Source organism: Paenibacillus agaridevorans (genome assembly GCF_018604145.1).
Taxonomy (GTDB): Bacteria; Bacillota; Bacilli; order Paenibacillales; family Paenibacillaceae; genus Pristimantibacillus; species Pristimantibacillus agaridevorans.
The window spans coordinates 8,657,401-8,888,086 of record NZ_CP075889.1; the positions used below are offsets into that span (position 1 = coordinate 8,657,401).

Consider the following 230,686-nt stretch of genomic DNA (forward strand, 5'->3'; position numbering starts at 1 on the left):
CGTCGTCATGTATACGGTCAGCTTCGTTGACGTGTGGAAGGGCACCGGCTTTCATATGATCATTTTCATGGCCGGGCTGCTCGCGATTCCTCGCGATTACGGAGAAGCGGCGCAGATCGACGGGGCGAATCCGCTTCAGGAGTTTTTCCGCATCAAGCTGCCGCTCATGATGCAGGCGGTCAGCGTCAACGTCGTACTTAGTCTGATCGCCGGCTTCAAAGTATTCGAGCAGGTGTTCGTGCTGACGAACGGCGGACCGGGTTATGCATCCTCGGTGCTTAACTCGATCGCCTTCCAGATGTTCGGCGATGGTCGTTGGGGGCTGGGCACGGCGATGAACCTGATCCTGTTTTTGCTCATTACGGCCTTCTCCATCCTGCTGCTGACCTATTTCAAAAGAAAAGAAGTGGATATCTAGCATGAGAAAGCGGATAGGAAAACCTCTTCTGGAGCTTGTGCTCGCCGTTGCCGCCTTCTTCTACTTTTTTCCCGTTCTGATGATGATTCTCGGCTCTTTCAAGAGCAGCATGGAAGCCTCCGCTTTCGATAGGCTGTGGCCAGAGGTGTGGGAGTTCGGAAACTTCCGTCAAGTGCTGTCCGGAGAGAGGATCCTGCAGTCGCTGCGCAACAGCGTGATCATTTCCTCGTTCTCGATTGTGCTGACGCTTTTGCTGGCGGCGGTCGCATCCTTTGTCACGGCGAGAAGGCAAAGCCGGTTTGTGTCGGGGGTGTATTTTTTGTTCATCGCGGGCCTCGTCGCTCCTCTGATGTACATTCCGACGATCAAAACACTGCAATTTTTGGGCTTGATGAATACGTTCACCGGCTTGATTCTGGTCGTCGTCGCTACGAATCTTCCGTTCGCCGTTTTTCTGTTTACGGGCTTTATCAAAGGCATTCCGCGCGAGCTGGACGAATCGGCCTTCGTCGACGGCTTCGGCACGACGAGAATTTTCTGGTCGATCATCCTGCCATTGCTCGCACCGGTCATCGCGACTCAATCGATCCTGATGCTGGTCGGCGTGTGGAACGATTTGAGCATGCCGCTGTTTTTCCTGAACGACAGCGGCAAATGGACGCTTCCGATGCTCGTTTACAATTTTATCAGCCAATATGTGCGGAACTGGAATCTGGTGTATGCGTTTCTGATTTTGGTTTCGCTGCCCGTGGTCGCCTTGTTTATCGCGGGGCAGAAGCATTTCGTGTCCGGACTGATGTCCGGCGCGGTCAAAGGCTGACGATGCCTGACATTTCAAGATGAGGAGAGGAATGAACATGAACCGTTTTTCCGCGGCACTTCGAATCTGCTTGGCAATCGTATTAGGCTTGACCGGGACGATAACGCTTACGCAGGAGCCGTCTTCCAAAGCGCACGCGTCCGGGAACTGGCCCGTCACCGCCACGATTTCCAACGAGAACGGCGGGCCGGTGTTCAAAATTAACGGGACCCCCGTCGTCCCGCAGTTTAACTACGGCAGTACGATGAAAATCCATCCGAACTACGGCCCTTTTCTGGATACGATTACGATGGCCGAATCGCGCGACGTGCATGTGACGTTCTGGATTAACGTGCTGGACGACATGGCCTGGAACGAACAGGTCAACGAGGACGTGTTCCAGCGTGATCCCAACGCTTACGGCATTATGCGCATCGGCATCGCTGACGGGCAGCTGTTCGATCTGGCGGAGGATCAGTACGCGGTGACGGAGCGGGGACTTCGTTCCGGATGGCCGTCCTTGGCGTCGCAAGATTGGAGGGATCAACTTGACGCCCTGGTTGTCGATTATATCGCCTGGCTGAAGCAGCAGCCTTATGCGGACCGGATACTGGGCTTTCAGATCATGAACATGGATAGCGGAGAATGGTACTTCGACTCCAACAGCGAGGGGAGAATCGGAGCGGGAGAGGACTACTCGCCTCCGATGGTAGCGGCGTTCCGCCAGTGGCTAACCGATAAATACGAGACGGATGCGGCTCTGCAAGCGGGTTGGAATGATCCCGGAGTCACGCTTGCCACGGCGGGCATTCCGACTTTGGAAGAAAGAGATCATTCGGAGGAAAATTTTTTCCGTTCGATAGCCGCCGAAGGCAAGGCAATCGACTATCAAACGTTCTATAGCAAAAAAATAGTCGAGACGATCGATTACGCAGGAGGGCTGTTCAAGCGGGAGACCGGCGGTCAGACGCTGCTCGGGTCGATGTACGGTTACCACTATGTCGCCGCCCACTACGCCCGTCCGTCCAACAACGGCCATTATGCGCTGGGGGACTTGCTCGCCTCCTCTACCGTGGATTTCATCAGCGCTCCCGTCAAGTACGGGGATCGGGCTATGGGCATCAACGCGGGGCCGATGGGATCCTTCGACTCGCTAGCGCTGCACGGTAAAATGTTTATTTTGGAAAACGACACGCGCACCCATCTCGTCGATGGCTTGCCTTATCGAGACGACATTATGTTCACTCCCAGAACGTACTCGCTGGACGAAACGCTTGAAGCGCTGCGGCGGGAGACAGGCAACCAGATCGTCACCGGGGGCGGCCAGTACCTGATGGATATCAACTCCAAGGGCTGGTTCAAGCAAGAGGAGATTTGGGACGAATACCAAAAGCTTCTGGGCGTGCAGGCGAGCCGGTATTTGCAAAGCGCCGACCGGCAGTTCAAGCCGGACGTGGCGGTCATCGTGGACGAGGATTCGGTTCCGTATCACACGTTAAACGTCAACCAGATAACGCCGACCAACAATCCTTACGGCCCGGAATACTATCAGGATTTCGGTTTTTTTCATCTGTTCGAGCAGCAGCAGAGAGAAATGGCCCGGAGCGGCGTGAAGTTCGGCTATTACGTGATGTCCGATTTGCCGAACATCCCCGATTCGGTCAAAACGTTCGTGTTCCTTAATGCTTATCGCGCTACATCGGATCAGCGGGCAGAGATCAATGACTTGAAGCAGGAAGGCAACGTGCTCGTCTTTCTGCGCGCGCCCGGCTATTTCGACGATTCCGGATCCAGCGCCGCGAATATTTCCGACTTGATCGGCATGACCGTCGCCAAGTCCGATTATTCCAGCGCGGCCACGATCATTTCGAACTTCTCCGATCCCGCGACCGAAGGCAGCGGCGCGATGACGATCGGAGGTTGGAGGATCGGAGAGGACAGCGGCGCCGTGGAACCTGAATATGCTTACACTCCGTCCTTCCATGTCACCGATTCTGCCGCCGTTAAGCTCGGTTATTACGATGGGGAAACAGGCAAAACGGCCTTCGCCCGCAAAGACATGGGGTCGTGGACCTCCATTTTCAGTGGTTCCGGAACACTCAAGGCTGGACTGATCCGTTCGATCGCCAGCAATCTGGGCGGAGCCCATGTGTATTCTTATGACGGCAAAGACAATATCCGCACCGACGGCAAGCTGCTGATGATCCATTCGGCTACGGGCAACGCGGGGATAAAGTCGATTGCGCTGCCGAAGCCGTCGAGAGTGGTGGACGTGGTGAATCGGGGGACGGTAGGGGAGAACGTGAGCTCTTTCCGCTTCGATATGGAGGACGAAGCGACTTCCTTGTTCGCCGTCGTTCCCTACGACACTGCGGACGTCGAAGCCGAAAGCGGCTCGGTCGTCAGGACGGGGGCGTGGAATGATGAGGCAAATCCGTCTTACTCCGGGGGCACTGCATTATCGTCGAACGTTCCGGGCTCAAAGCTGACCTTTTCTTTCTCCGGACCGTATCTGTCGCTGATCGCATCCGCCGGGCCGGACGGAGGTCGGATTGACGTCGAGATTGACGGCGTAAAGTATCCCTACGCCGAGCTGTACGCTCCTCGGACCGAGCACGCCAAGGAGTTCGTTCTGGCGCTGGATCTGCCCGCCGGTACGCATAGCGCCACGCTGACCGTATCTGCGGATAAGCATCGCCTATCCACGGGAACGGCTGCTGTAGCCGATGCGTTCGTCACGGCTTCGGCGCCGACGGCGGTTGTGCCGGCAACGGATCCCGAGACGGGCCGCGAGTCGATTCTGGCGGGGGAAACGCCGACAGGGGCGAGCAACGATGCCCGCTACGAGCTTGGAACCCGGTTCAAGACGACCGTGGACGGAACGATTACGCATGTGAAGCTGTACGCGCATGCCAATGAAGGCGGGCAGCATGTCGTCTCCATTTGGCGAGTGGATGACGGGGTGCAGGTAGCCGGTCCCTTCAACTGGACCTTCCCTGCGGGAAACGAGGGCTGGAAGCTGTTTGAGCTGCCTTCGCCTCTGGCCGTTAAGGCCGATACCGACTATATCGTCTCCGTGACGAACAGCGCGGAGGACAAGTTTTACGTGTACACGCCGCAAGGCTTCGCCGAGCCGATCGAGCGAGGACATCTGGTCGCCTACTCCGGCAGCGGCGTAAGCACGGCCTCGATCGGCACGATGCCAACGTATTCGTTTAACGGTACAAATTATTTCCGGGACGTCGTCTTCGAGCCGAACAATGGCACAAGCCTGCAGGCTGGACAAACCCCGGAGCGTTTTGACAGCGATGAGGCGTACGAACTCGGGACCCGGTTCTCTGCCAACACAAACGGTTATGTGACCAAAGCGAGAATCTACGCGCATAAAAACGAGGCGGGCGTCCATCGGGTATCGCTATGGAACGCCGATGACGGAACGCTGCTGGCCGGGCCTTACGATTGGAACGTAAACGCCGGGTCTTCCGGGTGGAAGGAGTTCGCCCTGCCGGCGCCTGTCCGGATCAAAGCCGGCAGCGACTATATCGTATCGGTCACGAACAGCGTGAGCGACAAGCTGTATGCCGTAAGCGGACAAGGGGGTCCTGCGGTTCCGACCGGGAGCGGACGTTTCGTAGCTTATGGGGAGGGAGTCAGCACGACCTCGCTCGGAACGATGCCTACATTTGCGTTTAATGACGCGAACTATTTCCGGGATGTCGTCTTCATGCCGGACCACGAGCAGACCGTTCTGGGCGCAGAGGTTCCGCTCGGCTTCTCCAACGACGCCCGTTACGAGTTAGGGACGAAATTCCAAACGACGGCGGACGGCCGTATCGTCGGCGTTCGCCTGTACGCCCATCCCGACGAAGGAGGAGCCCATCTGGTCTCCCTCTGGCGAGTAAGCGACGGGCAGCGAATCGCCGGTCCATATACGTGGGACGTGTCCACGAGGCATCCCGGATGGCGGGAGTTTCTGCTGCCCGAACCGGTTGCAGTCTCCGCCGGAACGGATTATATCGTCTCGATCACGAACGGGCCTTCGGATTATTATTATGCGGCGACGCCGCAAGGCTTCGCCCAACCGTTCGTCAGCGGGGATCTGGTCACCTACGAGGACAGCGGCGTGAGCACGACCGTGATCGGAACGATGCCGATCCATACGTTTAACAGTACGAACTATTTCCGAGACGTGTTGTTCGTGCCCGAAGTTGGCAACCCTGAGCCGGACAGCTACAGCATCGCGGTTGAAACCGAAGGTCACGGCACGGCGAGCGCCAATGTCGCTTCTGCGGGAGTGAATACCATAGTTGAGCTGAACGCGACACCAGAGGCGGGCTCTATCTTCAAAGAATGGAAGGTTGTCAGTCCGGAAGGGTTAACAATCGATGGAAATACATTCACCATGCCTAATGAGGCGGTAAATGTAAAGGCCGTATTTGAGGAAAAACCTGCAGCGAATTATGCACTTGCAGTAAACGGAAGTTACGCAGCCGAATCGGGGGCGGGCACTTACTCTGAAGGAGCGGTTATTACCATAAATGCCGGCAGCCGCAGCAATTATACGTTCGGGGGTTGGAGTTCTAGCGATGGTGTGACTTTTACCGACTCAGACAACCCTGTCACTACATTTACCATGCCCGCAAAGAATGTGACGGTAACAGCGGAATGGAAAAGCTCCGGAAATAATAACGGTTCAACAGGCAATAACGGAGGCAGCACGCCTTCCACACCAGCTTTTAACGCAGTCATCAAAGTGATAGATGCGTCAGGCAACGGTGTAAAAGATACGACCCTGCCCATTAAGGTTGATGCAAAAACTAGAACTGCAGTTTTAGATACGGCTTCAATAAACAACCTTTTATCAAATGGCGGAACTTCCGTGATTACAGTCCCATCCATCACAGACGTCGATATCTATACCACGGGTATTCCAGTTTCATATCTGTCAACGACTGACAGGCAAGGCGCTCTGAGGGTTAATACCGATAAAGGCAGCATTACTGTTCCATCGAATATGCTGACGGGCGCAAAAGGAGTAGCTGGATCAAAAGCGGAAATCTCAATCGGCGAGGGTAATAAATCCGTTCTGTCCGAGGCTGCAAAAATAGGTGTCGGCGAAAGACCGCTGATCAAGCTTTCCATGTCCATAGACGGGAAGCAATTAGAGTGGAACAACCCGAACGCGCCTGTGACGGTAACGATACCTTATACACCGTCAGCAGCAGAACTTGCCAATCCTGAAAAAATTATAATTTGGTTCATCGATGGAAGCGGTAAGGCTATAGCGGTTCCCAATGGACATTATGACGCGAGCGCTGGCACAGTGACTTTTAGTACCACTCATTTCAGCGACTACGCTGTGGGCTACAATCCGGTTGGCTTTGCAGATGTAGCGGCAAATGCATGGTACAACAAGGCAGTGAGCTTTATTGCGGCAAGAGGTATCACTACAGGTACAGGCAACGGCAATTACAGCCCCAATGCACGGCTGACTCGCGGTGAATTCCTTGTCATGCTGATGAGGACTTATGAGATTGCCCCGGATGAAAATCGGTCAAATAACTTCGCAGATGCAGGGAGCAAATACTATACCGGCTATCTGGCTGCGGCAAAAAGATTGGGAATAGCCGAAGGCATTGGAAACAATAGGTTTGCGCCCAACAGGGAGATCACCCGGCAGGAAATGTTTGCTCTGCTGTACAACGCTTTAAAGGCCTTCGACAAGCTGCCGCAGGGCAATTCCGGCAAAACGCTTTCTAGCTTCAGTGACGCAGGGCAGATTGCTTCATGGGCAAAGGACGCTATGACATTGTTAGTAGAAACCGGAACCATCGGAGGAAGTGTTGGTCAGCTTACGCCGACAAGCACTACCACCAGGGCGGAAATGGCACAGGTGCTTTATAACTTGCTGTCAAGGTGAGTTTTGCCTGTGCCGGAAAAATAGTTGTACGGGAAGGCAAGGTGCCTATGGAGGGCCGTGCCTTCCCTTTATCGCGAATATCAGAGAGGGGGATTGTTGCAGTGGGTAAGGAAGAAAGCTTTCGTCTATCGGATCATCTCGACTCCGGCTTGCGAATATCGGTACCCAAGTCGGCTCATGAAGTGCTGCTTTTCGCGGCGTCCGAGCTGAAAACGCATCTGGCTCTAGCCGGGTATTCTTGTTCGATGGAAGAGGGGGAAGACGGAGTCGGTGCGATCGTGCTGCGCGTGCACGGCACGGCGGACGGTAATCGGGAGGAAGCGGACGGGTTTCGGATTTTCGCCGAGAACGGCGTCGCGGTCATTGTGGGCGGCAGCCCGAGAGCGGTATTGTATGGCGCTTATCGATTTTTGGAAGAGCATGTGGGGATCTCCTGGCCAACTCCTGAGCATCGCTCCGTTCCTGTGGGCGAAACCACACCGGTGGTCGGCAGCCGACGCTTCGAGCCGGCGTTCTCTAGAAGGGGGATCGTGCTGGAAAGCTCGGAAACGTCCGAATACGCCAAGGCTCTAATCGATTGGTCCGCCAAAAACGGCTTGAACGATTTGTTTTTTACGATCGAGCTGTGGGAGCGGTTTGAGGAGCAATTAAGACCCGAGCTTGCCAGACGGCAGTTGAAGCTCACGTTGGGCGGCCATAATCTGGGCAGGTTTTTCCCGGCGGCGGAGCTTTATCCGGACCATCCGGAATGGTTTGCTCTGGCGGGGGAGGATGGCGCGCGAATGATCGATCAGCCGTGTTACTCGTGCGAGGCAGGCGTCAAGGTCATGATCGGAAACGTCGTCTCTTTTGTGGAAAGGGAGCTGGAAAAAGGCGACGCGCTGCGGACGTTATCGCTATGGCCCAACGACAATAAGCATGTATGCGGCTGCTCCGCTTGCCGCGGAGCCGGGTTCATGACCGCCTATATCGGGTTTCTCGATCGGCTCCGTAAAGCGTTCGACGTGAAAGGCATCAAGGTGAATGTAGAGCACATCTCCTATAATGCGCAGTTGGAGTGGAGCATGCTGGAGGACGTTCCGGCATCAAGCGAATTGGATACTTTGATCGCCTGCTGGGGGCGGAACTACCGGGACTCATTCGAGGAGCCTATTCTGCCTCGCGACGTAAGGTTCAAAGCGGCTGTCGACCGATGGGCGGAGGCGTGCGGGACGTTCGGAACCGGACTGACCGCGTTCGAATATTATTCCGATTATTGGATGCTGACCGCCCTGTTCCCGCCGCTGTTCCGGACGATCGGAGAGGACATGGCTTCCTTTCGCCGCATTGGGGCGAGCGGCGTCATGAGCCTGATCGTGCCTTACGGCAAGTCGGTCCGCATCATCCGGGAGGAAATCTCCGGACAGGCGGTGACCGCGGCCGACGCCGGGCGGGAGATGGATTCGGAGCGTGCCGCGATGTGGCCGAATCTCTATGTATTTGCCCGGATGGCCTGGGAGGGAGAAGCGACAAAGACGACGATCGAAAGCCTTTGCCGTCATTTGTATGGTCCATATGCCGAGATTAGCCGGGAGCGTCTGGATCGGCTGTCGGACGCCCTGGCCGGACTCACGGCTTACAATACGGAGTTTTTCAAGCTCAGATTTACCGATACATGGCTGAGGACGGACGGGGAGGAGGTTTTCGGCTGGCAGCCCGCTATGGACGACGGAGCCGTTCCGCGGGCCCGGGTCGCCGAATGCCGGCGTGCGCTGGCCATTCTGGAAGCGCCGCTTGAAGCAGCCGGCCCGTCGTATCATGAGCCTGCCGGCCTGTTGTCCGACGAACTTGGGACAGCCGCCCTGTTCTCCGATGACCCTGCAGCCGTCGCTTCGTCCTCCATCGAGTTTATCGCCGACGCGGCCGAATTGATGCGCTACTACGATTTTGTCTCGACCAAGCTTCGTTCCATCCACTCGCAATCGTCGGGCCAACTTTGCGCCATCGAGCGGCGGTGGGAGGAGGCCGCGTCCCATTGGCGGGAGGCTTTGGAGAAGGAAAAATTAATCGACGGCTGGGATCGGGAAAGCTGCGCGGAATGGCTGGAGGCGGCGATGACTCATGCTCGCTAATAACCGGATTTGGACAAAAGGAAATTTGACGTTCTGGTCGTGGAACGACCGACTGGAGCGGGAGGAGATCGGCCGGCAACTTGGCGAATTCAAGCGAGCGGGCCTTCACGGTGTCTTCCTTCACGCCAGAGGCGGACTGCAAACGCCGTACCTTGGAGACGAATGGATGGAAGCCGTAGGCTGGGCGGTAGAGGAAGCGAAGCTGCTGGACATGGAAATCTGGCTTTACGACGAGGATGCGTGGCCCAGCGGGTTTTGCGGCGGCAAGGTGCCCGGCGAAGGGGAACGATTTCAGCAAAAATGGCTATGCCGCGAAATCGTCGAGCCGGCGAGGCTTCGGCTGACGGACCGTAGTTTAGCCTGCTACATCCGGGACGGGGAGGAGGTGCGGTGGCGGCAGGCTGCGCCGGAGGAGGCTTTGAATGCATCTTCCCAGGTGCTCCATGTCTATTATGACGTTAACCCCTACTATACCGATCTTCTCGACCCCGAGGCCGTCGCCGTCTTTATCCGTCATACGCATGAAAAGTACAAGGAGCGCTTTGGCCAAGAATTCGGGAGGACGATCCGGGGGATCTTTACCGACGAGCCCCAGTACGCGGTTGGCCAATGTCCTTGGTCGCCGTCGCTGACCGCGGCTTTCCAAGCCGGGCGCGGCTACGACCTGCTGTCGGCGCTTCCCGCGCTTTGGTTTGAGCAACCGGATACGGCAAAGATCAGGCATGACTATTGGCAGACGGTTACGAAGCAATTCGTCTCCTCATACACGGCTCAGATCGGCCTATGGTGCGAGAAAAACGGCTTATGCTTCACGGGGCACATGGCTGCCGAGGATACCCTTCTTTTCCAGATGTCGCAGATCGGCGCGGCGATGCCTCATTACGAATGGATGCAGATGCCGGGCATCGACCACCTTGGTCTGCGGCTGACCCGCCCCGTTCTGATCAAGCAGGCGGCGAGCGCGGCGCGCCAGCTCGGTCGGAGGCAGGTGCTGGCGGAGACGTTCGGCTGCAGCGGCTGGGGAGCGCGTTTCGAAGATTTGAAGTGGATCGCCGATTGGCAGCTGGCGCTCGGAATCAACGTGCAGTGCCAGCACCTGGCGTCTTACTCGTTGCGAGGCGCGCGCAAACGGGATTATCCGCCTTCGCTGTCGCCGCATCAGCCCTGGTGGCCGCATTTCGACTTATTTAATCGTTATGTGGAGAACCGCCAGAACAAATTGACCGCTGGAACGTCCGCAGCGGACATTTTGATCATACATCCGATTACCAGCGCGTGGTGTCTCTACGAGCCGGAACGGCCTCATGCCGTGAGAGAGCTTGACCGGAGGTTTGGGGAAATTTCGCAGCTTCTATTGGACATGCAGCGGGAGTTCGACTATGGAGACGAGACGCTGCTGAGCCGATACGGCGAGGTCGAGCAGGGCCGGTTAAAGGTGGGCGGATGCCGGTACAGCCTTGTTTTTCTGCCAGCCCTGTATTCGTTGGAGAAGAGCACGTTTGAACTGCTAAGGCAGTTCGTGGAGCAGGGAGGGACGGTCGTCAGCGCGGGGGAATATCCAGGCCACATCGAAGGGGAGCCCTCGGAGGCGCTGCGGGAATGGTGCGAGGTGCATGTAAAGCGGATCATGCCGACGTATAAGGCGTTTGAGTTCGTGCTGCGGGAAACGCCCTCCCTGTATCGGCTTGCCGATGAAGCGGGGCGACAGGCCAAGGACATCATTGCTCATCACCGCAGAACTGATGACGAGGGAACGCTGTTTCTCTTTCACGCCCGCCGGGATCCCGGCCTTCGGAAGCTGGCGCTTACGTGGGACGGGGCTTATGAGGTGTGGGCGGTCGATGCCCTTTCGGGCAAGAGGAACGTGCAATCCGTCGCGATAGCGGACGGGAAGACGAGGCATACGTTTTCGCTCGGTCCTGGCGAATCCATCCTGTTTGCGGCGAAGAGACTTCCGGAAGCAGCGCCGGTCGCCGAAGAGCGCTTGGAACGCAAAGGGCTCCGAAGCTCGTTCGAGCTCGGGGGAGCCTGGAGCTTAAAGCATGGGGTCCTTAACGCATTGACCTTGGACCGATGCCGCTACCGGCTGGCGGGAGAAGAAGCGTGGAGCAAGCCGCTCGACGTATTGCACGTCCAGCAGCTTCTGGTCTCCCGACGGGAGCGGCTGGACATCGAACTGGCTTTTTCTTTTTGCGTCCATCCTGACTTTGCTTGCCGTCAGGGGTTGATTCTGGCGGGGGAAGACCTGCGTTCCTGCCGTATCTCCTTAAACGACCTCACGCTCCCCTTACAGACAGAGGGGGCATGGTTGGACGCTTCGATCGAGAAAGCGGAGATCGGTCCGTACGTCAGGAGCGGGATGAACACCCTCGTCGTTCATAGAGTGTTCGAAGGACGGATGGAGCATCGCTATTTGGACGATTCCGGCGCGTTCGAGACGGAGCGGAACCGATTCGTGCACAAGACGGAGCTGGAGAGCTTGTACTTGATCGGCGTTTTCGAGACGGCGGTCGAGCCATCCTCGACTTGGAGCTCTTGGAGCCCTCTGCAAAATCTAGTGGAGGCGCAGGTGGAAGCGTACGAGATCCGCCCCCAACGAACTCATTACCAGATCGACGAGCTGACGAGTCAGGGCTTTCACTTTTTTCAAGGAACGCTGTCGTTGGAAAAAGAGATCGAATGGGACGGGCGGGGGCAAAGCGCGTGGCTGCGTCTACAGGAGCCGACCACTTGCGTAATAAGCGTTGACGTTAACGGAACGAGCGCGGGAAGGCTGGCATGGGGACCTTACGAATGGGAGCTTACGGACCTGCTGAATCCCGGAGTCAATACGATTACGATTCATTTGACCGGAACGCTGCGCAATTTGCTGGGGCCTCATCATCATTACTCGGGAGATCCTTATTTCGTCGGGCCCAGCACGTTCCAAGGAAAAAAGGGGTGGGAGGACGGAGTGACCGGATACGTGCATCCGGACATCACATGGGTGGAACGATACGCTTTTGTCCCTTTTGGGACCGGATACAGTCCGGTACTCGAAATCCGGCAAAGCGATGAAGCCCAAGTTAAAAAACGTCATTTGACCATATGAAAAAAATAGGCTTCTCACGAGTTCGGATCGAACTTTGTGAGAGGCCTATTTTACCACGCCAGGATTTATATATTTCCGGGCTTGCTTTGGATGTGAAATTCTTATTGGCGATAAAACCTACATGGCTCCAAAAAGTAGGCGAACGAGCAGCAGTAGACTTTATAAACGCCGATGGACCGTAAAGTAACTCTGATTAACGTCCATAGGCGTTAGAAACGCTTATGGCTCCAAAAAGTAGGCGAAAGAGCAACTGTAGGCGTTAAAAACGCCGATGGACCGAAAAGTAACTCTGATTAACTTCCATAGGCGTTAATAACGCTTATGGCTTCAAAAAGTAGGCGAAAGAGCAGCTGTAGGCGTTAGAAACGCTTATGGCTCCAAAAAGTAGGCGAACGAGCCGCTGTAGGCGTTAAAAACGCCGATGGACCGGAAAGTAACTCTGATTAGCGTCCATAGGCGGTTATAACGCTTATGGCTCCAAAAAGTAGGCGAACGAGCAGCAGTAGGCGTTAAAAACGCCGTTGGACAGTAAAGTAACTCTAATTAGCGTCCATAGGCGTTAGTAACGCTTATGGCTCCAAAAAGTAGGCGAACGAGTCGTTGTAGGCGTTAGAAACGCTTATGGCTCCAAAAAGTAGGCGAACGAGCAGCAGTAGGCGTTAAAAACGCCGATGGACCGTAAAGTAACTCTGATTAACGTCCATAGGCGTTAATAACGCTTATGGCTCCAAAAAGTAGGCTAACGAGCAGCAGTAGGCGTTAAAAACGCCGATGGACCGGAAAGTAACTCTGATTAGCGTCCATAGGCGTTAATAACGCTTATGGCTTCAAAAAGTAGGCGAAAGAGCAGCTGTAGGCGTTAAAAACGCCGATGGACCGTAAAAGGCAAAAATGCCTCAATCCAACTCTTTATCTAAAACATGTTTTACTAAACGACGAACTTCATCTGTTGAATTGGTATCCATTAGTTGGTTTCTTAGTTCGCTTGCGCCTCTAAATCCGCGAACATAGATTTTGAAAAAGCGAAGAAGCGGTTTAAATGGACGTCGTTCGATTTCTTTGGAATATTTATCGTGAAGATCCAGCTGCAAAAGAAGTAAATGGAGAAACTCCTTCGCGCTATGTTCTTTAGGTTCTTTTTCAAATGCAAATGGGTTGGTGAAAATGCCGCGGCCAATCATGACCCCATCAACGCCGTATTGTTCGACTAATTTTAATCCTGTCGCGCGGTCAGGAATATCTCCATTAATGGTCAGCAATGTATTTGGAGCAACCTCATCGCGTAATTTTTTGATTTCAGGGATGAGTTCCCAGTGGGCATCTACTTTACTCATCTCTTTTTTTGTCCGAAGGTGAACGGAAAGGTTCGCAATATCTTGTTTTAATATATGGCTTAACCAATCGCGCCACTCGTCAATTTCATGGTAACCCAATCTTGTTTTAACGCTTACCGGTAATCCGCCTGCTTTTGCCGCCTCGATAATTTCTGCCGCAACTTCGGGATGTTGGATTAATCCGGCGCCTTTTCCATTGGATGCGACGTTTTGTACCGGGCATCCCATATTTAAATCGATGCCACGGAAACCAAGTTTTTTCATATCCATACTCATCTGTCTAAAATACACGGGTTTATTGCCCCAAATATGAGCGACAATCGGTTGCTCATCTTCCGTAAACGTTAACCGGCCACGAGTACTGTCTTTTCCTTCAGGGTGACAATAACTTTCCGTATTTGTAAATTCCGTAAAAAATACATCGGGTTTTGCAGCTTCGCTAATGACGTGACGAAATACTACATCCGTGACATCTTCCATGGGTGCCAGTATAAAAAATGGCTTCGGCAAATCAAGCCAAAAATTTTGTTCGTTACTCACTGTATCTTCTCCTTATGCATCATATATAAAAAATCGACTTTAGCTATAGCAAAGTCGATTATCCATTATATATCGTATCATTTTTTTTCGTTTGATGCACAGGTTGAACAGATTAAACTAATCGAAAGTGTGTAGGTGACTTTAGGATATGATCATTTCTTTTGCAGTTAAATGGGATTCATACACCGCCTCCACTGCGCGCACAACAGAATGAGCATATGCTCCGGAAGAGTAAGGTTGACGATTTTCTTGAATACAGTCTAATAAATCACGCATCTGCAATTCAAAAGGATTTTTAGCTGGCGGATTTGGAACTGCCTCATACTTTCCGCCAATTGAAATATAAACCGCCTGGTGATTAATAATTTTAAGCATGCCATTCGTAAAAGTCATAACGGTCTCTTCTCCGCTAATTCCCTCGTAACCGGACAAATTAACCAGACAAGGAACGCCGGCTGAAGTATGCATTAATATGGCAGCGCTCGCTTCCATTTCAGGGTAATCGGCATGATAGCTAAGTGAAGCTTGTACTCTGGAAATACGTGAATCTGTAAGCCATTGCAGCTTATCGATGCAATGATTGCCCAGATTAAACATAATGCCGCCGCCTGATTTCGATTTATCTAAAAACCAGGCAGGTCGTTGCTTTGTGAAATAAGATGTGTGACGATTTTCTTGAATGGAGATCAGCGTTCCTAATGGAGCGTTTTTAATCAAAGCCTTCGCAGTAAGATTTTGCGAAATATATTGTTGGGTTTGTCCAACCAGCATAATGACCTGATTGCGATTTACAGCTTCGATTATTTCAACACAATGCTGCGACGATATGGCCAGTGGCTTTTCCATAAGCAAATGACAGCCTGAGTCAGCGCAAAAAACAGCTGCTTCTTTGTGCAGGAAATGGGGTAATGTAATAATTGCAATCTCGGGCTGCAATTGTTTCACCATTTCATGATAGCTTTGAAAATACTTTAAATGATATCGTTCTGCAACTTCTTTTGCTCTTTCCAAATTAATATCGGCTATACCAATAACATTAAGAGAATCCATTGTTGTTATTGCTTTCAAATGCTCCTCTGCAATGCCTCCTGCGCCAATGACCACTACCTTCTTCAGTACAATTGCCCCCTATTTTAGTTTTCCATCTTCACTCATCTTTATCCAACTAGCCTTGAGATCCTTATTTTAAGGAAATCACCTTTCCGCTGTCTGCAGATTCCTCTGCAAGAAAGCAAAGCCTCATCGTCTCGTAGGAATCCCGCGGCAAAGTTTTGGGCGGAAGACCTTGAGCAACTCGCCGCACGATATCATGTGTCTGTTCGCATGTATTGTGAAAGTATGAATGATCTTCTTCTGGGGACCAGGTTAACGATTCTACCAAAGTACTGGTAGAGCCTTCAGGCAAATCCTTGAATTCCCAACGTTTAACGGTACGGGCAAATACATCAGTTTCTATCGCGCCCTTGGTACCAACTATTAAGTAGCGTAAAGCGTGACCGTCCCCTAATTGCTGACTCAATACATTCTGCAAAGGATCTCCCTTAAATGTTGCAGCAGGACCTGAAATATAAGTGAGATGACTTACCGCCCCATTGGAAAAACGATAAGTTGTATGATAGTTGTCACGAACCTCGCTGTATGGGGTAATATTAGGCGAACACACTGAGTATACCTCGCTCACCTCGGAACCAATCCACCAACGCGGAAGATCTACATAATGACTAAGTTTTTCTCCGAACATAAACCCGCAGATATCCTTTTTATTTCTCCATGAAGCTTTTTGCAACTCGAACCCGATCTGCAAGAATCCTTTATATCGCTCTGCGGCTTCTACCATCGACCATGCATCTTCCAGGGTCGTTGCCATCGGCTTTTCGCACATGACAGCCTTCCCGGCTGCTAAAGCTTTTAAAGTTAGTGGTTTATGCGCAGCATTGGCTGCCGTGATAAAAACCAATTTAATTGCTGGATCTAATAAGATGTCCTCCAGACAAAGCGTCGTAGAGATGCTCGGTTGCTCCTTTACCTTTCATAAAGTCCTTCTTTCACCATTTGACAGAGCTCATCTTCACTAATCAGGTCTGACCAATATTTCTTTAACAACCTGCCCAACTTTTCAAAGTTTTGGGCGGATAAATTCAATCTGCTGTTTGATTGATAGGTTGTAATAATCTCGCGATAAAGATGGTAACGGAAGGGGCGATTTATGAGGTTTGGCTCCTCGGTATGTGTTTCGCCCAAAAACCGGATTGCAGGAATACTATTGGACCACTTGTGGATGATGTTGTTTGCTCTGGCGGATTTTAAGTAATCCACCAACAAGCGGGCAGCTTTATTGTCATGATCTAATTTTCGCAAAGAAACCCCGATCGTATGCAACATAGTACTAGGCGTATGGATAAATGGCGTAGGTGAAACATCAAAATCAAGATCAGTATCCTTGAGCTCATTTAAAGCCATATAACTCGCCATCATCATCGAAACTTTTCCTTGACGGAATAAATCCATGACATCCATATTATTTTCGACAAGAAAACCTAAATAATTACTTTGCTTTTTTATGATGCGTTTGCAAAGTTTGATACTCTCGAGCAACTGGCTATCGGTAATATCGTATTGACCGTTTTCGTCAAGCTTGAATTCTTCACCGCTTTGAAACAGGAAAACTGGCCAGCGTAAAGAAGATACCATAATAAAGTAGATCCCCAGTCTTCCATTAACACGAGATAAGATTTCAGAGTACTTTAATGTGTCTTCCCATGTCCAACTCCCATCGGGTTCAGGTACATTTTCTTCGGCGAAATGAGCCCGATTATAGACAAGAACGATCGGAGAAAAAACAATAGGGTTGGCATATTGATTTGATTGATGTTGAAACACTTTGTTTAAAAAAGGGTAAGCTTCCTGGTCTGATTCCAGCGGCTCAAGCAAGGAAATGCCTCCATTTTCTTCTAGCTCCTGAAAATGAAGACTGTTTAGCGTAAATATATCGACTAAACCATGTTCCAAATAATTTTTAATCTGGCTTATATAATTTGTGTTTGTAATCGTTAAGGTTTTTACTTGCAGATGAGGGTAAAGAACATTAAAGTCCCCTAATAGCTTGGACAATACAATATCTTGCTCGATAGATGAGCTGATTCCCAATGTAATGACATTGGATTCCTGTCCTTTCTCCGTTACTTTACTTCCCACCCTATTTATTTTGACAATCCAACCGTCGGCAACCAACTCGTCAAGTCCTTTTCGAACAGACTTATTGCTTAGTCCATATCGCTGGACAAGATCGGACTCCGAAGGTAAAAAATCATTGGGTTTGTAAGTGCCGTTTAGAATATCATTTTTTAAGTCTTCAATCATATATCGCAGGCGTGAACGGAATTGATCTCGCCCCGATTTTACATTAGCCCCCAAAGGATCACTTCCCCACAAAATGTTCTTTTATAACAATATTGTTAAGAATCAATTCAAATGTAAACGAAAATGGACCTGATGTAAAGTGTTTTGCTGTACAACTGGCTCATTTTGTTCGTTTTAAGATCGTTAATCCGACAATCATTATCGAATACTTTCCAGTATTATGGTGACAATAAATAAAGAAAATGCAAAAGGTAAATTAGAAGTACACTAAAGAAAGGGTATTCGATAAAGGATCAATATTTTTTTTCGAATCCGCAGATACAGTCTAGAAATAAAGAGATTTTCTCATGGTATGAATTTTCTGATGTACGATTTTTGTGCATATTAATGGGATTTATTCGTTTCTGCTGTACATATTATAAAGAGTATTGACTTATTTATGAGTCGAAAGTAAAATGTAAACGTAAATGTGAGTTAGATATACATTAACAAAAATTTTGAACAAAGCAAACATAAAGGAGGAGAGTTGCTTTACACAGGGGAATTGTCTGGTTTAAGTAATTGAGGGAATTTTTTTATAAAATTAAGGAGGGTTTATATGAAATCATTATTGAAAGCGGTTCTAACAGTTTCGTTGTCAGCCATTCTTGCTACTTCCCTTGCCGCTTGTGGAAGCGGTAACACATCAAATAATGCCGGAGGAAATAATACTCAGGAAGGTGTAAATAATTCGACGGACAAAGTAGAAGTTTATGCGGAAAACAACTTGCCGAAGAATGAAAAAGTGACTCTTAAAGTAGGCTTCTTTGAAGGCGGAATGGGACGGGAATGGTTTGACTATGCAATGGGTACATTCAAAGAAAAGTTTCCTAACGTATCTTTTGATGTGACTTACTCACCTTCCATTCAAAAAATAACGACAACTAAAATAGCTGCAAATGACGACAAAGATATGTTTGATTTATTTTCCGGAAGTATAGCAGGCGGAATTACAAGCTATGTGGCGGCTGGAAAGCTTGAATCACAGGAGGATTTGTGGGATCGAGCAGCCTACGACGGGAATGGTAAGACTTTAAAAGAACTATCTTTTGAAGGCAGCTTTGAGTCGATGAAACGGACATTAGGTGAAACATATGATTTCCCTATTTCGGCAAGCGGCTCTGGCCTTATGTTTAATAAGACGTTATTTGAGGAGAATGGTTGGAATCAAAGTCCTAAAACCTGGAGTGAATTTTTAGAGCTTGGCGATGCTATTAAAGCAGCTGGCATTACTCCAATAACGTTTCCGGGTTTATACCCCAATTACATTGAAAATGCTTTAGGCAACCAAAAGGTATACGAATTAGCCGAGATAAACGGGAATCTGGATCAGGTTCTGGATAACTATCGCAACTTTAAACTTCCTTATTACCTCGCAGACGAAAATGTGGAGCTTTGGAATCGTATATTTGAGTTGGGTGAAAAAGGTTACTTTCCAAACGGTCTCGCCGCACTAAATCATACACAGTCTCAAATGCAAGTGATTCAAGGGAAAGCTGCAATGGTTTCGACAGGGACATGGGTAGAAAACGAGATGAAAGAATCGACTCCGGATGGTTTCAAATGGGGATATATGACTGTACCATTTGGCGATGATCCCGAAAGTACAAAATGGACAAGATTTTCGCCAGGTTCAGGCTTTTTAATGTGGACCGGCAAGCCGGATTTAAATAAGCAATGGTCCAAAGAGTTTATTGTATGGTTGTGGAACCTGGATAACCAGGCGGTAATTGCCGAAAAGGGCGGAATGATTCCTTTAAGAGCGGATTTTGCTGACGATGCAGAACGAATGGGAAAACTTCAAAGTCTATCGAGCGCGTTTTTGGATTATGTAAATAATAATAACATCAAGATGGATTCCGGGAATTCGAATGTAGTATTGACGGATGCGGCATTTGAACAAGCGAAAAAGGTTATTGTTGAAGCCACCACTGAAATTGCTTCGGGTAAGCTGGCGCCTTTGCCAACATTGGAAAAAGCGGAAGCGTTGCTTGAGCAAGCGATAAAAGCGCAAAAATAGTGGATTTGTAAGCTAAGGGAGGGATATCCCCCCCTTAGCTTATATTTTCCAAAGGAAGGAGCGGCGATTATTAATTATGCATCATACAGATACTAATTCTAAACAACCAATAAAAAGTAAATGGTATCAAACAACAAGCTTTCAAAAGAGATTATTTTTATTTTTTGCTATCGTTCCGACATTTGGAGGTTATCTGTTATTTGATTTGTACCCAAATTTGATGTCAGTATATTATTCGTTGCTTGATTGGGATGGCATTACCACGCCAACATTTGTAGGTATAGAAAACTATATTCGAATGTTTCAGGATGAATATGTTTGGAGGGCCCTCCTCCACAATTTATTTTATATGGTTACGGCACCGGTCTTAGTTATTCTTATTTCGCTAATTCTCGCTTATTTGCTTACAAATAAAGGATTTAAAGGGACGCAGACGTTTAAGGTGTTATTTTTCTTCCCTAATGTGTTATCTACTGTTGTGGTCGCCTTGTTATGGGCATTTATTTACGATGGCAGCTTTGGTTTATTAAATGCCTTTATTGAATTGTTTGGCATTGACATGAATGACTTCTATTGGCTTGGTGATACTCGGACAGCACTTTCGGCGATTGTGCCTCCAACGGTATGGGCGGGTGTTGGACTTTATATCATTATTTTTATGAATGCGATGCTCACCATACCTAAATCCTTATACGAGTCCGCGATTCTGGAAGGAGCAAGCCATAAGGACAGGCTCACTCTGATTACGATGCCTCTTATTAAGCCGCTTATTCGTGTGAGCGCCATTTTTCTAGTGCTAGGCACGTTGAAAACTGTCGATATGGTACTCATTTTAACACGCGGGGGGCCGGCTGGTTCGACCGATATTATCGGATTGTACATGTTTAATCTGGCTTTTGGCGAACAAGTGCATAATTACGGCTATGCGTCTGCTATCGGCATGTTTCTATTTGTGATTCTTGTCGGAGTAAAGCTGCTTGTGGACAAACTATTACCCGATCGCAGTTATGAATACTAATGAAAATGTGGTGACGGAATATGAAGGAAAAACGTACTTTTTTTGATTTTCTCTGGTGGTTAGCGCTTGTTGGCTGGGCATTGACGATCCTCTTTCCGATTGGCTGGGTTGTATACGAATCTTTGAAGACGAACCAAGAATTTTTTATGGATGTATGGGCGTTGCCGGAAACTCTCAATTGGGGCAATTACAAAAAAGCCTGGCTGGACTATAACCTCCAAGGGGCGCTGCTAAATACTTTATATTTCGTAGGCGCCAGTCTTGTCATCGGATTGTTTTTGACAGCGTTGAATGCTTACGCACTCACCCGTATAGAATTTAAGGGGCGTAAATTGATATGGGCGGTTATCATGCTGTCGTTATTTTTACCAGGCATCAACGCCCTTGTCCCACAGTACGTGCTTATGCGTGATCTGCATTTAACGAATAGTTTAACTGGACTAATTGTGTTGAATACGCTCGGAGAAAGTATCTTTTTTCTAATGCTTTTGGGCGGATTCATGAAATCTTTGCCTCGAGAGTTGGAGGAAAGCGGAACGATTGACGGTGCTACGATTTTTACAATATTTATGCGCATCATACTGCCGCTATCAATGCCGGGTATTGTTACGGTCGCCATATTTAAGTTTTTAGGACTGTATAATGCCTTTTTACAGCCGTTCATCTATTTAAGCGATTCCAGTAAATATACGATCGGTGTAAATATTTACGAAGCGAATATGCTTATGCAATATACAAACGATTGGGTGACGATGTTCGCCGGCGTCATCATTATGATGATCCCCTCCGTGTTAATATTTATGTTTTTTCAAAGATGGATTATGGAAGGTGCGACATTAGGTTCTGTTAAAGGTTAGTACGAGGAGGTATGGATATGTCACACCAGAGCAAACAACCGAATAGTGAAGTCGGGGGGGATTTTAAGGAAAGATCCTTTCTATTTATGAAAAAGGCCGGTCAAGCTTCCCGGAGTTGGTATGATTCCGATGGAGAATGGGTTGCGGACAATGTGCCTGCTGCAACACGGGAAAGGTTTTGGCTTGCGGGGGCGCTCTATACGATAGGAGATACCGCTCGGGCAGATGCCATAGTCCAAAAAGGCGAGACGGAGGATCTTAACGGGATCAAGTTTAATATTTTCGATACGAATATTGCAACGAGCCTATTAGTTTCCCATCGTGACAAGATGTCATCGGCTGTGCGTGCAAAGTTCGAAGAATTGGCTTTAAACGGGTTTTCTTTTAAGCCGGGTAATCGGCAGCCGGACTATCAGTTTCATGGGTACAATGATAATATGCCTGCCAAAGCGACTGCTGGTCTGATCCTGGGAGGGGAAATGCTCGGCAACCGCGAAGCGGTGGAATATGGGCTTTGGAACCTTAGACAGTTAAAAGCGATGTTAAGTAGAAATGGCATAAACAGCGAGTATAATTCGCCTACTTATTCGGGCTTGACCATTCGTTCGATTAGTGAAATAGCCGAGCATTCTCAAAATGAGGAGGCGCGTTCCTTGGCGCTTGGGATCGAAGAGCGGCTTTGGATTGATTTGGCAGCCCGTTTTCACCCGGATATGGGCGTCATTTCTGGTCCCCATTCTCGTGCGTATACCGTTGACAATGTCGCACACGCTAGTGCCATTTCGAGTTTGTTATGGTTTTGTTTGGGTGATCAAATAAATCCCTCGCCTATGGAATTGTTCCATCTGCCGCAGGATTTGGTTATTCATCACACGGGAGATGTTCCATTTAATATCGCCCAGTTTTGCTGGTTCGCTGGCGGATTGTATCATATTCCGGACGTTGCTTATGAGATGTTTGCTGAAAAATCATACCCTCATAGGGCTGTGGCTACATGCGAATTCGGCGCGAGTGAAAATACAATCTTTACCGGAAGATCAAGTAAAATCGAAACGGTGATGTTCCCCGATTACACCGTGGGGACCTCTAGTGCAACTTATGGAAGTGTCGAGCAGAATAACAATTATTTTGTCACTTTTAAAAGACAAGAAAATGTTCATTCTTATCGTGATATAGGAACAATATTTACAAAATTGACGACAAATGGCGACGCTCCTGGAAGAATCGCAAATTCCACGGAAAATGGGCGTGCTTATCCTAATAAAGGCGAAGTCGATATTTTGCCATCCTGTGCCAATACGTTTACCATGCAATCTGCTTCAACGGCGTTGGTCCTGACACATCCCGAGCTTGGGGATGCTTTTAAAGGGGTGATAGACAACCCTGTCACGGATTTGGACGAGTTTATCATTCTTTCGACACATGGAGGAGATGTTGAGGAGCTGATTGTTGGAGGAAAACATAGAAATAAATGGTCCGGTCAAGTGGAGAAAGGGCAATGGATCGTTTGTCGCATAGGAAGACTGTTTGTTGGTTTTCGTCCTATGGCATACACATGTGCAGATGAACCGGTTTCGATAACGTTGGAATCGAATGAAAACTACAAGTATATCCGCATTGGATTATATAAAGGCGAGCCTAAGCTGTTTACTTCCAAGGAGCTCCGACTTATTTTTGGCGGGTTTGTAGCTGAACATGCCAGCGTTTCGGAATATCCGTCACTGGATGCATTTTCCCAGGAGTTGGAATCATCCCGTTTTACAGACTATTACTGGACCACGAGGCGAGTACGGTACAGACGTCCAGATGGAAGGGCAAGACAAGCGCTTGAGTTTGAAGCGTCCTGGAGTCCTGGAGCTATGGTGCCTCGGTATGCAACGGTCAACGGGCTGCGGGTGGAACATCCGCTAGTAGAAATCGATGGTTTAAATACCGAACAATTGCCTTTTTTGAACGAGCCGTTTCAATCTATACCTCCATTTTTCCCATGGAAGGATTTATCGGTTGCTTGGGGAGATATGCCAAGCGCGATTGGAGATCGGGAAGAGTAAATAATAAACCGGGGAGGATTAGCATGATTAATAATGACTTTATTGCTTATCTTAAGCCGACGCCCAATCAGTTCAATCATTATGAATGGCGGGATGTTGCAGGCCGGATAACAGATATCCATGCAGAATCGCATCGCATTCATATTAGAGCTTCGTTGTCGCCAGGGCTTTACAGTTGTCGATTGGAAACGATTGATGGCGGATTTGATATGAATTCTGCAAAAATACCGATGGTTCGGGTTCCGGATGGTGAACTGGAGCTTGTCGGCCCCTGGGATTTCGATCATATTACAGGCGTCATGGCTATGCCTATGGCCAGAACTTACGTGAATAACCGATTGGTAGGCGGCATGTGGTTTGATTTGCCTGGTCCTGATGGAATTGAAAAAAACAGACTGCATGCCGAGTTTGGCTTTGAAGCGGAATCCGAAGAAACTGAACTGATTCTCGAATTCGTGGAGAAAGATCGCGACAGAATCGATTGGCAACGTATTAAATACATTGAAATCAGAAAAGATGACCGGGTAATGTGCGAGTTACGGCCTGTAGAAAAAGGTCGGCCAAGTATTTATTTAAATGCAGACGATGTTGATCGCTTGCGCGAGAAATACAACGGCAGTCCGGAGCTGGATGCGCTTAAGGATCGAATTCTGAATCAAACATGGGAAGACGTTTCTTTTGACCTTGTCTGTTTTGCCTATCTTATGACGAAAGATAACGGCATCGGGCATATTATACGAGAGAAAGTGATGTCGCTATGTCATATGCAAACATGGTCAGGGAAGGCCGATCCCCTGGTTATGGGCGGAGAAAATGATCGTGGAATTGCTCAGAAGATGTATATGGTTGCGCTGGCGTGGAATTGGTGCAAACATTTATTTGATTCTGAAAAGCAATTGGTTATTAAAGAAAAAGTAGGACATTATCTGAAAAAATTGCATGATTTTACGATTTTGCAACGAGCCTATATGGGGTGTCCTACTCCTGATCCCCATTCGCTTGGCACATGGAATGGAACCGCGATTGCTTGTATGGCATTTTACGAGGATTTGGAAGAAGCGCGTAAAGCACTGCCTTTCTTTCATGGTTTATTTAGTGAAAGTCTTCGATTATTTCCGCAAGACGGCAAAAACGCATGGGCAACATTGTTTCCTTATCATCTGGTTCGCTATTTGGCGGCAGCACATACATTTGGCGGACAACGGCCAGAGCTTTCGAACAGTTCCTTTTTGGACCATCTTGGAAAAGCGTTGCTCGCATGCTTCAATGTCCCGAACAGTCAGGAAATGCAACGTGGATTACGCACTCGCGAGCATCGTTTCCTAACGGCATATTTATGCCGGTTTCACCGGACAGAGGGGATTGACTCTATCTACCAGACGTTTGTAGAGCAAGAACGGAAAACCGCAGGTGATGTTGACTTAGGATTGTTCGATTTTTTATTCGCTCCCGATCAAATAGAAGAACCAATACCGTTTCCTAAAAAGCCGTTTTTTGCAAAAGATATCGGTATGGTTACATTCGCATCAAACGGGAATCCAACCATTTCCGGATCCGTTAATGCCGGACTAAGAGCGGGTCAATCTGTAAGTTTTCATATTCAACCCCATAATCGCGAGTTCAAGCCTTCCTTGGGTGAAATTTTGTTAAGCGTAGACGGCAGTCCCGTCTTGATCGATATTAGTACGTACGGTCAGGATAGTTCGTTGTTGAATACAATGTGCTTTGATGAGGGAGGATGCTATACCCAGGGACAATATTTAAACGGAAAGATTGGACCGGAAAAAAGCTCCTATATACGACGTTGTTTAATAGGTGAACGTTTCTTTTATGTCCACGCTGTTATTACGGATGAATTGCATCCTAAACATAAAGTGGACAATGCAGAGCGGATCATCATCGGGGATCTTGAGAGCGGGACGATCGTTTTTTCGGATTCCTTCGCAGGCGCCGGGCCGCTTCAATTCGCAACCCATTTGCATTGCTCTGGATCGGTGAGTGATCTGGGGGATGGTGTATTTCGTTTGACGGGCGGACAAGCCAATCTTATCGCAGGCATTAAAGACGGCGATAAAGGTTTGAGCGACGATGAAAAAGGTGAAATATTCGTCAGCGTGTTGGATGGCATGGATGGACGTTTGGTTCGGATCGAAGAACCGATATGGCATCCGCCTTACATTTACGGTTTAAATGGGAAGGCCGAGGAGCAAGACATTAAATTCGGCCGTTATCCGCACTATAAGCGTTGGCGTCTCGAATATAAATCCAAGGTTGAGCAAGGTGCGTTTTTAGTTGCTTTATCTAGTAAGCCGGGCGAAATCGCGGTGCAAGAAAATGGCGTATTAATGAGAGATGGATCTCGTTTCTATTTTGGCAAAAATCAGCCGATTGAAGTATTTAACTGTGTCATGGAGGCTGAATTGGTTATTACCGACGCGCCGCAGCGACGAATGACTGTAATCGGCGCACGCAGTTTCCGAATCGGGGCGCGAGTGATGACTTTTAATTATCCTATCGATATGGAATTAGAGTTGGACGGGGACGATTTACAAGGATCTGTATATGCTTCTTCAAGATATAGCGTAGCGACGATTGAAGGGTTTCGAGTAGATGAATGGATTCATAATCCGTTGAATCCTCGAAGCAATAATCATTTTCAAGCTGCGTTTCAAAGCGTCTGAAATAATGGCTGCTATTTCCAATAAACAAGAATGCTTCAAAAGTGCTTAATGAAATGCGAGGGATACGAAGTTGAAAAATTTTAGAGCCGGCCTTATTGGCTGCGGCCAAAATGGCAAAATTCATGCTGAATGCATTCAGCAATTAGATGGAATCGATATGGTAGCTTATTGTGATATAAAAGAAGATAATGCTCTCGCTCTATTCAATCAGTTTGGCGGCGAATATGCGACAACAGATGCGGAAAAACTCTTTTGCGATGAAACAATAGATGCTATTTATATATCTACGACTCATGATACGCATGCTGACTATTGTATTCGAGCATTAGAAGCAGGCAAGCATGTTATGATAGAAAAGCCTCTGGCCATGAATGTTAAGGATTGCTTGCGTATTGATGAAGCGGTTATACGTACTGGTAAAAAAGTGATGACTGCTTTTAAGATGAGGTATTATGATATGTTGATAAAAGCAAAGGAATTGATTCCAAATCCGTTGCTTGTCAGTATGCAAATGATGGACGATCCTTGGCCCGAGGATATTTGGCCTAATGATCCTAATAGGGGTGGGGGAAATGTATTCTCCCAAGGCTGCCATTCTGTTGATATCATGCGATTTATGTGTAATAAAGATCCCATAGACGTTTATGCCGCTGGGGGTAACTACTATCAAACAACCAATGTTATAGATAATATGGTAGCCATTTTCCGGTTCGATGACAACGTCTTAGGCAATTTGATTCAGGGGGATAGCAACTGTCCTCCATTTACAAGTAAATTTTTTATGCAACTATTTGCCGAAAATAAATCCTTAACCCTTTCCGATCGATTAACTACTCTTATATACAATGAAACGGGTAGAGAGCCGCTTGTGATTCATGGTCAGGAAACGGGCATTGTAGAAGAGAATAAAGCGTTTCTCCAAAGCATGAGAGAAGATACGGAACCGCCAATTAACCATAGGGATGGTTTATATGCCAATTTGATGATTTTGCAAGCAATAGAATCGCTAAAGAGCGGGAAACCCGAACCCATTCGTTCACTGGTGGAAAATAATAAGGTTGAAGTAGGCTGATTCAAAATAGGGAAAGGGGGCGAGATGGATTGAGCAATTTTGTGAAAATAAGCGCACTTGGAAATCGCGATTATATTGTAGACGAACACCTGACGCCGCAAGCAATCGTGGAAAAGATGGGCGAGCATTTGCAAGAAAAACTGTCGCAGGTTCTGCCCGAAAAGCCGGATTTGATTCTATTTCCCGAATATTGCGATATTCCGGCTAATTTCATAAACTCACCAGCCAAAACCCTTGAATACTGTCAGATTCGCGGCGATCAAATTTTAGATTTAATGTCCGGTATTGCGCGTAATCACCTATGCTATATTGCATATTCAACTTTTAGAATACAGCATGATCTTACGTTGTTAAACTCCATTGTCATCTTGGATCGAACGGGAAAAGTGATCGGAGAATACAACAAAAACTTTCTGACCTTAGGGGAGATTGAGGATTATGGAGCCGTGTGCGGCAAAGAAGCCCCAATCATCGAGTGTGATTTTGGGCGCATAGCTTGTGCCGTTTGCTTCGATCTGAATTTTGACCAACTACGATTAAAATATGTGGAGCAAAAACCGGATGTTATCCTGTTTTCTTCAAATTTTCATGGCGCTCTTATGCAAAACTACTGGGCATATTCTTGCCGTTCACATTTTGTCGGAGCGATTGGGGGCGGACAGCCGAGCGCTATTATTTCTCCTGTCGGATCGATATTGGAGAGCAGTACCAATTATTTTGATTATGTTACCACTACCGTAAACCTGGACTGCGCAGTCGTTCATCTTGATTTTAACCAAAAGAAGCTGGCAGCGATTAAAGCTAAATACGGGACGAAAATAAAAATGACCGATCCCGGATATTTAGGCTCCGTATTGATTTCCTGCGAGACGGAAGAATACAAAATAAGAGATATTATAGAAGAATTCGATGTTGAATTGCTTGATGATTATTTAACAAGATTATCTTCTTATCATTGAGGCTGCCTATAAAATGGATGCTAAAGGAGTGGATTTTATGGATATCAGCATTGCTTCTTACAGTTTTCACCGCTTATTGGGTAAGGGAGAACAAGATATCTTTCAATATATTCAGGATTGCAAGACGCTGGGATGCACTCGATTGGAGCCTTGGAACGCCCATTTTACGACCATTCATGAAAGAGATAATGTTCTTAAAACGGAGCCCTTTTCGAGCGAAGCCTCTCGTTTGACGGAAGCCGAAGAAGAGTATCTGACTCTTGTTAAACAAACTGCGGATCAAGCGGGCCTGCCGTTTGGATGTATTGCCGTTGATGGTGCCTATATTTACGACGATAGCGAGGAGCAGCGCAAGAAAAACCGTGCAAAGGCTTATCGATGGCTGTCCATTGCCGAAAAATTGGCCGCAACGCATATTCGTATCGATGCAGGCGGCAGAGAAACATGGGAGGGCGATGTGTTTCCCCTCATTGTGGAAGGGTACAGCGATATTATCGATCGCGCACGTGAATTGGGAATTGAGGTTCTGGTCGAAAATCATTGGGGGCTATCGACTGAACCGGAAAATTTGATTAGATTGCTGGAGGCAGTGCCGGATTTAGGCTTGCTTCTTGATTCTTTTAATTGGGCATATGGCAAACAGGCACAAGGTTGGTTGCAATGCGCCAAATATGCTAAGGCAACACATATAAAAACATTTGCATTCGCTGAATCTGGCGAGGAATTAACTCAAAATATTGCGACATTCTGTAAGCTGCTCATTGAAAATGGCTTTAAGGGATGCTGGGGTGTGGAAAGCGTGCCGATCGATGGAGATGAAATGACAGCGGCGCGTCAAACGATAGCGTTAATAAAGGAGTCCGTGCAATGAAGACGATTAGAATTGGCGTTATCGGAATTGGAATCATCGGAAAACAGCATATCGAAAGATATTCGAAAATTGCGGGTGCTGAAGTTGTAGCGATTGCGGATGTTAACGAATCCGAATTGGAACGTGTAGGGGAACAATATGGTATACCCAATCGTTATGTTGATTTTAGGAAGCTTTTGGAACGCGATGATATCGATGCTGTAGATGTTTGCTTGCATAACAATTTTCATATGCCAGTAACCGTTGCTGCCATGCAAGCGGGTAAACATGTATATAGTGAAAAGCCTATTGCCGGATCATACGCTGACGGTAAAATGATGCTGGATGCTGCGCAGCAGTACGATCGAAAGCTGCATATTCAATTGATGACGTTATATTATAAGGAAACGAAAGCAGCGAAAACATTAATTGATGATGGCAGGCTAGGTAGACTGTATCATGCCCGTTCAACAGGATTCCGTCGTCGCGGCCGCCCTTATGTGGACGGTTATGCCACTCCTGGTTTCGTTAAAAAGGAAATTTCGGCTGGCGGAGCACTGATCGATATGGGCATTTATCATATTTCTCAATTGTTATTTTTACTGGATAACCCTCAGGTTGAACGCATAAGCGGGAAAATATACCAAGAAGTTGGTATGGATAGACAGAGACAAGAGCAAAGCGGTTTTGATGTAGAGGAATTGGGCCTCGGTTTCGTCAAGCTGTCAGATGGCGTGACGTTGGATATTATTGAATCATGGGCGATGCATCTTAACTCGATTGAGGGCAGCACCATTGTCGGTTCACAGGGTGGAATCCGCTTGAGTCCGTTTAGTTTTCATACGACTATAAGTGATATGGAAATGGACGCCACAGTTAACCTTGACGCTGTGGATAATCGTTGGCATCGCCTGCGTGAAAACGAAGATGCGATGGATTCTTCCGAACATCATTGGATCGCTGCGTTGCAAGGCAGAGTTCCGTTGCTGCCAACTGCCGACATTGCCTTGCAAACGATGCTAATCAGTGAAGGCATATATATGTCTGATCGTTTGGGCCGGGAAGTAAGCGCTGAAGAAGTGTTCTCAGAATCTCAATCGACGGCCGTAAAGCTTGATTGAAAATAATTCCGGTTTATTACTCTCCGCTGATCCTCATTCGCAGGGCCCAGGGAGTCACATTGACCTATTTTTTAAAGCTCAGGTGTAGTAGGCACCTGGGCTTTTTATATACTCTATTCGAGGCATATTAAGTTGCAATCTATGCAATATAAAATGAGAATTTACTTGCGATTGAGAGTATGATATGTTTTGAATGCACGACCGGAGAGCCCTCGCGCTGGGATGAAATTCCCCACACCTACAATACGGTCAAAAAGAACATTATTCTCGGGTTCGGGACGGGCTCTGAAATGTTGATATTAAGATGCGATGCCGGGGAGGAATTGCCGGAATTCTATCATTCGCTTGCTTGCCAAACTCATGAATCTCGGTCACCACATTCCGAAGGATTTCGCGATTCAAGTTTTGAAAGACGCCGCGGCGGGTTTGTTCTCCGGAAGGATGATGACGCTCGACGAACGAACGAATCGCATCGTTCACAAGCTGAATAAACACGTTCGCGAAAATTTGGACGGCGACTTGTCGCTCGATCGGTTATCCGAGTTCGTCCACCTCTCGTCCACCTCAATTCACATCCTACCTGTCGAGAACGGCGGGTTATTTTACGCGTTTCTTCAAGAAATTCACCGGTCTTACGCCTCAGGAATACCGCAACGGACACGCGAAATAAACGGGCCATGAACCAGCCGACAAATGACAAATGAAAGAGAAGCTTTGTAGAAGAAGTGAAATATACGAAGTTCCCCAGAAAACCTATGTTAATCAGGGGAGGAACAGCGTTGATTCACTCATCGAAAATCAAGTTGTCTTACGGGTTGCTGGCCATGGCCATCGTCTTATCTGCATGTTCGAAACAATAACGCCAAGCCGGAGAACGGACAATCTCCGTCGCCGACTTCGTCGCCTTCGGCGACAAGCTCCGCCTCCGCTTCGCCCGAGGCGAGCGAGGAAACGGAAGCAGACCAGCAGTTTGGCAAATACGATCCGCCGATCGAAGTGTCGACGGTTCGCGCGGTCGGCAGCGACTTGCGGTTTCCGGAGGGGCAGTCTTGGGAGGATAACGTTTGGACGCGCAAGCTCATGGACTCCTTGGGCGTCAAGCTAAACCACCAGTGGGTTGTCAACACGGATCAGAGCACGGAGAAGCTTAACATTTCCATCGTTTCCGGCAACCTTCCGGATTTCTTTTCCGTCAACGCGACGCAGCTCAGCTAACTGGTGGAAGCCGGACGCGGGCAAGCTGGGCATGGCCTATGGCCCGATGTTCTTCTCCCTGACGCTGCTGGATAGCCGCAAAAACGATCCGAACGCCGATTGGCAGGCATATCCGATCGTCTCCATCGACGATAAACCGGCCTACTCCCAGACGCTGGCAAACGCGATCAGCAATTACTACGTGATCAATAAAAATGCCAAAAATTCGGAAGCGATGTTCAAGATCATCAACGTCTCCATTGGAAGAGGAAAGTGTCGGCAGATTGAGGGAGCTTCGCGCAGAAGAGCAACTGTAGGTGTTAAAAACGCCGATGAACCGAAAAGTAACTCTGACTAGCATCCATAGACAATAATAACGTCTATGGCTCCAAAAAGTAGACGAACGAGCATCTGTAGGCGTTAAAAACGTACTGGCGATTTCAGATGTCATGATTTCATTTAACCCAGCGGAGATTGCTGCATCGGGTGCGCTGCTTCGGTTCAATACATTGCTTGCAGAAGCAGCGCAAGCGATATGGAATTTGTTTAATATGCGTGCGCGGGAAGTAACTATAATCAAGCAATAACAAACGCTGTCAACCAAGGGAGCATCAAGCTCCTTATGGAGGGCAGCGTTTTTTTGTTCGAAAATAAACGTTTAGAAAAGTTTTATTTATTTCCCTGCTTTTATTTAAATAGTTTTCTCTAACCTGAGTTTGTGAACGACAAGGAGGAAGCTATCTATGAAAAAGAAGAGTTTATTAATAATTGTCATCCTTTTTGTGTGTGGTTATATCGCGATTCAACAGATCACACAAGGTATGTTGAAGAAGTCAGAATACCAATACGATCAGGCACAAGAAAAAACTCAGGATGAGGAGTACCGAACCATACGAACCATAACAATCGCAAAAGATCAGGTCTATAAGGGCAATCTGGTACTTGTGAACAAAGAGCACCCCGTTCAGCAAGAAACGATCGAATCCGATATCGTCCAGCTCTCTCAGCATGTAGATCTGGTACAGGGATACCGATTGCTGGATGACACTATTCGGGTGTCGGAGAGTGTGGGACGGGTATTTATGGAGATGGTTCAAGCTGCGCAAAAAGATAACGTAAACCATTTTATCATCAACAGCGGATATCGAAGCATGGAAGAACAGGAGCAGCTCCATAGTGAAATGGGTTCGGAGGTTGCCATGCCCGCGGGCCACAGCGAACACAACTTCGGCCTGGCTCTCGATATCGGGTCTACCGAAATGAAAATGGAGCTTGCACCCGAGGGGAAATGGCTGGAGAAAAATGCTTGGAGGCACGGATTTATTTTGCGTTATCCAAGGGACAAGACAGAAATTACGGGCACCATATACGAACCTTGGCATTATCGTTTCGTAGGGCTGCCGCATAGTGCGATTATCAAGATGCACAACTTTTCACTGGAAGAATATTTGGCTTACCTGAGAGAGCAAAAACAGATCGCTGTTCCTATAGATGGCGAAACCTATGAAATCCACTATTATCCGATTTCCGCAGAGACAACAATTGATGTGCCAATCCATAAAAACTATCAGATTTCAGGTGACAATATGGGGGGAGTTATTGTGACTATTTCCCCTGATAAGTAGTACGGGTTAATCATGATTCATCTCTATCAGGTTCGTACAGGTTCGACTGGAAACGCGACGAGGATCGAGTGTTGTGTCAACTGGATACGGATATCAACAAGTTCTCGAGGTTTGCCGAATCCATTAACTCTGCCCAACAAAATAAAGTATTAGACCGAAAAACAATTCAATCTTTCGAGTCTAATACTTTATTTTTTATTCACAATCACCGAGAATACCCTGCCTCTAAGCCACCTTACTCACGAAGTGAGAGCGAAGGCGGGGGATGAATCGGGAATTTTGTAGATGGATTTATGCGAACGTATGTGCTATAATTGGTAAGTGTTAACAAGTGTCTTTCTTGTAGATAGGTGGTGAAACAAGCGATGCTTCATCATAAGGCATTCAAATTTCGTATCTATCCGACGCAAGAGCAGAGCGTGCTCATGCGCAAAACATTGGGTTGCAGCCGCTTCGTGTTTAACCATTTCCTAGAGGAATGGAATCAAACCTATTATACTACAGGTAAAGGATTGTCTTACAACACCTGCGCGGTACGGCTTCCTGCTATGAAGCGTGAATGGCCTTGGCTGAAAGAAGTGGATAGCATTGCCTTGCAATCAGCCGTTCGCAACTTGGCTGACGGGTTTCAGCGTTTTTTCAAGAAGCAGAATGATCTTCCGCGTTTCAAGAGCCGCAAGCATCCGGTGCAAAGTTATACGACGCGATATACGGCCGGTAACCTTGCAGTAGAAGACGATCATGTGAAGCTTCCCAAATTGGGATGGGTGCGCTATGCCAAGTCGAGAGAGATCGAAGGTCGGATACAGTCCGCTACCATACGACTTGCCGCAAGCGGCAAATGGTTTGTCTCCCTCGTGTGCGAGGCGGATATCCAGCACCTGCCTGTAACAGGCCATACGCTGGGCATTGATGTCGGTATTAAACAACTTGCCGTGCCCTCAGAAGGTATGGCCATGGATAATCCGAGATATACGCTGCAGTATGAACGCTTACTAGCGAAATGGCAACGGATCATGGCGAGAAGAACGGATGGCGGGAGCAACTGGCATAGAGCGAAACGAAAAGTGGCCCAAATCCACGAAAAAATTCGAAATAGTCGTATAGATATGATGCACAAGCAGACCACGAAATGGATACGTGAAAACCAAACGATCTGTATCGAAGACTTGCGCATCACCAATATGATGAAGAATAGCCATCTCGCGAAACATATTGCAGATGCCTCATGGGGTGAAATGAGTCGTCAACTGTATTACAAGGCGAAGTGGTATGGCCGAACAATCAAAGAGGTGCCCGTATTTGCCCCATCGAGCCAAACTTGCCATGTATGCGGAAACAAGCATGCAGAGGTGAAAAATTTGAGCATTCGCATGTGGACTTGCCCGGTCTGTTTCACGGTACATGACCGAGACAGGAATGCGGCGCAGAATATAAAGGCAATGGCGTTGTAACGAAAGAAACGGGAACTGCGGGAACCGCAGGGATCGCTTGGTGTACGATTTTTCGCAAGAAAATATCGATGCGATTTTGCTCCATAAGGAGCAACAACCCAAGAATCCCCCACCTCTTTAAGGTGGCGGGAGTGTTCAAGATTTACTAGTTACTTTTCGAACTATAGGAACTACTTCAGAAGCTAGTTGTTCCATGCTTTTCATCACTTTATCAAATGGTAAACCTCCGATATCAAGCTGAGCAATAAAGCGTTTATGACCAAACATCTCGTATTGGCTTAAGATCTTCTCAACAATTTGCTGCGGGCTGCCAACAAACAAAGCCGTATCAGGACTTGTCATATGTTCAAAATCTTCAACAGAAATATTCCTACTACTCATCCCGCGCTGGCTATTCACATAAGACCAATAATTGGAATAATAAGGATAGAATTCTTTTTTTGCCTGTTGCGTAGTCTTGGCAATATAGGTGTGCCCAGTCACACTAACGTTTAGGTTTTCTGGAGAATAACCTGCTTCAGCACCAGCCTTGCGATAAATGTCAACTAATGGAATAAATCGTTTTGGATCGCCGCCTAAAATAGCAAGTGCCATGCCAACTCCCATTTTTCCAGCGCGTATTGCACTTTCAGGTGTGCCGCCAACGCCCACCCAGACAGGCAATTCGCTTTGAACAGGACGAGGTGCAATCTCAGCATTTTGCAAAGAAGAGCGGAAGCGACCGTTCCAAGTGAGAGTCTCATTAGCGTTTAATTGGAGCAGTAAATCTAGATGTTCTGAGAATAGATCATCATAGTCGTTAATGTCGTAGCCGAATAAAGAAAATGATTCTATGAAAGCCCCTCTACCAGCAATGATCTCAGCTCTTCCATCCGAAAGTAAATCCAAAGTAGAAAAATCCTCGAACAGCCGAACTGGGTCAACTGTACTTAAAACTGTAGTTGCACTCGTTAGTTTAATTCGCTTGGTTTGCTGGGCGATGGCTGCTAAAATAACCGCCGGTGACGATACCGCATAGTCCAATCTATGATGTTCACCAACTCCAAACACATCAAGTTCCGCCTCATCAGCGAATTTAGCTGCTTCAATAATTTCCTTTATGCGCTGCCTGGAACTAATTATCTGCCCTGTATGAGGATCTTTACCTAGATCAGCAAGCGTATATATACCAATTTCGATTCCCGACTTTTCAGATTTCATAATAGTTTGCATCGTATTTCATTCCCCTTTTAAAGCTGTTATAGCACTACTGCAGCCAATGGCCTTGATTATACGTGAAGTTGAATCTGATTACCTGAAGGGTCCTCAGTGACATAATAACCGTTTTCCTCCTGAACAGGAGCACCGATATTTTTTAGCTGAGCTATAATTTGATTTCTCGCTTCCTCACTCGGCAGCACAAGTAAATATGATTTAAGCCCTACACTATTAGGAGCTGGTTGTGGAGCACCAATGCCCGCCCAAGTATTTAATCCGATGTGATGATGGTATTTCCCTGTCGAGATGAAAAGTGCTTGCGCTCCGTACCGGTTAACAACCTCAAAGCCGAGTCCTTGCGTATAAAAATGTTCCGCTTCAGCGAGCTGGGATATGTGTAGATGGATATGCCCCATAATTGTACCAGATGGAAGGCCATTCCACTTGCTCCCCTGCTCTCGAGTAAGAAGATCATTGAAATTTAATGGATCAGTCGCCATTGCTACATTGCCACCACTCCAGCTCCAAACAGACGGATTACGGTCGATATAAATTTCAATTTCATTACCATCCGGATCCGCCAAATACAATGCTTCACTCACAAGATGATCTGCAGATCCAATACGTATATTCAGTTCCATGAAGTGTCTTACAATGCTTGCTAAATCGGAGCGATCTGGCAGTAGCAATGCGAAATGATACATACCTGTCGTATTTTTTTGCTTAGGTTTAACATGGTCGGGCTGCTCTATTGTAAGCAGAATTGTTTTCCCATCTGCGGTTAATTCCGCTTTCGTTTCAGTTTGGCTCAAAATTTTAAATCCAATGACCTCTTGATAAAAAGAAAGTGATCGCTTCAAGTTCGACACCTTTAGATTCACTTGGCTTACAAATGTGCTCGGCTCACGATGATAATTCATATAAAGTTCTCCTCGTTCCTTAATTAATGATTGCCCCGAAACTATCTAATGAGCTCATCATGCAAATTTCATCTTAAAGAAACCCAAATTATTATCCCCAATGAAATACTTATTATTCTGAACAGGCTGCCAATACATCAACAGCCTGGCTAACTCAATTAACGAATATTGATTGCTTCAGTTTAATAGAAACACTCTTTCCCTGTGTTATGCATTTCGTCTTCTAAATAAAGCCTGATCTACTGAGAGGGGCGAACGGTCAGCGACAAGGAAATAAACGGATACGATGATAAGAATCAAGTCCAACTCATAACCTGCCATTTGATTATTGCCAAGCAAACCGGCGGAGAGCTTTGCCGCAAAGATTGCTCCTATAAGCATGATTGCAAATAAAGCTGAAACATAACGGGTAAAGAGTCCTACAATAAGCATTATCCCACCAACAATTTCGAGAACAGTTACAAAATACGCTGCTCCTCCAGGAATACCCAAGGAACCAAACCAAGCTTCGACATTCGCCAAGCCCATGTTCAATTTACTAATGCCGTGGGCTAAAAATAGTATCCCTAACACCACACGCATTATAGTCGATACTACTGTTACTTTATTCATGATTGATCAATCTCCCTTTTGCGTTATATTAACTATAGAAATATAATTTTTGTATAACTAATATAATTCAATGTTAGGTAGCGTGTCAACAAAAATATTGTTACTATTAATTTATATTTAGTATTACAAATATTTTATCGAGGTGATTGTTATATGAATATCGGCTCTACAATACGGTCCATCCGCAAACGAAAAAACATTACCATAACTCAAATCTGCGAAGAAACTGGCTTATCACAAGGCTTTATGAGCCAAGTCGAAAATAACAAAACATCACCTTCCATCGCCACATTGGAGAGTATTGCTAACGCCTTGAAAGTACCTTTGGCTTATTTGCTACTGCGACAAGAAGAACGAATGAATATCGTCCGTAAAGCAGAACGACGGATCACACAAAGCGGAATTGAGAATTTAAAAGTGGAGCACTTAAGTTCAACAAAGAACTTACAGATGAGGCTTGTTGAGTTACCTCCCGGCGCTTTGACAGGAGATGCCCCACATGCGCATGAGGGAGAAGAAGTTCATTTTGTTGTGAAAGGAAGAATCTATGCAGAACAAGGAGAAGATTCGGCTGAATTTGGGGAAGGAGATTCTTTCAGCTGGAATGCTTGCACACCTCATTTAGTTAGAAACATCGGTGAAGAAACAGCGATTGTTCTTATTTCCATCTACAGTGAGAGCGAGCAAGGTAAAGATTTTATATAAATTTAAATAGTAAAAAACGTAGTAAATAACGTCAATCTACTACGGAAAAATGCCGATAAGGATTTTTAAAATCCTCATCGGCATTTTATGTCTAGAGCCCGTCCAATTGCTACAAATGGCACGTTCGCGTGCTAGAATGTGATATTTCCATCTTACTACTAGTGCCCGGACAATATATAATCAAAATGAAGTGTTTGAGGCGTAAAGAACATTTTATTATAGCAAGTAGGTAATGATCCGCAATGGTTTCCGCTAACAGTTCAGGATCGTTAAATAGGAGCGGTTAGAAAACGATTGGAAGGTGATACATATGAATAAAAAAATTGCCGAATTTATGATTTGGGCTAATGACAACGGTTGGGATATAACGAAAAAATCTGGGCTTCAATTAAATTTAGATAGCAGCATTATATCTAGATATCATGAAATCCCAAATGAATATTTAGATTTTTTAAGTGTGGTTAAAAAATGTATTACACCAGACGAAATGACTTGGTTTATTTGTGAGGACGAGTTCAATAATAGCTCGGATACTGAATTTAAATGGAACGAATTTGAATTGCTCAGTTTAGAAGCAGCAATGGATGATGATCGTTTGAAATCGGAAATAACGGCGTGGTGGGATAACTACTTGCCAATCGTTATGTCGGTTAATGGAGGATATTCCTTCTACGCGATTGATTTAGCAAATGAAAAAGGTGCTGTAGTACGCGGATATGAGCCCGAATTCGAAGAAGTTGACAAGGTAGCAAATACTCTTGAGGAGTTTTTTGAATTAATTATGGCAAATTCAATAGAGTTCTAATCATATATAATTGTGTTAGACCGCTACCTGTGTTGGGTGAGCGGTCTATTTTAATTTCGTGATAAGGCTGTCGACATAGAGAGGATAAGAAAAGGGGCTGTTCAAAGTCTCCAAAATAAAAAGTTGGCGGAAAAACGCTTCCGTTCAACTTTTGAGAACCTGCTTTTTCGGGAAAGCGGCAAGGTGGATGCCTGCCGCTTAACATTTAAACAAAACGGGCATCCAGCATTCCGTTTTCACTGATTTATTGGATAACCATTTGGCCAGGTGCAGGCCTATTTGGTGTATTGTGTATGATTTTTCATACACGTTTGGCTAGGTGCAGGCCAGTTTGGTGAATTGTGTATGATTTTTCATACACGTTTGGCCAGGTGCAGACCTATTTGTTGAATTTTGTATACAACCCTACCCATATAATCGGGCCATAAAGACAACGGGACTACCTTAAAAGTTCACTTCTCGGACAGTCCCCTTTTTTTGTGGAATTCAATAGCGGGCGGTCAGCATCCTTTTGCGGGTATAAGCAGAAAGGTTGCGGAATGTGAAATAAAGAAATAAACTTGACAATAAAACGAAACTTAAATAAAATAAAAACGAAATAATAAAGAAACATAAGCAGCTAGAAAGCGAGGTGGAGCTATTGAATTCTGTAAAAATGTCTCTATCCCAATTGCTAGGAAATCAATATATGAATGCCGTGATCTCCGCTGCAATCTCTCTGATGGACCTTGACAAGGAGGAGGCCGAACGACTCGCGTCGGAGGAAATCGAGTTTTTGCCTGACTCATACGTTAGCAAAATGGATGGTTTGTTGGGAAACATAGGAAAGCCGTTTGTTTCAGGGCTAAAGAAAGCGCTCTCCGGGGCTCCGACGGATGCTTTCAGAAACGCAAGCAATACGAAAGCTAGCCCGATCGGAGGATTAGGTTACGTTCGACTGGGCGAGGACGGCAGATTGTACTTGGCGGCCAAGAGCGAGCACTACCATACGCCGCTCGGTCATAATTTCCCTGGTTACAAGCTGATCGATCTCGCAAGGGCTCTCGGCATAACAAATGCGTCCCATAACAATACACGGGGATACATAACGCGTTTGCTCGAGAGAGAGCTCGTCAGGACGATCAACGGCTTAAGACCGGAAGAGACGGATGGACTGGAGGCTATACTGGCATCTCGCGAGTCGCATGTGTTAAATCGCGTCATCAACTTGGAAACCGGGTCGTTGGCCTGCGAAGCCGGCATCAAAATGATGCTCGCGAGGTTTTATCGACTAGACTCGACATTTCCCCAGCCGAAGTACGAGGGGCGGACGCCGGTGTTTTTCGTTATGGCGGACCATGACGGCGGCGCGAAAGCGAACTATCATGGAACGACGATTTTTGCCCAATTGATGCGCGATATGTGGCCCGGCCTGTACGAGAAGCTGGAAGAAGCGGGAGTTTTGAAGGTTTGTCCGGTAAGAATCAACGATTGGGATGATTTCCGGGAGAAATTCGAGCGCTACAATAAGCCGCCTTATAAGGTTGCCGGATTTTTGCACGAAATTATATTGATGAATTACGGGGGGATCAAGCTTGAGCGGGATTACTTGCACAAGGCGTATGCATTGTGCCACGACAACGACATTCCGATCTTGTGCGACGAAATTCAATCCTGCATGTGGTATCCGACTATCTATTTGTTCCGCGAGTATGGATTGAATCCCGACTTAGTCGTGATCGGGAAAGGCTTCCCGGGCGGTCAGTATCCGGCTTCCCGGATCATTACGACAGCCGAGATGGACACCCTGAACCAGTTCGGCGCATTAGTTACGAACGGTCAGGAAGAGCTTGCAGCATTGGCTTATTTGATTACGATGAAGTTCACGGAAGAAAATGAATCCTTTATTCGCGAAATGGGCGAATACTATGAAGATAAGCTTCGGGAATTAGCGTCCCGTTATCCGTCTCTTATTGAAAGAACGGAAGGATTGGGGCATCTTTCAACTTTATTATTCTATGAAGCGCAGACGGTATCGCGATTTACGGGTATGCTTAATCATGCGTGCATCGACATCAGCGCCCAAACGTACAAAGCCAGCTGTCCTCCGGCCGCGCTTACGAAACCGCCGATCATTGCCACCAAAGAAATGATAGATTACGTGGTGAAGATCATGGACGACGCGCTGCAAACGATTGGGGCGAAGGAACTTGGCTGATCGTTGTATCGCAAGTTGATTAACATGGAGGGGTATTCATGAACGAACCCGTTATGAAGGATATCGACATCGAAGAGAGAAGAAAGCGAATTTTGGAATTGCTTCAACGCGAGGGTAAGGTAAAGGTGACGGATTTAAGCAAGCTGTTCGGCACCTCGGAAGTGACGATCCGCGGCGATCTGGACGGACTTGAAGAGCAGGGGCTGCTGCAGCGCGTTCATGGCGGTGCGATCAGCAATTATAAAAACTATTACAATATGACGTTTCATGACCGAACGGAAACGAACGGAGAAGAAAAAAGAAGGATCGCGGTCGAAGCGGCTTCCATGATTTCGGACGGAGATACAGTAATTATTGGTTCGGGAACTACTCCTCTCTATGTCATGAGGGAATTAAAAAATCATAAAAATCTGATTGTGATTACCAACTCGCTGCCTGTAGCGCATGAAGCCGGCTTCAATCGCAACATAGATGTAGTTGTATTACTTGGGGGCACCATCAATTTGCAGTACGGGTTTATTGCCGGCGATGACGCCATTAACCAGTTGAACAGATATAAAGCGGATAAGCTTATTCTTTCATCGGATGGCGTAAGCTCCGAATTCGGCGTGACGACCTATCATCACCTTGAATCGGAGCTGAATCGGAGAATGATCGCGCTCGTGGACAAAAGAATTCTCGTAGCCGACTATACGAAAATCGGCCGCGCCAATTTCGCGCGAATAGAAGACATCGAAAAAATCGATTGTCTCATCTCCAATCCAAACGCGAACAAAGACGATATCGAAGCGATCAGGGAAAAGGGCGTTGAAGTAAGACTAGTCTAGCTGTCCGCAAAAATGTTGCAATCGGGCCGAGCCTCCTAACGAGAAAGGGAAATCGCGATGTCAGGCGAAACGAATCAAGAGCATACCTATTTGATCGGACTCGACATTGGAACATCTGCCGTCAAAGGCGTGTTGATGTCGGCCAAAGGTTCAATAACATCCCGTGAAAAAAGCGAGACGGCCTATCAGAGGATCGATGGCGGGGGGGTTCAATTCGACGTCCGCCAGTTGTACCGATTGACCGTTGACGTCATCCGTAGACTGGCGGGCGCTTTGCCGCGAGGAGGTTCCATCGTCGGGCTCAGCATCGCTTCGGCCAGCGGGAACACCGTGCTTGCGGACGAACAGGGCGAGCCTATGATTCCGGCATTCAGTTGGCTGGATCAGCGCGTTCGCGATGAAATGAAGACGGTGTTCGGAAAGCTCGATCCGGATGAGGTGCACGAAACGACAGGCTGGCCGTTGCTGGAATCGTTTCCGCTAGCCCATCTCGCCTGGCTGAAATGCCATGCGCCTAAGCTTTTGGACGCATCGTCCATCATCTGCATGAGCACGGATTATCTCCATTTCAAATTGACGGGGAACTGGAGTATCGATCGCTCGACCGCCACCACTTTTTATTTGCAAGATCAGAAATCGGCGCAATGGCATTCGCCCTATTTGCAAAAATTAGGCATACCGGAGAGCAAGCTGCCGCCGATCCGTTCCACGGGCGATGTGATCGGCCGCATCACCTCGGAAGCCGCGGCCGATACGGGATTAGTACAAGGAACGCCGGTCGTGCTCGGCGCTTTCGACCATCCTTGCGCGGCAAGAGGGGCCGGCATTCTCGACGAGGGACAACTGCTCATTTCCTGCGGCACTTCCTGGGTTGGCTTTATGCCGATAAAGGACAGGTACCGATCCGTCTCGCTGCGGATGTTGACGGATCCTTTTCTTCAACCGGCGGGACCGTGGGGCGCGATGTTTTCTCTTCCGGCGATTGCCACTTCGGTAGACGCCTATATCCGAAAGCATATTTCCGACGGTCCCGATCGTTACCGTGAATTCGATCGGCTGGCTGCATCCGCCGGTCCCGGGGCTGGCGGACTCGTCATCGACCCGAGTGCGGAGGAGATCTCCGACGATCTTGCGCAGGCTGAGAAAGCGCATATTGCTAGAGCGATTATGGAAGGCACCGCGTTTCTCTTGAAGGCGAAAATCGACAGGCTCGAAATGGCCGGTACTCGCTTTTCCGACGTGACTTTGGTAGGTGGGCCGTCCGAAACGTTTCCATGGCCGCAAATCGTCGCCGACGTGCTCGGCAAGGACATCCGCACCGTCAATGGTTCCTGCGCGGGCGCCGTTGGAGCCGCCATGGTGGCAGGAATAGGCGTGGGGCTGTATGAGGACGAGCGGGATGCTCTTAAGCAATTGGTTTTTCCCGAGCTGATCCGGAAGCCGGACCCGAGTGCGGCCACGATCTACGAGACACGATACAGGCAATTTTTGAACAAGTATACGACCTTGGGGAGTGATGCGAAATGAACGAGTTGTTTGAAGTCAAGGATGTCGACAAAAAGTTCTACGAGCAAAAGCTGAAAGATTTTTTGCCGGACAAGATGATCGATATTCATACGCATGTATGGTTGGACAGCATCCGCAAACCATCCTCCTCTTCGCCCGTGAGAGCGGTAACATGGCCGTCCCTCGTCGCGAAGGACAATTCGATCGAGGACTTGTTCGAGACTTACCGGCTGATGTTTCCCGGCAAAGAGGTGACGCCGCTCCTCTTCTCCCAAGTCAGCATGAACTACGACATCGCCGCAGGGAACGAATATGTCAGGAGTTGCGCGGAACGACATCGCTTGCCGTCGTTGATGGTCGCGAAACCGGAGCAGAGCGCTTCCGAATTCGAAGAAGGAATCAAACGCGGCGGTTTTCTAGGATGCAAGGTGTATTTGAATTTCGCCGCCCCCTATATCCCGGAGAAGGAAATCCGGATCTACGATTTTCTGCCGAAGCATCAGTTGGAAGTGCTGGATCGGCATGGCTGGATGGCCATGCTGCATATCCCGCGGGACGGCCGGTTGAAGGACCCCGTGAATTTGGCGCAAATGCTGGAGATCGAACGCAACTATCCGTCGTTGAAGCTCATCATTGCGCATGTGGGAAGAGCATACTGTCCGGAGGATGTGGGCGATGCCTTCGATATTTTGGCAGAAACGCGAAACATGGTATTCGACTTCAGCGCGAATACGAACGCCGAAGTGTTCCGGCAGCTGATTCGTGCGGTCGGACCGAAGCGAATCGTGTTCGGAAGCGATTTCCCGATCCTGCGCATGCGAACGAGACGGATATGCGAAAACGGCAATTACGTGAATTTGATTCCGAGAGGGATGTACGGGGATGTGTCGGGGGATTCGCACATGCGTGAGGTCGAAGGCTCCGAGGCGGATTCCCTGACGTTCTTCATGTACGAGGAGATCGAAGCTTTCCGCGTTGCCGCGACAGCCGAAGGTTTAAGCAAATCCGACATTGAGGATATCTTCTATCGCAATGCTCGATCCCTCATCGATCGCTCAGAGAAGGAGCTGCGCAAATGGGAAAGCTGAAAATCGGACTGCTGCCGTTATACGTCAAGCTCTATGACGACATCTGGCCGGAAGCAAGAGAACGGGTTGATGCATTTTACCTTACGATTGCCGGAGAACTGGAGAAAAGGGGATTGGAAGTCGAACAAGCGAAGGCGTGCAGGATCAGCCCGGAATTCGAGGAGGCGGTTCAAGCCTTCGAGCAAGCAGAAGTGGACGCTATCGTTACCTTGCATTTGGCCTATTCGCCTTCACTTGAATCCGCCGACGTTTTGGCAGCTACAAAGCTTCCATTGATTGTACTGGATACGACGCCAACCTACGATTTCGGTCCTTCGCAGCATCCGGACGAAATTCTATATAACCATGGAATTCATGGCGTACAGGATATGTGCAATCTGCTCGTCCGCAATGGAAAGAACTTTCGGATCGAAGCCGGCCATTGGTCGGAATCCGATGTTCTGGATCGGGTCGCGGACAACGCAAAAGCAGCTAAAATCGCGAAAAAGCTAAGGAACGCCAAAGTGGGCTCGATCGGCAAATCGTTTGACGGCATGGGGGACTTCCGGGTGCCGTCGGACGAATTGCGCAGGGCGATTGGAATCGACGCGATTTTCGTGGATCCACTTGATTCCGATAAAGTTTTCGGCCCGGTATCGGAGGAACGAGTAGACCGGGAGATGGAATTGAACGCGATGCGTTTTCACGCTGGAAAGTTCGACCGGGAAACCCATCGGCAATCGACCAAGGCGGATCTTGCGGTCAGAGACTGGATAGAGCGTAACGGGTTGACGGCTTTCACCGCCAACTTCCTGGAAGTGACCCGGGCGTCGGCGCTGCCATGCATGCCGTTTCTAGAAGCGAGCAAAGCGATGGAACGAGGCATCGGGTATGCGGGAGAAGGAGACTTGCTGACGGCCGCGCTGGTCGGGGCGCTGTTGTCCGTCTATCCGGACACTTCATTCGCTGAAATGTTCTGCCCGGATTGGAAAAACAACCTGATTTTCCTGAGCCATATGGGCGAAATGAATTTACGCGTCGCTGCGGGAAAGCCCGATCTTATGGAAAAAAGCTTTCCGTTTACGGATGCCGGCAATCCCGTCGTCGCTTACGGCAAATTTCGCGGCGGACAAGCGGTCTACGTCAATCTGTCCCCCGGACGAAACAAATCCTATTCGTTGCTCCTGTCGCCGGTGGAGATGGTGGAGGGAGATGGCGAGGACAGAATGAGGGATACCATTCGCGGATGGTTCCAACCCGTCATTCCGGTCGCTGAATTCCTGTCCGCGTATAGCGAGCTTGGGGGTACGCATCACGGCATCGTCGTGTATGGCGACGCGATCCGGGTATTGGAACGTTTTGGAGCGATTATGGGTTGGAATACCGTCACTATAAAGGAGAGCTAATGACATGATTAAATGCGTGAGATTGGCAGTTGTAGGCGGGAGAAGGGGAGCGCATTTTAAAGAAGCGCTGAACGCGTTGACGGATAAAGTGCAGCTGGTCGCCGTATGCGACAAGAACGAAGTCGTATTAAATAAGTGGAAGGCCGAGTATCCGGGCGTGCGAGCTTATGACGATTACGAGAAACTCTTGGAAGACGCGTCGGTGGATGCCGTATTTCTTGCCACTCCGCTGTTTTACCATGCACGGCAGGCGATAGCTGCGCTGCGTGCCGGCAAGCATGTCATTAGCGAAGTTATCGCTTCCACGTCCATCGAGGACAGCTGGGAGCTGATCGAAACGGTGCGGCAAACTGGCCTCACGTACATGATGGCCGAAAACTACTGCTACATGCGGCCGAACATGATGGTCGGCCATATGGCGGAACACGGGGTGTTCGGGGAAATTACGTCCGCGGAATGCGGCTACATCCACGACGTCCGCGAGCTGCTTCATTTGTCCGACGGCAGCTTGACTTGGCGAGGGGATCTGTTTCGGGACTACAACGGCTGTACGTATCCGACGCACTCAATCGGACCGATCGCGAAGTGGCTCGGAATCGGCCGCGAGGGCGGGGATGAGCTGGAGAGCCTAACCACTTTCGTGTCCAAAAGCCGTTCGACCGCCAAGTATTTCCACGAACATTTCGGCGATAGTCATCCCGGCTCCAACCCGCAATATTGGGGGCTGGGCGATTCGACCGTCACGATGCTGCGCACGAAGAAAGGCGTACTAATCACCTTGAAATACGACGTTCAATCCGCGCGGCCGCACAACATGACGCATTATTCGCTGCAAGGAACTACCGGCGCCTATTTATCGGGAAGACATGAGCGGGAAGAGCCGTTGATTTGGTTGGAAGGCGCATCCGAGGCCGCACATCCGGAGTGGGAATCGCTGTGGCGGCATGAAGAGCAGTGGGAGCATCCCTTGTGGAGGCGTTGGAGGGAAGAGGCGGAGAAAACCGGTCATGGCGGCGGCGATTTTCTGGTGCTGGAGGAATTCGCCACGGCGATTCTGGAAGAGAGAAAACCCGCTATTGACGTGTACGATGCGGTTGTTTGGAGCTCGATATTCCCGCTGTCGGTAGAGTCCGTCGCTGCGGGCGGCAAGACCGTTCCTTTCGTCGACTTCAAGAAACTAAATTAATATTATAAGCCTTTCATGAGTTCAATGCGAAACTTGTGGAAGGCTTATTTCTATTAATATGTCCATATAGTCCAATAGGTTGTCTTAATTGACCTATTGATGGGTGTGAGATGTGCTTATAATGAAAATGAAAAGATGCAAAATCGTTCATCCATATTGTCAAACGGGAGGTCGATTAATAGTGATAAAAGAATAAGGTCATTATGATAGCGCTGCCAACGTACAGGCGTTTTGCGAAATAGGCGATAAAGAATTGCGATAGATGGAGGAAATCACTTTGATTGAGAAAGGTTCAGTCTTCACGGCCTCGGAGCATAATGTACGGGAAGGATTTCCTTTCGCAATCTCGCATTGGATTCACGATGCCGATAAAGAAATTCTTTGGCATAGCCATGAATTCATCGAGATCGTCTTCATTGTAGACGGTTCTACCACACATGTGTTCCAGGCACCGAACTCGAGTAAATTCGAAAGTAAGGTGAGCAAGGGGGACATTTTTATAATAAATCCCGGAGAACTGCACACCTACAAGATTTTAAAAGACGAGCGAATCGAAGTCATTAATATGCTGTTCTATTCTAATATTGTGGATTGGACTCTCATCAGAGACGCCGAAGAAATGGACTTGATGGATTTCTTCTATGTTCAGCCGTTTTTGCCTCCCGAAGCCAGATTCGGAAACGTTCTTAAATTGAACAAGGAAGAAGCGGTGTTTGCCCGTCAAATGGTCGAAAATCTGGCTTATGAGTATAAAAACAAAAAAAACAATTACAAACTGCTGATCAAACTGATCATGACCCAATTAATCGTCGTTTTGAGCCGTATGTTTGCGGAGCAAATGACTGTGTATAGCTCACTAGGATTAGTGAAAACGCTTAAAATAGAAAATATTCACCGAGTATTGGGCTATCTGGAACGTCATTACTCCGAAGATATTTCATTGGAACAGTTGGCGAAAATCTCTATAAGTAGTGAAAGGCAAATGACCAGGATATTTAAGAGCATAACAGGTGAGACGATATTCGGTTATTTGCACAAGCTCAGGATAGAAAAGGCGAAGAGTCTGCTGCTCGTTACGGATAATAAGATATCGGATATTTGTACAGCGGTAGGGTTCAACGATATCAGCTTCTTTAACAAGGTTTTTAAGAAAATCGTAGGCGTCAGCCCCAAAGATTATCGAACTTCTAAAGCGCAAACAGGGAGCATTAAAAATGAATTTATCAGCACATTGGATATGGGTAGATGACGATCTCGATTACAAAAAGAAGGCGTGTCACTTTAAACGGGATTTCGTGGCGGACGTTCTTCCCGAAAACTATCAAGTGTTCGTTTCCGCGGATAGTCTTTATCAATTATTCGTTAACGGACAATTCGTTTCTAGAGGTCCTTGTAAAGGGGACGATTACAGGCAATATTTCGATCGCGTCGATTTAGCCCCGTACATGCGGGTAGGGACGAACGTTATCGTTGCATCGGTCATCCGCTTCCCGAATGAAAGCTTGAGCAATCTTTCGTTCAAGACCGGTACGATCTCCGTCGTATCTTCGTCCCGCGGCGGCTTTCTGCTCGCGGAAGAACGGAACCTCGATCTGAACTTGGGTCTGTCGACGGACGATAAGTGGAAGGCCATGCCTAACAATGCTATTTCGTTTAGGGAAGCTGAACATGCTAAATATGTCGGTGACATGGAAGACGTAGACGGGAACGAATTTCCTTATCGCTGGGAGTTAAATGCCGCTGATATCGGTATCTGGAAGAACGCCAAAACGATTTGCACCGCGGATTCCTCTCTCAAAGGCGGCTTGCTTAACCAATGGCAGCTTACGGAGAGAGACATCCCATTCCTGTACGAGAAGGATATCGGCTTCGCCCGCGTGATGAAATCCAGCAATGAACGAATCCCATGGATGGATTTAATCGAGGGCAAAGAGGTAAATATTCCAGCAGGCGGGCATGAATGGGCAGAGTTGGACGTCGGGGAATTGACTACGGCTCGTTTGAAATTGCTGATGACCGGTTCCCAAAATTCCAAAATCAAAATGACGTACGCGGAGAGCTATGTAGCAGAATTCGACAACAGCGGAAATCTGTATAAAGGGATTCGAGACGACGCGAAGGGATGGCTGCAAGGAGAATTCGACCGCTATTTGTTAAGGGAGGGGACACAATTTTACGAGCCTTTTTCATACAGGACTTTTCGATTCCTGCGGCTCGATATCGAAGCGACGGATCAGTCTTTAACGATCAAACGGTTGCAGCTTACAGAAACGGGTTATCCACTCGAGATTAAAGGAAGTTGGAAGTCCGGGCATTCCAAGTGGCAAAAGTTATGGGACATCAGCGTTCGAACGCTGCAGCGATGTATGCACGACACCTATATCGATAGTCCCTACTACGAACGCATGCAATATTCGATGGATACGATGCTGCAGATGTTGTTTACTTACCGGCTGTCTACGGATGACAGGCTTGCGAGGAAAGCGATACTCGACTTTCATAGCTCCGTCATGCCTAACGGGATGATGGCATGCAACTGGCCGGCTAAGTTCAAGCAGGTCATTCCGGGATTCTCGATCTATTGGATCATCATGCTTCGTGATCATTACGAATATTTTGGAGATTTAGAGCTTGTAAGCAAATATTTACCGACCGTCGAGCGAGTTCTAAATTATTTTATTGCGAAAATAGACAGCCGTACAGAATTGATTTCGGATATCGGATACTGGCAGTTCGTAGACTGGGTCGAAGAATGGACGGACTCATTCGGTTCGCCGCTTCAAGAAAATGAATCCATCAATGTGATCTATAACCTGATGGTCGTATACGGACTGAGGACCGCAGCCCAATTGAATCGGTACGCAAATCGCGAGGATGTCGCCGCGGAGTTTGAGACGAGAGCCGTTCTTCTCTCGAGAGCTATAAATTCCTCGGCATGGTCTCCCGTTGAGGGTATGTACAAAGACACACCGAATCGGGAGGATTTCAGCCAGCATGCACAGGTATGGGCGGTTCTTGGCGACGTGTTGGTTGGGGACGCAGCCAAATCGGCGATGTTGAAGAGTCTAAATGAAAAAAAGGTAGCCAAATGTTCGTATTCCATGTCGTTTTTCTTGTTCAGGGCTTTAGAGAAAGTTGGATTATATAGCCATACGAATAGCCTTTGGGACAACTGGATTCAACTGTTGGACAAGAACGTCACGACATGGCCGGAAGACCCGGTGACGCAGAGAAGCGATTGCCATGCATGGGGGGCAATTCCGATCTACGAATTTTCAGCTTGCATTCTGGGGGTAAAGCCTCTACAGCCCGGCTATGAAGAAATTCTGATCGAACCGCATGCGGAGTATTTCCGACAAGCTGAAGGCACGGTGTCTACACGGTGGGGACCGGTGTACGTGAAATGGGAACGAGACGATCATCGATTCGGCCTTCGGGTTCGATTGCCGGAGCCTCGCAAGACGGTGGTGGTGATGCCCAATGGCGAGCGGCAGGTATTCGCGGGCAGAACAGAATTTTCTCTTGAACAAGGAACCAGGGTTGCATATGCGAACGGAGGAGGTGAAGGCATGGATTGAATATATCAAGATTTATCGGATCGGGATGGATTGTACGATTACAATTGGTCTTATCTACTAGAGGGGGAGAATCTATGAAACGATTTCGAATGGGAATGACTTCACTTTTGCTGTTGGCAATGGTATGGTTGGCGGCTTGCATGAACAATCCGGCGCCTTCTTCTTCACAGCCGTCTTCAGCTACGAGCGGCTCCAAAGATCCTTACGTTATTCAAGTGCTTCACTCCACGGCAACGAACATTAAGAAGAGCGATGAAACCGAAATCGGAAAAGTAATCAAGGAGAAATTCAACATCGTTTTCGAGTATGTCAGCTTTACCGGGAACGAGCTGGATCAGATGAATTTGATGCTGTCCGCGGGCAACTATCCCGAAATCGTGAGACTTTCCGACAACAGCGTTTTGGATAAATACATTAGAGCCGGTGCGCTTCTGCCGCTGGACGATTTTCTAACTAACGCTCCGGAATTTAAAAAGCGTTACGATGCTCAAATCCCGCTTTGGCGTTTGCCTGCCCATGATAGCAAACTGTACAAGTGGGAAAATAACGTTCCGACGGATTTCAAAAATAATCTGGAAGCTCTGGATGTCGCGGTGCGCATCGATGTTCTGGAAAAAGCGGGTTGGCCTGAGCTGTTATCGACGGACGACTACATTCAATTTTTGAAGCAAGCCATGAAAGATCATCCGTCAACGAACGGACAGAAGTCAATCGGGATGACGGTTCCTTTTGCTGAGCCTTGGGGCGTTCAAGGGATTGCCCCGATTATGTATGAAAAAGGCGGAAGATACAGTACCGCAGCCGGTAATTTGAGCGTCATATGGAATCAGGTCGATCAACAATATGTCGATATGATGGAAAACGAGTATGTGAAAGAAGGCTTCTTTTTCTTCAATCAGCTTTATCGGGAAGGGATTTTGGACAAGGACAGTTTTACGGATTTATTGCCGCAGGCGACGGAGAAGCTAGTGAGCGGAAGGGCGTTATCCACCTGGTATCCCGTAAGTGTGGACAACGCTTCCGCGATCAAATCCGGTCATCCCGAGTGGCAAATGATTAATTTGCCGATCCGCAGCAAGACGCAAATCGAGCGAAACGAAAAGCGCCAAATCCGCGTTGAGGATACCCGGTCCTATGAAATGTACTCGATTACCAAAAACGCCAAAGATTCCAAAAGAATTTTCGAGCTGCTGGAATGGGCCGCCTCCGATGAAGGGAAAATACTGCTCCAGTCCGGTATCGAGGGAAAGCATTACACGATCGAGAATGGCAAACGCGTAGCGACGGAGGACTATAAAAACATTATCAACGATCCTATGCAAAGCTCCCAAGTCGGATTCCGCATGTTCCCGTTTCTTGGCTACGTTGGCACGAATGCGCCTGACGGAGTTCCGTACGATATGAAAATGGATCCGGTTTTAACGGATGAGATGACGCTATCGCCGGAGTTGAAAAACGCTTATACCCAGTTGGGATGGACGGATTCGAAGCAGTATTGGCGCGAGACGGGCAAAGCAGCACCAACCGGAATCGCCGCCGCTATCGCCATCGATTCCACTTCGGAATTGGGCGCATTGCAGCAGAAACTGATCGAATTCAGAGTTAAAAATACCACGAAGCTGATCATTGAGCCTAAGAGCGACGAGGACTTCGAAAAGCTGTACAGCCAGATTATCAACGATTATCGGAAACTGGAGCCGGAGAAAGTTGTGAACATGTACAACCAGCTCTATCAAGAAAAACTGGCTCAACTTGAATCTTTGAAATAATCAATCGTTTGATCTGGAGATTAACGGACAAGCCGATCAAAATTGCGGATGTCCGTTAATCGCCAACAGCTTTGACGAATCAACGCGGGAAATGCACAAACGATGGGGGAATACCATATGGGAACCGGGTTCGAAGCAACTCATGTAAACCGTTCCGAGGCAAGACAAAAAATGTTTAGAAAAGCTTTGAATCAACGCTATTTATATTTCATGATCCTGCCCGCAATCGCCGTCGTCATTACGTTTAATTACGTGCCTCTATTCGGTTGGGCGATCGCTTTCATAAATTATCGTCCGGGATTTAGCCTATGGCAATCCGATTGGACAGGGTTGGAGCAATTCAAATCGTTTTTCATGCAAAGCGACGATTACATTCATGTTCTTCGTAACACGCTGGCTATGAATGTGGGTTCCTTGTTTTTTAATTTGGTAAGCGCCTTCTTTTTCACGATTCTTCTGAATGAGATCCGAATAAAGTTATTCGGAAAAATCATTCAAACGGCGACTTTTTTTCCGTTCTTCGTATCCTGGGTCATCATTTATACCCTGGTCAACGCGTTGTTTGCCCCATCTTCGGGCGCCGTTAACGAAACGTTAGTTAACTGGGGCATTCTCGAGGAAGGACTCAATATTCTGGGCGATAAGAAATACTCTTGGCCGTTAATGATTTTTTTGGGGAATTGGAAGTACTTAGGGTACAATACGGTCATTTTTTTAGCGGCTATTGCCGCGATTTCGAACGAAGAATATGAAGCGGCGGATATCGAAGGGGCTAATCGTTTCCAGAAAATAAGGTATATTACGATACCCAATCTGATGCCGACGGCGATCGTGCTGCTTATTCTCAATAGCGGATGGGTTCTCAACTCAAGCTTGGAGTCGTTTTTCTTGTTTACGAATACGGCAAACTGGGAGACTATGGAAGTCTTCGACATGTACATTTACAAGTTTGGGTTGCAATTGCTGAACTATCCTTACGCAACGGCAGTCGGAATCATGAAAACCTTCGCAAGCATATTGCTGCTTCTATCGGTTAACGCGATTGCCAAAAGATCGACAGGGAAGTCCATCTTATAACGATTGAAGGTGAAACAATGAAAAGAAAAACGGCAGGCGGGCTTGCGTTCGATCTTTTAAATTATATTTTTATGGTCATCGTCTTATGTATCATGGTTCTTCCGTTTCTATATATTGTAAGCTTTTCGTTAAGCGATCCTAGCCGGTTAAAAGGAGGATTCGTCCTTATTCCAGCCGGATTGTCCTTCGATGCATACAAGCTAGCTTTTAAAGACCCAGCAATCGTCCAGGGGATCTTCATCTCCGTCGCGAGAACGCTCGTCGGACCTGCATTAATGCTCCTCGTCACCTCCATGGCCGGTTATGTTCTAACCCGGAACGAATTGGTAGGGGTCCGGTTTTTGCGCAAGTTTTTCGTGTTTACTCTTTATATTTCTAGCGGCCTCATTCCTTTGTATCTTGTGATGAATTATTTGAATTTGCTAGGCACCTTCATGGTTTATATTCTGCCGGCCGCCGTGTCCGTTTTTAATATGATCTTGATCAAAACTTATATCGAAGGTATGCCTAAAGGTCTCGAAGAAGCGGCCGTTATGGACGGAGCGAATGAATTCGTTCTCTTCTTTAGAGTCATCTTTCCCGTTTGTCTTCCGGTCTTAGCGGCGGTGACATTATTCGAAAGCGTCAACCAGTGGAATGCATTCATCGATACGCAAATCTACAATACGATGTCTCCGAATTTATTTTCGTTGCAATATGTGCTGTACAATACGTTAAACTCAACGACATCCAATCTGGAGCTGTTGAAATCTCAAGTATCCAACAACCAAAACATCGCGACGCCGCAAAGCCTGAAAATGGCGATTACGGTCATTACGGTGCTGCCGATCGCCTGCGTGTATCCGTTCTTGCAAAGGTTCTTTATGAAAGGTTTGTTAATCGGTTCGATTAAAGGATAGTAGGAGACCTAACGACATGACATAAGGAAGAGGCCGATCTGCGCGTCAGAAGATACGGGCAGGGAGTCGGTTAATTAACGAGCAGGGGTGAGTGGTTTTATGAGAAGAACGAACGAGTTCACGAGGAAGTTCAACCTTTTCATCACGGCGATTCTGGTTGTTGTCATGACGATGACGGGAATATCGCCACAACAGAGAGCGTACGCCGAACCAAGCTCCGATGTAGCGGATATTGCCATCCCATGGCCTGTAACTGCAACGATCGGCAAGGAAAGCGGGGGAGCGGTGCTCAAGATAGACGGGGAGATCGTCAACCCCGTTTTCATGTACGGAAACACGATGAAGCAATTTCCGGATTACTCCGCATTTTTGGACACGATCGACAAGGTCAAGACGCGTGATGTCCATGGCTATATGTGGGTGAACGTGCTAAAAGACAATGCTTGGAACGCACAGGTGAACGATGACGTTTTTACCCGCGACCCGAATGCATACGGCATCATTAGAGTCGGACTTCAAGATGAAATGTCGTTTGACGCCGGAGAATATTCGATCACCGAGAAAGGCAATCGGCCCGGATGGCCTTCGGTCGCGTCCATGGCTTGGAGAAGCGAGCTGGATTCCACGATTTCGAATTACTTGGAATGGTTAAGCCAGCAGCCTTATGCGAATCGAATTATAGGCTTTCAAATTATGGGCATGGAAACGGGAGAGTGGTTTTATAACTCCAACGATCTTAGCGTTGGCAACGGCGAGGACTATTCGGCTCCTATGGTTGCGGCGTTCAGGCAGTGGCTGACGGATAAGTACGGATCGGATGCGGCGCTCAAGGCGGCATGGAACGATCCGGGAGTCACGCTGGCAACTGCATCAATTCCAACGGCTGCCGAAAGGGACTATACGGCGGAAAACTACTTCAGGTCGATGGCAACCGAGGGGAAAACGATTGATTATCAAACCTTTTATAGCGAAGAGATAGCGGGGATGATCAATTACGTAGCCGGACTTTTCAAGCAAAAAACGGATTCGAGAGTGCTTGTAGGGGCTATGTACGGCTATCCGTATATGTTCGCGACCTATGTTCGTCCTTCGAATCACGGTCACCAAGGGCTTAGAAAAATATTGGAGTCAAATGAAATCGACTTCATCGGGGCGCCGGTACAATACAACAATAGGCGCATGGGCTTAAGCGCCGAACCGATGGGCGCATTTGATTCTCTTGCGCTTAACGGGAAAATGCTGATCGTCGAAAACGATACGAGAACGCACGTCATCGATAGTACGCCATATACGGACGACCAAACTTATCGGCCTAGGGTGTTCAGCCTGCAGGAAACGCTCGATGTCACAAGACGGGAAACCGCCAATGAGATTATTACCGGGGGCGGACAGTACTGGATGGATCTGTTTTCGCACGGATGGTGGAACGATGAGGACATCTGGGACGAGAATCAGAAGCTCATCGCATTGCAAGGGAGCAAGTATCTGATTTCCGCGGACAGAACCTTTAGGCCCGATGTCGCGGTCATTTTGGACGAAGAGTCTTACAGTTATCATACCTTGATTACGAATTACAATACGCCTACCAATAACCCTTATGCTCCCGTGGATCAACCCGATAGCGGGTTCGGTCATTTGCTCGCGAGACAGCAGAGAGAATTGGCCAAAAGCGGTGTGAAATACGGGTACTACCTCATGTCGGACGTAGATAAAATCCCAAGCACCGTTAAAACTTATATTTTCCTGAACGCTTACCGGGTGACAAACGCTCAAAAGGCCAGCATTGATAGTTTGAAGAAAGACGGTAACGTTTTGGTCTTCATTCGTGCGCCTGGCTATTTCAACGACACCGGTTCGGATGTAACGAACATTTCCAATCTAATCGGGATGACCATGAGCAAGGCGACGCACACCAGTCCGGCAACCCAAATCTTCGATTCGTCCGACCCGGTCACGGCAGGCAGCGGAGTGTCGGTATACGGCGGCTGGAAAATAGGCGGAGATACGGGCGAGGTCGAACCCGTCTACTCTTACACGCCGTCTTTTTACGTAACTGATAGTCAAGCCGCGGCAATCGGACATTACGACACGGATCCAGGGAAAATTTCTTTCGCCAGGAAGGAATTCGGGAATTGGACTTCGATCTTTAGCGCGTCAGGTTCTTTGCCGGCCGGTCTGATTAGATCGATCGCGGTGAATGTCGGCGGCGCTCATTCCTACTACAATGAGGGGACCGATAACGTCCGTACCGACGGAAAAATTTTAATGATGCATGCTAGCGTCGGTAACTCGGGAATCAAAACGATTTATTTACCTCGTCCTTCTAGAGTCGTTGACCTTATCGCTAATCGTACCGTTGCCACGGGCGCAACGTCGTTCAGCTTCTATCTGGGAGAAACGCGAACGGCTCTATACAATATTTTACCAAATGATAGCCTGATAGAAGAAGTCGAAGGCGGAACGGTAACCAAATCGGGTTCTTGGTCGGATGACATGAAATATGGATACAGCGGCGGCAAGGCCGTCATTTCCAATCAAGCAGGCGACAGCATTTCTTACGCGTTCAATGGAACGGATCTCTCGCTTAAAGCTTCTACCGGTCCGAACAGAGGCAGGGCAAACGTCGTCATTGACGGCATCGAGTACCCGTATATCGAATTGTATTCCCCCAATTTCGAATATAATAAGGAATTCGTTATCGCGCAGGGGTTACCTTCCGGGCCTCATACGATCGAGATTACGGTAGACGATAACAAGCATAGAAACTCTTCCGGCACCGCAATTGCGTTAGATGCCTTCGTAGTGGGGGAAACGGTAACCGGGCCCGGATCAACGCCGGCTCCGTTTCCGGTTCAACAAACGATCTTTACGACACAAACTCCGCTTGCCTATGGCTCGGATGCGTTATATGAACTGGGAACGAAATTCAAAACGACCGTTGACGGTTCCATTACGAAAGTCAGACTGTATTCCGGCGTTAACGAAGGCGAACTCCACAAAGTCAGCATTTGGAGAGTGAGCGATGGAACGAGATTATCCGGACCGCATAACTGGATCCTTTCTCCGGGGAATTCCGAATGGAAGGAATTCGAACTCCCAGCGCCATTAAAGATTAAGGCAAATACCGATTATATCGTTTCCGTTACGAACAGTCCCACCGATAAAATTTACGCCGTATCGGACGACGGTTTTAACGCTCCGATTTCGAACAGAAATCTGGTCACCTACTCCGGTAGCGGGGTGTATTCCGGCACGTTAGGTTCGATGCCGAACGCGACTAGCCTAAATCGGAATTATTTTAGGGATATCGTTTTCATACCGAGCAATTCGGAACAAATTTTTACATCGCAGGTTCCTGAAACGTTCTCTTACGATGCGCAATATGAACTGGGTACGAAGTTTAAGACGAAGATAAAAGGTTTTATTACGAAGGTAAAAGTTTTTGCAAGCGAGGAAGAGGGAGGCAACCATTCCGTCAGCCTATGGAGGGCAAGCGATGGAGTGCGCATAGCTGGGCCCTATACCTGGAATATCGCTTCAGGAACCTCAGGTTGGAAGGAATACGAGCTCCCCTCGCCTCTGAGCATCGATGCCGAAGTCGATTACATTGTATCCGTTACGAATAGTTCAACCGACAAGCAATATGCCGTCTCGGATAATGGTTTTAGCAGTCCGATACAGAATGGGCATATGGTCACCTACGTCGGCAGCGGAGTATACTCCGCCACGTTGGGTTCCATGCCGACGGAAACGAATCTGAATCGAAGTTACTTTAGGGATGTCGTATTCGTACCTACACACGGGGAGAGTGTCCTTGCCGCGCAAACGCCGAGCGGTTACGGTTCGGATCAGCAATACGAATTAGGAACGAAATTCAAGACGACGGTTAACGGTCATATTTCCCGAGCGCGGTTGTTCACCCATGAATACGAAGGCGGCAATCATACCGTAAGGATATGGAAAGCGAGTGACGGCACACTGCTTGCCGGCCCCTATCAATGGAATGTAACCGCTGGAGTTCGCGGCTGGAGAGAGTTTATATTGCCGACTGCTTTAAGCGTAGCCGCTAATGAGGATTACATTATATCGATTACCAATAGTTCCACGGATAAGGTTTATGCATTCGCGGAAAATGGTTACGGCAGTCCGATCGTTAACGGCCATTTAGTCACCTACGCGGGCAGCGGCGTATTTTCAGGCACGTTGGGTACGATGCCTACCGCGACTTACGGCCAGAGAAACTATTTCAGGGATGTTGTCTTTCAGCCGGGATGACCGATGCAGGCTTCTCACGACCGACCGGCTAAACTTAAACAAAAAAGGAGCATGTTCAATTTGACATGCTCTTTTTGTAAGGAATTAGCGGCATTTATTTAGAGTGCGAACCTTTAAGGCTTCGACCTTTGCCATGAGGAATGCACAGCGGCGTCCCGAAGATGGGATCGACCGTCATTTGGCATGCCATGCCGAACACTTCGCGTATCAGTTGTTCGGTCATAATAACCTCAGGTTTGCCTTGGGCATGTATATGCCCGTCTTTTACGGCCACGATGTGGTCCGCATAACGGCAGGCTAGATTGATATCATGCAGGACCATGACGATGGTCCGTTTTTCCTGACCGTTCAGGTCGAACAGCAAATCGAGGATTTCGATCTGATGGGACATATCCAAATATGTGGTTGGCTCATCCAGCAAAATGGTTGGCGTATTCTGTGCAAGGGTCATCGCGATCCAGGCGCGCTGGCGTTGACCTCCGGACAGCGAATCGATCGAAAACGAGGATAACTCCTTCATGTGAGTAACCTCAAGCGCCCGGTTAACCATTCTCTCGTCTTCGCGCGTCCATTGCTGCAGCCAGCTTTGATACGGGTAGCGTCCTTGTTTGACGAGCTGGTGAACGGTTAATCCTTCCGGGGCAAGCGGACCTTGAGGTAATATAGCGAGCCGTCTGGCAATTTCTTTGCTCGAAAGTTTGGCGATTTCGGTTCCGTCGAGCAGGATGGACCCTTCTTGCGGTTTTAGCAGGCGGGCCAGGGACCGAAGCAACGTCGATTTGCCGCAGCCATTGCTGCCGATCAACACGGTGATTTGTCCCGATGGCACAAGCAAGTCCAGTTGATTGAAAATTTCTTTTTGCCCGTACGATAACGTCAAGTTTTTCGCTTGGATGGAGGACATGGGAACGGCTCCTTTTGTAATGGAATGCGGCAACGGCTAGGAGCCGTTGCGATGTCGGTACAACAAGTAGATGAAGAACGGCGCTCCGATCGCGGCCGTAAACACGCCAGCGGGAATATCCAGCGGTAAAAAGGCAATCCTTGCAACGAGATCGGACAACAGCAGTACTAAAGAACCGATAAGCGCAGACACCGGAATGACGCCTCCGTACGAAGGACCTACAAGCTTGCGGGCGATATGCGGGGCCATTAAGCCAATGAAGTTAATTGCTCCGCCGATAGAAACGGCCGCACCTGCCAGCGCGACGCTGATGATGAGCAAAATTGTCCGTTTGATCTGAACGGAGCTTCCTACGCTTGTAGCGACTTCATCGCCAAGTTCCTGTACGTTAAGGTGGCGCGCGTACAGGATCGCGACCGGGAACAGCACAACGATCCAAGGCAGCAACGTGTAAACGTCTCTTACCCAAGAGACGCCGTATATGCTGCCGGTCATAAAGGTAAAGGCCTTTACTGCAACTGCCGTAGGCGTGAACGACGATGTCAGGATTAGCATGTACGTAACTGCCGTTATCGCGGTAGCCATCCCGATGCCGATGAGGACGAGCCTTAGCGGGGTCACGCCATTACGGTAAGCAAATAAGTAGATCAATAAAGCTGCGGCAAACGCTCCGAGTATCGCGCTCAGAGGCATATAGCGAATGCTGACATGCGAGAAGTACAGGATAAAGATGACGGTTCCCAAGGAAGCCCCGCCCGAAATGCCGATAATATCCGGAGAAGTCAGCGGATTTCTCACTATCCCTTGAAGCAAGGCGCCGGATACCGCGAGAGCGGAGCCGACCATTACGGCAATGACGACGCGAGGCATCCGAAGCGATTCGATGATCATGGTGTCGGGCGAATCCAAGGTTCCAAACAATATACGAATGACGTTAGCGGGGCTGATCGTCTTGCTGCCCAGCCCGACGCATATGACGATGGCCGCGATGTTGGCAAGGAGGAGCATGAGGATCACCATGACCGTACGGCGCTCGAGCTGGAAGGAAAACATACGGTTTCTAATCGTGACAAGTTTGCTCATTTTAAGAACGTCCTCCTCTTCTTGCGATAAAGACGAAGAAAGGAACGCCAATGACGGCCGTCATAATGCCAACGGGGACTTCCTTCGGAAACGAAATGTACCTGGAGCCGACATCGGCCGCCAAAAGCAGGATGGCTCCGTATACGGCACAATACGGAATGACCCAGCGGTAGTCCAAACCAACCAAATAGCGCATTAAGTGGGGCACGATAATGCCAACGAACGCGATCGGACCGGCCATGGATACCGATCCGCCGGCTAACAGCACAATGATGACGCCGGCAGCCAACTTGATGTAGATCGTTTTCTGTCCGAGTCCGACTGCCACGTCCTCTCCCAGCGTCAATACGTTCATGTGTCTGGCTAATAGGAACGCGCCGACCAATGCGATTCCGATATATGGAGCCGCGGCCGTGAAGATATTAAGATCCCGTCCGGCGACCGAACCTACGAACCAATAAAGCACTTGATCGAAGGTCTGTCCGCTCGTCAAAAGGACGCCCAAGGATAGAGAGGAAAAAAATGCGGTCAACGCGGCGCCAGCCAAAGTAACCTTAAGCGGCGTCAATCCGTCATTGCCGATAGAACCAAGGGTATACACAAGCGTGGCCGTAAAAGCCGCGCCGACGAATGCGAGCGTTGCGAATGCGGATAAACCGCTAACCCCGAAAAAGGCAGACCCCGTAACGATAAAAAACGCAGCTCCCGCATTGATGCCGAATAAGCTTGGCGAGGCGAGCTGGTTTCTCGTGATCCCCTGCATCAACGAACCGGCGACGGCCAGGCTCGCTCCCGCAGCCGCGGCAATCAGCGCGCGAGGCATCCTTGCGGTTTGGATGATAAGATGTTCTTGCGAACCGTCGAATCTCACGTAAGAATCCCAGATTGTGCGCCAACTGATGTCAGCCACTCCAAATACGATGCTGCTGACGATGCCCACGGCAAAAAGCAGCAGCCCAACGAATAGACCAACTGCCTTCTGAGAGCTTGTTTCTAATAATGTCTTCATCTTGTCCTCTTTCCTTGTCGCTATTCCAAAGTGGGATATGTCCTGTATAAAAAGAGTGAAAAAGCTACCCAATTATTTTAAGGGAAGAGAATGAACGTGTCAACGATTTTGAAAATCATTATCATTTTTTGATTGACTTCGTTTTGATATGCTGGTATAGTTTCGTTTGGACGATAGTGAGAATGGTTTTCAACATAAGGGAGAGAAACGACAATGAAACATGGTTTAATGAAGAAACTTACCTGGACAGCTACGGCGCTGATGATGGCGCTCATGTTAGTGGTTTCGGGCTGCGGGCAATCCGGCTCTAACAATAGCAACAAGGAAAACAATACTAGCGCCAACGGCAATGGCACATCAAATACGAACGAAGAAAGAGTTGTTACTCATGCAATGGGCGACACGCCGATTAAAGGAAATCCAGTTCGTGTAGTCGTTTTGACCAATGAAGGCACAGAAGCGCTTCTCGCTTTAGGCGTAAAGCCGGTAGGCGCCGTGAAATCTTGGACGGGAGATCCGTGGTATGAGCATATCAAAGCGGATATGGAAGGCGTAACTGAAGTAGGGGAAGAAAGCCAGCCAAACATGGAATTGATCGCAAGTCTTCAGCCTGATCTGATCATCGGCAACAAGCTGCGTCAAGAGAAAGTATACGATCAACTGAACGCGATCGCACCGACCGTGTTTTCCGAGACGCTTCGTGGTGCTTGGCAGGATAATTTTAAATTGTACGCGGACGCACTTGGCAAAAAAACGGAAGGCGATCAGATTATCGCGGAGTATGATGAGAGAGCTGCCGACTTTAAGAGTAAAGCAGGAGACAAATTAAACAAAAAAGTATCCGTAGTACGTTTCATGGCAGGAAAAACGCGTATCTATTTGGAGGATACCTTCACGGGGATCGCGTTCTCGAAGCTTGGCATTACGCGACCTGACGGTCAGAATTATAAAGATACGTTCGTCGAGGAAATCACGAAGGAACGTTTGCCCGAGGTAGATGCTGACATGTTGTTCTACTTCACCTATGAGACAGGCGACGGCAAAGGCACGGAAATGGAAAATGAAATGTTGAAGGATCCGCTTTGGCAAAGTCTCGAAGTCGTGAAAAACGGAAATGCTATTCGCGTAGACGATGCGATCTGGAACACGGCTGGAGGCGTGATTGCAGCCAATCTCATGCTCGATGAAATTTTCGCCATCTACGACATCAAATAATCCCATCACATGAAACAGCCGGGCGATTGCCTGGCTGTTTTTTGTGCGCTTGGCAGCGCAACGACTAACGGGATGAGTATAGCATTCGATCCGACCAAGCTGGGCAATGGTCAGACAGTGGCGATTTGGCACTATGACGCTGAGAACATGCTAATGATGTGAGCCACCTCAATTTCCACTTCCAAGTGGAGGTTGAGGTTCTTTTATTAGAAGAAGTCGGGGCATGAGCGGGGCAACAATCGTTTGACAACAAAATAATGCTTGACACAACATATTTGCAGGTATACATTAAATGTGTATTTGTGAGGAGTTGATTGCATTTGTTTGCAAATGAGAGGCGTATAAAAATTACGGAGATGCTCAAGGAAAAGTCCTCTGTTACGGTATCGGAACTCATGGCACTGTTTGAAGTATCGATTGAGACAGTGCGAAGGGATCTGGAATATCTGGAAAAAAGACAAGCTTTGAAAAGAGTACATGGGGGGGCCGTTAGCAATCAGAAAATGAAAATAGCTGCCAGCCTTGAAGAGCGTACATCCGAGAATCGGGAGCTGAAGGGGCAGTTGGCGCGAAAAGCGTTGCAATATATTCGCGAGGACGACATGATCGTGATTGATTCGGGCAGTACTGCAATGGAGCTGGCACCGCTGCTCAAGGATCATTTTCGCAGGCTCAAGATTGCTACGAATTCCCCTGAGGTTTTCGCCGCTTTATGCGATGTAGAAGGATTCGACATGATCCAGATCGGCGGCCAGTACCTGCGGGAAGAAAAAGCTTTTTACGGTCATATGGCATTAGAGACCATAAAGCGGCTTCATTTCACGAAGGCGTTTATATTTCCTTCGACGATTTCGCTTCGTTATGGAATCGGTTTGTTCCATCATGAATTATTCGATATCCAGCGGGGGCTTATCGAGCATTCGGATGAGGTATTCATTTTGGCCGACAGCTCCAAATTCGAGACTCCCGCAACCATTAAAGTTTGCGATTTATCAACCTCGTTCCATATCATAACGGATTCAAAGCTGCCGGATCACGTTTTTTCGCTGTACAAGAACAAATCACTGAACATCATAAAATCCATGGAGTGATTAAAAATGAACCATAAGGTCCTGCTTATTTTGGTTGATGGCATGCGTCCGGACAGCTTATCCATTTCGGGACATCCCTATATCGAACAATTAAAGGAGAAGGCCAGCTACACGCTTTCAGCCCGGACTGTTATGCCAAGCGTAACGCTTCCTTGTCATATGTCGCTGTTCCACAGCGTTCCCCCCGAGCGGCACGGCATTATGGATAATATCTATACTCCCCAGGTGAGGCCGATCGATGGACTTTGCGAGCAACTAAAAGCCAGCAACAAAACATCGGCTCTATTTTATAATTGGGAGCAGCTTCGCGATGTCGCCCTTCCGGGTTCAACGGCGCACAGTTGTTTTATCTCGGGTTCGAATTACGGTTACGACGTTACGAATCGATTGCTTACCGACCATTCGATCGCATTTATAAACGAACACGCTCCCGATTTTACCTTCTTATATTTAGGAGATGTGGATGAGGTGGGACATAAGTATGGATGGATGTCCAAGGAGTATATTGAAGCCGTGTATTTATCCTGGGATTGCATTGAGAAGGCCGTACATGCTATTCCGGAGCATTATAACGTCATTGTTACTTCCGATCATGGGGGTCACGACCGTACTCACGGTACAATGATGCCCGAAGATATGACGATTCCATTGTTCATTAAAGGGAGGGCATTTGCATCGGGTGCAGCTCTGCCGGAAGCTAACATTATCGATATTGCGCCGACAATTGTTAAGCTTATAGGCGTATCGCCGAATAAGGATTGGGAAGGTAAACCTCTGGTGTGATGATTTCGAATTCGATAGCTTCAAATCCAAAGCAGCGCAGTGCTTTATTTTTTAGTATTTTATGTTGTTTGGTCTATTTTACCAGCTATTTGACACGCATTAATTATGGGGCAGCTCTATTAGAAATCGCGCAATCTCTAAACATTAGCAATCAAATGGCAGGCATGGCGGTGATCGGCAGTTTTATTACCTACGGCGCAGGACAGCCTATTTGCGGGTATTTGAGTGACCGGTTTGAGCCGAGAACGATGATATTCGGGGGATTGGTGGCAACAGCATTCTGCAACTTTGCAATAGCATTTATGAGCGACATCTATATGATGACCTTTATTTGGTGCTTAAATGGCTTCTTTCAAGCGATGTTATGGCCTCCTCTTGTACGCGGCATGTCACAATATTTATCGCCCGAGCTCTACCGCAAGACAAGTGTGGGGATCGTTACGGCGTCTTCGGCAGGAACGATCGTGGTTTATGTATGGGTTCCCTTTAGCATTTGGATTTCAGGCTGGCGGCTCTCTTTTGTAATCCCGGGAATCGTTGCGATATTAATTGCGTTATTGTGGATTTTTAGTATCGAGGCTTTTGGTCAAGAAAAAAACGATCAAGTTTCGAAGCCAGTTCCAAGGGGCAGGAAGTATGGGACAGAGCGAAACGTCGGCTCGCTTATTTGGACCTCGGGGCTTCTGCCTGTCATGCTGGTCATCATTCTTCAGGGTGCTTTGCGAGATGGCATTACAACATGGATGCCAACGTATATTCATGATGTTTTTCGATTAAATACGTCTATTTCTATTTTAAGTACGGTCGTTTTGCCCGTATTCACTATTTTCTGTGTAGCAGCAGCTTCACGGATTTACAAATGTATACAGAATGAGCTTAAGGTCTCCGCCTTGCTATGGGGGGCGGGCGTAGTGACGGGTTTGGCGCTTATTGGCTTTTTTTCGTCTCATGCCATGGTTTCTATTATCCTTATGGCTCTTTTGACGGGCTGTACGCACGGCATTAACTTGATGTTAATCAGCCAATTGCCGCTTCATTATGCCAAGTATGGGCGTGCAGCAACGATTTCAGGTATTTTGAATGCATTTACTTATATCGGAAGCGCGATATCTATCTATGGAATTGCAGCGTTAAGCGAAGCTTATGGCTGGCGCTTTACTATTATAAGCTGGACTTTTATTGCGCTAATAGGGCTAATCGTCTGTCTTGGACGTATAAAAAAGTGGAGATTGTTTTTGGAGAAAAAAGAGCTGGAATTCTCATCATAAAGAGTTGGTCACGTTAACGCAAAGGATAAACGCTCTTAGGACATCCATACATTTCAATAAAGCCCGGTCCGCATGCGGACGGGTTTTTTTTGAGTTCATCGCGGATACTTGATTTTGTAGAAATCTTCCGTCATGGCGTTGTCGTACGGATGCATTTAGTTACCCAAACCTCCTGTTAAACGATAAAAACGAACGTTTTCCAATAAATTTGAAATAGCTTTAGCGCCCTTTGGCCCTTATTCTCAGTAACAAGGGGCAAAAACCGGATATCGAGAAAGCGTTGTATCCGGAGCGGAAACTCGCTTGATTAGAAGGCGGCAGTGTGAGGCGGGCGGCCGATAACATCCGGGATGGGGTGAAGAGAAATGGAATATACGTTACTGGGAAAGACGAATTTTCGCGTTTCCAAATTGGGGCTCGGCGGCGCGCCGCTGGGCGGAGACTTTGGCGATACGACGGACGAGCAAGCGCTGCGGGTAATCGATGCCGCGCTGGATCTTGGCATTAATTTTATCGACACCGCGCCTTTGTACGGCAGGGGGGAAAGCGAACGAAGAGTCGGGCTGGCATTAAAAGGGAAGCGGAGCCGCGTCATTTTGGCAACCAAGGCGGTTGTGCGCGGCGTTCCGTATACGTACGGGAATACCCTTCGATCGGTAGAGGAGAGCCTTAAGCGGCTGCAGACCGATTATCTCGATTTGATTCAGCTGCACGAGCTGGAATCCGTAAGTTATGAAGCCGCCATGGAGGGAACCATCAAGGCATTCCTTAAGCTCAAACAGGAGGGAATCGTCCGTGCGTTCGGCGTTAATGCCGGCCGGTTAGACCGGCTGCTGCCTTTTGTTCGGGAGGGGATCGTCGATACCATCCAAACGTTCGGCAGGTATACGCTGATGGATTATACCGCCAAGGATGAACTGCTGCCGCTGGCCAGCCGGGCTCATGTAGGGGTCATTCATGGAAGTCCGCTCTGCACGGGGCTGCTGACGGAGTCGCCGGCGCCTTTCTTGTACAAATACCCGGAGAAGATCGCGGAAGGGGCGCGACGCAAGCGGCAGCTCGAATTTCTCCGGCAGGGCAGGCCGAATGGGCTGGTAGAGCCGGCGTTGCGCTTTAGTCTAACTTGTCCCGACATTGCGGTGACCCTTACGGGGACTACGTCGGTAGAGGAATTGACTCAAAACGCCGCCTATTGCGACGGGAGAGGTTTAACTGTGGAGCACGAGTCCAAGGTACTGTCCCTGTTCCCCGGACAGCCCTTATAAAGGTTGTTCAAAGAGTCCTTTTGAAACACGCACTTATAGCGAAGGGGGAGTAACAGTGAACAAGATCTACTATGTGGCAGTTAATGGCGATGACATCAACGACGGTTTGAGCTTGGAACGCCCGTTTCGCACGATCGGCAGAGCGGCGCAAGCAATGGAAGCCGGAGACATAAGCTACATTCGGGAGGGCACTTACCGGGAGACGGTGGCGCCTCCCCGCAGCGGCAGGGAAGACGCCCCCATTCGTTTCGAAGCATACGGGAACGAAAGGGTAGTCGTCAGCGGCTGCGACGAGGTGACCGAGTGGACGCGGCACGAAGGAAACGTGTACAAGGCGAAGCCGGATTGGGATTTGGGTGACGGCAGCGAAACGCTTGTCTTTTTTGATGAGGAGCTTGGCATGGAAGCGCAGTGGCCGAAAATCCGGGATCGGCTGGATCGCTCGCAATATGCGCGCGTCGGCGCGGCGACCAGCGGGATGACGAACAGCACGATTTTTGACGAAAAATTGCAAGCGTTTCCGGACGGCCACTGGGACGGGGCGATGGTCGCCTGCGTCAATGGGGTAGGCTACTTTATGTCCACGGCCAAAGTGACCGGCTTTGCCGCCGGCACGCTGCATCACGAACAATGGGTCAGCTCGGCCGACCATTATTTTACGAAACCGGGGGATCTGTATTTTATTACCCGGACGCTGCGGGCGCTTGATACGGAGAAAGAATGGTACTACGACCCCGCGGAAGGGATGCTGTATGCGATGGCTCCCGAAGGCAAGCTGCCTCCTCAATGCGCGATCGAGGTGAAGCGTCGCGAATATGCGTTTGATCTGCGGCATAAGGAGCACATTCATATTATCGGCGTGGACTGCAGGGGAGCCGGCATTACGACGGAGGAAGCCAGCCAATGCCTGATTCGGAAATCGCGAATTTACGGCATGGACCGTTCCTTCGGTTACCGCCAGTCGATTTACGGAAGGACGCGAGGCATTGCGCTGGGCGGAGAGGGCAATAGGCTCCGCGACTGCGAGATCTCCCATTTCGAAGGAAACGGCATCTCGATATCGGGTGCGCGCAACTCCGTGCACAACTGTTACATTCATGACGGAAACTTCGAGGCCTCGTATGCGAGCATGATCTGGATGACGGGCGCCGAACACCGGGTTTCCCGTTGTACGATTACGAGGGGCGGCCGAACGTCGATCTCCGGCGTATTCTCGCGATCGACGATCGAGTATTGCGATATTTCCTTCGCTAATGCGCTGACGAAGGATTCGGGCATGATTTATTTGTTCAACCATGACTTTGACCAGACGCAAATTCACCATAACTGGCTGCACGACAATCTGTCCGACCATCTGAGCTTCGGCTTTTACATGGATGCCTGGACGAGCGGCATCAGCTTCTTCCGCAACGTCATCTGGAACATTCCCGAACGGGGCATGGTGCTCAATCGGCCCATCCAGCGGACGCTGATCTACAACAATACGTTTTATCGCAAGGCGATTGCCGATTCGTCCGTTTTCTGCCTGGACGACATGTACGGTACCCATATGGCGAACAATTTGTTCGCGGATGGTGAGATTCGCCGCTGGGGCGGCCACAGCATCGTCTCGCATAACCGCTTTGACGCCGATCCGTTCGTCGATGCGGAGAGCGGGGATTTCCGGCTGCGCGCGGACTCGCCGGTCATCGGTCAGGGCATCCCGATCCCCGGGGTGACGGACGGTTATCGGGGTACGGCGCCGGATCCCGGCGCGTACGAGTTCGGGGGAGAGGAGTGGGTGCCCGGCCACAGCTTCGAGTCTGCCGAGACGCATGACCAGTCCGCCCCCGCAGGCGAGTTCGATCCGCACGAGCATGACCGGACTGCCCACACAGGCGAGTTCGATCCGCTCGGGCATGGCCAGACCGCCTCTGCAGGCGGGTTCGTTCCGCTCAAGCATGAAAGCCTGCTGCGCAACGGCGGATTCGAGTCGGGTTCGCTTGCTCCATGGACGGCCGCTGGCGGGACGCCCCGCCTTGTGTTCGAATGCGCCTGGGATTACAGCAAAAACGGCGGTTATCCGACGGTCGTCCGCAGCAACAGGTACGCGGCTGTTCTTGGACCTGGCGAACGGATCGAGCAGCAGGTAGCAGGACTGAAGCCGAATACGTCCTACATTTTCTTTGCGGGCATCAAGTCGGGAGGCGAGTATCGCCAGGCGATCGAATATGCCGAAGCGAACGGCGGAAGGCAGTGGGAGCGGGAGCCGGACGGCACGCCGGCGATTTATCGGGACGTCCGATACGTTGGTCCGATGCGTTCGAAGGAATGGATCAAGCTGGAAAATATCGATTTTGGCGCCGCGGGCCAGTACGACAATGTATCCATCGGGTTAAACAAAGTGATTGGCCCGGTAACGGTGGAGGTTCGCATCGGCGGTCCCGATGGCGAATTGATAGGCGCTGTCGCGCAGCAGACTCCGTACGACGCGGTTTGGCGTTATTTCGGGGCGCCGCTGGGTTCTGTGGCGGGGGTGCACGACGTATATTTGGTCCTGTCCGGCGAAGGGCAATGTCTGCTGCACAATATCGTGTTCCACAACACGTTCCGGGCGGGGACGGCCCGGATGTCCGTCCGCGGACACGGCGGCTCCGGAGGGGAACTGGTTGTCAACCGCTGGAATTGGGAGAGCACGCTGTCGGAGCTGCATTTTACGACTGGTCCCGAAGCGTCGTCTGTGACGGTGGCGATCGAAAATATCGGCGCGCTTGCGGTTATCGGAATGCCGGCTCAACGAATATATGCCGACGACTGCGGCCTATGGGAGCAGCCGCGATTAAGCCGAACGATAGAGTCCGAACGATAGCGTCCGGAAGATAGAGAACGAACGATAGGGAGAAGGAGGCGGAAAACATGAACGACGGTAATCGGACGCGCGAGCCGGAGCTTCCGGGTATCGCAGTCTCGGAAAGTTGGCCCGCGCCGGCTTGGGCGCTGCAGGAGAGGGCGATTCTCGAGAAGCTGAACAAGGCCGCGACGGAATATGCAGCTCGTTACACTCTGGCTGACGGCACGCTGATCTGGCGGGAAGAATGGCCGGGCATGGACGGCTCCGACGACCCGTACGAAGCGTTTATGAATTTGTCTTTGCTGTATGCGCTGGGGGGAAACGAGGAGGTCGGGCGGCTGTCCCGGCTTATGTGGGAAACGATTACGTGGCAGTGGACGCAATACGGGCAAATTCATCGCGAGTTCGACGCCTATTACGACTGGATGCATCATGGGGAAGGGTATTTGTATTTTTATTTCCTTGGGTTCTCCGATCCGCAATCTCTCAAGCTGAAGCAAAGAGCGGTTCGCTTTGCCCGGATGTACACCGGGGATGATCCGGAGGCGCCGAATTACGATCGCGAGAAACGGCTGATGCGCTCCCCTATTACGGGAAGCCGGGGGCCAAGGTTCGAGATGACGGCGGAGGATTGGGTGACGCATCGGGAGATTTTGGACGATTATCTGGCCCCGTTCGAGGATATCCCCGGCGTCGACTTTGCCAGCGGAAAGTGCCGTTGGTCGGACGATGAAATCTACGGGCATATCATCCGTTTGATGAACGAGCGTCAGGCCAAGGGCGACGTGCCGCTTAATCTTAACGCGACGGGACTGCTGGCGCATACTTACATGTTGACCGGCGACGAAACGCTGCGCCAGCAGGTGCAGGATTATTTGAGTGCCTGGGAAGAGCGGACGGAGCGCAACGGCGGCCTGATTCCCGACAATATCGGCTTGTCCGGTGCAATCGGCGAATACAACGACGGCAAATGGTGGGGCGGTTATTACGGCTGGCGTTGGCCGCATGGCTACGCGACGATCATCGAGCCGGTCTTTAACGCATGCGCCAACGCGCTGCTGCTAACCGGGGACCGGAAATGGCTGAAGCTGGCGCGGGCCGTCATAGACAAGCAGTGGAGTCTCGGACGGTGGCGGGACGGCGTTTGGGAGGCGCCCCATCGCCATTGCGATGAGGGATGGACGGATTGGCGTCCGTTTAACGCGCTGCATCCGGTTCATCTGTGGTATTTGTCCAGGGAGCAGGAGGATCTGGAGCGCGTCCAACGCATCCCGATTCCGGAAGCATTGAGGCGGATCGATCTGCCGTCGAATTCCGGGAGAAATCCGGTGACCGGCAAGGAAACGAAACATTTTATCGGAAATACGATCCCTTGGTTTTTGTTTACGCAAGGCGAATACGAGGGATATCCGGAGTTGATTCTGGATGCCGCCCAAACGTTGATCGACCGGCAGTTGGACAAAATGCGTTCGTCCGCCGGCGACCCGTTAAGCTGGAACTGGGAAAATCCGCTCAGCATCCATGCTTGGCAGGAGTATTGTCCGCTCTACTTCGAAGGGCTGCTGCAGCTTATGCTGGGCGCGCCCATGCATATTTCCCATGGCGGCTTGCAGCATGCCAGCGTCCGTTATTATGACGGGGAAAAGTGCCGGCCCGGCCTGCCGGAAGGCGTAGCGGCGTTGGTCGACAGGCTGGAAGGTTCGACTCTCGATGTGACGCTCATCAATACGGATGCCTCCGCCGCCCGGGAAACCGTTATCCAGGCGGGCTCCTTCGGCGAGCATCAGTTTACCGAAGCGGTTGCGTTTAATTGCGACGGGCAGGAGGTCGGGGCCTTGACGCTGCAAGATAGATGGCTTCGCGTCGCGCTCAGTCCCGGCAGCGGATTAAAGCTGCGTCTGACGATGGAGAGGTACGTTAATCGGCCGAGCTACGCGACGCCTTGGTTCGATCCTGCGGTTGATGTCCGTCCGATTATGCCCAGATCGGGAGATTAGCGAAAGGAGAGAAAGACGAATGCTGGAAATTCGCGCTTATACGGAAGTGCTGCTGACCCATCCGATGGTGGCGGCGGGGCCTGTCCCGAGCGCCCAGGATCCGGACGGGGTGTATCCCTATGAGAGTTATGCGGAAACAAGCCGCCGCCCCGTCCTGAAGTCGTATCGATTCGTAACTTTGGAGAACGATCGCCTCAAGGCGACCATTTGTCCGGACCTCGGCGGCAAAGTGTACTCCCTGATTCATTCCGCGTCGGGCAAGGAGACGCTTTACGCCATTCCCGCGGTTCGGCCCGTGCGTATATTGCCCCGGCAATTTTTTATTGGCGGAGGGATCGAGGTCAGCTTTCCGATCTCCCATACACCCGTGCAAATCGTGCCCGTCCTTTACCGGACGATGGAGACGGAGGATCGGATATTCGTCTGGTGCGGAGAGCGGGAAACCCGGTTCGGCATGCATTGGACCGTGGAGTATTCGCTCGGCCGGAACGACGATTTCCTGACGCAGCGCACCCGATTCTATAATCCGACATCCGAAGCGCATCCCTGGATGTCTTGGTCCAATGCGGGAGTGCCTGCCCGCGCGGATAGCGAATTCCAGTTTCCGAACGGGCCCGTACTTGCTCACGGCGATCGGATGGAGACGCTGGATTGGGCGAAGGACGGGCCAAAAAGGCAGCGTGACATTGATCGGATGACCGGCTATTTCTGGCGGGAGCCGGACTGCCAGGCATTTGGCGTATACACGCCAAGCTTAGGGAGCGGTCTGTACCACGCCGCCGATCGTCGGTCGATGCCCGGCATCAAGCTCTGGTCGGATGGCGTCGGCAAGCACGAGGCGTGGGTTTCCCAATATTCGCTGGACGGGGAACAATGTCTGGAAATTCAGGCCGGACCCATTATGGATCAATCGATCAAGCAGGAACTGGCTCCGGGCGAGTCGCATCATCATGTCGAGTTCTGGATTCCGACGGATCGGCGGCTTGATATTTATCAACTGGCGGTTCCCGAGGTTGAGCTGCCGGAAGTCGACCAAATTCCGTTGTTCGGCTTTGCTCGCGTCGAGGAAACGGAAATATGGGAGCGGGTGGCGGCGGCATGGCGCGCAAACAGGCCCGAGCTTCTGCCGCCGCCGCCCGGGATTGACGACAACCGTTGGGCCATCTCCGGTTATGAGGAACTGGAGGCGGCGCTTCGATTTGCGGCGGCAAGTCGGCCCGACCAGGAGAGCGCTTGGCGAATGCAGCTAGGCGCATGGTATGCGGGCAAAGACCGGATTGACGAGGCGCTTGCGGAGCTTTCGGCATCGGGGGAGGATCGGGCATGGGCCCTTGCCGCCCGGTTGTATCGGCGCAATAAGGGAGATCATGCGAAGGCTGCCGAGTGTTATCGGTCAATCCGTTCGCAAGCGTTCGCCTTGCATCCCCAAGTGACCTATGAGCGTGATTTGGCGTTATCCGGGCTCGGTCCGCAAACGTTGGCCGAGAGGGAGTATTGGCTGACGCGGACAAGCGCCCTGCAGGATGAATGGCTAGCGGAGCGGCGTGCCGCATGGCTTGCGGATTCGGGAAGGTTCGCCGAAGCAAAACGGTTGCTTGCGGGGACGGCATTTCAACTGATCCACCAGCGTTACGCCCGCACGAAGCTGTGGCGCCGGATTATGGAGGGGCTTGGCGAGCAGGAGCGCGAAGCGCCTGCTTTTCTGGGCGAAGACGATTTGTTCGAATTCGGCGCATATAGGGAATACGGGGAGGATTAAGTCATGTATACGGATACGCATGTGCATCTGTGGAAGCTGGACAGAGGGGACTATCACTGGCTCAAGCCGGAGAATGCGACGTTGTACCGGGATTTCTCGCCCGATATGCTGCGGCCGCTTCTCGAAGCGAACCGAGTGGATGAGGTCATCCTTGTCCAGGCCGCCGCAACGCTGGCCGAAACCGAATATATGCTTGAGCTGGCCGAGCGTTATGATTTTATCGCCGGCGTGATCAGCGGACTGAATCCGCTTGACGACGGATTTCAATCCGATTACGAACGGGTAAAGGGGCGCGGGAAGCTGCTCGGATTCCGATGGAACGGTACTTTTTTTCATGCGGCATCGGCCGACGCGCCTGTTAAGCCGGGCCTTCTGGCAGCCATGCGGCTGCTGGAGGTGGACGGTTACGTGGCGGAGATTCTCGTTCAGCCCGGCGATTTGCCGTATTTAACGGCGTATGCATCGCTTGCTCCGGAGCTGGCCATCGTCCTTAACCATCTGGGTGGACCGGGCAAGGCGGCCGTGCAGGAAGGGGAGATGGAGCCTTGGCTGGGGCAAATATCCGAAATAGCCGCGTTTCCGAACGTAAGCTGCAAAATATCGGGAACGATCACGTTGGCCGAAGGCTTTCACCCGGAGAAGCTGACGAAACACGCGGCGCATTTGTTCGAGACTTTCGGTTCGAAGCGGCTGCTGTTCGGAAGCGATTGGCCCGTTGCGCTGCTTGGCGGGAGCTACGAGGAGGTCGTCCGGTTGTTCGAGCGGCTGCTGCCGGACGGGCTCGCGGAGGAGGAGCGGGACGCCGTGCGATTCCGTAACGCGCAGAGGATATACAAGCTGGACTGAGGGGAGGGAGCAAAATGAAGCGATGGATGTTCCGTGCATTGTGGAAGGATGAGCAGACGCGCGGAGAAGCGTGGGCGCAAGTTCATGCTTCGGCGCTGGACGCGCATCTGAAAAGCCGGAAAGTGTCCGTCTGCCACTGGTTTGCCGGGGCGGGCGGACTTTATATTTATGCCGAGACGGAAGAGGCTGAGGAGCCGTCCGTCATTCCTCGCGATATGGCCTTGCAATTTCTGCAGATGTGGCCCGGCTATCCGGAGTCGAAGCCGGCTGCGCTGATGATGGACGTATTTCATGATGGAGAACCCGCAAGCATGGACAGTTGGCGCGGCAGCCGGAAGGTAGAGCGCCGCGTCGGTTCGCTGGCGCGGTTAAAGCCGGAGATGTACAGCAGCTATGTCTATTATCACTATCAGATGCAGGAGGAGCGCCCCTCCGGATTTAACCAGACGTACAGGATCGGGGCGCACGAAAATATGCTGTTCTCCTACTTCGAGCTTCCGGCTTCCCTGGAATATCCGAAGCGGGAAGCGCGCCTAAAGACGAATCATACCCCGCAAGATTGGCATGCCGTCATGTTGCCGCACTTTATTCCGTGGGAAGCAGAGGACGAAGAGGCAGAGCCTGCGTTGTGGCGCGAATTGCAATTGATCTACCAATACGAGCGTTTGGATTGACCGCATTTGCCCGAAAAAAGATGATTGTCATCCTCGGAGCAACGGTCTATAATGTGGATATGAAGCGTTAACTTCGAAACTGACCATAATATGGTGCCTAAACTTCGGGAAAAGGGATAGATAGGATGGAGACGATTCGCAATCAAATTCGCAAAATGTTCGACGGCTTGACGGCAGGACAGAGGAAAGTCGCAAAGTTCCTGCTGGAGGACCCGTGCCGGATCGCGACCCTGTCTGCCAAGGAAGTAGGCGCCCGCACCGACACGAGCGAGACGACCGTGATCCGCTTTAGCGTCGAGGTTGGCTATACCGGCTACGGCATGCTTCAGAAGGAGATTCAGAACGCGCTGGTGCAAGAGCGCAAAAACGCCAATCCGTTCGGCAGTTTGGGCGAGGCGGCCGCCGGCGAGCCGGAAGACCCGGCGGCCTACATCGCATATCGCAGGAGTCTTAATGCGGCGAACGTGGAGCGGACGCTGACGGAGATAAGTCCTGCGGCGCTGGAGCAAGCCGTCGAACGCATCCGCTCGGCCTCGCACATTGCGGTCATCGGCTTGCGGGCTTCGTTTGCCCCGGCTCATTGGCTCACGTACTCGCTAAATATTCTTCGCGGCAATGTCGTCCTCTATCACGGCGGCATGGAGGACGGTAACGCCTTGCTGTCCAGGGTGCAGCCCGGCTGGCTTGTGATAGCGCTTTCATTTCCCCGGTATATGCGGGAAACGCATGAGTTCGCGAAAGAGGCCAAGCGGCGCTCCGCCCAAATCTTGGCGATCACCGACCGCGAATTGTCTCCGCTGGGGTTGATGGCGGATCAACTGCTGAAGGTAGAGGTCGAGCCGCCGGTTACGCTGCAGGGGATGCCGGCCGTCTTCTCGCTGCTGAACACGCTGACCGGCTTTTTGACCGTGCGCGACCGCGAGCGGGTGCAGCAGCGGCTTGCGCAGGAGCAGGCAATCGGGGAGCGCTCGTTTTATTTTGTAAATCCGTTGGATAACGATTGATGGTTCGGGCCCGGCACAAGGCCGGCGCCCGCGATTGGAGGAATGGATCATGGAGCGGTTGGCGTATCGCTCGGTAACGGATTTCGACGAACTGCGGCAGCTGTCGGAGCTTCAAGGCACCGCATGGCCGATGGACATGTTTACTTCCGCCGTCCAGATGAAGGCGGCCGTGCAGCATGGCGGATCGGTTATAGCCGCTTACGAAGGAGAGAGAGCCGCCGGTTTCTGCTACGGCTTCGCGGCATACGACGGCAAGGAGCCTTATTTGCATTCGCACATGATGGTTGTACATCCCGATTACCGCGATCAAGGGGCGGGGACACGGCTCAAGCAGGAGCAGCGGCTGTGGGCGATCGAACGCGGTTATTCCGCGATTACGTGGACCTACGATCCGTTCCAGCTTCGCAATGGTTATCTGAACTTGTGCAAGCTCGGAGGAACAGTGGGCGTCTACATGCCGGCCGTATACGGCGTCGATCAGGCAGGCGACCCGAGCGATCGTTTCCTCATCCGATGGGAGCTGGAGTCCCCTCGGGCATGCGCGGCTGTTCGGGGCGAGCCTGCATCGGATCCGCGTTGGCCGGATTATGCCAAGCTGATCGAAAAGGCGGGGAAACCGGGCAACAGACTGCCGGCGTGGGATTCCGTCCATGGAGGTTATTTGCTGGCCGTGCCTCGGGACGCCGCGGAGATCAAGAAGCGCAGCCCGGAGACGATCGTCGCATGGAAGCGGCAGCTGCGCGAGCTGTGCCAAGAGGCGTTTGGCCGCGGCTACCGCATCGTCGGCCTGCTTCCCGGAGATGCGGAAGTCGACTACTACGTGCTGGAAGGAGAGACTTAGACGTTGAACGCTTCCGAATGGACCGAACGTATTAAGCGTTGGATGGCCGACCATGCCGGGGAAATCGAGCGGATGTATGCGGAATTGCATGAGCTGGCGGAAATCGGCTGGCAGGAGTATCGTACAACCGCCTACATTTGCGAGCGATTAGGCGAGATCGGCATGGAAGTCCGGACGTTCGCCGGGCATACCGGAGCCATCGGCGTCTGGAGCGGTCCGGTCGGCGGCCGCAGCGTCGCGCTGCGCGCCGATATGGACGCGCTCTGGCAGCCGGTGGGCGGACAGTGGCGAGCCAATCACTCATGCGGTCACGATGCGCATATGACGATGGTATACTCCGCCGTCCGTTGTCTGAAGGAAATCGGATATACGGTGCCGGCCGGAGAGATTATGGCGGTGTTTCAGCCGGCCGAGGAACCGGCGGAGGGGGCGAAGGCGCTGCTGCGGTCGTGCCAGCTGGACACCGTGGACTGCATGCTCGGCATCCATCTGCGGCCGCAAAAAGAGCTGGCAAACGGGCAGGCTTCGGCCGGGATTTACCACGGCGGCGTCGCGAACGTGCACGGTCGGATTCGCGGCCGGCAGGCCCATGCGGCCCGGCCCGAAGACGGCATCAACGCCCTTGAGACGCTCGCCGCGATCGTGACGGCCGTCCGAGCCATCCGTGCGGACCAGGAGGCCGGCGGCTCTTGCAAGGTAACGATGGCAAAAGTGCCAAACGAAAGCGTCAACGTCATTCCGGATGAGGCGGAGTTCTCGGTCGATATCCGCGCCACGTCGTCCGAAGAGCTGGAGCGGCTAATGGAGCGCGTCCGGCAGATCGCGGCGGAGATCGGAGCGGCCGACGGGGCCGAGGTAACGATCGACGGGGCGATCAAGGCTGCGCCCGCTACTCCGAATGCCGAAATGGAGCGCATTGTCGGCGAAGCCATCGTCGAGACGTTAGGCGAGAAGGGTCTGGCCGCTCCCGTCGTCACGCCGGGGGCGGAGGATTTTCATTTTTACACCATGGAACGCAAGTCGCTCCAGGCGACGATGATTGGACTCGGCTGCGGATTAGCGCCGGGGCTGCATCATCCGGAGATGAGCTTTGATCATGGAGCGATGCGCAAGGGCGCGGCGATTATGGCCATGTCCGCGATTAAGATATTGGAGGAGAGACGGCAGCGATGAAGATCAGGAGCGTCACGTTAAGACATATGAGCATGCCTTTGCTGAACCCGTTTACGACCAGCTTCGGCACTTTAAAGGATCGGGAGTTTATAGCCGTGGAGGTGACGGATGCGGAAGGAAGATCCGGCTGGGGAGAATCGGTCGCCTTCGTCGAACCTTCTTATAATGAAGAAACGCTCAAGGGCAACTGGCATCTTCTGGAGAAGTTTCTGATTCCTTTGGTAAGCGCGGCGGAGATCGGGCATCCGACCGAGTTGGCGGAGAGGTTTGCTCCCATCCGCGGCAACCGGATGGCCAAGGCGGCGCTCGAGACCGCTTGCTGGGATCTGTATGCCAAGCGGCAAGGTCTGCCGCTTGCGACGGCCATCGGCGCGACAAAGACCTCGATCGAGGTCGGGGTCAGCATCAGCATTATGGCCACGCTGGACCAACTGCTGGAGACGATCGAGCATCGGCTCCAAGCCGGCTACAAGCGGATGAAGATCAAGATCAAGCCGGGTTGGGATGTCGATATCGTCGACGGCGTGCGTCGGAAGTATCCCGATATTGCGCTGATGGTGGACGCCAACTCGGCCTATACGCTTGCCGATGTGGATCATCTGCGGCGTTTGGACGATTACAATCTGATGATGATCGAACAACCGCTGGCGCATGACGATCTTGTCGACCATCGCGAGCTGCAGCGGCAGATGCGTACGCCGATCTGTCTGGACGAGAGCATCCATTCGGCCGACGACGCGCGCAAAGCGATCGAACTGGGCAGTTGCCGGATTATTAATATCAAGACAGGCCGAGTCGGAGGGCTGACCGAAGCTATCAAGCTGCATGACCTGTGCGAGGAGCGGCAAATTCCGGTATGGTGCGGCGGCATGTTCGAATCGGGCATCGGCCGGGCGCATAATATCGCGCTGTCGGCGCTAAGCAACTTCACTTTGCCCGGAGATACGGCAGCTTCGTCGAATTATTGGGAAGAGGATATCGTCGATCCTGCCGTAATCATGCGTGAAGGGCGGATCGAAGTGCCGCAAGGCCCGGGCATCGGCTATAACGTCAATCTGGAGCGTCTTGCCAAATATACGCTTCATCGGGAAGTCTTCAAGTAAAGCCAACATACCATTCGAGGGGGCGAACGGCATGTTTTCCAAAGGCGATCATAAGACAGACCTCATTAAATCGTTTATTATTTTTGCGACATTGACCGTTATCGTAATCGGCGCTTTCGGATTTTATTTGTTTTCCAATTCTCAGGCTTTGGTGGCCAAGGAGGTATCACGCGACAGCCTGTACCGGCTTCAGCATGTTCGCGATTATTTGGAGACGACCGTGCTCAAGCGCTACGAGGAGCTGTTCCAGGATAAAGTGGTCTCCACCGCTTTCCAGAAATACGACGGGTTGGGCTTGCTGCTGGACGAATCGAACGGCAGTCTGGGTTACCGGTTTCTTGTTCTGCACAATGACATTCAAAATGCCAAGCTGGCGCAAGAGGGATTGTCCAATATTACCGTGCATTTTCTGAAAACGGGTTATACCGTCGATTCCCGGTATATTTACGAGAAACCCGGAAATTCCAAGGATGCCGGGTTTCTCGGCGAACTGAGCCGATTCCCGCTAAATCGCTGGACGATACGCGACGGCGGCGAGGGCGAACGGGTGATGACCTACTTGCAGTCGCTGCCTTACGGATCCTCGCACGACAATGCCAAGGGATATCTGTATATGGACGTTAGTCTCGATTACGTGACCGGGCTGCTTGGCGGGATGTTGAGCTCCGAAGAGGAACGTTTCTATATCGTCGATGAGGACGGCAAGACGCTGCTGACGAACTCGGGACAGGCGGTGACCGGATTTGACGGCTCAAATGAGCTGGCGGGGACGGCCGCTTCGGTGACCGTGAGGGAAGAAGCGGGCCGAACAACGGTATGGGCGCATTCTCCCGCCAGCCTGTCCAGGTTCGGCTGGGGGTTTTACGTAGCTCGGCCGCTGGATTCGCTGCTGATCGAATCGAAGAAGCTGCAGCATAATTTGTTTGTCGCCTCCATAGTAGCCGCCGTCGCCGGTCTGGCGATTTCGCTGCTTATGTCCAGGCGAGTATACGTGCCGCTTAAAAAAATGATGAGCAGTCTTCAGACGCTTCATCGCAGTCTGGAGAAGACGCGGCTGCTGAAGCTGGTTCATGGAGATACGGAGGAGGCCGGATCGTATTCGTTTGCGGAACGGTCGCAGTTTGCCGTGGCGTATATCCGGCTGCGCTCCGGAGAGCTGGACCTCGGGATGCTCGACCATCAGTTCCACAACAAACCGTTCCACTGGGACGCTTTGGCTGTCTCTCGGGAGGAGTTGGTTGTGTTGTTCGTGCTGGAGCCGGATGAACCGGACACGGACGCGACAGTCAAGGAGACGCTGCGATCGCTGCAAGAGGAGTTATGCGGCGTCTGCCGGTTCTCCGCCGGGTACGGGCGAACGACGGATAGGCTCGCCCTTGTTTCCGAATCGTTTAGCGAGGCGAAGCACGCGGCCAGATACGAGTTTCTGTTCGGACCTTCCGCCGTTGTCGGCTTTCACGAGGTCGAGGCTCGCCGCAATGCGCTGGAGGATATGAACTTCGAACGCTTCGAGAAGGGGATTCACGCACAAGATATGCAAGCGGTTTCAACATATTTGGAAGAGTTCGAACGTACTTTGATCGACGGAGGCTGCGGCATCGAGACGGCGGAATGGGCGTTGATGCAGCTTAGCGTGTGCATGCGCCGCATGGCGCTTCATTATCGGTTGTCCGATCGGCTGGAAATTCCCGATATGTCCCGGACGCTTAAAGAAGGCACGCTGGGAGAAGGGCTGGAGAGGATCAAGGTCGACGTGAGGCAGATCATCGCCTGGCTGAGCAGCGACGCTCCTCACGCTCATGCCGAGACGATCAACGTCATTCAGCGTTATATTCATGAGCATTTGCATGAAGATATTTCGTTGGATGGGGTGGCCGAGCTGGTATCTTTCTCTCCTTCCTACATCTCCAAGCTGTTTGCCGAAGTGCTGCATATGCCGTTTATCGAGTATTTGAGCCGCGCTCGTCTGGAGCTTGCGGCGGAGTTGCTGAGGGACGGCCAAGAATCGGTGACCCGGATCGCCGAACGGGCCGGGTACAGCAACGTCCAATATTTTTGCACGAAGTTTAAGGCAAAATACGAAGTGACGCCCAACCAATACCGCAAGCTTGCGCGGGCGGCCTCGGTTCAGACCGAGGTCGTCTAACAACCCATATCAGGATGATTTGGCGGCTTTCCGGGAGGAAAGCCGCTTTTATGCTTCAAATTATACAAAATGACATGAATCTGAACTGGATTCGATAGGGGGTTCGCTTCTAAAATGAGGGCAGGCCATACGAAATGCGGCAACAAAATTTACAGAAATGGAGACTTGCTCTATGGCATCCTTGACAAGGAACAGGAAGCTGACGGCTGAAAGCAGATGGAAGCGCTACAAAAAGCATAAGTACCTGTTTATTTTGCTGCTCCCGGCTTTGATCTGGTATTCGGTTTTTCAATATGCTCCTCTGTATGGCGTGCAACTGGCGTTTAAGGATTTTCGCGTATTGGAAGGGATAAACGGAAGCCCCTGGGTAGGATTTAAGCACTTCGAGGTTATGTTTACCTCGACCAGCCAGTTTTGGAGAGTATTTCGCAATACCGTAGTCATCAGTCTGTATCACATCATATTCGGATTTCCCGCTGCTATCGTTCTGGCGCTCATTTTTAACGAGATCAGGGGAAAAGTGTTTAAAAGGGTTACGCAGTCGATCAGCTATTTGCCGCATTTTCTCTCATGGGTCATTCTTGCGGGTCTGTTCGGCACGATTCTGTCGCCAAGCACGGGGATCGTCAACTACATTCTTACGATGCTCGGGCTCGATACGATCTACTTTCTGGGAGATCCCGACTACTTCAGATTCACCTTGGTGACCACGAGTATTTGGAAAGAGGTCGGCTGGGGTACGATTATCTATTTGGCTGCGTTGGCGTCGATCAATCCGAATCTGTACGAAGCGGCAAGCATCGACGGAGCCGGCCGCTGGAAGCAAACGCTGCATATTACGCTGCCCTCCATTTTACCTGTCATCTGCATCATGTTTATTTTTCAGATCAGCGGCATTTTGGACGCGGGCTTCGACCAGATATTGAATCTGTATCATCCAGCCGTATATGAAGTTGCGGATATTCTGGATACGTACGTGTTCAGGGTCGGTCTGTCTCAAATGCAGTACAGTTTGACGACGGCAGTCGGCTTGTTTAAAAACGTGATCGCTCTCCTCCTGGTTTTGGGAACCGATTACTTCATTAAAAAAGCGGGCCAGGAAGGGCTTTTCTAAGGAGGCGATACGATGTTTTCACGCATGACGATCGGCGAAAAATGGTTTCAAGTGTTCGCGGTAATGTTTATTGCCGGATTAAGCGTTCTGTTTGTGTATCCCTTCATCCATGTGCTGTCGATCTCGCTCAGCACGCCGTCGGAAGCGATTCGGCCGGGACTCCATTTGTTTCCTCAGGAATTTTCCTTGGAGGCATATCGGAAAGCGGTTTCATCTACGCAAATCTGGTACGGCTTCCGCAATACGATATTCCGGACGGTTGTCGGCACGGTGCTATCGGTTGTCGTGATGGTCATGGCCGCATATCCTTTGTCCAAAAAATATTTGCCGGATCGCCGTTTCTACACGTTGTTTATCGTGATGACGATGTTTTTCAGCGGCGGCCTTATTCCGTCCTATATGCTGATCAAAAGTCTGGGACTGTACGATTCCATGCTCGTCTACATTATCCCTAGCCTATTCGTTACATTCTCGCTTCTGATCTTGCGCAACTTCTTTATCGGCATCCCCCAGGAGCTGGAGGATTCGGCCCGGATGGACGGAGCCAACGATATTCGCATTCTGTTCTCCGTCGTGCTGCCGCTGTCGGCGCCGATCATCGCGACGATTACGCTGTGGTCCGCGGTCCGCTACTGGAACGAATGGTTTCAGGCGCTGATCTACATTCAGGACCAAACCAAAATCGTGCTGCAGATCTATCTGCGCAGACTGGTCGTGGAAAATCAGGACATGGAGCTGAGAATGCTGATGTCCCAGCAGCCGGGACAGGAAACCGTGACGCCGGAGACGGTCAAAGCCGCCGTGCTTATGATCATTACGGGGCCGATTATCATTGTTTATCCGTTCCTGCAAAAGTATTTCGTTAAGGGAGTCATGATCGGTTCCTTAAAGGAGTAGCAAGGCAAATGCAAGTACCGGAAAAATTTGCTAAAATGCTTATTCAAGAAGAACCGGACTTTTTGAATGAGTTCTGCCAGCAATTTTTCATAGATGAGGATTTATAAAAAGGGAGGAAACAGGTGTGAAAAAGAACGTTAAATGGAAAGTTCTAACGGCAGTGCTTGCTGTCATTATGCTGCTCTCGGCGTGTACGGGAGGGGGCAATAACAAACCTTCTACCAGTGGCGAGACTTCCGCTCCGTCGGGAACGGCCTCGTCCGCTCCAACCGCGCAGGCAGAGGAGCCGATCAATCTGCTTTGGCTGAGCTTTGATCCGCCAGAAGGCGACGAGACGCCGGTTCAGAAGTTTTTGGAAGAACGTTTTAACGTAAAAATAGAGAACATGCGCGTAGACCGTACCAGCTGGACGGAGCATCTGAACATTCGTCTTGCAACGGGAGAGGTTCCCGATCTGTTCTTCTTGTGGTCGCAAGGGGAAATACTGGATTACTCCAATCAGGGTCTGCTGGCCGAGCTGCCGATCGATATCATCAGGGAGAAGATGCCTAAATACGCGGCTTCCGTCGACGAGATGGATCCTAGCATCTGGGACCTGGCTGTCGTAGACGGCAAGAACTTCGCGATTCCGCTCTACTGGCTGGAAGGGCTTACGCCGTTCATGCCTGCTTACAACGGCGATTGGCTTAAGGCGGCCGGCTTCGACAAAGCGCCGGAAACGCTGGAGGAATTCGAGAAAGTGGTCTATTACTTCGCGAAAAACGATCCCGACAAAAACGGCAAAGCGGATACGATAGGTTATTCAGGCAGCGGCAAGGACTCTCTCGCAACGCTGGCGTTCAACTCCGTCTACTCGGCATACGGAACAAGTCCCGGCGCCTGGTTAAAAGCCGAAGACGGCAGCCTGGTCAATGCGATGGTAACCGAGCGTACTCGCGAAGCGCTTAAAGTGCTGAATAAGTGGTACAAGGACGGCGTTATCGACAAGGAGTTCCTGACGACGGATTACGCCAAAACCAGGCAGGATCTGGCCAACAGAAGATCCGGCATTATCGACAGAGGCATGTGGAACAGCTATTCGATCGCCATCGGACCGGAATTCAAGGGACAAAATCCGGATACGGAGCTGGTTGTAGGCAAGCCGCTGGTCGGTCCTTACGGAGACAACGCCGGCTTCTCATGGGGAGTCAAAAACAACTTCGTCGGCATGGGCGCGCAGGTAGCGAAGGATCCAAAGAAAATGGATAAACTGTTCGAAATTTTGGAAGCGATGGTTTCGGATGAAGAGGTTTATAAAATGACGTACTTTGGCGTTGAGGGAGAGCACTATGACCTGGTGGACGGCGTTCCGACGCCCAAGGAACAGTACGTAAACGTGACGGAGCGCGGAGCGAAGGTCGGAGCAAGCAGCTATTACAACATCTTCGGCACCAAGTCCAGCTACATGTCGCAATTCGATCTGTCGAAGGAGCAGGCCGCATTTAAGAAACAGACGACGGAAGGGGTTCCGGCATTCAGCAGCCTGCTTACGTTTATCGTTCCGGAAACGTCCCAATACCCGGACTTGAACCGGATTCGCGACGAACACCTGATCAAGTTTATTATCGGCGAGATTAATCTGGATCAAGGCTTCGACGATTTCGTGAAGCTGTGGAATTCGTCCGGAGGAGAGGCTCTGACCAAGGCGGTCAACGATCGTTACGCCGCATTGCAGCAATGAATATATTAAATGAGACGGGCTGCGCCGCCGATATGCAGCTCCGCGAGGAGATCGCGGAGCGCTGCCGGCAGCAGCTAAAGAAGCTTGCGAACGCGAGAAGTCGGGCCGCGAGCCAGGAAGAATGGGAGGGCTTGCGCCGACCGTTGCTGGATACGATCAGAGCCGCGTTCCCCTCCTTTATGTACGACAGGGAGCCGATCGCTTCGCGGGTAGTAAGCCGTCATCACTTTGGCGACTATCGGGTGGAGAACGTCATCTTTGAGTCCTATCCGGGCTGGGAGGTCAACGGAACGGTATATCTGCCCGCGCAGCCGGGCCCTTATCCGGGCGTCGTCTGCCCGACGGGGCACAGCTGCAAGACGGGCGAAAGCTATCAGATTTCCGCGCAGATTTTCGCGCGCAACGGCTACGCGGCTATCTCTTTCGACCCGCCGGGAGTGGCCGGAGAGATCGGCCATCTAAACAATCATTTTACCAACGGGCTGATCGGCTACCTGACGGGCATCTGGAGCAACACGCATTTTGTTCTGGATGCGATCCGCTGCATCGATTATTTGGAAACCCGCGACGATATCGATTTCAGCTCGGGCGGCGTGGCGATGACAGGCGTATCCGGCGGCGGCGCGACAACGATCTACGCTTCGCTGCTCGACGAGCGCGTCCGTTTTCTGGCGCCGGTCTGTTGTCTAAACGAGCATGAATCCTTGCATTTGACGGACTGGTATACGAGCTGTCCTGAGCAGTTAGGTACGGGACTGATCGCGCACGGCATCGATTTTACGGATTTGATCGCGCTTCAAGCGCCGAAGCCGTGCCTGATCGTCGGCGGCCGGGAAGATGATCTGTTCGACTACCGCAACACCCAGCGTTTGTATCACGACGCGGCGGACATCTATCGACTGTATGGCCGAGAGAGCGAACTGGGATTGTTCCTGGACGATTGCGGCCACGCTTATTCGGTCAACATGGCTAACGTTGTGGTGAGCTGGATGAACCGCGTGTTCAAGCCGGAGACTCCGCCGCTCGCTCTGAGCCGCGAGGATCTGATGGTCCAGGAGCCCGGGCTGCTGCATTGTCATCCGTCCAATGAGGTCAACATGTATACGATCAACAGGGACGAGGGCAGGCGGCTTTTGGGCAGCCGTGCCGTGCCGCAAGGAGAAGCCGGCCAGGCGTACCTAAGGGAGCGGCTGCGGCTAACGTTAGGGCTGGAGGAGTCGGACTTCCCTCGGGAGGCCGACGCGGCAGCTTGGAGCTTGCGGGCCAGAGTGCAGGAGCAGAAGCCCGCCGGCGCTTACCAGTTCCGCGCCGTCAGCCTGCGAACGACGCCGGTGAGCGAGGTGCCGGGCCTGTTTATGCGAAGGACCAGACCGACTGGCGTCGGCCCGAAGGCGGATGCGTCCGGCCGGCTGCCGGCTGTGCTGATGATCGACGAGGGGGGCAAGTGGGACGGCTTCCGCAGCTTCGGCCCTCTGACGGCGCTAGGAGAATCGCTGGTGTACAGCATTGACGTCAGCGGCTTCGGGGAGCTTGCGCCCCGCCCGGCCTGGCATGATGTAGCCCCCTGGTGCGACATCGAGCGGACGCTGACGTATCTCTCCGTCGCAGCAAGCCGATCGATCATGGGCCTGCGGGTGCGGGATGCCCTGCACGCTTGGCATTACATGCGCTCGCTGCCGGAAGTCGACCCGAATCGACTCGTTCTTGCGGGCAAGGGGCTCGGAGCGACGGTGGCGCTGCTGACATCCATGCTTATCGGCCCATTCCACAAGCTGGTACTATGGGACTCGTTGCTAAACTATCAGGCGCTGACCGAGGAATTTCCGTTTGCCTGGAAACAAAGCGTCGTCGTGCCGGATATTTTGCGGCACTTTGACCTGCAGGACCTGCTGCGGAACGCTCCTTGCGTTGACAAGACGGTTATCAACCCGCTTAACGCTGCCCGGGAGTTTGTAGACCTGGCGCATGCGAGCGCGCTATATTCGGAGGATGTGCGGATTTGCTCCGGCCTGGAGGAGAGCAAGGCCAGAGATGCTTTTGTTCAAGCGATACTGGCTGAGTAGCAATTGATCACATCCCAATAAGAGACCTTCCTAAGTTCAATAGAACTTTTGGGAGGTCTCTTATTATTTGTGATGGATCTCGGTGCTGAAAACTGAACTTTTTGAACACGCGCATATGTAGTACTTACATTTATATGCGGGGTTGGTCATAAAACAGCCCAAGTTCACGTTTGACATACTTGAAGAAAAACGACATGTTGAATCCAAATCCCCGGCCCCATAGACTTGGGAGCAAGAACGAAATGAGGTGTGGGGGGGAAGACTTTGTGATCGTACCAAGACCAAAGGTTATAGAGTATGCTGAGAATCGACTTTATCTCAAGCAAGAAATGAAAGTGCTCGTAAGTGACGATTACGGGAAGAAGGCTCTTCAGGTGCTCAATTTATTAACAACAGAGATCGATGTTGTTTTTTCTTCTGGATTTAATTATTCCGTTGAGTTTGTTCATTCAAGCGAGGAATTCAAAATGAATGAAGCGTACCGAATGGAGTGTTCTCAAGAAAAAGCAGTACTCATCTATGGGGATGAACGAGGCGCAAGAAATGCTGTCGTTTCATTGGTTGGGCTAATTGAAAGGGATGACATTGGATTTTTTATTCCAGCATGTCATGTAAGCGATTACCCTGATGGATACTATAGAGGGATCCTGATTGATCTGGCGAGAGAATATATTCCCCTCAAAAAAATTAAATCGATTATTGTACAAATGGCAAAAGCAAAATATAACAAACTACATCTTCATTTGCATGACTCGGAACATTACTCCATTCAATCAGATGTTTATCCGGAGTTGAACCAAACGACCATCCAACAATATACGAAGTGTCAGCTCAAGGAAGTGGTGGAGTATGCGCAATTGTTTAGTTTAGATATCATCCCTGAGATTGAGATGCCCGCACATGGCTTATTTATAACGGAAAAGCTTAATGAACTGAAATGCCAAACACATAATGATCCGCCGAGCAACTGGGCGATGTGTGTGGGGAATGAAACAACCTATGATATTCTGGCAAATTTAATCAAAGAAGTTTCTGATATTTTTCCCGGCGAGTGCATCCATATCGGAGCGGATGAGCTTGAATTTTGCGATGTGCATCAAGAAGACAGATTGTGGCCGACCTGGGATGACTGTGAAGCTTGTCAGGAGCTTTCTCGAAGAGAGGGGCTGGATGGGAAACGGGAGCAGTTTTATTACTTTATTAGAAGAATATACGAAACGGTAACTGGTTTAGGAAAAAAAATGATGATGTGGAACGATGGGATAGATATCTCCAGCTCGCCTAATATTCCGCGGGACATTTTAATTCAATTTTGGAGAGTAGCAGCTGAGGGAAGAGGCCCCGTCCAAGGATGCAGCATGCAAAGATTTCTGGAGGAAGGGTTCCATGTCGTAAATTCAGATTATCCTGAAACTTATTTGGATCTCTATATGAAGGAGGAAAATATACGCACCTGGCATCCAAAAGCACGACCAGAGACCTCCGATGAAATGAAGCACGGAGTTATTGGAGGAGAAATGTGCGCATGGGGGCCTAACGAACATTATGCGTATACGCTACCAAGCGCAATTTATATGTTTGGCGATAAACTTTGGGGTTATACGGACTTGAACCCGACAATGGAGTATAGCCGGGCCATTACCAAAGCTGTGCTTGGTCTTAATACCCCTTCAGAGTTTGATGTATTCGAAGCTTTTGGCTGCATTTTGCTGCCTCGAACAAAGGATGGATTGGAACAGGCATATACAAATCCAAACAGTGAAAAGCTTGAGCATACGTTAATAGTCCTTCAGTCATTAATTGACCAACAAGCTTCTGGTAGAGATGTGGCAATGGAATATATTTCGATCATTCGATCGTTAATGAGCAATAAGTGCGGAGGAATAGGCAATGAGCGTGTTCATTAATCAGAATTCAAAAACGAAACAATCGATACGCAAAGGTCGAAAAAGCAACTGGAACAAAATGATTAAAAATTGGGAGCTATATGTACTTCTGATGCCAACTCTTGTTTACTTCATTGTCATGGAGTACATACCCATGTATGGGTTACAGATTGCTTTTAAAGATTATATGGTGACCAAGGGCTTTTCCGGGAGTGAATGGGTAGGGTTCAAGCACTTTATACGCTTTTTCGATTTCTATTTATTTTGGGATATTTTGTGGAACACCGTTTTTCTAAGTTTATATGAGTTAGCTACGTTTCCAATCGCCATTATTATGGCATTGCTGTTGAATCAATTAACGAGCAATAAATTCAAAAGATTTGTGCAAACCGTTACGTATGCCCCCTATTTTATTTCTACAGTTGTATTAGCAGGCATGCTGTATTTGTTCTTATCTCCGCGAGACGGATTAATCAATCACCTCTTAGAGTGGCTAGGAGGGACAGCGATTTACTTTTTTGGTGAACCGGCGTGGTTTAAATCCATCTATGTATGGTCAGGTGTTTGGCAAAATTTAGGTATGAGCATGGTTATATACTTGGCAACATTAACTTCCATAAGCCCGGAGCTGCATGAAGCGGCTGTTGTTGATGGAGCAAATAAATTACGAAGAATCTGGCATATCGATTTGCCGGGCATTATGCCGACTGTAACCATTTTATTTATTTTAAGTGTAGGCAATTTAATGAATCAAGGATTTGAAAAGGCTTACTTGCTTCAGAATCCGCTAAATATTGCTTCTGCTGAAATTATACAAACCTATGTATATCAAAAAGGTCTTGTGGGCGGGCAATTTAGTTACGCGTCTGCAATTGGTTTTTTTAACTCGGTTATTAACTTTGTGTTGCTTCTAATAATGAACACGATCTCTCGCAGGTTAAATCAGAATTCTTTGTGGTAGGAGGTGCCGGATGAAGAGGAAAACAGTTTCTGATCGTATGTTTGACGTTTTTAATGTAGCTCTATTTATTTTCATTATTTTGCTCGTCATGTATCCGCTGTATTTCATTCTCATTGCGTCAGTCAGCGATCCTTCTGCAACAAACTCAGGAAGGGTATGGTTATGGCCTGTAGATTTTAACTGGAAAGGCTATGAAATTATATTCGCTGAACGAGTGATCTGGTTAGGATATAAGAACTCATTAATATATGCAGCGTTAGGGGCAGCGATAAGTACCGTTATTACAATAAGCGGCGGTTATGCTTTGTCGCGCAAGGACTTGGTTGGTCGAGTACACCTTATGATGTTTATCTTGTTTACAAGCTTCTTTCAAGGAGGATTAATTCCGAGTTATATATTGGTTAAAAGTTTGGGGATGCTTGATACGATATGGGCGATGGTCATACCCGGCGCGGTTTCCGCCTTCCTTCTAATTATTGCGCGCACTTTTTTTCAGCAATCCATTCCTGACGAATTATTAGAAGCATCGATGGTCGATGGATGCAATAATACGAGATTTTTTTTTCAAATTGCAGTACCTCTAGCACTGCCGATCATTGCCGTTGTCGTCTTGTTTAATGCAGTTGGTCAATGGAATACCTACTTTAAAGCGATGATCTATATTTCGAATGAAGATTTGCAGCCGCTGCAAATTATTTTACGCAGAATTTTGGTTAGAAACCAAAATAGTGAAATGCTCGGAAACATTACATCTGCGCAAGGAATGGCCGAATATGCGGAATTGATTAAATACGGAGTCATTATTGTAGCAAGCGTGCCGATGCTGGTGCTTTACCCATTCTTACAAAGATACTTTGTGAAAGGTATGATGATTGGTTCAGTGAAGGGTTAACTTATTAACCCATCTTGTTCCAACATGATATAAAAAAAGCAAAGGGGTAATGTTAATGTGGTCTAGTCATTCGGGTAATAAAGCAAGAAAGTTAGTAACCATTTTACTTCTGATGTCGATGCTGGCAATTAGTCTGACCGTTCAACCTCGTGTAGCCGTGGCGAATGCTGCGAATCTGGCATTTGAATTTAATACGGATGACGATCTGCAGGGGTGGGCGACTCAAGGGCATCGTATAGCAACGGCAACCGTCAATAATGGCGCACTTCATTTATCTTCGAATGGTCCAGATTTTTATTGGCATGGACCAACTCTGGGTTTATTGGCAAATCCCGCCCAGATGATGATTTTACGTGTTAAGTCGGATCAAGGCAACCATATGACTATTTATTACGATACTGACCTGTCGCCGGGATTGTCCGAACAAAAATCGATTAAATTCGGTATTATACCTGATGGCGAATATCACGAATATCTGGTTCCTGTAGGCCATCAATCATTATGGGAGGGCATTATACAGGAGGTAAGATTGGATTTGGAGCCGGAGAATAGCTTTCCTGCTAATGTGAGCCTGGATTATATTCGTTTCGTGACAGTCGGTTCGGAGTTTAACGGTACAAGTGAAGGATGGATTGCCGCCAATGATGTTGACCCCTTCGTCATCGGATCGAACGATATATCGACAACTGTAACGGGGGCCAACCCCTACATTACGTCTCCTTACTTTGAAATGGATGTAGAGCAAGCCCCTTTACTTCAATTACGGATGAGTGCAACTGCAGGATCAAGCATTGCGGTATATTTCGATACAGGCTCATCATCGCCTAACTTCTCTGAGGATCGAGTCATACGTCAACCCATTACTGCAGACGGACAATTTCATGAATATACCTTTAATATGTGGTCACACCCGGCATGGAACAATGAAATTGGACATGTTCGTCTAGTTTTGGAGGGAGAAATTTCGGAGTTGTCAGGTACGGAGTGGACAATAGACTATTTGCGCTTCCCGACAACCCCACCTGCGCGCTTCGACTGGAACTTTGATTATGATACACATGGCTGGCGAGTCGAGCATTCTCTTGATCCGCTCACTATTGTCGACGGTGAGTTGAGAACGAAGGTTGCCGGCGATGATCCATATATGAGCGTTAGCGATTTGAAAGCGATTGTCGGGGAACGTTACGGTGAGATGGCCATTCGTATGCGGGCAACCGAGGGAGTTTTAAATGCTTCTTTATTTTTTGGAACAGAGCAGGCGCCAGAATTTTCAGGGGAACGACGGTTCGACTTTGATATCATCGCAGACGGGTTATTCCATGAATATATCGTGCCGGTTGGTCAACATGAACAGTGGATCGGTAATATTACAGATCTTCGTTTGGATCTAGAGGGCGGAGACTTTGTAGGCGCGGATTGGGCAATCGATTATATATATTTCGTACCGAAGTCAACCGATTATCAGTTCCTTATGAAGCGATCACAACCTTCGATTACAGAAGGGGAAGATGTCGTTATTACAGCTGAAATAAAAAATGCCGGAGGGAAACTTCTGCCCAACACGCAAGTTGAGATCGAACTCCCTGCCGGATTGCAATTAATAGAAGGAAATACAATTGAAACTCTTGGGGATATTGAGCTAGCCGGTCACAGAACGTTGAATTGGAAAGTTAGAGGCGTAACTGCCGGCGGTCATTCTATTACTCTAAAAATGAATGCTTACGATTTAACAGATAGCCAATCACTGCCGTTGCCGGTACTTGGACCATTGCCAGCTATCAATGCTGTTCAGCCCAATAGTGTCACGGCGTCAATCGATCCTGTAACTGGCGATGCCGTTATACAAAATGAGAAAGTTCGAGCGATATTCCCGCGGGATACATTTGGATACGGTCAATATTCCATCTATACGTGGTCGAATAACGACTGGGTTTTGATGGGATCTGTACAACCATTTGCTTATGCAGTAGTCCGTCAAATAACGGATGTGAAAGAGGCTATAGGTTTTTACCCCACAAACGCAGATGCGCAAGTCCAATCAGGAAAAGCAATTTTGACGATGAGCGGGATGAATACAGACTCTTCTGGACGACAGTGGCAGCACAGTTTCTCATTCGAACTTAGTGAGGATGACACCTGGATAGATGTTAATCAGCAAGTAACGGCAAATAGCGCGGCTGATTTATTAAATTTATCAGGTCCAGTATTGACGGTAGGTCAAAATAGCTTTGGGACTGTCAAAGAAGAGGCACTGTTTCCGGGACTGGAATGGCTTGTTGATGATGAGTTTTCATCAAGTCAACTAGATTCCTTTCTTCCACATTCAAACCGATATGTGCCTCATCCTTACAAGATTACAATTCCGCTTATGGCTGTTAAAAGCGGTGGCAATCTGATTAGTCTTATGTGGGATCCTAACCAATTATGGGATGGTACAAACTCGCTTCCTTCCGCCAGGTTTGCTTCGCCCAATTGGGTAGAAAGTCAAAATAATCATGTTATGGGGCTATCGGCATTGTCTGTTCCGACATGGATAAACGAAAATGAGGAGCTTGCATACGAAGCCTATCCGTTAGTTGAGAATAGTCCGTTGACGCTGCAAGCTTCGATCGCCGCTTCAACCTCATCAAGCATTCTTGATGCGATCGATATTTATCGTGATAAACATGAATGGCCGGATGCGCCTGCAGGCCATAATTTTGCAAACCAAGTTGATCTAGGGCTGGATGCTTATCTGGATACGTATTGGGTGCCTGATGAGAAGGGATGGAGACATGTCGATGGTTTAATGTGGCCTTCATCACAATATCCTTCAAATCTGGTGCTGCTTCGCTTGTTAGGTATGAGTGATCCGACTAAACGAGCCGATGCTGATCTTATCATAAATGAAGTATTAAACAACATGCCGGATAAAACAAAACTTGGAAAACCTGATGGACATGTTACTCAATTTCAATCTCCATTTTATTTTGGCTATATGGATGAAGCGTTTGAGGGCTTGGAAAATAGAATGCAAACGATCATTCAGGAACTTGACTCGTCCGGTGTATGGCGTATGCGCAACAGCCCGTTAATTGCTGGCACGCCGCTAGGCGTTGAAGGTGAGCCGGTATTCGGTGTTACAGCTGAATATGCGCAAACATTGCTTCAATATGCAAATATGACAGGTGATGTTACTGCTGCGCAAACGGGATTAAGCGGCCTCATAGCACTCGAGAGCATGGGGGATGTGCCTCGAGGAGCGCAAATTTGGGAAGTTCCTGTTCATACACCAGATATATTTGCATCGGCAAAAGCAGTTGGAGCTTATTTGGAGGCCTATAAATGGACTAACGATCAGCAACATCTCGACAAAGCGATTAAATGGGCGCGCACGGGTTTGCCGTTTATTTACCTATGGGAAGTGCCCGACCGTCCGATGACACCGTATGCGACCATATCTGTTTACGGCTCATCACTTTATACAAACCCGTGGTTCGGCACGCCGGTATGGTGGACGGGACTCGCATATTCATATGAGCTATTAGAGTTGTCTCGTTATGACCAAACTTTGCCTTGGCGCGATATTGCCGAGGGGATATTAGCCAGTGCAGAAATGACCCAATCCTCTGAAGTTAATGGACAATCTCGAGGTGGTTATCCGGATAACTGGAATTTGATGAAAAATGCAAGTTCCGCTCATGTCATGATTAATCCAGAGGCATTGCTTAAAAATGTATTCCTCCAGCAAGCTATAGATGGTCTGGCTCCTGAGCCTGATTTCAGCACAACTGTTATCTCTAATTGCCAAGGCAATGGACAAAGCTCTTGCGTAAAAACTCGTATAGCATCGCTTGCAAATATTCAAAGCCAAGGACCGGGCAATCCAGTAAAGCTTGTGAAGTTTAATCTGACCTACCCTTCAGGGGAAACGACTTACACGCTTGTGTCCGAACGCGAGAAGCCGAGCAAAATAAAAGTAAACGGCACAACGCTAAATGAGGTAGCCGACATAAATTCGGCTGCAACAGGGTGGAGTTATGACACAGTCAATGGTTATCTTGTATTGAAAATTCAACATGCAGCTGCAGATAACGTGAAAATTCATTATCCATAACGATGCTCGCAGGTATGATGATTGGCGATGAGGTTGGTTATTCCTATCTCATCGCCAACATGATATAAATTAATCAATGAAGGGGAATGAAAATGAACAAGAAAAAGTGGACCAGTTTAATGTCGGTGTTTATCGTATCAACTCTTTTATTGGCAGCATGCTCATCCAACAATGAACCAACGCAGAAGGAAAGCGATCCTCCTGCTGAAGCAACACAAGCTGTAAATGAAGGCGACTTTACCTTCCCACTGAAGGAACAAGTTGAATTAGATATTCTAGCTTTTAAAGGCGCATCTATTAAAGTGAGAGACTATAATGAGTATGAACTGTTCAAGCGACTAGAGGAACGCACCAATGTTCATGTAAACTGGACGCTTGCAGATGAGTCTGCGCTTATGGAAAAATTGAACCTCGTGTTTGCGGGCGGTTCTTATCCTGATGCCATCTATGGCGCCATGGTCGGCGGAGCCAGCTTAAGCTCTTGGGCGAAGCAAGGAATTCTTATGCCGCTTAATGATCTTATCGATCGACACGCTCCTAATTTGAAGAAATTGTTTGAGGATTATCCGCAATACAAAGCAGCGGTTACTCATTACGATGGTAATATTTATTCACTTCCAAAAGCTGTCGACGCGCCGTTCTATCAAGCGCCGGATACAATGTGGATTAATAAAAAATGGTTGGACCAAGTGGGGCTGCCGATACCGACAACTACAGACGAGTTGTACAATGCATTGAAAGCCTTTAAAGGCAAAGACTTGAATGGCAATGGCAAGCAAGATGAAATTCCAATGACCTTTATGTACAATTCGCATTGGCTTGGCGGATTCTCTTTATCCAATTCATTTGGAATTATGGATAATTTCAACCATACCTTTATTAAGGATAATAAATTGATATACGCTCCACAGGAGCAAGCCTATCGCGATTATGCTGAATATATGCACTCTTTGTATAGCGAAGGACTGCTGGATAATGAAATGTTCACTCAAACACCGCAAGTTTACTACTCCAGACTGCAATATGAAGAACCGGTGGTTGGCGTAGCTTCTTATCCTATCAATAGCTTTCTTACAAACGGAGATGAATATGTTCCATTGCTAGGCTTAAAAGGTCCGAGTGGAGAGTTTGGCTGGAAGAAGGAGAATGCAGGTATTTGGATCGGAGCGTTTATGATTACTTCAGCTAATGAAAATCCTGAGGTTACGATGCAGTGGATAGACTCGCACTACGACTTCGAGATGAGTCTGGAAATTCAAGAGGGTCCTGTAGGAATTGGCTTAAAGAAATTGGATAATGGAAAATACGAGGATATGCCGTCGCCAGACGGGATGGATAATAGTGAATTCAATTCCAGTATAGCTCCTGGATACAATGCACCGAACATTATACCAGCTGATAATTACCGGAATAACATTTTTATTACACCTCGCGAGACGGAAGAACTTGCCGCTTATGTGTTGAAAGAGCCATTACTTAAATATGAGCCATTAAATTCCGTATTAGTATATGATGCAGAAGACTACGAGGCGCTCGAAGATTTCGACGACCTGTCTAATTACATCAGTACGATATTCGCCGATTTTGTTATTAATGGGGTAACAGATGATAAATGGCAGACCCACTTAGACCAGCTTAAGAAACTGGGTGTAGATAAATTTCTGGACATTCATAGCAAGTATCAATTGAAATAAATATATTCGTATATTAGGCGGCGCGGTGCACCAATTCAAGTCCTGCGCTGCCTATTATAGACAAGGGGGCATATGATTTAATGAAAAATCGGCTGCGACTTTCCATTAGTATGCAATACTTAATCTCATACGCTATTATATTGCTCATTCCTACGTTGATAACAAGCGTAGTTATTTACAATAGTATGATTGCAACTGTGAAGGAGCAATCCTTGTCGACTTACGAGCAAATGATCAAGCAAGTGGGAGAAGTCATTGATACTAAGTTTTTGGAAATGGCCAATATCGCAACCGATTTATCAACCAACCCCTTGGTTTCATTAAACAAATATCGTGATTATTTTTATTATTATTCCATGCGTCATGTAATGAATTATCGACTAAGTAATACCTTTCTGAACGAAGTGCTGCTCTACGATCGGGACAAAGAATACTTCTATTCATCCAGCAGCACTTATTCGTTAGAGGTATTCAATCAGGTTTACAAGTATGAGGATTGGGATGCTGATGATCTGAAGAATACGATGAATACTTCCATTCATCCGGTATTGCGTAAAGCGGAGCTCATAAATGGAGAAAGATTCATTACTTATTTAAGGCCTATACCCATTACAGCATTTAAACCAAATGGAACAGCTGTTTATTTAATTAAAGAGCAAACGATCCAAGATCTGTTGCAGCCTATACTGCTTTATAAAGGGAATCAAGCGTATATTATAGATCAGGACGGGACAATTATTACAGGAATCTTCACAGAAACCTCTGCCGAGGCATCCAATATCGCAGCAGAGCTCCGATCGAATATTTCTAACAAACAAGTGATTCGAAAAAATGATGCAGGCGAAATGGTATATGTCACCTATATTCATTCCAAGCAAACAGGTTTTATCTATGCAGTCTCGACACCGGAGAAAGAGCTTTTCGCAGAAGTAAATGGCATCAAATTTATTGCGCTGTTATCCTATTTAATTATTATATTGCTAGGCATTATTGGCATTTATTTCAGTATGCGCTTTAATTATCATCCCATAAGGCGAATTCTAGCAAATATAGAAGAGCATTTCGGAGGGAAGAAGGAAGAGTACGGCTTTCAGACGATTGAAAATGCTCTATCGGCCGCGGGCACTTGGAGGCAGCAAAGCCTTCTCAATACTCCTTATGCTCGCCAGCATTTGCTGTTATGTCTGCTGCAGGGAAGAATTACAAGTAAAGAAGAGTTTAATCGTTCGGGAAGCTTTGTCGGTTTATCGATGCATCAACCCTTCTACTTTGTTGCTGTCATTCATGCACAAGTTAAGCTTCAAACAGGCATGGATGCATTAGGGATATACCAAGAGCTGGAGCAGCAAGGCTATCAGATTATGGAGATGCAGACGGAGGCCGAATTAACGTTAATTATTGGGATGGATGATAATCGTATACCGAAGGAAGAGCTAATAAGTTTGCTGCAAGCTATGGCTAAGCATTTGGAACAAGAGGTTACGATTGGAGTAGGTAATGCAGTGAGTGAGTTGACTCAGTTCGCTCCTTCCTACTATGAGGCTTTCACTGCGATGCAGCATAAATTTATTTATGGAAGCGGCAAGGTCCTTCTTTTTTCGGAGTTAGATCCTAAATTGTCTAAGAAAAGCTACGATTTATCAGAACCGATAGAAAATCTAATCGTTCATTTCGAGCGTGGCGCTATTGAGCAAGCTATGAAGTCAATTGGATTGATCGTGTCCGAGATAAAGGGGAAAAGCGATTCGTTATTCGAGGCTAAATCGAATTGTATTGAAGTAATCAATTCGATCTTATTGTTTCTTAGACAGCGCTACAGCCATATTAATTTTACGAATACGCATATGTTTCCTGATGTCATTGCTTATGCTAACTTCAACTCTATTGATCGACTGTTGGAGGAAGCCGTGAATGTTTGCCAGATGGCTTGCGATACTATACAGGCTGGCGGTGTACACCTTGAGCGAATGATGGGAACGGACCGCATAGATGCCTACATCCAGCAGCATTATGATGATTACAATTTGAATATTCAAAGCATAGCGCGGGATTTGGGATATTCCGTATCTTATATTAGTCGAATGTACAAGGAAGATACCGGTAATACGATTATGGATCAAGTGAAAGAACTGCGGATAAATAAAGCCAAAGAGCTGCTCAGAACAACGATGTTGCCCGTGCAAGATATTGTCGAGCTTGTTGGATATAAGGATGTATCCAGCTTCATTCGTAGATTCAAGCAGAAGCTGCAAATGACGCCTCAGGAATTCAGGAATTATTACAAAGCTAGTAAATGTGAATAAGGGAATAGGGATGAGGGAGCGGGAGTTAGATGAGTCGTTCATTATATGAAAAGTGGATATGGATTGAATTGATTGGATTTGATAATACCCAAAACGACTTCGCAGTTCCTGCCTATCTGGAGAGAACGGGATTTGTACCTTTAGCTGTAAGCTTGTTGCTATTCACACCGGATTTTGTACACGCGCATGAAGGAATGAATGACGAAACCTTTCTTCCAATTGAAGTTTGTTCTTATGCAGCACGTCCTTATGGCAAAGAGAGAAACAGACAGGTATGGACTAACTATCAGCTGCGAAATTTAATTAAAGAGCTTCAGAAGCATGGAATAGAGGTTTATTGCAGTTTCTTCGATTTATTTCGCGTTGAACAAGGTGAAACGCCAAGAAAAAGCGAGTGGTGCGGAGCGCATCCGGAGCTATATGAGATGAATAAATCGGGCCAAGCGCTAACCGTTATTAATCCATTGAAAAGATTCAAGGATGGTAGCTATTATGAGGATTTCTTTGTACGAGATTTGATGGTCGTCATGCTGGATTATGGATTCGATGGCTATCATGGTGCAGACGGGTATACAAGTCCAAGGAAAAGTCTTGCTGAAGCCGATTATTCGGATGATATGGTAGAGCAATTCGTTCAATATGGAGGCTTGGCAGCTCAGGATGAGCTGACAGTCATTTGCGACAATAATCCAGCCAAAATGGGGAAAAGAGCGGATTGGATCTGGCAGCATCGGCGGCTCGAATGGATTCAATTTCATGGTGCACGGTGGGCTCGGCTATGGCATAAAATTATGGCTGCTATTCGTCAGCAAGGCAAGAAGGCCTACGTCAATACAGCGTGGACCCGCGACCCTTTCGAAGCCTTATACCGCTATGGCGTCGATTATAAGCAGCTTGCCGCAACGGGAATCGATGGCTTTATTGTTGAATCTGTCGGCGCATCACTATCTGCCGGCGCAGACGAGACGGAATATGAACCAGGCAATGAGTTTATGTCGATGATTATGATGATTAAAGCTTATGTGCCGGATACGAAGCTCATTTGCTTGAATGCCATTCAAGATACGAACGAGCAATGGGACGCTCTTAGCCATGCGCCAACTGTCCTGGAGAGGGATATTTATTCATTTTCCAATGTGTATATAAAAGGGCCTACAGGACTGCGCCGCTGTTCAGATGGATTTATGGCTTGTTTGGGTGATGGAATTAACAAGGATGGCTGGAACTGGCTTATCAATCGCTGGAATTTGGGGTTTCACAATGCAGCAGAGCAGCTCGTTGGGGCTAGTTTGGTATGGTCCGACCAAGCTTTGCACGAATCTCTAAAGCATTATATCGTGACGCGCGATTGGCCAGCCCATAAATTTGCCACCGATTGGATTGCAAGAGGCGCTCCCGTCCATAGTGTTGTAAACGTGAAGGATTTGCAGGAAACGACCGGTGCCATTGTCGTTACGAATCTTCATTTGCTTCCGGAGAATGAGTTGAACGATGTCCTTAACTATCGTAATGGATCTGTGACGATGCTCGGATGGTTGACGGAATCCATAGCTCAAGCTTTGCTTGCGGCAGGAGTAACCATTGAAGGCGAGTTGAACCAACGATTCTGTATCATACGCGGAGGGCAAACGGATGAAATCAATTACTTCTTCATGGAGTCGAATGGCGGCGGCGCTAACAAAGAAGTAGAGCGATTGAAGGTGCTGGACGAAATCAACGATGCCAAGTCTTGGTTGGACAGCCTTTATTACAGTCCGATAACGGAACAATTTCTGCAGCGCATTGTACAGACATTAATAGAGACTGCCGGGGCACCGCAAGTCATTAGGAATGAAAAACATATCCGAACGGTTGTTTTACAAATGAACTCCAATCGGTGGCGAATTTTGATTAGAAATCTTCATATGAACTACAAATCAGCCATTCTGGACGCGGGACGTTCTATCGATAAAATAAACATTCTAACCGAATTTCCGGGTATTCCAATCGCAACAGACGGTTCACGGTTCAGATTGTATGTTCCGGGAAGAGGAATGGTAATCGTAGAGTTGGAAATTCAGGCTGAGGAAGCTGCAACTTTGCAGCAATAGATTTTGTTTTTCAATGGAGGATTGAAGCTATGTCAGTAATGACCGTGACTGGAAAAGTTGCTGCGGATCAGTTGGGAATCGTATTGCCGCATGAGCATGCTTTTATTGATTTGCGTGCACTTATCCCGAGGCCTCAAGCGATTTCAGAGGTTCGTCTGTCTCAAGAAAAGGTGAGTTTGTCAAATATGGGACGACTGCAGCGCAATCCATATGCCGTATTGGACAATGCAGTCCTCGATGAAGAGGATGTTGCGATTGAAGAGCTGCTTTCTTTCAAAAAAGCAGGAGGGAAAACATTCGTAGACCTGACGCTTAGAGATATTGGCCGTGATCCTGCGCTTCTCGCCGGGTTATCGCATGCAACGGGAGTCTATATTGTGGCTGGCTGCGGCTATTATGTTCATGCTACACATCCACCCGATATGGAGCAAAGGACGATAGATGAGATTGCCGAAGAGATAGACAACGATATTCGATATGGGATGGAAGGAACTACTATTCGTGCAGGCATTATTGGTGAAATCGGAACGAGTGCAATCCTGCATCCGAATGAGCAAAAAACGTTGATCGCAGCGGCAATCGTCCAGCAGCAATCTGGATTAGGCGTTCATGTGCATACGGATTTGTGGGCAAGGAGAGGTCTTGAAGTGATTAATCTGCTGACTGAACATGGAGCAGAACCGGGTAAAATTTGCATCAATCATATCGATGTTGATATTCATCTTGATTATTTGAAAGCGCTTTTGGATCGAGGCGCCACCATTGAGTTTGATAATTTTGGCAAAGAATTTTATGCGGATCACCGTCATAAAAGCGTGCTGAAGGGTTTGTTTGCTCGCGACATTGAGCGTGTGCGAACGCTTAAAGCCCTTATAGACGATGGCTATTTGAAGCAAATTTTAATCTCCAATGATGTGTGTTTAAAGATCGGATTGCATCGCTACGGCGGCTGGGGATATGACCACATGATTACCAATATTGTTCCCATGATGCTGGATGAAGGGATAACGATGGAGCAAATCGATACATTAATGATTGCCAATCCGGCTGCATTTTTGGACAACGGCAAGGATTGAGAAGAAGAAGGTAGGCAACGATTTAGTCGGGCTGCATGAAAATATATAGCTAATAAAGGAGTGAAGCTGTCATGATTAAAATACCTGCAGAAGAGTACATGGTCAGAGTCGAGCGGTTGAAGGACATGATGAGAGAGCGCGAGCTTCAAGCTTGCTTGATTTACGGGGATGAATATCGCAAAGAGAATTTACGCTATATGAGCAACTATTGGCCCTTATTTGAAAGAGGAGCGGTCGTCATTCCGCTAATAGGCGAGCCTATCGTCATTGCTGCGCCGGAAGGCGAAATGTTCTGTCGCGAGATGACGGTTTGGCCTGATGTGCGATTGCTTTCTGAATTCAACTGCGTTACAGTACCGGATAAGATTGAATATCCAATGGCTAATTATACGAGCTTAACGGCAATTTATAAGGAGCTTAGCAGTTTCAACCCTATTCGAAGATTCGGAATCGTAGGCATTGACGCCATACCTGTTCCTTTGATGCAGATTATAGAACAAAGCACGGAGGGGGCCGAGATCATAGATGCTGGCGATTTGTTATTCAAGTTAAGAATGACAAAGTCAGCTGGTGAAATTGCCTGCCTTCAGGAAGCGGCCCGTATTGCCGATGCAGGCTACAAACTGATGATTGAGCAAGTAAGACCGGGCATGACGGAGCTGGAATTGGCATCGCTCGCTCATGGAGAGTGTACAAGACAAGGCGCTGAATATATTCCGTTCTGCTTGCTGACAAGCGGCGCACGCGTTCATACGATTATCGGAAGACCGACAAGAAAAGTAATAGAGCCAGGAGATATGATTATGGCGGCTATTGCGGTTCAGGTCGAGGGCTATGTCGCAACGTTGAACTTTCCATTCGTGGCGGGCGAGATGAGTGAGGAGCAGAGAGCGTTCATTACGCTGTTGGTCGATGCAGAAAATATAGCCTTATCCAACATAAAAGCAGGAGCAAAACAAAGCGAAGTCGTTCGTGCAGTCAAGCAATTTTTTAAGGATAACGAAGTGACGGAATACGATCTGTATCCGCCGCTGCATGGCTGCGGACTCGCAGAAGCTGAGTCTCCTTATCCAGACGAAAATTCGACTGCCGTATTCGAAGCGGGGATGACTGTGAATACAGATGTCAGTCTATTCGGCCATCCGCATGGCTCCAATCGGATCGAGGAAAGTCTACTCGTTACTGAAAACGGCTTTGAATCGATGTCGAAGCTCGTTCGACAGCTTAGCCGCACTTGGAAAGAAAGCGGGGTTGTAAAGGTTACTTAGTCAACATTGTAGACGGCTATCTTCCTTACAAAGGCAAAGCGAGCTATAACAAGTAGCGATCAGGTGAAATCTCCTGATCGCTTTTTTATATTTCTTTCATTTACTGCAAATACCCCTGCCATGAACTGAATGTTCCCATGGTTTTTGATCGAGAACAAGATTATATAATGAATTCAGCTGGATAGAAGGAGTTGTTGGAATGTGATTCGCGGAGCGATTAAGGAAAAAGGCTTTGATACGTTTAGCAAAGGGAAATTCGGGAATGCGGGACAGAACATATATGTGTCGCAAAAAGGCGTTATTCAGCGGATTCACCAGTTTGATGTAAACGGGGATGGCTTTATCGATTTGCCGTTTGCCAATTCCCACGATGACAGCTTGCGGGTTCCCGCATATGTGTATGTCGACCCGCTTAACGGGGAAGAAAGAATCGAAATTCCGACTGAAGGCGCTTATACAGGGGCTGTCGGCGATCTGAACAATGACGGATACGACGATCTTGTTATCGGCAATCAGTATGACGGCGCGTCCAATTACACATACGCTCAAATTTATTATGGTTCGCCGCAAGGGTACAGCACGAAACGGATGCTTCAATTATGGGCGCCATCTTGCAAAAGTGTCGCGATTGGAGATTTTAACGGGGATGGGCGCAAGGACATCGCATTTGTCAGCTTCGAGAAGCTGCGGTTGTTTTTTCAGGATGAGCGGGGATTTAGAACGAAAGGATTTATGGATGTGGAGCTGGATCACTCCGTTGATACAATCGTTTCGGCTGATTTGGATGGGGACGGTTTCGACGATCTGATCGTTCGGACGAATGATAGCGAGATCGTTATTTATTGGGGGGGACCCGATGGCATCCAGGTAGAATCCCGTACATGGCTGGACCCCGCTTTGACAGGGAACGACGCGATCGAAGCGAGCATTGACAGTGCGGCAAGCGGAGCCGGCGCCGGAAGCCTGTTTGTTTACAGCGTATCCCAAGCTCTTAGGCTTAAAGTGCTGCAATGGAGAGGAACTCCGCATATCTTCGTATGCCGCGGGGAACAATCCGTATTCATTCCCATCGATAGGAACCGGAGCGTTGGCCAGCCGCTTGTACTCGATAGCGGTAAAGTGACAAGCGCGGCGATCGGCGATGTAAGAGGAACCGGCAGCGAAGATATTATACTCGCATCTCGGCAGCCGGATCGGGACGGGGCGGAGAAATCATGGATTTATTGGGATACGGCAGCGGGATACTCCAACGAAAATCGAACCTCATTCGCGACGAAAAGCGCTTATGACATTGAAATAGCGGATTTGAGCGGCAATGGTTATGGAGATATCATCGTATGCCAGGATAAGACGGAAACGATGTACACGTATGAATCGGTTATTTACCGAGGATCAGAGGCTGGCTTGGAAGAGACGCCGCTGCGGTTTGAAACACATTGCGCCGTAGGTGTATTTGTCGCCCGCACGATGGATAGGGAGAATCCGCAAGTTATTTTCCTTAATCACTTGTCCAATCGGATTTTGGGCGACGTGCCATCTTCTATTTATTTGGGCGGACCGGACGGCTTCTCCCCTGAGCGAAAGCTGGAATTGACCGGCTGGGCAGCGACAGAGCTGCGAATTTGCGACTTTAATGACGATGGATTCGCGGATGTGTTTATGACCAACAGCAATGAGAACGCGCTGCATATGGATAATGGCTCATTCGTCTTCTACAACGGTCCGGACGGATTTTGTCCGGATCAAAAAGTGGAGCTGCCGACAAAACATTCGATGAGCAGCTGCTGTGCGGATCTTAACCGGGACGGGTGGCTTGATCTTATTGTTGTCGGCCACAACAACGACGAATTGTTAATCTTTTACGGCTCGGAGAAAGGGTTTGTCGACGAACCGGTGCGCATTCCATTAGTTATTGACGGAGTTGCCTACAGACAGCCGAGATTCATGACTCTTGCGGACCTAAATAATGACGGGTGGCTGGATCTCGTCATACCGGACTGTGGAGCAACCGATGATTTGCTCATCCTGTGGGGCGGGCCGGATGGATTTGATTTGAATCGGCGCACATTACTGCCGGAAGGATCGGGAATCAGCTCCCGCGCGGCGGATTTAAATGGCAATGGCTGGCTTGATCTAATTGTAGGCGGTTACAAAGGGCCGGACGCAGGCGATCCTTACAGCACTTTTGTTTATATTTACTGGGGTGGCCCTGACGGGTATTCCAATGACAGAAGGACGGAGCTGCCAGCGCACTTCGCCGCGGATCTCGCGATAGCGGATTTTAACAATGACGGCATTCTTGACATATTTGTCGCTTGCTATCATGGAACCCGAACACGCGATATCGACTCGTATATTTATTGGGGGGAGCCGGACGGAACTTATTCAGTGGACAAGCGGACGCGACTATTCGGTCATTCCGTCGCCGGCGTGCTGGCTGCCGATTTCAATGAGGACGGATATATCGATTTGGCGATGGCCAACCATAAGACATTCGGGAATCATCCGGGCATGTCCTTTGTATGGTGGAACGGTCCGAAAGGATTTAACGAGCACAACCGGACGGAATTGCCTACGACAGGACCGCACGGAATGACGCATTCGGACATTGGCAACATGATGGACCGCGGTCCCGAAGAGTACTATGAATCACGCCCTGTTGCACTGCCGGAAGGCTGCGTCATAACCGGAATCGACTGGCTTGCAACCATACCAGTAAAAACGTGGGTTAAAGCGCAAATCCGAACCGCCGCGAATGAAGAAGCGCTGAAGGAGGCGAACTGGTCCGGCGTCGATGGAGAGGGAAGCTGGTTCGAGAGGGGCGGCAAGTGGTCCGCAGGCAAACATGCGGGCAACTGGGTACAATATCGATTAGCTCTTGGAGCCGTCAATAGCGGCGGCACTCCCCGTGTTAGCGAAGTGACCCTTGATTATGAAACGCAGGCGCAAAAGCATCAGAGCAATCACGAATGAGGAGGGGATCATCATCGAACAAACTGCTGCGAAAGCGATAAAAACGGATGCCGGTCTAAAGAACAACCTCCGCAAAAAGAAATGGAAAACATTAGCCCAGCAATACCAGCTCATATTGATGTCTGTGCCGTTTGTCGGCATATTGGCCCTATTTAGTTATTTGCCCTTATGGGGCTGGATTATGGCTTTTCAGAAATATTCCATAGGGAAGGGCATCTTCGGCAGTGAATTCGTTGGATTCGATCAGTTTGTAAAACTGTTCAACGATGATTGGTTTTATACCGTTCTTCGAAATACGTTGGCGATGAGTTTGATGCATCTGATTACGAGCTTCGCAGGAGCGATTGGTTTGGCGCTTTTTCTTAATGAAGTGAGGTCGAGACTGTTCAAACGAACGATTCAAACGATTACGTATATTCCGCATTTCGTCTCCTGGGTCGTCATTGCCAGCATCGTTACGCTTGTTCTGTCTCCGGATTTCGGGCCGCTTAATGAGCTGCTAATCTGGCTTGGCATCGTGGATGAGCCGGTATTTTTTCTATCCAAGGAAAAATGGTTTTGGGTCATTCATACGATGGCCGGCTTCTGGAAGGAGCTGGGCTGGAGCACAATTATTTATTTGGCGGTGCTGGCCGGCGTGGATCCCGCGCTTTATGAAGCCGCCGATGTGGACGGGGCGGGACGTTTCCGCAAAATGATTCATATATCTTTGCCCGGACTTATGCCGACCGCCAGCATTTTGCTTATTTTGAACACGGGTTACTTGATCGCGACCGGCTATGAATCACAGATGCTGCTCGGCAACAATCTGGTCATGGAGTATTCGCAGGTGCTTGACTTGTATGCGCTCAATTACTCCATGCAAATCGGGGATTACTCTTACGGGGTCGCGATCAGCATGTTCAAATCAGTGGTGAGCATCGTACTGGTATTGCTCGTCAATTCATGGGCCAAGCGGGTTGGCCAGTCTACCGTTCTGTAGGGAAGGAGGCACAATATGAGAAGCAGAACTAAAGTCGGGGACAGGATATTCAACGTTTTCAACAATACGCTGCTGCTGCTGCTGGGCATAGCGACATTGTATCCTTTTTTGAATCTATTAGCCGTCTCCTTGAATCAGTCGCTCGATACGATGCGCGGCGGAATCTATTTATGGCCGCGAGAGTTTACGCTCGACAATTATCGCCTTATATTCAGCAATGACCGTTTATTCGATTCCGCCGCTCTCTCCGTATTGCGAACCTTGATTGGAACCGGATTGTCCGTAATGTGCACAATTATGGTTGCTTACGCATTAAGCCGCAGAGAGTATATGCTTCGCAAATCGCTCAATACCATCATTGTGGTCAGCATGTATGTAAACGGCGGGATCATTCCGATCTATTTGATGATCAAAAATTTGGGATTGACCAATACGTTCGCGGTTTACATTATTCCCGGCCTGATCGGCGCGTTTAACGTGATGATTATGCGGAGTTACTTTGACCAGTTGCCTGACGGGCTTGTTGAATCGGCCAAGCTGGACGGAGCAAATGAATGGCAAACCTTATTCCGCGTTGTTATGCCGATCAGTCTTCCTGTCATTGCAACCATTACTTTGTTTATATCCGTCGGACATTGGAATTCCTGGACCGATAATTTCTTGTACAACAGCAAAGAAAGCTTGACGCTGCTGCAATATCAACTCATGCAGATTCTAATGCAGACAACCGAGCAGGTTTCCGGCGGTATCGGGTCCGGGACCGACGACGCGATATTGAATTTTACAACGCCGCAGTCCATCCGGGCTACGATGTCGATGGTTGTGACGCTGCCAATTTTGTTCGTCTATCCATTTTTGCAGAAGTATTTCATCAAGGGCATGACACTTGGCGCTATGAAGGAATGATATCTTTGGGGGAAACCCGATGATATAATTAAAAACTAGAAAGGGTGTTATCATGAACAAAATGTTCAGATTGCTCGTCATCGTGCTTGTATTTGCAGTGGCTGCCGGCTGCAGCGGGGGGAACAATGGAGGGAACGGCACTGCCCCGACGAATAAGCCGGGAGAAACGAATGGCGGGACACAATCGGCGGTGCCGAAAGAGCCCGTTGTGGTCCAGATGGCAAGCTTGTATCCGAATCTGGATGCGAACAATCCGGTCATGACGGAACTAAGCAAAAAATCAGGCTTTAAATTTGACCTGGTTACAGTAACGGGAGATCGCAATCAAAAATTCGACTTATGGCTCGCTTCCGGCGATTATCCGGCCGATACGGTCATTTTAAAGCCGGATTACATTAAAAAATATTCGGATGCCGGCGCAATAATCCCGCTGGAGGATTTGATAGAAGAGCATGGCCCTAATATTAAGAAGCATTTCGGAGAATACTTCGATTTGTTAAAAGACGAAAACGGACATATTTGGTCGCTTTATGTCAGCAACATAACAGATGAGCCTACGCCGACGATGCAATCGGAGTTCGCTGTCAGCTATAAAATGTTGGAGGAAGCGGGATACCCCGAACTGAAAACAATGGATGATTTGTTCAACTTGCTGAAGGATTATTATGAGAAGCATCCGCAAACGAATGGACAGCCGACCATTCCTTTCTCCGGCTTTAGCTATAATGACAATACTTATGAAAATGCGACGGGTCCGATCTTCACTACGAGCGGATTGGAAAATCACGGGGACTTTACGATCGACGAAAACGATAATGTGAAGCATATCTTTACATCGGAAGAGGCGAAAAACTATCTCGCATTTTTGAATAAGCTTCATATCGCCGGCATGCTGGACAAAGAATTTTTTACTTTGAAAAATGATACGATGACGCAAAGGCTGGCGGAAGGCCGAGTTTTGGCGGGCGCTTTCCCAAGCTGGTACATGCAGCCGGAAGTAGAGCCGGTTATCCGGGCGGCAGGCAACTTTGATGATCTTTACGCTTATTTCCCGCTTGTGTTCGATGCAACCAAGCCAAATAAAAATTTCACGGCTGCGGCAACGCGTTCTAACTGGAACTGGGCGATTACCTCAAAATCCAAGCATCCGGAAGAAGTAATCAAGCTGCTTGATTATATGTTTACCGATGAAGCGCAGATTTTGATTAACTGGGGAATTGAAGGCAGTCATTATGAAGTCGTAGACGGTAAGCGGGTCATTAAAGAAGAGTATAAGCAAGGAGTCGCCGCCAACCCGGATTTGATCTGGAGCGAAATCGTTACGCCATTCTACGGCACATCGATGTATTTCGCGCACGGAACGAAGTTGGCCGATGGAGACTATGCCACGCCTACGACGAGAGATAGCGTCAGAGAGAAATACGATGAAAGAACAAAAGAAGTTTTGGCGGAGTACGGCAAGGAAGTGTGGGCGGACTTCATTCCCGAGGTGAACTTTATTCTTCACGGACTTGGACAACTGGGCGATGTGGAGGAAGTGCGCGCCGAAGCCGAGCGGCTTAAGCAAATTTGGAACCGCGATACGGCCAAGATTGTTTTCTCCGCGTCGGAAGAGGAGTTCGAAAAGCAGTGGAATGAAACCACGCGCGCGCTGGAAAAGGCGGGAATCAAGAAAGTCGAGGAAGCGTATACAAAATTGTGGAAAGAGGCTACTGCGCGATATAGCCATATAGGGAAATAAATCATATAGGGGAGGGGGAGCAGAATGAGTATCCGCACTAAGCTGTTTTTGTCGAACGGCGCAGTCGTCATTTTGCTGCTCACTTCCCTTACTTTTATTTTCGAGCATTTTAGCAGGCAGATGATTCTTGAGAAGATCATGGAGAGCAATAGCAACTCCTTTTCGCAAATGACGGAAAATGTGGACAGTCTCTTGAAGACCTACGAACAGACTGCCGATGTATTGTACATGGATGATTCGCTGCAGGCTACTCTGCTTCAAGACATTCATTCTTTGGCGTTGCAGCATACGGAGTACACGGAGCTTATCGTCCCGCTTATGGAATCGATTCGTTCAACGAAAGAGATTGTCAATTTTCAACTGTTTACCAATAATGATACGTTTCAATTAGGGGTTGTCAGGCCGTTGTCGGAGGCTCCCGAATTGGCGAGGAGAAGCGGATGCGACACTTCCGCGCCAAGCTATCGGTCGCTTCGTTCCTGGACTTTGGAGAAGGGAGCGGGTGGCGAGAACTTGCTTCGCTTATCGCAAAGGCTTAACCATCTGGATATGAAAGCATGTCTATTCGTTTCTATCGATGTGGATGTCAATGTGCTGGTGGACTTTATAAAAGCGAAGGATAATCCGAATCAAATCGTGTTTAGTTTATCGGATGGGAAGGTTGTATTTGACAATGCTGCTGACCATGCAGGGGCAGCCCGCTTGGAGGATTACTGGTTTTTCCCCGAGATGAATGCCAATGACGACGGCCAGCTTGTACGTATGGCCGATCAGGAATATTTGCTAACCAGCCGCGTCCTGGATTCGCGCAATAGCGTAGATGGCATCCAAATCGTCTTCCTTACCCGGCTAGATGCCCTGGTGGCAGGCACGAATGCGATTCGAACGACGGCTCTCGTTCTGTTCGTTGCAACTTTAGCTATATTCGTCATTGCAAACTATGTGGTATCGTCCAGATTAACGAGAAGATTGGTAGAGCTGTCCATAAAAATGAGAAAAACCAGCCTCGAAAACTTGCAGCCGATTCAAACGATTAAAGGAAATGACGAAGTAAGCAAGCTCGGCTTCAGGTTCAACGAGATGGTGCAGCGCATGCAGCGGCTTATTCGCGAGGTGTACGAGTCGGAACTGGGGCGCAAAGAGCTGGAGCTGAAGACGAAGGAGTCCGAGTTATACGCCTTGCAGACACAAGTGAATCCCCATTATTTGTTTAATACTTTAAATGCGCTTCGCGGTAATCTCCTTATGAAGGGAGATCGCGAAAATGCGAAAATTGTTAATTTATTGGCTAAATCCTTTCGCAATGTGCTGGGCAAAAGCGGCAGGATGATTACGATAGCGGAAGAATTGGACATTATCGAGACTTACTTGAACATTCAAGCTTTCCGATTCTCTGACAGGCTTCGCTTCCGAATCGACATTCCGAAGCGGCTGCATGATGTCGCTATACCGAAGCTGTCGCTGCAGACATTGGTGGAAAATACGATCGTCCATGCGCTGGAGCCAAGCGCCGACGGAACAATGATCGTTATTCGGGCGGATTTTGATGAGCAGCAATGCAGACTTGTCGTGGAGGACAACGGTCCAGGCATTCCGTGCGATCACTTGACGGCAATAAGACAAAGGCTCGAAACCGCAGATCAGAAGAAGGATGACTCGCTGCATATTGGCCTGCGCAACGTACATCAAAGATTGCGTCAGAGCTTTGGCCCGAACTTCGGTCTGATCATTGAAAGCAAGCCTAGAGAAGGCACAAGGATTATCATTAACCTTCCGCTAGACAAGCCGCAAACATAAGGAGGTTGGGAGCCATCTATAACGTACTTCTTGTAGATGATGAGCCGGGGGCGCTGCTTTCGCTGAAATATTTGCTGGATTGGGAGCAGCTTGGTTTCACGATCGCGGGCGAAGCGACGAACGGCCAGCAGGCGCTCGATCTTTTTCATGACGGCAATTACGCCCTGGTCGTCACTGATATGAAGATGCCGGTATTGAGCGGTTTGGATTTGATTGCGCAGCTGCGCGCATTATCCGATGTTCCGATTATCATCATGAGCGGTTATGAGGACTTCTCATTCGCACAGAAGGGTTTGCAACTGGGCGTTAAGGATTATTTGCTGAAGCCGGTTGAGGAAGATGACTTGGTGCGTCTATTGAAAACCGTGGCAGCCGAGCTGGAAAATGAACGGATGCTGGACAAAAAGCTGCATTTTGGTTTGTCTGCAACGAAGGAACGCATTGCCAGAGAATGGGCCAACGGTTTCATGAATGCGGAAGAAGTGACGGAACGGTTTAAGCTGATAGATATACATGTTAGAGAGCGCTCAGGGATTTGCTGCATTGCGGCGGAGCTGGACTCGGAAGCCTGGAACGACTCTTCTATGACGGATAATGATCTGCAAATAAAACGGTTTGCCGCGCGTAATGTCATGGAAGATATTATTGGGTTATGCGGCTGTTTATTCGAAGAATCGGATATGAAATACGGAATCGTTTTATACTCGGATGTAGACGAGGTGGAGCGCGCGGATGTTATTGCAAAAATCAGCCTGATGAGCCAGCATGTGCGGCAATACGCAAAAATCGGGATCACATTCGGCATAGGCAAGCTGGTTCATGCAATGAATGAAGCCGTAAAGTCTTATGAGGATGCGAAACGAATGCTGGACAAGCAATTCTTTTTCGGCAAGCAAAGCGTTATTTCGGAAGAAAGGCTGTTCTCGAAAGAGGCGAATGATGATGAACAGAACTGGCTCCATGCCAATGAGCTTATTGAGCAGCTTGACAAGCAGGACAATGAGCAACTAAGAGAACTGCTTGCGCGCAGATGGGAGTTATTGGCGAAAAATCAAGTGCATTCGAATCTTATTAAAACTATGATCTTGGAGCTGTTCATTGAGTTGTTTCGGCTTGTTAAGGAACAAGGGATTGATTATGAGCAGCTGTTCAATCCGAGACAACTCGATTACGAACGCATTATGGGGGCAAGATCTTTGACGGATCTGTTCCAAATTACATGGACCAAAGTGCAGGAAACAGCTGAGCTGATCAAGTCCCATCGCGAGCTGTCATCGGAAAATGCGGTCAAAGTAGCCAAGCGATTAGCGAATGAACGTTATGCCGACAACATCAGCATGAAAAATATAGCTACTCAAGTGTATATGAACGCGGCCTATTTGGGGCAGCTATTTAAAGCGGAAACAGGCATTGGCTTTAACGATTATTTGTTTCAGGTTCGCATGGAAAACGCAAAAAGAATATTGAGCTCTACCGATATGAAGGTCTACGAGGTGGCTTATGCCGTCGGTTATAACGACCTGGATTGGTTTTATAAAAAATTCAAGCAGCATACCGGCTTGAGCGCAAGCGAATACAGAATCATGAGCGCAAGAACAATAATTCCTCCCGCTATGATCTGAATGTTAAGGGGTTCATCGAATGATGGACTCCTTTTATAATCAGTGAGGAAGCGGTTACAAAATAACGATTGGGAGGAATAATGAATGAGAAGCGAACGGTTACTTCGCAATGGATTTCGCAAGCTCCAGTTTTACATCAGCATAGGAATGATTCTGGCCTTGGCTATACCGCAATTGGCGATGGCAAGCGGGCAGCCGGAAGAAGCCGATCTTTATAGCGGTTATGGCCCCGGCTTGCTTGCATCAACGGCGGGGTTTGCGAATAAGGACGCCAATCCGGAGCTGGGACAGCTAAGCGGCTTCGGCAATAGCGGGAGAATGGAGCTGGACTATCAGTATCGCAGCATCGGCGTCGATTTTGGAGCAATCGCGGCTGTGAACACCATCGAACTTGAAGCGGCGAATGCGTCGAACCGAGTCGAGAAGAGCGATCTGTCCCTATACATCAGCTCGGATAATGAGACGTACAGCAAAGTAAAGGATTGGGATTTCGTTAAAGTGGACAACCGTGTCATTTTGTACAATTTTTCGGAATCAGCTCGTTATGTAAAGGTTCACAACCATTTTGATGATACGAAAGGCACTTTTTATAATGACAGCCTGCAAGAGATGATTAAAGCGTATCAGCTGCCGCAAGGACGCTGGACGGCCGGCAATGGACAAAGCTGGTTGTATCAAAAGCCGATAGCTGTCTCCAATCCGAATGCCGAGGTGATCAATGATCGGGCGGTTTATCTGACTAAGGAGGATCTGGGAACCGCGCAATTGATTGCCGATGGGAAGCTGCAAGCCGATTATCGCGATATTCGCTTTGCGGCCGGTGGCCAAGAGCTGCACTTCTATATGGATGATGCAGGATTCTACGTACGAATTCCTGAAATGCAGCCTGAGGAAACGAAACAAATTTATATGTATTACGGCAACCCGGCGGCTTCCTTCCGCGGCGGAGCACAGGAAGCGCTGCAAATCGAGTACGGCAACAAAACAATTGCGGAGCAATCAGGGGAATTGAAGCCGGTGCGATTGAAGGATGGCACGCTGATGACCGTGGCGGGCTCGAATGACGCGGGCATACTGGCCAATTACTCCTTTGACGGGGGCAAGACATGGTCGGATCAAGAAACGATTATTCTGCCTGTTTCAGCGGCGGGCTCCGACTTATATGAATTCCCTACCGGAACTTATGTTGATCCCGATACGGGCGAGGTTTATTTGTTCTTTGCCGTCCATCATTATTTTGGCGTATGGAGCGGCGGCAATACTTGTTTGTCCATCGATGTGTGCCGCAACGATATGTATGTCGTCAAATCAACCGGATTTGACGGACAAAAGCCGCTATTCGGCGAACCAGCGCGAATAACGGGCCTGCAAACAGCTTCCGGGGCGCCGATTCATTATATGATCTCTTATACGAATCCGATTCGTCATAGTTCTGGAAGGATCATCGCGCCATTCTCCCATGTCATCGGAGATGACGGTACCTTTGGCGTCAGCTTCCTATACTCGGACGATAATGGGGGCACTTGGCAGAAGAGCGTTTCCGAGCTTACGATTCCTTCCATCGGCGGGGAGGGCGGAGTGACGGAGGTTGCCATTATCGAATTGGCTGATGGCAGTTTAAAGACTTTCCTGCGTCAGCAAAGGTCGGATATCTATTATCTTGGGACAAGCTCATCGGCGGATGAAGGATTGACATGGTCCCCGGTCGCGGACAGCGAAATGATGAGCACCAATACGTTCCCTGCCATGCAGCGGGATGACAACGGGAATATTTTATTGACATGGTCAGGGCATAATGCGGAAGGAATGGGGAGTTATTATCGCAACAATCTTACCATTGCATACAGCGATGATGAGACGCTCACCTGGCAGGGCTATCATGATCTGACTGGACGCACTCGCTTGTCCACGCCGGGCTGGATTTCCGAGAATGAGAAACGCAACGTCGTTCAGGCGGATGGAGTAAAGGCAGGCGATGATGCTCGGTTGTTCACGTGGCCTGGACTGACGGGGGCCTTCTCAATGCTGGTAGAGGATTTTGACCGTTATTTGCGCTACAGCCATGGCGCATTGGATAGCTTCGAGTATGAACATAGCGGAATTACGCCTGACAACGGGACAAGTCTGGCCAATGATTACTGGTGGAAGACGGCTAACTCCGGAGTCGTTACGACAAGTGACGCTGTTGCGAAGCAAGGAGATCGATCGCTATATATTCACGACAATATTGACGACCAGCGAGTGACGGGCGGATCAAGGCTGTTCCCGGCAACCCGGAAAGCGAGCGTGCAGCTTTCGGTCTATGGAGAGAGCTTCGACAATGATCTGTTTATTTCTTTGCAGGAAGGATACTCGCAGCATTGGAATGCGCTCGGTGCCGGTTTTATCCTGCAGCTCGATTCCGACGGATCGTTGAAATATACGGATACGGAAATAAATTCTTCCACCGGGACGGTCAAAGTAGGTTTTGTGAATCCGGACAGCAACCCGCTGACCGGCAACTTGTCCAATTTCTCGGATGCTTTCCCGTTTGCGCTAGATTACAAGGATCGCAGCGTAGGCGTGGATCTTGGCCGGGCTGCCAAGCTTCGCGAAATCCAGTTGAATGACAGCAAGCAATATAATAAACCGCAGCCGCCGGACAACCTGCCGGGAAATCGGATACAGCAGCAGAACCTTGAAGTGTATGTCAGCGATATGAACAAGGGGGATTGGACGCTTCTGGAAGGATGGACCTTCGAGAAGGAAGACGGCAATATTACGATTGGGCTGGAGCATTTGGATATCGAAGCGCGTTATGTAAAAATCCACCAAAACTACTCGGATACGGCCTTTACTTTCGGAGCGCCGCAGCAAGAGATTATGCGCGTCATCACGGAGTATGACCAGCCGATCGAGTTCCATGAGCTGGCGACGCCGACAAGCTTGACGTTTAATGAATGGCATAAAATTCGTCTTGATTTTGATTTGGATAGTGGACTGGCCGACGTCTATGTGAATGATGCATTCAAGGGAACGATAGAGGCTGCTCATCCCGGTAAAGTCATTAACCATCTGATGGTCTCATCCGGCGCTTCTGGACTTGGGACGGAAGTCTATGTGGATGAAGTGATGATTCAGGATCTATCCGTGGAGCTGCCGCAAGCCGGATTGATCGGAGATGAGGAAGCGGCGGTCGAAGAGACGGACACGACTGCTCCGGCAATCTCGTTCTCTCCAGACGGCAGTGAAACCTTGCTGTACGAAGCGTCGGTCCAAGCGGCGGTAACCGATGATTGGAGCGGCATCGACGCCGATCGGCTTATGTATGTTTGGGCACAGAGCGAGACAGCTCCGGATACAGGCTGGAAAGCATTTAGCTTAAGCGGTGCGATTACTTTGTCGAACGTGTCCGGCGATTGGTATTTGCATATTCGCGCGTCCGATATGAACGGCAATGTGGCACAGGCCCATTCCAACCGATTCCGTATGCAGCTCAGAGAGTCATCGGGATCGACATGGCCTCCAACTGGCGGCAATACCGCTAATGAATGGAACATGGCTGCCGGGGAAGGCGGGACGTTAAGCAGCAATAATGAAATAGAATTGACGATTCCGGCAGGAGCCTCGGACGGGGCAATGCGCATCGCCATTTCAAAGCTTCAGGAAGCTGGCGTCCTCCAGCATCCGGAATGGAGCCGGTTAAGTCCTGCCTTTAAAGTATCGAAAAATGCAGCAGGAAGCTTGAAGAAGCCGGCAACGATCAAGCTGAAGTTTGATCGGGATAAGCTTGAAGATCATCAACTGCCTGTTATTGCTTACTATGATGAAGAGAAAAAAGTTTGGGTTGAAATCGGAGGAAAGGTTGAAGGTGATTTTATTTCGGCGGCAACAGATCGTTTGGCAACCTTCGCGGTCTTCGCCAAGCCGCTTGAATCGACAGAACCCGCCGTATCGTTTAGCGATTTGTCCGGACATTGGAGTCAGGCAGCCGTCTATGAGGCGGTAAGGCTAGGGATTGTCAATGGCTATCCCAATGGCATGTTCAAGCCTGATAAAGAGCTGACAAGAGCCGAGTTTATCGTTATGCTTGCCCGCGCGCTGGAGCTGGAGGCCGATGAAGAGTTGCCGTTGTCGTTTGCCGATAGCGGGCATATCCCGGACTGGGCTCTGCTATCCATAGCGCAGGCGCTGAAATCGAACATCATACAGGGCTATGATGACGGCACCTTCCGTCCGGATGCGAGGATAACTCGAACAGAAATGATTGTTATAACAGTGCGCGCGCTGGGGCTCCCTATCGGCATGGAGTCGGCTACGAGCTTTGCGGACGACGCAGCGATTCCGGCTTGGGCCAAGCCCCTGGTTGCCGAGGCGGCTGCTCGCGGACTGGTCGAAGGACGCGGCGGCAACCGTTTTGCTCCAGGTGAAGCTTCGACCAGAGCAGAAGCGTTGAGTATTTTACTGAGAACTATTCAATAAGAGATAAGGGAGTATACGGTTCGTGTACTCCCTTTCTACATGCATGGAATGAAATAAAATTGACTAAAACAAAGAGCTGATGCTATATTAATTGGTAATACCATATTATATATACAAAGCGCATTACATGAATTTAAATAGAAAGTGGGTTTGTAATGTCGACGATGGATTTGTTCCAATTAAATGATCAGGTTGCAATTGTTACAGGAGGCTCGGGTTTGTACGGCGAACATATTTCCACCGCTCTTTGCGAGGCAGGAGCGCATGTCATTATCGCTTCCCGCAACGAGGAGAAGTGTCAGGCTCTCGCAGATCGCTTTAATGAACGCGGATACAAAGCATCAGGCATGAAGCTGGATCTGAGCGATGAACAAAGCATTATCGCATTTATCGCAGAAGTGTCCGACAGGTATGGGCGAATTGATATTCTCGTCAATAACTCGGTTTCCCGTTATGGTTTGAACAATGTTGAAGAGACGACTGCCGAAGGATGGAATATGGCACAGCAGGTGAACGGAACGGGGTTGATGCTTATCTCGAGGGAAGCCGTTAAACTGATGCGTGCCGCAGGCAAAGGAAATATTATTAACATAGCCTCCATTCAAGGAGCGCAGGCACCTCACTTCCCTGTATATGGAGATACGGGTATGACCAGCGGTGTCGAGTATACGTTCGCTAAGTGGGGGATGATCGGAATGACGAAATGGATGGCCAGCTATTACGGACCCTATAACATTCGCGTCAATGCGATTAGTCCCGGCGGTTATTACGAAGGAGAGAATCAGCATGAAGAGCATTCGAATGCATTCGTGAACAATTACAAGTCCATGACTCCGCTAGGCAGATTGGCCGAAGACGATGATATCAAGGGGCCGATCGTTTTCCTCGCCTCCGAAGCTTCGCGTTACATCACGGGTCATAATCTATTGCTGGATGGAGGCTGGACAATTTGGTAAAGGAAAGGGTAAAATGTCCGTGAATAAACTTACAGTATCCAAAATGACGCTTGGCACAGTACAGCTTGGCATGAATTACGGGCTTATCGGCACCAGTCAAATGCCTGATGTTCAAGCGAGCCATGGTATTTTGCAAGCAGCATGGCAAGGTGGCGTGTCGGCCTACGATACGGCTGCGACGTATGGGGAATCTGAGCAAATACTGGGTCGTTTTTTTGGCAAGTTGCAATCTGGAGAAGCTCCGACAATCATTACCAAAATTTATGTGCAGCCGGAGGAAAGCTGGAGTCCTGGACGAATAAAAGATGAGATCTACCGCCAGACGAGAGCGTCGCTTGAGAAACTCGGTGTCGAGAAGGTGTCTGCTATGATGCTGCATAACGTCGATGCGATGCGAGCTCATGGGGACATAATCGCGCAAGTATTCGCCGAGCTTGTACGGGATGGCTTAGCGGAAAAGGCGGGTATTTCATTTTCGTCCAATACGGAAGAGGAGTTTGCAATGCTGCGTCCGTATTTGGAAGACTCCGTTTTCGGCGCTGTACAGCTTCCGTTAAATGTGTTCGATCATCGACCTCTGAATAACGGGTGTCTGGAGATGTTGCGATCCGCAAGCAAAACAGTGTTTGTCCGCAGCGTGTTCCTGCAAGGCCTTTTCTATGCGAATGAAGCAGAGCTGCCCTCTCAATTGCCCGAGGCTGTTGAACCGATCCGCGAGCTTCGCGAGCTTGCGCATAGCTGTGGCTTAACTCCTGCCGAGCTGGCTGTTTCCTATATTCGCGATATGCCGGGAGTAGATAGTCTGGTTATCGGCGTGCAGACAGTTGAGCAACTGGAAGAGAATTTGCGGTTAATAGAAGGGCCTGCCGTACCGGAGTCCATTTGTAATGAAATAAGAGAGCGATTCCGGAATCTGCCTGAGCGGCTCCTTACGCCGGGGATGTGGAGCAGGTGGTAAAATGTTGAAGCCCAAGGTGTTAGAGCAATTGCAGCGCGGTGAACGAGCTTTTATCGTTTGCATAGGCGATTCCATTACAGAACAGAATTATCATCTTGAAGGCAAGCTTAATTATGTGGGTCTGCTTACGGAACGGTTAATGGAACGGTACAATCGCAAGTCGTATGTGTTCAACGTCGGGAAAAGCGGAGATACTTCACAAGGGATACTGAATCGACTGGATGAAGACGCCTTGCGATTCGGAGCGGATCTGATTACAGTGATGATCGGCATAAATGATTCTGTACAAGGAGAAGCAGGTATTGCCCAATTTAAACGGAACTTGGAACAGATTATCACCAGGATTATAGCATCTGGATCAGAGGTGCTGCTTTTAACCCAGAATGCGCTCGATTATAATATTCATGAACAGGCGGTCCAAGCTAGAACGGCCTATCCGGAGTATGCTGCAGCCGTGCGGGAAGTGGCGGCCGCAACGGATACTCCTTTGTGTGATATTTATAGTCATTGGCGTGAATATGTACAAGAATCGACTAACAGCCACTTGATGCTCATGAATGACAGCATTCATCCCGGTGCCCAGGGACATGTATTCATAGCAGGGCAAATCTATCATTATCTGAATATAATGCCTAGTGAGGAAGAATAGGAGAGGTTGCCCAATGATTAGAGATACTTTGCAAAATTTCAAGCTGTATACAGGATTCCATCCGCGGTTAGAGCAAGCAGCACAATTTATAGCGAACGAGGAATGGAAAACTCTTGCGCCTGGAAAATATGAGATTGACGGAGACCATATTTTCGCAATCGTTCAGCATTATGAAACCAAACCGCGAGAGCAAGGACTGTGGGAAGCGCATGAGCGGTACATCGACATTCAATTTGTGGCTGAAGGCGAGGAGAACTTTGGTTATGCTCCTATCGGCGAAGCGGTTGTAACACGACCGTATGATTCTGATTCCGACTATGCGCTATTCGATGCGACAGGCGATTTCTTCAAATTGAAGGAAGGTCATTTTATATTGGCAGCGCCGCAAGATGTTCATATGCCAGGTATGGCGATTGACACTCCGCAGCCGGTTAAAAAAATTGTGATTAAGGTGAAAGTTTAATCAACCACAAGAAGAAACGGCTATCCATCATCGTCCTATGGGCAAATGCGTTTACCGATGAAATAGGAGAACAGGTATAAGTTTTTAGGGGGGGGAACCGAAGGGTTCCCCCTCTTTTGATTATCGTTGGCGCGAGAGCACGAGACCAGCCGTTGTCTCTACGGCGTTCGTACGTTCGCTCTAGCGACAACGGAACTCAGAGACCTTAACTCGGCGAATGGAGGGGGAAAGGCAGGGCTAACGGAACTCAGAGGCTTTATTGGTCGATGATAAGGGGGATGGAGCGCGATTGGGTTGGAATAAGAACGCTCAGTTCCGTAAGGGTACCCGAAACCGTTGATTTGGCGAAAATAACGTCGCTCAGTTCCGCTCACACCCGTCAAAAGGTGGGAGAGCGCCGAATGAGATAAAAAAGTTTGCTTCGTTTGACCAAATGGCGGCTGTTCGCCGCGAATGAGATTTAAAAACATATGTTTCGTTCGTCCCAAGTGGCAGCTAGCTGCCACTTTGTTTAAGTATAAAGCGCAAATATCCATTTTTTTGAGATAAAACCCAGATATCTATATGGGCACTACAGTTACAATTATGCTACTCTGAGAAAATATAAATGAATGAGTTGCAGAAGCGGTTCAGAAAAATGAAAGCGCTGTATCCGGGGGGAGGAGAAGGCATGTGGGGGATATAAAATCGAAGCTAAGGAAAGGGTGGCAGCATGGGGAATAGAGAGGCGATTCGAACGTCAAACAGAACCTTTTTATCGTTGAAAGTTATTTTAATATCCACTTACATATTCCTTTCCGTTCTAATTATAGTCGTCTTCTCTGGCATTACGAGTTATGTGGCTGAGAAAGTCATTAAAGAAAAGGAAAACCGCGCAGTAATAAGTTCGTTAACTAATATTGATGATCGGATTAATATTAAATTAGCCCAATATTCCGATTTGATGATTTCGTTAGCCTACGAGGCGTCAACGCAGAAATTGTTACAGGGACTGGAAGGGCTATCCGACCAAAGTAAAATTGAATTCGTCAATGAATTCTACTCCAGAATGTACGAAGTTAATGTGACGCAAACGGATATTAATGCAATTGTTTTTATAGACACGAATGGCAAGCAGTACTATACCATGAACCAAAACTTTAATACGGAAGCATGGGTGAATAGCTACTTTACTCCAGAATTACAAGATCGGGTGGCTGAGCTGCGGGGAGAAATATTCATCGATTTCTCTGGAGGAAACTCGAAGGATCGCAATAGTGTAACCCTTATTAGCCAGATTAATGCACTCAATAAACCGCGAGGCACGAAACCGATTGGCATGATGATGATAAATATCAAGAAGGGGGCACTCTCCTCGATTCTATTCCAGAATAGAGAATTACAGCTGACAACATTAGTCGATTCTCAAGGAATAGTCGCGATTGATGCGCATAAAGAACTTCAGGGAACGGTTAGCGAATTGAATAAAACCGCCCAATTGCAAAAAGAGCCCTCCTTTCAAACCAATATGAATGGAGAAGACTTTTTCGTATCTATTTTTAAAAATGACAAGTATCACTATACGTTGATGAGCCGTGTCCTTGTAGATGAGCTCTACAAAGATGTGGATTATATAAAAAAAATAATCGTATACCTTATCCTATTCGTACTAGGCGGAGTTGTTATGATTTCTTTTTTCCTCTCCACCTTTCTCGTCAAGCCGATCAAAGAGTTGGTAACGTTAATGAATCGCGTCAGTCATGGGAATTTAAATGTAAGAATGGTCAAGATTCCTTCTAATGAAATAGGCATCCTCGCCAATAACTTCAACCAAATGGTTGATACGCTAAAAAATAGCGTTCCCCTAAGAAAGGAAAGATTAATCAGCAAGCTGTTATTAGGCAGGATCACAATCGATGAATTCTCTTCTCAAGGAGCAGAACTTGGAGTAGCTGCTACCGTCGGAGTTAATATTGTTGTTGTTGTAATCGAAATTCATGACACTCCCATGAGCGATAAGGAATTTATTCCGATAGACGATATAGAACGGTTTCTTCAATCCAGATTAGTATCCGTTCATTCGGCTGCTTTGTTGCATATTCTTGACAATCGCCGTCTGATCGTTATTTTACAAGAAGCGGAAATGGATCTCATTCCATACTTGCATGAGTCTTTGATTAGGGAGAAGGGAGTGCCGACAACATTCGGAGTAAGCCGCTCCTCGTTCAGCTATGATAAAATCCACGAGTCTTATAATGAAGCACTTGATGCGCTTCACTATAAGCACTTATTCGAAGCGAATGAAATTATCTATATTAATGATATTCAAGAGAAGGATAACAACTATGAACAATTGGAACGAATAGAGGATGAGATTGTACAAGCCGTAAAGTTTGGACGAGGAGAACAATGGACCGCAAGCACGGAACTGCTTTTTAATACCTTCAAAGAACAATTCGTGACCAGGGAAACGATGAATCGATCGTTAGGCCATACCCATTTGAAAATTCTTAAATTAATGAGCAATCTGGGAATCGATCTTTTTAATGCCGACCCGACGATCCCCCGATTGCCATCGCTTGAAAGCTTTAACTTGTTTCGCCATACACATGAACTGAAACAAGAGTTCTCCGTTTTCTTGGAAACATCCGCACAATTAATCGGGAATAAACGCGAAACACGGATGCATGAAACGATTGCCAAAGCAATCACGATCATTAATGAGCGATATATCGATGGGGATTTTTCCGTTAGCACCATTAGTAAGGAATTATATATAAGCGAAAACTATTTTTCCAAGCTGTTCAAACAAGAGACAGGCAAAAATTTCTCTCAATATGTTACTGCCGTGCGTATGAAAGAAGCCGAAAATTTACTTACGCTAACGGATTTAAAGATCAGTGAAGTAGCCGCAAAAGTGGGCTACAAGGATGCCAATTATTTCAGTCTCAGCTTTAAGGGGATTTTTGGAGTTTCGCCGGTAAAGTATCGAGAACAGCATCAGTAAAACGCTGTTCAGCCTAATTTTATAGACGGTACGATGGTTTTTTCAAGGGAAAACCCAGAATATTATATGGTCGCCTGAGCCATATGTCCGCTAACATTTAATTTGCGAAAGCGGTTTAATTTCGGTTGCTTTCTAACAAAATTCTGGAGGGGTAGAAAATGAGAAGAAGAAAGCACGGTTTAGCTTACTTGCTCGTGATGCTGTTGGTTGTAACTATATTGGGCGGATGCGGGAGCGGGAATAACGAGGGGACAACGGTTGAGCCGGACAGCTCATCATCATCCGTGACTCCGAGCCAGGAAGCAACTACTAATCCGGAAGATGAGAAGCCGGTCGAGCTTGTGTTCTGGAACTATCCGGTTTGGAATTTGCCAGATCAAAAGCCAGGTGAATATGCCCAGACGCTGATTGAAAAGTTTGAAAAGAAATATCCCAACGTGAAAGTGAAGCTTGAAATCATTCCCTATGATGGCGGAGATCAGAAGGTGAATGTAGCTCTTGCATCCAATACGGCACCGGATATTCTTAATGATTCTCCTGGACGTACGACCAGCTATGCGAAGAGAGGATATACGGTACCTCTAAATGATTTATTGACGGAGGAGCAGCTAAAAAAAATCCCGCAAAATGTTCTTGAGAAAGTAACTTTACAAGACGGAACGATCTTCAGCTACCCTCAGGGATTGGGTGCGACGCTCATGGTCATCAATAAATCGTTAGTGGAAAGAGCGGGAGCGGCGGACTTATTGCCTTCGGGAGAATTACGGACGTGGACGATCGAACAATTTGAAAAACTCCTCGTGGCCGTAAGGGAATATCAGAAGAAGGAAACGCCGGATCATTATCCGTTTCTAATGTTCGGCTTAAATGAGCAAGGGGATGCTCTGTATCACAGCTTTATGGCTGGTTTTGGCGGAAAACGTTATACGGATGACCGGACGCAAAGTACATTTAGCTCCACGGAAAATGTGCAAGCGGTGGAGTGGTTCAAATCGCTAATAGATAAACAGCTTGTATATCCAAATCCGGAAACAAGAGCTGCTGGAATGAGCAACGATTATTTCGTTCAAGAAAAGACTGCTGTCGCGTTTGGCGGGTTTTCACTCTTGAATGCAGTCCAGAAGGCGAAAGACGAAGGGGCGATCAAGGGAGAGTTTGAAGCGATCTTGGCGCCATTCCCAAGTGTTAAGGAGGATCAAGGCGTAGTTATCGGCGGAGGCGGTCAATTCGTTATTTTCGACAATGGGGATGAGAATAAGATTAAATATGCAAAAAAATTCATCCAGTTTGCACAGACGGAGGATCCTGATTTTATTAGAGCGATGAACGCCTTTGATGTTTATGGAAGAGACACGTTAGGAGCCAATCCAGATCCCGAGAAGCTGTGGTTGTCCAAATTGGTGACCGATACTGAGCATATCATTGCGATTGACGGCTCTTATGATATCGAAGGATATTCACAAACCAGAGCGGTGTTCTTCCCGGAAATGCAAGCCGTATTTATCGGCGCCAAGGAGCCGCTGCAAGCGATGCAGGATTATGATGAGAAAGCTAATAAAATCATTAAGGACGCAATTGCATCCAAAAAATGATGGAGTGCATGAATTGGAGTGGAGCATGCGATGCTGAAAAGAGAATTCAACTTATTGTATAAAGAAAGATATGGTTTTCTATTTGTAGCGCCTGCCTTGTTATTTTTCGCACTATTTTATTTATATCCAATCTTGGATGCTATTAAAGTGAGCTTCTACAAATACACCTATTATTCTTCGGGTTGGGCAGGGATTGGGAATTACCAGTCCCTGCTGCAAGACGATGTTTTTCTCAGGTCCGTCAAGAATACACTGCTTATTGTCATCATGTTTGTACCGGCAACTCTCATCATTAGTTTCATTCTGTCGATTTTTATCAGTCTGTTCAGGACGAGGCTGCAAAGTGTTTTTAAAGCCGTATTTTACATTCCTGCAGTCACGTCCATTGTCAGCATTACATTTATGTGGCAGTATCTGCTGAATTATGATTTTGGATTGCTGAATTTTCTCCTTGGTCTATTCGACATAGACAAGGTGAATTTTCTTAGCTATGACAGGGCGATCGTGACAACGACAGTTGTCGTTCTCACCATTTCACTCGGCGGACCTATTGTAATCCTATCTGCGGCATTAGGCGGAATTCCCGTCAGTTATTATGAGGCTGCCGAATTGGACGGGGCATCGTTCTGGCGCAAACATATTCGTATTACGCTCCCGATGATGAAGCCAACCATTCTTTTCGTTGCAGTTACGAGCACGATTGGCGCCTTTCAGCTGTTTGCGATTATATTGTTGTTTACGGCGGGCGGTCCGAATTATGCGACTACAACCATTCTATTGCTCTTGTATCAGGAGGCTTTTGTAAACGGGGATTACGGCCGGGCTAATGCGATGGCTGTCATACTGAGCATAATCATTGTCATTATTGCATGGCTGCAGTTCAAATTTTTGCGAACGGATATTGAGTATTAAGGGGCAATCGTATGAACAAGTCCAACCTGATCGTCGTTATGTTGAAGCTGTTGCTCGTTATTGCTGCTGTTTTGTTTTTGTTCCCGTTTTATTGGATGATTTCATCTTCATTTAAGGAAATGTCGATTGCTTTCCAGATTCCGCCACAATTTTATCCCCATCATCCGACATTAAATAACTATATTAAGCTTCTGGATACGAATGCGGCTAAATGGTTTTTAAACAGTGTATTTGTAAGCGCGAGTACCACCCTTGCAGTCGTTTTTATTACTTCTATGGCTGCTTATTCTTTGGCGAAGATTAACTTTCGCGCAGGCAAGTTTATATTTTCAATATTTGTCGGCTCGATGACGATTCCAGGGGCTGCGCTCCTGATCCCGCAATTTAAGATTGCAATCGAACTGCATTTAATAAACACGTATCTTGGATTGATTGTCCCTGCGATCGCGGCGCCTTACATGATCTTTTTATTAAGGCAGTTTATGAAAACCGTCCCTCAGGAAGTTCTTGAGTCGGCAAAAATGGACGGATGCAGCGAGCCCGGCATTTATTATCGTATTATGCTGCCCTTATCGACGCCTGGACTCGCTGCAATTGCTATCTTTACTTTCGTGCAGAGCTGGAATGATTATATCTGGCAGCTATTGATCATTAAGAATACAGAAATGATGACGTTGCCGTTAGGCGTTGCCACCTTAATTGATGCGGAAGCAGTTGATTGGGGGTTGATCATGGCAGGTGCGGTTGTAACGTCGCTGCCCGTTGTCCTTATCTTTATATCCTTCCAGAAGTATTTTGTCCAAGGGCTGACTGTCGGTGCGGTCAAAGGGTAGTCATTAAGCAGGATTATGGAGGGGTTGACTTGAGTAAAGCTTGGCGTGAAAGCGGCTATGCCGCCTTCGCAGACGGAACTTTCGGTAACGGCGGACAAAATCTATATGTTTCTCGGAATGGGGTTCTGCAACGGATTTTCCGCTTCGACCTCAATCAAGATGGCTATACCGATATTATGTATGTCAATAGTCATGATATGGGCGAACGTCCAGCTATTGATGTCTACGTAGATCCCTTGCATTCTGCCAGACGAATCGAACTGCCCTCGGCAGGGGCTTATTATGGCGCAATCGGTGATTTGAATGGCGATGGATATGATGATTTAGTCATTGTTAACCAGAACAACGGAACCCACTCGGATCTGACGGCTTATATTTACTACGGTTCACCCGGCGGTTTGTCGGAGCGTTACAAGGTTGAGCTTCCAGTTCCGAATTGCAGAGCCGTGGCGATTGGTGATTTCAATGGCGATGGTTATCGGGATATCGCATTCAGCAGCAATGGCAAGTTAGTCGTCTATTACCAAACCGCAGCGGGTTTCCGGCCATCAAATCGTGTCACGCTAGAGCTTGAAGTAACGCATATGGCTGCCGGGGATATTGATCAGGATGGTTATTGCGATTTATTCGTACGTGTCAAAGGCGGGAATCCCCTGGTGCTGTGGGGAAGTCCTGAAGGACTGCGGCAAGAGGGCTGCACGCAAATTGGCGGGAGCGATGAGGCTGCCCAGGATTTAGCGGGTACGACGGCAGGATGGCTTGTATTTGTTGAAGGTTGGGTGCCGAAAATCATTGAAATTGGAGGACGTATCCACCTTTTCCGTCAAGAGAATGATGCAGCTTATTTCTATCCTCTATCAACAAGTCGAAAAGTAGCTGAACCTCTTATCTTGAATTGCGAATCGGTTATCTCTGCTGCAGTCGGCGACGTAAACGGGAATGGTTATGAGGATATTGTTCTCGTCGTTTGTAAGGGTCGGGATCGAAGCGAGTCCTCATGGATTTATTGGGGCCATCCTTCGGGGTACTCCAACAGGGAACGAATGGAGATTCCAACCCAAAGCGCGCGTGACGCGGTCATGCATGATCTTGATGGAGATGGACAGTTGGAAATTGTGATCTGTCAAGGAAGAACAGATGTTATGAATACAACCGAGTCGATCATTGTTAAAATTGCGCATCATGACGCAACAGCGGAGCTCATTCGTTTTGTAACGCATGATGCCACAACAGCATTGATCGGTACAACGATGGATTCTCCTTCCCCTCAAGTGATTTTTATTAATCATGTCTCTGGACGAGTCAGGGGAGACGTGCCCGCATACGCCTATTTAGGGGGGGCCGATGGCTTTAATGAAGATAGGCGGATCGAGTTCCCGGGATGGGCGGCGGTTGATTCCATCTGCTGCGATTTCAATGACGATGGTTGGGGCGATGTGTTCCTTGCCAATTGTTCAGAGAACGCTCCCCACCTTGATCCGGGATCTTATCTCTATTGGAATGGAGTGAATGGATTCGATCCCGATAACAAGTTGGTGCTGCCTACTGTAAGAGCGCATGGATGTGCCGTCGGCGACTTCCGCCACAGCGGATACTTGGACATCGTGGTTGCTGGAGCGAGTAATCCGGAGCTGTTGATCTTCAAGGGCGGACCCGAAGGATTCGACGTGGATCATCCGCAGAAAATCATGATGGATCCCGATATGAAGATATTCAATCCGGAGAAAAAATTGTATTCGTACGAGATGCTGGCAGGTCGTGCTTATCGGGAGCCGCGCTGGTTGTTTACTGCGGACTTCGACAATGACGGTTGGTTGGATTTATATGTATCACAGGTTTTTGGACCGAGTTATATCCTATGGGGCGGTCCGGAAGGATTCTCGATGAACCGTTCGACCGTATTGAATTGTGATGGCGGTATATGCGCTCAAGCAGCGGATTTAAACGGGAATGGTTGGCTTGATCTGATTGTCGGCGGATATCTATCGATGGGTAAAAAGGTTGCGAATGAATCCTATGTCTATATTTACTGGGGCGGACCGGAAGGATTCCGCGAGGATAGACGAACGCAGCTCCCGGCGCATACGGCAAATTCGATAACGATAGCCGATTTCAATCGTGACGGCATTCTGGATATCTTCGTTACATCCTATAATTCCGGACGCGAACGGGACATTGATGCCTATATCTACTGGGGACAACCGGGAGGCGTCTATTCCGCGGATCACCGTTCAACGATATTTGCCCATTCATCCTGCGGATCGATGGCGATTGATTTCAATGAAGACGGTTGGGTCGACCTGGCAATTGCTAACCACAAGACGAATGGGAATCACTGCGGATATTCCTATGTCATGTGGAATGGTCCTGATGGATTCTCTCAAGAACGGATGACTAAGCTGCCTACAATGGGTCCGCATGGCATGATGTCCGTAGATCCGGGCAATATCATGGATCGTCGTCCAGAAGAATTTTATGTATCCAGTGAATTCGAACTCCCTCACGGAGACAAAGTGTCGCGAATTTCTTGGATAGCCGAGCTGCAGCCGAAGACTTGGGTGAAGGCTCAAATCCGGACCGCGACAAGTAGAGACGGGCTGGTACAGGCTAATTGGCAGGGTCCGAATGGAATGGAAGATAGCTGGTTCGATAATGGTCAGAAAGCGACGGATGCCCAGCAGGTTGGTCACTGGATTCAATATCGCTTGGCACTTGGAGCAATAAATGGTGGCAATAGTCCGCGCGTGACGGAAGTAACCGTCCATTATGAAGCTTAGAACAGCTTTTATTGTTCAAACAGCCGTTTCCAGACGGATAAATGATGCTCCAGCCACGTTTTTGCTGCGGGCATATTTTTTTTTTCAATAGCTTGCGTAATTTCCTCATGGTCGCGAAGTGTAATATAGCCGGACTCTTTATCCAGAAGCTGATCGCGCCAATCGTGAAAAAACGCGCTTATAACCTCGCTCAATTCCTGAAAGGTGGCGTTGCCGGTCAACTGAAAGAGCGAACGGTGGAAAGCGATATCCAGTTCGATGATGGATTCGCCATTTTCGATTGCGGCGGCCATTTGCGCATTAATGCGTTCTAACGTGTCTAATGCGATAGGCTGTGACCGAGAGATTATCAGTTCCAGCGCGGCTTTCTCCAGCATGACTCTCGTCTCGAGCAGCTCTCGCATGCGCTCCGGATTTTGCGTCCAGCCGAAGGAAACTTGATTTACAATATGGCTAATCGAAGCTTCCGATACATAGATGCCGTCGCCTGGCTTAATAAGGAGAAGTCCGATTGTTTCCAGCGACTTAAGCGCTTCTCGTATAACCGTTCGGCTCATTTCCAGTCGCTCTATCAGTTCTTTCTCGCTGTAGAAGCGATGTCCGGCACGAAAGCTGCCATCCGTAATAAATTCGCGGATTTTGGCAATCGCTTGTTCTTTTAGACTTGTGCGTACTATAGGTTCAAGTGACATAACTCCGCCTACTCCTTTCAACATAAAATGGTTAAATCTTCTCCAGTTCCAATGTTAGAAGTCAGAGTAGATGGGCAACAGATGTTCCTCAAGCAGCTCAATCGCACTGCTTTTTTGTCCTTGCCCTATGAAATCAAGCAATTGACGATGTTGTCTAATGGACTGCTTGCGTTCTTCCATAGAAAGCGTCTTGTCACGAACCGGTTGTTCGATGAACGCAAAAAAATTGTCAATGACAGTGGTCAACTCAACTAGATACGGATTGGATGAAAGCAGGATCAGTCGGCGATGCAATTCATGATCCAGCTTTATAAACTCGGAATCGCTTATATCGTTTTCGGATTGCTCTATGATTTTGTACAAAGGCTGAAGCTGCTCCGCCTGAATATTGTTCATAATATGGCTCAGCGCGGCTTGTTCAATCATAAAACGAAATTCAACCAACTGTTTAAAGGTTTGCTTGTCAGGATTGGAGGGAGGCAACATTTCTTGAAACAGACGAGACAAATTTTGTTCTTTGACAAATAATCCTCGTCCTTGATGCTTTTCGATTAGTCCGAGTGTTTCCAAATGGCTGAGCGCTTCTCTGACAACAGGCCGACTTACTGCCAAAGCTTCGGACAGCGCGCGCTCCGGAGGCAGGCGGTCGCCAGGCTTCAACTGCTGATCCATCATATATTGTTTAATGCGGTCGCTTACGATCCAGCTTAATGATTTGATTTCATTTGAAATGGGTTGTTTCAATTCGCGGAACCTCCTCTACACTATCATTATAGCCAACAATTCGAGAATGTCGATTAATTGCGAGTAGAATAAGGCTCTACAATTGGTCGGCGTCGTACAGAGGGATATTGGTTGCTGCTTCTTGAACCATTAGTCGCTGCTGCTCCAAATCCTTATAACCTGCGCCGCTAATGATGCACACAATTTTGTCAGTGCGGTTAATTTGGCCTGTTTCCACAGCCTGAACGAGACCGGCAAGCGAAATGGCTCCGGCAGGTTCGCAGTAGATGCCTTCCCGTCTTGCCAGTTCGCGCTGCCACTTCCATGTTTCTTCATCGGCAACGATGGAGCCGACGCCCTGGCTGCCGTCCAGCGCTTCGAAGGCAATGTCTGCATCGGGCGGATTGGACACCTGAATGCCTGAAATCATAGATGTCGAGGCTCCGGAAGCAGGCTGTCCCAAACCTTGCTGCCAGCCCCTTACTAAATTGCTGCAGCCTGCTGATTGGCAGGCGCCCATGCGGGGAAGCTTGCTGGTTTCGTTTTGTTGGCGAATCCGATGAAAGCCTTTATAAATGCCGGAGAACAGTCCGCCTCCTCCAACGGGGACGAAGACGGCATCGGGCACGCCAAGCTGGTCAACTATTTCCCATGCGATTGTTTGCACGGCTTCCATGGCAAGCGGTGCATAGGCGAAAGCGGTAATGACGGCTTCCCAATTATTGCGAATCGCTTTATCCCGTACCTGTTCGAATACTTTGGTGCCGATAGCCGGATCGAAGCCGAGTCCTTTGACCTTATAGACATGCGCTTGATGAATAAGCACTTGCTCCAGCTTGGCGGGAATTATATTTTCCTGGACATAAACATGATAAGGAATGCCCGCTTTGGCTGCATAGGCGGCGATAGACGCGCCCGCATTGCCGGAGGTGGTGCCGATGCAGGCCTTTTTACCGGATTGTTTGGCCAGGGATAGCGCCATAGCCGAGATGCGATCCTTGTAGGAACCGGTCGGATTCAGTGATTCCAGCTTAAAATAAAGCTGTGACAAACCCAGCTCGGCACCGATGGAGCTGCTGGCAATAAGCGGAGTATGTCCTTCTCCAAGCGTAATGCGGTTATGCGGCGCTACGACCGGCAAGGAGTCCGCGAAATGCCATATGCCTGTAGATATCATATTAAACAGCATCCCCTTCAAGTATTATGGTATTACCAATTATAGTACTGTATGTTAGGGGTATGGTCAATGTCAACTGGATGAATCCCCGTATGATATGAAATAAAATTGACTAAAACAAAGAGCCAATGCTATATTAATTGGTAATACCATATTATATATTAACGAGGGGATGGTGCAATGGTTAATCATGGGCATTGGCAAGCTGCAGCGTATATTCGAGTAGGGATGATTGGGTTAGGACGCTTTTCGCAATTTCATCTGAAATGCTTGCGACAGCTTGCCAATGTAAAGTTGGTGGCTGTAGCAGAGTTGAGCGAGACAACGAGGTTGGAGACTGCTGAGGAGTGGGGCTGCGCCGGCTATGCAAGTTGGCAGGAAATGATCGATACAGAGAAACTGGATGCGGTCATTGTGCTTACACCCGAAATGCATCATGTCGAACCAACCTTGGCAGCTTTGCAGGCAGGCTGTCATGTATTTGTCGAAAAGCCAATCGCGCTTACGGAGCAGGATGCCGAGCGGATGATTGAAACGGCCAAGCAAAATAATCGGCTGCTTATGGTAGGGCATGTTCTGCGTTTTGATCCTAGAATGCTTGCGGCAAGACAAGCGGTTCAGCAAGGCGAGGTTGGCAAAGTTCGCTCGATTTATTCGAGGCGGAACAATCCGAGTCGTTATTTTTCGTTATATGAGCGTACGAATTTAATGTATATTCTCGGCATTCATGATATTGATCTGCAGCGTTGGATGACGGGGGCGGAGGTTGTCGAAGTGTTTGCCCGATCAAGCAGCAGCACCGGGAACGGACCGGATTTAATATGGGCAATGCTTACCTTTTCAGATGGAACGATAGGCGTGATTGAAAATAATTGGCTTATTTCCAAGCAAGCGCCTGCGGAGATGGATGTGCGGATGGAAATTGTCGGCGAGGAAGGCATCATTCATTTTCAGGATCCAGATCAATCCCTTGTATTTTGGAGCGGCAACGGCGTAACTCATAGGGCTTCCTATATATGGAATGAAGCTCATGACTCTTATGCAGGCTATATTTTGGAGGAAATGAAACATTTCTACCAATGCGTGCGCGATAATACGCCTTCTCCTATTTTGCTGTTGGAGGATGCGAAAGAGGCCGTTCGGGTGGCGGAAGCTATTATTTTGTCCAGCCAAACCGGACAGCCGGTTCGATTAGCGCCTTGATGCGGAAGGGGAGGCGGCGCGTTGGCGCAACTGACGGAGCGTGTTTATTTGGTAGGAAGCGGATTGCTTGGCAATCGTATGTCGGATGACTATGACTGCAATATTTATTATGTAGCAGCCGGTGATAAAGGGATATTGGTGGATTGCGGGGGCGGAAGAAATACGCATAAATTGCTGGATATTCTTGCGCAGCATGGATTTTCGGGCGAACAGCTGGAATGGATTGTGTTGACGCACGCGCATGCGGATCATTCCGGCGGGGCTGCCCTATTGCAGCGGCAATTCGGCGCGAAGGTCGTTTGTTCAAGATTGACGGCGGAGCTGGTAAGCGGTGGGGAAGATACGCTTGAGATTGGGAAAGCGCGGGAGCAAGGCATTTATCCGGCTGATTATCGTTACGAGTCTTGCGTACCGACTATCGTGATCGAAGATGGCGAAAAACTGTCCTGCGGCGACTTGGAGCTGCATTTTATTACGACGCCCGGACATAGCCGCGATCATATGAGCATCTATATTCCACAGCTTGCGGCATTATTTTGCGGGGACGTACTATTTTCGAATGGAAGAATAGCCGTGCAGCAAGCAGAAGATTTTTCGTTTAAAGAGCTTGCAGACAGCATACTCAGATTGAAAGAGCTGCAGGCGAAAGATTTGTTTCCGGGACATTTGCAGCCGTTATGCGGTGATTACGGGAAGACGTTGACAGCGGCGGAGCGGAAATTTGCGGCGGGGGAAATACCGGAGAGTATTGTGTAGAACGGATGTGAGCGCGGGTACGTGCTCTGTAAGGAAAAATTTTGAGAATGAGTGGGGGATGAAAAATGAAAAATATGTTGTCGGCAGGTTATTATCCAGCGCTTGGGACGCCTCTTGATGAGCAGGGGAACGTCATTGCTTCGAGCTTAAGTTTGCATGTTGAGGATCAGTTGAATGGGAATGCGGCGGGGCTTTTGGTAATGGGCTCGATGGGCATGCAAGCGCAAATTAAAAACTCGGAATATGCAAGGACGGCGCAGATCGCATCCGATGCGGTAAAGGCGGCCCGGTCTGCTTGCCCGGTTATGGTCGGTGTCATGGACAACTCTATCGGACGAGTGGCAGAAAGAATAGACAGCTTGAAAGAAATGGCTTTAAGCGGAGTTGTAGCGACTACGCCTTTTTACTTTGCGTTGACGCAGACGGAGGTTCGAGCTTTTTTTGAGCGGATCGCGTCGATGTCTCCTTTTCCGGTTTATATGTACGATTTGCCTGGCGTTACGAAGACGAAGATTGAAGCGGCAACGGCCATAGAGCTTATGAAACATCCGAATATTGCAGGGATCAAGACAGGGGATTTGGCTTTGGCCAGAGTTTTGCAGCGTGAAAAGTTTCAGCATGCTCCGAACTTCTCGGTTTTATTTAGCGGCTTGGACGTATTCGATGCGGCTTACGGCTATGGATTGACGAGTCAGCTTGACGGCATGTTTTCATGCACGACGGCTATTAATAAACGTTTATATGAAAGTTTGGCAAGTGAGGATATGGAAGCGGCGTCGAGCAGTCTGGATGATATTATAACGCTTCGCAACGCATTTGTAAGCGTGGGCGTATTCGGCGGCTTTAGCTATGCCATGAATGTGCTTGGCTTTGAAGGGAATTTTGCGCCTGATTATGCGCCGCGGCTGACAGCCGCGCAAGAAGAGCAGGTCCAAAGCTGCATGCGGTCGCTCAAGCTGATCTAAGGAGAGTAAAAATGACGATTCCACATACACCTGCCGCGTTATTCGAATGGGAGTCAGTAAAGCGGGGGGAAGCCGCGAATGTTATGTTGACTTTTGAATGCGGGGAAAGAGCCGGAGAAATTCCGCTGCGGATCGTAAAAGGGAAGGAGCTGGGACCAACCTTGCTCATTCTTGCTGCCGTTCACGGAGACGAATATGACGGGGTGCGTACTGTCATTGAGCTTATTCATTCCGTGCAGCCGGAAGATATTCGCGGAACGCTGCTCATGGTTCCTATTGTAAATATGCCGGCTTATGAGGGGATTTCGCGCGTTACGCCCCTTGATGGGAAAAATTTGGCGAGGGAGTTTCCGGGCTCGCCGGAAGGCAGCTATACGGAAAGACTGGCCTATTACTTGGATCAGTATATTTTGGCAAAAGCAGATTTCTTGCTTGATCTTCATAGCGGCGCCATGGAATTTTCCATTCCGGTGCTCGTGGGCTATTACCATAATGAACAAGAAGAGTTAGGGAGACGTTCGCGTGCTGCCGCCGAAGCGTTCGGCATGGAGACGATTTGGGCCCATCCGCAGGTGGGGCCGGGACGCACGGTTAGCGCTGCGACGGAACGGGGAATCCCATGGCTGTATACGGAGGCGAGCGGAGGCCGCAGAATTAAACTTGCTGAACAGGAACAATACAGGCGCGGCGCTTATCGTTTGATGCATCATTTGGGTATGCTGCTTGCGCCTGAAGCCTGGTTACTTCAGCCTGCACCTGCTATTAAACGAAGATTGAAAGGCGATGGCGATTTTGACGCTTCGTTGCTTTCTTCCGTAGATGGCTTCTTTATCCCGGCAGTGGAATTGCTTCAGATAGTTGAGGAAGGGGATGATGTCGGCAGCTTATATGGCTTATTCGGCGAGGAACTCGAGAAGCTGCATGCGCCTTCCTCCGGGATCATTGTAGGCTTGGCGGAAATGCCATACATCAAAAAAGCAGGAATCGTTTGCTCCATTACAGGGGGGAAGGGATAAGCTTCAGGCCCATGCAATTGCGCATGGGCCTACTCGATTGATCCATCCTAATCAAACTATGCGTTGTATACCTGATATTGATTTTTCCCGCGCTTTTTGGAGGAGTAAAGTGCTTTGTCCGCATGTTTGATCAAGGTTTCTGCGTCTTGTCCATGAATGGGGGAAACCGCGATGCCTACGCTGATCGTTACAGGCTGATCCGAGAGCTCCCTGTTGGAAGTCGTCAAGGCTGTAATCGAATCGATAAGCCGTTCTGCCATCTGCATAGCATCCGAAGCGCTTGTCTCAGGCAAGATCATAATAAATTCGTCGCCGCCCAGTCGTGCCGATACATCCCCCTTGCGTGCCGCTTTATGCATGCCTTCGGCCACGCATTTCAACAGCTGGTCGCCGGTGTCGTGACCCAGCTTGTCGTTCACTTCTTTGAAGTTATCAACATCCATCATAATGAGCGTTGTCGTCGTTTGTTGCGAAGAGAGTGTCCGAATCATGGCTTCGTCGAAAGCAGCTCTATTTTTCAGACCGGTAAGGCTGTCATGAAAGGCTAGATGCATAGGCCTGGCTACTGCTTTTGAAATGAATAACGACAAAATGATCGTAACGAATAATACGGTTCCAAGCTGGAAAACAAAAGCTTTGCGATTGTCGGCCAGCAAGTTTTGCAGATCTTCATCATTGTAAATAACCTGGATCACTTTTCGTTCGGTTGTCGTTCCCGTATCGTATTTGGATTTATAATAAATGTTTCGGTAAGAAACCTTTTTGCCATTCCATTGCCCTGGCCGTTCTGTCGTTTCTTTCGTGTCAAGGGTATGCTTAAAAGCTTTGTAATGCTCTTCCGTCAATTTAAACGAATCCGTCGAATATCCTAATGCATTTCCGGCCGTGTTTAATATGTAAATATGGGAAATCAATGGGTCTCTTAATGTAAGGTTGTCAATGGCAGTGAAAAAATTAAACTGTTGAAAAATAGCGCCTTCTTGCAAATTATTGCCAAGCTGAATGATAAATTGCCCGTCTGGCGTGCCCTGATAACTATATTTTTTTACCACGCCGGTCTCTTGTTCGATATCCATGCCGTCAGGATAGAACTGTCCGGATATTCTTCTGGCATCCAATGTTTTTGCAAGCGATTTGCAGCAAGATTTGAAATCAAGCCCGATATCGGATTCCATGCTGCTGTGCGTAATGACGTTATCCTTATTGATAATGTAGACATCATATCCGAATTCCTTCTTTAGTTCATTAAAGCTCCATTGATCGAAATTTGGTTGTTTTTCATAGAGAAGCATTAATTCTGCAGTTACCTCCTTCATGGAGGCAGCCATCTGCTCGCCGAATAGGTAATAAGCTTTTTCAATCGTATCAATTGAGGTTATAACCATTTCTTCGCTTTTTTGCATGAGCACTTGCTGGTTTTGGATCGTTTGACTTTTAAGTCTGTTATGATCTATCGCAGCTAGTATGACCGAAATGCTCATTGCAAAAGCGATCATTGTAACAATAAGTTTTAGTCGGAAGCGTGATTCCATATCATACACCTCTTTAATGACTGAATTAATGACGGAATCTAGTAATAATTGACCATTCGCCATAGTTCTTATCTACTGCATTATAATCTATATTTCGATAAAAAAGTGACTTATTGATGTACTAATGGTATCGGCGATTTTGCGAATAACCTGCATCGAATTTTTTACGATTCTATGAACTTGATTGACGCCAGTACCCGCATGAGGTATCATTTTGAAAGCCAGCTCAATTGAGCTTTTTATTTTGGACTATATTGAGAATGATTATCGGTATTTTGTGGGATTTGGAGGTTAAATATGTTAGTTGACCGTTTACCTGTCGTCAGGACGGTAATTGCCATGCTGATGCTTGCCTTGTTGTTGCTTCCCGAAGCAGCCTATGCAGAGCAGGCCGATGGGGAATATACGATTGGATTCAACATTATGCATGCGGATAAAAAAAATGCTTCAATTGCAGAAGGGTACTGGAATCAGCCGGCAAAGCTGACGATAAAGGATGGCGGCATGCGGGTGCAAACGACGATCAATAAACATGCCTGGGTAACCGAATTTGCTACTCGTTACAACGGGAAGATGACGGCTGTAAAGACGATATCGGTCGACGAGGCTGCCAATGAAAGATTGACCGAATTTCAAATTGCTAATTTAACGGATCTAGTAGAGTCTAGCGTGAGCGTGACGATCGATGAGATGGACTATGATCACAGCTATACGATGTATTTTAAATTTAAACCTGAAACGTTAACGCTTGTAAAAGCAGCTGGAGAATCGGCGCCTGCTGCTACAAAGCCTGCTGCTACTAAACCTGCAGCAACATCGCCGCCAGAATCGACAACTGCGCCGACGAACCCGCCGGCGGCATCAACAGAAACGCCTGTTTCTTCCATAAAGCCATCGGCATCTGCCGTACCAACAAATCAAACGGCATCGTCTCCTGTTCCGACGTCTGAAGCAGATGAGCAGGAGTTAATAGATAGCAGCGCAAATGCAACTCCATCCGCAATTCCGGTCACTGAACCTGCGTCAGCGGAAAACGATACTCAAAGCGGAGAAGCGGTCCTTTCCGAGTCTGATACAGGAGCCGAATCCGTAGATTCCATTCAGATAGAGGAAACGGATCGCAATGGAAATCAAGTCATTGTCACCGTAGTTTTAGTCGTGTTATTAGCGGCAGCTGCAGCAGCGGCTATTGTTTATAAAACACGTCGGAATAAAAAATAAAACGTTGCGCAGTCGAAAGGATGAATGGAAAATGAATTCAAAAGCAGTTAAAAGATTTGCGGCATTTATTGCAGCAGTAATGTTAGTAGGTACAATCCCTACCGTAGTAGCGGCGGAAAGCAGTGCGGTTACAACAGGTTCGGCAGTCGTAACTTCAGCTAAAGAGGAGACTCAAGAGTCGATCGTCTATTTTGTTAATTATGAAGATACGACTAAAATCTCCTCGGTTGCTTCTTTTCTGGCAAAGCCAAGCACTTATTCTAAAGACGGCGTGAATTACTTGCGCGTTGATGTTCAACAAGTCTATGATGTGAAATTAACCGTTGCGGGCAAGGAAGGCGCTAAAGTAGGCGAATACACGACAACCGTGCAAGGTCGCAATGGTGCGCAAGAAGTTACATACTTTACATTTGATTATGTAGTAGATAGCTTTACAGAGGTTATTAAAGCGAATACCACTTACATGGTTCCGGACTATTTCACCGAGCCGCAATCGCATGACCTTTATGTGGTCATCAATAATGATAGCAGTGAAGCTGTAAAAGGGTTGAGTGCGGCAATTGCAACTGCAGACGCAGCTGAGCCGAAGGCAGAAGCTTTGACTGCAGCTCTATCTAACGCTAAAAAAGCGAATAGCTTACTGACGCCCAAAGCGGATTTAGAAGCCGCTTTGGCTGATCTGACCAAGGCAACGCAAGAAAATCCGACGAATGCTTTTGTTTATTATGTCAATGATTCGGATCCGAGCAAACTTTCTTCTATGGCGGCCTATTTGGCTAATCCAAAGTCTTATCAAAAAGACGGGAAAAGCTTTTTGAGACTAGATGTCATGCAAAAATACGATGTCAAAGTATGGGTAGAAGAAAAGGAAGGCGCCAAAGTAGCTGAATATGTGACGACGGTTCAAGGTCGTCAGGGCTCCGAGGAAGTTACCTTCGTTACGTTTGATTTTGAAGTGTCGGATCTGGCCGCGACTTTATCCGCAAGTGCAAGCTACTTTGTGCCTGGGGTATTCGAAGAGCCGCAATCGCACACGATTTCCATCGTTGTCAATCAGAATAAAGATGCCGAATTGAGCAAAGCGAAAGCGGCTGTAGCTTTAGCGGAAGCGGCTGTCGAACAAACCGATGAGCTTAAAGCTGCAATTACTGCGGCTAACCAAGCGGCTACTTATTTGAACACGGCTGCCAAAATTCAGTCTGCAACGGATGCGCTTCTGCAAGCAATTGGCAATGTCAATGTATTTGCCGACACTGAGAAGCATTGGGCACAAAACGATATCGCCAGGCTTTACGCTCAAGGCATCGTAAACGGCTACGAAAACGGCCAGTTTGCCCCAGGCAAAGCGATGACTCGCGCAGAGTTCACCAAGCTTGTCGTTACAAGCTTAAATATTCCTGCCACGGAAAAGGAGTTAGCTTTTGCCGACAATGATAAGATCGCAGCTTGGGCTTCCGACTTTGTTAAGAGAGCGGTAGCTGCAGGAGTGATTACAGGTTATGCCGACCATACGTTTGCTCCGCAAGATACGGTTAGCCGCGCAGAAGCTGCAGTTATTCTTGTAAAAGCTCTGAAGCTAAGCACGGAAAACGCTCCGGAGCTGACTTTTGCGGATTCCGATGCGATTCCTGCCTATGCAAAACCATATGTTGCCGTGGCGGTAGAAAAAGGTCTGATTGAAGGAGTCGGCAACAATACTTTTGCTCCTGGCGCCGACGCATCTCGTGCTCAAGCGGCTGCTATTATCCTTCGTGCTCTAGCTCTTTAGGGTTCGCGTCGTCAAGTAAAGTTAATGATGTATTAACAAATGATAAGGACCTCCTTATAACGATGTTATAGGGAGTGTCCTTCTATCTGTTTTTAGGAGGGTTAAGATGCCGGCAAGGATATGGACGCCGTTGAAGTTAATAAGCTTTGTTTGTGCTTGTGTTTTATTACTGGCTGCCTGTGGCACAGAAGCACAAATAAGTTCCGATGCAAAGGGAAACAAGACTATCGTAGATGATGAAGCTTCAAACGGGAGCAAGCCTTCGACAGAAGCCGATACCGAATATCGAATCGTATCCACAACTGTCGCGATAACGGAAATTTTGGATGCGCTTGATCTGGATGCCGTTGGCATTCCGACTACCTATAAAAAATTGCCTGGTCGTTTTAAAGGAGTAACGGAGATCGGCAATCCAATGAGCCCCGATATGGAGCTCGTTCGTTCCTTGCTGCCAACACATGTATTATCGGTTAGTACGCTAGAGGATGATTTAAAGGATGGTTTTGAGGCGGCCAAGGTGAAAGCCGATTTTCTGGATTTTACCAATCTGCAAAGCATGAAAGAGGAGATTCGCAGCCTGGGAGAGCAGTTTAATCGAACGGAGCTTGCCGAAACGTTAATTACGAATTATGATGGCAAAATTGCCGAGCTCAAGCAAAGAGCAACCGGAGAACCGCCTACCGTCATGATTTTAATGGGCGTACCCGGCTCTTATTTGGTCGGCACAGCCAATAGCTATATTGGAGATCTTGTGAAGCAGCTGGGAGGCATAAATGTGGTGGAACAATCGGATGTAGAATTTATCTCCGCCAACACCGAATATTTGTATCAAGGCAATGCGGATATTATTTTGCGCGCTGCACATGGGATGCCTGACGAGGTTATTAAAATGTTCGATGAGGAATTCCGAACCAATGATATTTGGAAGCACTTTAAAGCGGTACAAAATGACCGAGTGTATGACTTGCCTGAGGATCTATTCGGAACGACTGGCAACATGGCCGTTGAAGAAGCCCTGGAGGCATTGGCGGATATGCTTTATCCAAACAAAAGGAGACTGTCATGAAAAAGTGGGTATCCTTATTGGCAGCCCTTTGCCTGCTTGCTGCTGTGGCGCTGTATTCGATGATGGCGGGCAGTATCAAGGTAGGTTTAGGCGAGCTTGTATCTGGTTTATTATGGGGTAATCATCCGCAGGTTGACGTGATCCGCGACCTTAGGCTGCCTCGTGTTTTTGTTGCGATGTTATGCGGTGCAGCCTTGGCCGTATCCGGTGTTCTGCTGCAATCCGTTATGCGCAACCCGCTCGCGGATGCCGGAGTCATTGGCATTTCGGCGGGAGCCGGCTTTGCCGGCTTGCTCGTAACGGCGGTTTTTCCCGCCTTATTTTTTTATATTCCGCTGTTTGCCGTTATGGGAGGTTTGCTTGCCTGCTTTTTGGTTTATCTATTTTCATGGAAATCAGGTCTGCAGCCTTTGCGGCTTATCTTGGTCGGCGTAGCCATTAATGCTGCGTTTACCGGCTTTAACCATGTTCTCGGGTCGTTTGGCGGATCAAGCGCGACGAGTCGGATCACAAGCTCCACCTTCCATATGAAAACCTGGCAGGACGTCGAAATGATCTTGCTTTATGGCGGAATCACTCTGATTTTATCCTTCTTTTTATCGACGTGGTGCAATATGCTTGCGCTTCAGGATCGTACGGCAAGCAATTTAGGTTTGAATGTTATGCGCGCCCGAATCGTCATCTCCTTGATTGCCGTCATGCTTGCATCTGCGGCTACAGCCGTTGGCGGGCTGATTGTATTCGTAGGCTTGCTTGTCCCCCATATAGCCAGGCAATTCGTAGGCTCCGATCATAAACTATTAATTCCGTTTAGCGCAGTTGGAGGGGCCTTGCTTATTTTATTTGCTGATACGGCGGGGCGTACTCTTATTGCTCCCATTGAAATTCCTGCATCGGTCATCATGATGATGATCGGCGGTCCGTTCTTGATTTTTATGCTGTTAAAGGGGGATCGCGTCCATGGACATTAAGCAGCTCCAATTTCATTATAAAAACAGCGGAGCGATTATACGCAGCCTCTCTACAACGATATCCGCAGGGAAAGTAACGACGATTCTTGGACCCAATGGCAGCGGGAAGTCGACGCTGCTTAGTCTTCTGGCCAAAAATTTGGCTCCAACGGCGGGTCAAGTGATCGTAAAAGGTCGTGATTTGCAGCAGTTTACGCAAAAGGAACTGGCTCGGCAATTAGCGGTTGTCCATCAACAGAATGAAGCTCCGTTTGATTTGACGGTGGAGAAATTGGTAGAGTTTGGACGTTTGCCCTATCGCCATATGTTCTCGTTTGACAGCAAGGAAGATACCGAAGCGGTCGAATGGGCGATGGCGTGTACGGGATTAACTTCATTAAAGTCGAAAAAACTGATTGAACTGTCCGGCGGGCAAAAGCAGCGTGCATGGATTGCCATGGCGCTTGCCCAAAAAACGAATCTATTGTTTCTTGATGAGCCGACGACTTATTTGGATGTTTATTATCAGATCGAGCTGTTGGAGCTGGTTCGCAGCCTTAACGAACAATTGGGCTTAACGATCGTGATGGTGCTTCATGATGTCAATCAAGCGGTGCGATACAGCGATGAATTAAAGGTGATGAAGGAAGGCCAAATCGTGGCTGAAGGCGAGCCGAAGCATATTATGACCCGTGAATTAATGCTGCGGGTCTATGATGTTCAGGCTGTCATTCGAGAGGATGCTGAGGCCGGGTTTTATGTTATTCCGGTTGCCTCGAAGTTGACCTCCAGGTAGACTATTCGAATCCGGCTTATGTCGAGACTGATTCGGCTTAAGTCGAGACTGATGCGTGAGAACGACGCGCCGCCTGAGCAATTCGAGCGACTCGGCCTTGTCTAGAAAGTGCTCGCATGATATTGGAACGTCCCGCTTTATAGTGAAAGGACCTCGAATTCCACTGTAAAGTGGATGAGGTCCTTTTCTTGAAAAAATCCGACTGTATGAGGAGCTCAAAAAATTCTAACAGACACCAGCGACGCTATTTGTCCGATTTTAACTTCAAACAAAATCTAACGGTCGGGAAAGACACTAATGGGTCGCAATGGAGCCAATTTGCGCGATGATGATGCCAAGGTTTTTGAATCACCTAGCGACCGCCCCCGCTTGGAGGCCCATTCTTTACGGCGGGCTTCTTGATCGCCGCTTCGGCTTGTTTGAAGTAATAGGCGGCGCCGCTCTTGAAGCCGAGCGCGAAGCCCACGACATCTCCGCCTAGTCCGCCTTTTTTGCCCATCTTGATCTCATCGAAGCGTTTGGCCAAATAATCGAATTCCTTGTCGATAAGTTTCAGCTTAATCGGGCTGATACTGTATTCCAGCTTCGGCAAGTCCTTGTTGTCCATCATGCCGCTCAGCACTTCGCCCAATCCGTACGTGTAGGCTTTGGCCGCGTTAATGATGTCTTCGTAATCATCCAGCATCAGCGCAAACGAACTGACGCTCCAGACGGAGGTGCTGACGCCGATAAAAGAGCCTGCCATAAAGGCAAGGTAGTCGTCGCCCGTCGGCGATACGGGCTCCATCGAGATCAGAAATTCCGCGAAGCTTCCGTGTTCGCCCGTATCCGTGACGGATATCGTCTCGTAAGTCGCGGGATCGATCTCCAGCCAAGCCCAGCGCTTTTCCCCTTGCATAACCGTCGGCGCATTCGGAATCAGCATGGCAGCGGTGGAGGTTCGGGCCCGCTCAATCAGCGTCTCGGGGTACCCTTGCTCTTCCATCCGCTTCAGGTCCCCGGTTCTCGTGCCGGCCAGACTGAGAAGCAGCAACGTATCTTCAGGGCTTTCCATCCATATATCCATAAAGTCGGTACCATTGCCAGGCAGGACGGCGCCTTCGAGCCGAGACGCGAACACGCCGCTCATGAGATGGAAGGCGCGCGAGGCTTCCTCCGACCCCCGGTGAATCAGATTGGCGGATTGCTGCAGATCGACGCTCGTTTTTAAGGTCGATCCCGGTCCATCGTTCCTGACGGTAACGAAGATGACCCGCTCCTTGCCCACCCGTCCCACGGTTACGTCCAGCATCTCCGCGAGTTCGGATTCGTACGCAGTCTGGTTCGCGACAAACCGATAGAGGATGTTGCGGGTATACCAGGAAAGGGCAGAATGATCATCCGGCTTCTTGACTGCGCTATAAGCGCGGTCGGCGGCTTTTTGCAGCGTAGCGGCCGCTGCGGCGGACAAATCCGGCAGATTAACGGCGACCGTATGGAACACATCGGTAATTTCTTCGCCATCACGCAGCTTTGTTTCATGCATCAGCTTTTTCTGCGGCAGTTGAACTTCAATCCTAACGCCGACGATTTTATTTTCCTCCGCATCTATCATGCGATTGCCGACGATTTGCATCATCCCGTTCTCCAGCACGGCCGTATAATTGCCGTTGGCTCCTCCTGCGCGGATATCCAAGGCTTCCTGCCCCAATGAATCCAAATCAAGCGAATTTTGCAGGACGCGAATATCCTGGATGTCGGGCCCCCCGTCGCCGCCGTCGCCTCCCCCAAGCGCGCCTCCGATATCTCCGGCAATCGCGCCCAATCCCGAGTCGGCTTTTGCCTCCACCTGGAAGTAAACGCTGATCGTTGCTTGTGCGGACGTCATCCCCCTTTGCTCCTGGCCGCCGGGGAAGAAGGCAAGACCGCCGAGCTCCGACAGCTCTTTCATGAACGGAACGACAAAAATTTTGTTAGCTCCTTGCTCGTCCTGATACGTCCATGCGGGCAAATATTTCAAAGTTGCCGCATCCACGGAGCCCAGCTCTCGAAGCGAATCCCTGCCGCGTTCCGTCAGCTGGACCATGCCAAGCGAGGGGCTGTAGCCAATCTGCGAAAGCAATCCGCCCGCCAAGCTAGCCAGATCGCCTTCCGTCCCCCAACCTTGAGCGATGACAGCTTCCGGGGAGTGGCGATAGACGCCATGGGGATCGGTTGAGGGCAGCCATCGCAAACTGCCCAGAAGCTGCTCGAAATCGGCCCATTGCTTTACGGATTCGATAGCCATCAAGCCGTGCACGGCGGGCATAGGAGCCGGGACGGCTTCTCTGCGCCTTTCTTTTTCATTAAAGTCGACGGTCCGCGCCTTGCCTTCCCCTTGACCTGCCGCCTCCCGTGCCCGATGACGGCTGAGAACTTCGGCAAGCGCCGCGGATAGCTGCAAATCGAACGTATCTTCGAGCTCCGGCTCGATCCGAACGACGAGCAGGCCTTCCTCCTTATAGACATCGTCGCCGACTTCCATGTTCAAGCCGGGGAACAGTTCGGATTGCAGGTTCCACTTCAACTCCTTCCCGTTATGGGGGAGGGAGAAAAGAGCAGTCCGCGCCGCTCAGCCCCGTCGAATACGGACCAATCGGCATCCATGCCCAGCAGCAGGCCGTCGGTGAGCGGATCCGGAGCGAGCTCCGACACATCGCTATCCCGCGGGGGCTGAACGGGGACAAGCTTAAACGTCTCGCGAAAGCCGGTTGAGCCGAAGCCGTCGCTTTCATCGGTCAACGTCACGTCGGCTACGACATAGTTGCCGCTGCCGGACTCCAGTGCTTGCATCCGGGACAGCGCATTGACGGTCAGCGATACGCCTTTGCCCCCGGCATCGACTCTTCTCTCCGAATGCGGAATTTCCGTTGTTCCCGAGCTAATCGGAAGCACGGTTGCGCCGCCGAAGAGGTCGACATACAAGTCCGACGGCATCGTGCCCAGCGCATTCGGCGTCTGGAAGGCCAGCACGGCCGTGTTCGCGGAGCCGGGAGCGAAGGTCGCGGGCCGCAGCAAGCCATGAGGCAAAAGGGCCGTCGCCGTATGGACCGGCAGGAGGAAGGGACCGGCGGCGGTGGCGACGCGCCAATAAAAGCGTTGCCGCGGATCCAGCTTCAGATCGGCGTTGACAAGCGACTTCAGCTCGGTCTCGACGAGTTTAAACATGCTGGTGCCTCGCGTTATGGCCACATTGCCGATCCGGCTCGATTCGCCTACGGATTGCAAGGATAGCTGAAACGTATCCGACAGCTTGCCGATGGCGCTCTTGGGCATGCTGTTCCAGGCTTCGGGGTCTTCCTTCGGAAGCTCACCGATCAAGGCGAGCGAAATATGCCCATAACCGGTGTCGTAATAATGGAGGGAAGCCCGTTCCATCTCCTCGTCCGGTACGAGGAATACGAGCAATCCCTTAACGGCTTCGCCGGCCTTGACGGTTATGCTGCCGTCTCCCGGCGGGGACAGCGGCTGCTCCGTCAGCCAGGTGGCCGTCGAAGCCGGATAGGAACCCGAGTCGTTGATTCGCATAAAGAAATGCGAAGCGAAGTCCGGTATTTGATAGGCCGCTCCGCCTTCATGCATGCCCGTCAGCTCCATCTCGATCGCCGCGAAGGTACGGCCATGCGGAGCGGAGACGCCCTTGAGCCTGTTAAGCAAATAGAGCTCGCTGGCTTTCCATTCCACGGACTTGTTTTTGCCTTTAGCGTTTAGCGAGATCCGTTTGCGGATCTGCACGTCCTCGCCCGGCAGATCGCGTCCATAGACAAGCGAAGCAGCAGCTTGCCCATATTGCGCGACGGGGAGACCTGTCTCGAGACCGATGGTTTGGAATTCCACCTTGTTGCCGGCGTCCCGCAGCATGGGGAAATCCACCAGCTTGTCGTCCGTATACAGCCGTGCTGAGCTGTCAGTTTTCCCGCTTTTAACCGTGAGGGTAAGCGGAATTTGCCCCGTCGTCCGCTTCTGCACTTGCGCAAGCGCCTCTTGGATGGCTTTCGTCAATACTGCCGGGTCCTCGGAAATGACGTATTGGCCTCCGGATTTCTCGGCGGCCCATTTAAAGGCTTCTTCGCTATCCTCTGTGCCCAAACCTACCCACAGCACCCCAATGCCTTCCTGTTTGATCGCCGCAAGCGTTGTTTCAAAGAAACTTTTTTGCTCCTCATCGACATCCAGCGCGGCGTCCGTTACGTAGACGATAACGCGTTTCTCCGAAGGAATGCTTTTAAGCGACTGATAGGTCGCGAAGACGGAATTCAGTATGTCCGTACCGCCAACGGCCTTTAGATTGCCAAGCGCCTGCAGCAGCTCGGCCTTGCGGGAGGTGAAGCCTTGATCGAACCGCAGCTCGGTCGAGAAGCTGAGCAGCTGCATCAAGCTGCGTTCGGGCAGCTCCGCGATAAAGTCGTGGAACAGATGTTTTACTTTATCGATGCGGTACGCGCCGTTCCCCGAAGCGGGATCGGCATCCATGGAGCCGCTGACGTCAAGGGTCATCGCGATAACGGGAACGTCGGAGGCGGCTTGCTCCTTGGGCCGTTCGTAGACGACTTCGAAGCGGTTGCCGAGCCGCTCGTTAATCGCGGCGAACACGTGGTCCAGCGCGGCCGCGTCCTGCGCGGAGTAATACGTGCCTCCAGACATGGCCGCGAGCTCCAGCAGCGTGGCATTGTCATGGTCAGGGCCGAAGCCGATGGCATAGACCGGCACTCCTGCATCGCGCGCAGCCTGCTCGACCTCGCTTCTGCTCGAGGCGCTGCCGGTTCCAGCCTTCTCGGCATTGCTATCCACGCCATCCGTGAACAGGACCAGGGACGGCCGCGTCTTATCCTTCAACTGGCCTAACGCTTCAATGACGGAATCATACAGCCTGGTATTTCCTTGTGCCTTGACCGAAGACAGTCCCGCCAGCGCTTCCTTCTTGCTTGTGCCTTCGATGACCCGAACCTGCGTGTCAAAATCAATCACTTGAACATGAGTATCCTCCGGCAGTCCTTCGACGAAGGAGCGGGCGGATGCCAGCACATGGCTCATCGACTTTGCCATGGAGCCGGAGGAATCCAGCGCCAGCACGACGCTCGGAGGCGTCTTTATCCGGCTGAGCTCCAGCAGCTTGCCTGGCCGGCCGCCCTCCGATATATCGATATCGGGAGGGTTGGGCGCAAATCCGGGTTGCTCGGAGTCGAGCAGCATAAACGTAATGCGGGCTTGCTCGCCTTGTTCCGCGGCTTCTTCAATCTGCAGCCCGCTTTCCGCGCCGTCGGATTTCCCGATACCGTCGTTCCGGTAGGCGTTGCGAATGAGCGGCTTCATTTCCAGCACCGTCATCTCGCCCGCGCTGACAGGCACAAGTCTTGTATGCATGGGCGGTCCGGTTTCCTGCTCGAGGGCGACGTTCCAGTAGCCGGGAGGAAGCCAGAAGAGCGTATCGCCTTCCGGCGTACGGTCGCCATGGAGATGAAGCTCCGGATGGCTCACGACGACCCCCGGAGGCGCCTCTACCTTGAGATGACCGGCCATTCCTCCTGTTACCTTAAGCGATCCCAGTCGTTCGCCGTCCCGGAACGGAGTGATGTCCTCGGTCTCGTCTACCGAGAGAACAAGCTCGCGCGGATCCGAATCCGGGCTCCAGGTTGCTTTCCAGAACAAAGGCGCGGATGGATCCTGCGGAATATCGTTAAGCGTATAATGCGTGCTTTTAACGGCGTTGAGCTCTTGGTTGTAAGAGAGATCCCGCCGATTTTTTCCCTGCGAGTACAAACCTTTGGCATGGAGGCGGACTCCGCCATCGTTAAGCTCGGCCCTTAAGCTTTGATATTTGTGGTTCTCGTTATTCGTCATGAAATAGATTTCGCCGCCGGGATAATCCGATGTCTTGAATCCGGCGGGCAAACCGTGCCGCAGGCGAAGCTCCTTGAACACCTTGAATTGGTAGCCGTCGCCGCCTTTGGAGGCGATGCCCCACCATGTGCTCCCCTCGGCATCATCCGCCGTAACCACGAGACTGTCTTCCGCGGATCCCATGTAGGCGCGACCGCCAAGCTCGTTTATATACAGCCGCAAGTCGTCCCAAGGATCGCCGCTATCGTCCTTCCACTGCACATTCAGCTGCCAGAGCTCTCCCGCCGTCATGCGGAAGGTCTCCATCTGCCGTTCGTTGATATACTTCAATTCCTGATATTGATTGGGAGTATGCTCGGTTGATTGATAGTTGGACTGAGAGCCGAACGGGTTTAAATAAGGAATCGCGATGCTCCAGTCGCCGACGGGATAGCGGGTTCGTTTGGGCACAGCTGGCTCCGCTTTATCTCGTCCGGTCGGCACGTGAGAGCTCTGCGAGACTATAGGCCTTTCCTTGGAGCCCGGCTGATTCTTTATAAATAGGGCTGCGGAGCCAACCGTCACGAGGGAGGCGATCAAGAGGAGCAGGATGGTCTTGTTTCGTTTGCTTTCGATCCAGCTTTTCATGATTCAAAGGTATGTCCGCAGGAGGGGCAGAAGCGGGCGTCCAACGGTGCGGGTTTGCCGCATACGCAGTCCTTTTCATTTGCCAGCGTCTTGATTTCTTTGTTATTTTCCTCGATTTCGGCCTCCAGCCGCGCGATGTTTTCAACCATGCCGGCAGGATCCGCGCCCGGGTCATCCGCAAGTCTGCCGACCGCTTGCAAATAGTACATGCGTCCGATGCTCTGGTAGTGCTGCTCGATCTCCTTCTGCTTATTGTTGTTTTGCAATTTGAGTTTATTAATTTCCACAACGATTTTCGCCTTGCTGCCTGCTTCGGTAAATCCGGATTTCACTTTGTCCATAAAGCTCATATCCATTCCTCCATTCGGGTTCTTGTTCCTAATTGTAAAAGAATGGCGATGCTGCCCCTAGTTACATGTTGTCATCGTTTTTGTCAGTTATCCGGGCTTTAAGGATGACGACTGGGGCAGAAGACCCGCATCATGGCGAAGACATGACAATGGTTGTGACAACGTGTAACTGGTCTGACGGGATGAGGCGGTATACGATGAATTCGATCAGGCGAAAGGAGTTGGTAAAGTGGAGAGAAAAACGACGAGGGTGATGATCTGGCTGTCCTGCTTGCTCGTGCTCTTGGTCGGCATGGCGACGTCCGCAACGGCCAAAGCCGGCGAAATAAAGATTTATGTCGAAGGCAAGCTTCTGCAGTTCGAAGGCCAGCAGCCGCTGATCCGGAACGGAACGACGCTGGTGCCCTTCCGCAAGACGTTCGAGACGCTTGGCTACAAAGTGGAGTGGCACGCAGAAGAGAAAACGGCATCGGGGACGAAATCAGGGATAAAAATCGAGCTGACGATGGGAAGCCAATCGGCAAAGGTGAACGGTCAAGGCGTCAAGCTCGCCGTACCGGCGCAAATTATTAACGGGAGCACGATGATTCCGTTACGGTTCGTATCGGAGAGCAGCGGCTATTTCGTTTCTTACAACAATGCGTCGGGCACGTCAATCATCGAAATTACCAAGGAAGACACGGTCCTCGAGCCCTATGTGGTAAAGGGAAGGGTTGTTAATTCTGAGGGCACTCCCATTAAAGGAGCATGGATTACGATCGACAACCAGCTGTTGCATGACAGCAACCTGCAGGCCAAGACGGATGACAACGGACGCTACAGAATTGCGTTGCCGAAGGCGGCCACGACTTACATGGCATATGCCGATTTCAAAACCGTCTATGAGGGCGTCGAGCACAGCGTCGAGCTGACGGCGGACGATAACAGCCCGTTCGCCGGCAATACGGGCGCGATCCGCAATTTCACCGTCAAGCTTAACAGTTCTACCGGCACGGGCGGAAGCGGTGAAGTGCTGTTCTATATGATGGATTTGATCCATCCGCTCAACCCCATTGCCGAACCGCCCGATCGGGACGACGTGACGATAACGCTGGAGCCCGTGGGGACGATGATGGATGGAACCGTCGGCGGACCCAAATTGGTAAGCAAGGGAAGCAGAAACAACAATGGTTACGGCGTGCACAACGTTCCGATCGGCCAATACCGCGTCAGCGCCGTCTATGCGCCGCCTGGCGAGGAACCGCAGCAAATGCTCGTCAGAATCGTCACGAGGGGCGAGGATTTGCCCTTTGCGGAATCCATTGTGGCCGGCTTCAGAAGCATCACGAGCAAAATTCATGTTATGGAGCTTGAATTAAAGCTTAATGTCGTCAAACCGCCGGTTGAAGAACCCGGCGAGTGGACTTGGGGCGACGAAGACGAAGAGGAAGAAGAATGGACCTGGTAAAGGCGGGTTCCGATTATGACAAAGGGAGACTGAGGCAATGAAGAAGAAACCGGCAACAACGACATGGAAAAGGGCAGGGCTGGCAGCGACGGCGATGGCCTTGGTCTTCGCGATGGGATGCTCGAACATCGAGCAAGCCATCCAGGAAGCGGAGGAGGGAGAGGTGACGATTACAACCGGGGAAGGCAAGGATGTTACGCTGTCCAGTAAAGCGGACATACCGGAGGGCTTCCCTTCCGACGTACCGCTGCCGGATGAAATCGAAGTCACTTCGTCGATCAGCGCCAGCGATTCCATCACGGTGACGATCGAAACGGAGATGCCGTACGACGAAGCGGTCGCTCTGTATGTTGACTATACGCAACAAGCCGGCTATTCGGAGGTTAGTCGAATGGGAGATGATAATTCCATTCATTATTCGTCACAAAAGGGAACTGAGCGATTCATCTTTACGTTGCAGCGGGATCTGGAGGACAACAAGACGGTTACCGGTGCATTGGTGTATTCCAATAATCCGGAAACCGAACAATAACGATAATCGTCATTTATTCGAATGGAAGGAAAGGAAGATGAAAATGAGCGGAAATTCTACGAATGCCGAGCAGGTTGACGCATCCGATGTATCCAATAACAAAGTGATGGCCATTTTGGCATACATCTTCTTTTTTGTCCCGTTGCTGGCCGCCAAAGGGTCGAAATTCGCCATGTACCATGCCAATCAAGGACTTATCCTGTTTTTGGCCCTGGTTGCCGTCAATATCATCAGCTCGCTGATTCCGATTGTCGGATGGCTGCTGATCGGTCCGCTGGGCAACCTCGCGTTGTTCATTCTGGCCATTATGGGGATTGTAAACGCGGCCGGAGGAGCCTGCAAGCCGATTCCGATTCTAGGCAGGTTCCGTATACTCAAGTCGTGAGTTAGACAGCAACTACAGCTCGAGAAACCCTGCATCTTGCTTCGAGATGTATGGGTTTCTATTTGCAAGGAGAATATTCTACAAACAGAGGGTCGGCGAGCTGGAGACGCTTCTGGAGGATGAGAAGAGAATCATGGCGCTGCTTAGCGAGGAGCTGAGACCGCTGCAGATGCGCTACTTGTTAGGTAAGGCGGCTCAGTCGTTCGTGGAGAGAAGTGGCCGTCGGGCCGCTAAGAAGCCTCGCTAACCGCTTTGCATAGCGGTTAGCGAGGCTTCTGTCAAATATATAACCAAAATTTCGGGCAAAGCTTGCAACCGGCAAAATCATTATCCCGCAATTTTTTTGGCGGGTTTGCCGCCCAACTGCAGTTGATCTACATCCTTCCAACTTACCCTGCATCCACTCTCATTGCAGGAATCGAAAAAAGGACATAATCGATAGTGAACCAGGGCATCGTCAAGACGTTGACTGGCTTCCAGGACAGGAGGGGCAGTGAAGGATCCGTGGTTGTCGAACGTAAGTTCCATGATTTTGCGAAGCTGTTCAATTTGATTGCGGCACTCGCATATATTCATAGACATTCGTCTCCTTCGTGATAGATTGCTAGGTCGATAGAGGTTTTCTCACTATTTTACAACAAATAGCGTTTAATGGCTATAAGTGGAAGGTCCGGAGTTTTGACAATCCTGTTACCTTACGAGATTGCGCAGAACTAACCATAGATTGGCGGGTTTTTCTGCCAGGCGCCTCGTGTAATATGGATACCACATTTCGCCGTAAGGAACATAACAACGTACTCTATACCCTTCGCGGGCAAGCTTGGCCTGCTCCTTCATTCTTAAACCGTATAACATCTGGAATTCAAACCTCGATGTCGGAATCCCCCGTTCAGAAGCGTATTTCTTGACATAACCGATAATGGCATCATCATGGGTGGCGATTGCAACATAGGCGCCGTGGTCCAAATGGAGCCGAATGAGCCGCTTGAACTGCTCGGCAATCTCAGTGTGGCGCTGGTAGGCAATGGAAAGCGCTTCCTTGTAGGCGCCCTTAACAAGTCTGAGAGGGATGCCTTCCTCTAAGCAGCGCTTCGCGTCTAACGCCGAACGGTACAGATAAGCCTGAAGGACCGTGCCGACATTGTTCAGCCCTTCCTCGCGAAGACGGCTTACGATAGAGAGGGTTGCTTCCGTAAAAGGCGAATCCTCCATGTCGAGCCGAACGAAGTTGCCGAGATCGGCTGCATGCCTCGCAACTGCCCGGATATTGCCGAGCGACGCCTCTGCGTCAAGCGCCAACCCCATCTGGGTGGGCTTAAGGGAAACGTTGGCGTCCGCTCCTTGCTCCGCGATGCCGTCCAGCAGCTTGATATAAGCGTCGCGATAGCCTGCGGCTTCGGAAGCAAGCGTCACTCCTTCGCCGAGATGATCCAGCGTTGCCATAATGCCCATGTTGTTTAGCGCCTGCACTTGTACGAGAGCGTCATGCAAATGGCGGCCGGCGATAAATCTGGAGGACAGCCGCTTGCCGTATTTGATCGTCATTGCTTTGACCGTCTTGTTGCCCGCGATACTCAGGAGACATTTGCGATACCAATCCGCGCCGATGGCCACCTTTGACTCCCCCTTATGACGTCCAACGCTTCGAGGCAGCTGCTCTGTCTGACTGCCTCTGGTGAACGACATTTCCTATAGTGCGTGTGCACAGCCTCTTATAGAAGATATGCGGCAGGAGTCTTGCCCTATTAGCGCCTGAGGACTTGTCCCGTCTGACGAACAGGAAAGACCCGCGACGCGGGGTGCGGGTCTCTCGCCAGGATGGCTGCTGCGATTCATGTCCTCATGCATGGAGGATACGATTCAGACATGGGAAGGTATTAGTACCATTTGAAACCAAAGCTGCAAGCGATAATCACCAGCAGAATGAAGAGAACCAGGATGGCTCCGACGTTATTATAAGCACCACCAACGTAACCGGACATTGTTACATGCACCTCCTTACGTTTTGAATACTCTGTAGGTTATGCTCCCGAGGTATACGTTGATTGGGTATTTGTTCCCATGGCATATAACTTGGGCCAACGCCCGCTTTGCGGGACAAGGGTGGGGCTGAGCTCGGACAAAGGCCGTGACGAGTCGCGAGAGGTGAGGGCTTTGGAGCAAAATGTGCAAACGCACAATTTTATCAAACGCCTATACAATCGGGTGAAATATACATAGGATACTGTACCTTAACATTAAAGGAGCTGAAAACTTCATGAATTATGCAGCAAACGTTTCTGGCGGAGCTAACCATCACTACCCTGTCGCAGGCGCAGGTTGCGGTAATGTAGGCGGCGCATTCAACAACGTCGGAGCCATCCTGGTTCTCTTTATCCTTCTGGTCATCATCGTAAAAACACTCTGCTGCTTCTAATCTCTGTCGAACACTAACTGAAATAGCGTGCAAAACCCTCAGGCGGCCTTCGCTTGAGGGTTTTACATGTTGCGGAGATCGTTAGTGCGATTCGACGAAAAGCGGAGAAAGACTCCACATTTCGACACAATATCTTTATAATGGATAATAGAAACAAAGGGGGGGACGAGTTATTTTGAGAAAACCAATCGTGAGCGTAGGCATAGGGGTCATCCTTCTAGCTGTTTTAGCTGCTTGCGGTACCAATAATGATGAGGGAAAGGAAGCGGGCGCAGAGGAGAAAACACAGATTACGTTATGGCATAACTTTAATGGGAACGATCTTCGCTCGTTGGCGATGCGGAGTCTTATAGAGACTTTCCAAATAAATAATCCGCAAATCGAGCTAAAGGTGGAGAAGTTTGTATCCGACGGATACCGGGCGAAGGTTATGGAGGCTGCGAAAGCGGACAATCTTCCGGATGTGTTCGTGATGTGGAGCGGCTCCATGACCAGCGATTTTGCCCAAGCAGGGCTGATCCAGCCCATCAATGAACTGCTGGGCGAATATCCGGAATGGAGAGACGGATTTATGCCGGGTTCGCTGGAGGCGTTTACCGAAGGAGGAAATACATACAGCGCGCCAATGGGACTTACTCCGACGTCGATATTGTATTACAACAAGTCGATCTTTTTGGAGCAGAAGCTGACCGTGCCTCAAACATGGGAACAATTGCAGGATGTCATCCGCAAGCTTAACGACAAAGGCATCGCGCCAATCGCATTAGGCAACAAGGCGGGCTGGGTTGCGCAATCAAGCATCTTTAGCTCGCTTGCGGATCGGGTTACGGGCACCGATTGGTTTATGAAGGCTATAGCTCAAGAAGGAGCAGCGTACACGGACCGTGTATTTGTTGATGCCTTAACCTATATGCAGGAGCTTGCCGAGGCTGGCGCGTTCCAAACAGGTTACGCCAACATGGATAATCTGGAGATGGAGCTGCTGTTCGCGCGCGGAGAAGCGGCGATGATGATCGACGGAGGCTGGGCGCTGACGAATATGGCGGCGAATGCGACGAATGAAGAGCTGCGTCGGATCGGCGCAACCGTATTGCCATCCATGCCTGAAGGATTGGGGAACAGCCGGTCCGTGTCCGGCGTCACGGGCATCGGCATGGGACTCAGCAGCATGGCACAGGATGAGCGGAAGGAAGCGGCGCTTGCGCTTATATACGCGATGAGCGGTCCCGAAGCGCAGCGTAAGACGCTTGAGAGCAATCAATTGGTAAGCTACAAAATCGATTTGGACAGAAACAAGGTGTCGTCCATCTTCGCGGAGGTGTACGAGCTGGTGACCAGCGTTGATTTCACGCCTGTTTATGACGTTTATTTGTCCAGCGAGACGGCGGAGGTCCTGAATGAAGGGCTTAAAAAGCTGCTCGCGGGAACGGCCGAGCCGGAGGAGGTAGCGGCGAGCTTGCAAGAGGCTCATGTCAGATCCGCGGAGCCAGCCCGGAGCGAGTAACCATAGAGAGAAGGAGAGCTTATGGAGAACCTGAGTGAGGCTGGCGAATCAATCGCGATGCGCGCGATACCGGTCTATGTGCTGACGGGATTCCTCGGCAGCGGCAAGACTACTCTGTTGACGCGGCTGCTGGAACGGTTGAAGTCGGAGGGGAAACGTCCGGCTGTCATCATGAACGAATTAGGCGATATTAATCTGGACGGCCAACTGGTGGAGAGGGACGTGCCGATGGCGGAGATGCTGAGCGGGTGTATCTGCTGCAGCATGCGAGGCGATCTGGGGCTTACGATCGATGGTCTGATCGGACTGCATGGACCGGATGCCATCGTGATCGAAGCAACGGGAGCCGCCAATCCCATGGAGCTGCTCGACGGTGTGACGGAGGCGGCGATGTACCGGAAGGTGGAGCTGAAGTCCGTTATCGCGGTAGTGGACGGTCCGCAGCTATTAGCTCGCGGGCGCGACGGCAAAGGCCGCACCTTCAAGCTAATGCGCGACGGGATTCGCTGCGGCACGGCGCTCCTGCTTAACAAGGCCGACAAGCTGGCTCCCGAGGAGCTTGTCGAAGCGCAGCAGTTGATGCGCGATATGAACGCCCATGCGCCGATTTTGCCTACGGTCCGCTGTGATACAGAAGCTTGGGACTTGTTGTTTGGCACCTCGCAGGATGCTGCTTCGCGTGTTCCTGAGGGTACTGTGGGGACTCATGTTCATGAACATAGCCACCAGCATGTAATGGCGTTGACGCATTATTGGCGAGGTCCCGTCGACAGCGAGGCGTTCGAGCGGCTGCTGGGCGAATTGCCCGATAACATCTATCGGGCGAAAGGCATCGTATCGTTCTCGGACACCTCGCGCGGCAGTCGGTTCTTGTTCCAATATGCGTATAAGGAATCGGACTTTATCCGGATCGAGCCGCAGGGAGAAGTGCTGGATGTCGCCGTGTTCATCGGCGAACACTTCTCCAGAGAGGAGCTGCTGGGCAAGCTGCGCACGTTGGAAGAAGGAAGATAAGTCATAATTTGTCGCATCATGTCTATACGCGGTAATGGTTGGATACAATAATCGGAGATGGGACGGCATGATTGTCCCTGCCAATCCATACGGTATAGAAGGGTGAGAGACGATTATGATGTTCAGCAAAATATCGGTTGCGCTGGCGACGGCACTGCTGTTGTCCTCCGCATATGGCATGACTTCCGAAGCAGCCGTCGAAGGACCGCTGCTCGCTCAGCATGCGGAAGGCGAAGAGGGTCATCGTCACGGCGAGATGTCGCGCAAGGAATTCGAGGCTTACCGTCTGGAGAAGCTTCGCGAAATGGCGGCTTACTTCGGCTTGAAAACCGACGGCAAGTCCGCGGATCAGCTAAAGCAAGAGCTTAAGGAAGCGCGCAAAATCAATCCCGAGAAATGGGAGGCGTTCAAGGCGGAGCATAATGCGAAGCGATTGGAGCGCCTGCAGGAGATTGCCAAGAAGCAAGGCATCGCGACGGAAGGCAAGACGGCTGAGCAACTCCACAAGGAGCTGAAAAATGCGCACGGCGGCAAGTGGCCGGGCCGCTCCAAGGATACGCGCAAAGAGCCCGTGCCTTCCGCAACAGTCGCTCCGGCGCCGAATCCGGCACCGACAACAGCGCCGACCGCCGCTCCTACGGCTATGCCCAAGCCCGACAAAAAAGATGGAGAATCTGAGGGTAAGGGTATCGAGAAACAGGGGGAAGCGGGCAAAGGAAAGGTCGAAAGCTTGCAGGATTCCCAAAAGAGCAAATAAAATCTATTCATCAGAAAAAGGCATGAAGCCGGGTAGAGCCGGACTTCATGCCTTTTTTCAGATCGTCCACTGGGAATGTACGATTCCGCTCAAGTACCAGCCTCCCTCATGCTGTTCGAGCACGAGAATCAGGCTTTTCCAATCCATGCCCTCGTATTGCTCGTCAAACCCGCTGAAGTGATAGTCGACAATGTAGCTGCCGGGGAACGTTTCTTTCATGTTTGGCTCCGTGTTGCCGCTGCTCAGAATTTCGTCCCAGCCGATCTTCTCGGCATTGACGAAGTCTTCATCATAAACGAACTTTTTGTAATAGTCGCCGAAGGTGAGCTCGATCGGTTCGCCGGAGCCGTCGAAGGAACCCCATACATATTTTTTGACATCACTCGTCGTTGGAAGCTCCGAGGCGGGAAACGTCTGCGCTTTCTCCTTGTCAATGTGGGCATAAGGCGAGAACAGGAGACCGTTCTGCGGATGGACGTAAGCCTGCAGAGTCTCCATGTCGGCATCCTTAAGCGTCAAAATAATAGCTGCTGCCGCGTCCCGCGGCGTCGCGAACAACGGACTTTGTTTCTCTTGGCCGCTTGTCCCTCCGTCGGCAGGAGTTGTCGCCTGCGGGCTTGCGGTCGGAGACGGCGATCCTGATTGTTCCGTTGGATGCGGAGTCTGCGAAGATCCGTTCCCGGACGCGCAGCCCGTCAAGCCAATCGCGAGGATGGCGGCCGTACATAAAGTAATCCATGTTTTTTTCATGTTATAGCACCTGCTTTCTGGATCATATTAACAAGGTTGCACTACAACTTACAGACGAGGGCTGTTGGCGGAAAGGTTGCATGACTTGGCGGCTCGGCGGAAATAATGGACCGCTTGTCAGAATTCGCGTTGTTTGTTAGGATGTATTTATTAAGTAAAATTATTAACTAAATATCAATTTGGTATCAAAATCGAATTTAAGCGGGAGCGAGTGGGATGGCAACGATCAAACAAATTGCTGCGAAAGCCGGCGTATCGGCTGCAACGGTATCCAGAGTGCTGAACAACGACCTATCGCTTTCCGTAAGCGAGGACACGAGAGGCCGTATCTTCCGAATCGCCGAAGAGCTGGGCTACAAACCATCCAGGCTGCGAAAGCTGAAGCAGGAAGAACATCTTTCCCGGCAGCAGATCGGATTGTTGATGTGGTCGACGCTGGAGGATGAGCGGGACGATCCATACTTTTCCTCCATTCGCCGAGGCATCGAGCTGCGCTGCGAGGAGCTCGGCATTACCATCGCGAAGGTGATGAGAGGCAGAGGCGGTACAGAGCTTGCTCCTTGCCATGGACTAGATGGTCTCATCGTCGTCGGTTCTCTTCACGTGGAGGATGTGCTCGCCCTATACGGCAATCCCGAACGCATCGTATTCGTCAATCACGCCGAAGGTCCGCCCTCCAGCGACTCCGTCAAGCTCAACTTCGAAGCCGCGATGGAGGAGGCGCTGTCTTATTTGCAGGCGCTGGGCCATATTCGGATCGCGTATGCAGGCGGAGAAGAAACGGTTCACCGCTTGACGGTCTCGACGGAGAACGAGACGGTAACCGATTCCCGAAGAAACCGGTACAGGGCTTTTATGTCGGAGCGGGGGCTTTACCGCAGCGAGTACGACCTCGTAACGGAATGGTCCTCGGGCGGCGGTTATTCCGGTATGAGAAAGCTGCTCGATCTTAATGAGCGTCCCACCGCTTGTTTGATGGGAAGCGATCCCATGGCCGTGGGTGGGCTTCGGGCACTCCACGAAGCGGGGCTCGAGGTTCCTAACGACATGTCGCTTATCGGATTTGACGACATCGAGATTTCCGCTTACCTTAGCCCTCCGCTTACGACGGTTCGCGCCTATACGGAGCTGATGGGCCGGACGTCGGTCCAACTGTTGCTAGAGCGAATCCAGGGCCGCGAGGCGGCCATTCACGCCACGGTAAACACGTCGTTTATCGTCAGGGAGAGCTGCGGGCCGCCCGGCATGTAAGCGCAGCTCAAACCCACATCAAGCTTCCGAAGCGGCTTTGCTTTGCAAAGCTGAAGGTCGCACACATCTTCGAAAAAGCCTCGATAGAGGTTTTCTCATAACTTACCCGAAAACAAGAGATTAGAACCGAGGAGGAACATTAATGTCCATTCGTTATGATGAAAACAACCGTATTTTCCATTTGCAATCGGGAGATGCCAGCTATGTGCTCGGCGTTACGAAGCAAGGTTACCTGGCTCACTACTATTGGGGCCGCAAAGTTCGCGGAACCGGTCTGCGCCAGCTGCTTGAGCTGAAAGAACGCGCATCGTTCTCGCCTAGCACGGATCTGGAGCAAAAGGAGCTGTCGCTCGATTCGCTTCCACAGGAATATCCGACATACGGCAGCTCCGACTTCCGCATGCCGGCGTTCCAGGCGCAGCTCGCCGACGGAACGACCGTGACGGAGTTTTTGTACGATTCCCATCGGATCGTAAAGGGCAAGCCATCGCTGCCGGGTCTTCCGGCGGTCTACGTCGAGAGCGACGACGAAGCCGAAACGCTTCTCGTCGATCTGGTCGATGCGAATTCCGGTCTTCGCGTTACGCTATCCTACACGGCGTTCTCGGACCACAGCGCGATTGCCCGTTCGGCAAGCGTAGTCAACGAAAGCGGAGCTGCCGTCAAGCTGCTTCGCGCGTTCAGCGCCAGCTTCGATCTGCCTCATGACCGCTTCGAGCTGCTGCAACTATCCGGAGCCTGGTCGCGGGAACGTTACGTTCATACGCGCAAGCTGGTACTGGGACTTCAGTCGGTGGAGAGCCGCCGGGGATCCAGCAGCCATATGCAGAATCCTTTTATCGCTTTGCTCTCGGAGGGATCGACGGAAACGCATGGCGACGTGTACGGTGTCAGCCTTGTCTATAGCGGCAGCTTCGCGGCAGGAGTAGAGGTTGACCAGTTCCATACTTCGCGCGTATTCGCGGGACTGAACAGCTTCGACTTCAGCTGGCTGCTGGAGCCGGGCGAGACGTTCCAAGCGCCCGAGGCGATTCTGGTGTTTTCGGCCGAAGGCTTGGGCGGCATGTCCCGCAGCTATCACGAGCTGTATCGCACGCGACTTAGCCGAGGCGCGTTCCGCGACAAGGCCCGTCCGATTTTGATCAACAACTGGGAAGCGACGTACTTCAATTTCAATGCGGACAAAATCGAAGCCATCGCGCGTGCCGGCCAAGAGCTCGGCATCGAGCTGTTCGTGCTGGACGACGGCTGGTTCGGCAAGCGGGACAGCGACAACTCCTCGCTAGGCGACTGGTTCGTGGATCGGAACAAGTTGCCGAACGGTCTTGAGGATCTGGTAGGTCGAGTCACTTCGCTCGGCATGGAATTCGGTCTGTGGTTCGAGCCGGAGATGGTATCTCCTGACAGCGAGCTCTACCGCAAGCATCCGGACTGGTGCCTGCACGTGGAAGGCCGCAGACGGACGCAAGCCCGCCAGCAGCTCATTCTCGACATGTCGAGACAGGACGTGCAAGACTACATCGTCGAAGTGATCTCCGCGACGCTCTCCAGCGCTCCGATCACATATGTGAAGTGGGATATGAACCGCAACATGACGGAGATCGGTTCTGCACTGCTGCCTGCGGACCGTCAGCGGGAAACAGCTCACCGCTACATGCTGGGCTTGTACGCCGTGCTTGAGAAGATCACGACGAGCTTCCCGCACGTGCTGTTCGAAAGCTGCTCCGGCGGCGGCGGACGCTTTGACCCGGGCATGCTTTATTACATGCCGCAGACGTGGACGAGCGACAACACGGACGCCGTATCGCGCCTCAAGATTCAATACGGCACAAGCATCGTGTATCCGATCAGCTCCATGGGCTCTCACGTATCCGCGGTGCCGAACCACCAGGTGGGCCGGATTACGTCGCTCGACACGCGCGGCAACGTCGCGTTGTCCGGCAACTTCGGCTACGAGCTCGACCTGACGCAATTCACGGAAGATGAGAAGGAACTCGTGAAGGAGCAGGTGGCCAAATACAAGGAGATCCGCCACTTAGTGCAATTCGGCGACTTCTACCGTTTGTTGAGCCCGTTCGAGGGCAATGATACGGCTTGGATGTACGTGAGCAAGGACAAGAGCGAAGCGGCAGTCGTATTCGTGTCCGTGCTGCAGGAGGCGAACCCGCCGCTGGACCGTTTCCGCCTGCAAGGACTGGACCCTGCTGCCGACTACGTGCTGCAAGGCCAGGGAGACGGCTACGGCGGCGACGAGCTGATGTTTGCCGGTCTTGCGAAGCCGCAATTCCATGGCGATTTTGCGAGCAAGGTGTACCATTTCAAGAAAAGCGAATAGTAGGCAAGTTAGCGGTAAGAGAGGAGCGGGTCGCCTGGGGCGATTCGCTCTTTTTTTGTTGCGTCCAAGCACCAAGCACCAAATTCCCCACTTTCGAGGGTTCATGATTCTGAGTGCTGATGGACGATGAGCGAAATCATGTTAATCTCGCCCACTCCCGTGCCATGAAGTTACATGTAGAGGAAGAACGGGAAAAGCTCCTATTAATTTCAAGTTCGCAAGAAGATTGGCGGTTATAAAGGGAAATCCTCCGTTTAAATGGCCACAAACCTGCCCATAGTGCCTATAGAGGGGCGATTAAACGGCACATTTCCCACTAAATCTCTAGAGTAGCGTATGCGAGGGTAAATAGACGGAACATTTCCCACTAAATCTCCGAAGTAAATCTCCGAAGTAACGAATATGAAGGGGATAGGCGAAGGGTTTCCTCTTAATAGCAGCTTGGCCCAACCCAACCGGCTCCACCCCCATACCCGCGATTGCACCAGCCTAACGGACAGAGAAGGCACTATTTCATCGAAAATGGCATGTATCGGATTCTAACGGACCTCACAGCCCTTATTGGGGAGGGAAAGGCTGCTCTGCACTCAAAATGGTGCAAATAGTGGCTATCTTGTCCATTAAAATTCCATCATGCCCACTTTCAGCCGAATAAAGTCTCACATGTCCGTAAGAACAGGAAATGCTGCTAGTTCAAAGGTTTGGGCGGGAAGGGAATGGAGGGAAGGGAAGGGAAGGGAAGGGAAGGGGCTAGAGAGAGGGGGTGGAGGGGGAATGGGCTAGAGGGGGAAGGAAGAGGTTGGAGAACGCCAGAAATCAATTCGCGGGATGCCGAACCTACCAGGTGAAGAGAAGCGGAGAAGCAAGGCGTCAATTGGCGCGAAAAAAACCGAAACAAAGGGGTTGCGCTTGACGTAACGTCAAGTGCTATGCTTTGAAGGAAGGAAAGTATATCTTCGCCATACTTTCTCTATATATCTCGAATTGAAACGGGCTGCGCTGCCAAAGGACGGCACGGCCGAGTCACCTTGGCAGGAAGGGGAGGGAAAGGAATGTGATGAGCGACCAACACGAAAATGCGAACGGAAAAATCGGAAACGAAATGGCCGATGATCGGCGCACGTATACGATCGGGGCGTTCGCCCGCATGACGGGAACGACGGAGCGTACGCTGCGTTTCTATGATCGCAAAGGTCTGCTGAAGCCATCGGGGCGCAATGCGCAAGGGCATCGCTTCTATCAAGAAGGGGATCTGCTCCGGTTGCAGCAAATACTGACGATGAAATATTTGGACTTCTCGCTGGACGAAATCGCGGAGCATCTGAGCGATCGGAATCGTGATATGACCGCTACGCTCAATCTGCAGCGCGAGCTGCTAAGCCAGAAGCGGGATCAACTGGATAAGGCGATTGGCACGCTGGACCGCATGCGGATGCTCCTTGAAGGAGCCGGAGAAATAGACAGCTCGCTGCTGCTTTTCTTCATACACAACATTCAGAACGAGGAGGCGCAGAAGCGTTACCTGGCGGAACGGCTGCCGGCTCCTGTTGTCGGCGCGATTTTTATGGAGGGCATGCCGGAGGCGGAGCGGCTGGAGCTTGAGAAAAGGATGACGGCTGTGCTGGTTGAACTGACGGGCTATTGCCGCGAAGGTCGCAGTACAGACGATGAGGTAGTGCTGCGCTCGGGGCTGCAGTTAGTAAAGCTTCTGAGCGAGGTCATCGGACAAGCGATGGAGCATCTGAGCGAAGAGCAAAAGAACGAGATGGAGCGAGCGATGTCCGAGATTGGCAATCCGGAAGCGGAGCTTGATCCCGCGCTTTTTTACAGCGGATTTTCGAAGGAAGAAGAGTTATTTCTCGCGGCTGTCATGGAAAAGGTCGGCGTTATGGAAGAGGATTGGTTGAAAGGAGTGAGTCAAGATGAACGTTAAACCGTTTCTGGCGCTTGTCGGCAAACACCGGCCGAAGGGCTGGATTATTGCCGCGGCTATAATATTGGGGCTGGGAGAAACAGCGTTGTCGCTCTTCATTCCGCTGCTCACGCGGGATGTCGTCGAGGAAGCCTCCGCATCCGCGTTGCAAAGCGCTACGGTCATTATGTTAGGGGCTGTATTCGCGCTACAGACCGCAATGTCGGGCTTCGGCGTCTATACCATGTCCTATGTCGGACAGTATATGGTGGCCGGTTTGCGCCGGGAGGTTTGGGAGCGGGTGCTCCGCCTGCCCGTTTCGTTCTTCGACCGCAATACGTCAGGCGAGACGATGAGTCGGATAACCAACGATACGAACGTCATCAAGGATTTTATCGTTGGGCATGTCATATCTTTCCTGGGAGGCATTGTCTCCATCGTTGGAGGCGTGGGCATTCTCCTGTATCTCGATTGGAGAATGACCTTGCTTATGCTGATCGCCGTTCCGGCGTCGCTGCTTATCCTGTGGCCGCTCGGCAGCAAGATGTTCGCGATCTCGAAGTCGATGCAGGATGAAACCGCGATGTTTCAGGGCGATTTAGGGCGAGTGCTGACGGAAATTCGATTGGTCAAATCTTCGCTGGCCGAGCCGGCCGAACTGAGACAAGGACGCGGCCGCATTGGCAGCTTGTTCCGTTTCGGCATGAAGGAAGCGAAAATCATGTCCATCGTTACGCCGCTAATGATGTCCATCATGCTGCTCATTCTCGTACTGCTTATCGGATACGGGGGCGTCAGAGTCGCGCAAGGAACGATCACGACGGGCGAACTTGTCGCCATCATTCTCTACATGTTCCAGATCGTCATGCCGTTTACGCAGATGGCATCGTTCTTTACACAGTTCCAGAAGGCGCTCGGCGCATCGCAGCGAATTATCGAGCTGATAGAAGAGCCGGCGGAGACGGAGCGGGGCATCGACGATCGTCCGGCGAATCAACAACGCGGAAGAAGAATTGCTGCTTCTGAAACGATTTCTTTTGAGAAAGTCAGCTTCGCCTATTCCCCGGATCGTCCCATTCTGAATGGGGTATCGTTCGAGGCCGTCGCCGGCGGCATGACCGCTTTCGTAGGCGCCAGCGGCGCGGGCAAAACGACGATTTTTTCGCTTGTGGAGCGCTTCTACTCACCTACGGGAGGTACGATTCGTTACGGCGCAGACGACGTGTCTGCGATGTCGTTACAGCAGTGGCGGGACCGGCTGGCTTACGTATCGCAGGAAAGCCCTATGATGGCCGGCTCTATCCGGCATAATCTCACATATGGCTTGAGCTCGGATGTTAGCGAGGAACGAATTGCCGAGGCGTTGGAGGGAGCGAATCTGGCGGAGCTGATCGCATCACTTCCCGATGGGCTCGAAACGGAGGTTGGCGAACGCGGCGTGAAGCTGTCGGGGGGCCAGCGGCAACGTCTCGCTATCGCGAGAGCGATGCTTCGCGATCCTGAATTTCTACTGCTGGACGAGGCAACGGCGCATCTGGACAGCGAGTCGGAGCGGCTCGTGCAGGACGCGTTGCAGAAGCTTATGCAGGGACGCACGACGCTCGTGATCGCGCATCGCCTGTCGACGGTCAGCAATGCGGACCGGATCATTGTATTAGAAAAGGGCGAAGTGACGGGGCAAGGCACGCATATGGAACTGCTTCGCTCCCATGAGCTGTACGTCAAGCTCGCGAAGGGACAGCATCTTGAGAGCGAGGCTGCGGTTTGAGGTGGGGGTGGATTAAATAGGATTGATATCCCGACCCGACGAAACATTGAAACCAACTGCAACGTTGAGTAAAACGGAAGCGTTGGTTTTGTTAGAACGGTTGAAAAGCAATACGACTCGCAGATTGCCAAAGAGCCAGCCGCGTTGAAAACGCGACTGGCTCTTTGTAAACGGGGCGTTAGAGGGCTACACCGCCTGCAAGCCGGCTTGGTTAAGCAAGTTCCAAGGTTTGTTGTAATGCGGCTGGAAAAAGAAGTCCACGAAGCCGAGACCATCCATCGTCATGCCGTTCTGAATGCAGACCGACAAGGTGTTGATCGATTGAGTCAAGTCGACCTTCGAGATGACCTGCGCGCCGAGGATACGGCCGGTGTCGGCATCGTAGACGACCTTCAGCGTAACGTCTTCGTAGGTCGGCATAAATTCCAGACGGTCATGGTCTTGCAGCGTTACTTGCTTGACGTTTAGGCCGGCTGCCGTCGCGGCCGTCTCTGTCAAACCCGTCGATGCGATATTGTAATCGTAAATTTTGATGCCCGACGTTCCTTGTGTACCCATGTACTGTACGGTTGGCTTCATCAGATTGCGGGCAACCAGCGTGCCCATCCGGACGGCATTGGTCGCAAGCGGGATGTAGGCATGCGCCCCGGTCGGGTTGTAGCGAACCGCGCAGCTGTCGCCCGCGGCGAACACGTCCGGCTTGCTGGTCCGCATATATTCGTCGACGATAATGGCGCCGTTCGGCAGCATGTCGACTTGTCCGCGGAGGAGATCCGTGTTGGGGCGGAAGCCGATGCAGAGAACGACCATATCGGCTTCGAACTCTCCGTCATTCGTCACGACCGCGGCTACCTTGCCGCTTGGATCTCCTTTGAACGATTGCGCCGTTCTTCCCAGTGCGAGCTGTACGCCTTTGTCCGTCAATTCGCGTTCCGTAATGTCCGTAAACTCGCGATCCAAATATTTGTATAGAATCCGGTCCATATTATCAATGAGCGTCACTTCTTTGCCCAATACCTCGAACGCTTCCACGAGCTCAATGCCGATGTAGCCGGCGCCGATGACCGCGATCCTGCGGGCTTCTTTGGCTTTCTCGATAATCGTCTGGGCATGCCCGTAATTTTTGCAGAGCAGAATGTTATCAAGCCCGATGCCGTCCAGCTTCGGAATAATCGGCCACGAGCCGGTCGTTACGACGAGCTTGTCGAAGCTGTGCGCGAAGTTTTCGCCGGTCACGCTGTTTTTCACATCCAGTTGCTTCGCGTCGGTGTCGACATTCAATACTTCATGGCGCATATGCGTCATCACGCCCAGCTTGGCAAGCTGCTCCGGCGAAGCGTAGAACAGATCTTCCGCTTTCTTTACGACGCCGCCTACATGAAGAGCAATACCGCACGAGAGGAACGAGATATTGTCGTTTTTCTCGAATACATGGATCTCGGCCTCGGGATAAAGTTTAACCATATTCAGAATCGCGGCGGTTCCGGCGTGTGTACATCCAATCACGGCAATGCGAGTAGGGGTTGTCATATAAAGCGCCTCCTAATGTATATAGTGAATTAATTCACAACCAATAATGTGATTTATTTCACAACGTTGTCTTGCTCCTATAATACGCCAAACAGGTCGGCATGACAATGTCTGAATTGTGAACAATTTCACAAACTAGGAATTGGGATTTCTTATGTTAAAATAGGACAAACCATCAAACCAACCACCGGAAAGGCGGGGATGCAATAATGACCGAACAAGGAACGCATGACGGGAAAATCGTGCTTATTACGGGAGCGGGAGCAGGAATCGGGCGCGAACTGGCGCTGGCTTATGGGCGGGAAGGGGCATTGTCGCTCATTGCGGACAGAAATGAAGCCGGTCTGGAAGAAACGGCTGCGCTGTTGGAACGCGAAGAGCTGGATTCCGCATCTTTTGTTGTCGATATCAGCAAGCCTGAAGAAGTAAGCCGCTTATTCGCGGATATCGAGGTTATGTTCGGGCGATTGGATATCGTTATCAACAATGCGGGCTTCGGTATTTGGAAGTCGCCGTACGACCTGGAGATCGACGAATGGGATCATGTCGTTCATACGAATCTGAGAGGCACGTTTCTCTGCTCGCGCGAGGGAGCCAAGCTGATGAGGAAGGATGGAATCGGCGGCTCCATCGTCAATATTTCATCGACGCGAGCGCACATGTCGGAGCCCTACTCGGAAGCCTATGCAGCATCGAAGGGCGGGATCCTGTCGCTGACGCACGCGCTCGCTGCATCGCTCGGTCCCGACGGAATTACGGTCAATGCGATATGTCCAGGTTGGATCGAGACGGGCGATTACGGAGCGCTGCGAACGGAGGATCATGCCCAGCATCCCGCGGGACGAGTAGGCAAGCCGGGGGATATCTCTAAAGCATGTTTATATCTGACGAATCCGCAGAACGATTTTGTGACGGGTACACATATAACGGTGGACGGCGGCATGACTCGTAAAATGATTTACGCGGAATAATGGACGCCTGAGGAATAACATGCGTAAAAGCAAGTTGAAACGGCTGCCGTCCTTTGGCGGCGCGGCTCTTAACCTTGCCGAGAAATAGGGAGAGAGTATGGTGGAATCAGGAAATCATATGATTTCCTATAATGCGGAAAAGCCTTCAACCCATTAAGACAATGGTTTGAAGGCTTTTTCGTTCAACAGGCGGGACCGGCTCATCCGCTTTGCTCCTTCTGAGGCCAGCCCCATAAGCAAGAGCTGTATATAAAGGCTAGTTGCCGGATTTGCTCATCAGCCGTTGCAATTGTTCTTCCACCTGGGCGGAACGTTGTTCTCCCTTGATGTCGACAGGGGCGTATCCGACGCCTGCCCCGCCTGCCGGAGCTGTTCTTGCAAGCTCGCGGGTGGCTTCCCATTCCATAACCTTCTGCTCGATTCTCTCGAAGCCTTTGCTTGCCGAACTGCTATGCAGGTGGGTCGGTCCGCCGTATACGCCATTGCCGGTACCGGCTTCGCTCGTTGCCGACATTTGCCTTACGCGTGTCATTAGCTCTTCGCGTTTGCTTTGCAAACGAGTTTTCTCTTCCTTCAGACCTTCCACGCGCAAACGCAGGTCGTCTGCCGATTGCTTGGCGAGGTCCCGCAGCTTTGCGGTTTCCTCCGCTTGCTCCAGATATAGCAGCTTGGCTTCCAGCGCCATGCGTGCTTCTTGCTCACGGCCTTCCAACGCGGCTTGCTCTGCTTTGCCCTCGTAATATTGAGCCTGCGCATGCAGTTCTCCCAGCTTGGAGCCCATTACGCGCTCCTGGACGAGTTGTTGCGACATCGAACGTTCCGTGCGTTCGATCACCTCATCCAAGTCCCGCAAATAGTGGTTAAGCATCATAACCGGATTTTCCATTTTGTCCAGCATCTCGTTAGCGGCAGCCTTCGTCATATTCAATACGCGTTGTAGAATTCCCATGTCATTTCTCTCCCTATATGTTTAGTTTGGATGTGATTGTTGTTGCTTTGGTTGTTGCCGGATTAGTAGTGGTCGACGAAACGGAAATCATTATACGGCGCCTTCGGAATGAACAGCGAAGCGATCAAGTAAATGAGTAGCACGCTGCCGAAGCTGAAGAAACCTGCAATAACGACCAGCATTCTGACGATGTTGGAGTCGATCCCCAGCCATTGTCCAAGTCCTCCGCATAATCCGGTTAATTTACTGTCCGAAGTGGAACGAAACAATTTTTTCATCTCGCATTCATCCTTTCGTGTTGCTCATCTATGTCCTTATTGTATAGCTCGGGCGAATGCTTCGTAACAGTCCGCAGTCTATTGTTGGAACTGGTCTTTAGGCGGGGCAGGACTCGGACGCACGACCGGGAGAGGGGATTGCGGTGAGGTGGGACGTACGGAAAAAAGGCTGCTCGGGAACCCCAAGGGGCTCCTGAGCAGCCTGATTTATACACAATCCGTCGAGCGGGCGCGCGATAGGTCATGCGAGTATGAAAATTCATACACAATTCGCCGAGCGGGCGTGCTATAGGGCATGCGAGTATGAAAAATCATACACAATCCGCCAAGTGGGCGTGCTATAGGGCATGCCAGTATGAAAAATCATACACAATCCGCCGAGTAGGCGTGCGATAGGGCATGCGAGTATGAAAAATCATACTCAATCCGTCGAATAGGTGCATGTTAGGCCATGCGAGAATGAAAATTCATACACAATCCGCCGAGTGAGACAGTAATGAAGCGTGCGAGTATGAAAAATCATACACAATCCGCCGAATGAGGCAGTGACGGACCGTGTGAGTATGAAAACAAACAAGGTCTCTCGGTCGCAACTCCAGCATGAAAATGGATCGAGCTGTTGGTAGAGCTGACGGTGACGAGAGCAAGCAAAGGAGCTAGCAATCCGCCGCGTATCGGTTTTTAAGCGAGCTCACCATCGTATCCAATTCTTCCTCCGTGGGCATTATTAGTCGAGCAGCGGCTTCCTCGACACCGGCTGGCGTCTGCCTGCTCTGAATGGCAGACTTGATGGCAGCGGCGAAGACAAGCGCACCTTGCGGGCCAAGGCCGGCAATCTCCTCCAGACTGGCGGTGCTGTCGCCGAACACAATGGGGTGGCCGAGCGAGTCGTCGCCGCAAGAGGCGACATCATAGAAGGCGCGGACGAGCTCGGCGCGAGTGCGGCCGGAGCCTTCTGCCACGACGAAAGCCTGTATGATCGATGCATGTGTCTGCCGCCGCTGGGCGATGCCGCAAAATTTGTAGCCTTCGATGCTCAGATCGAAGTCGCCGGGGCAATAGGCGCCTGCAATCTCGCCTTTCTCCACCAATCGACCGGAACTCTGCAAGGCTTCCGCTATTAAATCATACATCCGTTCGAAGTCGTTATGGAATCGAAGATCCAAGGCATTCTTCTTGGGAAGAATGAGGGAGACATTAACGACCCCGGCATCCAGAGGAACGGCCGCTCCGCCAGAATTGCGCACAACCGTCATCCAGCCCCCCTCCTCCAGCCACTGCCTGGCTTCCTTGGCTCGCGGCATACGGCTATCTTTCTGGCCCAGCACGAACGCATGGGGATGGCGCCATAGATGACAGATCGCCGGTCCGCCTTTGCCGGCGCTTCGGCAGAGGAGCTCATCCAGGGCAAAGGCGTACAAGGGATTGCTATGGCGGAAATCGTTCATTCGATCGAGCAGCAGGATGGCGGGTTCTTCCTTGAAGGGCATGCAGGGTTCCTCTCTTATGGGAAAATGTATAGACTACCCGTATTGTAACACCAATCCCTTCGCAGCGGATAAATACGTTTCCCTCCATCGAATCGGTTATCATTGCGATCCCCTTCGGCATCTATCGATGATCATTGCTGAGGAGTAGCGCGTGTCCAGACGACAGGGAAGTCATCCCCCGTCAGGATTTCACCTGGCTGTACTTTTACGTGGCTTTCCATCGGATGTCCGCCTGCAGGTTCATAGCGTGTATGACCAGGCATGTAGTGGACGGCAATCGCGCGACGCTTTAATGAAGAACGATTGTGGGGGCTGCCGTGCCACGTTAAGCAGTGATGATAACCAACTTGACCTTTTTTGATCTCGAACGGCACCGATTCGACGATTGCATCTGCCGGCAACAGTTCCGGTTGACGATGATACGGTTTGAAATGATCGTCGCTTGCCAAGTAGCGCTGGTGGTTGCCCCAAAGATGACTGCCGGGTACCATCCACATGCAGCCATTCTCAATGACGGCATCATCCAAAGCGACCCAAGCGCTTACGAGATCAGCGGGTTGGATGACGGGCCAGAGGGGATGGTCCTGATGCCAGCCGGTTGGTCCGCCGGAATAAGGCGGCTTGTATTGGATCTGATCATGCCAAACTCGTACCGTATCCGTATTCGAAAGCTGAGCGATCTCTTCGCAAATCGTTTCATTCTGCGCATGCTGATAGAAGGCTTCGCTCGCCATCCAAATGTTGACGATTTGCACGACCTTTTCATTTACTGTCATGTCCATGCCCATATTTCCAGCACCCTCCAGCAAATTTACATTCCTTACTGGTTTCCGCACGGACTTCCCTTCCATGACAAGATCAAGCTCTGCGCGCAGCAGATCGACCTCGGCTTCACTTAGTACGATCCCGCCTTTTAAAAAGCCATCCCGATGAAATTGTTCGATTTGCGCTTTTGTTAACATGTGTTGATAATCCCCTCTCATACCTTTATCAGGTAATATTTGATACTATAAGCATAGTGGAAGGGTTTTCAGATGTATTTGCAATAGTGCTAGATATCTTTATAATTATTCAACATTTTTCGGAGAATGGAATAAGGGAGCGCAGGTTGAGGTGAGAATATATTCTATTGTCGATTTGAAACCGACAGTCAACTTTGCAAGCCGTGATCAGGCCGAACCTTGCACGGTGTGGGGACCGCGGATTATTCCGGATTGTCAAATCTTTTATGTAATCAGAGGAAGTGCCGTGTTGCAACTGGGCAACGAACGGATCGCGATCGCTTCGGGGCAAGGTGTGTTTTTTGGAAGCGAGAGTCCTCATCGCCTGGAAACGCTAGAAGAGACCGATTACTATAGTGTTCATTTCCACTTCGATCATGTTTCTCCGGCGCCGGTTCATCCCGCATATGCGATTTTGGGCTGCGAGCCGGAGCAGCTCGCACAAGAAGCGGCTCGATATGAGGTCTCGCTTGGGGACCGTCGTGGTGAGCTTTTCCCTCACAAGTTCGCATATCCGGGGATGGAGCCTTTCTTATTGCGTTTGGTAAAGGAATATCGAGGCGGGCATGATTGGTTTGATTGGAGCTTGCGCGGGATTATGCTGGAGATGATCACTCATATGCTGCGTTGCCGATTGGGTGAAATCAAGCGAGTTGTATCTCCTTTCCTGGCCGCTACTTTGGACGCCATCCGCGCAGAGCCTGAACGTCACTGGACTGTCGCCGAGTTAGCGGCGTTATGCGGTTATCATCCTGTCCATTATTCGAGGTTGTTTAAGATGGAAATGGGAACCAGTCCGAAGGATTATTTGATGACGGAGCGAGTAAAACGGGCAAAACAATTACTGCTTAGCGGCGAAAGAATAGAGAGCATCGCAGAACGTCTTGGCTATAACAGCATTCATTACTTTTCGAATAACTTTAAGCAGCAAACGGGGCTTACGCCATCCGAATATCGCCAACAAGGCCGTGTGGATTTAGCTTGAAACAGTTGACGCCGCATGATGTATTTTCGTATTAAACAGTACGACAAGCGATTGAATTAGACGGTGAAAATATCAGGGTTTGACCTCATCCTTAAAAATATCCCGCCAGCTCGTCAACCCTGTCCGCATAATTGTCCAAGTCCCCACATAGACATGTTATCATCCAGTAAAAATTCGATGGTCAGAGGGGATGATTACATGCGTCGCATGGCATGGACGGCGGCAATTATTATGGTATTCGCGCTTGTTCTATCTGCTTGTGGTGGTACAAAGGACGCCGAGTCCGTGGTGAAGGATCTCGAGAAGTACGTGAACGACATGGAGAGTTATCAGGGCAACGGCACGATGACGCTTCATACCGGCCAGCAGCCGCTGACGTATCAGGTGGAGGTGTCGTACCAGACGCCGCATTACTACCGCATCAAGCTGACGAACGAGGAGAAGGACATTACGCAGATCGTGCTTCGCAACGATGATGGCGTATTCGTATTGACACCCAAGCTGAACAAAGTATTCCGGTTTCAAAGCGACTGGCCGCAAAATCAAGGTCAGGTTTATCTGTACCAGACGCTTGCGCAAAGCATCATTGTAGACAACTCCAGAGTATTCGCCGTAGACGAGGACGCCTACGTGTTCGACGTTATGGCGAGCTATAACAACGGCTCGTTAGCCCGCCAGAAGATTTGGCTGGACAAAGCGGATCTCAGCCCGGTGCAGGTGAAAGTCAGCGATACGAACGCTTCTGTCGTCGTAGACGTGAAGTTCGACGACTTCGAGTTCGGAACGAAGTTCGAGCCGAGCGTATTCCAGACGGAAGCGAATATGCAAGCGGAAGCTTCCCCGTCGGCCGGCAACGACGAACCGACCGTAGCAACGCCGGAGAACAGCGACGATACCACGGCGCCTGGCGACGATGCCGTCGAAGACGAGGATACGGACGGCAAGGTTGAAGGAAGCGGCAATAACGAGGAAGAACCCGGCGACGAAGAAGCAGGTGCAGAAGAAGAGGATGCATCGACTGGCGTGGAAGGCGAAGAGCCGGCAGATTTCGTGGCTATGGGACCATCGTACCTCCCGAGAGGCGTAGCGATGAAGGATGCCAAGGACATTGTATTCGGCGGCAATCCCGGCATGATTACACGTTATGAGGGAGTATACAGCTACACGCTCATTCAGACGATGCCGAAGGATGTGGCAACCACGCTTGTTCCCGGGCGTATGGTGGATGTCGGATTCGACAACATTGGCCAAATCACGGGCGATGACAAGCTGCAGACGCTTACCTGGACGTACGAGGGTCAGCAATTCCGCCTTACGAGCGATAATCTGCCGGAGAGCGAGATGTTGAAGGTTGCGCAATCGGTTCAAGGCGAGATGGCGAAATAAATAATAACCTGCTTAATACTCGGCTGGCATGGGATTTCCAATACGTGCCAGCCGATTCTGGCATGCATTGCATTGACAGTCCCGGCAGCCTCGTTTAACATTGATTTTATTGATGTTGACTGCCCGGATTGTTCCTGCATTTAAGAGGTTGTTCAAAAAGTCCGCTTTTGATCACGAAGTATGGTCGCGTTGCCTGCTCGACATCGAATATTGAATTCAGGCGAAACTTCCGTTGCTCACGTAGCTTCCACTACGCTCCGCTACTCAGTTTCTACCTTCATCCAATCTTCTCGGTGCTGAAAACCGGACTTTTTGAACTTGCATTGAAAGCAAGAGGAGAAGGTGAAAGACTTGGATTCGTATTATCGCCCTACGAGGGCAGAAATTTCGCTCGACGCCCTGAGGCACAATCTAGCCGCTATACGCGCCGCGCTTCCCGACGGCTGCAAGCTGATGGCTTCCGTTAAGGCGAACGCCTATGGTCATGGAGCCGTGGAGATTGCAAAGGCCGCCGAGACCTTCGGCATTGATTATTTGGGCGTCGCGTTCCTGGATGAGGCGCTGGGACTTCGGAGAAGTGGCGTTCGCGCGCCTATTCTTGTATTGGGTTACGTGCCTGGTGATGCGCTTGGTCTTGCTCGAGAGCATGATATTACAATCAGCATGTTCAGGGAAGATGTTCGCGAGGCTGCGGCAAACCTTCCGGAGGCTCCGAATGGTCGAAAGCTCAAGATCCATGTAAAAGTGGACTCCGGCATGGGCCGTCTTGGCGTGCTGGGTCTGGAAGAGTCGGTAACGTTCGTCGAACATTGCCTGGCTACTCCGCAGCTTGAGGTTGAGGGCATGTTTACGCATTATGCGCGCGCGGATGAGCTGGACAAAGGATATACGGAATCGCAGCATGAGCGCTTCTCTGCCGTTGCCAAGGCGCTTGAGGTGCGCGGTATCCGGTTACCGATCATTCATGCGGCCAACAGCGCCGCGGGGATGGAGACTCCGGAGTGGGCGGGCGGCATGGTGCGGCTTGGAATCGCGATGTACGGTTTGTACCCGTCTGCCGAAGTAAATCGGGAAAAGATCGCGCTTGCTCCGGTTATGTCGCTAAAGACGGAGGTTTCCTTCGTCAAGCAGGCGCCTGAGGGCTGGGGAATTAGCTACGGTACCCGTTATTTCGCAAAAGGCGGAGAGAGAATCGGCACGCTGCCGATCGGATATGCCGATGGGTACAGCCGGATGCTCTCGGGCAAAGCGCATGGACTTGTGCGCGGCGTCAAGCTGCCGATACGGGGCACGATTTGCATGGACCAGTGCATGATTACGCTGGACGACGAGAGGCTGACGGCCTCCGAAGCCGGAGAGGTTCGGCAGGGCGAGGAGGTTGTGCTGATCGGACGACAGGGCGACGAAGTCATTACGATGGAAGAGCTCGCGGATCAGCTTGGCACGATCAACTACGAGATTGCATGCATGATCGCGTCCCGCGTGCCTCGCGTCTATACGTCTGGCGGGGCAGTCGTCTCGGTTCGCAACGAGCTGGCATAGCCGCGTCCGTATCTGGTGGGATTTTTTTCATGAAGGAAATTCCGGCAGCGACGGAGGAATTTGGGGAACGAATATCGAATGTACTGTAGAGGTTATTCTGCACGTCTCATGCATGCCGCGATATAGCATAATTGATATATGACTAACATAGATATGTTGAAGTATAGCGGAGGCTATATTTTGCCAGACTATAAGGGAGTATAAATACTCCGCTTGAACATTTTACGCAGCAGCGCCAGAATGTTCCTGCTACAACCGCATAGGGTCAGTTGAATGGGACGTATGTTCCTTCCTGTATGAATTTAACAACAAACCTTCTACATGCAATCAACATTTTCGTGGAGCTGTAGATTTTATCATGCACGTGGCTTTGGAAAAGTTTTGGGGGTGTCAGTTCGGTGGCCAATATCCATAATACGAAAAGGATCATGATCAGCCTGCCCGATCAGCTGCTGGAGGAAGTCGACGGAATCGTCGCCAAGGAAAACTCCAATCGCAGCGAGTTTATTCGGCAAGCCATGAAGCTGTATCTGGTAGAGCGCAAGAAACGTCAAATCCGCGAGTCCATGCAGCGCGGCTATATGGAGATGGCGAGAATCAATCTGAACATGGCCTCGGAAGCGTTTCAAGCAGAGGAAGAAGCGGATCACACGTTAGGGCGTCTAGTGAGCGGGGTGTAGAGCTTGATCGTCAAACGCGGAGATGTTTTTTTTGCCGATTTGTCCCCAGTCGTAGGATCTGAACAGGGAGGAGTCCGTCCCGTTCTCGTAATACAGAATGACATCGGTAACCGCTTCAGCCCTACCGTCATCGTAGCTGCCATCACCGCTCAAATTCAGAAAGCAAAGTTGCCGACGCATGTAGAGATGGATGCGGCGACGCATGGCTTCGACCGCGATTCCGTCGTGCTGCTGGAGCAGATCCGTACGATCGACAAGCAGCGTCTGACGGACAAAATTACGCATCTGGACGACGAAACGATGCGAAAGGTCGACGATGCGCTGTTGATTAGCGTCGGTTTGATCGATTTCTAAAAATTGTTATAGACAAATCATGACAATTATTGATATTATATACGCAATTGAACACTAAAGTTAAATGATAAGTGACTACGAATGCGAAGAACGCATGCGATGAGCCGAGACCGGCTTACGCGTGCGTTCTTTTTTGTCGTTGTCGGGAAGGGAGTGGGTAAGTGATGGGCAAGGGGCGAAATATGTGGCTCAGTCTGGTTGCGGCGGTATTATCGGCAGGTCTTGTCTATGGGCTGTACGATCTGCAGCGGCTGCAGGTGGAGCGCCAGGCGACCATGCCGGTCGTGGCTCCTGTTCGGTTTATTGCAGCGGGAGAACGAATTCAAGCGGAAGATTTGATGCTGCTCCGGCTGCCTGCCGAAGCTTATCAGAAAGAGATGGTTGAGGGAGTCGACGCCGTGGCCGGCAAGGAAGCCGTCGTGCCGATGGGAAGAGGGGAGCCCGTGCTGGCATGGAAGCTGAACGAATACGGCCTTCAGCCGAGAGGTTCGGAAGCGACCTTTCAACTGCCCAAGGACTATATACGTTCCATCTCCAGCGGCATTCGCGCCGGCGATCTTGTGACGTTGTATGCATCGGGACCGGAAGGAGCTTCGACTCGCGTGTTCGACGAACCGGTCGTGGCAGCTTCTGTAAAGACGGCAGGAAACGTAGAGATAGACAATATGGAGCGGCCGCACCTGCTGTCGCTAGCCGAAGGCAATAAGGAAGAGATGTACGCGGTCCGCAGGGACGCCAACGGCAGCATCGACGTCATCAACCTGAATCTGACCGAGACGCAATGGCTGACCATCGACGAACTGTGCAAGGGCGGAGAAGTCAAGCTTGTGGTCGCCTACAGCCCGGCGTCTTTCGAACGGATTGGCAATGCGGTTGACAGGGATTCCTCTATTTCAGGCATACGGCAGCATGATCTAGAGACCAAGGAAGAGGAGGAACAGCCATGAGCGGCAAGCAAGGGACGATGATCGTTTATGTCGGCACGACGCCCAATATAGGTACGACAACGGCTGCATTCGCGTCGGCGATGAGGCTTGCGGAAGCGACAGACAAGCCGGTCGGCTATTTGTGCCTGCATCTCAAGAGCGCCAAGCTGCACCGGTTCCTCGACGTGGACGAACCCGAAACGACGCTCGACAAGCTGCAGCCCGAGCTTCGGTCGGCGGCATTGACGCCGGCCATGCTGCAACGCGCGATGTTCGAGCTGCCGGGGCAGCGTAATCTCCGGGTGTTGTTCGGAAGTTTGAACAGGGAGCAGGCGGAATATTTTACCGATAGGGAAATTCAGCATTTGCTCGATGTGGCGGAGCGGACGTTCGCCTGCGTCGTGCTAGACGTCGGGGCGTACTGGGATAACGCGGCGACGGTATGCGCGATTCAGCGTGCTAACGTGCGGGTCGTAGTGACGACAGGAGCGCTGTCCCACTTCCAGGAGGACGGCAAACGATGGATTGGCGACGTGTCGCCACTGTTCAAGGTGCGTCCGGAGCAATACGAATGCCTTGTCATACGTGCGCCTTGGGGACGTGACGCATACAGTGCAGCGCAGATCGGAAGAGAGCTTGGCTCAGCAGGAATCAGCGAGCTCCGTTTGTCGCAGACGTTGTTCGCCAGCCTGGATCAAGGCGCGTTTCACCTGTGGCTAAAGGAAGATAAGGCGGGGAAAGCGGCAATGTCGAGGCAAGCGGGCAGGATCGTTTCCCGTTACGGGCTGGGGTTGCCCGTGCCTCGCGCCAAGCTTGTCGCATGGCCGTTCAAGCGAATGGGTGCGAGAGAAAGGACGGGGTCGGCATGAGTCAGGAGCGGACAAAGTTCTCTCCCGCGGAATTCGCGGCAAGGACCGGAGGACGGAATCCCGACAAGCAATCCGCGCCAGAGAGCTCGGGAGCATTAGGCAAGCTGGAGGAAAGCCATTCGCCGGCAGAGGAGCAGAGCCAACTGGTGGATGACATACGTTCTTACTTAAGCGCTCCGAGAGGGCTCACGGAGGAAGAGCGCAGAGCTTATGGCGAAACGCTTAATCGTGCCGTGCTGGGTTTCCCGCAGGAGCGGGAGCAAGTGCTCGCGATTATCGAGGAGCGTCTCATCCGTTTGCGCATCCAGCGGGTGGAAGGTTGGCGGCATCCTTATGCGACATTGGCGGAAGCGCTGTTTGCGGAGGTGGTGGGACTCCATGTGCTGGAGCTTGTGCTTGCGGATCGGGAAGGACTGGAGGAGATTCAGGTCGTAGGAACGCGAATCTACGAGGTGAGGAGCGGATTCGGTACGCTGTCTAAGTTCGCATTCGAAGAGCTGAGAGATGTGGAACGCATCCAGCAAAATTTGGTGTTGTTCAACAACGACCGGATAACGCCGCGCAAGCGCTGGGCGGAAGTGATGCTTCGCGACGGCTCGCGCGTCACCATGACGGGCTTTGGTTTTACGGCAAGTCCCACGCTGACCATTCGGTTCTATACGATGCGCACGTTCAGTCTGGCGGCGCTGGCGGACTATCCTTACAGAACGATGAATGCAAGGGTGGCGGGACTGCTCAGGGCCATCCTTCATGCGAGATTCAATATCGTCGTCATCGGCGCAACAAACTCCGGCAAGACGAATTTGCTGAAGGCGCTCATTGCGGAGCTTCCCGACGAAGAGCGAATCATTACGATTGAAGGCCGATTCGAGATGATGCTCGGGCGCGACTTCCCTGACAAAAATATCGTGGAATACGAATCGTCAGAAGAGGATGGCAGCCACTCTTCCGCACAGGCATTTAAGCTGGCGCTAAGGCAATCGCCGCAGCGGATCGTTCATGCCGAAATCCGAGACGAGGACGCCAACATCTACGTTCGCGCATGCACGAGAGGGCATAGCGGCAGCATGACGACGGTTCATGCGAACGAGCTGGAGGACGTGCCGGAGGCGATTACCGATATGTGCATGCTGGATGGCAGGGCGATGAACGCGGAGCGGCTTTCGAAGCGGATAGCCGAATATGTGACGGAGGTAGGGATCCAGATGAAGATCGTAGCAGGCCGCCGAATTGTTGCGCGCATTGGAGAGCTGGGCTGGCGGGGAGGAGAGGCCTTCGTCCAGGACTGGGCGGTGTACGACGAACTGCAGGATGATTGGCGATTCGAAGCGGCGCCGTCCGAGAGGAAAGCAGCGAAACTGGCGGCGGCGGGATATTGCACATGACCCTTGCTTACGGGCAATGGGACATGGAAGGGGTAAGACTGGAGGTGATATGCACGTTATGAACCATTTGACGATGACGGCAGCCGCTGCCGCTCTGTTCTTGCTGTTCTCTTATATCATAGGAAATCTGCTCGATATCGTTCATGACAGGCGTAGATTGCGAAATCGTCTGACTTACGAATCGCCCCGAAGCCTGCGCCGGCTGCTCATGCGGGAGTTTACCCTATATGCGCGGCTGCGGGAGCATTGCGCCCTATTGCTGGAGACGCTGCGGCTAAAGATGACGGCTGATCTGTTTCTGGGGGCTTCGTTTATTCTGCTGCTGATGGGGGTCTCGCTTGGAGGCATGTTTTTCCAAAGTTTGAAGGGCACGCTGCTCTTCGGGGTTCTTGTCGGCGTCGCGCCTTACGCCTTGCTCCGGGGACTGCTTATCCACCGCCGGATGCAGGCGCAGCTGGACTTCCTGCCAGCCGTGGAGCTGTTCTATCAATGTTATCTTGTCACGGGAGAACGTCATGTCCGGACGGCGCTGCAGCGCGCGATCGAAGAGAAGCGTCTGCTCGGCCCCATGCAGGCGGTGTTCGAGCAGCTGTACCGGAATCTGTCCGTGCGGGGAGACGACGAGAGGTCGCTGCGGCTTATGGCGGGATCGCTGGGACATGTGTGGGCGGATTACTTCGCAAACATTATGCGGGTCGCTTTGACGGAAGGCGTGACGGTGACGGACGGTTTGCGCGAGCTGCTGGGCGACATGCGCAAGGCGCGGCGTTCCAACGAGCAGGAGCGTCATCGGCTGCTGGAGATTAGAATCGCCAACTTCACGCCGGTGTTGTTCCTGGCTTTGTTCGTCGGCATCAACATCAAGTACAACCCGGAGAACGCCTATTATTACTATTTGTTCGATCAGCAGGGGAAGGATATGCTGCTGAACGCGCTGCTGCTGATCTTCGCGTCGTTCCTGATGGGACTATGGTTATCTCGCAAAAAGATGTAAGAGGGAAGGAGTGCTCCCCATGTTCGAGCAAGCGGAGCAGGGAATTCGGCTGGCCCTGATAACGGGACAGCTGTTATTCGCGGCCGTTGCCATATACGTACTGTTGTCATTGCTGCCGAGAAAAGCTCCACGCTGGAGCAGGCTGGCGTTCCTGTCCTGGAGAGCAGCCCCGCCACCGGCCGGCTGGCTGAGATTGTTGCGGATCAGCAGGGACTCCCACGCATTTAGAGAGCGGGAGCTGCTGCTTGCCTCATGCGGCGTGACGGTCGATCCCGCTTGGTATATGCTTGCGCGCTTCGCCGGCAGCGGGATCTTGATCGTGGCGGCGCTCGCGTCAGCAGCCATGCTGGGGGTAAATGTGATGTCGCCGGCAGTCCAACTGGCTGTCGGAATTCCCGCCTTGCTTGTCGGTCTGCTCGCGATGGACCGTATGTGGCTCAGAACGATCGGCAAGCTGCGTTCGCTTCAGATGACGAAGGAAATCTACACGATAAGCAATCAGCTTCTGTATTTGGCCGATTCGTCTCTTCATATCCATGCCAAGCTGACTCGCTGCATTCCTTTCACAAAGACGATGCGCGGCGATATGGAGCGGCTGCTGGCGGAGTGGTATCATGATCCGGCTTCGGCTCTTCAGCGATTTAAGACCCGGCTCGGAACGGATGACGGGATGAGCTTCGTGGAGACGCTGGATGCGCTGCGGCTGCATGAGAGCCGCGAATATTACGAGTTGCTCCGCGTAAGGATCGAGGATTACAAGGACAAGCTGGAGCTTGCCAAGGAAGGACGCAAGGAATCCACCTCGTACGTGTTGTTCCTGCTGGCAGGCATTCCGATTCTTTATACGTTCCAGGTTTTTATATTTCCATGGGTCAAGGAAGGACAGAAGCTGTTCGAATCTCTTGGCTAGAGCGGAGAGCCGGCAAGATTGAACGCTCGATTGCCGTTTGTCGGAGAATTTGCAGGCAATTGATGAAGGAGGTGAGGAAGGATGCGCAATATTCTTATGACCGTAATGATGCTTGTCGTTGTCATCGTACTGTTCAACTCGATCATCGCCCAAGATACGACGGGTACGAGAAGCCAAGTGCAATCGCAAGGCAATGCCGCGAATACAAGAATCAGCCAGTTGCTTCCTTAATGGACAGCCGGGTCTGGCCTGGGGTGAGAAGGAGCGGTTTCCGCCGCATGCAGAAGCCGTCTCTGTTTGTTTAAACGCATCAGAAAATAGAGGGAAAAGCTCCCATTAATCTGGGGAAATTCGAATATCAGCTCCGCTTAGAGGGAAAACTCCCTTAAATCGAGGAGGATCAACCCGAAAACAGCGATTCGGCCAGTATTAGAGGTAGGATTTCCCTCTAAAGAGCAAGCAAGGGCGGAGACGGGGGTATTAGAGGGAGTTTTTCCTCTAAAGGTTTTGACTCCTTATACTTGTTCTTAAATTTCATCGGTAAACGTGCTCGTCCAAAGGACGGCGTAAGCCGTTTCACCTTGGGAGGTGCAATCCATGCGCGCATTGTTATTATCCATGTTATTGCTTGTGACCGTATTGCTGGTCTATTCGGCGGTTGCCGAAGGAGAGGACGGCATGAGGACGCGGACAAATGAAGCGGGCGCATCCATCAGCGATTATATAAGGGGGATGAGTCCGTGAAGCAATTGCTGCTCTTCGTGCTGTTTGCGGCGATGCTGTGCTGGATGATGTTCTCGCCAATCTATAAGCATGTCGTCATTGTTCGGCAAGCGGTGCTGCAGCAAGAGGTCGATTATTTGCTGGAGGTTGGCGCGAGCGGTACATACGGCTATATTAGCGCCGCGATGCTGCAGCAATCGGCCGATCGGCTGGAACGTCTGGGCCTGGAACGCGACGAGATCGAATACACCGCTGAGACGACCAGCGGCGTGTCCGCCGCCAACCCAGGCTCGCCCGTGCCAAGGGGGACGGGCATAACGCTTGCGATCAGCTATCCGTTCGAGAACTTGTTTATGATCGATGCGCTGATCGGCCTGTCCCCCATTGCGCCGGAAACGCGGATACGGGCTTTCGGGATGAAAATGAGCGAGTACGTGCCATAGCCCGGCTAGTGCTTTAATTGGCGCTGTCAATGAATTTGGCAATACCATTGTATTTGGCTCTACCAGTGAATGAAAGGAGGAAGCCGCCTTGTACAAGCTGCTGCTGATCATGATGATGATGACCGTCTGGATGGCGGTTCATCTCATGGGGGTTGAAGAGGAATTGGCGATGAAAACATTGTCCCAAAGCAAACGGGCGATCAATCGGGCAGCGCATGCCGCTGCCCAGCAGCTTGATAAGGAAGCGCTCGGCAATGGCGAGCTTCGCATCGATCCGCAGACTGCGGCCGAGACGGCCATGAATTATTTAGGCGGCAACCTGTTGGTGGACGACGAGGGCGTGCCATTGGACAATTCCATCCTGCAAGAGCCGATTGAGGTGCTCGTATTCGATATTGTTAACGGAGACCAAACGTTTCCGTATGTCTACCGCAATGATGAACATCAATTCGAAGCCGTCCTGCGTAAGCCCGGCGTTATACTGATCGTCAAAGTTGTCTACCCTAGATCGTTCCGCGTGCTTGAGCCGATCGAGTGGGAAATAAGGGGAGCCGCCGAACTGGTGGCAGGGTAATTATAGATCGTACTGCTTGATCGTCGCGTCGTAACCGGTATCCCTCGGATATTGAATTAACAATCCCCTTGTCAGATCGCGTTTCAAAGCCAGAGCGAACTCCTCCTTATCGTTAGCAAACCTACCCGTTGCGCCACCTCATTAAGCATTCGCTTTTACCGACTTCCTATACACTATCGCTTACATCACATCCTGTTTAAATATAGACAATGCGATTCTTAAATCCAGGTGATACTTCGTAAGAATGGAGCATGTTGATCTTCTTGGGAAACTAGCATACTAAAGATATTAGAGCGTACAAAAGGGAAAGAATACGATCTATGATTTGATGTCGCTGAATGCGAGGAGAAGGTCATTGAAAACGGTTACAATTCTCGACGTTGCCAAATTGGTCGAGGCTTCGCCGGCAACAGTCTCGCGTGTTCTTAGCGGAAGCGACTACCCCGTCAGCGAAGCGATGCGAGAGAAGATCAAGAAAGCTGCCAAGCAGCTGAATTATACGCCTAATCTGGTAGGACGCCAGTTGAAAACAAATACCTCCATGACAATCGGCATAATCGTTCCTTCGATAAGCAATCCCTTCTATTCCGAAGTCGTTCTGGGAATTGAGGAGATAGCTCGACAGAAGGGTTACCACGTACTGTTATGCAACTCGCATCAGGATATCGAGCTGGAGAAAAACTATTTTAAAACCCTGCTGGAAAATCAGGTGAGAGGGGTTATTATATCATCGATTTCCCAAGAGACCGGCGTGCTGACCGAGTATAGCGAAAAAGGCGGCTGCGTCATTTCCATCGATCAGGCGCAAGAAAACCCAACCGTGTTTCAAGTTAACTATGACTACAGAAGAGGCGGCTATATGGCTGTTCAACACTTGCTTGAACTGGGCCATCGCCGAATCGCATACGTGACCGCTCCGCTTGATCGTCCCAGCCGTCTCGGCATTTATAAGGGATATCAGGATGCCATGAGAGAATACGATGCTAATGTTTCGGAAGAGTTGGTGCGCGTAGCGGATAATCAAGAGGGCCGCTATTATGATGGCAAATATGAATTTAATAACGGCAAAAAACTGGCAAATCAATTGTTGGAGCTATCGCCGGATGAACGTCCGACCGCGATCTTGGCCTGTAATGATTCCACTGCGATGGGCGTCATGTATGAACTTCGCGAGCAAGGCGTACGCGTTCCGGACGATATGTCGGTCATGGGATTCGATAATGTGGATCTGTCCATTATGACGGCCCCTCCTCTGACTACCATTGAACATCCCAAGGCGGAGATGGGAAAGTTTGCTTGCAACATGCTTTTCCAGGTGCTGGAGGGCGATACCGGCAATATTCAGGAAATTATGCTTCAGCCCAAGCTTGTTCTTCGCCAATCTACACAATCCATTTCATTGCGATAGAATCTATCGCTTCTTTTTTTCAAGTGACAGAAATCGTTTTCTGTTTATTTCTTTTCGGGAGGTGATGCCGAGTTTTACCGGATTTTATACAGAGTATCCTCTTTGCAACGATTCACCAATGCAGGTCCACCATCAAAGGGAGGTAGAGTCATGTTGTTAAACAGAAAATGGGTATCCGGTATTGTCGTTTGTACAGCGTTCAGCATGCTGCTGGCATGCAGCAACAAAGCAGGCTCAAGTGATGCGGTCGCAACGAAGGAGCCAAGCAAGGTAACGGAAGGAAGTCAATCGGAGCCTTATAAGCTGCCATTCGTGGAACCAGGGACTGCGACTTTGAGAGTGGCAAGCGGCGATAATCTGTATGCGCCGAATAGTTACGCGCAAGGTACGGCCGTTTGGGATGAATTCGAGAAGCTGACCGGCGTCAAGATTGAATGGGAAGTGTTTCCGAATTCTCAATATGTGGAGTCCATGGGCGTGCGATTGGCTGCGGCTAGAAATTTGCCAGACATATTCCGCTTGGTCGACAGCCCCGTCAAGACGGCCAGTGACGGACTTATTATGCCGCTTAACGATTTAATTGCCGAACATGCTCCTAATATTCAGCAACTGTTCAAGGACAATCCCGATATGGAGCGAATGATGACCGCCCCTGACGGCAATATTTACTCCATTCATTCCAATTCGGCTGGAGCCTATATGGCGGATCCCTTCGGCATATTGATCCGCAAGGACTGGCTTGACGAGCTTGGGCTGAAAGAACCGGAAACGCTGGACCAATGGTACGAGGTATTGAAGGCGTTCAAAACGGGAGATCCGAATAAAAACGGCAAGCCTGATGAAATACCGATCTCCCCGGAATATTCGCTGAAGGGGTTAGGATTATTCGGCAGCGCGATGGGACTTCATTTATTCGTATACAGCGACGGTTATTATCCTAATAAGTCGGACGTGATTGAATATCACTGGATCAAGGATGAAGCAAAAACATTTATCGAGTGGGTGAACAAGCTTTACAGCGAAGGTCTGATCGATCCGAATTTCATGAATAACAGCTATGAACAGATCGATTCCGGCATTTCGAGAGATTTAATCGGCACTACCGTACATTTCGTCAACAATGTTAACCGGTTTAATGGAATGCAGAAGGACGCTGGAGTAGCAGCCGATTGGGTCATTACGAACCCGCCAAGCGGTCCTGGTCACGAGCCCTTCTATGAGCTTGGAGCTCCTCTGGGCTCTGGATGGGCGATATCGAAGGATGCGAAGGATCCGGTACTGGCGATGAAATGGCTGGATTATATTTATGCCAGCGAAGCCGGCAATCGACTTGTGACATTCGGAATCGAAGGCGTCAGCTATGAAATGAAGGACGGAAAACCGCAATTTACCGATTGGACCTCCAAGCATCCCGACGGGTTGTCCTTTAACGAAGCGTTAAGATCGCTCGGTGCGATGCCGAACATGCCATGGTTGCGAATGATGGACGGTCCGTTCTCGCTGCAACCGCAAGCGATTCTGGATAAGGATCCAGCTTTATCTGCTCAAGTGAGCAAGGTGAAGGAGTATCTTGTGCCTTCCAATCCCGTTATTCTGGATACGCCTGAGGAGGCTGAGGAACTGGCTCGGTTAAATTCCGAAGTCGAAACGTATGTATCTGAGACGCTGCTAAAATTTGTAACGGGACAAACGCCGATCGATTGGGAGAAGTTCGTGAGCACAACGAAAGCGTTGGGCATGGATCGTATATTGGAAATTAAACAACAGAAATACGAACGTTACTTAAATCAATAATTCCATGTCGGCCGGTTCCCGGATTAATGCGACATTCCATTCTCTGTCTGAGAACCGGCCTTTCCATTGCTTCATAACTCTGTAAAGAGGTGTGCGCCGATGTTTTATCAAGCGATTAAGGCTTTGAACCGAGACAAGTTTTTGCTTTTGCTGACTGTGCCGGTACTGATCTATTTTGTTATCTTCCACTATGTGCCGATGTACGGGATCATTATTGCTTTCAAGCAATTCCGGCCATTGGACGGCATTCTGAGCAGCAGTTGGGCTGGCGTTCAGAACTTTCAATTGTTTTTTGATTCTATCTATTTCTGGAGATTGTTGAAAAATACGCTGCTGATCAGCTTATATTCTTTATTCTGGGGATTTCCGGCTCCTATTATATTCGCTCTGCTGCTGAACGAGTTGAAGAACCGCTACTTCAAACGGATGGTACAAACAATCAGCTATTTGCCCCATTTTATTTCGATTGTTGTAATTGCGGGCATGATTGTTACTTTTACGAATCCGTTGGACGGCATAATCAATCTCGCGCTAGTCAAGCTGGGTTTCGCCCCTATCGGGTTTCTTAATGACCCAGATTGGTTCAGGACAATCTTCGTTTCATCCGGCATTTGGCAAACCTTCGGATGGGGCTCCATTATTTATTTGGCGGCTATAGCGGGCATTAATCCCCAACTGTATGAGGCGGCGGAGATTGACGGAGCCAACCGGTGGAAAAAAGTGATGCATATTACGTTGCCAAGTATTATTCCGACCATCATTATTTTGTTAATTCTTAATGTAGGCAATCTGATGGATGTAGGTTTCGAGAAGGTGCTTCTGCTCTATAATCCAGCGACTTACGAAACGGCGGACGTCATTGGGACTTTTGTTTATCGACGGGGCATTCTGAATTCCGATTTCAGCTTCGCAGCGGCGGTCAACTTGTTTAATAACGTCATTAATATTATTTTGTTGGTCAGTGTCAACAGGATCAGCCGCAAAGTTTCGGAGACATCGTTATGGTAGGAGGAACGCGAGCGGTGAAAATTCGTCAATCAGCCAGTGAACGGGCGGCGGACGTTCTCGTGTATGCAGTCATGTTGTTTATTATTTGCATCACGTTGTATCCGTTTCTGTATGTACTGAGTATGTCGATCAGCAAGCCTATTCACGTTGTGGAGCAGTCGGTCTGGTTATTCCCGAAAGGGTTGTCGTTCTCGGCGTATGACCGTATATTCGATAGTCCGGAAGTTTGGAGATCGTATTCGAATACCTTTTTCTACACGGTTGCAGGGACGATGCTTAATGTGATCATGACGTCGCTGGCAGCTTACCCGCTGTCGAGAAAAGGTTTTTTTCTGAGAAAATATATGATGATGTTTATTGTTGTCACGATGTTTTTCGGCGGCGGGATTATTCCGATGTTCATCTTGATGCAAGATCTCGGTATCTACAATACAAGATGGGCGATTCTGCTTCCGACAGCAGCAAGCGCGTTCCTGATCATTATTGCGCGCACATTTTTTCAAACGATACCGGAGAGCTTGCATGAATCTGCGAAATTGGATGGAGCTAACGATATTACGATTTTGACCAAAATCGTGTTGCCTTTATCTAAACCGATACTGGCCGTGCTAACGTTGTTTTATGCAGTCAATCATTGGAACAGCTTTTTCCCTGCGCTTATGTATTTGCCCAATCCGTCACTGCAGCCTTTATCGTTGTATCTGATGAAGATATTGGTCCAGGGTCAAGAAGTGATGGTGGAAGGCATGATTGATTCCTATGACCGGACGTTGCATTCCATTCAGATTAAATACGCTATGATTATTGTTACCGTACTGCCGATTGTGAGTGTCTATCCCTTTCTGCAGAAGTACTTCGTGCAAGGAGTCATGATCGGTTCGCTTAAAGAGTGAAAACGGAAAGAGGGAGGACAGCTATGAAAAGTTATGCGATCGTAGGCGCCGGGGCAAGAGCCCGTTATATGTTTGCCAAGCCGATTGCTTTCCAGTGGCATGCGACGGCAAGGTTGGTCGGGATTTACGATATCAACTCCACCAGAGCGAATTTGTTGAGTCAGGAATGCGGAGGGGTACCTGTATACGATTCGTTCGACGCGATGCTGTCAGGCTCCAGACCGGATGTCGTCATTGTCGCTACCGTCGACAGCACGCATCATGAATATATTATTCGTGCGCTCGAAGCCGGCTTCAATTGTATTACCGAGAAACCGATGACGATCGATGCGGAGAAGTGCCGCGCCATTCTGGAGGCTGAACGCAGAACGGGGAAGAAGGTTCGCGTCACCTTTAACGCGCGTTTCAATCCTTACACCGCCCGAATAAAGGAGTTGCTGAACGAAGGCGCTATCGGAGAAGTTACGCATATCCACTTCGAGTGGAATCTGGATCATAGCCATGGGGCCGATTATTTCCGCAGATGGCATAGAAGGATGGAGAACAGCGGGGGGCTGCTGGTTCATAAATCAACGCATCACTTCGACTTGATTAACTGGTGGCTTGGCAAGGAGCCGGAGGAGGTATTCGCTTACGGCCGCAGGGCGTTCTATGGAGCGACGAGAGAGGAACGGGGCGAACGTTGTTTGACTTGCGCTTACCAATCTACCTGCGAGTTTTATTACGATATGGAAAGCGACGAGTTTGCCAACTCCTATTATCTGGGGGCGGAGCAGGAGGACGGTTATGTCCGTGACCAATGCGTGTTCGGGGATGACATCACGATCTACGATTCGATGTCGTTGAATGTGAGGTACGAGGACGCCGTCACCTTAAATTATTCGTTGATTGCCTACAGCCCGTACGAAGGTTGGCGCGCGGTGATTCACGGGACGAAGGGGCGAATGGAGGCCGAGGTGTATACAAGCGGCGAACGCGCGGGCGAGCCGTTCCAGCAGCTTCATGTCTACGACCATAGAGGCAATGTCGAGATTCACCGAATCAAGAAGCTGGAGGGCGGACATGGCGGTAGCGACGTCAAACTTCAGCGTATGATGTTCGTGCCGGACCAGCCCGATCCCTTGGGGCAACAGGCGGATTCCTGGGCAGGAACGATGTCGTTATGTTTGGGTTCTGCGGCGAACCAATCGATAGCAGACAATCGTCCTGTGCGAATCGGCGAACTTCTGGGGGTTGCCCAATCATGTTGATCTCGGAGTTGGAATCGTATCGGCTGCGGATGTACCAAGTCAAGGAGCAGTGGAAACGCCAGGTGTACGAACGGTCGGAGCAGGCCTTCCGTGCGGGGGAGGAACAACGGGATCTTATTGAAACACATGCGGAATTAAAGTCCAGGCAAGCGGCCATTCGCGACGGGTTCCTGCAATGCATCGGGGGACTGCCGCCATCCGATTCGCCTCTCTTGCCCAAAGAATGCGGCGTTCTGCAACAACAAGGATTTCGGATCGAAAAGGTTGTTTTTCAGTCGCGTCCCGGTATATGGGTAACTTGCAATGTGTATGTTCCGGATGGACGCAGCGAGCCGGGACCGGCAGTATTATTTTTATGCGGCCATCATGATGAAGCCAAACATGCGGAGGAATATCAGTCTGTATGCCGGCAATTAGTCCATGCCGGACTTGTCGTTCTGGCTATGGACCCAATTGGTCAAGGCGAGCGCCTGCAGCATGGTGACGGGAACGGTGGTTCTATCGTCGGAATCGGCGTCAGGGAACATGATTATTTGGGCAGTCAATGTCTGCCGCTTGGGGATTGTCTGGCGCGATATTTTGTACATGATGCGATGCGGGCTATCGATTATATGATCACAAGACCGGATGTGGATGCGGGGAGAATCGGAGTCACCGGCAATTCGGGCGGCGGAACGCAGACGGCTATGGTGATGATGGCGGATTCGCGTATTGCCGCCGCCGCCCCGGCCACGTTCATTATGAGCCGGCAATCGTTTATGTATGCGGGAAGAAGTCAGGATGCGGAGCAAATATGGCCGGGCTTCACGGCGAAGGGCTTCGATCATGAGGATATATTGTTGGCCATTGCTCCCAAGCCGCTGCTTGTATTGGCTGTTTCTTACGATTTTTTTCCAATCGAAGGCACGCTGCGCACATTCGGTCGAGTAAAGCGGTTCTGGGAGATGCACGGCAAGGAAAAACAAATTCGGCTTTTCGTAGACGAGGCGCTTCATGCGTATACACCGGCTTTGGGAGAAGCGGCTGCAGAGTTTTTTCTGCGTCATCTGGGCGGAAGAGGGGCCGCATCCATTGTTGCTCCTTCGGACGAACAACTGAACACCTCGCAGTTGTTATGTATGAGTACGGGACAAGTGCTAAGCGAACCGGGGTTGGAAGTTCCGGCAAGAACGACTCACTCCGAAATTGCAGTCAGGTCGAAGCAATTGCGCGCCAAGCGAGAAGCTGCCGCCGCCTTGAAGGAAGTCGGTTTGTATTGGCTGAAAGAGCGAGTCTACGACGGCAGAAAACCGGTACCGTTCCGGCCAAGATGTTTTATGCAGCAGGATTCGGTGGGACAGTTGAATTTCTATAATGCCGTATGGTGGTCGCAGGAGGGAATATTCAACCACGGGATCGTGTTTAAGGAGCAAGGCCGGGGGGAAGAGAGGTTACCCGCTACTCTAGCCATTTGGGAGGGCGGAACGCATGATTTGCAGCGGCATTGGGATTGGATCAGTCGAACTTGCCGGTCCGGCCGAAGCGTTATTGTGCTGGATACGACGGGATCGGGGCCTTTGCAGCCGCATCTGATCGACGGTAAAGATCCGCTCGATTTTTATGAAATTATGCATAAGCTGTCGACCGATTCCTTCTGGCTTGGCGATAGTGTTGCGGCATTAAGGACGTATGATGTAATCCGGGCGGTGAAGGCTGCAGCGACTCTTCCCGGCGTTGACGGCAAACAACTTCAAGTATACGCATCGGGGAGACATGGTCTTTATGCGCAATTGGCTTCCGCGATAAGACCGAATTTCCCCACATGGGAATGGGAAGACGCGCTTGAGAGCATCGCCTCTTGGGTAGAAAGCGATCATTATAAATCCAGAGATATTCTGAGTATTGTGCTGCCGGGCATGCTGCGGTACTTTGATCTTCCCGACTTGAGAAAGTGGAGCCAAGAGGAATAGTCGATGATCGAACGGATTCCAATTACAAACAAGAGAGGAATGTGACAAATTGAATATTCGAATCTTTAATTCCGCAGATGAGCTAGGCGAGGCGGCTGCTATAGAAGCTGCCAACATTATGAATGAGAAAATAAAAGAGAAAGGAAAGGTCAGAATCGTATTATCGACAGGCGCATCCCAATTCCAGTTTTTCGAATCCTTTGTGCGGCAGTCTATCGATTGGTCCAAGGTGGAGATGTTTCATCTGGATGAATATATCGGGCTGCCCATTTCTCACGCGGCAAGCTTCAGAAAGTATTTGCAGGACCGATTCGTTGAACGTGTCGGCGGGGACATCGGCAAGGTGCATTTCGTCAACGGGGAGCTTGAACCGGAGGCGCATATCCGGCAGCTTGCCGAAGAGATTACGAGAGAGGACGTTGATCTGGCCTTGATCGGCATCGGTGAAAATGCGCACATCGCCTTTAACGATCCGCCAGCCGATTTTGAGACGACGAATCCGTATTTGATCGTCAATCTGGATGACAATTGCAAGCGGCAGCAGGTTGGAGAAGGCTGGTTTGCGTCCCACGATGACGTTCCGAATCAAGCGATCTCCATGTCGGTGCAACAAATCATGAAGGCGGAGCATATTATTTCTTGCGTACCGCATCGGGTTAAAGCGGATGCCATCCGGCTTGCGTTGGAGCCGGACGTGACGCCGGAAATTCCGGCTTCTATTCTCAAAACACACGAGAGTTGGTCCTTGTTCCTGGACAAAGAGTCATCATCCGGGATCGAGCGGAGCTAAAAAAAGACGGCTCCATGAAACGGGAGGGACAACATCGATGCCAAGCTGGGTAGGTAGACATTGGAAAACAGGCAGGACTGCAAGGATTCGTGTCTTGTCGGGACGTATCCATTCGGTTGAGGAAACGGAAGAAGAGCATGCTGACGTATGGATAGCGCCGGCGCTAATGGATTTGCAAGTGAACGGCATTCATGGCGTCAATTATAACGGAAGGGAGACGACCGTCGAGATGATTGCCGAGACGGTCCGGTATTTGCACAGTTGCGGTGTCGCCCGCTTCTTCCCGACCATCACGAGTTGCTCGCAGGATGATGCCTTATCTCGTCTTGCATTACTGGTTCAAGCATGCGAGGCGGATCCGATAACCGATTATGCGATTGTCGGTATTCATATGGAAGGACCCTATCTGTCGGCAGAAGACGGTCCCAGAGGAGCTCACTCCGCCAAGGTGATGCGAGATCCGGATTGGAACGAATTTCTGGCATGGGAGGCCGCAGCCAAAGGCAGGTTGCGGAAAGTGACGGTGGCGCCGGAGCGCAAGGGAGCAATCGAATTTATTCGCAGGCTGACAGAACGCGGCATTATTGCAGCTATTGGACATACGGCGGCAATGGAGGAAGAGATCGGGTTGGCAGTGGACGCGGGGGCGACGATGTCGACCCATCTCGGGAACGGAGCTCATCCCGTGCTGAAGCGCCATCCGAACTACATATGGGCGCAGCTTGGGGAAGACCGGTTATGGGCAGGCTTGATTGCGGATGGCTTCCACCTGCCGCCGTCCACGCTCAAGTCGATGATTCGGGTAAAAGGAAGCAAGGCCATTCTCGTCAGCGACACCAACATGCTGGAGGGCGCTCCTCCGGGAATCTACAGGTACGGGGTTAACGATGTAATCAAGGATGAGGAGGGGAGACTGTTCCTTGCGGCAACACCCGATATTTTCGCCGGTTCCGCGCTTGCGCTGCATGAAGGCGTGGCCAATATTGCCCGGTTCGGCATCGCTTCGGTCAGCGAAGCGATAGAGATGGCTTCCACCCATGCGGCCGAACTGCTTGGTTTGGCGCAGGACGGAGCAGGTTCTCTAACGCCGGGTGCGCCGGCGGACTTCATCCTGTACGATTCCGACGAGTCGAATTGGTTTCGCGTGAGAGAAACGGTCTCTCAAGGGATATCCCGGTATAAGAGCGAGCAGCAGACGAATCAAACCGGATAAGAGGATCATATGTTGGTATGACTCGCCAAGCATCCTCTTGCCTGTAAGCGCGCAAAGAACCGTCTCCATAGAGAAACGGTTCTTTGTGCAATTGGCAGTTACCAATAGCCTTTATGTCCTTGCTCCAGACGCATGATCGCTTCCAGATAATAATAGTCGCCCCAGATCATATAGTCATCCGGCGACGCGTCGCCTCTGACGCTGTAGGAGCCATGCTCCAGCAAGCCCTGTGCGTCAGGTTTGCCGATTGTCGCATAATGCCGGATCAGTCCCTTCATGGAGCGCTGTACGCCATCCTCCAGGTAATCGCGCTCAGGATGATCGGCCGGAAGATGCCCAAGCAGCTCCAATATGCCGCAGGCTGTAATGGCCGACGCCGAGCTGTCGCGTTTCGTATCGGCGTTAACGGGAGCGTCGAAGTCCCAGTAGGCGACAAAGTCCTCAGGCAGACGTTCGAGGAAATAACGGGCCATTCTCAGCGAGGTTTCGAGATAGAGCGGATTCCGGGTGTAACGATAAGACAGGGCGAAGCCGTATATGCCCCATGCTTGTCCGCGAGTCCATGTGGAGCCGTCTGCATATCCCTGGTGAGTGCCGCCTCGGATGGCGTCCCCGGTTTCCCGATTGAAGTAGAAGGTGTGATAGGAGGAATCGTCGCCGCGAATGAGGAAGCGGCGGCTCTTGTCGGCGTGCTGGACGGCCGCATCGCTGTATCGGCGATCTCCGGTGATCTCGCTGGCCCAATAGAGCAAAGGAAGATTCATCATACAATCGATAATCATTCTGCCGCCGTACTCTTCGTCCCCTTCGGATCCCCAGGCCTGGATGATCCCCGTCTGCGGACGAAAACGCGCGAGCAGGAGATCGGCTGCGTCAATCGTCAGCTGTTTCGCGAATTCGTCCTCTTGGACGATCCAATGCGCCTTCGCGGATAAAGTGTACAGGAACCCAATATCATGGGTATTAAGCGCCTTTCTTTGCGCGAGCCGATCGCGGAAGCTTTCCGTCGTATTGCGAGCGGCAGTCAGGAACGTCTCATCCTTCGTATACTCGTAACACAGCCACAACATGCCGGGCCAGAAGCCGGCAGTCCACGAGCGGTTGTCATTGAGGGCATACACATCATTATTGCTGACATGGGGGAATAAGGGGCCAAACCGCCCAATATTGCTGCGAGTTTTCGCAACGGCGTCTTCCATTGCAAGGTTCCACATAGCGCACCTCTTTGCTTGATGTAGTTGATTTCTTCCTTGTTAGCGTACCAAAGCAAAGTGCGGCGGAGTACAGTCCAATTGTTCGAAAATACAGGTATATTGCCTTCTAAGCGTTTGAACCCGCACACGAAGTGAGGTGAAACGATGAATCGGCTGGCGACGATCGACTTTCAATCCAATCCGTTCCATGGACGTTTTCTGGCAGAGGCAGAGCCGGATTACCGGGGCTTCTTCCATAGTCACTCCGGTATCGAAATTTTAATCATTCACGAAGGGCAGGGCTCCGTGATACTGCCCAGACATGTGTATCCGATTCGGCATGGCTCTGTGTTTATCTTTCAACCCCATCAATTGCATCATGTGCGTGCGCTTCCTTCGGAGAAACAGCCCTATGTCCGATCCTTGCTGGAATTTGATCCGGCCGCGTTGCTCCCTTATCTGAAGTCTTACAAGCATCTGGCGCAAACGCTGACGTATATATGGAAAGGCGATCTGGAGGAGCAGGCGTTCCCGGATATGATCGCCCGTTATCCGATTGAAGCGAATGTCCGATTCTACAACGAGCATCTGAGCAATGACTTGCGCACGAAAGCTGAACGTTACGCGAGCCTTGTCGCTCAACTTCTGCAATATTTGCAGATGGAAATCGGGCAACGCGCGATCACAATCGATGTGGCGGCGCCGATGAAATTATCGCATGCCGAGACGATTCTGCAGTGGATCGAAGAGCATTACACGGACCCTTTCGAGCTGGAGCGACTGTCGGAGGAGCTGCATCTGTCGAAATATTATATCTCTCGTCTGTTCAAATCGGAGACGGGACGGACGGTAACGGAGTATGTGATGGCGCTGCGGAGCAAGGAGGCCTGCCGCTTGCTTCTAGACAACCGGTTGTCTATAGCCGAGGTGGGTGCAAGGGTCGGCTGGCCGATCGCTTCCCATTTCGCCGAGCAGTTCAAACGTTGGATTGGCTGTACGCCGTCGCAGTATCGGAAGCGTCACCGAAGCCGGGAACGGGAAGAGAGGTAGCGTGCAGCAAGCTCGCTACCTGTTGTGAAACCGATCTAATGCAGCTTGTTGAATGGCAATTGCTCGCTCTATCCCCATCTGCTTCAGCGTGATCAAGAATTGGTCGTAATGATCCAATGGCTCCACGCCCAGAATAAATTTATTGAGCGCCTCCGCAGCATACAGGTTGATGTCGCTCATAATCGTATCCAATTCCGAACGCTCCTTCTCGTTTGGCGACAATGGAGGCAGATGGCGGTTGTTGTCCGCGTTCATCCAGGTTTCCAGAGAGTTTCTTCCATTCTTCAATCGGTCTGCTTTCTGTTCCATCCAGCGTTTGTCTTGAACAAACGGTCCGTAGGAGGATGATAATATATAGCGGTCAAGTTCTGCGGCATCCTCCCAGATGGTCTGCTTGAACGTCGGGTAGCCGTCCATCATTGTGTAGCTTTCGCCTTCGATGCCGAAGTTGAACAGTAGTCCGCCCTCCTCCCCGTAATTGAAATCCATCCACCGCACAAGTCCGGGAATATCGTCTGCCGACGTTGTAATTGCCGCGCCGTAGCCTGTATACATCGGGTCCTGTTGTCCGATCAACGGCTTATCGCCTTTGTTCAATACAGGATTTGGCGCGGCAATCATCTCGAAGGTGGGATGAATCCCTTTCATTGATTCATTTTCTCTCCCAATCGTATAAGAGTATTGAGAGCCAAGAGTATCGGCCGTCAACTTCACGGCTCTAAGCCTGTTGTCCGTTACCATAAATTCGGGATCAATAAGACCTTCGTCATACCATAGCTTTAATGTAGCGATATATTGCCTGAATTCCGGTTCAATTAATCCGTATTTGACTTCTCCATCCACTTGATAAAAATCTCGTTTAATTCCCCATGCGGATAAAAAACCGAGATCTTCCCATCTGATTGACAATGGAATTTCATCGGCCTTGCCGTTACGGTTCGGATCCTGTTCCTTGAAAGCCTTCAGCACAGCATGCCATTCATCAATAGTCTCGGGTATGTTCATGCTTAAGTTGTCAAGCCAATCCTTGCGGATGGCCAAACCTCTGAAAGTCTGCAGGAAAGGGTCGCCGCGCAGGAAGGGGAAAGCATAGATGCTGCCGTCGTCCGTCGATATCAGCTTTCTGTATTCGGGATGTTCATTCAGCAGTTTGCTGAAGTTGGGCGCGTACTGATCGAGATATTCATTAAGCCGGATGATCTTGCCGTCGGACAGATATTTCTCGGGGCCGCCCGGCAGGGTTATCCATCCGGCTTCGATGATATCCGGCAGATCATGGGATGTTAATAATAACTGAAAGGAATAATCATGCTCCGGATGAATGAAGTACACATCGACTCCGGTCCATTCTTTTTTCTTTTTGTAGGCTTCGTGCTCGCCCAGGTTTTTTAGCGAGGCTGCCGTTTTTGTATTGAGGAAGGTGTAATAGGTCAACGATTCCAAGGAAGCGGTTTCAAACGCGTCGATACCATAATTTTGATATTCGTATTCACCGCTTCTGCATGAAGCGAGCGTTACAGCAAGCGCAAGCAGGACTGCCCATCCTGCTATCTTTGTCAGACCGCGACCCAAAGTCATGCACATGTCTCCTCGTTCCTAAGATTCAACAGCAGCCTTCTGTTGTTCTGCTTGTGTCATATGCTCCCGATATTTGCCCGGCGTAACGCCCATGTATTTCTTGAACACCCGAATGAAACCCGCGGCGTTGGCATAGCCGACACGAAGCGCCACCTCATGAAGCATCAGTTGATCGCCGAGCAGCAGTTCACTGGCCCGCTCCACACGCAGGCGCATAATAAAGTCGGACACGTTGTGTCCCTGATGTTTCTTGAACAATCCCGACAGGTAGGGGGGAGTCAGCTTAAAGTAGTCTGCAATCGTATTCAGTCCTAACGAATTATTGGAATAATGGAGCTTGATGTACTCTATAATTTTGTCCACCAGGATAGCACCGGGATCTTGTTTATCCGCCAGCACCGCCTCGCAGATCGTTTGGTAAATGCCTTTGACCTGTTCATGCAACTCCATAAGCGAACCGCAATCTACAAGACTTCCGAGAGGATTGAACTGGTTCCCGAATACTTTCTCGAAACGTTCGGGCGAAGCATTCCAAATTTTCATTAACGTGCTCATCATATTAAAGGATAGAAACTTGCCCATCTGAAGCGATAGAGGCTTTGATTCGAAGTTCATATCATAAATGTGATCCAGCAGTTGAGAGACACTAATAAAATTCCCGGTCTTGACAGCGTTCATTATCTGCAGCTCAATCTCTAACGGATAATAATATTGCTGCTCATTGTAAGGGATTTCTCTAAAGTGAGTGATGCGGCGTCTCCCCTTGACAAGGCGGTAATCGAGAGCCAGCAGCGCTTCCGCATAACTGGCTCCAACATCTCCGGAATGAACTTCCCCGATGCCGATGCTGGTGCATATCCCGTATGTTTCTTCGATAAAGCTCTTTGATTGCTCAACGGCCGCCGTAATATCGGAGAGCGCTTGCAACTGTCGATTCGGATGTACGTTGACCAGGAGCGCCAGCCTGTTTCTGTCGAGCTCCACGTCATACACAAGATGATGTCGCGCAATGAGCTCCCGGTTTACATTGGTCACGACGAAACGAACAGCAGAACGCTGACGTTCTCCCTCGACATGCGAGAACTTGCCGGGATCATCCACCTCTATCAGGATGACTGTAAAGACATCTGATTTGAAATGTATACCCATACTTGCCAGCGAATCCTGATGGATCGCTTCCGCAGCTGTCAGCCCTTTAATAAATTGATGAAGAAAGTTGGATTGAATGGCAGGCCTTTGTTTAACAAGGATATCTTTTATCTGTTTCTCCGAATGCCAGGATTGCTGCAGCGTGTCTTCAATAAATCGATATTCGCCGGCAGCGGATCTCGGCTCCATACTCCGATTCGAAGAGATGGACAGGAGCAATCTCTTCAACGGGGAATAATAGTGTTTCGCGAACAGGAACGAACCTATCAGTCCAAACACAAGACAAAACAAGAGCAACGTCAATGCCCAGGATTGTACGGTGGTCACCCGTTGCATGAATACCGATTCGGGCGACAAAGAGATATAACGCCAGCCGGATTGCTCCGACTGGATCGCTGCGACCCGCATCGTGTCTTCCTGAATCTTAAAGGAGAGTTTCTTCTTGCTGTCAATCGTATCGAGCTTGCGCAATGTTTCGTCAACCAGCGATCCGGCAACTGTCGAGGTGATGATCTGGCCGCTATGATCAGTGATTAGAAAACTCGTTTGCTGCACATCATCGGGATCCTCCAACATCTCCTTGATACGTTGTTCCTTGATCAACAGGACCAACGCGCCGCTCGCCTCGCCGCTTTCGCCGACTGGGAGAGGGCGAATATACGTAATTAACTGCTCGGAGGCTAACGTTGGTTTCTGAATAACCGGCAGAGCGGGCATATAATAATGATCGGAGCCGCCCTTCTGCAAGTTGTTCAGCCAATCTTGTTCCGTTGCGGTTTCGTATTTGTAATAGTTGGCGTAGAATGTCGCCGAATCAGCTTTGGTGTACGGCGATACCACGGTATCCTGCTCGCGAAGGTAGATATAGTAATCCAGTATGAAATCGGTGGACGGTTTATAGAGGTTGAGCGTATCCAGCAATTGTTTGTATTCATAGACAGTAGGCGCCGCCTGATCATGCATACGCTTGACCATAAGCTGGACTCTTGGATGCAATGATAGTTGTGTGGCTAGCTGCTCGGCCTCGCGCAGCTTTCCGTCGACCATTAATTGAATCTGATGCAGCATCGCCTGATTGGAACGATCGGCATCTTCTCTGATCATCGACTGCATGCCGTGATACAACGCCGTCTCGGCCAGAATGGGAAACAACAGCACCAGAGTGAAGGACATAAACAAGGTCAAAAACAGCTTCTTTTTGATACGCATATATCGACCCCCAATACATGATCGCTCATACATTGTCGTGCTTAATTATAGACAACTTTGACTTTTAAAGCCAGAAGGCGCATCAATCCAATTGTTGATTCCAGATCACACTTCTTAACTATAGGGCATATTCATTAGGTCTGCTACAGTGGTATAATCCAACAAAAAGCGAGAAGTCGGTACAAGGAGAGCCTTTCAATGAATATCGAACGATTATGCAATGGCATTCAGCTTCCCTCCCAAGTTGTGCGGCAGGTGCTTGAATACGAGATGGATGCGACCCTCTATGAGAACGCCAAGCGGCATTTTGACAGCGACTATATGTCTTTTTTTGAAGAAGAGGAGAAATTTCCGGGTTTCAGGGCCCGCTTTCTCTATCTGTTCATCCGCTTCGCGGTTGACCTTTATGAAGAATATAAGAGAAGAGAGATCGACGATACCGTTTATTATGATACCTTCTCGGATCTACGCATTTGGTGCATGGAGTGCAAGAGGCAATTCGGAGAATATGGCTTGCAGGAATATCGATGGTTTAAGGAACACTTGCGTCTGAGACTCTTCCGACTGGGAAGGCTGCAATTTCACCCCTATGCGATGAAGTCAGATGTTGTTGTTGCAGGGAAGAGAATATACGAGAATCAGATCGTGTTGAATGTTCACATCCCCGCAGGCGAGCCGCTTGCCGCTGATAAGGTTGAAGCATCGTTCGAGCTTGCCCGTCGTTTCTTCCGGGGAATGGAACCCGTGTTTGTATGCCATAGCTGGATATTGGAGCCGAAGCTTCAAGATATTTTGAAGAGCGATTCCAACCTGTTGCAGTTTCAGCGCCAGTTCTCGATTTATAAGCATAATCCTGATTCGCGTCAAGCCGAGGAGCGTATATTTCAGGAGACGCTCTCCGATTATTCGGCATACCCGGAGTCGACTGAACTGCAACGGAACGCAAAACGTTACTTGCTCGCCGGTCACAGGCTGGGGGCGGCAAGCGGTATTAAATTGTAAGCCTGTCTCCACTAGAGGCAGGCTTTTTTTTCATTCCGTATGCTCCAAATTAATATTAGAGCACTCATCTTAAATATTCAACATTCCGACTCTGCGATTGTCGGAAGTATGATTGGAATACAAGGGTGCATATGTAAGAGGGGGATAAGCATGAGCAGGAAAACGAATTTTTTTTTAACGATGTTTTTGGCTTTTCTTCTAATGTTGATGTTTCCGACAGCGCTGACGACCGTGTTGTACCACAACATGAACGCGGTAATCAAAGAGGATGTGCAGAATTCGAGCAATGCGATGTTGAGGCAAATAAGTCTCATGATCGACAGTCGGCTGCATGAGGTCGAACAGTTGGCTATTCAAATTTCCTTCCATCCGAAAATCATTCACATGTTCTCGCGGAACGAGACGTCAGGAGCGCTCTCTGTATTCCAGTACAAGGAGATCATGGACACATTGTCCTTTCATTTCATAACGAATGGGTTCATTCAGGATCGGTATGTCTATTTCAATAAACAAGACACTGTCGTTACGCCGTACGTGAGAAGCGATGCCAGCGACTTCTATCAATTCTATTATAAGTATGAAGAGTTAAGCGAGGACGAATGGTTGAAGTTTCTAAGAAGCAGCAGCGATCAGGCCGAATTTCTGCCGGCGATGAATGTCGCAGGGAAATCGACGGGAGGAAACGGGCGGCTAATTACCTATCGACATTCGATTCCTATTGGAACCCAGAGACCGTCCGAAGGGGCGGTTGTTATTCTGATCGACGCCGAGCAGATTCGCATGATGTTGTCCAACTTGGAAAGCGCGAATAAAGCCAGAATCTTTATCGCCGATAAGGAGGGGCGGTTGCTGGTTCGCTCAGGAGCGAATGAACAAATCAATGAAGCCGAGCTGAATCTAGACAAGCTGGTCGAAGGCGAATTTACGGAATATTCGGATCATTCAGGCGGCGAGCGATTAATGGCGACGAAATACGTTTCGAAGGAGACGGGGTGGCAATATATATCGTTAGTTCCTCATTCCGTGATGATGGCCAAGGTCAATCGCGCCGAGATCTGGGCTTTAACGTTGCTGGGTATATGCATATTATTCGGATTGTTAGGGGCTTATCTACTAGCCAAGCGATTGTACAGTCCGATTCATAATTTGGTCTCTTCGATTCTGAAGCGGGACAGCGATGATCGCAACAAGATAAAGCCGGAGTTTTCCCTGATTGAAGAAACATTGTCCCAATCTTGGAGGTCTGAAGAAGCGCTCAAGGTTGTTGTGGATCAGCAAGTTCCGTTAATTCAATCCAACTTCCTGAATCGATTACTTAATGGAATTGTCGATACGGGAACCTTGAACGAGGAATCGCTTCGTTTCATGGGGTTCCGGTTCGATTCGGAGTGGTTCTCCGTCGTCATTATTAACGTAGATGATTTCCGACAGATCAAGCTGGCTAATGCCGAGCAGCAATGGGCTATGATTCGGTTCATTATATCCAACATCAGTCAGGAATTATTGGGCCGAAGAGGCGTGGCTCATGCCGTAGAGACGGAGCTCAGCAGACTTGTCCTGCTCGTTAATCTGCATGTGGAGGATGAGAGGGAAGGATTGGAATACATGGAGTCTGTTATTGATGAATTAAAGAATGTTATTGAGAGCAGATTCAACATTGTATTAAGTATCGGCATCAGCGGAATTCGGCAGCATTATAGGGAGATAGCCTCGTGTTATGGGGAAGCGTTGGAAGCGCTTGAATACCGTATCGTCAAAGGCAAGAGCAGTGTGACCTATTATCAGGAAATCGATCGGATGCGCGATCAAGCAAGGTATTATTATCCGATGGAGTTAGAGATGCAACTGGCGAATGCGATTCGTTCAGGGGACTTTGAACAAGCAGATCGATTAATGAAACATATCGAGCAGATGAATTTCCAATCCAAGCACATCTCTCTGGAGATGGGCAAGCTGCTTTACTTCGATATGATGAGCACGATGATCAAGATTTGGAATGATACTTCAGAGCGTGTACAGCATTTTCTAGTGGATGACTTCGATCCGCTGCGCAGGCTGACCGATTGTTCGACGCTTGTCGAGATGCAAGAGCAGATCCGGGTCATCTATCAGGAAATCTGCGACAGCGTAATAGCAGGTCAACGTGATCCAGGCGCCGTGCTGGTCGATCAAATCTCGGCATTCATCGATGAACATTACTCGGATAATTCCCTGAGCCTGAATATGATTGCCGAACGATTCAACTTAAGTCCGCAGTACCTGTCCAGCTTCTTCAAGAAACACAAGGGCATTAACCTGGCCGACTATATGGCACGGATTCGAGTGGAGCAAGCGAAGCGCTTGCTGCAGGATCCATCGCTCAGTCTGAACCGGATAGCCGAATTGGTCGGTTATGCCAAGGATGCTGGACTTATCCGCATCTTCAAGAAATATATGGGCGTCACTCCGGGGAAATATCGTGAATATATGAAGGATTAGGTTTGGGGCTTAAATGTAGAACATCCTCAAGTGAAATCCGACCTATGAATCGGAAGGATGGAGCATATTCAATTGACAGGCGATAAGGCATGATGATGTCGAGGGAAGAGCAGCACAATCGACTCCCTACAATATGCTGAAGGATGAAGGAGGACGAAACATGAAAGGGAAGGTCAGCATGAAATACAGCATGCGCACAGGGGTAGCACTTCTATTAACCGCAGCCCTTATAGGCTGCAGCAGTACAAACGGAGGGGGCTCGTCAACCGCATCGCCGAGTGCCAGCTCGTCGGCCAAGCCATCGGAGCCGGTTCAAACCGCAACTCCACCAGTAGAGAAGCTGGATAAACTGTCCTATTGGGTTTATCTGAACAGTCAAGCGGCGGCATCGATCAAAAACCTGGGCGAACATGAGGCTTACAAAAAGAAAGAAGAGCTGACCGGGGTGAAGGTGGAGTTTATTCATCCGCAGGCCGACGAGTCCTTCAGACTCATGATGGCCTCGAACGACTTGCCGGATGTTATAGAGACGGGCTGGATAGCGTTGACTGGCGGACCGGACAAGGTTATTGAGGATGGAAAAATTATTCGTTTGAACGAATATATTGAGGACTACGCTCCGAACTTGTCGAAGCTGCTGGCGGATAACCCGGAGATGCGCAAAAATATTAGCACAGACGACGGTACGATCTATGCCTTCCCGTTTTATCGGGGAGATCCGTACTTGCTGACGTTCATGGGCATTACGCTTCGTCAGGACTGGCTGAACAATCTGAAGCTGGAGATGCCGGAGACGCTGGATGAATGGCATACCGTATTGACGGCATTCAAGAACGACGATCCGAACCAGAACGGGAAACCGGATGAGATTCCGCTCTTCTACAAATGGAGTCAATTAGGCTTCCAGTCGGCTTATGGCATTACAAATGGGTTTATTCAGGAAGACGGAGTCGTGAAACACAGCTGGTACACGCCGCAATTCAAGGACTATATTACGTTGTTGAACAAGTGGTATTCCGAGGGACTTATCGATCAGGACTATCTGACAACCGACAACAAGCTGCGCGACGCCAAGCTGACAGGCGACCAGCTCGGAACCTTCGTCCAGTATACGGTAGGCAAGTACAATGCGCTGATGAAGGATTCGCATCCTACGTTCGAGATAAAAGCGGCTCCTTATCCTGTAGTTACCAAAGGAACACGGCCGATCATCGGTCATCAAGATCCTTATTACACAGGCAATGGCGCGGCGATTACGACATCCGCCAAGAATGTTCCTGCCATTGTGCAATGGCTTGACTTCAACTACGGTCCGGAAGGCAGCACGTTGTTCAACTTCGGGATTGAAGGCATGACCTATGAAATGGTTAACGGCGTACCAACGTTTAACGAAGCCGTATTGACCGATGCGCAACTTATGGGTAGAGCAACCTTGTCCGGCGCTTACGGTCCATTCGTCCAGGACAAGCGCATTATGGAGCAAAAATCGGCGTCCAATATCAATGGCTTGCATTCTTTGGAAACTTGGATGAAGCCGGAGAACAAGAAGCATATGCCGAGACTGACGCTTACTCCGGATGAAAGCAGCGAATATGCATCCATTATGAATGACATTAATACATTCGTGAACGAAAAGGTTGACAAGTTCATTATGGGCATAGAACCGTTGGACAAATTCGATGCATTTGTCGCCACGATGAAGGATATGGGAATAGAACGTGCGATCGCGATTCAACAAGCAGCATATGACCGTTATCTGAAACGTTAATATCACTTCGAATTGGAGACAGACTATGCAACTATCCAAACGGAACAATCTCGAAACTTCAGGAGGGGCGGGCGGCGTTGCCGCCCAACCTCCTTACTGGAGACAACTGTTACGCGATTTGCGGCGCAACAAATATATATACCTTATGGCGCTGCCCGTCGTTGCCTATTATATTATCTTTCAATATTTGCCTATATACGGTATACAAATTGCGTTTCGCGACTATAGTCCAAGCGCTGGTTTTCTTAATAGTCCCTTCGTAGGTCTGAAGCATTTCCTGAATTTTTTTGACAGCTATTACTTCTGGAGATTGATTAAAAATACGGTCATGATCAATTTCTACGAATTGATATTCGGCTTCCCGATGCCGATTCTATTCGCCTTGCTGCTGAATGAAATTCGCAGATCCTGGTTCAAACGGACGGTTCAGACGATTTCGTATTTGCCGCATTTTATCTCGGTTGTCATTATTGCCGGCATGATTACCGACTTTGTTGCGCGAGACGGCCTAATCAATCAATTTATTATGCTGCTCGGCGGAGACGCGATTCCGTTCTTGCAGAAGGCGGAATGGTTCCGAACGATTTATGTCGGCTCCGGCATCTGGCAGGGACTGGGCTGGTCGACGATTATATATCTTGCAGCGATCTCGAATATCGACCCTACGTTATATGAAGCCGCGACGGTAGATGGCGCAGGGCGCTTCCGACAAGCGCTTCATATTACGATCCCAGGCATCGTGCCGATCGTGATTATTATGCTGATCTTACAGATGGGTTACATGATGAGCGTGGGACATGAGAAGATCATCCTGTTATACAACCCGATCACCTACGAGACGGCAGACGTCATCTCGACTTATGTATTCCGCAAGGGAATACTGGAGGCCAACTACAGTTTCAGCACAGCGGTATCTTTGTTCAACTCCGTTATCAACTTTGCGCTGTTGATCCTGGCGAACAATATCAGCAGGCGAGTATCCGAGACAAGTCTGTGGTGAAGAGGAGATTTCAATGAGAAAAAAGCGCAGCGCGGGAGAACTATCCTTCGATGTATTGAATACGGCAATCATGCTGGCGCTGATCGCCACTACCTTGTATCCGTTCGCATATGTATTGTTCGCTTCGCTCAGCGATGCGGTGGAACTGATGCGGCATCGCGGAATCATGTGGATGCCGCAAGGATTTTCGCTTGAAGCTTATAAGACTGTGTTATCGAACGATAGCATTATCAGCGGATACCAAAATACGATTTTTTATGTTGTTGTAGGCTCGGCGTTTAACCTGCTCATGACAAGCTTGGGGGCGTACGTCCTGTCGAGACGCAATGTCATGCTTAAGAAGCCGATTATGATCATGATTGTAATTACAATGTTTTTCGGAGGCGGACTCATACCCACCTATCTGTTAATTAATGATCTGGGTCTTTACAACACTCGAGCGGCGTTGATTATTCCCGGAGCGATCAGTACCTGGAACCTGATCGTCATGCGGACATCTTTCCAAGGCGTACCTTATAGTCTGGAGGAATCGGCTCGTATCGACGGGGCGAACGACTTCACGATTTTGTTCCGCGTCATTATTCCGCTCTCGTTGCCGGTATTGGCCGTAATGACGTTATTTTACGCGGTGGGCCATTGGAATTCATACTTCGGCGCTTTAATTTATTTGACCGATGCAAGCAAATTCCCGCTGCAGCTTGTGCTCCGGGAAGTGTTGCTGACGACCAATATGGAAGAATGGCTGACCGGCGTACCTTCTGATTCCAGACATCAGGTGGCGCAAACGATAAAATACGCGACGATCATGGTGGCGACGGTGCCGATATTGATCCTCTATCCATTCCTTCAGAAGTATTTTGTTAAAGGCGTAATGATTGGATCATTGAAGGAGTAGAAGCGATGTTGAAATCAATAAATCATTGGGCTTTCCCCAAAGATATGCAGATGGAGTCCGTCTTCGAGCATGCTCGTCTTGCCGGGTATGACGCGATTGAATTGAATCTCGGTCCTGAAGGCGCGATTGGCCCGCATCTGGCTTCGACGTCGGCAGATCTGGCAACGATAAGGCGGCTGGCGGATGCCAGCGGAATCCGATTGCGCAGTCTCTCCTGCGGCCTCATGTGGGATCATTCGTTGTCGGCTCCGCAGCCTGAAGCTCGCCGAAGAGGACAAGATATTGTCTTGAAGCAGTTGGAGACAGCGCATGCGCTGGAGATGGATACGATTCTCACCGTAGCCGGTTATTGTACGGATGATGCTTCATCGTACGAGCTGCTGGAACAGCGGAGCGTGGAGACGTTCGGTTATTTGTTGCCGCATGCGGAGCGACTTGGCGTTGCGATTGCTGTAGAGAATGTATGGAGCAAATTTTTATTGTCGCCCACCGAGATGGCTGCATTCATTGATGGATTCGGTTCGAATGCCATTGGGGTTTACTTTGATATCGGCAATGTCATGCTGTATGGCCATCCAGAGCAGTGGATTCGGATACTTGGTTCGCGTATACGGAAGGTTCATGCGAAGGACTTCAGGAGAGCCGTCGGTACGGGGCAAGGTTTCGTGCCGCTGCTTGCCGGAGATGTGAAGTGGCCGCTTGTGATGAAAGCGCTGAGCGATATTGGATATACGGATACGATCACCGCAGAGGTTGGAGCCTATTCCGCTTATCCGCTGCAAGCGGTGTACGATACGGCGCGCCATCTGGATGTGCTATTTCACGGAGAGCCGCGCTGATAAAGGATTGGACATAAGTATGGCGCAGGGGGAGAAGAACATGGGAGTGCGTGTAGCATTTGTGGGTGTCGGCGGGATTGCGGAGACGCATCTGAAGGCGCTGAGCGACAATGAGCATGCCGAAGTCGTGGCAGCTTGCGATGTCGTCCTGGAACGTGCGGAGAGAGCAGGCGAGACGTATGGGCTGAAGGCTTACAGCGATGTTGATCTTATGCTTGAGCGGGAGAAGCCGGATGCGTTGTTCATCTGCGTGCCTCCGTTCGCGCATGCCGACCTTGAGGAGAAAGCCGCTGGCAGGGGCATCCACTTACTGGTGGAGAAACCGCTGGGACTGGATAGAGATGCCATTCGCTCCAAAGCGGAGACGATTCGTCAAGCCGGCATATTGGCCGCAACGGGTTATTGCTTGCGTTACCAGGATGTTGCGCAGCAAGCCAGACAATATCTGAGCAATAAGGAGATCGGAATGGTCCGCGCCCATTACTTGAGCGGGTTCGTGGAGACGCCCTGGTGGCGGGACATATCGAAGTCGGGCGGCCAATTAGTTGAACAAGCGACCCATACGGTGGATATGACTCGCTATTTGGCCGGAGACGTGAAGTCCGTATACGCCCGCATGAAATTCGGATTGCTCGAGCATAAGCCCGGGACATCGATTCCATCGGTAGCTACGGTTTGTCTGGACTTTGAATCTGGAGCGGTGGGTCATATCGACACCTCGTGCATTCAGTCGGATTGGAGCAGCGCGATCGAAGTATTGGGACGGGATTTCAAGCTGACTTTAGCGGGCCGCAAGCTGACGATTCTGGAAGGCGAGGAGACGACCACTTATGGGAGCGTGTCCGGGAGCGCCCACAAAACGCAGGACGACGCCTTCATCGAGGCCATTCGCACCGGCGACCGCAGCTTGATCCTCTCTACGTATGACGATGCGCTAAAAACCGTAGATGTCACGTTAGCCGCGAATGAATCGGCGCTTAGCGGTCAGCCGATTGTCTTGTAGTGATGGATTCTTTGATACGGGGGAACGGACGATGAGAATCGCGTTCCCCCGTATCTTGTCTTGCACCGAACAAACAGAGAGGAAGGAAATAGATGAAGCTGGGAGTCACCTCATACAGCATGGCCAGACTATTGCGAGCGAATCAAATGGATATTTTCCAAGTAATGAATTGGATTGCTGGTCAAGGCGGCGTACATGTTGAGATTGCGCCGGGGGATTACATCGATATGGAGGAACCGAAGCTTCCGGAACGTATTCGCGACCACGCGGCGCAATTAGGGCTGGTTGTGTCCAATTATGCTGTCGGCGGCAATTTCATCGAAGGCGATAAGGAGAATCTGGAGCGCGAGATCGAGCAGGCATTCCGCCAGGTGGACATCGCTTTTCGGTTGGGCGTATCGCGTATGCGTCACGACGCTGCCTGGAGAGCTCGGGAGGAGACGACTCCCGCACAATTCGAAGCGGATATCGACCGAATTGCGGAAGCATGCAGGCGCATTGCCGATTATGCAGCACCGTTAGGAATAACGACCAGTATTGAGAATCACGGCTTCCATGTACAGTCGAGCGAACGTGTGCTGCGGCTTATTCATGAGGTGGACCGTCCCAACTTTCGACTGACCATGGATATCGGAAATTTTATGTGCGCGGACGAAAATTCGGTTGCGGCTGTTAGACGCGCAGTTCCTTATGCTTCGATGATTCATCTGAAAGACTTTTATTGGCGCCCTTCCCATCGCGATCAGGGTCAAGGCTGGTTCAAGACTCGTACCGGCGATTATCTCAGGGGCGCTATTCTCGGGAATGGGGATATCGACATGCGTGAAGTTCTGCGCATTATTAAGCAATCGGGTTATGACGGCTTCCTTTCTGTTGAGTTTGAAGGGGCCGAAGATTGTTTGAATGGGACTTCGATTGGATTGGAGAACGCTCGAAAGATGTGGAATGCGGTTTAGGAGAGTGTACAACAACTCGCTTCTGAAGCGATTGGAGGGAGGGGAGCGCAATGTTATCCCGGAAAGTGAATATCGGCATTATCGGCGCAGGCAATATAGCTAACGAGCATATTAAAGGTTTCTTGCAATTTCCGGAGCAATGCGAGATTACAGCGATTACAGATACGAAGCTGTTCGTTGCGCAGGAGAGGGCAAGGCAGCATGGGATCAAACATGCGATATCGACGACAGAAGAGCTCATCGCTCGCGACGATGTGGACGCAATCATAATCTGCGTTCCGAATCAATTCCACGCGCCGCTTGCGATTCAAGCCATGGAGGCGGGCAAACATATCGTAATGGAGAAGCCGATGGGCATTAATGGCGAAGCGGCGCGCCAAATCTTGAAAGCAAGCGAAGCGTATGATCGCATCGTGATGATCGGTCATCAGAGGCGGTGGGAGTCTATTGCCATGCAGATCAAAGAGCAGATCGACCGCGGTGAACTAGGCCGTATTTATTCAGCCAAGACAGGGCTGTTCAGGCGCAAAGGGATTCCGGGCTGGGGAACGTGGTTTACCCGCAGCGAGCTATCCGGAGGCGGGCCGCTAATCGATATCGGCGTACATATGCTGGATCTCGCCTTATACCTGATGGGGAATCCGAAGCCGGTATCCGTGTACGGAGCGGCATATGCGGAATTCGGACCGAGGCGCAAAGGCATTGGCGACTGGGGAATTCCGAACTGGAATGGCATATACGATGTGGAAGACTTCGCAACCGCATTGATCCGGATGGAAGACGGGAGCACGCTTTCCCTTGAAGTGAGTTGGGCGGTTCATATGGATACCGACAACACGCCGTTTATCCATCTGATGGGGACCGAAGGCGGAGCAAGCTACAGGCAGGATTATGGCAAGCTTCTTACGGAAAAGTTTGATCAGCCGAGCGAGTTGTTGCTGCGTGTGCCCGAGGGCGATGAAGGAGAGCGAATCCGGTTCTGCCGTCATTTCCTGGAATGTATCGCAGAAGGCAAGCAGCCGCTGACATCGGCTCGAACAGGCTGGACGAATAATGTCATTATGGATGCGATCTACGAATCCTCGCGCAGCGGCAACGAAGTGAAGCTGAAGTGGGACTAACGCATAAGAAGGATCGGGGATCAAGCACCTTAAGTAACCGCTTGGCTCAAGGCAAGATGCATATGCTATTCTTAATATTTTAAATCCAGATACCCAATCGTAAATACCGGTCATTTCAAGGGGAGAGGCTGTTCAAGTACACTAGCGAAGTAAGCGGTTACATAAGGGGGGATGGAAGCCAGGCAGCAGGTGCGTCATTAGCTTGTCCAAGGTTCACAAATTTGAGGGGAGTGTTCAATTAATGCGGTTGAAGAGCAAGAGGGTTAACAGATTGGTTAACATGTCGCTTTGCATGCTGTTAGCGCTAATGACTGTCATGATAGGAGGCAAGCCGGATTCGTCCTTCGCCGAGTCCAACAATGCGCTGTATTCCGAGGAACTGCAACTGCCGGATATTCCGGGCACGGAATGGATTATCCCTGCGCCTGTCAATGAATGCGCCAACCCCGATCCCGCCTGGATATTCTGCGATGACTTCGAAGAGGATCGCAGCAATCAGTATTTTGAGGGCAAGTCCTATGTCAGCAACAATCGTACAGCCGGAGAGGGGTGGGGAGGGTCGACCGCTGTCAAAGGCGCCTTCAAACAAGGTGCTACTGGAGCGGGAGGCATGAAGGTTGCATTCGGCAAAACACCGGATCCCTATATATCGCCTGTTTCACGCGACGGGGAAATCATTCGTGAAATTTATTATCGCATGTATTTGAAGCATGACGAGAATTGGATTGGCGGCGGAGGCGACAAACTGTCTCGTGTCACTTCGCTGACATCCAATTGGGCACAGCCTTTCATCGGCCATGTATGGAGCGGCAATAGCACGCCGAATAATCCGGACAAGGATTATCTGCTGCTCGATCCCGCTTCGGGGACGGATGAAGCAGGCAATCTGATCACCACGAAATACAATGACTTTAACAATCTTCGGTGGCTGGGCATCAAGAAGGGCCTTACCCCTATCTTCAGTTCTGATTACGTTGGCAAGTGGTACAGCATTGAAGTTCATATTAAGCTGAATGATGCCGGACAAGCCAATGGCGTTTTTGAATACTGGATCAATAATACGCTTCAAGCCAGCAAGACGGATATGAATTGGATGGGCAATTATGATGCCTACGGCATTAATGCCGTCCTGTTCGAGCACTATTGGAACAGCGGATCTTTGCAGGATCAAAATCGTTACTTTGACAATATCGTCATTAGCACCGAGAAGATCGACAAGGATCTTGACGTGAACCCCGCGAGCGTGTCAGGCGGCAATGCGCAGCTGGGATGGCATGCGCCTAATGGCTTGGGAGAAGGCGCTGAACTCATTGTATCAACAGATGGCACTTTCGACTTCGGCGACCTGGGTCCGACGATGCTTTATCGTCAAACGTTGGCAGATGAAACCGCGGGTACGCCGTTATCAACTGCCGTTCCAGTGGGAAGGGGGACGGTCAATCCGGATAATGGCGTTACGCCTCAAGTTGCCGCTGTGAATGAGTTGCCTTATGGCAAGGGAATCGAAATTGGATCGCCGGCGAAAAGAATCTATGTAACAGACTCCGAGAGACATACCGAGTTTTATGAGCATTATTATATTTATTGGCCGGCAGAACATCAGGACAATGCGTATGATGAGCTGATGTCGACAACCGATGGCTGGCAAGTTAAAGGAATATGGCACTACCTTGACGGAAATGGGTATTCCAGACCGGAAAAAGCAGATGTTTTTACAGGTTCGCCGCTTTGGAATAATTCGACAAAGACTTTTACAAACTTCTATAAGATTGCTTCTAACGATAGCCCTATCTTGTCATTGGACAAATCATCAACAGGCATGAGAGACCCTAATGATGCACAACGTTGGCGTTCAACTCCGATGTTGAAGCAGTTCTGGGTCAAGAGCGGGCCTATTCCAGGCAACGCAACCGACTCCGACGGCTTGTACCGAATGACGGATACGAGTGAAGGTATGATAGAGTCCAAACGATATGCGGGAACAGGTCTCTGGAGTCCGCACACCGCGGTTGAAATTGGCTTTGACCGTTTTTCAGTACCTGGATATGTACGAGGCTTCAGTTTCGAAGGCAACTACTATATGTACTACGCTGATATTTATCAAGCCGTTGGTCCTGGAGCAGCAGCCCGGATCGAAATTACGGATAATGCCAATTACGATGCGTCGAAAAAGATCACGATTCTGGATATCGATAATTGGTCCAGCAATGAAGTAAGCGCATCGATCCGCAAGGGCATCTTCTATGATGAGTCTCTGGCAGGCAAGCATATTCATCTGCATGATGCAGAGAACAACCATACGTATATCGGGCAGCTGAATGAGAATATTCCGGCAGCAATGGCGCCTGGGGTTCCAACGAATGTGATGGCCGAAGCGGGCGACGGGCAGGCAACGATTACATTCACGGCGCCAGTGGATGACGGGGGAGACGCGATTACGGGATATATCGTGACCGCCACTCCTGGCGAGACGATCATGACAGGCACGGATAGCCCGATCGTCTTTACCGGCTTGAACAACGGCACATCCTACACCTTTACGGTGAAAGCGGTTAATAACGCGGGAAGCGGCTTTCCTTCCTCCGCATCCAATGCAGTAACGCCAAACGGAGCGATAGTTGGGTTGGTTACGCCGGTATTTACCGAGGTTGAGGATGCGAATTTCAAGCTAGGCGTACTCATTGAAGGCGAGGACTTCACCTTGCAGGAAGGCGGGACCGTAACGATTGCCGACCGGGGGCAGTCGCATACAACGGGAAATCCGCTTGGGAACATGTTTTTGAATTGGGATAAAACCGGTCATTTGCTGGGTTGGGAGTTTAACGTCCCGGAATCCGGCGTCTATCGGATCGGGATGAAATACTCCTCCTCTTCGCCCACCTCGGTCAGGGATCTTCAGGTGGATGGAGGGACGACGTATCGATTCCACTACCCAAGGACGCTCGGGGGATGGAGCGACTATGACCAGGCATTGCTGCAGGACGCCGAGGGCAACGATCTTCTGTTCGAGCTTGCGGCAGGCACTCATACCATTCAAATGATGAATATAACTTCCGGCCTTAATCTGGATTACATCGTCCTGCACAAGATGGGCGATGATCCAACCGAACCGTTGACCAGCGGGACGGCAAGCCTAACCGGAAGCCAAGCAACCGTACAAGCGGGCAGCGATCTGGCGTTGACCGTTGGCGTCTCGGAGCTTGAGGGCAGCTTTACGGGGCTTGATGTCATCGTCGATTATGATCCCGACGTGCTGTCGTTCGACACGATTACGGATGGCACATCGACTTCGCTGGCGGGATCGGCGATTGAGGTGCTGCAGCCGAAGTATGCGATTGCAAGCGCCGTCCAGACAACTCAAGGCAAACTGCGAGTGATCATGTTCACGCAGGATGACCAGGATGCGATCCAGGCTGCAAGCCCGTTATTCAAGCTGCATGCTAAAGTGAAGGAAGATGCGGCGCCGGGAGAAACAATCGTCACGCTGGAGCAGTTCGAAGCGTCGTTATTCGACGCAGCGATAGAGATAGACACAAGCTCGGCCAGCTACTCGTTCGCTGTGCGACTGGCAGACAACGGCGCGCTGGAAACAGCGATTGCCAATGCGAGACTTCTTCACTCGCAAGCGACGGAAGGCACGCTTCCGGGACAATACGCTGCAGGCTCCAAGACGATACTGGAGGGTGCAATCCTCTCTGCGGCCGAGGTGAGCGAGGACGTGCTGGCGACGCAAGCGGAAGTGGATGCGGCGCTGCAAGCTCTGAATGCCGCGATCACTGCGTTTCATCAGTCTGTCATCCCTGGCGTAATCGTAGACAAGACAGTCTTGGCCGGGAAGTTGGCTTCCGCTCAGAATCGGTACAATAAAGCGGAAGAAGGCAACAAGGTCGGACTGTATGAATCAGGCTCACGACAAGCGTTGAATGACGCGATTGTCGCAGCAAACGGTGTGTACACGCTTGGAAGCGCGACTCAGGCTCAAGTCAATCAAGCCGTCACGACGCTGGATGAGGCAGTGTCTATCTTCGCCGGCAAGATCGTAACCCTAGTGCCTGGCGCTACATCGGTTTCAATCAGGGACTTGACCATCGCCGCGCGTTATTACGGCACAACCTCTACGGATGCGGGCTGGCAGGATATTGAGAAAGCGGATGTGCTTGATCGTGGCGAAATTACGATTCAAACGCTTGCCGCGCTTGCCCAGTTGATTCTGGATGAGTGGCTGGTTGAGTAGATGGATTGGACTTGAATGGTAACTTGCTTGGGAGGAAGATGGAACATCTTCCTCCCTTTCTCTGCTGACGGATAGGAAAGGGGAGATTCTTCATGGGATTAATCAAACGGTTTATTGTCATCTATACAGTTGTACTTGTATGCTGCGCTTCAGCGTCTGAAGCGCTTAAGGCGAAAGCTGCTGATCTTCCAGTCGCGGTCGAGTTTAGCCTTGAGGCTGTTCACTCCGAATCGGAGGATGAAATCATAGTCAGCGTCTTCGCGCAGGATGTTGCGGATGTGTATGCCTATGAAATTGGAATGGGTTATGACCGGCGCAAGCTGGAGTTGGTTGACACGATCAGCGGTTTTCCCGGCATCTCCGCAGGACCTATTCATAGCAACGACCGGATGCGCTTTGCTCATACCCAGATTGGCAAGACGTCAGGCCAATCAGGCGATTTGAAGCTTGTTGCGTTTGTGTTCAAGAAGCTCCACAAAGGCTCTTCCACGATCCGGCTCCATACGGTCAGCCTGGTCGCATCGGATTTGACAACTACGGAATACAAGCTGCGCCACTCGGTGCAGGCCGAAGATACGACCGCCAATATACAATTAACCGATATTCGCGGTCACTGGGCAGAGCAGTCGATTGTTCGAGGCGTCGGCCTTGGAATTGTCGAGGGGTATGCCGACGATACATTCCGCCCGCAAAGGGCAGTAACGCGGGGCGAATTCGTGACGATGCTGTCTCGCGCCTTGCGGCTTGATCTGCCTGTAGCTCCAGAACGTCCATATGCGGATGACGGCTTGTTCCCCTCATGGGCGAGTCCCCATATCTACGCAGCAGCCGAACGTGGATACATTGTTGCCTATGAGGATGATACCTTCCGCGCTGATCGGTTGATTACCCGTATGGAAATGACTGCGATCATTGCGCGGGCTTTCGATGGGATGTCGGAAGCAGGCGCTGTATCTTATATCGATGCCGATGATATTCCCGCATGGGGATACGAAGCGGCAGCCAAAGCGACGGCCGCGGGTCTTGTGCAAGGCAAGCCCGGTCAACGATTCGCTCCGAATGAGCATGCGACCCGGGCCGAGGTCGTGGTCGTCATCCTTCATTTGTTGGACGCAATTGGACAAGTCAAGTCGGAATAACCCGCAGAATCGGTCGACAGTCATCATTGGCGGGTCGAGGCAATGACCGCGGAAATAATGGATACAGGAGTGACCTGCATGTTTTGGACCAAAGAGAAGCTCGAAGCCAGAATCAAAGAGTTGAAGTCGTTCCGTTATCGAGATGCCATTCCATTGACGGGGCTCCGCATGAAGATCGACGGGGAAGGGGCGAACGGAGAGTACCCGACCGAGGACGGCGAGTGGACGCCTGTTCGGCTGGGCGATTGCTGGCAAGGTCGCGATGTCTATCGCTGGCTGGCGGTCGACGCGCTGCTCCCTGCCGAGTGGGCCGGGCGTTCGGTGCTTGCCCGATTTGATCTGGGGGCGACGGGAGGCGGGAACAATAGCGGCTTCGAATCGCTTTTGTTTCTGAACGGCAGCCCTTATCAGGGAGTCGATACCAACCATGACGAGGTGTTCCTTCCCGAAGAACTGCTGGGGAAGCAGGTCAGCCTCCGGCTCCGACTATGGTCCGGCATGGGCGGTTATGAGCCGGATGCGATTCTGGAGCACAGGCTTGGTCGCGCCGAGCTTGCTTGGCTGGATGAAGCGACCGACGATTTGTATTTTACCGGCCGCGCCGTATTGGAGACTTCCATACTCTTGCAAGACGGGCAGACAGAGAAATATGAATTGTTGACGGCTCTCGACAGGTCGCTCCACCTGCTGGATTGGTCTCATCCCGGATCCGAGGTTTTCTATGAATCGGTACAGGAAGCTCGCGGGCGGCTTCGCGCCGAGTTGGCGAGACTCCCCAAGCATCATCCCGTCGAGGTGCAATGCATCGGGCATACTCATATCGACGTAGCCTGGCTGTGGCGGCTGACCCACACGCGGGAGAAAGCGGCCCGTTCGTTCTCTACGGCGCTTCGGCTGATGGAGCAGTATCCGGATTACGTGTTCTTGCAGACGATGCCGCAGCTGTATGCTTATATCAAAAAGGATTATCCCGAGCTATACGAGCAAATTCGGGAGCGAGTCAAGGAGGGGCGCTGGGAAGCGGGCGGGGCCATGTGGCTGGAGGCGGACTGCAACCTCGCGTCGGGCGAATCGCTGGTACGTCAGCTGTTGTACGGCATTCGTTTCTTTCGGGAGGAGTTCGGGACGGAATGCAGCTATCTATGGCTGCCCGACGTGTTCGGCTACAGCTGGGCGATGCCGCAATTGCTTCGCAAATGCGGCATCAAGACGTTCATGACGACCAAGATCAGCTGGAATCAATATAACCGGATGCCCCACGATACGTTTATATGGCGAGGCATCGACGGCACCGAGATCATCACGCACTTTATTACGACGCCCAGTCCGGGCGCCAAGGAAGGCACGTTCTTCTACACGTACAACGGCGGAATTACGCCTTATTCGATTCAAGGCATCTGGGAGGCATACCGTGATAAAGCCGTCAACCGGAAGCTTCTGCTCGCCTATGGTCATGGCGACGGCGGCGGCGGCGTCACCCGGGAGATGCTGGAGCTTCGCCGAAGAATCGCGGATATGCCCGGATTGCCCCAAGTGACGACAGGACGCGCCGATGCGTACTTTGAACAGCTCAAGGAAGAGCTTGAATCAACGGATCAATACGTGCATACATGGGATGGCGAGTTGTATTTGGAGCTGCATCGCGGGACGTATACGAGTCAAGCCTATAACAAACGGATGAACCGGAAGCTGGAGCTGGCGCTGCGCGAGGCGGAATGGCTGAACTTGGTCGCGGCAGCCCGGGGCGATTGGCGGCTCTACGCCGGGAGGGAGTTGCACGACGCCTGGATTATCGTAATGCGCAACCAATTCCACGACATTATCCCTGGCTCTGCGATTCGGGAGGTGTACGAGGATTGTCGACTGGAGTATGCCGAGGCCGAGCAGTTGATTGACGGCGCCAGGCGGCAAGCGGAGTTGTCGTTGATTGCTGGGGATGCGGAGGCAGAAGCCAATCATGGTGATGCAGTGCATACCGTGCTGAACAGCGCCAGTTGGACAAGGAGCGATCTGGTGTGCATTTCCAGTGCTGGCGCGGAAAGCGACGGCGAATGGAGGGATGTCGCCGGCGCGAGGCTGCGCTCTCAACGTGCGGCGGACGGGCAATGGCTCGTAGAGATGAGGGACGTCCCGCCGCTCGGATGGTCTGTTATCCGGTTTGCCTCCGGGTCCGAGACTAGCACACCCGGGTTGTCTGGCGATGTAGGGGATGCTCCCTTCCGTTGGAACGGAAACGGCCTTTGCACGCCGCATTACGAGCTGGCTTGGAATGATGCCGGTCAACTGACCCGGATATATGATCGGGAAGCGGCCAGATCCGTATTGTCCCCTAAGTCGCGCGGCAATGTCTTCCAGGTATTCGAGGATAAGCCGAAGAGCAGGCATGAGGCTTGGGATATCGATCTGTTTTATCAGCAAAAAATGAGAGAGATGACCGACTTTAAGGGAGCGGAGCTCATGGAGCTTGGCGAGCTTCGCGCTGTCGTTCGATTCCGGTGGGGGTATATGGATTCCGTACTCGAACAAGATATGATCGTCTATAGGGAGAGCCGCCGCATCGATTACGTCACCCGTGTCGACTGGCACGAGCAGCGGCAACTGCTGAAGGTCGCCTTTCCCGTCGACATCAGAGCCGTCGAAGCGACCTACGACATCCAGTTCGGGAACATCAAACGTTCCACGCATTGGAACACGAGCTGGGATTACGCACGGTTCGAAAGCGTCGGCCACCAGTGGGCGGATTTGTCCGAGCGGGATTACGGCGTCAGCCTGTTGAACGATTGCAAGTACGGCTACGATATCAAGGACGGCGTCATGCGCCTTACGCTGATTAAATCCGCGCTCGTTCCGGATGCGACGGCCGATCAGGGCGAACACCTCTTCACCTATTCACTGCTGCCGCATGCCGGGGATTGGCTGCAAGGCAACACGGTTCGGGAGGCATGGGATGTGAACAATCCGCTAAGCTGCTTGGCGGGTGAGGCGGCTCAACCGTCCTTCTCGTTGATCGGCTTGTCCGCCGAGAATGTCGTCGTAGACGCGATTAAGAAAGCGGAGGATGGGGACGCCATTATTGTCCGGCTGCATGAATTCGCCGGTTGTCGAGGCCGCGTCCGGCTCGATTGCAGCATGCGGCTTGACTCCTGGCAAGAATGCGACTTGCTGGAGAGGCCCGAGGGCGAGCTTCATACAGAGCAGACCGTTACCTTCGATATCAAGCCTTACGAGATCAAGACGTTCCTGATACGTGTGTAGATTACCGTTCGGAGGCAGATGAGCTTGAAAAGCCGGACTACACATTTCCCCAGAGGAACAATCACGGAGGAGCCGTATGCAATGACTCACATGTTCAGATCTGAGAGAGGCTTATGCGCAAGCGCATAGGCCTCCTCGATTGTAAATAGCTTTTGCAGGACAGTGGCAAAAGAGCTTCAGTGTAACCGCTTGGCTCAAGGCAAGATGCATATGCTATTCTTAATATTTTAAATCCAGATACCCAATCGTAAATACCGGTCATTTTAATGGGAGAGGCTGTTCAAGTACAGTAAATTATGTAAGCGATTACAATATGAGGAGAGGTGGAAGCGAGGCAGCAGGTGCGTCATTAGCTTGTCCAAGGTTCACAAATTTGAGAGGAGTGTTCAATTAATGCGGTTGAAGAGCAAGAGGGTTAACAGATTGGTTAACATGTCGCTATGCATGCTGTTAGCGCTAATGACAGTTATGATAGGAGGCAAGCCGGATTCGTCCTTCGCCGAGTCCAACAATGCGCTGTATTCCGAGGAGTTGCAACTGCCGGATATTCCGGGAACGGAATGGATTATCCCTGCGCCTGTCAATGAATGCGCCAATCCCGACCCCGCCTGGATCTTCTGCGATGACTTCGAAGAGGATCGCAGCAATCAGTATTTTGAGGGCAAGTCCTATGTTAGCAATAATCGTACAGCCGGAGAGGGTTGGGGCGGGTCGACCGCTGTGAAAGGCGCCTTCAAACAAGGCGTTGCCAGCGCCGGCGGCATGAAGGTCGCCTTCGGCAAGACGCCAAGCGCTTACGAGGCTCCTGTCTCGCGAGAAGGGGAAATCATTCGTGAAATTTATTATCGCATGTATTTGAAGCATGACGAGAATTGGATTGGCGGCGGCGGATATAAGCTGTCAAGGGTCACGACGCTTACACCGGGATGGGCCCAGCCTTTCATCGGTCATCTCTGGAGCGGCAACAGCGGCGATCCGAAGGAAAATTACTTGCTGCTGGATCCCGCATCCGGAACGGATGAGGCAGGCAACTTGCAGACCACCAAATATAACGACTTTGACAATTTACGGTGGCTGAACATTAAGCAGGGGCTTACCCCTATCTTCAGCGAGGACTACATTGGCAAGTGGTACAGTATTGAGGTTCATATCAAGCTGAATGATCCCGGAGAGTCCAACGGCGTCTTCGAGTATTGGATTAACAATACGCTGCAAGCCAGCAAGACGAATATGAACTGGGTGGGCAATTATGATGCCTATGGCATTAACACGGTTCTGTTCGAGAACTTCTGGAACAACGGCGCTCCTCAGGATCAGAATCGCTACTTTGATAATATCGTAATCAGCACCGAGAAGATTGACAAAGATATGGTGGTAAATCCGGCTGGCGTATCCGGCGGCAACGCGGAGCTCGGTTGGAGTGCGCCCGACGGTCTGGTTGAAGGCGGCGAGCTTATCGTAACAACGGATGGAACGTTCGACTTCGGCGATCTGGGGCCAACGATGCTGTATCGTCAAACGTTGTCGGATGAAACTTCAGGAACAGCCTTATCACTCAATAATCCTGTCGGGAGGGGGACGGTTGTCGGTGACGCATCCGGTACGCCTACAGTGGCAGCCGTGCCGGAGCTTCCGTACGGCAAAGGGCTCGAGATAGGAACGCCTATTAAGAAGTTCTATGTCCTTGATAACCAGACGCATATGGAGTATTATGAGCACTATTATCTCTACTGGCCTGCCGAGCACCAGGACAACTCGTACAGTGATCTGCAGACGTGGACAGAAGGTTGGGGAGTCAAAGGGATCTGGCACTACCTGGATTCGAACGGTTACGCCCGCAATAACAAATCCGACATTTATACCACTACACCAGGATGGTATTCTTCAGGCAAATATTTTACACCCGGCTACAAGTACACTTCCAACGATTCTCCGATTTCAACGGGAGACAGGACCGCAAGCGGAATACTAGATCCTAACGACAGGACTCGTTGGCGTTCGGCCCCGCTGGTGAGGCAGTTGTGGGTAAAAAGCGGACCAATTGCCGGTTCGGCGGTGGACTCGGACGGCTTGTATCGATTGACAGATACGAGTTTCGGAATGGTTACGGATAAGGACTATGCGGGAACCGGTCTGTTTAGCGCGAACGATGCAGACCCGATTGGCTTCGATCGCATTTCAGTGCCGGGTCATGTTGGAGGCCTTGATATTAATAAACAACAGCATCTCTACTATGCGGATATTTATCAAGCCGTTGGTCCAGGCGCCGCAGCCCGGATCGAAATTACGGATAATGCGAGCTACGACGCATCGAAGAAAATCACAATTCTGGATATCCAGGACTGGGCAAGCGATGAAGTCAAAGCGACGATCCGCAAGGGCATCTTCTATGATGAGTCTCTGGCAGGCAAGCATATTCATCTGCATGATGCAGAGAACAACCATACGTATATCGGGCAGCTCAATGAGAATGCTCCGGTGGCAACGGCGCCGGGGGTTCCAACGAATGTGATGGCCGAAGCGGGCGACGGGCAGGCAACGATTACATTCACGGCGCCAGAGGATGACGGGGGAGACGCGATTACGGGATATACCGTGACCGCCACTCCCGGCGAGACGATCATGACAGGCACGGATAGCCCGATCGTCTTTACCGGCTTGAACAACGGCACATCCTACACCTTTACGGTGAAAGCGGTTAATAACGCGGGAAGCGGCTTTCCTTCCTCCGCATCCAATGCAGTAACGCCAAACGGAGCGATAGTTGGGTTGGTTACGCCGGTATTTACCGAGGTTGAGGATGCGAATTTCAAGCTAGGCGTACTCATTGAAGGCGAGGACTTCACCTTGCAGGAAGGCGGGACCGTAACGATTGCCGACCGGGGGCAGTCGCATACAACGGGAAATCCGCTTGGGAACATGTTTTTGAATTGGGATAAAACCGGTCATTTGCTGGGTTGGGAGTTTAACGTCCCGGAATCCGGCGTCTATCGGATCGGGATGAAATACTCCTCCTCTTCGCCCACCTCGGTCAGGGATCTTCAGGTGGATGGAGGGACGACGTATCGATTCCACTACCCAAGGACGCTCGGGGGATGGAGCGACTATGACCAGGCATTGCTGCAGGACGCCGAGGGCAACGATCTTCTGTTCGAGCTTGCGGCAGGCACTCATACCATTCAAATGATGAATATAACTTCCGGCCTTAATCTGGATTACATCGTCCTGCACAAGATGGGCGATGATCCAACCGAACCGTTGACCAGCGGGACGGCAAGCCTAACCGGAAGCCAAGCAACCGTACAAGCGGGCAGCGATCTGGCGTTGACCGTTGGCGTCTCGGAGCTTGAGGGCAGCTTTACGGGGCTTGATGTCATCGTCGATTATGATCCCGACGTGCTGTCGTTCGACACGATTACGGATGGCACATCGACTTCGCTGGCGGGATCGGCGATTGAGGTGCTGCAGCCGAAGTATGCGATTGCAAGCGCCGTCCAGACAACTCAAGGCAAACTGCGAGTGATCATGTTCACGCAGGATGACCAGGATGCGATCCAGGCTGCAAGCCCGTTATTCAAGCTGCATGCTAAAGTGAAGGAAGATGCGGCGCCGGGAGAAACAATCGTCACGCTGGAGCAGTTCGAAGCGTCGTTATTCGACGCAGCGATAGAGATAGACACAAGCTCGGCCAGCTACTCGTTCGCTGTGCGACTGGCAGACAACGGCGCGCTGGAAACAGCGATTGCCAATGCGAGACTTCTTCACTCGCAAGCGACGGAAGGCACGCTTCCGGGACAATACGCTGCAGGCTCCAAGACGATACTGGAGGGTGCAATCCTCTCTGCGGCCGAGGTGAGCGAGGACGTGCTGGCGACGCAAGCGGAAGTGGATGCGGCGCTGCAAGCTCTGAATGCCGCGATCACTGCGTTTCATCAGTCTGTCATCCCTGGCGTAATCGTAGACAAGACAGTCTTGGCCGGGAAGTTGGCTTCCGCTCAGAATCGGTACAATAAAGCGGAAGAAGGCAACAAGGTCGGACTGTATGAATCAGGCTCACGACAAGCGTTGAATGACGCGATTGTCGCAGCAAACGGTGTGTACACGCTTGGAAGCGCGACTCAGGCTCAAGTCAATCAAGCCGTCACGACGCTGGATGAGGCAGTGTCTATCTTCGCCGGCAAGATCGTAACCCTGGTGCCTGGCGCTACATCGGTTTCAATCAGGGACTTGACCATCGCCGCACGTTACTATGGCGTCACTCAAGGGGATGCGAGCTGGAGTGAAATTGAGAAAGCGGATGTGCTGGATCATGGTGAAATTACAATTGAAACGCTAGCCGCGCTTGCCCAGATGATTCTGGACGATTGGCTGCTGGAGTAGGAGTAGTTTAGAAGGCTGTGTAAACCAGTTTATTCGGGGAGAAGATGCGAAGTCTTCTTCCCTCTTCATGTTATAAGCTTCCTATGATCTCGGGAGGCGAAGGCTTCCATTGCAGCAGTCGGCCATGACGGTGGAGGAAATTGCGCTGCGGTGCGGTTTCACAAGCCGCGAGTCCGGTAGAGTTTATTAATTTTCGAGTAAACATCATAACTATAAGCCATACCAGCTCGCATTTTCCAGGAGTATGCTTAATCATAAATACATACTTTCCAGGAGGTGCCAATCTCATTGGCTGAACAAACAGGAAGGCCCGAATTTTGGAGAACGACCTTGGATGAGTTGGAGCAGCAAATCAACACGTTGAAGAAGGGGAAGGCCACGATTGCCGGAAGCTCTGCAGGTGGCCGGCCTATTTATCAGGTCACGTATGGAGAGAAAGAAGATTTCCATCGGCAAGCTAATTACAGTTCAGCCTGCGGTGCGCGCAATCCCAATTATTATGCGGATAAATCGAACGGCGCGAAGCCTGTCCTCTATATCATCGGCGGTGTACATGGCGGCGAGCTTGAGGGCATTGCAGGGGTCCTAAATTTGATCCGCGTATTGGAGACCGGCGAAGATTATCGCGGTCAACGTTGGGACGCTTTGTATACGAAACAGGAGCGATTCCGGATCATTCTTATTCCATGCGCCAACCCGGACGGCCGGGCTCGCGTCCCAGTCGACACCATGGTGGGACAAAGCTACGAGATGTTCAGGCGTTTTGTTCAAGGCACTTGGAAGGATGGTACATTATGTGATTGGCCTGGCTGCAAGAGCGTCCACCCGATTAAGGAGCATGTGGAACTGTTAGGAGGTTATTTCAATGACGATGGCGTTAATATCGTACACGATCGGTTCTATGATCCTATGGCCGAGGAGACCAAGCTGCTGCTTCGGATTGCTGAGCTTGAGGCGGCAGACTTCTGTCTGCATCTCCATGGCGGCGATAACTGCATCAATCATATTCTTAAAACCGCGTATGTCAATCGTAGGGTTCGAGAGGGTCAGAATCGATTTAACCGGATGGTTCAGGAGGCTTGCGAGTTAAGAGAACTGGAGTATTACGTTAATGATACGGAATCCCGTCCAGAAGACGGAGACCGCCCGCTGCATTCTGCATCGATTCCGCCATGCATCATGTTTGCGGGGGGATCAGTTGCACATACGAGACGAATATGGGATTGGATTACAGTCGATTAAGATGCACGCATGACGAAATATTGGATCATCATTTACTATTATTCGAAACATTGTTTAGATTTTATGACGAATGATCCAAGGAGGAGCATGGAAAAAGGTAAGCGGTTACAGGGAAAGGGGAGGATGATTAGAGGTCAGGTGGCCAGAATGGACTGAGATTTGTGCCGTATTTGAAAAGTCGAGGGGAGTGTTCATCTCATGAGGCTTAAGTGCAAGAAGCTATTCAAGCTGGTTAACATGTCGCTTTGTCTGATGGTAGCGTTTGTGTGTATAGTCGCAGGCGGCATTCCGAATTCGTCCTTTGCGGAGACAAGCTACGTGCTGTACTCAGAAGAATTGCAGCTTGCAGATATTCCTGGTACGGAATGAATTATTCCGGCGCTTGGTCAATGAATGCGCTAATCCAGATCCGGCGTGGATTTTCTGTGATGATTTCGAAGAGAATCGCAGTACTCAGTATTTCGAAGGCGCAGCGTTAGTCAGTAACAATCGGACAGCCGATGCAGGCTGGGACGGCTCGACTGCTGTGAAAGGAGCTTTCAAGAAAGGTGTTGTGGGGGCAGGAGGCACGAAAGTCGCATTCGGCAAGACGCCACCTCTACCCTCGGCCTTTCGAAGACGTGCGACCTCCAGCTTTGCAAAGCAAAGCCGCTTCGGAAGCATGAGGCGGGTTTTATCGCCAATAAGAAAAGGAGCTGTCTCAAAAGTATGATCGCTCGCTTGATGAAATAGCTCACTTGTTGAATCAAACGTCAAAACGAAGAAATGGCGGTGCTAGGGTAGGGCGTTACCCCTGCACCGCCATTTCTGGCTTTGGTCTATTGCGCCTCAGTGAGCAAATTGTGAGCGAGCGAAAGCCACCCGACCTCAAGACTTACCTTCGGCAGCCTCGAAGCAGGAACGTCGTTATCGTTACTGTTACGAGCTCCATAGTCGTTATTAACGTCTATGGAAAGTATTTGTTGCTGTTGCGAGCTCCATAGTCGTTAATAACGTCTATGGGATGTATTTGTTGCTGTTGCGAGCTCCATAGTCGTTATTAACGTCTATGGGATGTATTTGTTGCTGTTACGAGCTCCATAGTCGTTATTAACGTCTATGGAAAGTATTTGTTGCTGTTGCGAGCTCCATAGTCGTTATTAACGTCTATGGAAAGTATTTGTTGCTGTTGCGAGCTCCATAGTCGTTAATAACGTCTATGGGATGTATTTGTTGCTGTTACGAGCTCCATAGTCGTTAACAACGCCTATGGGATGTATTTGTTGCTGTTACGAGCTCCATAGTCGTTAACAACGCCTATGGGATGTATTTGTTGCTGTTGCGAGCTCCATAGACGTTATTAACGCCTATGGGATGTTGTTGTTGCAGTTTTAGCGTTCAGGGAACTAAGAGTTGCTCTAAACTACGGATAATGGCCGCTTTCTCATACCCGGAACCGCTCCACCTGGCGCCTAAGATTGGCGGATTGCTCCCGCATCGTCTCGGTGGATGCGGCAATCTCTTGCATGGCGGCAATCTGTTCTTGGGTAGAAGCTGCCGCATCTTGGGCGTTTTGGCGGATAAGTTCCGCAATATCGGCGACCTGCCGGGCTTCTTGCAGCGTCGATCGTACGACTTCGCTTTGGCTCGAGACGTAAGAGGCTACATCCTCCACGATCCGGGAGACGGCGCCGGTATCTCCGACGATGGCTTGCAGCGCAGCTGCCGCCTCCTGGCTATTGCCGGCTTCCCGGTCGGCTAACGAAGATTGATCCGCGATGGCCGACGCCGTATGGCGGACTTCCTCCCGCATTTCTCCGATCAGCCTGTTAATGTCATGAACCGCATTCGCGCTATTGGCGGCAAGCTTTTTTACTTCGCCGGCAACGACCGCAAAGCCCTGTCCGTGTTCTCCCGCATGAGCGGCCTCGATGGAAGCGTTAAGCGCCAGCAGATGCGTCTGATCCGCCAGCTCACCGACGAGACCGGAGATCGTATCGATCTCTTCTGCCCAACGCTCCAACTCGCGAACGGAGCGAAGCGAATCCCTGCTGGAAGCGGCAAGCTTGCGCATGCCTTCGACCGATAAACGGATAGACTCGGCGTTGCTGCCGATCGCTACTGCCATCCTCGCCGTTGTTTCAACGGCTTCGTCGGCCTGGCGGCTAATATCGTCCGTCGCTTGTACGACCCGTTCGACGGAGGTGAGCATGGCTTCCGCGCCCTGCGCCTGACGATCGACTCTCTTGGCGATATCGTCCATCGTGCCGGCGATCCGCTCGGCATGCTGCGCGGCTTCGCCCGCGGATGCCCGAAGCTGTTCGGAGTTGGCATCGGCAACCTTTGAACCATCGGAAATGCCGCTGATCATACCCCGCAAGCTGTCGATCATGCGGGAGAAGGATAGTCCGAGCTCCCGCATCTCGTCGTCGGAGCGTACATGGTTGATCTGGACATGCAGATCGCCTGCCGCGGCTTCGTTGGCTGCGCGGGTTAACACGATCAGCGGCCGAACCAGCCATCTCGCAGCCAGCCATCCCAGCAAGCCTGTCCAGAATATGCCTAGAGCGAGCGTCAAGCCGACGAAGATCCAGCCGGAGACTTGATCCCGCAACGCGGGCTGAACGACCAGCAGGCAGAATGCGCTGGTTCCGTAAGTGACGATGGATACGGCTACAATACCCATCACCATTTTGGCTACAATACCGAATTTTTTACCGGTCATAGATGTCGTCTCCTTTGGGCAGTTTGTCTATATTGTATCAGTTTGGGAGATGCTGGTGTGTGACGATGATCACTATCGGCCCGGATTCGACATATTTCGGCAGGTGCACTAAATTGAAGAACAGGGTAGTTATTGACTCTGCCTTGGAAAATTGATGTAATAGGAGGGAATGACAGAGAGGAGCAGGTACATGAACAGGGAGCTGAAAAGAAGGCTTCATCGTGATTATTTAAAGGTTTATCGCATATCGGAGCTTATTTCCAACGGCGTATTTTTAGCCGTTATTCTGACTTATCTCGGGCTGGCGCTTGCGTTCGACTGGACGCTGCTGCCCGTTTGGATCTGTGCGGGGTTGCTGGTCCTGTCGCTGATCGTATTTACATGGATCGTGCCCGGGGTGAAGTATAAGCGATTCCGCTACGAGCTGTTCGAGGAGGAGCTGGAGATCGAGTCCGGCATCATTTTTATCAGCAACGTGCTGGTGCCCATGGTTCGCGTCCAGCATGTCGAGCTAGGCAGCGGTCCGCTCATGCGCAAATTCGAGCTGGCCTCCATATCGGTTGTTACTGCCGCTACGACCCATAAAATCAGCGGATTGAAGCGGGACGACGCGGAGCAATTAAAGAGAAGCATAGGCAAGCTTGCCAAGGTGGACGAAGGCGATGAATGAACGTAGATCCCTTCATCCGTTGTATATTGCGTATGGGTTTCTCAGCGTTATTAAAGGTTTGCTGCCGCTAATAATAATCATGCTGCTTAGAGGTGTAAATTGGGATAAAGTACTGCAATGGTATTGGATTGCAGGAGCCGCGGGACTGTTTGCGCTGATGCTGGTCTTAAGCTATTTGCAATGGAAGCGGTTCGGCTTTTGGCTGGAGAACGATCGGATCGTGATCCGATCAGGTCTATTGTTTCGCGAAGAGAAGACGATCTACTATTCCCGAATTCATTCCGTCAATGTCGAGCAGCCGCTCATCCAACGATTACTCCGAACCGCGCAGCTTAAGATAGAGACGCCAGGCGGCGGCCAGAAGTCGGATGGCATCCTGCATGTGCTATCCGTTGCCGAAGCGAATCGGATCAAGGAGCAGCTTAGGGCGCATGCCGAAGGAACGGCTGCCACGACTGCGACGGCTGCCGCGGCAGCCAGGCGGGAGCTTGCGCATCCGAATGGCGATGCTGCAGAAACGCGTGAGGAGGCCCTTTTGCTTGATGATGCACTTCT

Annotated in this window: 169 protein-coding genes (2 of these 169 running past the window's edge); 138 read left to right on the forward strand and 31 right to left on the reverse strand. The window is 50.2% G+C overall.

Annotated features, from left to right (window positions below; genetic code table 11):
- The 5 genes from KJW29_RS34485 to KJW29_RS34505 form a co-directional block, all read left to right on the forward strand.
- A protein-coding gene (locus KJW29_RS34485; protein ID WP_214628026.1) for a carbohydrate ABC transporter permease crosses the window boundary here: on the forward strand, positions 1 to 418 show its final stretch. The gene continues 452 nt to the left of window position 1, outside the view; 418 of the gene's 870 nt are visible here — the last part of the coding sequence; the start codon falls outside the window, past its left edge; the stop codon is at positions 416 to 418.
- A 1-nt stretch (position 419) separates the two neighbouring features.
- Positions 420 to 1,238, forward strand: a complete 819-nt coding sequence (locus tag KJW29_RS34490) for a carbohydrate ABC transporter permease (protein WP_214628027.1) — start codon at positions 420 to 422, stop codon at positions 1,236 to 1,238.
- A 37-nt stretch (positions 1,239 to 1,275) separates the two neighbouring features.
- Entirely contained in the window at positions 1,276 to 7,137 is a 5,862-nt protein-coding gene (locus KJW29_RS34495; RefSeq protein WP_214628028.1) for a DUF4082 domain-containing protein, read from the forward strand.
- Between the two features lie 101 nt (positions 7,138 to 7,238).
- A complete protein-coding gene (locus KJW29_RS34500; protein WP_214628029.1) occupies positions 7,239 to 9,248 on the forward strand; it encodes a DUF4838 domain-containing protein in 2,010 nt (669 codons plus the stop codon).
- Positions 9,238 to 12,339, forward strand: coding sequence for a glycosyl hydrolase (locus tag KJW29_RS34505; RefSeq protein WP_214628030.1), 3,102 nt, complete (start codon positions 9,238 to 9,240; stop codon positions 12,337 to 12,339). The genes KJW29_RS34500 and KJW29_RS34505 overlap by 11 nt, the downstream gene beginning before the upstream one ends.
- An 896-nt stretch (positions 12,340 to 13,235) precedes the next feature.
- On the opposite strand, the gene KJW29_RS34510 is transcribed toward KJW29_RS34505, so the two are convergent.
- The 4 genes from KJW29_RS34510 to KJW29_RS34525 all read right to left on the reverse strand — a co-directional run bounded on the left by KJW29_RS34510 (position 13,236) and on the right by KJW29_RS34525 (position 17,627).
- On the reverse strand, positions 13,236 to 14,153 hold the full coding sequence (locus KJW29_RS34510; RefSeq protein WP_214631441.1) for a tRNA dihydrouridine synthase: 918 nt from the start codon (positions 14,151 to 14,153) through the stop codon (positions 13,236 to 13,238).
- Between the two features lie 201 nt (positions 14,154 to 14,354).
- Positions 14,355 to 15,317 (reverse strand): Gfo/Idh/MocA family protein, encoded by a 963-nt coding sequence (locus KJW29_RS34515; RefSeq protein ID WP_214628031.1) that lies wholly within the window; start codon positions 15,315 to 15,317, stop codon positions 14,355 to 14,357.
- A gap of 76 nt (positions 15,318 to 15,393) precedes the next feature.
- Complete coding sequence (locus KJW29_RS34520; RefSeq protein WP_343222842.1) at positions 15,394 to 16,221, reverse strand: Gfo/Idh/MocA family protein; 828 nt, start codon at positions 16,219 to 16,221, stop codon at positions 15,394 to 15,396.
- A gap of 14 nt (positions 16,222 to 16,235) precedes the next feature.
- On the reverse strand, positions 16,236 to 17,627 hold the full coding sequence (locus KJW29_RS34525; protein ID WP_214628033.1) for an extracellular solute-binding protein: 1,392 nt from the start codon (positions 17,625 to 17,627) through the stop codon (positions 16,236 to 16,238).
- Between the two features lie 544 nt (positions 17,628 to 18,171).
- Between KJW29_RS34525 and KJW29_RS34530 the strand changes: the two genes are divergently transcribed.
- The 9 genes from KJW29_RS34530 to KJW29_RS34570 all read left to right on the forward strand — a co-directional run bounded on the left by KJW29_RS34530 (position 18,172) and on the right by KJW29_RS34570 (position 30,241).
- Entirely contained in the window at positions 18,172 to 19,632 is a 1,461-nt protein-coding gene (locus KJW29_RS34530) for an extracellular solute-binding protein (RefSeq protein WP_246608500.1), read from the forward strand.
- Positions 19,633 to 19,708: 76 nt separating this feature from the next.
- Positions 19,709 to 20,650, forward strand: coding sequence for a carbohydrate ABC transporter permease (locus tag KJW29_RS34535; RefSeq protein WP_214628034.1), 942 nt, complete (start codon positions 19,709 to 19,711; stop codon positions 20,648 to 20,650).
- Positions 20,651 to 20,670: 20 nt separating this feature from the next.
- Positions 20,671 to 21,507, forward strand: coding sequence for a carbohydrate ABC transporter permease (locus KJW29_RS34540; RefSeq protein WP_214628035.1), 837 nt, complete (start codon positions 20,671 to 20,673; stop codon positions 21,505 to 21,507).
- A 17-nt stretch (positions 21,508 to 21,524) separates the two neighbouring features.
- The gene (locus tag KJW29_RS34545; protein ID WP_214628036.1) at positions 21,525 to 23,558 is read left to right on the forward strand and encodes a DUF8769 domain-containing protein; all 2,034 of its coding nucleotides are present in this window, start codon (positions 21,525 to 21,527) and stop codon (positions 23,556 to 23,558) included.
- Between the two features lie 23 nt (positions 23,559 to 23,581).
- Positions 23,582 to 26,239 carry a hypothetical protein gene (locus KJW29_RS34550; RefSeq protein WP_214628037.1) on the forward strand — a complete coding sequence of 886 codons (2,658 nt, stop codon included), beginning with the start codon at positions 23,582 to 23,584 and terminating at the stop codon, positions 26,237 to 26,239.
- 70 nt (positions 26,240 to 26,309) lie between these two features.
- Complete coding sequence (locus tag KJW29_RS34555) at positions 26,310 to 27,311, forward strand: Gfo/Idh/MocA family protein (RefSeq protein ID WP_214628038.1); 1,002 nt, start codon at positions 26,310 to 26,312, stop codon at positions 27,309 to 27,311.
- Between the two features lie 29 nt (positions 27,312 to 27,340).
- The gene (locus KJW29_RS34560; RefSeq protein ID WP_214628039.1) at positions 27,341 to 28,270 is read left to right on the forward strand and encodes a carbon-nitrogen hydrolase family protein; all 930 of its coding nucleotides are present in this window, start codon (positions 27,341 to 27,343) and stop codon (positions 28,268 to 28,270) included.
- Positions 28,271 to 28,307: 37 nt separating this feature from the next.
- Positions 28,308 to 29,141 (forward strand): sugar phosphate isomerase/epimerase family protein, encoded by an 834-nt coding sequence (locus KJW29_RS34565; RefSeq protein WP_214628040.1) that lies wholly within the window; start codon positions 28,308 to 28,310, stop codon positions 29,139 to 29,141.
- The gene (locus tag KJW29_RS34570; RefSeq protein WP_214628041.1) at positions 29,138 to 30,241 is read left to right on the forward strand and encodes a Gfo/Idh/MocA family protein; all 1,104 of its coding nucleotides are present in this window, start codon (positions 29,138 to 29,140) and stop codon (positions 30,239 to 30,241) included. The genes KJW29_RS34565 and KJW29_RS34570 overlap by 4 nt, the downstream gene beginning before the upstream one ends.
- A gap of 836 nt (positions 30,242 to 31,077) precedes the next feature.
- Here KJW29_RS34570 and KJW29_RS34575 read toward each other — a convergent pair.
- Positions 31,078 to 31,317: a hypothetical protein gene (locus KJW29_RS34575; RefSeq protein ID WP_214628042.1), complete on the reverse strand. Its 240-nt coding sequence runs from the start codon at positions 31,315 to 31,317 to the stop codon at positions 31,078 to 31,080.
- 4 nt (positions 31,318 to 31,321) lie between these two features.
- Between KJW29_RS34575 and KJW29_RS36590 the strand changes: the two genes are divergently transcribed.
- From KJW29_RS36590 to tnpB, 4 genes are all read left to right on the forward strand, one after another.
- Positions 31,322 to 31,456 carry a hypothetical protein gene (locus KJW29_RS36590; RefSeq protein WP_281426305.1) on the forward strand — a complete coding sequence of 45 codons (135 nt, stop codon included), beginning with the start codon at positions 31,322 to 31,324 and terminating at the stop codon, positions 31,454 to 31,456.
- A 31-nt stretch (positions 31,457 to 31,487) separates the two neighbouring features.
- A complete protein-coding gene (locus KJW29_RS34580) occupies positions 31,488 to 31,793 on the forward strand; it encodes a hypothetical protein (protein WP_214628043.1) in 306 nt (101 codons plus the stop codon).
- 385 nt (positions 31,794 to 32,178) lie between these two features.
- Positions 32,179 to 33,060 (forward strand): M15 family metallopeptidase, encoded by an 882-nt coding sequence (locus tag KJW29_RS34585; RefSeq protein WP_214628044.1) that lies wholly within the window; start codon positions 32,179 to 32,181, stop codon positions 33,058 to 33,060.
- A gap of 365 nt (positions 33,061 to 33,425) precedes the next feature.
- Positions 33,426 to 34,514, forward strand: a complete 1,089-nt coding sequence (gene tnpB, locus KJW29_RS34590) for an IS200/IS605 family element RNA-guided endonuclease TnpB (RefSeq protein WP_214628045.1) — start codon at positions 33,426 to 33,428, stop codon at positions 34,512 to 34,514.
- A gap of 135 nt (positions 34,515 to 34,649) precedes the next feature.
- Here tnpB and KJW29_RS34595 read toward each other — a convergent pair whose 3' ends face one another.
- The 3 genes from KJW29_RS34595 to KJW29_RS34605 all read right to left on the reverse strand — a co-directional run bounded on the left by KJW29_RS34595 (position 34,650) and on the right by KJW29_RS34605 (position 37,243).
- The gene (locus KJW29_RS34595; protein ID WP_214628046.1) at positions 34,650 to 35,726 is read right to left on the reverse strand and encodes an LLM class flavin-dependent oxidoreductase; all 1,077 of its coding nucleotides are present in this window, start codon (positions 35,724 to 35,726) and stop codon (positions 34,650 to 34,652) included.
- Between the two features lie 56 nt (positions 35,727 to 35,782).
- A complete protein-coding gene (locus KJW29_RS34600; protein ID WP_214628047.1) occupies positions 35,783 to 36,631 on the reverse strand; it encodes a VOC family protein in 849 nt (282 codons plus the stop codon).
- Positions 36,632 to 36,838: 207 nt separating this feature from the next.
- Positions 36,839 to 37,243 (reverse strand): DoxX family protein, encoded by a 405-nt coding sequence (locus KJW29_RS34605; RefSeq protein WP_214628048.1) that lies wholly within the window; start codon positions 37,241 to 37,243, stop codon positions 36,839 to 36,841.
- Between the two features lie 153 nt (positions 37,244 to 37,396).
- Between KJW29_RS34605 and KJW29_RS34610 the strand changes: the two genes are divergently transcribed.
- The 14 genes from KJW29_RS34610 to KJW29_RS34675 all read left to right on the forward strand — a co-directional run bounded on the left by KJW29_RS34610 (position 37,397) and on the right by KJW29_RS34675 (position 58,540).
- Positions 37,397 to 37,948, forward strand: coding sequence for a helix-turn-helix domain-containing protein (locus KJW29_RS34610; protein WP_214628049.1), 552 nt, complete (start codon positions 37,397 to 37,399; stop codon positions 37,946 to 37,948).
- 310 nt (positions 37,949 to 38,258) lie between these two features.
- Complete coding sequence (locus KJW29_RS34615; protein ID WP_214628050.1) at positions 38,259 to 38,753, forward strand: SMI1/KNR4 family protein; 495 nt, start codon at positions 38,259 to 38,261, stop codon at positions 38,751 to 38,753.
- A gap of 688 nt (positions 38,754 to 39,441) precedes the next feature.
- Complete coding sequence (locus KJW29_RS34620; protein WP_246608501.1) at positions 39,442 to 40,950, forward strand: aminotransferase class III-fold pyridoxal phosphate-dependent enzyme; 1,509 nt, start codon at positions 39,442 to 39,444, stop codon at positions 40,948 to 40,950.
- A gap of 38 nt (positions 40,951 to 40,988) precedes the next feature.
- Entirely contained in the window at positions 40,989 to 41,777 is a 789-nt protein-coding gene (locus tag KJW29_RS34625) for a DeoR/GlpR family DNA-binding transcription regulator (protein WP_214628052.1), read from the forward strand.
- Positions 41,778 to 41,834: 57 nt separating this feature from the next.
- Entirely contained in the window at positions 41,835 to 43,304 is a 1,470-nt protein-coding gene (locus tag KJW29_RS34630) for a xylulokinase (RefSeq protein WP_214628053.1), read from the forward strand.
- Complete coding sequence (locus KJW29_RS34635) at positions 43,301 to 44,371, forward strand: amidohydrolase family protein (RefSeq protein WP_214628054.1); 1,071 nt, start codon at positions 43,301 to 43,303, stop codon at positions 44,369 to 44,371. The genes KJW29_RS34630 and KJW29_RS34635 overlap by 4 nt, the downstream gene beginning before the upstream one ends.
- The gene (locus KJW29_RS34640) at positions 44,359 to 45,756 is read left to right on the forward strand and encodes an L-arabinose isomerase family protein (RefSeq protein ID WP_214628055.1); all 1,398 of its coding nucleotides are present in this window, start codon (positions 44,359 to 44,361) and stop codon (positions 45,754 to 45,756) included. The genes KJW29_RS34635 and KJW29_RS34640 overlap by 13 nt, the downstream gene beginning before the upstream one ends.
- A gap of 4 nt (positions 45,757 to 45,760) precedes the next feature.
- Complete coding sequence (locus tag KJW29_RS34645; RefSeq protein ID WP_214628056.1) at positions 45,761 to 46,942, forward strand: Gfo/Idh/MocA family protein; 1,182 nt, start codon at positions 45,761 to 45,763, stop codon at positions 46,940 to 46,942.
- Positions 46,943 to 47,219: 277 nt separating this feature from the next.
- Positions 47,220 to 48,191, forward strand: a complete 972-nt coding sequence (locus KJW29_RS34650; RefSeq protein WP_214628057.1) for an AraC family transcriptional regulator — start codon at positions 47,220 to 47,222, stop codon at positions 48,189 to 48,191.
- Entirely contained in the window at positions 48,157 to 50,520 is a 2,364-nt protein-coding gene (locus KJW29_RS34655) for an alpha-L-rhamnosidase-related protein (RefSeq protein WP_214628058.1), read from the forward strand. The genes KJW29_RS34650 and KJW29_RS34655 overlap by 35 nt, the downstream gene beginning before the upstream one ends.
- 74 nt (positions 50,521 to 50,594) lie before the next feature.
- Positions 50,595 to 52,289: an extracellular solute-binding protein gene (locus KJW29_RS34660; protein WP_214628059.1), complete on the forward strand. Its 1,695-nt coding sequence runs from the start codon at positions 50,595 to 50,597 to the stop codon at positions 52,287 to 52,289.
- Positions 52,290 to 52,406: 117 nt separating this feature from the next.
- Entirely contained in the window at positions 52,407 to 53,366 is a 960-nt protein-coding gene (locus KJW29_RS34665; protein ID WP_214628060.1) for an ABC transporter permease, read from the forward strand.
- Positions 53,367 to 53,383: 17 nt separating this feature from the next.
- Complete coding sequence (locus tag KJW29_RS34670) at positions 53,384 to 54,265, forward strand: carbohydrate ABC transporter permease (protein ID WP_214628061.1); 882 nt, start codon at positions 53,384 to 53,386, stop codon at positions 54,263 to 54,265.
- A 99-nt stretch (positions 54,266 to 54,364) separates the two neighbouring features.
- On the forward strand, positions 54,365 to 58,540 hold the full coding sequence (locus KJW29_RS34675; RefSeq protein WP_214628062.1) for a DUF4082 domain-containing protein: 4,176 nt from the start codon (positions 54,365 to 54,367) through the stop codon (positions 58,538 to 58,540).
- Positions 58,541 to 58,634: 94 nt separating this feature from the next.
- Here KJW29_RS34675 and KJW29_RS34680 read toward each other — a convergent pair whose 3' ends face one another.
- Genes KJW29_RS34680 through KJW29_RS34690 form a run of 3 tightly spaced genes read right to left on the reverse strand, consistent with a single transcriptional unit; the run spans position 58,635 to position 61,536 of the window.
- Positions 58,635 to 59,444 (reverse strand): ABC transporter ATP-binding protein, encoded by an 810-nt coding sequence (locus KJW29_RS34680; protein ID WP_214628063.1) that lies wholly within the window; start codon positions 59,442 to 59,444, stop codon positions 58,635 to 58,637.
- Positions 59,445 to 59,480: 36 nt separating this feature from the next.
- The gene (locus KJW29_RS34685) at positions 59,481 to 60,527 is read right to left on the reverse strand and encodes a FecCD family ABC transporter permease (RefSeq protein ID WP_214628064.1); all 1,047 of its coding nucleotides are present in this window, start codon (positions 60,525 to 60,527) and stop codon (positions 59,481 to 59,483) included.
- A 1-nt stretch (position 60,528) separates the two neighbouring features.
- A complete protein-coding gene (locus KJW29_RS34690; RefSeq protein ID WP_108991613.1) occupies positions 60,529 to 61,536 on the reverse strand; it encodes a FecCD family ABC transporter permease in 1,008 nt (335 codons plus the stop codon).
- Positions 61,537 to 61,749: 213 nt separating this feature from the next.
- On the opposite strand from KJW29_RS34690, the gene KJW29_RS34695 reads away from it, so the two are divergent.
- The 44 genes from KJW29_RS34695 to KJW29_RS34910 all read left to right on the forward strand — a co-directional run bounded on the left by KJW29_RS34695 (position 61,750) and on the right by KJW29_RS34910 (position 130,199).
- Complete coding sequence (locus tag KJW29_RS34695) at positions 61,750 to 62,751, forward strand: ABC transporter substrate-binding protein (RefSeq protein ID WP_214628065.1); 1,002 nt, start codon at positions 61,750 to 61,752, stop codon at positions 62,749 to 62,751.
- Between the two features lie 320 nt (positions 62,752 to 63,071).
- Entirely contained in the window at positions 63,072 to 63,842 is a 771-nt protein-coding gene (locus KJW29_RS34700) for a DeoR/GlpR family DNA-binding transcription regulator (RefSeq protein ID WP_214628066.1), read from the forward strand.
- A gap of 6 nt (positions 63,843 to 63,848) precedes the next feature.
- On the forward strand, positions 63,849 to 64,625 hold the full coding sequence (locus KJW29_RS34705) for an alkaline phosphatase family protein (RefSeq protein WP_214628067.1): 777 nt from the start codon (positions 63,849 to 63,851) through the stop codon (positions 64,623 to 64,625).
- The gene (locus KJW29_RS34710; protein WP_246608938.1) at positions 64,625 to 65,893 is read left to right on the forward strand and encodes an MFS transporter; all 1,269 of its coding nucleotides are present in this window, start codon (positions 64,625 to 64,627) and stop codon (positions 65,891 to 65,893) included. Before KJW29_RS34705 ends, KJW29_RS34710 begins: the two co-directional genes overlap by 1 nt.
- A 365-nt stretch (positions 65,894 to 66,258) precedes the next feature.
- Entirely contained in the window at positions 66,259 to 67,158 is a 900-nt protein-coding gene (locus KJW29_RS34715; RefSeq protein WP_214628069.1) for an aldo/keto reductase, read from the forward strand.
- Positions 67,159 to 67,213: 55 nt separating this feature from the next.
- Positions 67,214 to 70,006, forward strand: a complete 2,793-nt coding sequence (locus tag KJW29_RS34720; protein WP_214628070.1) for a right-handed parallel beta-helix repeat-containing protein — start codon at positions 67,214 to 67,216, stop codon at positions 70,004 to 70,006.
- Positions 70,007 to 70,053: 47 nt separating this feature from the next.
- Entirely contained in the window at positions 70,054 to 71,985 is a 1,932-nt protein-coding gene (locus tag KJW29_RS34725) for a DUF8034 domain-containing protein (protein WP_214628071.1), read from the forward strand.
- 19 nt (positions 71,986 to 72,004) lie between these two features.
- Positions 72,005 to 73,744, forward strand: a complete 1,740-nt coding sequence (locus KJW29_RS34730; RefSeq protein ID WP_214628072.1) for a DUF5107 domain-containing protein — start codon at positions 72,005 to 72,007, stop codon at positions 73,742 to 73,744.
- Positions 73,745 to 73,747: 3 nt separating this feature from the next.
- Positions 73,748 to 74,590 (forward strand): amidohydrolase family protein, encoded by an 843-nt coding sequence (locus tag KJW29_RS34735; RefSeq protein ID WP_214628073.1) that lies wholly within the window; start codon positions 73,748 to 73,750, stop codon positions 74,588 to 74,590.
- A 14-nt stretch (positions 74,591 to 74,604) separates the two neighbouring features.
- On the forward strand, positions 74,605 to 75,264 hold the full coding sequence (locus tag KJW29_RS34740) for an L-rhamnose mutarotase (protein ID WP_214628074.1): 660 nt from the start codon (positions 74,605 to 74,607) through the stop codon (positions 75,262 to 75,264).
- 125 nt (positions 75,265 to 75,389) lie between these two features.
- A complete protein-coding gene (locus KJW29_RS34745) occupies positions 75,390 to 76,268 on the forward strand; it encodes a MurR/RpiR family transcriptional regulator (RefSeq protein WP_214628075.1) in 879 nt (292 codons plus the stop codon).
- Between the two features lie 49 nt (positions 76,269 to 76,317).
- Entirely contained in the window at positions 76,318 to 77,109 is a 792-nt protein-coding gene (locus KJW29_RS34750; protein WP_214628076.1) for a GNAT family N-acetyltransferase, read from the forward strand.
- A gap of 3 nt (positions 77,110 to 77,112) precedes the next feature.
- The gene (locus tag KJW29_RS34755) at positions 77,113 to 78,282 is read left to right on the forward strand and encodes an amidohydrolase (RefSeq protein ID WP_214628077.1); all 1,170 of its coding nucleotides are present in this window, start codon (positions 77,113 to 77,115) and stop codon (positions 78,280 to 78,282) included.
- Entirely contained in the window at positions 78,279 to 79,385 is a 1,107-nt protein-coding gene (menC, locus tag KJW29_RS34760; RefSeq protein ID WP_214628078.1) for an o-succinylbenzoate synthase, read from the forward strand. Before KJW29_RS34755 ends, menC begins: the two co-directional genes overlap by 4 nt.
- A gap of 31 nt (positions 79,386 to 79,416) precedes the next feature.
- Positions 79,417 to 81,531 carry a helix-turn-helix domain-containing protein gene (locus KJW29_RS34765; protein WP_214628079.1) on the forward strand — a complete coding sequence of 705 codons (2,115 nt, stop codon included), beginning with the start codon at positions 79,417 to 79,419 and terminating at the stop codon, positions 81,529 to 81,531.
- Between the two features lie 172 nt (positions 81,532 to 81,703).
- The gene (locus KJW29_RS34770) at positions 81,704 to 82,645 is read left to right on the forward strand and encodes an ABC transporter permease (protein ID WP_214628080.1); all 942 of its coding nucleotides are present in this window, start codon (positions 81,704 to 81,706) and stop codon (positions 82,643 to 82,645) included.
- A gap of 12 nt (positions 82,646 to 82,657) precedes the next feature.
- Positions 82,658 to 83,542: a carbohydrate ABC transporter permease gene (locus KJW29_RS34775; protein ID WP_087569616.1), complete on the forward strand. Its 885-nt coding sequence runs from the start codon at positions 82,658 to 82,660 to the stop codon at positions 83,540 to 83,542.
- Positions 83,543 to 83,666: 124 nt separating this feature from the next.
- Positions 83,667 to 85,262, forward strand: coding sequence for an extracellular solute-binding protein (locus KJW29_RS34780; RefSeq protein WP_214628081.1), 1,596 nt, complete (start codon positions 83,667 to 83,669; stop codon positions 85,260 to 85,262).
- Positions 85,259 to 87,325 (forward strand): alpha/beta hydrolase, encoded by a 2,067-nt coding sequence (locus tag KJW29_RS34785; RefSeq protein ID WP_214628082.1) that lies wholly within the window; start codon positions 85,259 to 85,261, stop codon positions 87,323 to 87,325. The genes KJW29_RS34780 and KJW29_RS34785 overlap by 4 nt, the downstream gene beginning before the upstream one ends.
- Positions 87,326 to 87,591: 266 nt before the next feature.
- Complete coding sequence (locus KJW29_RS34790; protein WP_214628083.1) at positions 87,592 to 89,232, forward strand: family 20 glycosylhydrolase; 1,641 nt, start codon at positions 87,592 to 87,594, stop codon at positions 89,230 to 89,232.
- Entirely contained in the window at positions 89,216 to 90,172 is a 957-nt protein-coding gene (locus tag KJW29_RS34795) for an ABC transporter permease (protein WP_214628084.1), read from the forward strand. Before KJW29_RS34790 ends, KJW29_RS34795 begins: the two co-directional genes overlap by 17 nt.
- Before the next feature lie 10 nt (positions 90,173 to 90,182).
- The gene (locus KJW29_RS34800) at positions 90,183 to 91,064 is read left to right on the forward strand and encodes a carbohydrate ABC transporter permease (RefSeq protein ID WP_214628085.1); all 882 of its coding nucleotides are present in this window, start codon (positions 90,183 to 90,185) and stop codon (positions 91,062 to 91,064) included.
- Between the two features lie 55 nt (positions 91,065 to 91,119).
- Positions 91,120 to 95,160: a hypothetical protein gene (locus tag KJW29_RS34805; protein WP_214628086.1), complete on the forward strand. Its 4,041-nt coding sequence runs from the start codon at positions 91,120 to 91,122 to the stop codon at positions 95,158 to 95,160.
- A gap of 92 nt (positions 95,161 to 95,252) precedes the next feature.
- Positions 95,253 to 96,854: an extracellular solute-binding protein gene (locus KJW29_RS34810; RefSeq protein ID WP_214628087.1), complete on the forward strand. Its 1,602-nt coding sequence runs from the start codon at positions 95,253 to 95,255 to the stop codon at positions 96,852 to 96,854.
- Positions 96,855 to 96,934: 80 nt separating this feature from the next.
- Entirely contained in the window at positions 96,935 to 99,157 is a 2,223-nt protein-coding gene (locus KJW29_RS34815) for a helix-turn-helix domain-containing protein (RefSeq protein WP_214628088.1), read from the forward strand.
- Positions 99,158 to 99,186: 29 nt separating this feature from the next.
- On the forward strand, positions 99,187 to 101,247 hold the full coding sequence (locus KJW29_RS34820; RefSeq protein WP_214628089.1) for a hypothetical protein: 2,061 nt from the start codon (positions 99,187 to 99,189) through the stop codon (positions 101,245 to 101,247).
- Between the two features lie 29 nt (positions 101,248 to 101,276).
- The gene (locus KJW29_RS34825) at positions 101,277 to 102,323 is read left to right on the forward strand and encodes a phosphotriesterase family protein (protein ID WP_214628090.1); all 1,047 of its coding nucleotides are present in this window, start codon (positions 101,277 to 101,279) and stop codon (positions 102,321 to 102,323) included.
- Positions 102,324 to 102,394: 71 nt separating this feature from the next.
- Complete coding sequence (locus KJW29_RS34830) at positions 102,395 to 103,591, forward strand: M24 family metallopeptidase (RefSeq protein WP_214628091.1); 1,197 nt, start codon at positions 102,395 to 102,397, stop codon at positions 103,589 to 103,591.
- Positions 103,592 to 103,792: 201 nt separating this feature from the next.
- On the forward strand, positions 103,793 to 106,564 hold the full coding sequence (locus tag KJW29_RS34835) for an FG-GAP repeat domain-containing protein (RefSeq protein ID WP_214628092.1): 2,772 nt from the start codon (positions 103,793 to 103,795) through the stop codon (positions 106,562 to 106,564).
- Positions 106,524 to 107,546, forward strand: coding sequence for an ABC transporter permease (locus KJW29_RS34840; RefSeq protein ID WP_214628093.1), 1,023 nt, complete (start codon positions 106,524 to 106,526; stop codon positions 107,544 to 107,546). Before KJW29_RS34835 ends, KJW29_RS34840 begins: the two co-directional genes overlap by 41 nt.
- A 15-nt stretch (positions 107,547 to 107,561) precedes the next feature.
- Positions 107,562 to 108,452 carry a carbohydrate ABC transporter permease gene (locus tag KJW29_RS34845; protein WP_214628094.1) on the forward strand — a complete coding sequence of 297 codons (891 nt, stop codon included), beginning with the start codon at positions 107,562 to 107,564 and terminating at the stop codon, positions 108,450 to 108,452.
- 52 nt (positions 108,453 to 108,504) lie between these two features.
- Positions 108,505 to 110,193: an extracellular solute-binding protein gene (locus KJW29_RS34850; RefSeq protein WP_214628095.1), complete on the forward strand. Its 1,689-nt coding sequence runs from the start codon at positions 108,505 to 108,507 to the stop codon at positions 110,191 to 110,193.
- A gap of 24 nt (positions 110,194 to 110,217) precedes the next feature.
- Positions 110,218 to 111,990, forward strand: a complete 1,773-nt coding sequence (locus tag KJW29_RS34855) for a sensor histidine kinase (protein ID WP_214628096.1) — start codon at positions 110,218 to 110,220, stop codon at positions 111,988 to 111,990.
- 5 nt (positions 111,991 to 111,995) lie between these two features.
- Positions 111,996 to 113,612 (forward strand): response regulator, encoded by a 1,617-nt coding sequence (locus KJW29_RS34860; RefSeq protein ID WP_214628097.1) that lies wholly within the window; start codon positions 111,996 to 111,998, stop codon positions 113,610 to 113,612.
- An 84-nt stretch (positions 113,613 to 113,696) separates the two neighbouring features.
- Positions 113,697 to 118,073 carry a DUF2341 domain-containing protein gene (locus KJW29_RS34865; protein WP_214628098.1) on the forward strand — a complete coding sequence of 1,459 codons (4,377 nt, stop codon included), beginning with the start codon at positions 113,697 to 113,699 and terminating at the stop codon, positions 118,071 to 118,073.
- 155 nt (positions 118,074 to 118,228) lie between these two features.
- Complete coding sequence (locus tag KJW29_RS34870; RefSeq protein ID WP_214628099.1) at positions 118,229 to 119,029, forward strand: SDR family NAD(P)-dependent oxidoreductase; 801 nt, start codon at positions 118,229 to 118,231, stop codon at positions 119,027 to 119,029.
- A gap of 19 nt (positions 119,030 to 119,048) precedes the next feature.
- Entirely contained in the window at positions 119,049 to 119,987 is a 939-nt protein-coding gene (locus KJW29_RS34875) for an aldo/keto reductase (RefSeq protein WP_214628100.1), read from the forward strand.
- Position 119,988: 1 nt separating this feature from the next.
- On the forward strand, positions 119,989 to 120,636 hold the full coding sequence (locus KJW29_RS34880; RefSeq protein ID WP_214628101.1) for an SGNH/GDSL hydrolase family protein: 648 nt from the start codon (positions 119,989 to 119,991) through the stop codon (positions 120,634 to 120,636).
- A 13-nt stretch (positions 120,637 to 120,649) separates the two neighbouring features.
- Positions 120,650 to 121,099, forward strand: coding sequence for a NanQ anomerase/TabA/YiaL family protein (locus KJW29_RS34885; protein ID WP_214628102.1), 450 nt, complete (start codon positions 120,650 to 120,652; stop codon positions 121,097 to 121,099).
- Between the two features lie 712 nt (positions 121,100 to 121,811).
- Positions 121,812 to 124,085: a helix-turn-helix domain-containing protein gene (locus KJW29_RS34890; protein WP_214628103.1), complete on the forward strand. Its 2,274-nt coding sequence runs from the start codon at positions 121,812 to 121,814 to the stop codon at positions 124,083 to 124,085.
- Between the two features lie 158 nt (positions 124,086 to 124,243).
- Complete coding sequence (locus tag KJW29_RS34895) at positions 124,244 to 125,677, forward strand: ABC transporter substrate-binding protein (RefSeq protein ID WP_214628104.1); 1,434 nt, start codon at positions 124,244 to 124,246, stop codon at positions 125,675 to 125,677.
- Positions 125,678 to 125,707: 30 nt separating this feature from the next.
- Positions 125,708 to 126,589, forward strand: a complete 882-nt coding sequence (locus KJW29_RS34900; RefSeq protein ID WP_108992407.1) for a carbohydrate ABC transporter permease — start codon at positions 125,708 to 125,710, stop codon at positions 126,587 to 126,589.
- 11 nt (positions 126,590 to 126,600) lie between these two features.
- Positions 126,601 to 127,422, forward strand: coding sequence for a carbohydrate ABC transporter permease (locus tag KJW29_RS34905; protein ID WP_214628105.1), 822 nt, complete (start codon positions 126,601 to 126,603; stop codon positions 127,420 to 127,422).
- Between the two features lie 29 nt (positions 127,423 to 127,451).
- Positions 127,452 to 130,199, forward strand: a complete 2,748-nt coding sequence (locus KJW29_RS34910) for an FG-GAP repeat domain-containing protein (protein WP_214628106.1) — start codon at positions 127,452 to 127,454, stop codon at positions 130,197 to 130,199.
- 8 nt (positions 130,200 to 130,207) lie between these two features.
- On the opposite strand, the gene KJW29_RS34915 is transcribed toward KJW29_RS34910, so the two are convergent.
- From KJW29_RS34915 to thrC, 3 genes are all read right to left on the reverse strand, one after another.
- Positions 130,208 to 130,891: a FadR/GntR family transcriptional regulator gene (locus tag KJW29_RS34915; protein WP_214628107.1), complete on the reverse strand. Its 684-nt coding sequence runs from the start codon at positions 130,889 to 130,891 to the stop codon at positions 130,208 to 130,210.
- Between the two features lie 54 nt (positions 130,892 to 130,945).
- Complete coding sequence (locus tag KJW29_RS34920; protein WP_214628108.1) at positions 130,946 to 131,635, reverse strand: FadR/GntR family transcriptional regulator; 690 nt, start codon at positions 131,633 to 131,635, stop codon at positions 130,946 to 130,948.
- A gap of 76 nt (positions 131,636 to 131,711) precedes the next feature.
- Positions 131,712 to 132,791, reverse strand: coding sequence for a threonine synthase (thrC, locus tag KJW29_RS34925; RefSeq protein ID WP_214628109.1), 1,080 nt, complete (start codon positions 132,789 to 132,791; stop codon positions 131,712 to 131,714).
- A gap of 180 nt (positions 132,792 to 132,971) precedes the next feature.
- Between thrC and KJW29_RS34930 the strand changes: the two genes are divergently transcribed.
- The 4 genes from KJW29_RS34930 (at position 132,972) to KJW29_RS34945 (ending at position 136,731) form a co-directional block, all read left to right on the forward strand.
- Positions 132,972 to 133,994 (forward strand): Gfo/Idh/MocA family protein, encoded by a 1,023-nt coding sequence (locus tag KJW29_RS34930; RefSeq protein WP_214628110.1) that lies wholly within the window; start codon positions 132,972 to 132,974, stop codon positions 133,992 to 133,994.
- Between the two features lie 21 nt (positions 133,995 to 134,015).
- A complete protein-coding gene (locus tag KJW29_RS34935) occupies positions 134,016 to 134,750 on the forward strand; it encodes an MBL fold metallo-hydrolase (protein WP_214628111.1) in 735 nt (244 codons plus the stop codon).
- 65 nt (positions 134,751 to 134,815) lie between these two features.
- Positions 134,816 to 135,715 (forward strand): dihydrodipicolinate synthase family protein, encoded by a 900-nt coding sequence (locus KJW29_RS34940; RefSeq protein WP_214628112.1) that lies wholly within the window; start codon positions 134,816 to 134,818, stop codon positions 135,713 to 135,715.
- Between the two features lie 11 nt (positions 135,716 to 135,726).
- On the forward strand, positions 135,727 to 136,731 hold the full coding sequence (locus tag KJW29_RS34945; protein WP_214628113.1) for a succinylglutamate desuccinylase/aspartoacylase family protein: 1,005 nt from the start codon (positions 135,727 to 135,729) through the stop codon (positions 136,729 to 136,731).
- A gap of 56 nt (positions 136,732 to 136,787) precedes the next feature.
- On the opposite strand, the gene KJW29_RS34950 is transcribed toward KJW29_RS34945, so the two are convergent.
- A complete protein-coding gene (locus tag KJW29_RS34950) occupies positions 136,788 to 138,263 on the reverse strand; it encodes a GGDEF domain-containing protein (RefSeq protein ID WP_214628114.1) in 1,476 nt (491 codons plus the stop codon).
- A gap of 297 nt (positions 138,264 to 138,560) precedes the next feature.
- Here KJW29_RS34950 and KJW29_RS34955 point away from each other — a divergent pair, with 297 nt between their 5' ends.
- From KJW29_RS34955 to KJW29_RS34975, 5 genes are all read left to right on the forward strand, one after another.
- A complete protein-coding gene (locus KJW29_RS34955; protein ID WP_214628115.1) occupies positions 138,561 to 139,484 on the forward strand; it encodes an NEAT domain-containing protein in 924 nt (307 codons plus the stop codon).
- Positions 139,485 to 139,515: 31 nt separating this feature from the next.
- Positions 139,516 to 141,252 (forward strand): S-layer homology domain-containing protein, encoded by a 1,737-nt coding sequence (locus tag KJW29_RS34960; protein WP_214628116.1) that lies wholly within the window; start codon positions 139,516 to 139,518, stop codon positions 141,250 to 141,252.
- A gap of 106 nt (positions 141,253 to 141,358) precedes the next feature.
- Entirely contained in the window at positions 141,359 to 142,318 is a 960-nt protein-coding gene (isdE, locus tag KJW29_RS34965) for a heme ABC transporter substrate-binding protein IsdE (RefSeq protein ID WP_214628117.1), read from the forward strand.
- Positions 142,315 to 143,289 carry a FecCD family ABC transporter permease gene (locus KJW29_RS34970; protein WP_214628118.1) on the forward strand — a complete coding sequence of 325 codons (975 nt, stop codon included), beginning with the start codon at positions 142,315 to 142,317 and terminating at the stop codon, positions 143,287 to 143,289. Before isdE ends, KJW29_RS34970 begins: the two co-directional genes overlap by 4 nt.
- The gene (locus tag KJW29_RS34975; protein ID WP_214628119.1) at positions 143,279 to 144,064 is read left to right on the forward strand and encodes an ABC transporter ATP-binding protein; all 786 of its coding nucleotides are present in this window, start codon (positions 143,279 to 143,281) and stop codon (positions 144,062 to 144,064) included. Before KJW29_RS34970 ends, KJW29_RS34975 begins: the two co-directional genes overlap by 11 nt.
- Before the next feature lie 352 nt (positions 144,065 to 144,416).
- On the opposite strand, the gene KJW29_RS34980 is transcribed toward KJW29_RS34975, so the two are convergent.
- From KJW29_RS34980 to KJW29_RS34990, 3 genes are read right to left on the reverse strand one after another with little or no spacing between them, the layout of a single operon-like run.
- Complete coding sequence (locus tag KJW29_RS34980) at positions 144,417 to 146,609, reverse strand: hypothetical protein (protein WP_214628120.1); 2,193 nt, start codon at positions 146,607 to 146,609, stop codon at positions 144,417 to 144,419.
- Positions 146,606 to 150,550, reverse strand: coding sequence for a vWA domain-containing protein (locus tag KJW29_RS34985; protein WP_214628121.1), 3,945 nt, complete (start codon positions 150,548 to 150,550; stop codon positions 146,606 to 146,608). Before KJW29_RS34985 ends, KJW29_RS34980 begins: the two co-directional genes overlap by 4 nt.
- Complete coding sequence (locus KJW29_RS34990; RefSeq protein ID WP_214628122.1) at positions 150,547 to 150,900, reverse strand: zinc ribbon domain-containing protein; 354 nt, start codon at positions 150,898 to 150,900, stop codon at positions 150,547 to 150,549. Before KJW29_RS34990 ends, KJW29_RS34985 begins: the two co-directional genes overlap by 4 nt.
- Positions 150,901 to 151,129: 229 nt before the next feature.
- Between KJW29_RS34990 and KJW29_RS34995 the strand changes: the two genes are divergently transcribed.
- From KJW29_RS34995 to KJW29_RS35010, 4 genes are read left to right on the forward strand one after another with little or no spacing between them, the layout of a single operon-like run.
- Positions 151,130 to 152,347 (forward strand): stalk domain-containing protein, encoded by a 1,218-nt coding sequence (locus KJW29_RS34995; protein ID WP_214628123.1) that lies wholly within the window; start codon positions 151,130 to 151,132, stop codon positions 152,345 to 152,347.
- A 37-nt stretch (positions 152,348 to 152,384) separates the two neighbouring features.
- A complete protein-coding gene (locus KJW29_RS35000) occupies positions 152,385 to 152,879 on the forward strand; it encodes a hypothetical protein (protein ID WP_214628124.1) in 495 nt (164 codons plus the stop codon).
- Positions 152,880 to 152,922: 43 nt separating this feature from the next.
- A complete protein-coding gene (locus KJW29_RS35005; protein WP_214628125.1) occupies positions 152,923 to 153,264 on the forward strand; it encodes a DUF4870 domain-containing protein in 342 nt (113 codons plus the stop codon).
- A 46-nt stretch (positions 153,265 to 153,310) separates the two neighbouring features.
- Positions 153,311 to 153,511 (forward strand): hypothetical protein, encoded by a 201-nt coding sequence (locus KJW29_RS35010; RefSeq protein ID WP_214628126.1) that lies wholly within the window; start codon positions 153,311 to 153,313, stop codon positions 153,509 to 153,511.
- Positions 153,512 to 153,591: 80 nt separating this feature from the next.
- On the opposite strand, the gene KJW29_RS35015 is transcribed toward KJW29_RS35010, so the two are convergent.
- The 3 genes from KJW29_RS35015 to KJW29_RS35025 all read right to left on the reverse strand — a co-directional run bounded on the left by KJW29_RS35015 (position 153,592) and on the right by KJW29_RS35025 (position 155,246).
- The gene (locus KJW29_RS35015) at positions 153,592 to 153,840 is read right to left on the reverse strand and encodes an aspartyl-phosphate phosphatase Spo0E family protein (protein ID WP_214628127.1); all 249 of its coding nucleotides are present in this window, start codon (positions 153,838 to 153,840) and stop codon (positions 153,592 to 153,594) included.
- 114 nt (positions 153,841 to 153,954) lie between these two features.
- Positions 153,955 to 154,878: a proline dehydrogenase family protein gene (locus tag KJW29_RS35020; protein WP_246608502.1), complete on the reverse strand. Its 924-nt coding sequence runs from the start codon at positions 154,876 to 154,878 to the stop codon at positions 153,955 to 153,957.
- A gap of 263 nt (positions 154,879 to 155,141) precedes the next feature.
- Entirely contained in the window at positions 155,142 to 155,246 is a 105-nt protein-coding gene (locus tag KJW29_RS35025; RefSeq protein ID WP_214628129.1) for a YjcZ family sporulation protein, read from the reverse strand.
- 275 nt (positions 155,247 to 155,521) lie between these two features.
- Here KJW29_RS35025 and KJW29_RS35030 point away from each other — a divergent pair, with 275 nt between their 5' ends.
- The 4 genes from KJW29_RS35030 to KJW29_RS35045 all read left to right on the forward strand — a co-directional run bounded on the left by KJW29_RS35030 (position 155,522) and on the right by KJW29_RS35045 (position 158,955).
- A complete protein-coding gene (locus KJW29_RS35030; protein ID WP_214628130.1) occupies positions 155,522 to 155,680 on the forward strand; it encodes a hypothetical protein in 159 nt (52 codons plus the stop codon).
- Between the two features lie 175 nt (positions 155,681 to 155,855).
- Positions 155,856 to 157,184 (forward strand): extracellular solute-binding protein, encoded by a 1,329-nt coding sequence (locus KJW29_RS35035; protein WP_214628131.1) that lies wholly within the window; start codon positions 155,856 to 155,858, stop codon positions 157,182 to 157,184.
- 21 nt (positions 157,185 to 157,205) lie between these two features.
- Positions 157,206 to 158,198: a CobW family GTP-binding protein gene (locus tag KJW29_RS35040; RefSeq protein ID WP_246608503.1), complete on the forward strand. Its 993-nt coding sequence runs from the start codon at positions 157,206 to 157,208 to the stop codon at positions 158,196 to 158,198.
- 115 nt (positions 158,199 to 158,313) lie between these two features.
- Positions 158,314 to 158,955, forward strand: a complete 642-nt coding sequence (locus KJW29_RS35045) for a hypothetical protein (RefSeq protein WP_214628132.1) — start codon at positions 158,314 to 158,316, stop codon at positions 158,953 to 158,955.
- Between the two features lie 57 nt (positions 158,956 to 159,012).
- On the opposite strand, the gene KJW29_RS35050 is transcribed toward KJW29_RS35045, so the two are convergent.
- Positions 159,013 to 159,705: a hypothetical protein gene (locus KJW29_RS35050; RefSeq protein WP_214628133.1), complete on the reverse strand. Its 693-nt coding sequence runs from the start codon at positions 159,703 to 159,705 to the stop codon at positions 159,013 to 159,015.
- A 216-nt stretch (positions 159,706 to 159,921) separates the two neighbouring features.
- On the opposite strand from KJW29_RS35050, the gene KJW29_RS35055 reads away from it, so the two are divergent.
- From KJW29_RS35055 to KJW29_RS35070, 4 genes are all read left to right on the forward strand, one after another.
- Positions 159,922 to 160,956 (forward strand): LacI family DNA-binding transcriptional regulator, encoded by a 1,035-nt coding sequence (locus tag KJW29_RS35055; protein WP_214628134.1) that lies wholly within the window; start codon positions 159,922 to 159,924, stop codon positions 160,954 to 160,956.
- Between the two features lie 142 nt (positions 160,957 to 161,098).
- Positions 161,099 to 163,291: an alpha-galactosidase gene (locus KJW29_RS35060; RefSeq protein ID WP_214628135.1), complete on the forward strand. Its 2,193-nt coding sequence runs from the start codon at positions 161,099 to 161,101 to the stop codon at positions 163,289 to 163,291.
- 1,057 nt (positions 163,292 to 164,348) lie between these two features.
- Complete coding sequence (locus KJW29_RS35065) at positions 164,349 to 165,224, forward strand: MerR family transcriptional regulator (RefSeq protein WP_246608939.1); 876 nt, start codon at positions 164,349 to 164,351, stop codon at positions 165,222 to 165,224.
- Positions 165,214 to 166,971, forward strand: coding sequence for an ABC transporter ATP-binding protein (locus tag KJW29_RS35070; protein ID WP_214628137.1), 1,758 nt, complete (start codon positions 165,214 to 165,216; stop codon positions 166,969 to 166,971). The genes KJW29_RS35065 and KJW29_RS35070 overlap by 11 nt, the downstream gene beginning before the upstream one ends.
- A gap of 186 nt (positions 166,972 to 167,157) precedes the next feature.
- Here KJW29_RS35070 and KJW29_RS35075 read toward each other — a convergent pair whose 3' ends face one another.
- On the reverse strand, positions 167,158 to 168,501 hold the full coding sequence (locus tag KJW29_RS35075; protein WP_214628138.1) for an FAD-dependent oxidoreductase: 1,344 nt from the start codon (positions 168,499 to 168,501) through the stop codon (positions 167,158 to 167,160).
- A 209-nt stretch (positions 168,502 to 168,710) separates the two neighbouring features.
- On the opposite strand from KJW29_RS35075, the gene KJW29_RS35080 reads away from it, so the two are divergent.
- Complete coding sequence (locus tag KJW29_RS35080) at positions 168,711 to 169,472, forward strand: SDR family NAD(P)-dependent oxidoreductase (protein ID WP_214628139.1); 762 nt, start codon at positions 168,711 to 168,713, stop codon at positions 169,470 to 169,472.
- A gap of 256 nt (positions 169,473 to 169,728) precedes the next feature.
- On the opposite strand, the gene KJW29_RS35085 is transcribed toward KJW29_RS35080, so the two are convergent.
- The 4 genes from KJW29_RS35085 to KJW29_RS35100 all read right to left on the reverse strand — a co-directional run bounded on the left by KJW29_RS35085 (position 169,729) and on the right by KJW29_RS35100 (position 173,151).
- Positions 169,729 to 170,421 carry a PspA/IM30 family protein gene (locus KJW29_RS35085; protein ID WP_214628140.1) on the reverse strand — a complete coding sequence of 231 codons (693 nt, stop codon included), beginning with the start codon at positions 170,419 to 170,421 and terminating at the stop codon, positions 169,729 to 169,731.
- Positions 170,422 to 170,483: 62 nt separating this feature from the next.
- Positions 170,484 to 170,699, reverse strand: a complete 216-nt coding sequence (locus KJW29_RS35090) for a PspC domain-containing protein (protein ID WP_087569558.1) — start codon at positions 170,697 to 170,699, stop codon at positions 170,484 to 170,486.
- Positions 170,700 to 171,355: 656 nt separating this feature from the next.
- Positions 171,356 to 172,189 carry a lipoyl protein ligase domain-containing protein gene (locus tag KJW29_RS35095; protein ID WP_214628141.1) on the reverse strand — a complete coding sequence of 278 codons (834 nt, stop codon included), beginning with the start codon at positions 172,187 to 172,189 and terminating at the stop codon, positions 171,356 to 171,358.
- Positions 172,190 to 172,320: 131 nt separating this feature from the next.
- Positions 172,321 to 173,151 carry a phytanoyl-CoA dioxygenase family protein gene (locus KJW29_RS35100; protein ID WP_214628142.1) on the reverse strand — a complete coding sequence of 277 codons (831 nt, stop codon included), beginning with the start codon at positions 173,149 to 173,151 and terminating at the stop codon, positions 172,321 to 172,323.
- Positions 173,152 to 173,302: 151 nt separating this feature from the next.
- Between KJW29_RS35100 and KJW29_RS35105 the strand changes: the two genes are divergently transcribed.
- The 22 genes from KJW29_RS35105 to KJW29_RS35210 all read left to right on the forward strand — a co-directional run bounded on the left by KJW29_RS35105 (position 173,303) and on the right by KJW29_RS35210 (position 195,266).
- Positions 173,303 to 174,175, forward strand: coding sequence for an AraC family transcriptional regulator (locus tag KJW29_RS35105; RefSeq protein WP_214628143.1), 873 nt, complete (start codon positions 173,303 to 173,305; stop codon positions 174,173 to 174,175).
- A gap of 198 nt (positions 174,176 to 174,373) precedes the next feature.
- Positions 174,374 to 175,561, forward strand: a complete 1,188-nt coding sequence (locus KJW29_RS35110) for a LolA family protein (protein WP_214628144.1) — start codon at positions 174,374 to 174,376, stop codon at positions 175,559 to 175,561.
- A gap of 351 nt (positions 175,562 to 175,912) precedes the next feature.
- A complete protein-coding gene (gene alr / locus KJW29_RS35115) occupies positions 175,913 to 177,103 on the forward strand; it encodes an alanine racemase (protein WP_214631444.1) in 1,191 nt (396 codons plus the stop codon).
- Between the two features lie 398 nt (positions 177,104 to 177,501).
- The gene (locus KJW29_RS35120) at positions 177,502 to 177,783 is read left to right on the forward strand and encodes a CopG family ribbon-helix-helix protein (RefSeq protein ID WP_087569552.1); all 282 of its coding nucleotides are present in this window, start codon (positions 177,502 to 177,504) and stop codon (positions 177,781 to 177,783) included.
- A 3-nt stretch (positions 177,784 to 177,786) separates the two neighbouring features.
- Entirely contained in the window at positions 177,787 to 178,137 is a 351-nt protein-coding gene (locus tag KJW29_RS35125) for a type II toxin-antitoxin system PemK/MazF family toxin (RefSeq protein WP_087569551.1), read from the forward strand.
- 164 nt (positions 178,138 to 178,301) lie between these two features.
- The gene (locus tag KJW29_RS35130) at positions 178,302 to 179,084 is read left to right on the forward strand and encodes an SAF domain-containing protein (protein WP_214628145.1); all 783 of its coding nucleotides are present in this window, start codon (positions 178,302 to 178,304) and stop codon (positions 179,082 to 179,084) included.
- Positions 179,081 to 179,932 carry a CpaE/TadZ family protein gene (locus KJW29_RS35135; RefSeq protein WP_214628146.1) on the forward strand — a complete coding sequence of 284 codons (852 nt, stop codon included), beginning with the start codon at positions 179,081 to 179,083 and terminating at the stop codon, positions 179,930 to 179,932. The genes KJW29_RS35130 and KJW29_RS35135 overlap by 4 nt, the downstream gene beginning before the upstream one ends.
- Positions 179,929 to 181,317 (forward strand): CpaF/VirB11 family protein, encoded by a 1,389-nt coding sequence (locus tag KJW29_RS35140; protein ID WP_214628147.1) that lies wholly within the window; start codon positions 179,929 to 179,931, stop codon positions 181,315 to 181,317. The genes KJW29_RS35135 and KJW29_RS35140 overlap by 4 nt, the downstream gene beginning before the upstream one ends.
- Positions 181,318 to 181,375: 58 nt before the next feature.
- Positions 181,376 to 182,311 (forward strand): type II secretion system F family protein, encoded by a 936-nt coding sequence (locus tag KJW29_RS35145; protein WP_214628148.1) that lies wholly within the window; start codon positions 181,376 to 181,378, stop codon positions 182,309 to 182,311.
- Positions 182,312 to 182,330: 19 nt separating this feature from the next.
- Positions 182,331 to 183,221 carry a hypothetical protein gene (locus KJW29_RS35150; protein WP_214628149.1) on the forward strand — a complete coding sequence of 297 codons (891 nt, stop codon included), beginning with the start codon at positions 182,331 to 182,333 and terminating at the stop codon, positions 183,219 to 183,221.
- 81 nt (positions 183,222 to 183,302) lie between these two features.
- Positions 183,303 to 183,452: a hypothetical protein gene (locus KJW29_RS35155; RefSeq protein ID WP_179215673.1), complete on the forward strand. Its 150-nt coding sequence runs from the start codon at positions 183,303 to 183,305 to the stop codon at positions 183,450 to 183,452.
- A 366-nt stretch (positions 183,453 to 183,818) separates the two neighbouring features.
- Complete coding sequence (locus tag KJW29_RS35160; RefSeq protein ID WP_214628150.1) at positions 183,819 to 183,965, forward strand: hypothetical protein; 147 nt, start codon at positions 183,819 to 183,821, stop codon at positions 183,963 to 183,965.
- The gene (locus tag KJW29_RS35165) at positions 183,962 to 184,387 is read left to right on the forward strand and encodes a hypothetical protein (protein ID WP_214628151.1); all 426 of its coding nucleotides are present in this window, start codon (positions 183,962 to 183,964) and stop codon (positions 184,385 to 184,387) included. Before KJW29_RS35160 ends, KJW29_RS35165 begins: the two co-directional genes overlap by 4 nt.
- An 88-nt stretch (positions 184,388 to 184,475) precedes the next feature.
- A complete protein-coding gene (locus tag KJW29_RS35170) occupies positions 184,476 to 184,961 on the forward strand; it encodes a hypothetical protein (protein WP_214628152.1) in 486 nt (161 codons plus the stop codon).
- Positions 184,962 to 185,316: 355 nt separating this feature from the next.
- Entirely contained in the window at positions 185,317 to 186,369 is a 1,053-nt protein-coding gene (locus KJW29_RS35175; RefSeq protein WP_246608504.1) for a LacI family DNA-binding transcriptional regulator, read from the forward strand.
- A 150-nt stretch (positions 186,370 to 186,519) separates the two neighbouring features.
- Positions 186,520 to 188,163, forward strand: a complete 1,644-nt coding sequence (locus KJW29_RS35180) for an extracellular solute-binding protein (protein WP_214628154.1) — start codon at positions 186,520 to 186,522, stop codon at positions 188,161 to 188,163.
- 99 nt (positions 188,164 to 188,262) lie between these two features.
- On the forward strand, positions 188,263 to 189,171 hold the full coding sequence (locus tag KJW29_RS35185) for an ABC transporter permease (protein WP_214628155.1): 909 nt from the start codon (positions 188,263 to 188,265) through the stop codon (positions 189,169 to 189,171).
- 14 nt (positions 189,172 to 189,185) lie between these two features.
- The gene (locus tag KJW29_RS35190) at positions 189,186 to 190,064 is read left to right on the forward strand and encodes a carbohydrate ABC transporter permease (RefSeq protein ID WP_246608505.1); all 879 of its coding nucleotides are present in this window, start codon (positions 189,186 to 189,188) and stop codon (positions 190,062 to 190,064) included.
- Positions 190,065 to 190,087: 23 nt separating this feature from the next.
- Positions 190,088 to 191,314: a Gfo/Idh/MocA family protein gene (locus tag KJW29_RS35195; protein ID WP_214628156.1), complete on the forward strand. Its 1,227-nt coding sequence runs from the start codon at positions 190,088 to 190,090 to the stop codon at positions 191,312 to 191,314.
- Positions 191,308 to 193,263 (forward strand): alpha/beta hydrolase family protein, encoded by a 1,956-nt coding sequence (locus tag KJW29_RS35200; protein ID WP_214628157.1) that lies wholly within the window; start codon positions 191,308 to 191,310, stop codon positions 193,261 to 193,263. Before KJW29_RS35195 ends, KJW29_RS35200 begins: the two co-directional genes overlap by 7 nt.
- Before the next feature lie 49 nt (positions 193,264 to 193,312).
- Positions 193,313 to 194,053: a 6-phosphogluconolactonase gene (locus KJW29_RS35205; protein WP_214628158.1), complete on the forward strand. Its 741-nt coding sequence runs from the start codon at positions 193,313 to 193,315 to the stop codon at positions 194,051 to 194,053.
- A gap of 37 nt (positions 194,054 to 194,090) precedes the next feature.
- The gene (locus KJW29_RS35210) at positions 194,091 to 195,266 is read left to right on the forward strand and encodes an N-acetylglucosamine-6-phosphate deacetylase (RefSeq protein ID WP_214628159.1); all 1,176 of its coding nucleotides are present in this window, start codon (positions 194,091 to 194,093) and stop codon (positions 195,264 to 195,266) included.
- A 98-nt stretch (positions 195,267 to 195,364) separates the two neighbouring features.
- Here the strand turns inward: KJW29_RS35210 and KJW29_RS35215 are convergent, their stop codons facing one another.
- The gene (locus KJW29_RS35215) at positions 195,365 to 196,480 is read right to left on the reverse strand and encodes a glycoside hydrolase family 88 protein (protein WP_214628160.1); all 1,116 of its coding nucleotides are present in this window, start codon (positions 196,478 to 196,480) and stop codon (positions 195,365 to 195,367) included.
- Between the two features lie 144 nt (positions 196,481 to 196,624).
- On the opposite strand from KJW29_RS35215, the gene KJW29_RS35220 reads away from it, so the two are divergent.
- Positions 196,625 to 197,509: a helix-turn-helix domain-containing protein gene (locus KJW29_RS35220; RefSeq protein ID WP_214628161.1), complete on the forward strand. Its 885-nt coding sequence runs from the start codon at positions 196,625 to 196,627 to the stop codon at positions 197,507 to 197,509.
- Positions 197,510 to 197,524: 15 nt separating this feature from the next.
- Here the strand turns inward: KJW29_RS35220 and KJW29_RS35225 are convergent, their stop codons facing one another.
- Together KJW29_RS35225 and KJW29_RS35230 are read right to left on the reverse strand one after the other, a co-directional pair.
- Positions 197,525 to 199,087, reverse strand: a complete 1,563-nt coding sequence (locus KJW29_RS35225; RefSeq protein WP_214628162.1) for a type 2 periplasmic-binding domain-containing protein — start codon at positions 199,085 to 199,087, stop codon at positions 197,525 to 197,527.
- Between the two features lie 18 nt (positions 199,088 to 199,105).
- A complete protein-coding gene (locus KJW29_RS35230) occupies positions 199,106 to 201,445 on the reverse strand; it encodes a helix-turn-helix domain-containing protein (protein ID WP_214628163.1) in 2,340 nt (779 codons plus the stop codon).
- A 198-nt stretch (positions 201,446 to 201,643) separates the two neighbouring features.
- On the opposite strand from KJW29_RS35230, the gene KJW29_RS35235 reads away from it, so the two are divergent.
- The 15 genes from KJW29_RS35235 to KJW29_RS35305 all read left to right on the forward strand — a co-directional run bounded on the left by KJW29_RS35235 (position 201,644) and on the right by KJW29_RS35305 (position 227,126).
- Positions 201,644 to 202,447: an acyltransferase domain-containing protein gene (locus tag KJW29_RS35235; RefSeq protein WP_214628164.1), complete on the forward strand. Its 804-nt coding sequence runs from the start codon at positions 201,644 to 201,646 to the stop codon at positions 202,445 to 202,447.
- A gap of 150 nt (positions 202,448 to 202,597) precedes the next feature.
- Positions 202,598 to 204,925 (forward strand): helix-turn-helix domain-containing protein, encoded by a 2,328-nt coding sequence (locus KJW29_RS35240; protein ID WP_214628165.1) that lies wholly within the window; start codon positions 202,598 to 202,600, stop codon positions 204,923 to 204,925.
- A 160-nt stretch (positions 204,926 to 205,085) separates the two neighbouring features.
- A complete protein-coding gene (locus KJW29_RS35245; RefSeq protein ID WP_246608506.1) occupies positions 205,086 to 206,693 on the forward strand; it encodes an extracellular solute-binding protein in 1,608 nt (535 codons plus the stop codon).
- Between the two features lie 25 nt (positions 206,694 to 206,718).
- Positions 206,719 to 207,693 (forward strand): ABC transporter permease, encoded by a 975-nt coding sequence (locus KJW29_RS35250; protein ID WP_214628166.1) that lies wholly within the window; start codon positions 206,719 to 206,721, stop codon positions 207,691 to 207,693.
- 13 nt (positions 207,694 to 207,706) lie between these two features.
- Complete coding sequence (locus KJW29_RS35255; protein ID WP_214628167.1) at positions 207,707 to 208,588, forward strand: carbohydrate ABC transporter permease; 882 nt, start codon at positions 207,707 to 207,709, stop codon at positions 208,586 to 208,588.
- A 5-nt stretch (positions 208,589 to 208,593) separates the two neighbouring features.
- Positions 208,594 to 209,427, forward strand: coding sequence for a sugar phosphate isomerase/epimerase family protein (locus KJW29_RS35260; RefSeq protein ID WP_214628168.1), 834 nt, complete (start codon positions 208,594 to 208,596; stop codon positions 209,425 to 209,427).
- 40 nt (positions 209,428 to 209,467) lie between these two features.
- A complete protein-coding gene (locus tag KJW29_RS35265; protein WP_214628169.1) occupies positions 209,468 to 210,430 on the forward strand; it encodes a Gfo/Idh/MocA family protein in 963 nt (320 codons plus the stop codon).
- A 92-nt stretch (positions 210,431 to 210,522) separates the two neighbouring features.
- The gene (locus KJW29_RS35270; RefSeq protein WP_214628170.1) at positions 210,523 to 211,386 is read left to right on the forward strand and encodes a sugar phosphate isomerase/epimerase family protein; all 864 of its coding nucleotides are present in this window, start codon (positions 210,523 to 210,525) and stop codon (positions 211,384 to 211,386) included.
- A 50-nt stretch (positions 211,387 to 211,436) separates the two neighbouring features.
- Positions 211,437 to 212,507: a Gfo/Idh/MocA family protein gene (locus KJW29_RS35275; protein ID WP_214628171.1), complete on the forward strand. Its 1,071-nt coding sequence runs from the start codon at positions 211,437 to 211,439 to the stop codon at positions 212,505 to 212,507.
- Between the two features lie 241 nt (positions 212,508 to 212,748).
- Complete coding sequence (locus KJW29_RS35280) at positions 212,749 to 216,741, forward strand: fibronectin type III domain-containing protein (RefSeq protein WP_214628172.1); 3,993 nt, start codon at positions 212,749 to 212,751, stop codon at positions 216,739 to 216,741.
- 92 nt (positions 216,742 to 216,833) lie between these two features.
- Entirely contained in the window at positions 216,834 to 217,880 is a 1,047-nt protein-coding gene (locus tag KJW29_RS35285) for an S-layer homology domain-containing protein (protein ID WP_214628173.1), read from the forward strand.
- Positions 217,881 to 217,958: 78 nt separating this feature from the next.
- Entirely contained in the window at positions 217,959 to 221,135 is a 3,177-nt protein-coding gene (locus KJW29_RS35290) for an alpha-mannosidase (protein WP_214628174.1), read from the forward strand.
- Between the two features lie 393 nt (positions 221,136 to 221,528).
- On the forward strand, positions 221,529 to 225,515 hold the full coding sequence (locus KJW29_RS35295) for a fibronectin type III domain-containing protein (RefSeq protein WP_214628175.1): 3,987 nt from the start codon (positions 221,529 to 221,531) through the stop codon (positions 225,513 to 225,515).
- Between the two features lie 288 nt (positions 225,516 to 225,803).
- Positions 225,804 to 226,757 (forward strand): M14 family zinc carboxypeptidase, encoded by a 954-nt coding sequence (locus tag KJW29_RS35300; protein ID WP_214628176.1) that lies wholly within the window; start codon positions 225,804 to 225,806, stop codon positions 226,755 to 226,757.
- A 198-nt stretch (positions 226,758 to 226,955) separates the two neighbouring features.
- Entirely contained in the window at positions 226,956 to 227,126 is a 171-nt protein-coding gene (locus KJW29_RS35305; protein WP_214628177.1) for a hypothetical protein, read from the forward strand.
- Positions 227,127 to 228,180: 1,054 nt separating this feature from the next.
- Here KJW29_RS35305 and KJW29_RS35310 read toward each other — a convergent pair.
- A complete protein-coding gene (locus KJW29_RS35310; protein WP_214628178.1) occupies positions 228,181 to 229,461 on the reverse strand; it encodes a methyl-accepting chemotaxis protein in 1,281 nt (426 codons plus the stop codon).
- A 190-nt stretch (positions 229,462 to 229,651) separates the two neighbouring features.
- On the opposite strand from KJW29_RS35310, the gene KJW29_RS35315 reads away from it, so the two are divergent.
- Positions 229,652 to 230,131: a PH domain-containing protein gene (locus tag KJW29_RS35315; protein WP_108996028.1), complete on the forward strand. Its 480-nt coding sequence runs from the start codon at positions 229,652 to 229,654 to the stop codon at positions 230,129 to 230,131.
- Positions 230,124 to 230,686, forward strand: the beginning of a protein-coding gene (locus tag KJW29_RS35320) for a PH domain-containing protein (RefSeq protein ID WP_214628179.1). It continues 1,078 nt past the right edge of the window; 563 of the gene's 1,641 nt are visible here — the first part of the coding sequence; the start codon lies at positions 230,124 to 230,126; its stop codon lies beyond the right edge, outside the window. Before KJW29_RS35315 ends, KJW29_RS35320 begins: the two co-directional genes overlap by 8 nt.

What these genes read in the sequence shown, in the direction of transcription:
- KJW29_RS35235 (WP_214628164.1), top strand. Translation starts at nt 201,644, where the DNA reads ATGAATATCGAACGATTATGCAATGGCATTCAGCTTCCCTCCCAAGTT.
- KJW29_RS34890 (WP_214628103.1), top strand. Translation starts at nt 121,812, where the DNA reads ATGGGGAATAGAGAGGCGATTCGAACGTCAAACAGAACCTTTTTATCG.
- KJW29_RS35100 (WP_214628142.1), bottom strand. Translation starts at nt 173,151, where the DNA reads ATGTTAACAAAAGCGCAAATCGAACAATTTCATCGGGATGGCTTTTTA.
- KJW29_RS35055 (WP_214628134.1), top strand. Translation starts at nt 159,922, where the DNA reads ATGGCAACGATCAAACAAATTGCTGCGAAAGCCGGCGTATCGGCTGCA.
- KJW29_RS34690 (WP_108991613.1), bottom strand. Translation starts at nt 61,536, where the DNA reads ATGAAGACATTATTAGAAACAAGCTCTCAGAAGGCAGTTGGTCTATTC.
- KJW29_RS34905 (WP_214628105.1), top strand. Translation starts at nt 126,601, where the DNA reads ATGAACAAGTCCAACCTGATCGTCGTTATGTTGAAGCTGTTGCTCGTT.
- KJW29_RS34680 (WP_214628063.1), bottom strand. Translation starts at nt 59,444, where the DNA reads ATGTCCTCCATCCAAGCGAAAAACTTGACGTTATCGTACGGGCAAAAA.
- isdE (WP_214628117.1), top strand. Translation starts at nt 141,359, where the DNA reads ATGCCGGCAAGGATATGGACGCCGTTGAAGTTAATAAGCTTTGTTTGT.
- KJW29_RS34620 (WP_246608501.1), top strand. Translation starts at nt 39,442, where the DNA reads ATGAATGCCGTGATCTCCGCTGCAATCTCTCTGATGGACCTTGACAAG.
- KJW29_RS34795 (WP_214628084.1), top strand. Translation starts at nt 89,216, where the DNA reads ATGAGCGTGTTCATTAATCAGAATTCAAAAACGAAACAATCGATACGC.
- KJW29_RS35030 (WP_214628130.1), top strand. Translation starts at nt 155,522, where the DNA reads ATGAATTATGCAGCAAACGTTTCTGGCGGAGCTAACCATCACTACCCT.
- KJW29_RS34805 (WP_214628086.1), top strand. Translation starts at nt 91,120, where the DNA reads ATGTGGTCTAGTCATTCGGGTAATAAAGCAAGAAAGTTAGTAACCATT.
- KJW29_RS34845 (WP_214628094.1), top strand. Translation starts at nt 107,562, where the DNA reads ATGAGAAGCAGAACTAAAGTCGGGGACAGGATATTCAACGTTTTCAAC.
- KJW29_RS34660 (WP_214628059.1), top strand. Translation starts at nt 50,595, where the DNA reads ATGAAACGATTTCGAATGGGAATGACTTCACTTTTGCTGTTGGCAATG.
- KJW29_RS34685 (WP_214628064.1), bottom strand. Translation starts at nt 60,527, where the DNA reads ATGAGCAAACTTGTCACGATTAGAAACCGTATGTTTTCCTTCCAGCTC.
- KJW29_RS35005 (WP_214628125.1), top strand. Translation starts at nt 152,923, where the DNA reads ATGAGCGGAAATTCTACGAATGCCGAGCAGGTTGACGCATCCGATGTA.
- KJW29_RS34810 (WP_214628087.1), top strand. Translation starts at nt 95,253, where the DNA reads ATGAACAAGAAAAAGTGGACCAGTTTAATGTCGGTGTTTATCGTATCA.
- KJW29_RS35180 (WP_214628154.1), top strand. Translation starts at nt 186,520, where the DNA reads ATGTTGTTAAACAGAAAATGGGTATCCGGTATTGTCGTTTGTACAGCG.
- KJW29_RS35275 (WP_214628171.1), top strand. Translation starts at nt 211,437, where the DNA reads ATGTTATCCCGGAAAGTGAATATCGGCATTATCGGCGCAGGCAATATA.
- KJW29_RS34545 (WP_214628036.1), top strand. Translation starts at nt 21,525, where the DNA reads ATGTCACACCAGAGCAAACAACCGAATAGTGAAGTCGGGGGGGATTTT.
- KJW29_RS34710 (WP_246608938.1), top strand. Translation starts at nt 64,625, where the DNA reads ATGATTTCGAATTCGATAGCTTCAAATCCAAAGCAGCGCAGTGCTTTA.
- KJW29_RS35145 (WP_214628148.1), top strand. Translation starts at nt 181,376, where the DNA reads ATGAACCATTTGACGATGACGGCAGCCGCTGCCGCTCTGTTCTTGCTG.
- KJW29_RS34665 (WP_214628060.1), top strand. Translation starts at nt 52,407, where the DNA reads ATGGGAACCGGGTTCGAAGCAACTCATGTAAACCGTTCCGAGGCAAGA.
- KJW29_RS34880 (WP_214628101.1), top strand. Translation starts at nt 119,989, where the DNA reads ATGTTGAAGCCCAAGGTGTTAGAGCAATTGCAGCGCGGTGAACGAGCT.
- KJW29_RS35040 (WP_246608503.1), top strand. Translation starts at nt 157,206, where the DNA reads ATGGAGAACCTGAGTGAGGCTGGCGAATCAATCGCGATGCGCGCGATA.
- KJW29_RS34870 (WP_214628099.1), top strand. Translation starts at nt 118,229, where the DNA reads ATGTCGACGATGGATTTGTTCCAATTAAATGATCAGGTTGCAATTGTT.
- KJW29_RS35150 (WP_214628149.1), top strand. Translation starts at nt 182,331, where the DNA reads ATGTTCGAGCAAGCGGAGCAGGGAATTCGGCTGGCCCTGATAACGGGA.
- KJW29_RS35095 (WP_214628141.1), bottom strand. Translation starts at nt 172,189, where the DNA reads ATGCCCTTCAAGGAAGAACCCGCCATCCTGCTGCTCGATCGAATGAAC.
- KJW29_RS35045 (WP_214628132.1), top strand. Translation starts at nt 158,314, where the DNA reads ATGATGTTCAGCAAAATATCGGTTGCGCTGGCGACGGCACTGCTGTTG.
- KJW29_RS34530 (WP_246608500.1), top strand. Translation starts at nt 18,172, where the DNA reads ATGAAATCATTATTGAAAGCGGTTCTAACAGTTTCGTTGTCAGCCATT.
- KJW29_RS35295 (WP_214628175.1), top strand. Translation starts at nt 221,529, where the DNA reads ATGCGGTTGAAGAGCAAGAGGGTTAACAGATTGGTTAACATGTCGCTA.
- KJW29_RS35050 (WP_214628133.1), bottom strand. Translation starts at nt 159,705, where the DNA reads ATGAAAAAAACATGGATTACTTTATGTACGGCCGCCATCCTCGCGATT.
- KJW29_RS34765 (WP_214628079.1), top strand. Translation starts at nt 79,417, where the DNA reads ATGTTTTCCAAAGGCGATCATAAGACAGACCTCATTAAATCGTTTATT.
- KJW29_RS34990 (WP_214628122.1), bottom strand. Translation starts at nt 150,900, where the DNA reads ATGAGCTTTATGGACAAAGTGAAATCCGGATTTACCGAAGCAGGCAGC.
- KJW29_RS35280 (WP_214628172.1), top strand. Translation starts at nt 212,749, where the DNA reads ATGCGGTTGAAGAGCAAGAGGGTTAACAGATTGGTTAACATGTCGCTT.
- KJW29_RS35310 (WP_214628178.1), bottom strand. Translation starts at nt 229,461, where the DNA reads ATGACCGGTAAAAAATTCGGTATTGTAGCCAAAATGGTGATGGGTATT.
- KJW29_RS35210 (WP_214628159.1), top strand. Translation starts at nt 194,091, where the DNA reads ATGCCAAGCTGGGTAGGTAGACATTGGAAAACAGGCAGGACTGCAAGG.
- KJW29_RS34535 (WP_214628034.1), top strand. Translation starts at nt 19,709, where the DNA reads ATGCATCATACAGATACTAATTCTAAACAACCAATAAAAAGTAAATGG.
- KJW29_RS34740 (WP_214628074.1), top strand. Translation starts at nt 74,605, where the DNA reads ATGAAGCGATGGATGTTCCGTGCATTGTGGAAGGATGAGCAGACGCGC.
- KJW29_RS34775 (WP_087569616.1), top strand. Translation starts at nt 82,658, where the DNA reads ATGTTTTCACGCATGACGATCGGCGAAAAATGGTTTCAAGTGTTCGCG.
- KJW29_RS35000 (WP_214628124.1), top strand. Translation starts at nt 152,385, where the DNA reads ATGAAGAAGAAACCGGCAACAACGACATGGAAAAGGGCAGGGCTGGCA.
- KJW29_RS34815 (WP_214628088.1), top strand. Translation starts at nt 96,935, where the DNA reads ATGAAAAATCGGCTGCGACTTTCCATTAGTATGCAATACTTAATCTCA.
- KJW29_RS34900 (WP_108992407.1), top strand. Translation starts at nt 125,708, where the DNA reads ATGCTGAAAAGAGAATTCAACTTATTGTATAAAGAAAGATATGGTTTT.
- KJW29_RS34600 (WP_214628047.1), bottom strand. Translation starts at nt 36,631, where the DNA reads ATGAATTATCATCGTGAGCCGAGCACATTTGTAAGCCAAGTGAATCTA.
- KJW29_RS35025 (WP_214628129.1), bottom strand. Translation starts at nt 155,246, where the DNA reads ATGTCCGGTTACGTTGGTGGTGCTTATAATAACGTCGGAGCCATCCTG.
- KJW29_RS35160 (WP_214628150.1), top strand. Translation starts at nt 183,819, where the DNA reads ATGCGCGCATTGTTATTATCCATGTTATTGCTTGTGACCGTATTGCTG.
- thrC (WP_214628109.1), bottom strand. Translation starts at nt 132,791, where the DNA reads ATGATATCTACAGGCATATGGCATTTCGCGGACTCCTTGCCGGTCGTA.
- KJW29_RS34725 (WP_214628071.1), top strand. Translation starts at nt 70,054, where the DNA reads ATGAACGACGGTAATCGGACGCGCGAGCCGGAGCTTCCGGGTATCGCA.
- KJW29_RS34570 (WP_214628041.1), top strand. Translation starts at nt 29,138, where the DNA reads ATGAAGACGATTAGAATTGGCGTTATCGGAATTGGAATCATCGGAAAA.
- KJW29_RS35195 (WP_214628156.1), top strand. Translation starts at nt 190,088, where the DNA reads ATGAAAAGTTATGCGATCGTAGGCGCCGGGGCAAGAGCCCGTTATATG.
- KJW29_RS34945 (WP_214628113.1), top strand. Translation starts at nt 135,727, where the DNA reads ATGACGATTCCACATACACCTGCCGCGTTATTCGAATGGGAGTCAGTA.
- KJW29_RS34610 (WP_214628049.1), top strand. Translation starts at nt 37,397, where the DNA reads ATGAATATCGGCTCTACAATACGGTCCATCCGCAAACGAAAAAACATT.
- KJW29_RS35015 (WP_214628127.1), bottom strand. Translation starts at nt 153,840, where the DNA reads ATGAATATATGCGAGTGCCGCAATCAAATTGAACAGCTTCGCAAAATC.
- KJW29_RS35085 (WP_214628140.1), bottom strand. Translation starts at nt 170,421, where the DNA reads ATGGGAATTCTACAACGCGTATTGAATATGACGAAGGCTGCCGCTAAC.
- KJW29_RS34970 (WP_214628118.1), top strand. Translation starts at nt 142,315, where the DNA reads ATGAAAAAGTGGGTATCCTTATTGGCAGCCCTTTGCCTGCTTGCTGCT.
- KJW29_RS35200 (WP_214628157.1), top strand. Translation starts at nt 191,308, where the DNA reads ATGTTGATCTCGGAGTTGGAATCGTATCGGCTGCGGATGTACCAAGTC.
- KJW29_RS34800 (WP_214628085.1), top strand. Translation starts at nt 90,183, where the DNA reads ATGAAGAGGAAAACAGTTTCTGATCGTATGTTTGACGTTTTTAATGTA.
- KJW29_RS34745 (WP_214628075.1), top strand. Translation starts at nt 75,390, where the DNA reads ATGGAGACGATTCGCAATCAAATTCGCAAAATGTTCGACGGCTTGACG.
- KJW29_RS35155 (WP_179215673.1), top strand. Translation starts at nt 183,303, where the DNA reads ATGCGCAATATTCTTATGACCGTAATGATGCTTGTCGTTGTCATCGTA.
- KJW29_RS35140 (WP_214628147.1), top strand. Translation starts at nt 179,929, where the DNA reads ATGAGTCAGGAGCGGACAAAGTTCTCTCCCGCGGAATTCGCGGCAAGG.
- KJW29_RS34580 (WP_214628043.1), top strand. Translation starts at nt 31,488, where the DNA reads ATGGCCTATGGCCCGATGTTCTTCTCCCTGACGCTGCTGGATAGCCGC.
- KJW29_RS34655 (WP_214628058.1), top strand. Translation starts at nt 48,157, where the DNA reads ATGAATTTATCAGCACATTGGATATGGGTAGATGACGATCTCGATTAC.
- KJW29_RS35010 (WP_214628126.1), top strand. Translation starts at nt 153,311, where the DNA reads ATGTATGGGTTTCTATTTGCAAGGAGAATATTCTACAAACAGAGGGTC.
- KJW29_RS35270 (WP_214628170.1), top strand. Translation starts at nt 210,523, where the DNA reads ATGAAGCTGGGAGTCACCTCATACAGCATGGCCAGACTATTGCGAGCG.
- KJW29_RS34715 (WP_214628069.1), top strand. Translation starts at nt 66,259, where the DNA reads ATGGAATATACGTTACTGGGAAAGACGAATTTTCGCGTTTCCAAATTG.
- KJW29_RS34635 (WP_214628054.1), top strand. Translation starts at nt 43,301, where the DNA reads ATGAACGAGTTGTTTGAAGTCAAGGATGTCGACAAAAAGTTCTACGAG.
- KJW29_RS35290 (WP_214628174.1), top strand. Translation starts at nt 217,959, where the DNA reads ATGTTTTGGACCAAAGAGAAGCTCGAAGCCAGAATCAAAGAGTTGAAG.
- KJW29_RS35225 (WP_214628162.1), bottom strand. Translation starts at nt 199,087, where the DNA reads ATGACTTTGGGTCGCGGTCTGACAAAGATAGCAGGATGGGCAGTCCTG.
- KJW29_RS34735 (WP_214628073.1), top strand. Translation starts at nt 73,748, where the DNA reads ATGTATACGGATACGCATGTGCATCTGTGGAAGCTGGACAGAGGGGAC.
- KJW29_RS34625 (WP_214628052.1), top strand. Translation starts at nt 40,989, where the DNA reads ATGAACGAACCCGTTATGAAGGATATCGACATCGAAGAGAGAAGAAAG.
- KJW29_RS35080 (WP_214628139.1), top strand. Translation starts at nt 168,711, where the DNA reads ATGACCGAACAAGGAACGCATGACGGGAAAATCGTGCTTATTACGGGA.
- KJW29_RS34495 (WP_214628028.1), top strand. Translation starts at nt 1,276, where the DNA reads ATGAACCGTTTTTCCGCGGCACTTCGAATCTGCTTGGCAATCGTATTA.
- KJW29_RS34595 (WP_214628046.1), bottom strand. Translation starts at nt 35,726, where the DNA reads ATGCAAACTATTATGAAATCTGAAAAGTCGGGAATCGAAATTGGTATA.
- menC (WP_214628078.1), top strand. Translation starts at nt 78,279, where the DNA reads ATGAAGATCAGGAGCGTCACGTTAAGACATATGAGCATGCCTTTGCTG.
- KJW29_RS35215 (WP_214628160.1), bottom strand. Translation starts at nt 196,480, where the DNA reads ATGTGGAACCTTGCAATGGAAGACGCCGTTGCGAAAACTCGCAGCAAT.
- KJW29_RS34670 (WP_214628061.1), top strand. Translation starts at nt 53,384, where the DNA reads ATGAAAAGAAAAACGGCAGGCGGGCTTGCGTTCGATCTTTTAAATTAT.
- KJW29_RS34615 (WP_214628050.1), top strand. Translation starts at nt 38,259, where the DNA reads ATGAATAAAAAAATTGCCGAATTTATGATTTGGGCTAATGACAACGGT.
- KJW29_RS35265 (WP_214628169.1), top strand. Translation starts at nt 209,468, where the DNA reads ATGGGAGTGCGTGTAGCATTTGTGGGTGTCGGCGGGATTGCGGAGACG.
- KJW29_RS34750 (WP_214628076.1), top strand. Translation starts at nt 76,318, where the DNA reads ATGGAGCGGTTGGCGTATCGCTCGGTAACGGATTTCGACGAACTGCGG.
- KJW29_RS34645 (WP_214628056.1), top strand. Translation starts at nt 45,761, where the DNA reads ATGATTAAATGCGTGAGATTGGCAGTTGTAGGCGGGAGAAGGGGAGCG.
- KJW29_RS34855 (WP_214628096.1), top strand. Translation starts at nt 110,218, where the DNA reads ATGAGTATCCGCACTAAGCTGTTTTTGTCGAACGGCGCAGTCGTCATT.
- KJW29_RS35240 (WP_214628165.1), top strand. Translation starts at nt 202,598, where the DNA reads ATGAGCAGGAAAACGAATTTTTTTTTAACGATGTTTTTGGCTTTTCTT.
- KJW29_RS35230 (WP_214628163.1), bottom strand. Translation starts at nt 201,445, where the DNA reads ATGCGTATCAAAAAGAAGCTGTTTTTGACCTTGTTTATGTCCTTCACT.
- KJW29_RS34640 (WP_214628055.1), top strand. Translation starts at nt 44,359, where the DNA reads ATGGGAAAGCTGAAAATCGGACTGCTGCCGTTATACGTCAAGCTCTAT.
- KJW29_RS34630 (WP_214628053.1), top strand. Translation starts at nt 41,835, where the DNA reads ATGTCAGGCGAAACGAATCAAGAGCATACCTATTTGATCGGACTCGAC.
- KJW29_RS34820 (WP_214628089.1), top strand. Translation starts at nt 99,187, where the DNA reads ATGAGTCGTTCATTATATGAAAAGTGGATATGGATTGAATTGATTGGA.
- KJW29_RS35220 (WP_214628161.1), top strand. Translation starts at nt 196,625, where the DNA reads ATGAATCGGCTGGCGACGATCGACTTTCAATCCAATCCGTTCCATGGA.
- KJW29_RS34940 (WP_214628112.1), top strand. Translation starts at nt 134,816, where the DNA reads ATGAAAAATATGTTGTCGGCAGGTTATTATCCAGCGCTTGGGACGCCT.
- KJW29_RS34985 (WP_214628121.1), bottom strand. Translation starts at nt 150,550, where the DNA reads ATGAAAAGCTGGATCGAAAGCAAACGAAACAAGACCATCCTGCTCCTC.
- KJW29_RS34540 (WP_214628035.1), top strand. Translation starts at nt 20,671, where the DNA reads ATGAAGGAAAAACGTACTTTTTTTGATTTTCTCTGGTGGTTAGCGCTT.
- KJW29_RS36590 (WP_281426305.1), top strand. Translation starts at nt 31,322, where the DNA reads ATGGACTCCTTGGGCGTCAAGCTAAACCACCAGTGGGTTGTCAACACG.
- KJW29_RS34895 (WP_214628104.1), top strand. Translation starts at nt 124,244, where the DNA reads ATGAGAAGAAGAAAGCACGGTTTAGCTTACTTGCTCGTGATGCTGTTG.
- KJW29_RS34960 (WP_214628116.1), top strand. Translation starts at nt 139,516, where the DNA reads ATGAATTCAAAAGCAGTTAAAAGATTTGCGGCATTTATTGCAGCAGTA.
- KJW29_RS35260 (WP_214628168.1), top strand. Translation starts at nt 208,594, where the DNA reads ATGTTGAAATCAATAAATCATTGGGCTTTCCCCAAAGATATGCAGATG.
- KJW29_RS35090 (WP_087569558.1), bottom strand. Translation starts at nt 170,699, where the DNA reads ATGAAAAAATTGTTTCGTTCCACTTCGGACAGTAAATTAACCGGATTA.
- KJW29_RS34975 (WP_214628119.1), top strand. Translation starts at nt 143,279, where the DNA reads ATGGACATTAAGCAGCTCCAATTTCATTATAAAAACAGCGGAGCGATT.
- KJW29_RS34915 (WP_214628107.1), bottom strand. Translation starts at nt 130,891, where the DNA reads ATGTCACTTGAACCTATAGTACGCACAAGTCTAAAAGAACAAGCGATT.
- KJW29_RS34585 (WP_214628044.1), top strand. Translation starts at nt 32,179, where the DNA reads ATGAAAAAGAAGAGTTTATTAATAATTGTCATCCTTTTTGTGTGTGGT.
- KJW29_RS34510 (WP_214631441.1), bottom strand. Translation starts at nt 14,153, where the DNA reads ATGGAAGATGTCACGGATGTAGTATTTCGTCACGTCATTAGCGAAGCT.
- KJW29_RS34785 (WP_214628082.1), top strand. Translation starts at nt 85,259, where the DNA reads ATGAATATATTAAATGAGACGGGCTGCGCCGCCGATATGCAGCTCCGC.
- KJW29_RS35135 (WP_214628146.1), top strand. Translation starts at nt 179,081, where the DNA reads ATGAGCGGCAAGCAAGGGACGATGATCGTTTATGTCGGCACGACGCCC.
- KJW29_RS34850 (WP_214628095.1), top strand. Translation starts at nt 108,505, where the DNA reads ATGAACAAAATGTTCAGATTGCTCGTCATCGTGCTTGTATTTGCAGTG.
- KJW29_RS34930 (WP_214628110.1), top strand. Translation starts at nt 132,972, where the DNA reads ATGGTTAATCATGGGCATTGGCAAGCTGCAGCGTATATTCGAGTAGGG.
- KJW29_RS34565 (WP_214628040.1), top strand. Translation starts at nt 28,308, where the DNA reads ATGGATATCAGCATTGCTTCTTACAGTTTTCACCGCTTATTGGGTAAG.
- KJW29_RS34490 (WP_214628027.1), top strand. Translation starts at nt 420, where the DNA reads ATGAGAAAGCGGATAGGAAAACCTCTTCTGGAGCTTGTGCTCGCCGTT.
- KJW29_RS34730 (WP_214628072.1), top strand. Translation starts at nt 72,005, where the DNA reads ATGCTGGAAATTCGCGCTTATACGGAAGTGCTGCTGACCCATCCGATG.
- KJW29_RS34840 (WP_214628093.1), top strand. Translation starts at nt 106,524, where the DNA reads ATGAAACGCAGGCGCAAAAGCATCAGAGCAATCACGAATGAGGAGGGG.
- KJW29_RS34675 (WP_214628062.1), top strand. Translation starts at nt 54,365, where the DNA reads ATGAGAAGAACGAACGAGTTCACGAGGAAGTTCAACCTTTTCATCACG.
- KJW29_RS34825 (WP_214628090.1), top strand. Translation starts at nt 101,277, where the DNA reads ATGTCAGTAATGACCGTGACTGGAAAAGTTGCTGCGGATCAGTTGGGA.
- KJW29_RS35075 (WP_214628138.1), bottom strand. Translation starts at nt 168,501, where the DNA reads ATGACAACCCCTACTCGCATTGCCGTGATTGGATGTACACACGCCGGA.
- KJW29_RS34695 (WP_214628065.1), top strand. Translation starts at nt 61,750, where the DNA reads ATGAAACATGGTTTAATGAAGAAACTTACCTGGACAGCTACGGCGCTG.
- KJW29_RS35245 (WP_246608506.1), top strand. Translation starts at nt 205,086, where the DNA reads ATGAAAGGGAAGGTCAGCATGAAATACAGCATGCGCACAGGGGTAGCA.
- KJW29_RS34865 (WP_214628098.1), top strand. Translation starts at nt 113,697, where the DNA reads ATGAGAAGCGAACGGTTACTTCGCAATGGATTTCGCAAGCTCCAGTTT.
- KJW29_RS35060 (WP_214628135.1), top strand. Translation starts at nt 161,099, where the DNA reads ATGTCCATTCGTTATGATGAAAACAACCGTATTTTCCATTTGCAATCG.
- KJW29_RS35065 (WP_246608939.1), top strand. Translation starts at nt 164,349, where the DNA reads ATGAGCGACCAACACGAAAATGCGAACGGAAAAATCGGAAACGAAATG.
- KJW29_RS34605 (WP_214628048.1), bottom strand. Translation starts at nt 37,243, where the DNA reads ATGAATAAAGTAACAGTAGTATCGACTATAATGCGTGTGGTGTTAGGG.
- tnpB (WP_214628045.1), top strand. Translation starts at nt 33,426, where the DNA reads ATGCTTCATCATAAGGCATTCAAATTTCGTATCTATCCGACGCAAGAG.
- KJW29_RS35110 (WP_214628144.1), top strand. Translation starts at nt 174,374, where the DNA reads ATGCGTCGCATGGCATGGACGGCGGCAATTATTATGGTATTCGCGCTT.
- KJW29_RS34705 (WP_214628067.1), top strand. Translation starts at nt 63,849, where the DNA reads ATGAACCATAAGGTCCTGCTTATTTTGGTTGATGGCATGCGTCCGGAC.
- KJW29_RS34885 (WP_214628102.1), top strand. Translation starts at nt 120,650, where the DNA reads ATGATTAGAGATACTTTGCAAAATTTCAAGCTGTATACAGGATTCCAT.
- KJW29_RS34505 (WP_214628030.1), top strand. Translation starts at nt 9,238, where the DNA reads ATGCTCGCTAATAACCGGATTTGGACAAAAGGAAATTTGACGTTCTGG.
- KJW29_RS34955 (WP_214628115.1), top strand. Translation starts at nt 138,561, where the DNA reads ATGTTAGTTGACCGTTTACCTGTCGTCAGGACGGTAATTGCCATGCTG.
- KJW29_RS35070 (WP_214628137.1), top strand. Translation starts at nt 165,214, where the DNA reads ATGAACGTTAAACCGTTTCTGGCGCTTGTCGGCAAACACCGGCCGAAG.
- KJW29_RS35305 (WP_214628177.1), top strand. Translation starts at nt 226,956, where the DNA reads ATGAGGCTTAAGTGCAAGAAGCTATTCAAGCTGGTTAACATGTCGCTT.
- KJW29_RS34830 (WP_214628091.1), top strand. Translation starts at nt 102,395, where the DNA reads ATGATTAAAATACCTGCAGAAGAGTACATGGTCAGAGTCGAGCGGTTG.
- KJW29_RS35130 (WP_214628145.1), top strand. Translation starts at nt 178,302, where the DNA reads ATGGGCAAGGGGCGAAATATGTGGCTCAGTCTGGTTGCGGCGGTATTA.
- KJW29_RS35250 (WP_214628166.1), top strand. Translation starts at nt 206,719, where the DNA reads ATGCAACTATCCAAACGGAACAATCTCGAAACTTCAGGAGGGGCGGGC.
- KJW29_RS34950 (WP_214628114.1), bottom strand. Translation starts at nt 138,263, where the DNA reads ATGGAATCACGCTTCCGACTAAAACTTATTGTTACAATGATCGCTTTT.
- KJW29_RS35285 (WP_214628173.1), top strand. Translation starts at nt 216,834, where the DNA reads ATGGGATTAATCAAACGGTTTATTGTCATCTATACAGTTGTACTTGTA.
- KJW29_RS35315 (WP_108996028.1), top strand. Translation starts at nt 229,652, where the DNA reads ATGAACAGGGAGCTGAAAAGAAGGCTTCATCGTGATTATTTAAAGGTT.
- KJW29_RS35185 (WP_214628155.1), top strand. Translation starts at nt 188,263, where the DNA reads ATGTTTTATCAAGCGATTAAGGCTTTGAACCGAGACAAGTTTTTGCTT.
- KJW29_RS34550 (WP_214628037.1), top strand. Translation starts at nt 23,582, where the DNA reads ATGATTAATAATGACTTTATTGCTTATCTTAAGCCGACGCCCAATCAG.
- KJW29_RS34770 (WP_214628080.1), top strand. Translation starts at nt 81,704, where the DNA reads ATGGCATCCTTGACAAGGAACAGGAAGCTGACGGCTGAAAGCAGATGG.
- KJW29_RS35255 (WP_214628167.1), top strand. Translation starts at nt 207,707, where the DNA reads ATGAGAAAAAAGCGCAGCGCGGGAGAACTATCCTTCGATGTATTGAAT.